The 230,106-nt window shown below is 66.7% G+C and carries 199 protein-coding genes and 5 pseudogenes (1 of these 204 running past the window's edge); 104 read left to right on the top strand and 100 right to left on the bottom strand.

The window, feature by feature from the left end; all coding sequences use genetic code 11:
* Nucleotides 1-557 carry the 5' portion of an AraC family transcriptional regulator gene (locus tag ACFXNW_RS19270; RefSeq protein ID WP_379419066.1) on the bottom strand. 463 nt of this gene lie to the left of the window's left edge, so 557 of the gene's 1,020 nt are visible here — the first part of the coding sequence; it begins with the start codon at nt 555-557; its stop codon lies off the left edge, out of view.
* Between ACFXNW_RS19270 and ACFXNW_RS19265 the strand changes: the two genes are divergently transcribed.
* Nucleotides 531-872 carry a hypothetical protein gene (locus tag ACFXNW_RS19265; RefSeq protein WP_379419065.1) on the top strand — a complete coding sequence of 114 codons (342 nt, stop codon included), beginning with the start codon at nt 531-533 and terminating at the stop codon, nt 870-872. The genes ACFXNW_RS19270 and ACFXNW_RS19265 overlap by 27 nt on opposite strands.
* Nucleotides 873-1,013: 141 nt before the next feature.
* Here the strand turns inward: ACFXNW_RS19265 and ACFXNW_RS19260 are convergent, their stop codons facing one another.
* From ACFXNW_RS19260 to ACFXNW_RS19230, 7 genes are all read right to left on the bottom strand, one after another.
* The gene (locus ACFXNW_RS19260; RefSeq protein ID WP_379419064.1) at nt 1,014-2,765 is read right to left on the bottom strand and encodes a GAF domain-containing protein; all 1,752 of its coding nucleotides are present in this window, start codon (nt 2,763-2,765) and stop codon (nt 1,014-1,016) included.
* 68 nt (nt 2,766-2,833) lie between these two features.
* On the bottom strand, nt 2,834-3,484 hold the full coding sequence (locus ACFXNW_RS19255) for a response regulator (RefSeq protein ID WP_379419063.1): 651 nt from the start codon (nt 3,482-3,484) through the stop codon (nt 2,834-2,836).
* 233 nt (nt 3,485-3,717) lie between these two features.
* Nucleotides 3,718-5,478 (bottom strand): amidohydrolase family protein, encoded by a 1,761-nt coding sequence (locus ACFXNW_RS19250; RefSeq protein WP_379419062.1) that lies wholly within the window; start codon nt 5,476-5,478, stop codon nt 3,718-3,720.
* A 5-nt stretch (nt 5,479-5,483) separates the two neighbouring features.
* On the bottom strand, nt 5,484-7,130 hold the full coding sequence (locus ACFXNW_RS19245) for a class I adenylate-forming enzyme family protein (RefSeq protein WP_379419061.1): 1,647 nt from the start codon (nt 7,128-7,130) through the stop codon (nt 5,484-5,486).
* A 34-nt stretch (nt 7,131-7,164) separates the two neighbouring features.
* Nucleotides 7,165-8,211: an NAD(P)-dependent alcohol dehydrogenase gene (locus ACFXNW_RS19240; protein WP_379419095.1), complete on the bottom strand. Its 1,047-nt coding sequence runs from the start codon at nt 8,209-8,211 to the stop codon at nt 7,165-7,167.
* Entirely contained in the window at nt 8,211-9,368 is a 1,158-nt protein-coding gene (locus tag ACFXNW_RS19235) for a serine hydrolase domain-containing protein (protein WP_379419060.1), read from the bottom strand. Before ACFXNW_RS19235 ends, ACFXNW_RS19240 begins: the two co-directional genes overlap by 1 nt.
* A gap of 7 nt (nt 9,369-9,375) precedes the next feature.
* Entirely contained in the window at nt 9,376-10,743 is a 1,368-nt protein-coding gene (locus ACFXNW_RS19230) for a flavin-containing monooxygenase (RefSeq protein WP_379419059.1), read from the bottom strand.
* 212 nt (nt 10,744-10,955) lie between these two features.
* On the opposite strand from ACFXNW_RS19230, the gene ACFXNW_RS19225 reads away from it, so the two are divergent.
* Nucleotides 10,956-11,567, top strand: a complete 612-nt coding sequence (locus ACFXNW_RS19225; RefSeq protein ID WP_379419058.1) for a TetR/AcrR family transcriptional regulator — start codon at nt 10,956-10,958, stop codon at nt 11,565-11,567.
* Between the two features lie 52 nt (nt 11,568-11,619).
* Here ACFXNW_RS19225 and ACFXNW_RS19220 read toward each other — a convergent pair whose 3' ends face one another.
* A complete protein-coding gene (locus ACFXNW_RS19220; protein ID WP_379419057.1) occupies nt 11,620-12,678 on the bottom strand; it encodes an AraC family transcriptional regulator in 1,059 nt (352 codons plus the stop codon).
* A 279-nt stretch (nt 12,679-12,957) separates the two neighbouring features.
* Between ACFXNW_RS19220 and ACFXNW_RS19215 the strand changes: the two genes are divergently transcribed.
* The 9 genes from ACFXNW_RS19215 (at nt 12,958) to ACFXNW_RS19175 (ending at nt 21,646) form a co-directional block, all read left to right on the top strand.
* Nucleotides 12,958-13,932 (top strand): quinone oxidoreductase family protein, encoded by a 975-nt coding sequence (locus tag ACFXNW_RS19215; RefSeq protein WP_379419056.1) that lies wholly within the window; start codon nt 12,958-12,960, stop codon nt 13,930-13,932.
* Nucleotides 13,933-13,959: 27 nt separating this feature from the next.
* A complete protein-coding gene (locus ACFXNW_RS19210) occupies nt 13,960-14,853 on the top strand; it encodes a TauD/TfdA dioxygenase family protein (protein WP_379419055.1) in 894 nt (297 codons plus the stop codon).
* Nucleotides 14,854-14,898: 45 nt separating this feature from the next.
* Nucleotides 14,899-15,951, top strand: a complete 1,053-nt coding sequence (locus ACFXNW_RS19205; RefSeq protein WP_379419054.1) for a 3-keto-5-aminohexanoate cleavage protein — start codon at nt 14,899-14,901, stop codon at nt 15,949-15,951.
* A 169-nt stretch (nt 15,952-16,120) separates the two neighbouring features.
* Entirely contained in the window at nt 16,121-17,419 is a 1,299-nt protein-coding gene (locus tag ACFXNW_RS19200; protein ID WP_379419094.1) for an MFS transporter, read from the top strand.
* A gap of 26 nt (nt 17,420-17,445) precedes the next feature.
* Nucleotides 17,446-18,039 carry an RBBP9/YdeN family alpha/beta hydrolase gene (locus ACFXNW_RS19195; RefSeq protein ID WP_379419053.1) on the top strand — a complete coding sequence of 198 codons (594 nt, stop codon included), beginning with the start codon at nt 17,446-17,448 and terminating at the stop codon, nt 18,037-18,039.
* Nucleotides 18,036-18,800, top strand: a complete 765-nt coding sequence (locus tag ACFXNW_RS19190; protein WP_379419052.1) for a CoA transferase subunit A — start codon at nt 18,036-18,038, stop codon at nt 18,798-18,800. Before ACFXNW_RS19195 ends, ACFXNW_RS19190 begins: the two co-directional genes overlap by 4 nt.
* A 1-nt stretch (nt 18,801) precedes the next feature.
* On the top strand, nt 18,802-19,458 hold the full coding sequence (locus ACFXNW_RS19185) for a 3-oxoacid CoA-transferase subunit B (RefSeq protein WP_379419051.1): 657 nt from the start codon (nt 18,802-18,804) through the stop codon (nt 19,456-19,458).
* A gap of 216 nt (nt 19,459-19,674) precedes the next feature.
* A complete protein-coding gene (locus ACFXNW_RS19180) occupies nt 19,675-20,445 on the top strand; it encodes a hypothetical protein (RefSeq protein ID WP_379419050.1) in 771 nt (256 codons plus the stop codon).
* A gap of 175 nt (nt 20,446-20,620) precedes the next feature.
* A complete protein-coding gene (locus ACFXNW_RS19175) occupies nt 20,621-21,646 on the top strand; it encodes a YeiH family protein (protein ID WP_379419093.1) in 1,026 nt (341 codons plus the stop codon).
* A 42-nt stretch (nt 21,647-21,688) separates the two neighbouring features.
* Here ACFXNW_RS19175 and ACFXNW_RS19170 read toward each other — a convergent pair whose 3' ends face one another.
* From ACFXNW_RS19170 to ACFXNW_RS19160, 3 genes are all read right to left on the bottom strand, one after another.
* Nucleotides 21,689-22,138, bottom strand: a complete 450-nt coding sequence (locus ACFXNW_RS19170; RefSeq protein ID WP_379419049.1) for a hypothetical protein — start codon at nt 22,136-22,138, stop codon at nt 21,689-21,691.
* A gap of 112 nt (nt 22,139-22,250) precedes the next feature.
* Nucleotides 22,251-22,844: a DUF4265 domain-containing protein gene (locus tag ACFXNW_RS19165; protein ID WP_379419048.1), complete on the bottom strand. Its 594-nt coding sequence runs from the start codon at nt 22,842-22,844 to the stop codon at nt 22,251-22,253.
* A gap of 197 nt (nt 22,845-23,041) precedes the next feature.
* Nucleotides 23,042-24,427, bottom strand: coding sequence for a flavin monoamine oxidase family protein (locus ACFXNW_RS19160; protein ID WP_379419047.1), 1,386 nt, complete (start codon nt 24,425-24,427; stop codon nt 23,042-23,044).
* Between the two features lie 181 nt (nt 24,428-24,608).
* On the opposite strand from ACFXNW_RS19160, the gene ACFXNW_RS19155 reads away from it, so the two are divergent.
* The 3 genes from ACFXNW_RS19155 (at nt 24,609) to ACFXNW_RS19145 (ending at nt 27,220) form a co-directional block, all read left to right on the top strand.
* Entirely contained in the window at nt 24,609-25,220 is a 612-nt protein-coding gene (locus ACFXNW_RS19155; protein ID WP_379419046.1) for a TetR/AcrR family transcriptional regulator, read from the top strand.
* A 373-nt stretch (nt 25,221-25,593) separates the two neighbouring features.
* The gene (locus tag ACFXNW_RS19150) at nt 25,594-25,977 is read left to right on the top strand and encodes a VOC family protein (protein WP_379419045.1); all 384 of its coding nucleotides are present in this window, start codon (nt 25,594-25,596) and stop codon (nt 25,975-25,977) included.
* Between the two features lie 262 nt (nt 25,978-26,239).
* Nucleotides 26,240-27,220 (top strand): Acg family FMN-binding oxidoreductase, encoded by a 981-nt coding sequence (locus tag ACFXNW_RS19145; protein ID WP_379419044.1) that lies wholly within the window; start codon nt 26,240-26,242, stop codon nt 27,218-27,220.
* A gap of 27 nt (nt 27,221-27,247) precedes the next feature.
* Here the strand turns inward: ACFXNW_RS19145 and ACFXNW_RS19140 are convergent, their stop codons facing one another.
* The 5 genes from ACFXNW_RS19140 to ACFXNW_RS19120 all read right to left on the bottom strand — a co-directional run bounded on the left by ACFXNW_RS19140 (nt 27,248) and on the right by ACFXNW_RS19120 (nt 30,162).
* Nucleotides 27,248-27,697, bottom strand: a complete 450-nt coding sequence (locus ACFXNW_RS19140; protein WP_379419043.1) for a CBS domain-containing protein — start codon at nt 27,695-27,697, stop codon at nt 27,248-27,250.
* Nucleotides 27,698-28,174: 477 nt separating this feature from the next.
* Nucleotides 28,175-28,423 carry a hypothetical protein gene (locus ACFXNW_RS19135; RefSeq protein ID WP_379419042.1) on the bottom strand — a complete coding sequence of 83 codons (249 nt, stop codon included), beginning with the start codon at nt 28,421-28,423 and terminating at the stop codon, nt 28,175-28,177.
* Between the two features lie 193 nt (nt 28,424-28,616).
* Complete coding sequence (locus ACFXNW_RS19130; protein WP_379419041.1) at nt 28,617-28,985, bottom strand: hypothetical protein; 369 nt, start codon at nt 28,983-28,985, stop codon at nt 28,617-28,619.
* Nucleotides 28,986-29,156: 171 nt separating this feature from the next.
* Nucleotides 29,157-29,792 carry a hypothetical protein gene (locus tag ACFXNW_RS19125; protein ID WP_379419040.1) on the bottom strand — a complete coding sequence of 212 codons (636 nt, stop codon included), beginning with the start codon at nt 29,790-29,792 and terminating at the stop codon, nt 29,157-29,159.
* Nucleotides 29,793-29,874: 82 nt separating this feature from the next.
* Nucleotides 29,875-30,162 (bottom strand): hypothetical protein, encoded by a 288-nt coding sequence (locus ACFXNW_RS19120; RefSeq protein ID WP_379419039.1) that lies wholly within the window; start codon nt 30,160-30,162, stop codon nt 29,875-29,877.
* Nucleotides 30,163-30,313: 151 nt separating this feature from the next.
* Between ACFXNW_RS19120 and ACFXNW_RS19115 the strand changes: the two genes are divergently transcribed.
* Together ACFXNW_RS19115 and ACFXNW_RS19110 are read left to right on the top strand one after the other, a co-directional pair.
* Complete coding sequence (locus ACFXNW_RS19115; protein WP_379419038.1) at nt 30,314-31,342, top strand: alpha/beta hydrolase; 1,029 nt, start codon at nt 30,314-30,316, stop codon at nt 31,340-31,342.
* A 173-nt stretch (nt 31,343-31,515) separates the two neighbouring features.
* Nucleotides 31,516-31,992, top strand: coding sequence for an HAD-IIIC family phosphatase (locus ACFXNW_RS19110; RefSeq protein ID WP_379419037.1), 477 nt, complete (start codon nt 31,516-31,518; stop codon nt 31,990-31,992).
* A gap of 78 nt (nt 31,993-32,070) precedes the next feature.
* Here ACFXNW_RS19110 and ACFXNW_RS19105 read toward each other — a convergent pair whose 3' ends face one another.
* Complete coding sequence (locus ACFXNW_RS19105) at nt 32,071-33,666, bottom strand: GMC family oxidoreductase (RefSeq protein ID WP_379419036.1); 1,596 nt, start codon at nt 33,664-33,666, stop codon at nt 32,071-32,073.
* An 81-nt stretch (nt 33,667-33,747) separates the two neighbouring features.
* A complete protein-coding gene (locus tag ACFXNW_RS19100; RefSeq protein WP_379419035.1) occupies nt 33,748-35,172 on the bottom strand; it encodes an MFS transporter in 1,425 nt (474 codons plus the stop codon).
* Nucleotides 35,173-35,274: 102 nt separating this feature from the next.
* Between ACFXNW_RS19100 and ACFXNW_RS19095 the strand changes: the two genes are divergently transcribed.
* Complete coding sequence (locus ACFXNW_RS19095) at nt 35,275-36,180, top strand: helix-turn-helix transcriptional regulator (RefSeq protein WP_379419034.1); 906 nt, start codon at nt 35,275-35,277, stop codon at nt 36,178-36,180.
* 48 nt (nt 36,181-36,228) lie between these two features.
* Here the strand turns inward: ACFXNW_RS19095 and ACFXNW_RS19090 are convergent, their stop codons facing one another.
* Nucleotides 36,229-37,959, bottom strand: a complete 1,731-nt coding sequence (locus tag ACFXNW_RS19090; RefSeq protein ID WP_379419033.1) for a GMC family oxidoreductase N-terminal domain-containing protein — start codon at nt 37,957-37,959, stop codon at nt 36,229-36,231.
* 100 nt (nt 37,960-38,059) lie between these two features.
* On the opposite strand from ACFXNW_RS19090, the gene ACFXNW_RS19085 reads away from it, so the two are divergent.
* Together ACFXNW_RS19085 and ACFXNW_RS19080 are read left to right on the top strand one after the other, a co-directional pair.
* Nucleotides 38,060-38,749, top strand: a complete 690-nt coding sequence (locus ACFXNW_RS19085) for a MerR family transcriptional regulator (RefSeq protein ID WP_379419032.1) — start codon at nt 38,060-38,062, stop codon at nt 38,747-38,749.
* A 70-nt stretch (nt 38,750-38,819) separates the two neighbouring features.
* Nucleotides 38,820-39,512 (top strand): TetR/AcrR family transcriptional regulator, encoded by a 693-nt coding sequence (locus tag ACFXNW_RS19080; protein WP_379419031.1) that lies wholly within the window; start codon nt 38,820-38,822, stop codon nt 39,510-39,512.
* Nucleotides 39,513-39,519: 7 nt separating this feature from the next.
* Here ACFXNW_RS19080 and ACFXNW_RS19075 read toward each other — a convergent pair whose 3' ends face one another.
* Complete coding sequence (locus tag ACFXNW_RS19075) at nt 39,520-40,176, bottom strand: TetR/AcrR family transcriptional regulator (protein WP_379419030.1); 657 nt, start codon at nt 40,174-40,176, stop codon at nt 39,520-39,522.
* Between the two features lie 153 nt (nt 40,177-40,329).
* On the opposite strand from ACFXNW_RS19075, the gene ACFXNW_RS19070 reads away from it, so the two are divergent.
* A complete protein-coding gene (locus tag ACFXNW_RS19070; RefSeq protein ID WP_379419029.1) occupies nt 40,330-42,366 on the top strand; it encodes a CocE/NonD family hydrolase in 2,037 nt (678 codons plus the stop codon).
* A gap of 564 nt (nt 42,367-42,930) precedes the next feature.
* Nucleotides 42,931-43,239: an alpha/beta fold hydrolase gene (locus tag ACFXNW_RS19065; protein ID WP_379419028.1), complete on the top strand. Its 309-nt coding sequence runs from the start codon at nt 42,931-42,933 to the stop codon at nt 43,237-43,239.
* Between the two features lie 40 nt (nt 43,240-43,279).
* Here the strand turns inward: ACFXNW_RS19065 and ACFXNW_RS19060 are convergent, their stop codons facing one another.
* From ACFXNW_RS19060 to ACFXNW_RS19050, 3 genes are all read right to left on the bottom strand, one after another.
* Nucleotides 43,280-44,446: an AI-2E family transporter gene (locus ACFXNW_RS19060; protein ID WP_379419027.1), complete on the bottom strand. Its 1,167-nt coding sequence runs from the start codon at nt 44,444-44,446 to the stop codon at nt 43,280-43,282.
* A gap of 67 nt (nt 44,447-44,513) precedes the next feature.
* Complete coding sequence (locus ACFXNW_RS19055) at nt 44,514-45,836, bottom strand: family 1 glycosylhydrolase (RefSeq protein ID WP_379419026.1); 1,323 nt, start codon at nt 45,834-45,836, stop codon at nt 44,514-44,516.
* A gap of 475 nt (nt 45,837-46,311) precedes the next feature.
* Nucleotides 46,312-62,730, bottom strand: a complete 16,419-nt coding sequence (locus ACFXNW_RS19050; protein ID WP_379419025.1) for an amino acid adenylation domain-containing protein — start codon at nt 62,728-62,730, stop codon at nt 46,312-46,314.
* Nucleotides 62,731-62,998: 268 nt separating this feature from the next.
* Between ACFXNW_RS19050 and ACFXNW_RS19045 the strand changes: the two genes are divergently transcribed.
* Both ACFXNW_RS19045 and ACFXNW_RS19040 read left to right on the top strand, forming a co-directional pair.
* The gene (locus ACFXNW_RS19045; protein WP_379419024.1) at nt 62,999-64,234 is read left to right on the top strand and encodes a PucR family transcriptional regulator; all 1,236 of its coding nucleotides are present in this window, start codon (nt 62,999-63,001) and stop codon (nt 64,232-64,234) included.
* Between the two features lie 551 nt (nt 64,235-64,785).
* Complete coding sequence (locus ACFXNW_RS19040) at nt 64,786-65,334, top strand: hypothetical protein (RefSeq protein WP_379419023.1); 549 nt, start codon at nt 64,786-64,788, stop codon at nt 65,332-65,334.
* Here ACFXNW_RS19040 and ACFXNW_RS19035 read toward each other — a convergent pair.
* A complete protein-coding gene (locus ACFXNW_RS19035) occupies nt 65,322-66,011 on the bottom strand; it encodes a TetR/AcrR family transcriptional regulator (protein WP_379419022.1) in 690 nt (229 codons plus the stop codon). The two genes, ACFXNW_RS19040 and ACFXNW_RS19035, sit on opposite strands and share 13 nt — an antisense overlap.
* Before the next feature lie 163 nt (nt 66,012-66,174).
* On the opposite strand from ACFXNW_RS19035, the pseudogene ACFXNW_RS19030 reads away from it, so the two are divergent.
* A pseudogene (locus ACFXNW_RS19030) lies at nt 66,175-69,166 on the top strand (Tn3 family transposase).
* Between the two features lie 511 nt (nt 69,167-69,677).
* Here the strand turns inward: ACFXNW_RS19030 and ACFXNW_RS19025 are convergent.
* A complete protein-coding gene (locus ACFXNW_RS19025) occupies nt 69,678-70,322 on the bottom strand; it encodes a class I SAM-dependent methyltransferase (RefSeq protein ID WP_379419021.1) in 645 nt (214 codons plus the stop codon).
* A 252-nt stretch (nt 70,323-70,574) separates the two neighbouring features.
* Between ACFXNW_RS19025 and ACFXNW_RS19020 the strand changes: the two genes are divergently transcribed.
* Complete coding sequence (locus ACFXNW_RS19020; protein ID WP_379419020.1) at nt 70,575-71,582, top strand: tyrosine-type recombinase/integrase; 1,008 nt, start codon at nt 70,575-70,577, stop codon at nt 71,580-71,582.
* Between the two features lie 144 nt (nt 71,583-71,726).
* On the opposite strand, the gene ACFXNW_RS19015 is transcribed toward ACFXNW_RS19020, so the two are convergent.
* Nucleotides 71,727-72,947, bottom strand: a complete 1,221-nt coding sequence (locus tag ACFXNW_RS19015; protein WP_379419019.1) for a site-specific integrase — start codon at nt 72,945-72,947, stop codon at nt 71,727-71,729.
* A 228-nt stretch (nt 72,948-73,175) separates the two neighbouring features.
* Between ACFXNW_RS19015 and ACFXNW_RS19010 the strand changes: the two genes are divergently transcribed.
* The gene (locus ACFXNW_RS19010) at nt 73,176-73,319 is read left to right on the top strand and encodes a hypothetical protein (protein ID WP_379419018.1); all 144 of its coding nucleotides are present in this window, start codon (nt 73,176-73,178) and stop codon (nt 73,317-73,319) included.
* Between the two features lie 39 nt (nt 73,320-73,358).
* On the opposite strand, the gene ACFXNW_RS19005 is transcribed toward ACFXNW_RS19010, so the two are convergent.
* Nucleotides 73,359-73,970, bottom strand: a complete 612-nt coding sequence (locus tag ACFXNW_RS19005; protein ID WP_379419017.1) for a TetR family transcriptional regulator — start codon at nt 73,968-73,970, stop codon at nt 73,359-73,361.
* Between the two features lie 149 nt (nt 73,971-74,119).
* Here ACFXNW_RS19005 and ACFXNW_RS19000 point away from each other — a divergent pair, with 149 nt between their 5' ends.
* From ACFXNW_RS19000 to mraY, 5 genes are all read left to right on the top strand, one after another.
* The gene (locus tag ACFXNW_RS19000; protein ID WP_379419016.1) at nt 74,120-75,343 is read left to right on the top strand and encodes an alkane 1-monooxygenase; all 1,224 of its coding nucleotides are present in this window, start codon (nt 74,120-74,122) and stop codon (nt 75,341-75,343) included.
* Nucleotides 75,343-75,522 (top strand): rubredoxin, encoded by a 180-nt coding sequence (locus tag ACFXNW_RS18995; protein WP_379419015.1) that lies wholly within the window; start codon nt 75,343-75,345, stop codon nt 75,520-75,522. The genes ACFXNW_RS19000 and ACFXNW_RS18995 overlap by 1 nt, the downstream gene beginning before the upstream one ends.
* 1 nt (nt 75,523) lies before the next feature.
* Nucleotides 75,524-75,709 (top strand): rubredoxin, encoded by a 186-nt coding sequence (locus ACFXNW_RS18990; RefSeq protein WP_379419014.1) that lies wholly within the window; start codon nt 75,524-75,526, stop codon nt 75,707-75,709.
* A complete protein-coding gene (locus tag ACFXNW_RS18985; RefSeq protein ID WP_379419013.1) occupies nt 75,706-76,929 on the top strand; it encodes an NAD(P)/FAD-dependent oxidoreductase in 1,224 nt (407 codons plus the stop codon). Before ACFXNW_RS18990 ends, ACFXNW_RS18985 begins: the two co-directional genes overlap by 4 nt.
* 99 nt (nt 76,930-77,028) lie before the next feature.
* Nucleotides 77,029-78,105: a phospho-N-acetylmuramoyl-pentapeptide-transferase gene (gene mraY / locus ACFXNW_RS18980; RefSeq protein ID WP_379419012.1), complete on the top strand. Its 1,077-nt coding sequence runs from the start codon at nt 77,029-77,031 to the stop codon at nt 78,103-78,105.
* A 30-nt stretch (nt 78,106-78,135) separates the two neighbouring features.
* Here mraY and ACFXNW_RS18975 read toward each other — a convergent pair whose 3' ends face one another.
* A complete protein-coding gene (locus ACFXNW_RS18975) occupies nt 78,136-78,561 on the bottom strand; it encodes a MarR family transcriptional regulator (protein ID WP_379419011.1) in 426 nt (141 codons plus the stop codon).
* Nucleotides 78,562-78,632: 71 nt separating this feature from the next.
* On the opposite strand from ACFXNW_RS18975, the gene ACFXNW_RS18970 reads away from it, so the two are divergent.
* Nucleotides 78,633-79,469: an alpha/beta fold hydrolase gene (locus tag ACFXNW_RS18970; protein ID WP_379419010.1), complete on the top strand. Its 837-nt coding sequence runs from the start codon at nt 78,633-78,635 to the stop codon at nt 79,467-79,469.
* Nucleotides 79,470-79,549: 80 nt separating this feature from the next.
* Here ACFXNW_RS18970 and ACFXNW_RS18965 read toward each other — a convergent pair whose 3' ends face one another.
* The gene (locus ACFXNW_RS18965; protein WP_379419009.1) at nt 79,550-80,446 is read right to left on the bottom strand and encodes an RNA polymerase sigma-70 factor; all 897 of its coding nucleotides are present in this window, start codon (nt 80,444-80,446) and stop codon (nt 79,550-79,552) included.
* A gap of 58 nt (nt 80,447-80,504) precedes the next feature.
* Nucleotides 80,505-81,701 carry an NAD(P)/FAD-dependent oxidoreductase gene (locus ACFXNW_RS18960; RefSeq protein ID WP_379419008.1) on the bottom strand — a complete coding sequence of 399 codons (1,197 nt, stop codon included), beginning with the start codon at nt 81,699-81,701 and terminating at the stop codon, nt 80,505-80,507.
* A gap of 176 nt (nt 81,702-81,877) precedes the next feature.
* On the opposite strand from ACFXNW_RS18960, the gene ACFXNW_RS18955 reads away from it, so the two are divergent.
* The 4 genes from ACFXNW_RS18955 to ACFXNW_RS18940 all read left to right on the top strand — a co-directional run bounded on the left by ACFXNW_RS18955 (nt 81,878) and on the right by ACFXNW_RS18940 (nt 85,609).
* A complete protein-coding gene (locus ACFXNW_RS18955; protein WP_379419092.1) occupies nt 81,878-82,285 on the top strand; it encodes a YciI family protein in 408 nt (135 codons plus the stop codon).
* 6 nt (nt 82,286-82,291) lie between these two features.
* The gene (locus tag ACFXNW_RS18950) at nt 82,292-83,458 is read left to right on the top strand and encodes an RNA polymerase sigma factor (RefSeq protein ID WP_379419007.1); all 1,167 of its coding nucleotides are present in this window, start codon (nt 82,292-82,294) and stop codon (nt 83,456-83,458) included.
* A 593-nt stretch (nt 83,459-84,051) separates the two neighbouring features.
* On the top strand, nt 84,052-85,017 hold the full coding sequence (locus tag ACFXNW_RS18945) for a hypothetical protein (RefSeq protein WP_379419006.1): 966 nt from the start codon (nt 84,052-84,054) through the stop codon (nt 85,015-85,017).
* A gap of 91 nt (nt 85,018-85,108) precedes the next feature.
* Nucleotides 85,109-85,609 (top strand): cupin domain-containing protein, encoded by a 501-nt coding sequence (locus ACFXNW_RS18940; RefSeq protein ID WP_379419005.1) that lies wholly within the window; start codon nt 85,109-85,111, stop codon nt 85,607-85,609.
* A 30-nt stretch (nt 85,610-85,639) separates the two neighbouring features.
* Here ACFXNW_RS18940 and ACFXNW_RS18935 read toward each other — a convergent pair whose 3' ends face one another.
* Nucleotides 85,640-86,296, bottom strand: coding sequence for a TetR/AcrR family transcriptional regulator C-terminal domain-containing protein (locus ACFXNW_RS18935; RefSeq protein ID WP_379419004.1), 657 nt, complete (start codon nt 86,294-86,296; stop codon nt 85,640-85,642).
* Nucleotides 86,297-86,390: 94 nt separating this feature from the next.
* Between ACFXNW_RS18935 and ACFXNW_RS18930 the strand changes: the two genes are divergently transcribed.
* The gene (locus ACFXNW_RS18930) at nt 86,391-87,869 is read left to right on the top strand and encodes an FAD-dependent monooxygenase (RefSeq protein WP_379419003.1); all 1,479 of its coding nucleotides are present in this window, start codon (nt 86,391-86,393) and stop codon (nt 87,867-87,869) included.
* Between the two features lie 83 nt (nt 87,870-87,952).
* Here the strand turns inward: ACFXNW_RS18930 and ACFXNW_RS18925 are convergent, their stop codons facing one another.
* The gene (locus tag ACFXNW_RS18925) at nt 87,953-88,216 is read right to left on the bottom strand and encodes a hypothetical protein (protein ID WP_379419002.1); all 264 of its coding nucleotides are present in this window, start codon (nt 88,214-88,216) and stop codon (nt 87,953-87,955) included.
* 130 nt (nt 88,217-88,346) lie between these two features.
* Here ACFXNW_RS18925 and ACFXNW_RS18920 point away from each other — a divergent pair, with 130 nt between their 5' ends.
* The 5 genes from ACFXNW_RS18920 to ACFXNW_RS18900 all read left to right on the top strand — a co-directional run bounded on the left by ACFXNW_RS18920 (nt 88,347) and on the right by ACFXNW_RS18900 (nt 92,828).
* Nucleotides 88,347-89,006 carry an HdeD family acid-resistance protein gene (locus ACFXNW_RS18920; protein WP_379419001.1) on the top strand — a complete coding sequence of 220 codons (660 nt, stop codon included), beginning with the start codon at nt 88,347-88,349 and terminating at the stop codon, nt 89,004-89,006.
* A gap of 48 nt (nt 89,007-89,054) precedes the next feature.
* Nucleotides 89,055-90,542, top strand: a complete 1,488-nt coding sequence (locus ACFXNW_RS18915; protein WP_379419000.1) for a S8 family serine peptidase — start codon at nt 89,055-89,057, stop codon at nt 90,540-90,542.
* 134 nt (nt 90,543-90,676) lie between these two features.
* A complete protein-coding gene (locus ACFXNW_RS18910) occupies nt 90,677-91,195 on the top strand; it encodes a hypothetical protein (RefSeq protein WP_379418999.1) in 519 nt (172 codons plus the stop codon).
* Nucleotides 91,196-91,291: 96 nt separating this feature from the next.
* Nucleotides 91,292-91,834, top strand: coding sequence for a hypothetical protein (locus ACFXNW_RS18905; protein ID WP_379418998.1), 543 nt, complete (start codon nt 91,292-91,294; stop codon nt 91,832-91,834).
* 415 nt (nt 91,835-92,249) lie between these two features.
* Nucleotides 92,250-92,828 carry a dihydrofolate reductase family protein gene (locus ACFXNW_RS18900; protein ID WP_379418997.1) on the top strand — a complete coding sequence of 193 codons (579 nt, stop codon included), beginning with the start codon at nt 92,250-92,252 and terminating at the stop codon, nt 92,826-92,828.
* Between the two features lie 13 nt (nt 92,829-92,841).
* Here ACFXNW_RS18900 and ACFXNW_RS18895 read toward each other — a convergent pair whose 3' ends face one another.
* The gene (locus ACFXNW_RS18895) at nt 92,842-93,453 is read right to left on the bottom strand and encodes a TetR/AcrR family transcriptional regulator (protein WP_379418996.1); all 612 of its coding nucleotides are present in this window, start codon (nt 93,451-93,453) and stop codon (nt 92,842-92,844) included.
* A 131-nt stretch (nt 93,454-93,584) separates the two neighbouring features.
* On the opposite strand from ACFXNW_RS18895, the pseudogene ACFXNW_RS18890 reads away from it, so the two are divergent.
* Nucleotides 93,585-94,070: pseudogene (locus ACFXNW_RS18890) on the top strand (zinc-binding dehydrogenase); the annotation flags it as partial.
* 39 nt (nt 94,071-94,109) lie between these two features.
* On the opposite strand, the gene ACFXNW_RS18885 reads toward ACFXNW_RS18890, so the two are convergent.
* Nucleotides 94,110-94,766, bottom strand: coding sequence for a lysophospholipid acyltransferase family protein (locus ACFXNW_RS18885; protein WP_379418995.1), 657 nt, complete (start codon nt 94,764-94,766; stop codon nt 94,110-94,112).
* Between the two features lie 84 nt (nt 94,767-94,850).
* Between ACFXNW_RS18885 and ACFXNW_RS18880 the strand changes: the two genes are divergently transcribed.
* Nucleotides 94,851-95,414 (top strand): TetR/AcrR family transcriptional regulator, encoded by a 564-nt coding sequence (locus tag ACFXNW_RS18880; protein WP_379418994.1) that lies wholly within the window; start codon nt 94,851-94,853, stop codon nt 95,412-95,414.
* A gap of 42 nt (nt 95,415-95,456) precedes the next feature.
* Here the strand turns inward: ACFXNW_RS18880 and ACFXNW_RS18875 are convergent, their stop codons facing one another.
* Nucleotides 95,457-95,651, bottom strand: a complete 195-nt coding sequence (locus ACFXNW_RS18875; RefSeq protein ID WP_379418993.1) for a DUF5708 family protein — start codon at nt 95,649-95,651, stop codon at nt 95,457-95,459.
* Nucleotides 95,652-95,778: 127 nt separating this feature from the next.
* Here ACFXNW_RS18875 and ACFXNW_RS18870 point away from each other — a divergent pair, with 127 nt between their 5' ends.
* Both ACFXNW_RS18870 and ACFXNW_RS18865 read left to right on the top strand, forming a co-directional pair.
* Entirely contained in the window at nt 95,779-96,426 is a 648-nt protein-coding gene (locus ACFXNW_RS18870) for a TetR/AcrR family transcriptional regulator (protein WP_379418992.1), read from the top strand.
* 262 nt (nt 96,427-96,688) lie between these two features.
* Nucleotides 96,689-96,778 (top strand): annotated as a pseudogene (locus ACFXNW_RS18865) (nucleoside deaminase); the annotation flags it as partial.
* Nucleotides 96,779-96,837: 59 nt separating this feature from the next.
* On the opposite strand, the gene katG reads toward ACFXNW_RS18865, so the two are convergent.
* From katG to ACFXNW_RS18850, 3 genes are all read right to left on the bottom strand, one after another.
* Nucleotides 96,838-99,066, bottom strand: coding sequence for a catalase/peroxidase HPI (gene katG / locus ACFXNW_RS18860; protein ID WP_379418991.1), 2,229 nt, complete (start codon nt 99,064-99,066; stop codon nt 96,838-96,840).
* Between the two features lie 36 nt (nt 99,067-99,102).
* A complete protein-coding gene (locus tag ACFXNW_RS18855; protein WP_379418990.1) occupies nt 99,103-99,546 on the bottom strand; it encodes a Fur family transcriptional regulator in 444 nt (147 codons plus the stop codon).
* A gap of 96 nt (nt 99,547-99,642) precedes the next feature.
* Nucleotides 99,643-100,551 carry an RNA polymerase sigma-70 factor gene (locus tag ACFXNW_RS18850; protein ID WP_379418989.1) on the bottom strand — a complete coding sequence of 303 codons (909 nt, stop codon included), beginning with the start codon at nt 100,549-100,551 and terminating at the stop codon, nt 99,643-99,645.
* A 163-nt stretch (nt 100,552-100,714) separates the two neighbouring features.
* Between ACFXNW_RS18850 and ACFXNW_RS18845 the strand changes: the two genes are divergently transcribed.
* From ACFXNW_RS18845 to ACFXNW_RS18835, 3 genes are all read left to right on the top strand, one after another.
* Nucleotides 100,715-101,791, top strand: coding sequence for an NAD(P)/FAD-dependent oxidoreductase (locus ACFXNW_RS18845; protein WP_379418988.1), 1,077 nt, complete (start codon nt 100,715-100,717; stop codon nt 101,789-101,791).
* Between the two features lie 195 nt (nt 101,792-101,986).
* Nucleotides 101,987-103,027 carry an NAD-dependent epimerase/dehydratase family protein gene (locus ACFXNW_RS18840; protein WP_379418987.1) on the top strand — a complete coding sequence of 347 codons (1,041 nt, stop codon included), beginning with the start codon at nt 101,987-101,989 and terminating at the stop codon, nt 103,025-103,027.
* A 74-nt stretch (nt 103,028-103,101) separates the two neighbouring features.
* Nucleotides 103,102-103,557, top strand: a complete 456-nt coding sequence (locus ACFXNW_RS18835) for a nitroreductase family deazaflavin-dependent oxidoreductase (protein WP_379419091.1) — start codon at nt 103,102-103,104, stop codon at nt 103,555-103,557.
* Between the two features lie 567 nt (nt 103,558-104,124).
* Here ACFXNW_RS18835 and ACFXNW_RS18830 read toward each other — a convergent pair.
* The gene (locus ACFXNW_RS18830) at nt 104,125-105,657 is read right to left on the bottom strand and encodes a hypothetical protein (RefSeq protein ID WP_379418986.1); all 1,533 of its coding nucleotides are present in this window, start codon (nt 105,655-105,657) and stop codon (nt 104,125-104,127) included.
* A complete protein-coding gene (locus ACFXNW_RS18825; protein WP_379418985.1) occupies nt 105,657-106,265 on the bottom strand; it encodes a hypothetical protein in 609 nt (202 codons plus the stop codon). Before ACFXNW_RS18825 ends, ACFXNW_RS18830 begins: the two co-directional genes overlap by 1 nt.
* 547 nt (nt 106,266-106,812) lie before the next feature.
* Here ACFXNW_RS18825 and ACFXNW_RS18820 point away from each other — a divergent pair.
* The 4 genes from ACFXNW_RS18820 (at nt 106,813) to ACFXNW_RS18805 (ending at nt 109,165) form a co-directional block, all read left to right on the top strand.
* Nucleotides 106,813-107,250: a VOC family protein gene (locus ACFXNW_RS18820; RefSeq protein ID WP_379418984.1), complete on the top strand. Its 438-nt coding sequence runs from the start codon at nt 106,813-106,815 to the stop codon at nt 107,248-107,250.
* 500 nt (nt 107,251-107,750) lie between these two features.
* Entirely contained in the window at nt 107,751-108,407 is a 657-nt protein-coding gene (locus tag ACFXNW_RS18815; RefSeq protein WP_379418983.1) for an RNA polymerase sigma factor, read from the top strand.
* A complete protein-coding gene (locus ACFXNW_RS18810) occupies nt 108,404-108,628 on the top strand; it encodes a hypothetical protein (RefSeq protein WP_379418982.1) in 225 nt (74 codons plus the stop codon). The genes ACFXNW_RS18815 and ACFXNW_RS18810 overlap by 4 nt, the downstream gene beginning before the upstream one ends.
* A gap of 102 nt (nt 108,629-108,730) precedes the next feature.
* Nucleotides 108,731-109,165, top strand: coding sequence for a hypothetical protein (locus ACFXNW_RS18805; protein WP_379418981.1), 435 nt, complete (start codon nt 108,731-108,733; stop codon nt 109,163-109,165).
* A gap of 156 nt (nt 109,166-109,321) precedes the next feature.
* On the opposite strand, the gene ACFXNW_RS18800 is transcribed toward ACFXNW_RS18805, so the two are convergent.
* The 4 genes from ACFXNW_RS18800 to ACFXNW_RS18785 all read right to left on the bottom strand — a co-directional run bounded on the left by ACFXNW_RS18800 (nt 109,322) and on the right by ACFXNW_RS18785 (nt 113,269).
* Nucleotides 109,322-111,712, bottom strand: a complete 2,391-nt coding sequence (locus tag ACFXNW_RS18800; protein ID WP_379418980.1) for an ATP-binding cassette domain-containing protein — start codon at nt 111,710-111,712, stop codon at nt 109,322-109,324.
* Between the two features lie 177 nt (nt 111,713-111,889).
* A complete protein-coding gene (locus ACFXNW_RS18795; protein ID WP_379418979.1) occupies nt 111,890-112,300 on the bottom strand; it encodes a VOC family protein in 411 nt (136 codons plus the stop codon).
* A gap of 5 nt (nt 112,301-112,305) precedes the next feature.
* Nucleotides 112,306-112,749: a helix-turn-helix transcriptional regulator gene (locus ACFXNW_RS18790; RefSeq protein WP_379418978.1), complete on the bottom strand. Its 444-nt coding sequence runs from the start codon at nt 112,747-112,749 to the stop codon at nt 112,306-112,308.
* Nucleotides 112,750-112,813: 64 nt separating this feature from the next.
* Complete coding sequence (locus ACFXNW_RS18785; protein WP_379418977.1) at nt 112,814-113,269, bottom strand: MarR family winged helix-turn-helix transcriptional regulator; 456 nt, start codon at nt 113,267-113,269, stop codon at nt 112,814-112,816.
* Nucleotides 113,270-113,365: 96 nt separating this feature from the next.
* Between ACFXNW_RS18785 and ACFXNW_RS18780 the strand changes: the two genes are divergently transcribed.
* The gene (locus ACFXNW_RS18780) at nt 113,366-114,004 is read left to right on the top strand and encodes an SgcJ/EcaC family oxidoreductase (RefSeq protein WP_379418976.1); all 639 of its coding nucleotides are present in this window, start codon (nt 113,366-113,368) and stop codon (nt 114,002-114,004) included.
* 55 nt (nt 114,005-114,059) lie between these two features.
* On the opposite strand, the gene fxsT is transcribed toward ACFXNW_RS18780, so the two are convergent.
* The 8 genes from fxsT to glpK (ACFXNW_RS18740) all read right to left on the bottom strand — a co-directional run bounded on the left by fxsT (nt 114,060) and on the right by glpK (ACFXNW_RS18740) (nt 128,879).
* The gene (gene fxsT / locus ACFXNW_RS18775; RefSeq protein WP_379418975.1) at nt 114,060-117,113 is read right to left on the bottom strand and encodes an FxSxx-COOH system tetratricopeptide repeat protein; all 3,054 of its coding nucleotides are present in this window, start codon (nt 117,111-117,113) and stop codon (nt 114,060-114,062) included.
* Between the two features lie 11 nt (nt 117,114-117,124).
* Nucleotides 117,125-118,378, bottom strand: a complete 1,254-nt coding sequence (locus ACFXNW_RS18770) for an aKG-HExxH-type peptide beta-hydroxylase (RefSeq protein WP_379418974.1) — start codon at nt 118,376-118,378, stop codon at nt 117,125-117,127.
* Entirely contained in the window at nt 118,375-119,994 is a 1,620-nt protein-coding gene (locus tag ACFXNW_RS18765; RefSeq protein WP_379418973.1) for a chloride channel protein, read from the bottom strand. The genes ACFXNW_RS18770 and ACFXNW_RS18765 overlap by 4 nt, the downstream gene beginning before the upstream one ends.
* Complete coding sequence (locus tag ACFXNW_RS18760; RefSeq protein WP_379418972.1) at nt 119,991-122,381, bottom strand: SAV_2336 N-terminal domain-related protein; 2,391 nt, start codon at nt 122,379-122,381, stop codon at nt 119,991-119,993. The genes ACFXNW_RS18765 and ACFXNW_RS18760 overlap by 4 nt, the downstream gene beginning before the upstream one ends.
* Nucleotides 122,382-122,383: 2 nt before the next feature.
* A complete protein-coding gene (locus tag ACFXNW_RS18755) occupies nt 122,384-123,418 on the bottom strand; it encodes an AAA family ATPase (protein WP_379418971.1) in 1,035 nt (344 codons plus the stop codon).
* Nucleotides 123,415-125,286, bottom strand: a complete 1,872-nt coding sequence (locus tag ACFXNW_RS18750; RefSeq protein WP_379418970.1) for a trypsin-like peptidase domain-containing protein — start codon at nt 125,284-125,286, stop codon at nt 123,415-123,417. The genes ACFXNW_RS18755 and ACFXNW_RS18750 overlap by 4 nt, the downstream gene beginning before the upstream one ends.
* A gap of 306 nt (nt 125,287-125,592) precedes the next feature.
* The gene (locus tag ACFXNW_RS18745; protein WP_379418969.1) at nt 125,593-127,338 is read right to left on the bottom strand and encodes an FAD-dependent oxidoreductase; all 1,746 of its coding nucleotides are present in this window, start codon (nt 127,336-127,338) and stop codon (nt 125,593-125,595) included.
* A gap of 29 nt (nt 127,339-127,367) precedes the next feature.
* Nucleotides 127,368-128,879 (bottom strand): glycerol kinase GlpK, encoded by a 1,512-nt coding sequence (gene glpK, locus ACFXNW_RS18740; RefSeq protein WP_379418968.1) that lies wholly within the window; start codon nt 128,877-128,879, stop codon nt 127,368-127,370.
* 128 nt (nt 128,880-129,007) lie between these two features.
* On the opposite strand from glpK (ACFXNW_RS18740), the gene ACFXNW_RS18735 reads away from it, so the two are divergent.
* The 3 genes from ACFXNW_RS18735 to ACFXNW_RS18725 are packed head-to-tail and all read left to right on the top strand — an operon-like array spanning nt 129,008 to nt 131,707.
* Nucleotides 129,008-129,784, top strand: coding sequence for an IclR family transcriptional regulator (locus ACFXNW_RS18735; RefSeq protein WP_379418967.1), 777 nt, complete (start codon nt 129,008-129,010; stop codon nt 129,782-129,784).
* Nucleotides 129,781-131,319, top strand: a complete 1,539-nt coding sequence (gene glpK / locus ACFXNW_RS18730) for a glycerol kinase GlpK (RefSeq protein WP_379418966.1) — start codon at nt 129,781-129,783, stop codon at nt 131,317-131,319. The genes ACFXNW_RS18735 and glpK (ACFXNW_RS18730) overlap by 4 nt, the downstream gene beginning before the upstream one ends.
* Before the next feature lie 7 nt (nt 131,320-131,326).
* On the top strand, nt 131,327-131,707 hold the full coding sequence (locus ACFXNW_RS18725; protein WP_379418965.1) for a hypothetical protein: 381 nt from the start codon (nt 131,327-131,329) through the stop codon (nt 131,705-131,707).
* A gap of 11 nt (nt 131,708-131,718) precedes the next feature.
* Here ACFXNW_RS18725 and ACFXNW_RS18720 read toward each other — a convergent pair whose 3' ends face one another.
* Nucleotides 131,719-132,621 (bottom strand): LysR family transcriptional regulator, encoded by a 903-nt coding sequence (locus ACFXNW_RS18720; protein ID WP_379418964.1) that lies wholly within the window; start codon nt 132,619-132,621, stop codon nt 131,719-131,721.
* A gap of 91 nt (nt 132,622-132,712) precedes the next feature.
* Between ACFXNW_RS18720 and ACFXNW_RS18715 the strand changes: the two genes are divergently transcribed.
* Nucleotides 132,713-133,102 carry a DUF1330 domain-containing protein gene (locus ACFXNW_RS18715; RefSeq protein WP_379418963.1) on the top strand — a complete coding sequence of 130 codons (390 nt, stop codon included), beginning with the start codon at nt 132,713-132,715 and terminating at the stop codon, nt 133,100-133,102.
* A gap of 195 nt (nt 133,103-133,297) precedes the next feature.
* On the opposite strand, the gene ACFXNW_RS18710 is transcribed toward ACFXNW_RS18715, so the two are convergent.
* Nucleotides 133,298-134,437 carry an esterase/lipase family protein gene (locus ACFXNW_RS18710; protein ID WP_379418962.1) on the bottom strand — a complete coding sequence of 380 codons (1,140 nt, stop codon included), beginning with the start codon at nt 134,435-134,437 and terminating at the stop codon, nt 133,298-133,300.
* Between the two features lie 111 nt (nt 134,438-134,548).
* Between ACFXNW_RS18710 and ACFXNW_RS18705 the strand changes: the two genes are divergently transcribed.
* The gene (locus ACFXNW_RS18705; RefSeq protein ID WP_379418961.1) at nt 134,549-135,043 is read left to right on the top strand and encodes a cytochrome P450; all 495 of its coding nucleotides are present in this window, start codon (nt 134,549-134,551) and stop codon (nt 135,041-135,043) included.
* 54 nt (nt 135,044-135,097) lie between these two features.
* Here ACFXNW_RS18705 and ACFXNW_RS18700 read toward each other — a convergent pair whose 3' ends face one another.
* From ACFXNW_RS18700 to ACFXNW_RS18685, 4 genes are all read right to left on the bottom strand, one after another.
* A complete protein-coding gene (locus tag ACFXNW_RS18700) occupies nt 135,098-135,349 on the bottom strand; it encodes a DivIVA domain-containing protein (protein WP_379418960.1) in 252 nt (83 codons plus the stop codon).
* A 196-nt stretch (nt 135,350-135,545) separates the two neighbouring features.
* The gene (locus ACFXNW_RS18695) at nt 135,546-136,625 is read right to left on the bottom strand and encodes a DNA glycosylase AlkZ-like family protein (RefSeq protein WP_379418959.1); all 1,080 of its coding nucleotides are present in this window, start codon (nt 136,623-136,625) and stop codon (nt 135,546-135,548) included.
* A gap of 9 nt (nt 136,626-136,634) precedes the next feature.
* Complete coding sequence (locus ACFXNW_RS18690; RefSeq protein ID WP_379418958.1) at nt 136,635-137,198, bottom strand: TetR/AcrR family transcriptional regulator; 564 nt, start codon at nt 137,196-137,198, stop codon at nt 136,635-136,637.
* A gap of 343 nt (nt 137,199-137,541) precedes the next feature.
* Nucleotides 137,542-139,575: a hypothetical protein gene (locus ACFXNW_RS18685; RefSeq protein WP_379418957.1), complete on the bottom strand. Its 2,034-nt coding sequence runs from the start codon at nt 139,573-139,575 to the stop codon at nt 137,542-137,544.
* A 675-nt stretch (nt 139,576-140,250) separates the two neighbouring features.
* Here ACFXNW_RS18685 and ACFXNW_RS18680 point away from each other — a divergent pair.
* Together ACFXNW_RS18680 and ACFXNW_RS18675 are read left to right on the top strand one after the other, a co-directional pair.
* Nucleotides 140,251-140,877, top strand: a complete 627-nt coding sequence (locus tag ACFXNW_RS18680) for a TetR/AcrR family transcriptional regulator (protein WP_379418956.1) — start codon at nt 140,251-140,253, stop codon at nt 140,875-140,877.
* A gap of 23 nt (nt 140,878-140,900) precedes the next feature.
* A complete protein-coding gene (locus ACFXNW_RS18675; protein WP_379418955.1) occupies nt 140,901-141,557 on the top strand; it encodes an enoyl-CoA hydratase-related protein in 657 nt (218 codons plus the stop codon).
* A 26-nt stretch (nt 141,558-141,583) separates the two neighbouring features.
* Here ACFXNW_RS18675 and ACFXNW_RS18670 read toward each other — a convergent pair whose 3' ends face one another.
* Nucleotides 141,584-142,432, bottom strand: a complete 849-nt coding sequence (locus ACFXNW_RS18670) for a helix-turn-helix transcriptional regulator (protein ID WP_379418954.1) — start codon at nt 142,430-142,432, stop codon at nt 141,584-141,586.
* A 138-nt stretch (nt 142,433-142,570) separates the two neighbouring features.
* On the opposite strand from ACFXNW_RS18670, the gene ACFXNW_RS18665 reads away from it, so the two are divergent.
* Nucleotides 142,571-143,350 (top strand): NAD(P)H-dependent oxidoreductase, encoded by a 780-nt coding sequence (locus ACFXNW_RS18665; protein ID WP_379418953.1) that lies wholly within the window; start codon nt 142,571-142,573, stop codon nt 143,348-143,350.
* A 68-nt stretch (nt 143,351-143,418) separates the two neighbouring features.
* Here ACFXNW_RS18665 and ACFXNW_RS18660 read toward each other — a convergent pair whose 3' ends face one another.
* The 4 genes from ACFXNW_RS18660 to ACFXNW_RS18645 form a co-directional block, all read right to left on the bottom strand.
* The gene (locus ACFXNW_RS18660; protein WP_379418952.1) at nt 143,419-144,288 is read right to left on the bottom strand and encodes a heme ABC transporter ATP-binding protein; all 870 of its coding nucleotides are present in this window, start codon (nt 144,286-144,288) and stop codon (nt 143,419-143,421) included.
* 28 nt (nt 144,289-144,316) lie between these two features.
* Nucleotides 144,317-145,396: a FecCD family ABC transporter permease gene (locus tag ACFXNW_RS18655; RefSeq protein WP_379418951.1), complete on the bottom strand. Its 1,080-nt coding sequence runs from the start codon at nt 145,394-145,396 to the stop codon at nt 144,317-144,319.
* A gap of 112 nt (nt 145,397-145,508) precedes the next feature.
* Nucleotides 145,509-146,546: a hemin ABC transporter substrate-binding protein gene (locus tag ACFXNW_RS18650; RefSeq protein WP_379418950.1), complete on the bottom strand. Its 1,038-nt coding sequence runs from the start codon at nt 146,544-146,546 to the stop codon at nt 145,509-145,511.
* An 82-nt stretch (nt 146,547-146,628) separates the two neighbouring features.
* Nucleotides 146,629-147,603: an aldo/keto reductase gene (locus ACFXNW_RS18645; protein WP_379418949.1), complete on the bottom strand. Its 975-nt coding sequence runs from the start codon at nt 147,601-147,603 to the stop codon at nt 146,629-146,631.
* A gap of 265 nt (nt 147,604-147,868) precedes the next feature.
* Here ACFXNW_RS18645 and ACFXNW_RS18640 point away from each other — a divergent pair, with 265 nt between their 5' ends.
* The 5 genes from ACFXNW_RS18640 (at nt 147,869) to mshC (ending at nt 152,448) form a co-directional block, all read left to right on the top strand.
* A complete protein-coding gene (locus ACFXNW_RS18640; protein ID WP_379418948.1) occupies nt 147,869-148,804 on the top strand; it encodes an undecaprenyl-diphosphate phosphatase in 936 nt (311 codons plus the stop codon).
* Nucleotides 148,805-148,820: 16 nt separating this feature from the next.
* Nucleotides 148,821-149,552 carry a histidine phosphatase family protein gene (locus ACFXNW_RS18635; RefSeq protein ID WP_379418947.1) on the top strand — a complete coding sequence of 244 codons (732 nt, stop codon included), beginning with the start codon at nt 148,821-148,823 and terminating at the stop codon, nt 149,550-149,552.
* A gap of 90 nt (nt 149,553-149,642) precedes the next feature.
* On the top strand, nt 149,643-150,227 hold the full coding sequence (locus ACFXNW_RS18630) for a DUF3090 domain-containing protein (RefSeq protein WP_379418946.1): 585 nt from the start codon (nt 149,643-149,645) through the stop codon (nt 150,225-150,227).
* 3 nt (nt 150,228-150,230) lie between these two features.
* On the top strand, nt 150,231-151,031 hold the full coding sequence (locus ACFXNW_RS18625) for an SCO1664 family protein (protein WP_379418945.1): 801 nt from the start codon (nt 150,231-150,233) through the stop codon (nt 151,029-151,031).
* A 178-nt stretch (nt 151,032-151,209) separates the two neighbouring features.
* A complete protein-coding gene (gene mshC, locus ACFXNW_RS18620; protein WP_379418944.1) occupies nt 151,210-152,448 on the top strand; it encodes a cysteine--1-D-myo-inosityl 2-amino-2-deoxy-alpha-D-glucopyranoside ligase in 1,239 nt (412 codons plus the stop codon).
* A gap of 11 nt (nt 152,449-152,459) precedes the next feature.
* Here the strand turns inward: mshC and ACFXNW_RS18615 are convergent, their stop codons facing one another.
* Nucleotides 152,460-152,867, bottom strand: a complete 408-nt coding sequence (locus tag ACFXNW_RS18615) for a nitroreductase family deazaflavin-dependent oxidoreductase (RefSeq protein WP_379418943.1) — start codon at nt 152,865-152,867, stop codon at nt 152,460-152,462.
* A gap of 363 nt (nt 152,868-153,230) precedes the next feature.
* Here ACFXNW_RS18615 and ACFXNW_RS18610 point away from each other — a divergent pair, with 363 nt between their 5' ends.
* The 3 genes from ACFXNW_RS18610 (at nt 153,231) to ACFXNW_RS18600 (ending at nt 156,165) form a co-directional block, all read left to right on the top strand.
* A complete protein-coding gene (locus ACFXNW_RS18610) occupies nt 153,231-154,295 on the top strand; it encodes an MBL fold metallo-hydrolase (protein ID WP_379418942.1) in 1,065 nt (354 codons plus the stop codon).
* Between the two features lie 247 nt (nt 154,296-154,542).
* Nucleotides 154,543-155,355 (top strand): ribosomal RNA small subunit methyltransferase A, encoded by an 813-nt coding sequence (locus ACFXNW_RS18605; RefSeq protein WP_379418941.1) that lies wholly within the window; start codon nt 154,543-154,545, stop codon nt 155,353-155,355.
* 381 nt (nt 155,356-155,736) lie between these two features.
* Complete coding sequence (locus tag ACFXNW_RS18600; protein WP_379419090.1) at nt 155,737-156,165, top strand: HIT family protein; 429 nt, start codon at nt 155,737-155,739, stop codon at nt 156,163-156,165.
* A gap of 183 nt (nt 156,166-156,348) precedes the next feature.
* Here ACFXNW_RS18600 and ACFXNW_RS18595 read toward each other — a convergent pair whose 3' ends face one another.
* The 7 genes from ACFXNW_RS18595 to ACFXNW_RS18565 all read right to left on the bottom strand — a co-directional run bounded on the left by ACFXNW_RS18595 (nt 156,349) and on the right by ACFXNW_RS18565 (nt 162,825).
* Complete coding sequence (locus ACFXNW_RS18595) at nt 156,349-157,596, bottom strand: hypothetical protein (RefSeq protein WP_379418940.1); 1,248 nt, start codon at nt 157,594-157,596, stop codon at nt 156,349-156,351.
* Between the two features lie 13 nt (nt 157,597-157,609).
* Nucleotides 157,610-157,744: a hypothetical protein gene (locus ACFXNW_RS18590; protein ID WP_379418939.1), complete on the bottom strand. Its 135-nt coding sequence runs from the start codon at nt 157,742-157,744 to the stop codon at nt 157,610-157,612.
* A 104-nt stretch (nt 157,745-157,848) separates the two neighbouring features.
* Nucleotides 157,849-158,205 (bottom strand): hypothetical protein, encoded by a 357-nt coding sequence (locus tag ACFXNW_RS18585; RefSeq protein ID WP_379418938.1) that lies wholly within the window; start codon nt 158,203-158,205, stop codon nt 157,849-157,851.
* 406 nt (nt 158,206-158,611) lie between these two features.
* Nucleotides 158,612-159,379, bottom strand: coding sequence for a 2-phosphosulfolactate phosphatase (locus tag ACFXNW_RS18580; RefSeq protein ID WP_379418937.1), 768 nt, complete (start codon nt 159,377-159,379; stop codon nt 158,612-158,614).
* Between the two features lie 362 nt (nt 159,380-159,741).
* Complete coding sequence (locus tag ACFXNW_RS18575; RefSeq protein ID WP_379418936.1) at nt 159,742-161,457, bottom strand: HEAT repeat domain-containing protein; 1,716 nt, start codon at nt 161,455-161,457, stop codon at nt 159,742-159,744.
* 238 nt (nt 161,458-161,695) lie between these two features.
* The gene (locus ACFXNW_RS18570; protein WP_379418935.1) at nt 161,696-162,190 is read right to left on the bottom strand and encodes a GNAT family N-acetyltransferase; all 495 of its coding nucleotides are present in this window, start codon (nt 162,188-162,190) and stop codon (nt 161,696-161,698) included.
* 110 nt (nt 162,191-162,300) lie between these two features.
* A complete protein-coding gene (locus tag ACFXNW_RS18565; RefSeq protein ID WP_379418934.1) occupies nt 162,301-162,825 on the bottom strand; it encodes a MepB family protein in 525 nt (174 codons plus the stop codon).
* Nucleotides 162,826-163,055: 230 nt separating this feature from the next.
* On the opposite strand from ACFXNW_RS18565, the gene ACFXNW_RS18560 reads away from it, so the two are divergent.
* The 3 genes from ACFXNW_RS18560 (at nt 163,056) to ACFXNW_RS18550 (ending at nt 165,423) form a co-directional block, all read left to right on the top strand.
* Nucleotides 163,056-164,432: a 2'-5' RNA ligase family protein gene (locus ACFXNW_RS18560; RefSeq protein ID WP_379418933.1), complete on the top strand. Its 1,377-nt coding sequence runs from the start codon at nt 163,056-163,058 to the stop codon at nt 164,430-164,432.
* Nucleotides 164,433-164,558: 126 nt separating this feature from the next.
* Nucleotides 164,559-164,849 (top strand): hypothetical protein, encoded by a 291-nt coding sequence (locus ACFXNW_RS18555; protein ID WP_379418932.1) that lies wholly within the window; start codon nt 164,559-164,561, stop codon nt 164,847-164,849.
* Nucleotides 164,850-164,916: 67 nt separating this feature from the next.
* Nucleotides 164,917-165,423, top strand: a complete 507-nt coding sequence (locus ACFXNW_RS18550; RefSeq protein WP_379418931.1) for an LOG family protein — start codon at nt 164,917-164,919, stop codon at nt 165,421-165,423.
* 106 nt (nt 165,424-165,529) lie between these two features.
* On the opposite strand, the gene ACFXNW_RS18545 is transcribed toward ACFXNW_RS18550, so the two are convergent.
* Nucleotides 165,530-166,390, bottom strand: a complete 861-nt coding sequence (locus ACFXNW_RS18545; RefSeq protein ID WP_379418930.1) for a TIGR03619 family F420-dependent LLM class oxidoreductase — start codon at nt 166,388-166,390, stop codon at nt 165,530-165,532.
* A gap of 481 nt (nt 166,391-166,871) precedes the next feature.
* Nucleotides 166,872-167,900 (bottom strand): hypothetical protein, encoded by a 1,029-nt coding sequence (locus ACFXNW_RS18540; protein ID WP_379418929.1) that lies wholly within the window; start codon nt 167,898-167,900, stop codon nt 166,872-166,874.
* 648 nt (nt 167,901-168,548) lie between these two features.
* Here ACFXNW_RS18540 and ACFXNW_RS18535 point away from each other — a divergent pair.
* Entirely contained in the window at nt 168,549-169,133 is a 585-nt protein-coding gene (locus ACFXNW_RS18535) for a GNAT family N-acetyltransferase (RefSeq protein ID WP_379418928.1), read from the top strand.
* Nucleotides 169,134-169,155: 22 nt separating this feature from the next.
* On the opposite strand, the gene ACFXNW_RS18530 is transcribed toward ACFXNW_RS18535, so the two are convergent.
* The 3 genes from ACFXNW_RS18530 to ACFXNW_RS18520 all read right to left on the bottom strand — a co-directional run bounded on the left by ACFXNW_RS18530 (nt 169,156) and on the right by ACFXNW_RS18520 (nt 171,532).
* The gene (locus tag ACFXNW_RS18530) at nt 169,156-169,323 is read right to left on the bottom strand and encodes a hypothetical protein (protein ID WP_379418927.1); all 168 of its coding nucleotides are present in this window, start codon (nt 169,321-169,323) and stop codon (nt 169,156-169,158) included.
* A complete protein-coding gene (locus ACFXNW_RS18525; RefSeq protein ID WP_379419089.1) occupies nt 169,302-169,427 on the bottom strand; it encodes a DUF4872 domain-containing protein in 126 nt (41 codons plus the stop codon). Before ACFXNW_RS18525 ends, ACFXNW_RS18530 begins: the two co-directional genes overlap by 22 nt.
* A 458-nt stretch (nt 169,428-169,885) precedes the next feature.
* Complete coding sequence (locus tag ACFXNW_RS18520; protein ID WP_379418926.1) at nt 169,886-171,532, bottom strand: FAD-dependent monooxygenase; 1,647 nt, start codon at nt 171,530-171,532, stop codon at nt 169,886-169,888.
* 112 nt (nt 171,533-171,644) lie between these two features.
* On the opposite strand from ACFXNW_RS18520, the gene ACFXNW_RS18515 reads away from it, so the two are divergent.
* A complete protein-coding gene (locus tag ACFXNW_RS18515) occupies nt 171,645-172,292 on the top strand; it encodes a TetR/AcrR family transcriptional regulator (RefSeq protein ID WP_379418925.1) in 648 nt (215 codons plus the stop codon).
* Nucleotides 172,293-172,524: 232 nt separating this feature from the next.
* On the opposite strand, the gene ACFXNW_RS18510 is transcribed toward ACFXNW_RS18515, so the two are convergent.
* From ACFXNW_RS18510 to ACFXNW_RS18495, 4 genes are all read right to left on the bottom strand, one after another.
* A complete protein-coding gene (locus tag ACFXNW_RS18510) occupies nt 172,525-173,547 on the bottom strand; it encodes a BtrH N-terminal domain-containing protein (protein ID WP_379418924.1) in 1,023 nt (340 codons plus the stop codon).
* A 65-nt stretch (nt 173,548-173,612) separates the two neighbouring features.
* Nucleotides 173,613-175,778 carry an MMPL family transporter gene (locus ACFXNW_RS18505; RefSeq protein ID WP_379418923.1) on the bottom strand — a complete coding sequence of 722 codons (2,166 nt, stop codon included), beginning with the start codon at nt 175,776-175,778 and terminating at the stop codon, nt 173,613-173,615.
* A gap of 28 nt (nt 175,779-175,806) precedes the next feature.
* Nucleotides 175,807-176,361 (bottom strand): hypothetical protein, encoded by a 555-nt coding sequence (locus tag ACFXNW_RS18500; protein ID WP_379418922.1) that lies wholly within the window; start codon nt 176,359-176,361, stop codon nt 175,807-175,809.
* 6 nt (nt 176,362-176,367) lie between these two features.
* Nucleotides 176,368-176,718, bottom strand: coding sequence for a hypothetical protein (locus ACFXNW_RS18495; RefSeq protein ID WP_379418921.1), 351 nt, complete (start codon nt 176,716-176,718; stop codon nt 176,368-176,370).
* A gap of 160 nt (nt 176,719-176,878) precedes the next feature.
* On the opposite strand from ACFXNW_RS18495, the gene ACFXNW_RS18490 reads away from it, so the two are divergent.
* From ACFXNW_RS18490 to ACFXNW_RS18480, 3 genes are read left to right on the top strand one after another with little or no spacing between them, the layout of a single operon-like run.
* Nucleotides 176,879-177,910, top strand: coding sequence for a hypothetical protein (locus ACFXNW_RS18490; protein ID WP_379418920.1), 1,032 nt, complete (start codon nt 176,879-176,881; stop codon nt 177,908-177,910).
* On the top strand, nt 177,910-178,161 hold the full coding sequence (locus tag ACFXNW_RS18485; protein WP_379418919.1) for a DUF5703 family protein: 252 nt from the start codon (nt 177,910-177,912) through the stop codon (nt 178,159-178,161). The genes ACFXNW_RS18490 and ACFXNW_RS18485 overlap by 1 nt, the downstream gene beginning before the upstream one ends.
* A gap of 8 nt (nt 178,162-178,169) precedes the next feature.
* On the top strand, nt 178,170-179,249 hold the full coding sequence (locus ACFXNW_RS18480) for a quinone-dependent dihydroorotate dehydrogenase (RefSeq protein WP_379419088.1): 1,080 nt from the start codon (nt 178,170-178,172) through the stop codon (nt 179,247-179,249).
* 20 nt (nt 179,250-179,269) lie between these two features.
* Here the strand turns inward: ACFXNW_RS18480 and ACFXNW_RS18475 are convergent, their stop codons facing one another.
* Complete coding sequence (locus ACFXNW_RS18475; protein ID WP_379418918.1) at nt 179,270-179,635, bottom strand: hypothetical protein; 366 nt, start codon at nt 179,633-179,635, stop codon at nt 179,270-179,272.
* A 349-nt stretch (nt 179,636-179,984) separates the two neighbouring features.
* Between ACFXNW_RS18475 and ACFXNW_RS18470 the strand changes: the two genes are divergently transcribed.
* The 3 genes from ACFXNW_RS18470 (at nt 179,985) to ACFXNW_RS18460 (ending at nt 184,279) form a co-directional block, all read left to right on the top strand.
* Nucleotides 179,985-181,469 carry a PfkB family carbohydrate kinase gene (locus tag ACFXNW_RS18470; protein ID WP_379418917.1) on the top strand — a complete coding sequence of 495 codons (1,485 nt, stop codon included), beginning with the start codon at nt 179,985-179,987 and terminating at the stop codon, nt 181,467-181,469.
* A gap of 89 nt (nt 181,470-181,558) precedes the next feature.
* Entirely contained in the window at nt 181,559-182,227 is a 669-nt protein-coding gene (locus tag ACFXNW_RS18465; protein WP_379418916.1) for a GTP cyclohydrolase II, read from the top strand.
* Nucleotides 182,228-182,449: 222 nt separating this feature from the next.
* Nucleotides 182,450-184,279 carry an AMP-dependent synthetase/ligase gene (locus tag ACFXNW_RS18460; protein ID WP_379418915.1) on the top strand — a complete coding sequence of 610 codons (1,830 nt, stop codon included), beginning with the start codon at nt 182,450-182,452 and terminating at the stop codon, nt 184,277-184,279.
* A gap of 66 nt (nt 184,280-184,345) precedes the next feature.
* On the opposite strand, the gene ACFXNW_RS18455 is transcribed toward ACFXNW_RS18460, so the two are convergent.
* Nucleotides 184,346-184,873: a YbhB/YbcL family Raf kinase inhibitor-like protein gene (locus tag ACFXNW_RS18455; RefSeq protein ID WP_379418914.1), complete on the bottom strand. Its 528-nt coding sequence runs from the start codon at nt 184,871-184,873 to the stop codon at nt 184,346-184,348.
* 22 nt (nt 184,874-184,895) lie between these two features.
* Nucleotides 184,896-186,257 (bottom strand): M20/M25/M40 family metallo-hydrolase, encoded by a 1,362-nt coding sequence (locus ACFXNW_RS18450; protein ID WP_379418913.1) that lies wholly within the window; start codon nt 186,255-186,257, stop codon nt 184,896-184,898.
* A 245-nt stretch (nt 186,258-186,502) separates the two neighbouring features.
* On the opposite strand from ACFXNW_RS18450, the gene ACFXNW_RS18445 reads away from it, so the two are divergent.
* On the top strand, nt 186,503-188,143 hold the full coding sequence (locus ACFXNW_RS18445) for an Eco57I restriction-modification methylase domain-containing protein (protein WP_379418912.1): 1,641 nt from the start codon (nt 186,503-186,505) through the stop codon (nt 188,141-188,143).
* 197 nt (nt 188,144-188,340) lie between these two features.
* Nucleotides 188,341-188,934 (top strand): hypothetical protein, encoded by a 594-nt coding sequence (locus ACFXNW_RS18440; RefSeq protein WP_379418911.1) that lies wholly within the window; start codon nt 188,341-188,343, stop codon nt 188,932-188,934.
* Between the two features lie 67 nt (nt 188,935-189,001).
* Here ACFXNW_RS18440 and ACFXNW_RS18435 read toward each other — a convergent pair whose 3' ends face one another.
* Nucleotides 189,002-189,583 (bottom strand): TetR/AcrR family transcriptional regulator, encoded by a 582-nt coding sequence (locus ACFXNW_RS18435; protein ID WP_379418910.1) that lies wholly within the window; start codon nt 189,581-189,583, stop codon nt 189,002-189,004.
* A gap of 137 nt (nt 189,584-189,720) precedes the next feature.
* Here ACFXNW_RS18435 and ACFXNW_RS18430 point away from each other — a divergent pair, with 137 nt between their 5' ends.
* Nucleotides 189,721-192,225, top strand: coding sequence for a molybdopterin-dependent oxidoreductase (locus tag ACFXNW_RS18430; protein WP_379418909.1), 2,505 nt, complete (start codon nt 189,721-189,723; stop codon nt 192,223-192,225).
* A 6-nt stretch (nt 192,226-192,231) separates the two neighbouring features.
* On the opposite strand, the gene ACFXNW_RS18425 is transcribed toward ACFXNW_RS18430, so the two are convergent.
* On the bottom strand, nt 192,232-192,588 hold the full coding sequence (locus ACFXNW_RS18425) for a winged helix-turn-helix transcriptional regulator (RefSeq protein WP_379418908.1): 357 nt from the start codon (nt 192,586-192,588) through the stop codon (nt 192,232-192,234).
* A 139-nt stretch (nt 192,589-192,727) separates the two neighbouring features.
* Here ACFXNW_RS18425 and ACFXNW_RS18420 point away from each other — a divergent pair, with 139 nt between their 5' ends.
* Nucleotides 192,728-193,597 carry an NAD(P)-dependent oxidoreductase gene (locus ACFXNW_RS18420; protein WP_379418907.1) on the top strand — a complete coding sequence of 290 codons (870 nt, stop codon included), beginning with the start codon at nt 192,728-192,730 and terminating at the stop codon, nt 193,595-193,597.
* A 211-nt stretch (nt 193,598-193,808) separates the two neighbouring features.
* A pseudogene (gene thrS, locus ACFXNW_RS18415) lies at nt 193,809-194,849 on the top strand (threonine--tRNA ligase); the annotation flags it as partial.
* Here thrS and ACFXNW_RS18410 read toward each other — a convergent pair.
* From ACFXNW_RS18410 to ACFXNW_RS18380, 7 genes and pseudogenes are all read right to left on the bottom strand, one after another.
* A pseudogene (locus tag ACFXNW_RS18410) lies at nt 194,790-195,278 on the bottom strand (ESX secretion-associated protein EspG); the annotation flags it as partial. The pseudogenes thrS and ACFXNW_RS18410 sit on opposite strands and share 60 nt — an antisense overlap.
* 72 nt (nt 195,279-195,350) lie before the next feature.
* Entirely contained in the window at nt 195,351-196,577 is a 1,227-nt protein-coding gene (locus ACFXNW_RS18405; RefSeq protein WP_379418906.1) for a hypothetical protein, read from the bottom strand.
* A complete protein-coding gene (locus ACFXNW_RS18400; RefSeq protein WP_379418905.1) occupies nt 196,574-197,002 on the bottom strand; it encodes a hypothetical protein in 429 nt (142 codons plus the stop codon). The genes ACFXNW_RS18405 and ACFXNW_RS18400 overlap by 4 nt, the downstream gene beginning before the upstream one ends.
* Before the next feature lie 90 nt (nt 197,003-197,092).
* On the bottom strand, nt 197,093-197,656 hold the full coding sequence (locus tag ACFXNW_RS18395) for a DUF3558 domain-containing protein (RefSeq protein WP_379418904.1): 564 nt from the start codon (nt 197,654-197,656) through the stop codon (nt 197,093-197,095).
* Nucleotides 197,653-198,288 (bottom strand): LppA family lipoprotein, encoded by a 636-nt coding sequence (locus tag ACFXNW_RS18390; RefSeq protein ID WP_379418903.1) that lies wholly within the window; start codon nt 198,286-198,288, stop codon nt 197,653-197,655. The genes ACFXNW_RS18395 and ACFXNW_RS18390 overlap by 4 nt, the downstream gene beginning before the upstream one ends.
* Nucleotides 198,285-200,093, bottom strand: a complete 1,809-nt coding sequence (locus tag ACFXNW_RS18385) for an alpha/beta hydrolase (RefSeq protein ID WP_379418902.1) — start codon at nt 200,091-200,093, stop codon at nt 198,285-198,287. Before ACFXNW_RS18385 ends, ACFXNW_RS18390 begins: the two co-directional genes overlap by 4 nt.
* A complete protein-coding gene (locus ACFXNW_RS18380) occupies nt 200,090-200,410 on the bottom strand; it encodes a hypothetical protein (protein ID WP_379418901.1) in 321 nt (106 codons plus the stop codon). The genes ACFXNW_RS18385 and ACFXNW_RS18380 overlap by 4 nt, the downstream gene beginning before the upstream one ends.
* A gap of 153 nt (nt 200,411-200,563) precedes the next feature.
* Here ACFXNW_RS18380 and ACFXNW_RS18375 point away from each other — a divergent pair, with 153 nt between their 5' ends.
* Nucleotides 200,564-201,022, top strand: coding sequence for a YbaB/EbfC family nucleoid-associated protein (locus ACFXNW_RS18375; protein WP_379418900.1), 459 nt, complete (start codon nt 200,564-200,566; stop codon nt 201,020-201,022).
* Between the two features lie 136 nt (nt 201,023-201,158).
* On the opposite strand, the gene ACFXNW_RS18370 is transcribed toward ACFXNW_RS18375, so the two are convergent.
* Together ACFXNW_RS18370 and ACFXNW_RS18365 are read right to left on the bottom strand one after the other, a co-directional pair.
* Entirely contained in the window at nt 201,159-202,013 is an 855-nt protein-coding gene (locus ACFXNW_RS18370) for a DUF1932 domain-containing protein (RefSeq protein ID WP_379418899.1), read from the bottom strand.
* Nucleotides 202,010-203,413, bottom strand: coding sequence for a hypothetical protein (locus tag ACFXNW_RS18365; protein ID WP_379418898.1), 1,404 nt, complete (start codon nt 203,411-203,413; stop codon nt 202,010-202,012). Before ACFXNW_RS18365 ends, ACFXNW_RS18370 begins: the two co-directional genes overlap by 4 nt.
* A 204-nt stretch (nt 203,414-203,617) precedes the next feature.
* Here ACFXNW_RS18365 and ACFXNW_RS18360 point away from each other — a divergent pair, with 204 nt between their 5' ends.
* From ACFXNW_RS18360 to ACFXNW_RS18340, 5 genes are all read left to right on the top strand, one after another.
* On the top strand, nt 203,618-203,932 hold the full coding sequence (locus tag ACFXNW_RS18360) for a hypothetical protein (protein ID WP_379418897.1): 315 nt from the start codon (nt 203,618-203,620) through the stop codon (nt 203,930-203,932).
* Nucleotides 203,933-204,104: 172 nt separating this feature from the next.
* Entirely contained in the window at nt 204,105-204,593 is a 489-nt protein-coding gene (locus tag ACFXNW_RS18355; protein ID WP_379418896.1) for a hypothetical protein, read from the top strand.
* Between the two features lie 34 nt (nt 204,594-204,627).
* The gene (locus ACFXNW_RS18350; protein ID WP_379418895.1) at nt 204,628-205,065 is read left to right on the top strand and encodes a hypothetical protein; all 438 of its coding nucleotides are present in this window, start codon (nt 204,628-204,630) and stop codon (nt 205,063-205,065) included.
* 147 nt (nt 205,066-205,212) lie between these two features.
* A complete protein-coding gene (locus tag ACFXNW_RS18345) occupies nt 205,213-206,121 on the top strand; it encodes a pyridoxal-phosphate dependent enzyme (protein WP_379418894.1) in 909 nt (302 codons plus the stop codon).
* Nucleotides 206,122-206,362: 241 nt separating this feature from the next.
* A complete protein-coding gene (locus tag ACFXNW_RS18340; protein ID WP_379418893.1) occupies nt 206,363-206,548 on the top strand; it encodes a hypothetical protein in 186 nt (61 codons plus the stop codon).
* 1,614 nt (nt 206,549-208,162) lie between these two features.
* Here ACFXNW_RS18340 and ACFXNW_RS18335 read toward each other — a convergent pair.
* Complete coding sequence (locus ACFXNW_RS18335) at nt 208,163-208,753, bottom strand: DUF3558 domain-containing protein (protein ID WP_379418892.1); 591 nt, start codon at nt 208,751-208,753, stop codon at nt 208,163-208,165.
* Nucleotides 208,754-209,308: 555 nt separating this feature from the next.
* On the opposite strand from ACFXNW_RS18335, the gene ACFXNW_RS18330 reads away from it, so the two are divergent.
* Nucleotides 209,309-210,112, top strand: coding sequence for a hypothetical protein (locus ACFXNW_RS18330; protein WP_379418891.1), 804 nt, complete (start codon nt 209,309-209,311; stop codon nt 210,110-210,112).
* A gap of 149 nt (nt 210,113-210,261) precedes the next feature.
* Nucleotides 210,262-211,077 carry a hypothetical protein gene (locus ACFXNW_RS18325; RefSeq protein ID WP_379418890.1) on the top strand — a complete coding sequence of 272 codons (816 nt, stop codon included), beginning with the start codon at nt 210,262-210,264 and terminating at the stop codon, nt 211,075-211,077.
* Between the two features lie 240 nt (nt 211,078-211,317).
* Here ACFXNW_RS18325 and ACFXNW_RS18320 read toward each other — a convergent pair whose 3' ends face one another.
* From ACFXNW_RS18320 to ACFXNW_RS18310, 3 genes are all read right to left on the bottom strand, one after another.
* Nucleotides 211,318-211,566, bottom strand: a complete 249-nt coding sequence (locus ACFXNW_RS18320; protein WP_379418889.1) for a hypothetical protein — start codon at nt 211,564-211,566, stop codon at nt 211,318-211,320.
* Between the two features lie 532 nt (nt 211,567-212,098).
* Nucleotides 212,099-213,091, bottom strand: coding sequence for a TRM11 family SAM-dependent methyltransferase (locus tag ACFXNW_RS18315; RefSeq protein ID WP_379418888.1), 993 nt, complete (start codon nt 213,089-213,091; stop codon nt 212,099-212,101).
* A 50-nt stretch (nt 213,092-213,141) separates the two neighbouring features.
* The gene (locus tag ACFXNW_RS18310; protein ID WP_379418887.1) at nt 213,142-213,843 is read right to left on the bottom strand and encodes a hypothetical protein; all 702 of its coding nucleotides are present in this window, start codon (nt 213,841-213,843) and stop codon (nt 213,142-213,144) included.
* Between the two features lie 499 nt (nt 213,844-214,342).
* On the opposite strand from ACFXNW_RS18310, the gene ACFXNW_RS18305 reads away from it, so the two are divergent.
* The 10 genes from ACFXNW_RS18305 to ACFXNW_RS18260 all read left to right on the top strand — a co-directional run bounded on the left by ACFXNW_RS18305 (nt 214,343) and on the right by ACFXNW_RS18260 (nt 228,496).
* Entirely contained in the window at nt 214,343-215,200 is an 858-nt protein-coding gene (locus ACFXNW_RS18305) for a hypothetical protein (RefSeq protein ID WP_379418886.1), read from the top strand.
* On the top strand, nt 215,191-215,580 hold the full coding sequence (locus ACFXNW_RS18300) for a pilin (protein WP_379418885.1): 390 nt from the start codon (nt 215,191-215,193) through the stop codon (nt 215,578-215,580). Before ACFXNW_RS18305 ends, ACFXNW_RS18300 begins: the two co-directional genes overlap by 10 nt.
* 344 nt (nt 215,581-215,924) lie before the next feature.
* Nucleotides 215,925-217,445 carry a hypothetical protein gene (locus ACFXNW_RS18295; RefSeq protein ID WP_379418884.1) on the top strand — a complete coding sequence of 507 codons (1,521 nt, stop codon included), beginning with the start codon at nt 215,925-215,927 and terminating at the stop codon, nt 217,443-217,445.
* The gene (locus ACFXNW_RS18290; protein ID WP_379418883.1) at nt 217,442-220,435 is read left to right on the top strand and encodes a PrgI family mobile element protein; all 2,994 of its coding nucleotides are present in this window, start codon (nt 217,442-217,444) and stop codon (nt 220,433-220,435) included. The genes ACFXNW_RS18295 and ACFXNW_RS18290 overlap by 4 nt, the downstream gene beginning before the upstream one ends.
* Nucleotides 220,432-222,927 (top strand): type IV secretory system conjugative DNA transfer family protein, encoded by a 2,496-nt coding sequence (locus tag ACFXNW_RS18285; protein WP_379418882.1) that lies wholly within the window; start codon nt 220,432-220,434, stop codon nt 222,925-222,927. Before ACFXNW_RS18290 ends, ACFXNW_RS18285 begins: the two co-directional genes overlap by 4 nt.
* 44 nt (nt 222,928-222,971) lie before the next feature.
* Complete coding sequence (locus tag ACFXNW_RS18280; protein WP_379418881.1) at nt 222,972-223,979, top strand: replication-relaxation family protein; 1,008 nt, start codon at nt 222,972-222,974, stop codon at nt 223,977-223,979.
* Complete coding sequence (locus ACFXNW_RS18275) at nt 223,979-224,998, top strand: NlpC/P60 family protein (RefSeq protein ID WP_379419087.1); 1,020 nt, start codon at nt 223,979-223,981, stop codon at nt 224,996-224,998. The genes ACFXNW_RS18280 and ACFXNW_RS18275 overlap by 1 nt, the downstream gene beginning before the upstream one ends.
* A 593-nt stretch (nt 224,999-225,591) precedes the next feature.
* Nucleotides 225,592-226,221, top strand: a complete 630-nt coding sequence (locus ACFXNW_RS18270; protein ID WP_379418880.1) for a hypothetical protein — start codon at nt 225,592-225,594, stop codon at nt 226,219-226,221.
* A 162-nt stretch (nt 226,222-226,383) separates the two neighbouring features.
* Complete coding sequence (locus ACFXNW_RS18265) at nt 226,384-226,710, top strand: hypothetical protein (protein WP_379418879.1); 327 nt, start codon at nt 226,384-226,386, stop codon at nt 226,708-226,710.
* 364 nt (nt 226,711-227,074) lie between these two features.
* Nucleotides 227,075-228,496: a cutinase family protein gene (locus ACFXNW_RS18260; protein WP_379418878.1), complete on the top strand. Its 1,422-nt coding sequence runs from the start codon at nt 227,075-227,077 to the stop codon at nt 228,494-228,496.
* A 189-nt stretch (nt 228,497-228,685) separates the two neighbouring features.
* Here ACFXNW_RS18260 and ACFXNW_RS18255 read toward each other — a convergent pair whose 3' ends face one another.
* A complete protein-coding gene (locus ACFXNW_RS18255) occupies nt 228,686-229,708 on the bottom strand; it encodes a hypothetical protein (RefSeq protein ID WP_379418877.1) in 1,023 nt (340 codons plus the stop codon).
* Nucleotides 229,709-230,106 lie beyond the last annotated feature (398 nt).

Here is a 230,106-nt window from a genome sequence, read left to right as displayed (position 1 = left end):
TCGATGGCTGCGCTGCCGAATACGTCGGCATATGCGTCCATTTTCCGTGGTGCGGGCCGGCGCAAAGCGACGCGAAGCGGTTCGAGTGGGGCATCGAGGACGAGACGGCATCTGGTCAATGCGCCGGCCAGCCCCATCAGCTGTGTGTGGTCGCGGCCTCGGCCTGCTCCGTGGATCATGTCGAGGGAGAAGCTGAGATCGCCCGCCTCGTCGGTGACGACGCTGCAGTGATGGTTGGTCGAGACCGAGGTGATGTAACGTGTCGCCGCGGCCAATCCCTCGGCGAGTGTGGGGGAGCAGGTGAACAAGTAATCATAGAGGCCCAGTCTGCTGAGACGGAAGCGCTGCGCCACCTTGATCGCGATATCGGCATCGCCGAGCTCGTGTTCGGCCACTTCCCACAGCCGCGTGAGGAATTGGCTCGACACGTAGGCATTGTTACTCGCCAGCGCCCAGTCCGGTAATGCGAGTTCCCGGATCAGCTGATGTTGGTCGATCCCTGCCCGAGAGAGCTCGCCGATGACATACCGATGTACTACAACATTGTCGGTCCCCAAGGCGTTCCTTTCAGCCGGCAATCAAACACCGCGGCAACAGCTTCCGAACGAAAGACACTGTCATCAACAGCGGTGGCCGCCACCGAGCGAACGAGCAAGCATATAGGGCTGCGCGGGAAGTTGGGAGCCGAAATTCGACCGTTCGCCAATACGACACTTGTGGTTGAGTCAGGCGCGTATCGCGGACGCTGGAAGCGCTGTTGCGATGGCGTATTCGGGCCGATCGCGCCGATTCCTGGCGAGAGTTCGATTATGATCTCCAGTGCTCGAGTGGCGCAGGATGATCCTGACTCCGATAATTCGCTCGACTATTGATTCTGCGTAAATCAAGCCATGCGTAGAGCGCCTGCATGCCACTGCCGATATCGTCGCCGCCATGATCGGCCCTGATCGAACGGTGAACAGAGGTTTCGGCCGAGCCGCGTTCGTCGCACGATGAGCGGCGCCGTGGCGAACCTACGGTAGCGGGGGTACCTGTGGCATCGGCACGGACCAGCGCAGGATCGTGCCACCAGAAGGATTCGGTTCGACCCCGAATGTCCCGCCGGCTTCCTCGGTGCGTGCGGCCATATTCGCCAGGCCGCTGTGGCGCTCGATGATGTCCGGGAGGCCGACGCCGTCGTCGATGACCTCGAGGAAGACATCGTCGCCGATAGTCAGTTTGACCGAAACTGCGCTGGCGCGTGCGTGCCGGACGACGTTGCTGAGGGCTTCTCGGAGCACGGCCTCCACGTGGTCGAACATGGTGGGGCTCAGCACCGATACCGGTCCGGACAGCCTGATGGAGGTACGCAGGTCCGTTTCTGCTGTCATCTCGCCGACGAGGGCGTGCAGTCGTTTGCGCAGGACGGGTGTCTCGGCGGTCGAACTCGCGTGCAGGTCGAAGATCGAGTGGCGGATGTCTTGCACGATCGACTGGATGTCGTTGATGGTGTCGGCGAGCCGGGATTTCACCTCGGGTGCGCGTGCACGCTGAACCGTTCCTTGCAGGGACAGTCCAACGGCGAACAGGCGCTGGATGACGTGGTCGTGCAGGTCGCGTGCGATGCGGTCGCGTTCTGAGACGACGTCGAGCTCACGCATCCGGCGCTGGGTATCGGCCAGTTGCACGGCGAGGGCGGCCTGGTCGGCAAAGGCGGTCATCATTCGTCGCCCGGTCGAATCCAGAACCGCCATGTCCGCCGGGCGCACTGTGACCAGTACTCCGATGACGGACTGACCGGCTCGCAATTGCGATGTTTCTATCGACGCGTCGGCAGTACCCGATCCGGATTGCAAGTCGTCGGCTGTCGACGAGCCGGCGATGCGCTGGAACGTCAGATCCGGCGCCGACCAGCGAACTGGGATACGCACTCCGATCATATCGGTGCCGGTTCCCGCCGCTGACATGATCACCAGTTCGGTGACCTCCTCGGTCGGTGTATCCGGGTCCTCGGGCAGAGCGAGATAAGCCGCAGCCGACAACGTCAATGCCAGTGCGCGCTCGGTGATCAACTGGAGAACATCGCCGGGAGCCTCATGAGCGAGGACGGCGGTGGCGACCTCCTGCGTCGCTTCCAGCCACTGTTGGCGGACCTGGGACTCCTCGTAGAGGCGGGCGTTGGCGATCGCGGTGCCCGCCGCGGCCGCCAACGCCTGGACGACGACCTCGTCATCGGCGGTGAACTCCTGGCCGCCTGCTTTCTCGGTCAGGTACAGGTTGCCGAAGATCTCCTCACGGACCTGAACGGGGACGCCGAGGAATGTGTGCATCGGAGGATGGTGCGGGGGGAATCCGACCGATGAGGGGTGCTGGGACATGTCGGCGAGCCGGATCGGTTTGGGTTGCTCGAAGAGCAGGCCGAGGACGCCGTGTCCTCGAGGTAGGTCGCCGATCAGGACTCTGGTGCGGTCGTCGATACCTTCGTAGACGAATTCGGAAAGCGTCTTGGAGCTCTTGTCGGCCTCGCGGACTCCGAGTGCGCCGTAGCGGGCGTCGACGAGCTCGATGGCGGTGTGCACGATCGATCGCAGCGTGTTGTCCAGATCGAGACCGGCGGTAATGACCAGCATGGCCTCGATGAGCCGGTCCATCTGATCGCGCACACCGATGATCTCCGAGATGCGGTCCTGCACCTCGACGAGGAGTTCGCGCAGTCGCGACTGAGCCAGCGTCTCGATCACCGGGGGTCTGCCGTTCTGGCTGGAACCCGCCGAAGGACCATCCATACTCGCATTCTGGCATTCAGAATCATCCCGAGCGTGGTGATGGTCGGAATGGGCGCGGCCATCGCCGCTCAGGGCGTTTCCTTCCGTGCCGGATCGAGCTTGGAGGCCAGCACCGCAGCCTGTGTGCGGCGTTCGACGCCCAGCTTGGTCAGCAACCGGGAGACGTAGTTCTTCACCGTCTTCTCAGCCAGGAACATCCGCGCCGCGATCTGCCGGTTCGTCAAGCCTTCACCGAGCAAGGCCAGCAGTTTCCTTTCCTGCTCGGTCAGACCGGCGAGCGGACCCTTCCGTTCTTCTGCTTCGGTCCGGAGTTTGGCCATCAGCGCGGCGGCGGCGCGGTTGTCGAGCAACGATTTGCCTGCGCCGACAGCACGGATGGCGTCGACGAGATCGGTGGTACCGATGTCCTTCACGACATACCCACGTGCCCCGGCGAGGATCGCATCGAGCATGGCCTGCTCATCGGTGAACGAGGTCAGGATCAAGCATCGCAGGTCGTCGTGGTGGGTGAGGAGCTCGCGGCACAGTTCGATGCCGTTACCGTCGGGCAGCCGTACGTCGAGAACGACGACCTCCGGCCGGGTGGCGGGGATTCGGGCCAGCGCATGGTCGACCGTGCCCGCCTCACCGACGACCTCGAGGTCGGGTTCCGCGCTGATCAGGTCGCCCACGCCTCGCCGCACGATTTCGTGGTCATCGACCAGGAATACTCGGACCATCGGTCGGCTCCTTTCCTCGACGGCTCCAGCTTACGAAGAATGCAGTTCACAGTGGTGCTGTCTGGTTGGTGAATTGACACCGGTCTCTCCACACCGAAGGGCTCGCCCCGGTACCGGAGCGCTGACATGCCGCGCTCGGGAGACAGAGCTGCTGACATCGCGGCCCGATCGTGCGAAACCCCACCCGCGGCTCGCCGGCACGGTCCCGGACTTGTGCCATCAGGCCGGCGTCTTCATCGGTTTCGGCCTATGGCAGTGGACGCGCGGAGGAACCGGCCGGTCCGGCGGGTGCCGAGTGCTGGAGCGGGTGCGCCCTCGCCGAAGACGAGCACACCGCCGACGAACACCGCAGTGACCGTGGCGTCGTTGCGGTTCACCATCCGCGATAGATTGTCGAACGGGGCGACCGGGGATTCGTGGTAGGCATCGAGTGCATCGTCGAACCGAGCCGGATCGAGGACGACGATATCGGCTCGGTCGCCCACTCGAAGGTGTCCGGCGTCCAGGCCGTACCAGTCCGCGAGTTCACCAGTGAGCCGGTGTACCGCACGTTCCATGGACAGGAACGGGCGGCCTGCTTCTGCCGCCTCGCGCACTCGGCGGAGGAAGCGAAGGCCGTAGTTGTAAAAGGCCATGTTGCGCAGGTGCGCTCCCGCATCGGAGAAGCCCAGCTGCACACCGGGATCGGCGGCGAGCCGATCGAGGACTTCCGGACGATGATTGGAAATCGTCGTGCGCCAGCGCACCTTGGGGCCGAATTCCACGACGAGGTCCAAGAACGCATCCACAGGGTGCGCGCCGCCCCGCTCCACGCCCACTTCGCCGAAGGACTTGCCGATCACCGTCGAATCGGGGCATTCGACGATCTGCGCGTCGAACAGGTCGCGGTGCCATACCCGTGGGCCGTATTTCTTGTCGTAATCCTTGCGGAAGCGCCGCCGGTACTGCTCGTCGCGCAGCAGTTCCCGGCGTTTGTCCACCTGATCGGCCAGATGCAGCGCTTCGGCGCCGGACCCGAACTCCTCGAATACCACCAGGTCGATGCCGTCGGCGTAGACCTCGAACGGCACCGGGAGGTGCTGCCAGCGGAAGTTTGCACCCAGTGCGTTCAACACCCGCGCGATCAGCGGGAACACGTGCGCGACACCGGGAATGGCCTTGATGTCGGCGGCGGAGAGCAGGCTGACCTTCAACGGCTTGCGGAACAGCCCGAGGCTGGATGCCGCCATCGCGACGAGGCTCTGCGGCCGTGCCACGTCGGGTCCGCCCTGCAACGCGCGCCCGCGCCGGCGCAGGATGGCGTTGAGCCTGCGCCGCTCCCGGGTCGTGGCGTAGGTGGAGGGCAGGGTGCGTGACCGGCACACGTCGCCGTCGAGTTTGTCGAACATCAGCTGCTGGGAGGACATACCGACGAACCCCGCGTCCAGCGCCTCGATCAGCTTCGCCTCCATGGCGGCCAGTTCGGCGGCGTCGGGGCGCACGTCCTTGCTGGTCGCTCGCGCCAACCCCAGCTCGGCGGCGCGGATATCGGAGTGTCCGATGAATGCGGCGATATTCGGACCCAGCGGCAGTTCTTCCAGCGCGGCCACGTATTCGTGCGCGGAGTTCCAGCTCTTGTGCTCGTCGACCGCCGTGACGACGTGTTTGCGCGGAATCGCTTCGACCCGGGCGAACAGGTCGCCCGCGTCGGAGGCGCCGACGTGCACCGTCGACAGTGAACACGATCCGAGCAGCACCGTGGTGACACCATGCCGGACCGATTCGGCCAACGCCGGATCCTGGAGCACTTCGATGTCGTAGTGAGTGTGGATATCGATGAGGCCGGGGATCACCCATTGTCCGCTGGCGTCCATGACATTCGGGCACTGCGGGTCGTCGATCGGGTCGGCCGAGACGTTCGCGATCCGACCGTCCCGGATACCGAGGTGCCGGATCGCGGAGGGTGCGCCGGTCCCGTCGAACCAGCGGCCATTGGCAATGATCGTGTCGTACATGGGATTCACACCTCGAGACCTGTGCGCACGACCTTGCCGGTTGCATTGCGCGGTAGAGCGGTGGTGATGAGCCGCCAGCGGGCAGGCACCTTGTAATAGGCGAGCCGTTCTCTGGCGTACGCGTGCAACGCGTCTTCGGTGATCGCCGTGGTTTCGTCGACCACGACCACGGCGGCGACCTGCTGTCCGAGGTCCTCGTCAGGCACCCCGACGACAGCGCATTCCCGCACGGCGGGGTGTTCGTCGAGGCACTGTTCGATTTCGGTGGGATAGACGTTTTCTCCGCCACGCAGGATGAGATCCGAGCGTCGCCCGGACAGCCGCAACCTGCCGTCTTCGAGCACACCGATGTCGCCGGTGCGTAGCCATCGGTCTGTGGTGATCGCCGCGGCGGTCGAAGCCTCGTCCTGCCAATATCCGAGCATGACGTACGGGCTACGTACCCAGATCTCGCCTTCAACGCCATCGGGGACCGGTGCGCCCGCCTCATCGTGGATCTCCAGCGCTACGCCGATGATCGGTCGCCCGACAGTGTCCGGGAAGGCGGCCAGCTCGGCCGGGGCGGCCAGCGTCGCGGCAGTACTGCATTCGGTCATTCCGTAGCTGGTGACCAGCGCGTTGCGCGCCACGGGTAGCCGATCGCGTAGTTTCTGCTGCAGCGCCTGCGACGACGGCGCCGAGTTCAGCGAGAACGCGGTCAGCGAGGACAGGTTGTAACCGGACAGATCGAGATCCAACATCCGCGTCGCCATGGTCGGCATGGCTCCCCAGTTGGTGATGTGTTCCCGCTCGATCAAGCGCAGTACCCGGTCGCCGTCGAACGAGCCCTGGTGGATCACCACCGCATCCCCGGTCACCAGCCGGGGGACCACCAGGTTGTGCAAGCTGGCGATATGGAACAACGGCGAGGTGACCAAAAACCGCCTACCGGTAGGTGGTTGTGCGGCCCCGGTGAGCGCCGCGGTCAGCGCGTCGCTGAAGAGGTGATAGTCGATGACTGCCAACACATTCCGATGTGAATGTACCGCGCCCTTCGGCCGACCGCTGGTGCCGCTGGTGTACAGGATCACCGCGGGGTCGTCTTCATCGAGCTCGGTGTCGGGCAGGGTGTCGGTCCGGTATTCGGCGAGGAGCTCGGGTACGTCATGCTCCATGGTGAGCACCGGGATGCCGATATCGAGTTCGGCAACGATCGCTGCACGCTTGGCGTCCACGATGAGCACAGCCGGGCTGGTGTGTTCGATGCCGTAGGCGATTTCGCGTGGCGCCCACCAGGCGTTGTAGCCCGCGACGATCGCACCGAGTGCCTGCCCGGCCCAGAACGCGACCACCCATTCGGGGGTGTTCGCCCCGAGAATGCCTATGCGGTCGCCCTTGTGGATGCCGTATTTGTCGCGGAGGGCGGTGGCCATGGCCGCAACAGCGGCGGCGTGCTCGGTGAAAGATATCCGGCGGTCCGCGGTGACCAGGTAGTCCCGATCGCCATGTGTGGCGGCGGTGAGTACGTCGCGTAAGGAGTTCTTGCGGTGGCGCATCACCGGCATCGGTGCGCCGAGGACGTCTTCGATCACCATCTGGAATCGGCCGCCAGGTCCGGTGAGATTGTTCGCCGCCTGGGCCGCTAACGCTTGCAGATCGATCGGCTTTGTCATATCGGTAGTACTTCCTCGTCATGAAGTCTGTTCGTCACGGCTCGGGCACCAGAACCGCTCGGCCGGTGACCAGGCCACGTTCGAGACGGTCGAGGGCGGCCCGCCCCTCGGTCAGCGGGTAACACTCCACCTCGACGCGCAGCGTGCCCGCCGCGGCCAGTGCCACGCCGTCGATCAGGTCGGATTTGGTGCCGCCGTACGATTTCCGAACCGAGGCGCCCCACGGCCAGCCCGGGCCGCCTGCGGGTGCCGCAGTGATCTCCGGCGCGCCGCCGCCGAGGCCGATCATCCGATAGGCGCCGTTGGGCGCCACCGACTCCACCGCGAGTCGCGCGGTCGAGTCGACGCCGACGAAGTCGAATACCGCATCGGCACCGCGGCCGCGGGTGAGGGCCAGGATCTCGGCAGCGGTGGTGTCGCCGATGATGAGCCCTTGTGCCGCGCCGCACCGGGCGGCGAGGTCGAGTTTGTCGGCGCTGACGTCCACGGCCAGCACCCGGGTCGCCGTGGTGGTGGCGAGGATCTGCACCGCGACGTGCCCGAGCCCGCCGATGCCGATAACCACCGCCACCGACCCGGGTCCGAGATGCTCGCGCGCGCCGCGGATAGCGTGCCGGCTCGACAGCGCGGCGTCGGCCAGTGGGGCGGCCTGGGTGAAATCGAGGTCACCGATCGGTACGAACGAACTCGCAGGCACCCGGATGTAATCGGCCATCCCGCCGTCCGGCCCCAGACCGGGGCAGGGCGGCATGGCGGTGCGTCCCGCGGCTTCGCAGACGTTCTCGTTGCCGCTGGCGCACTCTCGGCACATGCCGCACGACCAGCACAGATACACCACGCCGCGCTCCCCGGTGTGGCGGCAGGCGACGGCATCGCCGACGGCTTCGATGGTGCCCGCGACCTCGTGGCCCAGGGTCAGCGGCTGCTCACGCACGCGAAACGGGAGGTGCAGCACGTGCAGATCCGAATGACAGATTCCCGCCGCGCCCACTCGAAGTAGTAGATCGCTCGGGCCGATATCAGGGATGGGCACCTCGCGTAGTTCCAGCACACCTGGCGCGGTGAGCTGTAGCGCCCGCATCATCCGCGCACCGCCTCGAACGTCGCGCGCAGGTAGGCGCCGGCGCGATCCGAGCCGATCAGGCCCGGGGCCATCCGGTTCATGGTGTAGGCGAAGGTGGTGCGGTGGTCGAGGTCGTTGACCACCATCGCACCGCCGAACCCGGCCCACCAGCACACCCGGCCCTCCGGCACCTCCGGCGCGGTCTGCCGTTGCGGCAGGCCGTAGCCGATGCCGAAACGCAGTGGTAGCAGCAGCGCGAGATCCATGCCGTCGGACTGCTCCCGGAAGATCAGCTCGATCGTCCGGTCCGATAACAGCCTGCGGCCGCTCAACTCGCCGCCGCAGGACACCAGCGACTGCACCCGAGCGACCGAACGCGCGTTGCCATGGCCGTTCACCGCGCCGATCTCCGACTGCCGCCAGGCCGGGCTCGCGGTCTCCGCGATGTCGAGCAGCGGGCTGGTGAGCGTCTTGACCAGGATGCTGTCCGGATCCAGTGTGGCCATGTCGAATTCCGGCATGGCGGGCGGGACCAGGGTGGCGATCCGCCCGTGGTGCTCGGGTGCGGTGCCGATATGGAAGTCGGCACCCAGCGGCCCGGCGAGCTCTTCGGCGAAGAACTCGCCCAGCGTGCGTCCGGTCACGCGGTGGATCACCGTGCCGATGAGGTGGCCGTAATCGAGCGCGTGGTACCCCGACGCTGTGCCCGGTTCCCACCACGGGGCTTGGCCGGCAAGCCGTGCCGCGGACGCCGCGGTGTCGTAGATGTCGGTGAGTTCGATCGGCGGTTGCCATCCCGAAACCCCGGAGGTGTGCGCGAGCAGATGGCGGATCTCGATATCGCCCTTGCCGTTGGCCGCGAACTCCGGCCAATACCTGGCGACCTTCGCGCTCACGTCCAGCTCACCGCGGTCGATGAGCAGCAGGGCGCTCAGCGCGGTCATCGTCTTGGTGATGGAGAAGACGTTGACCAGGGTGTCCTCGGTCCAGGGTGTGCGGCGTTGCGGGTCGCGATGGCCACCCCATAGGTCGACGACCATTTCGCCGTCGACCGTGATGCATATCGAGGCACCCAGCTCGTCACCGGAGGAGAGGCGGGTGTCCAGCTCTGTGCGGACCTGTGCGAATCGCTCGGCGCAGAATCCCGACGTGGCGGTTCCTGTCGTACTGGTCATCACTGCCTCACACCTGCTCGAGCACACAAGCGGGGACCGGAAGCGAATTGCCCTTGGCTACTGCGCGTTTCGCGCCGCGTTCCAGCTCGTGCCGCATATCTCGCACATACGGCACGAACTCGGTCTGGATGGTATGCCGGGGAGAGTCGTAATAGCGGCCGGTTCGGGTGGATTCCGCTGATCCGATCGCTGCCTGCATCTCCTCCGTCGACGGTAGGTGGTAGCGGCCGGTCAGGTAGGCGGCGACCAGCTTGGACTGCTGTTCGGCAAAATTCACCAGGGTTGGCAGCGATTGCGCCAGGCCGAGGAAGAACAGATTGTCGATTCCGGGCTTGACCATCTGCTTGAAGAGCGGAAAGTTGTTGTCGGCGTCGGGCAGCAGGTCCGGATCGGAAAAGAACGGGAACGATATGCGGTATCCGGTGGCGCAGACGATCACGTCCACCTCTTCGGTGCTGCCGTCGGCGAAGCGTACTCGCGGCCCCTCTAGTGCGGTGATCGCCGGCTTGAAGGTGATGTCGCCGCAGCCGGCGCGGTGCAGGAACTCCTCGCTGGCCGACGGATGCGCCTCGAAGGGTAGGTGATCGGGCTTGGGCAGGCCGTAATCCTCCATGTTCCCGCGGGTCTTGCGGACGAAGCGTTGCCGGATTTTGAGCCCCAGCTTCGGCGGCATCCACCGCGGAAGCTCGCGTTTGTCGCCGACCTTGCCGTTGACGTACTTCGGCAAGACCCAGACTCCGCGCCGCGCGGAGACATGCAGCTTCGCGGCAAGGAATCGCTGGGACAGCTCGGAGGCGATATCCAGACCCGAATTGCCCATACCGACAACAACAACGCGCTTGCCACGCATGTCGATCGGGTCGAACGGGTCGTTGTAGGCGTGGCTGTGCAGCAGCGTGCCGTCGAATTCACCGGGGTAGTCCGGGAGGCGCGGGTCCCAGTGGTGCCCGTTGCAGACGATGAGCGCGTCGTAGTCCTTGGTGTAGCCCTGACTGGTGGTGATCAGCCAGCGACCGTCGGTGGTGCGCTCGGCCGCGGTCACCTCGGTATCGAACACGATCCGGTCGCGGATGCCGAAATGGTCGACATAGTCGCGGAAGTATTGGAACAGCTGTGAATGGTGTGGAAAGTCCGGCCATTCCTCGGGCGCCGGATAGTCCTCGAAGGCCAAACGGAACTTGGACGTATCGATGTGCAGGCTCTGATAGCAGGCCGACATGCCGTTGGGGTTCTTGAAGTACCAGTTGCCGCCGACATCGTCGGACGCCTCGTAGCAGTCGAAGGGGATGCCGTGATCTTTCAGGCGTTTGGCTGCGGTGATCCCAGAGGGGCCTGCGCCGATCACACAGACGCGGGGGAGTGCTGTTGACGTCATTCACTGTCCTTGTGCTGGGAAAGCCGTCGTCGCTGACGGCCGAACCGTCCGATGCGTTGTGCGCGCCGGAGTGACGTAGGCAACACGTTAACATTCGGTAGACACCATGTCTAGTGAGTGTCGCTATGTTTAGCGAGTTCGCTACCGCGTAGACTTGCTCGGCGGAAGCCGCACGTCAGAGCATTTTTGAGGGAATCGAGGATCTGTTCACCATGCGCGCGAACACGAACCTGCGGGATGAGCAGAAGCAGCAGACCAGGGCCAGGCTGATCGAGGGCGCCAAGGAGCTGTTCGCCACCCGTGGGTATGCGGCCGTGCGGGTGGACGACATCGCCGCTGCGGTCGGCTGCAGTCGTGCCACTTTCTACCTGCATTTCGCGGGCAAACTCGAGATTCTGCGGGTAATCGGCCAGCAGGGCACCGCGCCCACGGCCCTGCACTTCTACGAGGATCTCGACCGAGTGCTCGAAACGGGTTCCCGCGCCGAGTTCGCCCGCTGGGTCGCCGGCGCGATCGAGTGGTTCCACGAGTACAAAGATCTGCTTCCCGCCTGGGATGAGGCGACCGCGCTCGAACCCGAGTTTCGCGAGATCGCTCGCAACGGTATTTCGGCACTACCCGATTCGATGACCGCCTACCTCGCCGGATGGCCGGCTGATCGGCGCGATGAGGCGCGGCTGCGGGTGGAACTACTGGTCGCGCAGCTGGAACGGTTCTTTACCCGTTGGGCGATGTTGGGCACCATCGACGTCTCGGTGGATCGGGCCGTCGAGGTTCTCACCGACATCTGGTTTCCCGCGCTGCGCCCGCCGACGGAGGGCTGATCGGCCCGGCCGTGCGGAGGCAACGCTGCGCACCGACTCCCGAGGTGCCGGACTATGCCGGCGCGGTGTACGAGCCCTGCGCGGGCGGTGATCCTCGATAATCTTCGAGGGCTGCGGGGCGGTCGGCACGCCATTGGCTGGGGCTGTGGCCGAAGCGAGTGCGAAACCATCGGGAGAAGTTGCCCTGCGAGGAGAAGGCAAGTAGCTCGGAAATCTCGGTCAGGCTGTGGCGGCGGCTGGCGACCATGTGCTGGGCGAGCTCGGCTCGGGTGGAATCGACCAGCGATGTGAAGGTTTCGCCCTCGGCGGCGAGGCGGCGGTGGATGGTACGGCGGTCGACACCGAGGCTTCGAGCGATCTGGTCGGCTGAGCATCGTCCGGTCGGCAGGAGCAGTTCGATCAGTTCCCGGACGCGGTCCACGGTCGTGGCGGTCGCGTTGGCTCTCGGCGCGTTGAAGATCTGCTGCGCGTAGGTGCGCAGCTGGGGGTCCGACATGGCGTTGGGCGCGTCGAGGTCGGTGGTGTAGGCGAGGAGTCCGTTGAAGTCCTGGTCGAAACTGACGTGCGGCCCGAGGACGCGATGGTGGGTGGAGCAGTCGCGGGGTGCCGGGTGGGTGAAGCGGACTTCCAGTGGTTGCCAGGTGGTGCCGAGGAATCCACGCATGAGTCCGTGCAAGATGCCGATCGCCAGTTCGATGGACTGCCGGGTGTCACCCGGCCCGCCGAGGTCGAGGCTCAGCCGGATGGTGGCGATGGCGTTGTGTTCGGTAAGTCGGGTGTGCAGCGCCTCGTTATACATGTGCTCATAGCGGGACATGGTCCGTAGCGCGCTGCGGACGTCGGGTTCTTCGCGGATGACCATGCTGAGCGGGCCGAGATTGGCCAAGCGGCGACGTTCGGCCAGGCGGAGGCCGATGTCTTCACACCCGGAACTGATCGCGCAGCGCTCGAGCAGATCCGCGACAGCGGCGGCGGGAACCCAGCGGTCCTGCACGCTCAGACCGGCGGGGTCCAGTCCGCTTGCGCGGATCAAGGCGACCGGGTCCAGGCCCAGCGAGCGGCCGAGCTCGACGAATCCGTGTACTGCCGCGTAGCGGGCGAGTGGTTTCACCACAATCTCCTGTCCCGAAATGAACAGTATCTCGTCCCTTGAGGATAAGCACAGGCGGGTGATCCGGATTACAGTGTGTCCCATCACAGCGATGGTGATCAGTGGTCAGGGACATCGCGATCGGTGAGCGCACCCGACGTGACCTTCCGCTGACAGCACGCGATCGACGGTCCACCCAGTGAACGTCGCGGCACGCGGCGACATATCCGGACACCCATGCGTCGTATTACGACTGTCGATCGCGCTGGAGAGTGCGATCGACCGAGAAGGAGATCTGTTGTGGCACAAGCTGTTCGCTTCTACGAGATCGGCGGCCCCGATGTTCTGCGATCGGAGGATGTCGAAGTGGGCGACCCGGGGGCCGGTGAAGTGCGAGTGCGGCACGAGGCCGTCGGGCTGAACTTCGCCGATACCTACTTCCGCAGCGGCCTGTATCCGGCCGCGTTGCCCGCAGGTATGGGCGTCGAGGCGGCAGGTGTGATCGAGGCGGTTGGCCCGGGTGTCGAGGGGTTCGAGGCGGGGGACCGGGTGACCTATACCGGTAGCCCACTGGGTGCCTACAGCACCGAACGGGTGATGCCGGCCGAGCATCTGATCGCGTTGCCGGACGGGATCGGATTCGACACCGCCGCGTCGATGACGATGCGTGGTTTGACCACTGCCTACCTGCTGCGCCGCATCCATCCGCTGCGCGAGGGGCAGACGGTCCTGCTCCACGCCGCTGCCGGTGGGGTCGGGTTGATCTTCCTGCAGTGGGCGAAGCTCTTGGGCATCACCGTGATCGGTACGGTCTCGAGCGAGGAGAAGGCCGAGATCGCCCGCGCCCACGGATGCGATCACGTGGTGATCTACACCCGTGAGGACGTCGCCGCGCGGGTTCGTGAGATCACCGGTGGCGCAGGTGTGCCGGTGGTTTACGACAGCATCGGAAAGACGACCTTCGACACGTCATTGGATTCGCTGTCGCGGCGCGGACTGCTGGTGTGCTTCGGCACCGCCTCCGGGCCGACCCCGCCCATCAATGCCATGCAGCTGGCGATCAAGGGCTCGTTGTTCGTTACGCGCCCCGCGCTCGCCGATTACATTGCCGATCCCGTGGAGCGAGCCGAGCTGGCCGGCGAGCTCTTCTCGCATGTCGAGGCCGGTCGCATCCGGATAGAGATCAACCAGCGCTACAAACTGTCCGATGCGGCGCAGGCTCACCGTGATATGGAGGCGGGCCGCAGCGTCGGTTCCTCGGTCTTCACCCTCTGATATCTGTTCCACACCTGGAGGTCAACGATGACAACCTTTGCCCCATACCATGATTCGGTAAAGCGCGGCGCGATCACCGCCATGCCACTCACCTGCTCGATCGGTGCGGAACTGGTCGATGTCGACCTCGCACAGATCGCCCATGACGACGCACTTTTCGCCGAGCTGCGCGCCTTGCTGCTCGAATACAAGGTGCTGTTCGCGCGCGACCAGGACATCAGCCGCGCCGATCACGTCACGCTGGCGCAGCGATTCGGTCCGTTGGAAGACCACCCGGTGCTGGGCAGCGACCCGGACAACCCCGGACTCGTGCGCATCTACAAAGATCTCGACAGCCCCCCTGAGCATTACGAGAACGCCTTCCACTGTGATGCCACCTGGCGGGTGAACCCGTCGATGGGTTCGGTCCTGCGCTGCGTGGAGTCTCCGCCGGTCGGCGGAGACACCATCTGGGTGAACATGGTCGAGGCGTATCGGCGCCTGCCCGAGCAGGTGAAAGAGCGGATCGACGGGCTGCGTGCCCGCCACAGCATCGAGGCCAGTTTCGGCGCGGCGATGTCCGACGACAAGCGCCACGACCTCGCGCAGCGTTTTCCCGACGCCGAGCACCCCGTGGTACGCACTCACCCCGAAACGGGCGAGCCTATCTTGTTCGTCAATTCCTTTACCACGCATCTGGTCAATTACCACACGCCGGACAACGTGCGTTTCGGCGCGGACTACGCGCCCGGCGCCGCCGAGCTGCTGCACTACCTGATGCGGCAGGCCGCTATTCCGGAATACCAGGTGCGCTGGCGGTGGACGAAGAACAGCTTCGCGATCTGGGACAACCGGTCCACCCAGCATTACGCCGTTCAGGACTACTGGCCCGCGATCCGAAAGATGGAGCGCGCGGGCATCGTCGGCGACAAGCCGTTCTGAGAGTTCCTCTTTTCCACGAAAGTTAGAAACCGATCGGAGAAACCCATGCATTTCCACGACGATGCGCTGTTCCCGGAGAACCAGGACAAACTGGTTATTACCTGTGCGCCGTACGGCCCCGAGTGGGAGCCTGATGACTTCCGCGAGGATCTGCCGCTGACGATGGAGCAGCATGTGCAGCAGGCAGTGGACTGCTACGAGGCCGGTGCCTCGGTACTGCATATCCACGTCCGTGAGCTCGACGGCAAGGGTTCCAAGCGGCTGTCGAAGTTCAACGAGCTGCTCGCCGGGTTGCGCGAGGCGGTGCCGGACATGATCCTGCAGGTCGGTGGGTCGATCTCGTTCGCCCCCGAAGGTGAAGGAGCCGACGCGAAGTGGCTCTCCGATGACGCCCGGCATATGCTCGCCGAGCTGGACCCGAAGCCGGACCAGGTGACCATTGCGATCAATACCAGCCAGATGAACATCGTCGAGCTGATGACCGACGACGACATCGCAGGCACGTCGATCCAGCGCCCCGAGCTCTACGAGACATACCGCGAAATGACCGTACCTGCCGGCCCGGCATGGGTCGAAGAGCACCTGCGCCGGCTGACCGCCAACGGCATCCAGCCCCACTTCCAGCTCTCCAGCATCCCGCAGCTCGAGACGGTCGAACGACTGATCCGGCGCGGCAAGTACATGGGCCCGCTCAACCTCACCTGGGTGGGGATCGGCGGCGGGTTCGACGGCCCCAATCCCTACAACATCATGAACTTCATCCAACGGGTGCCCGACGGTGCGTGCCTGACGCTGGAGACGCTGATGCGTAGCGTGCTGCCGGTGAACGCGATGGCGATCGCATTCGGTCTGCACCCACGCTGCGGCAACGAGGACACCCTGTGGGGTCGCAAGGGCGAGAAGATGACGTCGGCGGACCAGGTGAAGCAGCTGGTCCGGATCGCTGAGGAGCTGGGCCGCGGTGTCGCGGACGGCAAGCAAGCCCGCGACATCTACCGGATCGGCGAGCAGTACGCGAGTGTCGATGAGACTCTCGCCAAGCTCGGCTACGCACCCAACCGCAAGCCCGGCCAGGTCGGGTTCACCCTGCACGCCTGAGTCATCGACAACGGGCGGGAGTGCACCTTCCCCGCCTCCTCCGGACGTGGCCGTGAGGGCAACGTCTCTGTACTTATCAGCTCCGGTGCGTTGCACACCGTCTCGACGCATCGGATTTGTAGGAGCACCAATGCAGTTGCACACTACCGTCGCCGGGCCGGATGACAACATGGTCGCCGCCCCGGTAAAGGCGGACCGACCCCCTCGATCGCGTCGGCGATACCCGTGGGTCGTCTTCCTACTGGCATTCGGTCTGCTGCTGGCCGACTACATGTCCAGACAAGTGCTGAGCGCGGTCTTTCCCTTTCTGAAAACCGAATGGACGCTGTCGGATTCGCAGCTGGCGTCGCTCACCAGCGTAGTCGCGCTCATGGTCGGCATCCTCACCCTGCCGCTGTCGGTTGTGGCCGACCGGTGGGGCAGGGTGCGCAGCCTGGTGCTGATGGCGGTGCTGTGGAGCGCGGCGACGCTGCTGTGTTCCGTTGCAGCGAGTTTCGAGCAGATGCTGGCTGCCCGCTTCCTCGTCGGCGTCGGCGAAGCCGCCTACGGCAGTGTCGGGATCGCGGTGGTGATCAGTGTGTTCGCCCCACGGATGCATGCCGCGCTGAGTGGCGCGTTCATGGCCGGCGGTTCGTTCGGGTCGGTACTGGGTGTCGGCCTGGGCGGAGTCATCGCCGTACATCTCGGATGGCGTTGGTCATTCGCCGCGATGGCGATCTTCGGGCTGCTGCTGGCCGCACTGTTCAGCGTGATCGTGACGGAGGCGAAACTTGTCGCCAATGCCGCCGACCAGCACACGGGGCCGAGCACCCACGTGGAAGGGTTCCGCGCGCCGGTGTCGACGCTGTTCACCAACCCCGCTGTCGTGTGCGCCTATGTGGGCAGTGGCCTGCAGATCTTCACCGCCGCGGTGCTGCTGTCGTGGATGCCCAGCTTCTTCAACCGCAACTACGAGCTGGCCCCGGACCGGGCGGGTGTGGTCGCATCGGTGTTCGTGCTGCTCGTCGGTACCGGGATGGTGTGCTGCGGCATGATCACCGACCGAGTCGGCCGCACCGATTTGTCTCGGAAATGGACCGCGGCGATCACGTTCTGCTGCATTTCACTGGTGTGCCTGGCCGCAGGCTTCAGCCTCGGAACCGGTCCGCTGCAACTGGCGCTGATCGGCATCGGCGCCTTCTTCTCCGGCGGCTCATCCGGGCCGGCCGCGGCCATGGTCGCCAACCTGACACATCCGTCGGTACGGGCGTCCGCGTTCGGCACATTGACGCTGGCCAACAGTCTGCTCGGGCTCGCCCTCGGTCCGTTCGTCGTCGGCGTCCTCGCCGATCGCATCGGATTGGGATCCGCACTGCAGCTGGCACCGCTGGCCTACCTTGCCGCCATCGCGGCACTGGTCCTCGGCAAACGCGTCTACCCTGCCGGACTGCGAAAACTCGCCGCTGTCGCACCAGGTCCCGCGCACTGAACCCGAAAGGAACCACCGCACACACCATGTATGACCCCGCCGAACCCACCATTGTGATCGTGCCAGGATTGCGCGACCACGTACCCGAGCACTGGCAGACCCTGCTCGCCGAACGTCTGAACAAGGTCCGCACCGTCCCGCCGCTCGAGTGCGACAAGCTCAGCCTGGCTTCCCGCATCGCCGCACTCGATGCCGTCCTCGCGGACATCGATGGTCCGGTGGTGCTGGTCGCCCACAGCGCGGGCGTCATGATCACCGTGCATTGGGCACAGCACTACCAGCGACCGGTGCGTGCGGCATTGCTTGCCACCCCGGCTGACCTGGAAACACCGCTGCCGAGCGGGTATCCGACAGCACAAGAACTCGAGGCCGGGGGCTGGAACCCGATTCCCCGTGGGCGACTGCCGTTTCCCAGCATCGTGGCCGCCTCCACCACCGACCCGCTCGCGTCCTACCGGCGCGCAGCCGGCATGGCCGAATCCTGGGGCAGCCGTCTGGTGGATATCGGCGACGTCGGTCACCTCAATCCGGCCTCCGGCTATGGAGACTGGCCTCGAGCGCAGGAGTTGCTGGACGATCTGGTCGCCACGACCGCGACCGGCGTGGAGGCGGTCCGGTGAGCAAGATCGTCTCCTCGGCCGCGGACGCCCTCGCCGATGTGGCCTCCGGGTCGAGTCTGGCCGTCGGCGGATTCGGGGTGTGTGGCATCCCCGATGCGCTCATCGAGGCGTTGGCCGCACGCGATGTCACCGACCTCGAGGTCATCTCCAACAACTGCGGCACCGATCAGATCGGATTGGGAATTCTGTTGAGGGGCAACCGGATCCGTCGTGTAACTGCCTCCTATGTCGGGGAGAACGCGGAGTTCGCCCGCCAGTATCTGGCCGGTGAGATCGAAGTCGAGCTGACTCCGCAGGGCACTCTCTCCGAGAAGCTGCGTGCGGGCGGAGCAGGCGTCCCGGCATTTTTCACCCCTGCAGGCGTCGGTACACCCGTCTCCGAGGGCGGCTTGCCCTGGCGGTACGCGCCCGACGGTTCGGTCGCGGTGGCCTCGCCACCCAAGGAGGTGCGCACCTTCGGCGGCCGGTGGGGCGAGCGGCGCTACGTGCTCGAAGAGGCGATCACCGCCGATTACGCCCTGGTGCACGCGCTGGTCGGCGATACCGACGGCAACCTGGTGTTCGAGAAATCGGCCCGCAATTTCAACCCGCTGGCCGCCATGGCCGGACGCATCTGCATCGCGCAAGTGGAAGAACTCGTCCCGGCAGGAGCGATCGACCCCGGCACCGTTCACCTGCCAGGCATCTTCGTCGACCGCCTCGTGCACACCGGTCGACAGAACAAACACATCGAAAAGCGCACCGTCGCCCAAGGGAACTGATATGAACACTGCCACAAAGGTTCTCGGATGGACCAGGACCGCAATGGCCGCCCGCGCCGCATGGGAACTCCGGTCCGGCGAGTACGTGAACCTCGGCATCGGCTTGCCGACCCTCATCCCCAACCACCTCCCCGACGGCGTGCACGTCACCCTGCACTCGGAGAACGGCGTTCTCGGCATCGGCCCCTACCCGGACCCGTCCGAGGTCGATGCCGACCTGATCAATGCCGGAAAAGAAACCGTCACGGTAATGGCCGGGGCCTCGTTCTTCGACTCCGCAACCAGCTTCGGGATGATCCGCGGCGGCCACATCGACACAGCCATCCTCGGTGGAATGCAGGTCTCTGCCACCGGTGACCTGGCCAACTGGATGGTTCCGGGGCACATGGTCAAAGGCATGGGCGGGGCGATGGATCTGGTACACGGCGCCCGCCGGGTGATCGTCCTCATGGAACACACCGACAAGACCGGTGCACCGAAGATCGTCTCCCGCTGCACTCTCCCGCTGACAGGTGAGGGGGTCGTGCGACGCATCATCACCAATCTGGCCGTCATCGACGTCACCCCAAGCGGGCTGGCATTGCATGAATGCGCGCCGGGAGTCAGCGAGGCCGAGGTCTGTGCGGCCACCGCCGCGCCGCTGATCGTGGCGGGCTGATCCACAATCCCGAAAGGTCAACCGATGACTGCCAGCGGCAAGATTCGGAAACGCGAACTCGCCACGCGCACCGAGCCCGCGTCCGCTGGTGGCGGGGTCACAGTCTCCGGTCGCTGATAGAGCACCGGAACCGGGGTCCTGTGTACCCCGGCAGGCCGGATGGGTTGCCGAAGGGTGATCCGGTCCGGCCTCGATCACTGGAGATGAGGTTCCATTATGCGAATGAAGTCAGCGGCGGCGACCGCAGTGATTGCCGCTGCGGCGGTTGCTGTTACTACCGCGACAGCGGGTGCCGCTCCGCAGCCTGCCCCACCGGCATCCGAGGTCCGCTACGAGGTCACCAGGAACGGCGACTCGGCCGTGGTGCGCATCGACGGCGGCAAAATCGAGCAGATCGATTCCCAGCTGGTGGTCTGGGACGCCGCCGATCAGCCGATCGCCGCGATTCCATTGCGCTACCAGATCGACGATATGGCCTATCCCGTTGCTGCGCGTATCGACGGGACGACGGCGACCCTCACTCCGTCCAGGGATGGCGGCCGGCGCGCCGAACCGGTGTCGCAGGCCCAGGTGATCACAGTCGAACAAGCAGCCGAGCAGGTGGGTGAGTTGTTCGTACCGCGCGACGCTCAGGCGCTCGGCGTCTTCGCTCAGCGCGCGGCAATCGGCGCGGCTGTCAGCGCCGTGTTCGGCGCCGTGCTCGGGGCCGGGGTCGGTTGTTTGGTGGGCGCGGCGGCCGGTGCCGCGATCTCCAGCCCGCTGATCGCCCTGTTGCTGCCGTTCGTGGGTGCCACGATCGCGGGTTGCGTGCTCGGAATGGCGACGTTGGGCGCCGTGGGCTCGATGGCCGGCGTGGTGCTGGCCGGGGGACCGATCACCTTGTTCTCCGCGATTCAGTACTTCTCCACGATCCTCGCTCCGTGCCCGCCGGAGCTGGCGTACTGCAAGGACCCGGCTCAGATTCCGGCTCCGGTTCCGGCCGAGTAGCCCCGCCTCGTCTACCGGCGCGTCGGAGTCAGGCGACTCCGGTGTGCCGGTGCACGAACTGTCCCAGCCATCGACCGTCGGCCACTGTCGGGCGGTTCCGAGACCGAAAGCACCGGATACCTCGACCATGTCCCAGCCCAATGCGACCGACCTGATGAACGAGCCGCTCCCGCCGATGGAACCACTGCGCCGATCGCTGAAGAGCCGCGCACGGCAATGGAGTAGAGAGTATGCGCCCGGTCTCGTACTCGCGGCTGTCGTCGTTGCCGCCATTATGCTGCTTACCCGGCAAACGTCCTTTCTCAGCCCGCTTCTAGCAGCAATCTTGGTGGGTGCGATCGCCGCGAACGTCGTCGATATTTCAGAGCGCGTTCGGCCCGGACTGCAGTTCTGCTCCAAACGGTTGCTGCGGATCGGTGTCGCGCTACTCGGCTTGCAGGTGACGTTCAGCGACATCTTTGGGCTCGGGCCCGCGATTCTGCTTCTCGTGCTTGTCATTGTGGTCGCGGGTATCGCCGGCACCATGCTGCTCGGACGGGCGCTCGGCATCGGGTGGACCCAGCGACTGCTGATCGCATGCGGGTTCTCGATCTGCGGCGCCGCCGCGGTCGCCGCAGCGGACGGAGTCGTCGACGCCGAAGAAGAAGAGGTTTTGACCTCGATTGCCCTGGTGGTGGTGTTCGGGACGCTGCTGATCGCGATCATCCCGCCCGCCTCGCGCGCAATCGGGCTCGATGAGGCGACCAGCGGTGTGTGGGCGGGCGCCGCAATCCACGAGGTTGCGCAAGTGGTAGCCGTGGGCGGGGCAATCGGCGGTACCGCGCTCACCATCGCGGTGGTGGTCAAATTAGCCAGAGTCGTGTTGCTCGCGCCAGTCCTGGCGGCAATCAGCTGGCATATCCGCCGTCGGCAGACCGACGCGTCCTCCGTATCAGAGCGTAAGCCTGCACTGGTGCCGTTGTTCGTACTCGCCTTCCTCGCATGCGCTGCGGTGCGGTCGACCGGCGTGATCCCCTCCGCAGCCCTCGACGCGGCACGCGAGGTGCAGACAGTGCTACTCACCGCTGCCATGTTCGCGCTGGGTACCGGCGTGCGGTTGCGGTCGCTGGCCCGAGTCGGAGCCCGCCCACTCGTGCTGGCCGCTGGGTCGACCCTCTGGGTGACCATGCTGGCCTTGGCCGGTGCGCTGATCGCCACCTGATGTGCCGTGGCGAATCGAGGATCGAGTAGCGATTTCCGCAGACTACGAGCCGTCGGCCTGAGCGCCTTCTTCGATGTCCTCGAGTTCAGCCTCGAAGCCCTCTTTGAGCTCCTTCAGGCCTTCACCCGCTCCGATCACGGCGATCAGACTGCCGAGGATCACGTCGATCCATTTGAGCCAGCGCTTGAGCGGCCGCAGCGATGGGGCTTGTAGGCCTGCCTGACGAGCGTTGCGCCAACCTTCACGTTTGAACGCCAGTTCAGGACCAGAGAGCCCCGCTTCGTCGAGTCTTTCGTCGTAGTCCGCACTTCGCACTGCCGCTATCAAACGGCCGATGTCGCCACGTTGCTGCACAGCATTCCAAGCCGGCCACAGACTTTGAACTACGGTGCCCGGTGGCATATCCCGAGCGCCCGCTTCGAATATGAAGGACAAGTCGTCGGCCATCGAGTCCAGGAACTGGAGGAGAAACTCACGATCTTCGGAGTCCATAGGCCGAAGTTACCCGCTTTCCGGGTTCATCAGCAGGATTTCCGGCAAATAGCCGGATCAGAACAAACTGCCATGGTCAACTATCCGTGCGCCCGTTCGCATTTCGTGTCTGCTAAGCGTCGCACCACGCGTCGGTGACGCATGCAGCCTCGAAGTGCCACCAGCCGTCATCTCGGCCGCGGGACAGCAGAGCCTTGAGCTGAGCCAGGTCTGCATCGGCAGGCACGGTGAACGCGACCAGGGGGAGGTCCTCGCTGAACGCTTCCCCGCCTGATACGAACGGAGACAATCGATCGCGCACAGCCTGCGCGCTGCGCCCCAGCGGACCGCTGGGAATGGGTAGAACTCGGATGGTGCAGTTCCCTGACGCCTCCACCCGTTCCTTGGCCCAGCGGCGGCCATCGGCGTCGGTAACGAACCGCACGATCTCACCTTCAGCCACCCCATCCTGCAGAAAAGGGGCGTTCTCCACGCGGGCCGTGTCATCGCTCAACTGGGTGGCCCACAACCCCTCGGTGTCATCGGGCAGCCAGCCGTCACGCGGCACAAAGCGGTACCACACCTTGATCCAATCACCTTCATGAGTGCCGGGTCCGGATGGAGTCATCGATTTCACGCCCATATGATTGCGCACCCCGCCTCGTCGAATCGAGCCCATGGCAGGATCGGAACCGGGAACCGGGTCCGAGAAGAGCGTGGCGAGCACAACGGGGCAGCCGCCTGGTCATGGAAAGTGGGACGGATCCAGTATTGGCCCCGGAAGCGACACAGCCGGGGGGCCGTCGCTGCGGACGCCGGACCGGGCAGCCGGTCTCGACGCGGACGCGCTACGACGACCAACTGGCGTTCGGCATCACCGGTGACTACGAAACGACTGCTGATATTGATTCTGGCACAGGGGATTCAACGATCTGTGGACGAACTGGCGGTCCGGGCAGGGTGCACGGGGCGATGAGGCAGCCGACCGGCGACCACCTCGGCCGCCGCGCGGGTGCCGGATTCGACGGCGCCCTCGAAATAGCCGGCATGGTCTTGCGCGGTTTCGGTGCCTGCCCAGTGGATGTCGCCGAACGGTGTCGAATCCACCGGGAAGATTCCTTCGGTGGTCCCAGGCTCCGGCACTGCCGTGTAGCCGCCGCCGGTGTATTCATCCAGATGCCAAGACTTTTCGTGCCAGCTCACCGGCTCGAGCACCTCGGCGCCGAGATGCTCGGTCAGTGCGCCGAGCAGTGCCGCGCGTCGGTCGGCGGGGTCGAGGTGATCGAGGGCACGCGCTTCCGGTCCGCCCACCAAGACGCACAGGTGGCCCGGTCCCTCCGGTGGGCTGGTGTCGAATATCGCCCGGCCCGGCGGATCGAGCATGAGGAATTCCGCGTCGCCGTGCTCGCGCCAGAACGGACGGTCGTAGACCGCGATCGCCTTGTATACCGAACCCATGTAGGTGTTGCGGGCGAGTGCTGCCCGGTGGGCGGGCAGCGGGGGCTCGAAGTCGATGCGTCGCAAGGTCGGTGGGGGGACGGTGACGATGACTTTCGAGGCTCGGACCCGTCCTGCGGTCGTGTCCACGGTGATCCCGTCGCCGCCTTGGGTGATCGAGGTGACCTGATGGCCCGTTCGCACTCGGTCGCCGAGTTCGGCGGCGATGCGGTCGACGACTGCGCCGAACCCCTCGACCAGAAGTGCTTCCTGGGCGCCGCCGCGCGTGGCGAGGCTGGTGCGCAGACCACCTTGCAGGCGGATGATCTTCGTCATCGCATGAATCGAGTACCGGTCAGGATCAGCGGTCCATGAGATGAGCGCGGCCACCTCGAGCAGTCGGCGTGCGGTGCGCCCGGGTAACTTGCTCATCCCATCGGCAATCGTCACCGAATTGCACCGCTGCGGTGCACCCACCAGGGCGAGTACCTCGACGGCGGCGATGACCGCGCCGGTGAACAGCAGCGAAGGCGACCAGAGCGGCAGCCGCCGCGGCCCGTCGAGCACGGCAGGCAGGATCCCGGTGTGCATCGTGAACTTCTCGACACCGAGCTCGGCGGCCAGTGCGGTAATGCGGCGGTGGTCGTGGCCGATCCACTGACCACCCAGGTCCACTCGCGATCCCAGCGGCGTGGTCTCGCTCAACGCGCGCCCACCCAACCGGTCGTCAGCCTCGAACACCACGACCTCGACACCCTGTCGGTGCAGCTCACGGGCGGCGACAAGCCCTGATAGCCCGGCGCCGACCACCACTACGGGCACCGATACGGCTGCTTCTGGCGCCCCCGCTGCGTGTGCCGGTTCCTGCCCCATACGCAACCCCTGTCCCGATGCGATTCTGATGCGGCTGTTTGTCGGACGTCCGTCCGAGATTTAGTAGGCCACAGATTGCCGTGGGTGCGCAAGGGTCTTAACGTAAATTGGACGGACGTACGACTCAGGCTCTGTCTACGGGATCACCTGCGAAGCGCGATCCACACGAGAAGGAGGCAGGTTGGCCTACGTGAAAGCAGCCCAGCGCGAGCAGGAAATCGTCGCTGCCGCCGTACAAGTGCTCAGTAAGGTTGGCGTCGCTGGGACGACCCTGCGCGCCGTCGCTGCCGAAGCCGGAATCCCGCTCGGCACTCTGCATTACGTGTTCGCCAGCAAGGACGCGATGCTTCGGGCCGTCATCAACTCGGCAACGGTCGATGTCGTGACAGCCCTTCGCGCCGACGCAGCCCTCGACCGAGGCCTGGTCCACGCGATTCGGCATGGCACAGAACGTGTGTGGCAGGGCCTGGTGGCGGACGCGGCAGGATTGCAGATCATGCAATACGAGCTGGCCATGTACTCCGTACGCAGCGAGGGGCGGGGCGGTCTCGCGCAGTTGCAATACGAGCGCTATACCTCGCTGGTCGCCGACTTCTGGGAGCAGGCCGCCCGAACCGCGGGCGAACGATGCGCGGTGGATTTCGCGACCCTCGGTCGCTTGGCCTTGGCCATGATGGACGGCCTCATCATCCAGTACCTGGTGAACCCCGATCCTGCCCGCGCGCAGCGTGATCTGAATCGGGCAGTCGACATGCTCGTCGCGTTCGCGGATCCACAGCCCATCGTTGGCTAGTAGGCGGACTGTGCGGGGGAGTGCCGGCGGTATGGGTGATCATCGCGCTCGCCGAACTCCGGTTTCGGGTGGATCCGCCACGCGTTGCCGATAGCTTGGCCCATGGCCGCGAGGCGGGGCTCTGACCTCGGTATTTATAGGCGTGGTTCCCGGATAAGGAGCGTAAAGTAATCGGGGCCCGAGGTGCATCCGCCGGCCGATGATGCAGCATCGCGACGATCGAGCGAGGCCGCTCGTAGCTGGGCGCGGAGTGTTGATCGTCGGTCACAGATGCGCCACCGAACCGGACGTCCGCGAACAAGCGGTCGCCCGCATTCCCTGATGGTTGGTCCGTCGGCGTCGGCGGATCGGTCCCAGTGAGAGGCGGAACGCTATGACAGGCCGGGTTGTGCACTTCGAAATCCCCTACGACGACGGTGACCGCGCCCGCGATTTCTATCGTGAGGCGTTCGGCTGGCAGGTCAACGAAGTGCCGGATATGGACTACACGCTCGTCATGACGGGGCCGCTCGGGGCGGACGGCATGTCGTCGGAGCCGGGTTACATCAACGGTGGCTTGACTCGGCGGGGCCAGGTGACGGCTCCTGTCGTGACGGTCGATGTCGACGATATCGACGGGGCTCTGGCCAAGATTCAAACACTCGGAGGCACGACCGTCGGCCCGAAATTTGCTGTGGGGGAGATGGGTTTTGCGGCATACTTCGCCGATCCTGAAGGCAATCTGGTCGGATTGTGGGAGTCCGCTCAGGAAACGTGAGGACACCGGCGACCACCGCGGGTTTCGTGGGGCGGCGCTCGCCGGTGTGGGTTTCGAGCAGTCAAGTGTTCATGATCGGCTGGTGTCGGTACCTGCGCATACCGACACCGAGCAGCGCAACTCGCGGCCGCCGGTCCGGGAACGCCTGTTCGCGCTCGCGATAGCCACCCGAAGTCACCTCAAAATGGGCCCTCATGCCCTTATCCAGTGCGGTGTCGCGGTGCGACGGTGGTGGCAACCAACCGGATGAAGGACGAAGATCATGGACCGCGGATTGCCTGACGACAACACCGTTGCGGCGGTACTCGCGCTCGCCGGTCGAGCACCGTCGGTACACAACATGCAGCCATGGCGCTGGCGCATCGCCGGTAGCAGTGTTCAGCTGTACCTCGACCAGGACAGGGCACTGCCGATGGCCGATCCCGACCGGCGCGACCTGATCCTCAGCGGTGGGGCTGCCCTGCACCATCTTTCGGTGGCGTTCGCGGCGATGGGCTGGGCGACGATCGTTCACCGGCTGCCGAACCCGGACGAGCCGGATCACCTCGCCGCCGTGACATTGGTCGGCCACCGCGCCACCAGTCAAGAGATCGAGATGAGCGCCGCCATTCAGCATCGGCGGACCGACCGGCGGCATTACACGTCATGGCCGGTCCCGCCCGGATACCTGGGGTTGTTGACCGAGCGAGCATCGTCGCTCGGGGCGATCGTGCGACACGTACAGGACTCCGACAGGGATCAGTTGGTTGCCGCCGCCCGCGCCGCCGCGCGCGTCCACGCCGCCGACCCCGACTATCGATTCGAACTGGCCGTGTGGTCAGGACGGCATGGCAGCCTCGACGGGGTGCCGGCTCGCAACGCGCCCACGCCGCGCGCCGGTGACGAGCTACCCGCCCGGGCCTTCGCCGGACCGGAGTTGGCTGATCCGGCGGTGGAGCGTGACTACGCGGAACTGCTGATGCTGGGAACCTCGGCCGATGACCGGATGTCGAGGCTGCGGGCAGGGGAGGCGTTGAGTGCGGTGCTGCTGACTGCCGCCAACATCGGGCTCGCGACATGCACGCTGACAGAGCCGCTGGAGGTACCGGCACAGCGGGAGAGAATGAGGTCGCGGATGGTGAACGGAACCTGCTACCCGCAGGCCTTCATTCGGGTCGGGTGGGCGCCGACCAGCAACGAGCCCATTCCGGCGACACCACGACGTCCGGTCGAGGAGCTGGTGTTCCCGCCCGACGTCGACTGACCCCTGACGTCGTTGCGCGGGTAGCGCTCAGGATCCGCCGTCGGTTGTCGATGGTAGGTGCTGGGCGCAGATCGCTTCGACGAATTCGCCGACCGTTTGATCGGGGAGTCGGCGGGCGAGGTCGGCTTCGGTGATGATGCCGACGAGTTTTCCCTGCTCTGTCACGGGCATTCTGCGGATCTGGTGTTGCGCCATCAGTGTGACGGCGTCGGTGATGTCGGTGGTGGTGTCGACGGTCAGTAGTTCGTCGCCCTGGGCGAGTTCGCCTGCGGTGGTGGTTTTGGGGTTTTCGCCGAGTGCGATGACTTTGATGATGATGTCGCGGTCGGTGATGATTCCGACGGGGTGTCCTTCGCCGTCGCAGATCGGTAGTGCGCCGATATCGAGTTGGCGCATGCGTTGGGCGGCGGTTTCCATGGTGTCGCGAACGGTAATGCAGGCCACGTCGGGATGCATTACAGCCTCGGTATTCGTCATTACCGCACCTCCAGGACTAATGGTCGACAACTTCCTGCCGAACCATCATCCGCCCTGTGACGGTGTTGTGACCAGGGCATATGGTCGTCGCTTCGAAGGTACTTCTGGTTCTGCGGCCCCTATCGGCCACACTTTCGAGCCGACGTTTCGGGGTCGGTGCGTTACTCACAGCCCTTCCGTCGCCCGCTCTTTCCCGCCGCCCAGCCTTGACGTACCGGAAAGGGCGCCGAGTAGGTTCGCCGGGCAGACAGTGATCGACCCCCGCCGCAGCGTGGTACTGCCGGCGACGTCGACCCGGTGCGCATCGCCGCCGGACTCGTGGCAGTGAATAACCCGAGGTATGCAGCTTGTCGCCAACCTTGCGGCGGGCGACGCAGCGTTCGGGTCGTGTTCGGCCGGTGGGCTCGGGGTCGCATCAAGCGCGATCCAGGCGCGCTGCCTGCGGTGCGCTACTTGTCGGCGGCGACTCCTGATTCTCTACGATGTGAAGAGTTCGTCGAGATGCTGATCGATTGCGGCGAGGGCCTCCCCGGGATTGATGACCTCCAGGTCGAGAAGGGGTGTCAGGCTGCGCAGCGCGCCCTCTCCAATGAACGGCCAGCCGCCGCGCACCGGCGACGGGCTCTGCCACCCGAGCTGGCGCGAACTGCGCAACGACAAGGCACCCGAGGAGATCGGTATGCCCGCCTGGCTACGTCCCGCGGACCGGGCGGACACACGCCGCATCGCCCGGCTCGTCGTGCGCGCTTCGGTTAACGGTGTGGCCGGCGGCGGTCGTCATCCTGCTGATGACCAGATGCTCAGGTGCGATGTCCGCTAGCCGGGTGCGCAGGCTGTGGCCTTCCGTGTGCCACAGGTACATTGGAATCACTTGCAGTTCGGGCTGCGGTTCCGCGCCGCGTACACGGCGCTCGTATTCCTAGGTACCTTCGCGCTTCTTCTGGTCGGGATCGATCTCGTCGGCGCGCTCGATGTCCTGGTTCAGCTCGTCGCGAGAGGTTGCCGCCTCACTGCGATGGGTTGCGGCTCGTTGCTGTAGGCCGGCCGCTTGGGCTTTCTTGGCGTCGGCTTCAGCTGCCGCCGCTCGGGCCTTGGCTGCGGTCTCGTCAGCGATCGCTTCGCGCTGTCCGACCTGGCGTGCCTTTCCGGCTGCCTTGTCGCGCAATTGTTCCGCTTCGGTACGGCGGAGTTCCTTGCGTTTACTCGCCGACCATATCAGCGCTGCGGCGACGATCAGGACGACGACTACCGCGATAACAATGATCGTAATGATTGTGCTGGTTGCCATTTCGGCTCCTCACCTCGAGCGCGCTTCAGCAACGCCATCGGCCGACGGTGCACGTCGTTGACTGCACGCATGGTCGAAGGCGGAACTGGCGCGCCATCGTTAGTAGTAGTACAGTCGGCCGCCGACCGGACGGCCCATCGAGCCCATTGCCAATAGCGCCAGGACCGAACCTCATATCGGCCGGTGGCGTAGATCGGGTTTGCCCAGCCTCCCGCGGAATCCACGATCGGGCGTGTCGGCGGGTTCCACCGGCTGCGGTTCGTCGACAACGCGACGGTTACCGGCTACCGCTGCGACCCCGCGATGAGCGAAGGCGATGTCGCGCGCGCTGCGGACCGACAACCTGCCCAGCGAACTCGCGGCGAAGAACAGAATGAGCGCCCCGAGTCCGTAGAAGAAGCTCAGCTGCAGTAGCGCACTCTTCAGGTCGGAGCCGGCGACCGGTTGTCCGATGTCCCCGATACGGAGCACATCGGCCAGTACGGGCCCGATCGCGAACCACGCGCCTGCCAGTACGGATAGCCATGCCCCGAAACTCGCGACCACGCGGTTCCGGCTGAAGAGCATGAGTAGACCACCGACTATTGCGGCGGCGCCCGGCAGCACCTGGAGCCAGCCACGTGCAGCGGTCCACACCCACGGATCGTCCGGGGTGAAGGCGAAGTCGAAGTACGGTCCGACGAAGGGGATGAGTGCGCCCCAAATCCCGAGGATCACCACCGCCAGCCCGCCCAGCGCGCCCCGGCTGCGCGGAATCGCCATCCGCCCGCCTCGTCGGGGCGAAACATTCTCGTCGACGTCGGTCATGACGCCTCCAATCATCGAGAAACTGATGTGCGTAGCGCATACCCCGTATGCCTCGGGATACGCACCGACAGCAGGGGGCGCGTTACCGTGTGATCGTTTTCGCCCCGGATAGCAGCAGTTCGATCGCGTATTGCACCGATCGGTCAAGGACCTTCGCCGGATCGCCATCGAATTGCCGATGGCTTGTCCGCACGGCACCACCCTCGGCCATTGCCGTTGCCGCGGTCTCGGAGACCACTGGGACATCGGGGACGTCGAGTACGCGCTGTTCGACCTCGGTGGAATCGGCGACGACGCCGCCACGAAACCACGCTGCGGAATCCGGTGCGGCGCCGAGCGGTGGCGGCTTGTGTTGTGTCTCTAGGCGCAAGCTCGGGCGTTGGTGATGTGTCCAGATCTGATCTTGTTCATCCGATGGTGGGGTCGGCGGGTTCTAGGTTGGTGCTGATTCACCTGCAGTCGACCAGCTGGAGGGTGCCGGTTCGAGCCGTGCATCGGCCAGGACAGGAGCTTTGCGTCTCATGATCGGATCCGAAACCGCCCGCCGGACGCGGGGGCGCATGCTTGCGATCGCGGTCGCCGTGGTGGCCGCAGCGTCGGGGATGGCTGCGGCGCCGCCGAGTGTGACAGCGGAGCCGGCGTCTTCGATCACCGGTTCGTGGGCCGTGGACGACCGCACGGTGCAGGTGCGGGTGCATTCGGCGTCGATGGACACCGACATCATGGTCAACGTGCTGCGTCCGGCGGATCGGTCGAAGCCTGCGCCTACGTTGTATCTGCTCAACGGTGGTGGCGGTGGATTGGACAGCGCGACCTGGCAGAAGAACACCGATGTGACGGGTTTTCTGGCGGATAAGCAGGTGAACGTGGTGCAGCCGGTCGGTGGGCGCTGGAGCTATTACACCGATTGGCGTGCGCCGGATCCGAAACTGGGTGTGTACAAGTGGAAGACGTTCCTGACCGAGGAGTTGCCGCCGTTGATCGACGCGGAGTTCGGTACCACCGGTGTGAACGCGATCGCGGGTCTGTCGACCTCGGGTACCTCGGTGTTGCAGTTGCCGATCGCGAAGCCGGGTTTGTATCGAGCGGTCGCCGCCTACAGTGGGTGCGCGCAGATCAGTGATCCGATCGGTCAGCAGTTCGTGAAGCTGGCGGTGGAGTCGTGGGGTGGTGGCGATACCGAGAACATGTACGGGCCGCCGGGTGATCCGATGTGGGCGGCAAATGACCCCTACGTCAACGCCGAAGGACTGCGTGGGCTGAAGCTGTTCATCTCGACCGGGACAGGCGTTCCCGGCATGTATGACGTGTACAACGGGTCGCATATGCAGGCGGGCCCGCGCGGCTACGCGAATCAGCTGGTGCTCGGCGGGCTGATCGAGGCCGCAGTGAACTGGTGCACCCACAACCTCCAAGGCCGGCTGGGGCAGCTCGGCATCCCGGCCACCTTCGATTTCCAGCCGACCGGTACCCATTCCTGGGGATATTGGCAACAGGCGATGAAGGACTCCTGGCCGGTCCTGGCCGATGGACTCGGTGTGCCGCGATGAGCGAGCGCGCACGGGTGGTCCGCGGGTGACCGGTATGGGTAGCATCGTCCCGGCCGAGTCGGCCCGGGAAACCGGAGTCTTACCCGGCCCGTGCCTTGCGCTGGATGGTGTGCCGGCCGCACCTGCTGTGTTCGGCGCGGCAACAGCGATGAGCAACCGATAGGGGCGCCGAGATGCAACCGGCACTGCGATGTCTGGTCTGGGAACTGGACAACACGCTGTGGGACGGCGTCGTCTACGACGGCACCGTCGGGGCGCTGGATCGTTCAGCGCTGCGCACACTGCGCATTCTGAGCGAGCGCGGGATGTGGCATGCGGTGGCCAGCCGTGGCGATCGCGGGCGTACCGCGGACGTGCTACGCAGGTACGGACTGCACGAGATGTTCTCGGTGGTCGAGATCGGTTGGGGCCGCAAATCGTCGGCCATCGTGCGGATCAGCCACACGCTCGGCCTGCGCTTGGACTCGATCGGGTTCGTCGACCCCGAGCCGGTGGAACGCGCGGAGGTCGCGCGGGCATTGCCGCTGGTGCGCTGCTACGCCGCCCGCAACGCGGGCAGCCTGCTCAACCATCCGGACTTCCGTCCGGTGGTGCGTCCCGATCGTGACCTCACTCCGCCACTCGGGTTCGCGAGGGTGCCTGCTCGGTAAACCGTTGCCGGAGTGAGCCAGCGAGACAGGCCCGCCCTCGCTGCGCGTTGAGGCTCAACCAGGGCGGGCCGTGAATCCTCAGCCCTCGCTGCCGCGCCGAATGAAGGTCGCCGCCTGCTCACCGATGAGCACCGACGGCGCGTGTGTATGTCCGCGCACCAGCACCGGCATCACCGAAGCATCGGCAACGCGCAGACCCTGCACACCGCGCACCTCGAGCTGCGGGGTGACGACGCTGGCGGAATCGGTGCCCATCCGGCATGTGCCCGCCGGGTGATACAGGGTGTGGGAGTAGCCGTTGAGCGAGAGCGCCAATGTTTCCTCGATATCGGCCGGCGCCTGCGGCGGATAGATGATCGGCCCGAGCGCCGATTTCAGTGCCGGAGCCTCCGCCAGCCGGACACACGTACGCAGGCCCGACAGGATCGCGGCCCGATCGGCACCGTCGGCGTCGGACAGATAGCGCGGGTCGATGATCGGCTTGGCCGCAGGGTCCTTGGAAGCGAGGCTGATCCGGCCGCGACTGTGCGGGCGCAGCAACACCGTCGCCAGCACCACACCGTGCTCGGTGGGTTCGCGCAAACCCTCGTAGAAGAACGGAGCGGGCGCGAAGATCAGCTCGAGGTCGGGCAGCTCCAGCTCAGAATTGCTGCGCAGGAACCCGTACGCCTCACCGACATTGGAGGTCAGCATCCCTCGATGGCGCAGCAGATAGTCGAGCAACTGCAGCGGCTTTTCGGCCGCGAACAGCGAATCGGACCCGACGCCGTAACCGACCGCGGAGACCAGATGGTCCTGCAGGTTGGCCCCGACCTCCGGTGCGTGATGCACGGTCTCGATGCCGTGGCGGCTCAATTCCTCCCGGTCGCCGATACCCGACAGCATCAGCAGCTGCGGGCTGTTGATCGCCCCGCCACACAACACCACCTCGCGTCGCGCGGTCGCGGTGAATGTGGCCTCGCCCTGGCGGAATTCGACGCCGGTGGCGCGGGTGCCGTCGAACAGCACGCGGGTGGCCAGAGCCTCGGAGCGCACGATCAGGTTCGGCCTGCGCAGCGCCGGGCGCAGATAGGCGTCGGCGGTGCTCCAGCGCCTGCCGCCGTGCTGGGTGACCATGGTCTGGGTGAAGCCCTCCGGCTCCGGCCGGTTCGCGGGCTCGACCTGGTAGCCGGATTCGCGCACCGCCTCCAGATAGGCGGCGGTGAGCGCGCGCGGGCTGCGCTGATGGGAGATGTGCAGCGGGCCGTCGGTGCCTTCGTCGGGATATTGGGCGCCCTCGACGTTCTCGATACGCCGGAACTGCTCGACGACCTTGGCGAAACTCCAGTCCTCGCCTGCGAGCAACGCCCACTCGTCGTAGTCGGCGCGGAACCCGCGCACCCACATCATGGCGTTCATCGACGACGATCCACCGAAGGTCTTGCCCCGCGGCCAGTAGATCTGCCTGCCGTCGAGCTGCGGTTGCGGTTCGGTCAGGTAGTCCCAGTCCACTTCAGAACGGAACAGCTTGGAGAAGCCGGCCGGAATATGGATGAACTTGTTCTTGTCCCGCGGCCCCGCCTCCAACAGCACCACCGTGGTATCCGGATCGTCACTGAGCCGCGCGGCCAGCGCCGCACCCGCCGACCCCGCCCCGACGATCACATAGTCCGCAGCGACCTCACCAGTACCCACTGTCCATCTCCGATCTCACTATGTACGGTAAACATACGAGCACGTGGCAGCCATTGCGGCGTATTCGACAGTGCAGTGCGATTACCGTACCGTTTTCACCGCTGCTGCGGCCGCGACAAGAGCCGCAGATCCGATGGCGACCCCGGTGGCGCTCATGGCCGATACAGCAGTGTCTGTCGTGCCGGCGAGGGCGAGGTACACCGCGCCGAAACCCGCGACTCCGGCGACGGTGCCGAGTTGTACGCAGGTCGCCACGATGCCGCTGCTGTCCGCAGCCATCGTTGGCGCTACATTCGCGAGCGCACGGGCCATCAGCGGGCTGAATGCCAGTCCGTAGCCGAGACCCATCACGGCGAAAACCGCCGACATGACCACACCGAATTCGGCCCCCGCACCGAGCGACAGCCCGAGCACGATCGTCGCAATGGCAGCGACCACGAGCCCGACCGGAATCATGGCCGCATGCAGCCGCGCGGGCATTCGGGCCCAGTTCAGGCTGACACCCGCGAAGACCGCGCCCATGGGCACGAACAACAGACCCGAGTGCACGGCGCTGTAGCCCAGCGACTGCTGAAGGTGGATGGTCAGCACGAACATCCAGCCGCCGAACGCAGTCATGATGACCGCCAGCGTCAGCGCTGTGCGTACGAACCCGGGCGACCGCAGGATCGCGGGGGCGAACAGCGGCTCCCCGCCTCGCGCACCCGTGCCACGCTCGACCACGACGAACAGCGCTATAGTCGCAAAGCCCGCCGACATTGCTACCCATGCCCACAACGGCCAGGGCAGGTCATGTCCCTGTATCAACGGCAGCACGAGTAGCAAGACGCCGGCACCGAGCAGGCACAAACCGGCGATGTCGAGCTTGCGGCCCACGCGGGCTATGGTCACCGGCAGAGCGCGGGGCGCGACGAACAGTAGAGCAATGCCCAGCGGCACATTGACCAGAAACACCCCACGCCAGCTGGTGCCGCCGAGGTCAGCGGTGACGATGAGGCCGCCGAGTACCTGTCCCGCTACCAGCGCGCCCGACACGATGGCCGCGTAAGCCCCGAGGGCCTTGGCTCGCGCATCGCCGGTGAACTCTCGCTGGATGACAGTCATCACCTGCGGCACCATCACCGCCGCACCGGCACCCTGAACGAATCGGAACACGATCAACATCAGCTCATCTGTGGCGAGGCCGCAGCCGAGCGATGCCGCGGTGAACAGCGCGAGCCCGGCGATGAAGGCACGTCGCTGGGTGAATCGATCACCGAGCCGCGCGCCGGTGACCAGCAGCACCGCGTACGCGATGACGTATCCGGCCACGATCAGCTGCAGGGCCGAACCATCCGCGGCGAACGAATCGCGAATCGACGGGATAGCGACATTGACGATAGAGGCATCGAGCACTGCGATGAACTGCCCGGTCAACAGCACCGCCAGCAATGCTCGCCGTTGCGGCGGAGGTTGTGGCTGTGTCGTGGTGCGCCCGAGTTTTCCTGCTTCCGATATCTGAATCATGTTCTCGAGCTTGGGGAATCGACCACTGCGGCACCAGGAGTCCGCTGACACTGGTATCGCCACCACCTGGATACGCCGGCGACAGTAGACAAGGATGACCTGATGGTCGAGATAGTGGACGTGCGTGCCCTACGGCGCGCACGCCGCCGAGAACTGGGAAGCTTCCTACGGTCACGGCGAGCACGGATCGCGCCGGCAGACGTGGGTCTGACGTGTGGTCCGAGGCGCCGAACACCGGGGCTGCGCCGTGAGGAAGTGGCCGAGCTGTCGGGCATCGGCGTCACCTGGTACACCTGGCTGGAGCAAGGTCGCGAGATCAACGTCAGCGTGCAGGTTCTCGATGCGGTGGCACGCACGCTGGCGTTCGATGAGGCAGAGAAGGCGCACCTGTATCGGCTGGCAAATGTCCCTACGGTCCCGTCGGCTCGAGGTGATACGCGTCTGCCGGAGGCGCTGTCGGTCATACTCGATCAGCTGGATCCGCTGCCTGCCGCGCTGCTGAACGCGAGGTTCGATGTTCTCGCGCACAACAACTCGTACCGGGTCGTATGTCCGGGGCTCGTCTCGGGGGACCGCAACGTGCTCCGGCATGTGCTGTTCAGTCCCGAATGTTGCACCACCTACCGGCCCGATCGCACTGATCTGCGCCGAATGGTTGCCTTCTTGCGCGGGGAGCATGCCGAGAACCTCGGCGATCCGAGCTGGCACGATTTCGTGACCGAACTCCGTACCACGAGCGGTCTTTTCGCCGAGCTGTGGGACGACAACGATATTGCCGTTCCGGTCGGTCTCACGAAAGTGATCAGGCATCCAGCCGTGGGCGAGCTGGAGACGACGATGACGGTAATGGCGCCTGTTGCGGCTCCGCGAGCGTGGATGCAGGTCTTCACGCCCGCCGACGAGGCGGTGTGGGCGAGGCTGCGTTCGCTTCTCGAGATGAGTGAGTCGCAGCGACGGCGCGCATGGCGCAATCACTGCGAGCGACACTATGCCCTTGCCGCAGGATGAGGAACCGCCCCGCCGGCGAGGCCGACGGGGCGGTTGTGTGGGAACTGATCAGCCTGCCGCGGTGGTGCTGTCGGTGCGGCGGGCGGGGAAGGCCGGCAGCCTCAGCGCGGTCGGGGCGCCGGCTGGGACGACCGGGTTGTGCGGAGCGATGGGGGCGATGCGCTGGTAGGGGGCGTCCTGGGTGGGGCGCTGATCCTGTTCACCCTTGTTTGGCCAGTAGGCGGCGGCACGTTCGGCTTGGGCGGTGATGGTCAGCGACGGGTTGACGCCGAGGTTGGCCGAGACGGCGGCGCCGTCGACGACGCTGAGCGTCGGGTAGCCGTAGACGCGGTGGAAGGCGTCGATGACACCGGAGTCGCGGTCGGCGCCGATGGCCGCGCCGCCGAGGAAGTGCGCGGTGAGCGGAATGTTGAACACTTCGCCCCAGGTGCCGCCCGCGACACCGCCGATCTTGTCGGCGACCCGGCGGGTGACGTCGTTGCCCGCGGGAATCCAGGTCGGGTTCGGTTCGCCGTGTCCCTGCTTGGAGGTGAGTTTGCGCCCGAACAGTCCACGCTTGGTGTAGGTGGTGATGGAGTTGTCCAGATGCTGCATGACCAGCGAGATGATGGTGCGCTCACTCCAGTTGCGCACGCTGAGGAAGCTCAGCAGCGTCAACGGGTGCCGCAGCGCGATGCCGAGGAAACGCAGCCAGCGTGGGACGCGTCCGCCGCCGTCCACCATCAGGGTCTGCAGCAGGCCCATGGAGTTCGATCCCTTGCCGTAGCGGACCGGTTCCATATGGGTGTCGGGGGTGGGGTGGATGGACGAGGTGATCGCCACACCCTTGGTGAAGTCCTGACCCGGTTGGACCTTCTTGGTCGCCGCGCCGACGATGGATTCGGAGTTGGTGCGGGTGAGCACACCCAGCTGATCCGAAACGTCGGGCAGCACACCCTGATCACGCATCGCGTGCAGCAGCTTCTGGGTGCCGAGGGTTCCTGCGGCGAGCACCACATGACCCGCGGTGTACGTGGCGGGGCTCTTGCGCACCCATGCGCCGGTCCGTTCGGTCGATACCTCCCACGTGCCATCGGCCTGGGGCCGTAGCGCCGTGACAGTCGTCATCGGAATCACCTGCGCGCCCGCCTTTTCCGCGAGGTACAGGTAATTCTTCACCAGGGTGTTCTTGGCGCCGAACTTGCAGCCGACCATGCAGTCACCGCATTCCACGCAGCCAGTGCGCTCGGGGCCGACACCACCGAAGTAGGGGTCCTCGACGGTCTTACCGGGTTCCCCGAAGAACACACCGACCGGGGTCTGCACGAAGGTATCGCCGACACCCATATCCTCGGCGACTTGTTTGAACACCTCGTCGGCAGGTGTCATATGCGGGTTGCGCACCACGCCGAGCATCTTCTGGGCCTGCTCGTAGTACGGGGTCAACTCATCACGCCAGTCGGTGATCTCGCGCCACTGAGCATCCTGGAAGAACGGCTCCGGCGGCACATACAGGGTGTTGGCGTAGTTGAGCGATCCGCCACCGACGCCTGCGCCACCGAGGATCAGCACATCACGCAGCGGGTGGATGCGCTGGATGCCGTAGCAGCCGAGCTTGGGCGCCCACAGGAATTTGCGCAGATCCCAGCTGGTCTTGGGCAGTTCGTCGTCGGCGAAGCGGCGACCGGCCTCGATGATGCCGACCTTGTAGCCCTTCTCCACCAGTCGCAGCGCCGTGACGCTGCCGCCGAATCCGGACCCGACGATGAGGACGTCGTAGTCCGTCGCGTGCTTGGACATGGGGTAACTCCTCGGTCGGCGTCGGCAGTGACGCCGGTTACGCTAATGACGACAGTTGGAACTGTCAACGAAGGGTGCGCTTGGTATCTATGCTGGTCGAGTGTCCCGATACAGCCGCACCCAGCTGGCCGAACTGAGCGGCGTCCCGGCGCGAACGATCCGCTACTACCATTCGCTCGGATTGCTGCCCAAAGCCGAACGCGTCGGCAAGGAAGCGCTCTACCGCGACGAACATCTGGACCGGCTGCGCGACATACTCGCCATGCAAGCCCGCGGCCTGCGCCTGGACGCGATCCGCGAAGTGTTCGCCGCCGAGGCGGGACAGGGCACTGCCGACTGGCGTGTGGTCTTCGATCCCCGCCAGCCCGGCCCGTCCGATCAATCGGCCGTCCTCGACGACGACGAACTGACCGAACTGCTCGGGGACCGCCGCCCCGAGATCCTCGACGAGCTACTGGCCGCCCAATATCTGGAGCGGCGCGACGACAACTGGGCGATCCCGGACCTGCCCATGCTCAAAGGCGCCCTGATCCTCTACGACGTCGGCACCGACATCACTCTCAGCGGCGCGCTGCGCAAGGTGATCCGAGCGCGCATCGCCGAACTGGCCGACGAAATGGTGCGCACCTTCCGCGACGCCGCCGCGACCAGTTATGGCGGTGAAGGTATCGGCAGCGACCTCAGCCGATTCCGGGAACGCTTCCGCGCCGCCGCCTGGGAGGTCGGCGGCGCGACCCTGGCCGACGAGATCGAACGGGCGGTCGCCGAACTCGACGAATCGGGACGCTGACACCGGACAATGGGGGAGCGGTGATCACTATTGTTGACATCGCTCTCTGGAATGGGCAACAGTGACACCCATGACCACACCCCGGGCACGCGCCCGCGCCCAAACCATGGAGGACATCAAACGCATCGCGCGCACCCAGCTGGCCACCGAAGGCGCCGCGGCGCTCTCGCTGCGTGCTGTCGCGCGTGAACTCGGTGTGGTCTCCTCGGCGGTCTATCGCTATGTCCGCAGTCGCGACGAACTGCTGACACTGCTGGTGGTCGACGGCTACGACACGCTCGGTGATGCCGTCGACGCCGCTGTCGCCGCAGCGCCCGCCGGCCCGGCCGCCCGGCTCCGCGCCGCCGTCCACGCCGTCCGCGACTGGGGCTTGGCCGAACCCGCCTGGTATGGATTGCTTTTCGGAACCCCCATCCCTGGATACGCGGCACCCGCCGAGCAGACCGTCGCTCCGGGCACTCGCGTCATCGCGACGCTGTTGCGCATCATCGAAACCGCTCACCGCGACGGCGAGCTCGCTACGACAGCCGCATCCCCCCCGATCTCGCCCGCCACAATCGCCGACTTCAGGCGAATCCGCGACGAATTCGACATCGAGCTGCCGGACCAACTGCTGGCGCGTGCCCTCGTCTTGTGGAGCGCACTGTTCGGCGCGGTGAGCTTCGACGTGTTCGACATGTACGGGTCCGGAACCTTCACCGATCGTGGTGAGGTGTTCGACCTGCAATTGACCGGCTGGCTGGAGCTACTCGGCATCCGGTGAGCCCCGATCAGGGGCGCAAGCCACCGCACAGGATGAGCGCGGTACGGGTGAACAGCGGGGCCAGCTCGGGTAATTCTGCGGCCCCTCGCTCGGCCAAGCAGGACACGATGCGATCCCCGATGCCGCCGATGAGCATGTCGATCAGCTCGGGCTCCGGCTCCGCGGGAATCTCGCCACGCTCGGCGCCGATCCGCCCGACGGCCATAATGTGTTCTGCGAACAGTCGATGCACCCGCGCCCGGTGCTGCATCAGGGTGGGGCCGGCGGCCAGGATTTCGATGTAGAGCGCACGCGTGGCAGCGGGTTGCGTGGCCAGGATCTCGAGAAAGACCCGGAACGAGGTGTGCACTCGATCGGCGAATGCCGTGTCCTCGCTCAACGTGATGGTCTCGGTGAGCTTGCGCAGGCAATCGGCCACGGCATTGTCGTACGCGGCGGCGAAGCATTCCTCTTTGCCGCCGAACAGCGCGTAGAAGGTGCGCCGCGCGACCCTGGCCCGGCCGACGATCTCGGTGACCGTCGTCGGTGCGTAGCCCAGCTCGCCCACCGCCTCCAGCGCGGCCGCGCACAGCCGCAGGTACTGGGAATTCTCGACCTCCTCGCGGGTGAGGCGGTGCGGGCCATGGGGCAGCCGATCGGGCGCTCCTTCAGTCAGCACGGTCATATGTCCAGGATATGAGGCAATGCGACACGAACGCCGCTCACATCCTCGATCCTGGTGAGACTCAGGCCATAGTTGCCACCGAATGTGATCCATCCTATGGTTACCCGAGAGTCAGGAACGAGGGAGTTCCGCTCGGTCGGGATGAGGGGACACATGATCAGACATCGACGTCTCGTCCGGAGTGCCGTGGCCACCCTGGTGAGCATCGTCGCGGTCGCTGCCGCGCTGGTGGCGGCGCAGACCGGACAGGCACAACCGGACGGCGGTGCGCTGGGCGCACAATGGACCGCCACCCACGATGGGCCACGCACCTATCCGAATGTGCACATCGACTGGGATGTGCCGATCACCATGAGCGATGGCACCGTCCTCAAAGGCAATATCTACCGTCCGGCCGACGCGGCAGGTAGGCCCATCGAGGACAAGACGCCGACCATCGTCAACCTCACCCCGTACACCAAACTCGTCGGAAACGTCCTCGACTCAGCGCTGACTTTCCCGGTGCTGGCCGACGCCCTCACCGAGATCTTCAAGACCTTCGACCTGTCCGCCTTCGGCCTCGGCGGCCTCACCGAAATCACCAAGGCCATGCCCGCGGGCACCCTGCGATCCTTCGGAGTGGACCGCAAACTCGTCCAGAGCGGCTACACCCAGGTGGTCGTCGACGTCCGCGGCACCGGGTTCTCCCAGGGCACCTGGCAGGTCTTCGGCGAACGCGAGCAACTCGACGGCGTCGAGGTGGTCGATTGGGCCGCCGCCCAACCCTGGTCCACCGGCAAGGTCGGTATGACCGGCATTTCCTATTCGGCCATCAACCAGCTGCAAACCGCCGAACGCAAACCCGAGGCGCTGCAAGCGATCTTCCCGATCGTGCCGGGCAGCGACTTGTTGCGCGACATCGCCGCGACCGGGGCAGGCGTCGGGTTCGGCTTCCTGCCCGCCTGGCTGCTGGCCGTCAATACCACCAAGCTGATCCCGGACGTCAAGTCGATGGTCGACGGCACTTTCGACTGGAAGTGGCTGGCCGACCGCGTCCAGGACCCGATGACGTTCTTCAACTACTTCCTGGCCGCGCTCACGGTGCCGAGCGTCGACGCCATTCCCCCGCATCTGATGGAACTCATCCAGGACGACAGCGCCATCCGGCAATCCTGGCTTGGCCACCCCGACAAGGTCGACATCCCGACCTTCGTCTACGGCGGCTGGCACGACATTTTCACCTACTCCTCGCCCCGGGTCTACAACGCCGTCGACGTCCCCGACTCGCAGAAAAAGCTCATCATGGGCGACATCTACCACCTGACCACCGGCAGCGGGAACGGTCTTCCCGGCGCACCACCGCGGTTGGATGTGCTGCAACGCGCGTGGTTCGACAAATGGCTCAAGGGCATCGACAACGGCATCGACACCTACGACAACGTCACCTTGTGGCAGCAGGGCGGCGGCTGGACCAGCACCACCGCCTTCCCGCGCCCCGGTATGGACTACCGCCGCATGTACCTCGATTCCGCACCTTCGGGCACCGTGGCGAGCGTGCACGACGGGAGCCTCACCACCGCCCCCGGCGCACCCGCCCAGCTCACCGTCGCACCGGGACTCGCCACTTTGTGTTCGCGCGATTCGGCCACCGGCACCGCGGGCATCACCGGAATCCTCGACGCCTGCGCCAAGGATTCGCGAATCAGCGAAACCAGCGCGCTGACCTTCACCAGCGCACCCGTGCGGGGACCCACCGAGATCTCCGGCCCGATCAATCTGCACCTCAACGCCGTGCACGACGCCACCGACGGCTACTGGTCGGTCACCGTCAACGACGTGGCACCCGACGGCCGCTCCACCGTGCTGACCAGCGGCCAGCTCACGGCCTCGCTGCGCAAGGTCGACGAGGGCAGGGCCACTCGCTCCGCCAACGGCGACTACACCGACCCGTACCCGGTGCTCACCCTCGACACCAGGCAGCCGCTGGTCCCCGGGCAGCCGACCATCATCGATATCGGACTGACCGCGACCGACGCCATCCTGCAACCGGGACACCGCCTGCGCGTGGATATCTACGCCATGAACTTCCCCCGCGGCCTGCCCTTGCGCCCGCTGCTCAACGAAAGTGAGCTCAAACCGCAGCACGTGCGCCTGGATCCGGCGCAGCCGAGCTGGATCAATATCCCGGTCTCCGGTCCGGGGTTGCCGTAGTACCCGCCGAAAATCGGGTCGGCGGTGACGTGTTGACCGCCGATCGCTGCCCAGGCGAAGGCTTCGAGCACGATCATCTGCTCACGGCGCTGGTCATCGAGGGGGAGCAATTCGGTCAACACCGTGCGGATGGCTTCGCGGGGACTGGCCTCCGCGCCGAGTGCGGCCCATCGCTGCGTGAATCGAGCGCCCGCGTCATCGATCACCGAGCGAGGGGTCGCCAGCAGAAAGTCCGTTTTGGTACCGAAGTAGTACTGCACCAGCCGCACCGAAATCCCGGCTTCGGCAGCGACGGTTTGAAAGTCACCGTCTCGAGTCCGCCGCCGACGATCACGCGCCGTACGGCGTCGGTGATCTGGCGTCGCCGCTGTTCGTGGTCGACCAGTCGTGGCACGAGTACCGTCCGTTCCTCTTCTTCGCCGCATCACGGACCCATCAGCCTGCGCAAATCCGGGACCGGGGAAGGCGCGCCGATCGTGCTGCTTCCGGGCATCGGCGGCAATGGCCAAGTGTGGTCACGGTTCATCGAGGACCTGGCACGAGATCACGTCGTGTACACACCGGATGTCATGGGGTGGGCGGGGCGATGCATTCAGACAGCGCCGTTGCGCGACGCCGTGGGACCGCCCATTCACCGACGCTCAGCTGGCGGCCATCACCGCCCCGAGTCTGGTGCTCTTCGGCGCCGAGACGGTCGTCAATGATCTGGAGGTCGCTGTCCCTCGGGCCCGCAACGGTATCCCGTCAGCGGAGGTTCACATCTATCCCGGTATCGGGCACGACCTGCTGTGGGCGAATCCGGAACAGGTGATTCCACGGTTCCTGAGCTTCACCGACAGCCATGATCCAGTCCGCGCACACCACACTCGATAGCTCGGTCAGCGAGTGAGGCGCTCGACGCCTCACTCGCGAGCTACTCTGCTGCCGGCTCCAGATCCGCACCCGGTTCGGCGGGTGGTGCGGTGACCACATCGATCTGCTCGCCCACATAACGGATCACCACCGCAACCACGGCCGCCACCGGTACCGCCAGGAATGCTCCGACGATGCCGTACAGCGAGCCGCCACCGGTCACCGCCAGCAACACGATCACCGCGTGCAGCTTCATGCTGCGGCTCTGCAGCACCGGTTGCAGCACATTGCCTTCCAGCTGCTGCACCGCGATGATGATGCCGAGCACGATCAACGCCGTGGTCACACCATTGGCCACCAAAGCGACCAGCACGGCCAGCGCACCGGCGACGAACGCACCGACCATCGGGATGAACCCGCCGAGGAAGGTGATCACCGCAAGCACCAGTGCCAGCGGAACATCCAAGATCACCAGACCGAGGCCGATCAGCACCGCGTCGATCAGACTGACCAGCGCTTGGGTGCGGATGAACCCTCCGAGCACAACCCACACCCGGGCCAGCACCTCTTCGAGATGCCGTCCGCTGGAGGAGCCGACCGTATCGTGCAGCCACGGCATGAAACGCGGCCCGTCCTTGACGAAGAAGAACGACAGCACCAGCACCAGGAACAACGTGATCAGCGCCGATGTCGCCGCACTGACTCCGCTGAACACGCCGGTCGCGATCTGTTCAGCACTGGACTGCAGCCGGGAGACCACCGCCTCGACCGCCGAATCCAGCTGCTCGTCACGCACATTCAGCGGCGGGCCCTGCAACCAGTCGCGTACCTTGTTGATGCCCTCGGTCGATTTGTCCGCCAGCGCGGGCGCCTGATCGACCACCGACGGCACGATCAGTGCGATCACTCCCGACAACACCGCGAGGAACCCGATCACCGTGATCGATGCCGCCGCGGCCGGGCGCATCCGGTGCCGAATGAGCCAGCGGGTCGGCGGCCACAGCACCGTGGCGACCACGATCGCCAGCAACACCGGCAGCAGCACCACCCACAGCTTGGCCGCGACATACCCGATCACCCAGACGCCCGCCGCGATCGCGACGATGCACAACGACCACTTCGCCAGCCACAGCACACCGACACCGATGACATCGCCACGCTCCGGCGTCGCAACGCCTTCGGACTTGCCGGTCTCGGCTTCGGTCTTTCCCTCGTTCGGCCCGTTCACGCCGCCAGTCTTACACGGATTCCGTGGTCGGACCGGTCGCGAAGAGTACCCGCGCGTCCGTACTCGATCAGCGCGGCACCGTCACCGGGTCGACACAGCTGGCAACGGCATCGACGAACGAACATGTGGCGGGGCCGCGAGTGGGGCGGTAGCCGGGGGAGACCCCGCCCGCGCCGGTGATCGCGGTGTAGGCGGACACAGCGTCGGTCGGCCGGCGGGTGAGTGTGGGGTCGGTGAGCACATCAACGGTGTAGAGCCCGAACCTCGGGGTGTAGGAACCCCACTCGTAGTTGTCGGTGAGGCTCCAGTAGTTGTAACCGATCAGATTCATGCCGTCGGCTTTCGCGCGCTGCAGCCAGTACACGGTGTCACGCAGCAGATCGGCGCGCGTGTAGCCGTCGGCTCTCGGATGCCCGTTCTCAGTGGGCATCCCGTTCTCCACGATGTAGAGCGGGCGGCCGGGGAACTGGCGCGCATAGTGCTGCAACGCGTAATAGATGCCCTCGGCTTGCAGCGGCATCGTCCACAGCTGCTCGATATTCGGCAGGCCCGCGAGCAGCGACTCGGGGGAGAAGCCGTAGTAGTAGTCGATGCCGATGTAGTCGAGCTTGGCGCCGATGCGATCGATCAGCGGTTTGTTGACGACATCCTCTGCGGTTGGGATATAGGCGACATTGCTGGAGACCATGGCGCCCGGATGCACGCTGTGAATGTGGTCGTAGATCGTATTGTGCGCCTGGGCGATACGATCCTGCATCGCGAGCACCTCGCCTGGGCCGATTCCGCCGTGCCTGAGCTCGTTCAGGACGTACATCGCGGGCTCGTTGAAGGTGATCCACAGCGGATCGTGCGCGGCATAGCGGTCGACGACCTCTCGGGTGTTGGCCAGCCAGTCGGCCACCATCTCGGGGTTGCGCCAGCCGCCGCGGTCGACCTCCCAGCCCGGATACACCCAGTGGTCCAGGGTCAGCATCGGGCGCATGCCTGCCGCCTCGATCGCGGCGATGACGTTGTCGTAGAACTGGAATCCCGCGGGGTCCCATTCGCCCGGCCGCGGCTGCAGCCTGGCCCATTCGACACCGATCCGGTACACCCGCACCCCGAGCTGGGCGGCGAGCCCGATATCGGACCGGAAGCGGCCGTAGAAGTCGATGGAGTTCAGGTACGGGTCGTCGGTTTTACCTGCGGCTATGTCTCGCATCCAGTTGCTGTCGGGTGCGTTTCCTTCGGACTGGAATCCGGATGCCGCTACGCCCCACAGGAAATCGTCACCGAACGGCGCCACCGTCTCCGGTGCCGGCGGCCTCGCCCAGGCCGGCCCTCCCAGTAGCGCGGTAGCGGTCGCCGCGGCGAACCCGGCGAGAATGTGGCGGCGGTTCGGTTGAGGCATCGAACTCCTGCTCCTCACATGACGGGTGCGTGGGCCCGCGGCGCACATCGCACGCCGAGTCGGTGGCGGTACTACGGGGTGAGCCTAATGACCGATCGGGCGGGAGCGGTGGGGAAGTGAAGAGTCAGTGACGATCTTTTCGCGGGGTAGGGGAGTGAGCTGGAACCGCGGACGATAAGTCGGTGGGGGAGTTTGCCAAGGGGCGACAAGGTCGATTTCGGGCGGAGTGTGGGTCGGCGATCAACTCCCCTCTCTGGTTGATCTCGATCTTCGCACAATTACAATGCCGATACGTAGATATGCGCATCTACGCATGTAATCCATCATCACCCTTTCTGACGGTTCCTCACACCTCACCTCTCAAAAATCACATAGAAGGGAAGGGGTGCTATCTGGATAGTTGTCGGTAGGGGAGTCGGCCCGGGCGATCGCTGAGCAGTGCGGATTCAGTCACTTGACGGGGGCCGGAGTCGCGTCACAACCACTGCCGGAGGGCGGCCGCGATCGTTTCGAGCGCGGTGTTGTCGGTCATGCGCCAATGCGTCGCATCCACCGGGTGGTTGTGCACGGCCCCGGTGACCGCACCGGACCAGGACGACGCTCCGGTGGTTCCGGTCGGATCGTCGAGCGCCGCAGTGAAATAGGTGATGTCCCCGTCGACTGGGCGGGGACGATAAACGGCATCGAGGGCCGCCGAGGCGATCGCGGCGCTCACGATCCGTTCGATCTGTGCGGTGTCGAGGGGTGCGGGGAGCTGGGACTGTTCGGACAGTATTCGGGCCAGTTGCGGCACATCGGCCGACTCTCCGAGGTCCGATTCGCCGGCGCGGTCGCCGGCGAATCCGCCGAGGAGATCGGCGGCGGTGACCGGTGTCGCGGTGGCGCTCGATGCGGTCGAAAGCCTGCTGTCCAGCATGGCCAGCAGGGCTACCTGTTCACCTTCGTCTTGCAGTTGCACCGCCATGGCGTGGGCGATCACGCCGCCGAGAGACCAGCCGAGCAGATAGTACGGACCTTCGGCTTGGATCGCGCGGATCTGCTTGAGGTAGAGCATCGCCCATTCTTCGATCGAATCCGGTAGTGGCTCGGTCGAACTCAGCGCGGGGCTCTGCAGGCCGTAGAGCGGGCGGTCGGGATCGAGATGGGCGGCCAGCCCGCTGAACGACCAGGCGATGCCACTGATGGGGTGGACGCAGAACAGTGGCTCGCGGGTGCCCGCGGTGCGCAGTGGCAGGAGTATGTCGAAGGCCGCGTCGGTGCCCGCGCTGTCCGCGCCGCCCGCGCGCAGCGCAGCGACGATGCCTGCGGGGGTTGGCGTGGTGAAGATCCAGGTGACCGGGATCGTTGCGGCCACAGCCTCGCTCAGCTGCGCGGCCAGCCGGGTCGCGCTGAGGGAGGTGCCGCCGAGTTCGAAGAAGTGGTCGTCGGTGCCGACTCGGTCGAGACGCAGGACGTCGGCGAAGATGTCGCAGACTGTGTGTTCGATGGCGGTGGCTGGCGGCTGGTAGGTCCTTGGGGCGAGTTCGGGTGCGGGTAGTGCGGTGCGGTCGAGCTTGCCGACATGGGTCAGCGGGACCTGGTCGAGGACCATGATCGAGGCGGGCACCATATGGGATGGAAGGTGCTGAGCTGCCCATTCGCGAAGGCTGTCCACCGCGATCTGCCTGCCGTGCGCGGCGACCACATATGACACCAGCATGGTGGCGCCTGCCTGGTTGTCGCGTCCGACCGTGACGGCGAAACCGACGTCGGAATGCGCGGCGAGGACGGTATCGATTTCGCCGAGTTCGATGCGGAAGCCGCGGATCTTGATTTGGAAGTCGGTGCGGCCGCGGTATTCCAGTTCCCCGTCGGCTTTCCATGCCGCCAGGTCGCCTGTGCGGTACAGGCGGGTGCCTGGATCGAACGGGTTCGCCACGAAGCGTTCGGCGGTGAGGTCGGGTCGGGCGAGGTATCCGGCGGCCAGTTGGGTTCCGGCGAGGTACAGCTCACCCGGTACGCCCGCGGGTACGGGTCGCATCCGCGAATCCAGCACGTAGACCTGACTGTTCCAGACCGGCTTGCCGATCGGGACGGTCGCGGTGTCGCCGGCACCGACCGGATGGCTGGTGACCGAGACCGCCGCCTCTGTCGGTCCGTACACGTTGAACAGGGCGGTGTTCGGAGCTACGGCGTCGAACCGACGGGCCAGCGTCACCGGCAGCGCCTCGCCGATGGCCAGTACGCGGCGTAACGAGGTCGGTAGTCCCGTAGTGAGCAGGGCGTCGAGCATCGAGGGCACTGTGTGGAGGGTGGTGACGTTTTCGCGCCGCATCAGCTCGGTGAGGTAGGCCGGCTCGCGATGACCGTCGGGTGCGGCGAGGACCAGGCGTCCGCCGCAGACGGCCGTGGACCAGAATTCCCACACCGACAGGTCGAACGTCGCCGCTGTTTTGAGTAGGGCGGTGTCGTCGCCGGTGAGTCCGAACTCGTGGGTCTTCCACCGCAACTGGTTGACGATGGCGGCGTGCGACACGGCCACGCCCTTCGGGCGCCCCGTCGAACCCGAGGTGAAGATGACGTAGGCCGTGTTCGAGGAACGCAGTGTGCCGGTGCGGTCGTGGTCGGTGATCGGGGCGGAACTGTGGTTCGACAGGTCCAGTTGGTCGAGTGACAGCACGCGGGTTCCGGTCGCCGCGAACCCGGTGTCGGCATTGGTGAGCACGAACAGCGGTGCGGCCGTGTCCAGGATGTATTGCGTGCGTATCGCCGGTTGATCGGGATCGATCGGTACATAGACGCCGCCTGCGGTGCTGACGGCGTACATGGCCACGACGAGATCGATCGATCGTCGCATGGCCAGCGCCACGCGGGTTTCCGGTGTTACCCCCGCCGCGACGAGGTAGCGCACCAGCCGGTTGACCCGGGTACCGAGTTCGGCGAAGGTCATGCGGGCATCGTCGGCGATGAGGGCGATCGCGTCGGGGTGCGCGGCCACGGTGGCGTCCAGGAGTGAGACCAGTGTCGTGTCCGGATCAGCTGGTCGCGCGGTGTGATTCCAGGTGTCGAGGATCTGGGTCCGCTCGGCCGGGGCGAGGAGGTCGATGGTGTGGATCGGCGCCTCGGGGGCGGTGACCACCGCCGTGACTATCCGTGCGAAACGATCGAGGAAGCCGCGTACCGTCGAAGCGTCGAACAGATCGGTGGCATAGGTGCAGTAACCGGTGATTCCGGCCGGGGAGCCGTCGGGGGTGTAGCGGTCGGCCAGGATGAGGTGCAGGTCGAACTGTGACAACTCGCGGTCCAGGTCCACCGACGAGACGCTGATGCCGGGCAGGTCCAGCCGGGCCTCGGCGAGGTTTTGGAACGAGAGCGCGACCTGGAACAGGGGGTGTCGGGCCGTGGAGCGGGCCGGGTTGAGCACTTCTACCAGCCGTTCGAACGGTACGTCGGCGTTGGCGAAGGCTTGCAGGTCGATCTCGCGTTGGCGGGCCAGCAGGTCGGCGAAGCTCGCGTCGGTGTCGACCTGGGTGCGGAAGACCAGGGTGTTGACGAACATGCCGATCAGATCGTCGAGTGCTGCCTCGCCGCGCCCGGCGACGGGTGTGCCGATGGCGATGTCGGTGGTGCCGGACAGTTCGGACAGCAGCACGGCTAGTGCGGTGTGCATGGCCATGAACAGGGTCGCGCTGTGGGTGCGGGACAGCTCGACGAGTGCGGCGTGGGTGGGGGCGTCGAGGGTGAGGGGTGCTCGCCCGCCCGCATAGGACTGGATGGCGGGGCGTTGGCGGTCTCGTGGCAGGTCGAGCTGGTCGGGGAGGCCGGCAAGAGCCTGACGCCAGTAGGCGATCTGCTCGGCGGCCATCGATGCGGGGTCGGTGTCGTCGCCGAGCAGTGTCTGCTGCCACAGCGCATAGTCGGCGTATTGCACGGCCAGGGGTTCCCACGCGGGGGTGTCGCTGTGTGCGCGTGCGGTGTAGGCGGTGACGAGATCGCGGGTGAGCGGGCCGCCGGAGAAGCCGTCAGCGGCGATGTGGTGGACGGCTATGGCCAGCACGTAGTTTTCGGGTCCGAGTTCGAACAGGGTGGCCCGCAGTGGCACCTCTTCGGTGACGTCGAAGACCGTGGACACCAGTTGTGCCACCGCGGTTTCGGCTTCCGTGGTGGCGCGGATGTCGAGCCTCGGCACGTTCGGGTGATCCGGCGGCAGGATGATCTGCACGGGCGCGTGGTCGACGGCCGGGTATACCGTGCGCAGGATCTCGTGTCGTGCCACGACATCGGTGAACGCCTGCCGCAGCGCGGTCGTGTCGAGTGCGCCGGTCAGCCGGAGGACGACGGGAATGTTGTAGGCGGCGGTGTGGGTGTCGAACCTGTTGAGGAACCACATGCGCTGCTGAGCGGGGGAGAGGGGGACGCGATCGGGGCGGGGCTGCGTCTGCAGGGCGGGGCGACGGTCCGCGCGGGTCAATCGCGTGATCTCTTTGGCGCATTGGGCGACCGTTGGCGCGGCGAACAGCACTCGCACCGGTACTCGGAGGTCGACGGCCGCGCTCAGGCGGGCGGTGAGCCGCGTGGCGAGCAGGGAGTTGCCGCCTCTGTCGAAGAAGTTGTCGTCGGCGCCGATCCGGTCGATACCGAGAACCTCGGCGAAGACCTCGGCGACGGTGCATTCGGCCCCGTCGCAGGGCTGCCGGTAGGGGCGGGCCGCGAATTCCGGTGTGGGCAGGGCCTTTCGGTCGACCTTGCCCGCGGCCGAGAGCGGGACGCGATCCAGTACGACGACGACTGCGGGGACCATGTGTGCGGGCAGCATCGATGAGGCCCACCGCGTGATCGCTGCGGGATCGACGTCGTGGCCGGTCACGTACGACACCAGCACGGCCGCACCGGCCGGGTTCTCGGTGCCGAGAGTCAGCGCGAAGGTGACCTGTGGGTGCTGGGTGAGGGCCGCGTCGATTTCCCCGGGTTCGATGCGGAAGCCGCGGATCTTGATCTGGAAGTCGGTGCGCCCGAGGTATTCCAGCTCGTAGGTGCCCGTGCCGCGCACCCAGCGGACCCGATCGCCGGTGCGGTACATGCGCTCACCCCCGCTCCAAGGGCTGGAGACGAACCGGTCGGCGGTCGCCGCGGGGCGACCGTGATAGCCGCGCGCCAGGGCGTTACCGGCCAGGTACAGCTCGCCGGTGACGCCGGCGGGCACCGGGTGCAGCCGGTCGTCGAGGACGAAAGCTCGCATCCCCGGCACGGGTCGGCCGATCGTGACGTGGTCTCCGGCGCGTAGTGCCGTGTAGGTCGCGCCGATGGTGGCCTCGGTCGGTCCGTAGCCGTTGAGGAAGCGGCGGCCCGGCTGCCATTCGGTTAGTAGTTCCGGTGTGGTTGCCTCGCCGCCGGCGGAGACACACTCCAGGTCCGGTAGGCGAGTCGGATCGAGGGTGCTCAGTAGCGCTGGGGTGATGATCGTGTGGGTCACCTGTTCGGTGCGCAGCAGCTCGGTGAGTTCGGCGCCGCCGACGGTGTCCGGTGGCGCGATGACCAGGGTGGCGCCGCGGTGGAAGGCGGTGCTGATCTCTTCGAGTGATTGGTCGAAGCTGGGCGAGCAGACGTGCAACATGCGGTGGTCGTGGTGTAGCCGCATGAGGGTCGCCGAATGGGTGAGGAGGGCTGCGAGTCCGGCGTGGGTGAGTGAGACGCCTTTGGGCACACCGGTGGAGCCGGAGGTGTAGATCAGGTAGGCGGTGTGGTCGGGTCGCAGTGGTGTTGTGCGGTCGCGGTCGGGCACCGAGGTCGGCGGGTGGGTGGCGATGCGGGACTGCGCGGCGGGATCGTCGAGGACGAGCCAGCGCACTGATTCGGGGAGTCCGTCGACGCGTGCGGCGATGGTGAGGCCCATGGTCGCGCCGGAGTCGTCGAGCATGTGCCGGACCCGGTCCTGCGGATAGTTCGGGTCCACCGGCAGGTATGTCGCGCCGGTTTTCGCGATCGCCCACAGGGCGAGGATCGACTGGTAGGAGCGTGGGATCGCCGAGGCGATCACGGTTTCCGGGCCGGCGCCGTCGGCGATGAGCAGGCGTGCCAGGCGGGAGGAGTCCGCGTCGAGGGTGCCGTATGTGATGGTTCGGCCGTTGTCGCGCACCGCGATCCGGTGGAGGCCGTATTCGGTGCCGCGTACGAGCAGGTCGGGCAGGGTGGCGGGCTCGGGCGGTGTCGCACCGTCTCCGATGCGGGTGAGGTAGGTGTACTCGTCGCGGTCTGCCAGTGGCAGGTCGCCCACCGCTGTTTCCGGGCTCTGGGCAAGGGCGGTGAGTATCCGGGCGAAACGCGCGCCCAATGTTTCGGCGGTGCGTTCGTCGAGAAGTGTTCGAGTGAAGGACATTTCGATCGACAGGCCGGTGTTGTCCTCGATCGCGGCCAGGGCGAGTTCGCTGTGGGCGGACGGCGGGTTCTGGAAGCTCAGCGACACTTGCCCCAGAGGCGTGTTGTCGATGCCGAGGAGTGCGGGGAGGTCGGCGACTGGGATCCCTGCGTGCGCCGCCGCCTCGGACTCGGCGCGGTCTGCCTGTGGGAGCAGGTCGAGGAAGCGGGCGGCGGGGTCGACCTGGGTGCGCAGCACCAGGCCGGCACCGTTGGCTGCGGGGGATTCGATGATGATGTCGTCGGTGGCGGTGAGTCGGGCCAACAGCACGGCCAGGGCGGTGCGCACCACGGTCGACCAGGTCACGCCCGAGGTGTCGGCGAGCACGCGCAGCTTCTGGTGCACCGCAGGTGGAACCAGGAACTGGGCGTGCCCCCTGGTATCGGCCGGGCGTTCCCGGTGCGGGCGCTCGGTGGGCAGCGTGAGGCGGGCGGGCAGGTCGGCCAGTGTTCGGCGCCAGTAGGCCGAGCGTGTGATCGGGTCGGCCGGCGCCGAAGCGAGGTGACGCGCGATAACGGCGGCTGTGGGCGCCGGGGTCGCGATGAGATCGTCGAGGGCGGTGCGTAACCGGTCGGTCACCGCCTGCGCGACAGCGTCGGCGACGAGGTCGCGCCGGTATTTGATCTGCACCAGGGTTCGGGCGCCGAGGAAGACCAGGATCGTGATCGGGTAGTGGGTGTGGTCGGTGCCGTGCAGGTCGTCGATACGGAGATCGCCGAGTGCGCCGCCGGCCTGTTGGAGGGCTTCGGCGTCGACGGGGTAGGACTCGAAGGCGAGCATGGTGTCGAACAGCTCGCCCTGGCCTGCCACGCGTTGGATCGCGCCAAGGCCCAGATGGTGGTGGTCGAGAACGGAGGCCTGCTCGGCCTGGACTGCGCGGGCCAGGTCCGTCACGGTGGTGGTGGCCTCGATCCGTACGCGCACCGGTACGGCGTCGATGAAGAGTCCGATCATGTCGCCGACGCCGTCCAGTTGCGGGGGGCGACCGGATACGGTGGCACCGAAGACGACGTCGTCGCTACCGGTGCTCGCGGCCAGGACCAGGCCCCACGCCGTCTGGAACACGGTGTTGGCCGTGACCTCGGTCGCGGCGGCGAAGGCGGTGAGTGCGGCGGTGCGGTCGGTGTCGAAGTCGAACTCGCACAGCCCGAATCCGGTGCCGGTGGTCGGCGGCCAGGTCAGCTCCGGTGCGAGCACGGTCGGGCGCACGCCGGCCAGGACCTGCGTCCACGCGCGTTCGGCGGCGGTGCGGTCCTGACGGGTGAGCCAGGCGAGATAGTCGCGGTAGGGCCGTACCGGCGGCAGGGGTGTCGCGTCGCCGTCGGTGGCGTAGAGGACGAGTAGTTCCTTCATCAGCAGCGGCATGGACCAGCCGTCGAGCAGGAGGTGATGGGCGGTCAGGACGAGGTGGTTGTGCCCGGAGCCGGTGGTGTACACGGTGAACCGCAGTAGCGGCGCGATGGCAGGGTCGAATCCGGTCTGCTGGTCGGCGGCCGGCACGGCGGGTATGTCGGTGACGGCGACGCTGCGGATGGGTGCTTCGACGGCGTCGGCGATGAGCTGTACCGGTGTTCCGTCGCGTGTGGTGACGAAGGCCGAACGCAGGTTCGGGTGCCGGTCCAGGACGGTCGCGGCGGCGCGGCGTAACCGGTCGGTGTCCAGGTCGCCGGTCAGTTCGGCGACGAGTTGGATGTGGTAGGCGTGCACCGACTCGTCGAGGAGTTCGCTCAGCGCCAGCAGAGACTGCTGCAGTGGGGACAGCGGCAGCACCTGCGACAGGCCGGGGTGGCTGCGTCGCCAGGTGTCGAGGTCGTGTTGGGACACACGGACCAGTGCGACGTCGGAGGGTGTGAGTCCGCCGGCGTCGGGATGGCGGGTGTGTTCGGCGAGCGCGCAGAGCGCACCCGTCCATTCTTCGGCCAGCTCGCGCACCGCGGCTTCGTCGAGGATGCCGGTGGCGTAGCGGAAACTCGCCTGTAGTTGCACACCGGACTCGGTGGCGGCGGCGATCGCGTTGATGTCGATGACGGCGCCCGCGGGCAGGGCCGGGTCGTAGTCGATCTCGATGTCGCCGAGTTCGGCGGTCGGCAGCCAGTCGGTGTCGCCATTGGGCGGGGTTGCTGTGGTGGCGCGGCCGAGGTAATTGAAGCCGATCTGTCCGACGTCGCCGGTCAGCGTCGTCGCGGCCGAATCGCGATGGCGCAGTAAGCCGAAACCGATGCCGTTGTCCGGGATGGCGAGTAGTTGTTCCTTGACCGTCCGCATCGTGGCCGCGAGGGCGTTGTCGTCGCTGGTGGCCGCGATATCGGCGAGATCGAGGACGGCCGGGTAGATGCTGGTGAACCAGCCGACGGTGCGGGTCAGGTCGGCGCCGGGGATGACGTGTTCGGCGCGCCCGTGGCTTTCGAGCCGGACTCGGAGGGTGTCGGAGTCGACGCCGCGTCGGGCACGCCAGCTCCGCACAGCGAGGGCGAGTGCGGCGAGCAGGGCGTGGTCGGCGCCGGCCCGGTATTGGGCGGGCAGAGTTGTCAGCAAGATGTCGGTGATCTCGACCGGCACCTGCACCGTGATCGAGCGCACGGTCGACTCGGTGTCTATCGTGATGTCGAGCGCTCGGGTGCCCAGCAGCGGGTCGCGGGTGGACAGCCGCTGCTGCCAGTAGTCGAGTTCGGCGGTGCGGTCGGTCGCGGCGAGGGCGTGGGCCCAGCGCCGGAACGAGGTGCCGACGGGCGGCAGGTTGATCTGTTGTCGTGCGGTGTGCTGGGCCCAGGCCACGATCAGGTCGGGGAGCAGGATGCGCCAGGACACGCCGTCGATCGCGTAATGGTGGGCGGCCACCGCGAGTAGGTCGCGGGCGTGGCGCCTGCGCACCCAGGTGAAGGAGATCATGCGGGCGGTCGCGGGATCCAGTGCCGACAGGGCGGAATCCATGGCGGCGCTACCGATTCTGGTCAGTGCGTCACCGTCGGCGTCGTGCGCGTCGAGTTCGGTGAGGAGGGTGTCCGCGTCGACGGCGTCGGGCCCGAGCACCTCGAACTGCCATCGGTCGCCGTCGTGGCGCAGGCGCGAGCGCAGCATGTCGTGGTGGTGCACAACGGCGGTGAGGGTGGCGACCAGTCCGGCTCGATCGATGTCGTCGGGCAGGGCGAGCACCATGGTGTGGGCGAACCGGTCACTCGACCCGCCGGCCAGGAATTCGGCCAGCACGGGTGTCAGCGGGACCTCGCCGACACCGCCACCGGGCATCTCCGCCAGGGCTTCGGGTGCCGAAGCGTCCTCGACGGCGGCGATCTCGGCCAGCCGCGCGACGGTCCGATGTTCGAACACGTCACGGGTGGTGAAGACGATGCCTGCCCCGCGGGCGAGGGAGACCAGCTGGATCGACAGGATGCTGTCGCCGCCGATCGCGAAGAACGAATCGTTCACCCCGACCGATGGCACACCGAGTACCCGTGCGAACAGCTCGGCCAGGCGCGTCTGCACTGCGCCCACCGGTGCGCGGGGAGGTTCGGTGGCGGCGACGGGTTCCGGGAGCGCGGTGCGGTCGAGTTTGCCGTTGGAAGTGAGCGGCAGGGCGTCGAGCACCACAATCGATGAGGGCACCAGGTGGGCAGGCAGATGCTGCGCGGCATATTCGATGAATGCGGTCGGGTCGGCGATATGCCCTTGGGCCGCAACCACATAGGACACGAGGGTGATCGACCCGGACGCGATCTGACGACCTACTGTAACGGCGGAATCGATGTCGGGGTGGTTCGTGAGGACGGCATCGACTTCACCGGGCTCGATTCGGAACCCGCGCACTTTCAGCTGAGCGTCCGCGCGGCCCACATAGGTGAGTTCCCCGCTCGAATTCCGGGCGCTGCGCACGAGGTCACCTGTGCGGTACAGGCGTGCACCGGGTGCACCCCAGGGGTCGGCGACGAATCGGGCTGCGGTGGTCCCCGGCTGATTGCGATAGCCGCGCGCCAGGGCGGGCCCGGCCAGGTAGAGCTCACCGGTGACCCCCGGTGGCATCGGGTTCAGCCGATCGTCGAGGATCATCGCGTGCGTGCCAGCGACCGGTGCGCCGATCGAGATGGGCTGTCCTGCGGTGAGTTCGGCGTAGGAGGAGATGATCGTGGTCTCGGTCGGGCCGTAACCATTGAGGTAGCGGCGACCGGGCTGCCAGGTCGCCAGCAGTTGCGCGGTGGTCACGTCGCCACCGACCGACACGAGTTCCAAGGTGCCTGGACCGGCCGGGTCGAGTGTGCCGAGGACGGCGGGGGTGATGATCGCGTGGGTGACGGCCTCGGCGGCCAGCAGGTCGGCGAGTTCGACACCGCCGACTACCTCGGACGGCGCCACAACCACCGTGGCACCGGTGGAGAACGCGCACAGCCATTCGAGGACCGACGGGTCGAACCATGGCGAGCAGATGTGCAGAAACCGATGATGGGGTTCGAGGCGGTAGCGGCGGGTTGCTTCGTCCACCAGTGGGGCGAGCCCGGCGTGGGTCACCGTGACGCCCTTGGGCAGGCCGGTGGAGCCGGAGGTGTAGATGATGTACGCGGGGTGCTGTGTGCGCAGGGGTGCGCGACGGTCGGCGTCGGTGACCGGCGCGGCGGAGTGGTCGGCGCATGAACGTTCGACAGCGGGATCGTCGAGGACCAGCCAGTCCACGGCGTCGGGGAGGCGGTCGTGGTGGGCGGTCGAGGTGATGCCGAGCGCTGCTGCGGAATCGGTGATCAGGTGCCGCTGACGCGCCGCGGGATTGCCGGGATCCATCGGCAGGTACACGCCACCGGCTTTGGCGATCGCCACCGCGGCGGCGACCATGTCGGCCGATCTCGGGAAGGCGACGGCGACAACGATTTCGGGGCCGACGCCGCGGGCGATCAGCTCGCGGGCCAGCCGCGAGGTCTGCTCGTCGAATGCGCCGTAGGTGATGGAGCGACCCTGGTGGCGAATGGCGATGCGGTCGCGGCCCAGCCGGACGCCGCGCGATAGCAGTTCGGGCAGCAGTGCCTCGGGGTGCTGCGGGCCGGTGGGGCGTGCGGTCAGCCTCATGTGCTCGGCGGCGCTGAGCACGGGGAGATCACCGATCGGGGTGCGCGGGTGCTCGGTCGCCGCCGTCAACAAGCGCAGCAGTCGCTCGGCGAACGCCACCACGGTGTCATGGTCGAACAATGCACTGGCATAGGCGAATTCGGCGACAAGAGCCTCTGCCCGGAACGCCGGCAGCGGGTGGCCCGGTCCGCTGTCCCCAGCGAGATCGTGATCCGGGATCGCGAGCAGATCCCGAGCCGGACCTCGCTGACCTGTATCCTCAGTTCGCTTGTCAGCCGGACCCGTCGGCATGTTCGGGGTCAGATCGCTGTGTGCCGGGATCTCGGCCCGACCGGCCGACGTCGTGCGCACGCTCAGGGCGAGATCGCAGTCTGCGATATCGCCGCGTTGCGCCTCGGATAACAGCATCACTCGCGAGAGGGGCTGGGGTGCGCGCAGAGCTGCCAGTTCCGCGGCGGACAGTCCTGTGCGCGCGAAGGCCTGTCTGGCGACTTCGGTGGCATGGCCGATGAGTTCGTCGAGGCAGGTGCCGCCCGGAACCTGTAGTCGCAGCACCAGGGTGTGTGCCGGATCCTGCGGGCACGGTGTGTCGATGGCAATGTCGGCGGTACCGGAGAGCCGCGCGATCAGCACGGCGAAGGCGGCGTGTAGGACAGTGAAGACTGTTGTCTCGCGCCCTCGGGCGAAGTCTTGGATCTGCCGGTGCAGGTCGGCGGGGATGTCGAAGGTGAGGCGATCGTCGGCCGTCACGGGAGCCGCGGGCCGGGGGCGGTCCGACGGCAGGTTCGGCTGCTCGGGCAGGTCCGTGAGCACCCTCCGCCAGTACGTGGCCTGGGCGATCGGATCGTTGCACTGGTCCACGGCGTGGTGTAGCTCGGCGGCGGTGTGGTGCGGTGTTCTGGCGAAGGTGTCGAGGGTGGTGCGTAGCCGCTGCACGAGTGCCTGCGCGACGGGGGCGCTGACTGTGTCGAGCCGGTGTTGGACGCTGATGCGGATACCGTTGCCGACTTCGACGCCGACGGCTACCGGGTAGTGGGTGGCGTTGGCGGCCTGGACGTCGATGATCTGCAAACCGTCGATGGCGCCACGGATGCCTTCGGTGTCCACGGGATAGGACTCGTAGGCCATGAGGGTGTCGAACAGCTCGCCGGCGCCGGCCGCTCGTTGGATGTCGGTCAATCCGAGGTGATGGCCGTCGAGCAGCGCGACCTGCTCCGTTTGCAGCCGCGTCAGCAGGTTCCGTAGTGGAGCGTCGGCGTCGTAGCGGATTCGCACCGGGATGGTGTTGGCGAAAAGGCCGACCATGGCGTCGATTCCGTCCAGCTGCGGCGGCCGCCCCGAGACCACCGCGCCGAACATCACATCGTCGCGGCCAACGACCCCGGCCAGCACCAGGCCCCACGCCGCCTGGAACAGGGTGTTGAGCGTGACGTCGGCGGCCGCCGCGCAGGCAGCCAATACCTCGGTCTCGGCCGGTGACAGCTCGACGATGCGGGTTCGGTAACCGGCGTCCTGTCCGGTGGGCGGTGTGAATGCCGCGCTCAGCAGTGTCGGTTCGTGCCCGTCGAGTGCCTCGGACCAGACCGGCAGTGCCGCGGATCGGTCCTGGCGGTGCAGCCAGGTGAGGTAGTCGCGGTAGGGCCGCACCGGTGGCAGCACCGCCGGGGCGCCGTCGGTGGCGTAGCTGACCAGCAGTTCTTTCATCAGCAGCGGCATCGACCAGCCGTCCACCAGCAGATGGTGGGCGGTCACCACCAAATGCATGCCCCCGGATGTGTGGCGGTACACGGTGAATCGCAGCAGCGGCGCGGTGGCCAGGTCGAACCCGGTCCGCGCTTCGGCAGCCAAGAAGGTATCGGCATCGGTGACCGCGGTGTCGACGATGCGCCACGGCACCGCGACGTTCTCGGCGACGAACCCGACCGGTGTGCCCGTGGCCGTGGTGCCGAACGCGGTGCGCAGGATCGCGTGCCGGTCGAGGACGGCCTGCGCGGAGCGCCGCAGTCGCTCGGTGTCCACTTGGCCCGCCAGCTCGACGGCCAGCTGAACCAGGTACGGGTCCTCGGGCGAGACCTCGGCGAGGAACAACAAGCCGAGCTGCAGTGGCGCCAGTGCCACCACGTCAGTCAGGCCGGGGCGTTCGCGATGCCAGGTATCGAGTTCGGCCTGGGTGACGCGCACGAGCGGAACATCGGCGGGCGACAACCCGCCTGCCGAGGGGTCACGCAGATGATCGGCGAGCAGTGCCAGCGCCGCGGTCCAGCAGTCGGCAAGTTCGCGGACCGAGGTCTCGTCGATGATCGCGGACGCATAGGAGAACGACGCCCGCAGCTGCATACCGTGCTCGGTGTCGGTGGCCAGTGCGTTGATGTCGACCACGGCGGCCGCGGGCAGAGCAGGGTCCTGCTGTGCGGTGGGCTCACCCCAGTCGGCGGTCGGCAACCAGCTGTGGTCGGCGAGGGACCCCGTCACCTCACCTGTGGACAGACGTCCCAGGTAGTTGAACCCGATCTGGCCGAGCGGGCCGTCGAGCAGGTCGGCGGACTCGGGGTCCAGGTGGCGTAGCAGGCCGAAGCCGATGCCCTTGTGCGGCACCGCGAGCAGCTGCTCCTTGACCGCTTTGACCACGGCGGCGGTCGCCACACCACCTTCCCAGGCGGCGTCGGCATCTATCTCGCCCAGATCGAGGGAGACCGGATACATGCTGGTGAACCAGCCGACCGTCCGGGTCAGATCGGCGCCCTCGACGACGGAATCTTCTCGGCCGTGACCTTCGAGACGGACCCGGGTCGCGGGCGCGTCGACACCGCGGCGGGCCCGCCAGGCGCGCACGGCCAGCGCCATGGCGGCGAGTAGTCCGTCTTCGGCGCCCCCGCGGTATATCGCGGGAAGTTCGGTGAGCACCGCTCGGGTGACCTCGACGGGCACCGTGACACTGAACGTGCGCATTGTCGAGGCAGTGTCGACAGTGGTGTCGAGTGGGCGCGCACCCAGTAGCGGGTCGGGCACCGCCACCGTGCGCTGCCAGTGGTCGAGCTCGGCGCGGTGGCCGGCGGCCGCTTCGGTCAATCCGTGCGCCCACCGGCGGAACGAGGTGCCGACCGCGGGCAAGCTGATGGGTTGCCCTGCCGTGTATTGGGTCCACGCGGTGACCAAGTCCGACAGCAGGATTCGCCACGACACACCGTCGATCACCGCGTGATTGGCCGCCACGATCAGACCGTGCGGGCCGTCCTCGCGGCACAACCATGTGAAGGCGATCATCCGAGCGGTGTGTGGGTCCAGCGAGGCGAGTGCCGAATCCATCGCCGCCTCGGCGATATCGGCGAGCTCGTCGTCGCCGCGACCTGCGGCGATATCGATGCGGGTGAGCAGTCCGTTCACGTCCACCGCGCCAGGCGCGCGGGTGCACAACTGCCAGACCCCGTCGGCCTGTTCCACGCCGGCACGCAGCATGTCGTGGTGATCGAGCACCGCGGTGAGGATGTCCACCACGGCGGTGCGGTCGATACCTGCGGGCAGGGCCAGCACCATCTGCTGGCTGAACCGGCCGAAGAAACGGCCACCCGCTACCGCCGCGGCCAGTACAGGTGTCAGCGGTAGCTCACCCACTCCACCGCCGGGCAGTTCGGCCAACGTCTGCGCCGGCTCGACGCCGAGCACCGCCACCCGCGCCAACCCCGCGACGGTGCGATGTTCGAACACATCCTGCGGGGTGAACGAGATCCCGGTCGCGCGTGCCCGCGACACCAACTGGATCGACAGAATGCTGTCACCGCCGGCGGCGAAGAAGGAATCTTCGGCGCCGATCTGCCGCACCCCCAGGACTTGGGTGAACAGCTGCGCGATGCGGGTTTCGAGCGGACCCTCGGGTGCGCGGGAACCGGCGGCACCGAACACCGGCGCGGGCAGCGAGGCGCGGTCGAGTTTCCCGTTGGGGGTCAGTGGGATCTCATCGAGGGCGACGATGAGGGTGGGCACCATATGGGTGGGCAGGCAGGTGCCGGCGAAGCGCGCCACCTGCTCGATGTCGACCGAAACACCTTGCCGGGGCAGGACATAGGACACCAGCATCGTCGCACCCGAGTCGGCTCGCACACCGAGGGTCACGGCGAAGTCGAGGTCGGGGTGGGTGGTCAGGGCGGCGTCTATTTCACCGAGTTCGATGCGGAACCCGCGGATCTTGACCTGGAAGTCGGAGCGACCGAGATATTCGATGTCACCGTCGGCGGTGCGGCGGACCAGATCTCCGGTCCGGTACATCCGCGATCCCGCTGTGCCGCCGAACGCGGCGGCGACGAACCGGTCTGCGGTCAGACCCGGCCTGCCGAGATAGCTTTGGGCGAGCGCGGGGCCGGAGAGGTACAGCTCACCGGTGACACCTGCGGGAACGGGTCGCAGCCGCGAATCCAGCACCATCACACCGACACCGGAGAAGGCGGAACCGATCGTGATGGGCTGACCGGGCAGCAATGCGGCACTGCCGGTGGCGAGGATGGTGGCCTCGGTCGGGCCGTAACCGTTGAAGAAGGCCCGTCCCTCGACAGCCCAGCGCTCGACCAGTGCCGGGCCGAACGAGTCGCCGGCGACGACGACCACCCGCAGCGCGTCCACACCCCGCGGGTCGACTGATTCCAAGGCCGCCGGGGTGATCAGCATGTGGGTCACCCGCTCACGGCGCAGTAGCGCGGCCAACTCGGGGCCGCCGAACACTGTTGCGGGCGAGACCACGAGCGTGGCACCGCAGGAGAACGTCAGCAGCAGCTCGAGCACCGAGACGTCGAAGCTCGGGGAGCATACGTGCAGGACACGGGCGCCCGCGCTGACGGCGTAGCGTTCCCGCGCCGCCGTGACGAGTGCGCCCAGGCCCGTGTGGGTGACGACGACGCCTTTGGGTTGACCGGTCGATCCCGAGGTGTAGATGACATAGGCAGGATGCTGATCGGTCAGCGACCGGACCCGGTCGAGGTAGGAGATGGGGTGGGCCGGGCGAGACGCGATCCGGTCCCGGTGCGGTGCGGCATCGACGGCGATCCATGTGACGGACTCGCCGAGTGCGGGCCGGTGCGCCGAGCAGGTCAGTCCGAGCACCGCGCGGGAGTCGTCGAGGAGGTAGGTGATCCGTTCCGCGGGCAGGGCCGGGTCGACCGGGACGTAGGCGGCGCCGGTCTTGGCCACCGCCCACACCGCAAGCACCGACTCGATCGAGCGGGTGAAGCCGAGCGCGACCACGTCGCCGGGGCCGATCCCGCGCTCGATCAGGTCCCTGGCCAGCCGCGACGAGGACTCGTCGAGCTGGGTGTAGGTGAGTTCGCGCCGGTCGCTGCCGGGGTAGGACACGGCGACGGTATCGCCTGCGGTGTCGACGGCAGCTGTCAGCAGCTGCGCGAACAGGGGAGTCTTCGACCTGCGAGTGCCTCGACCTCGCGGCGCACGACGAACGTCACCCATCCGGGTACTACATCCTTCACTCGTCCGGCCCACGGCTCTGTGATGACCCACGAACCCTGTCGGATTCTGGGCCTACCCCCGGGGGCGGACCAGTGTCGAACAAGCAAGAAGAGTCGATATCGGGGCGTTCGCGAACATGACACCACAGCTCACGGCGTCACGACCACACCTAGGGCGGCTACAGCGGCGCCGAACGCGCACTCGGAGACAAAATTGTGCTGATGGCACAATGTCGCCGAGAGTTTTTGTTCAACGAACGGAGCGGCCGGTGACGGCATACGGGTCCCTGGTGTGGGTCGGCCAGGCGCTGGGTCCGCTCACCGAAGCGATCACCGACGACCTGATCCGGGTCACCGAGCAGATGATCCCGGTGACCGACGTCGCTTTCGATCTGGCCGAGATGCGGGCCGCCAGCATCGCCGAAAACGTCGCCGTCGTGCAGTACGTGCTGGCCAACAACATCGACCCGTCGACTGTCAGCCCGCCTGCCGGTGCCGCGGCCTACATCCAGCGGCTGGCCCGGCGCGGTGTGCCGTTGACGGTGCTGTTGCGCGCATACGGGTTGGGCCAATACCGGTTGCTCGACGCCGCCATCGGGCTGATCCTCGCTGTTCCGGGGCCTGATCAGCCTGCCAGGATCGCCGAGTTGCTCGAGTTCGCCGGCCGGTATCTCGATCGGCTCAACTCGTCGATGGGCAGAATCTACGAGGCAGAACGCGACCGCTGGCTCAGCAGCCGCCACGCGGCCCGCCAGCAGTGGATCGCCCGGCTGCTCGACAACGACGACGTCGACCTCCGCGCCGCCGAAGCGGCGCTGAACTACCGCCTGGACCGTCGACATCGCGCCGCGGAACTGTGGACCCCGCCGACCACCACCGGCGCCGACGCCGCGCGGGCGCTCGAGCAGGCGCGGCAGCTGCTGTCGGCGGCGATGGGCGCCGACGGCGCCGAACTCGTCTCGGCCACCGGCGCACGCGATATGCGGATCTGGTTTCCGGCCGAGGGCGATCGTCGGGCGCTCGACGTGCTCACCGAACGCATCGAAGCCTCGCAGCTGCCGGTGCGGGTAGCGCTCGGTCCCGCCGGGGACGGGCTGCGCGGGTTCCAGCGCTGCGCGCGCGGCGCGGCTCGGGTCAAAGCCCTGGTGATGTCCGCCGGACAGGACGCACCGGCCGTCGTCGACTTCGACGCTGTCGCCCCGTTCGCGCTCCTGGCAGACGAACCGGACGAACTCGCCGCCGTCGTACAGCGAGTCCTCGGGCCACTGGCCGCAAACAGCGCCAAAGCGCAATTGCTGCGGCACACACTGGATACTTTCCTGGCCGAAGACGGCAGTTATTCGCGCACCGCGCGGGTACTGCAAGTACATCGCAACACCGTCCAGTACCGCATCCAGCAGATCACCGGACGATACGGAATCACCGTGGACAGCGACAGCTTCGATGTACGTTTCGCCTTGGGTGTGTGCCGCTGGTACCGCAATGTGCTGACGCCCGCAGCCTGAATCGACCTGTCCCGCACCGGCGCTCGTGCGGTAGTACGGCACGATCGTTGTTTGTGCACTGCGCACAGAGCCACCGCCCGACACCGACAGGACCAGTACACCAGCGCCACAACGCGCCGGGGTGAGAGCACGTCGCGGGTGGTGGCGCTGACGGAACGTCGAGAACGCTCGACGTGACCCCCAACCTGGCCCGATTGCCAGCATCGGAATCGACCAGAGTGATCATTGATCTGAGTGGAATCGATGATGTGCTTGTGTGCGAGCTGATCGGCGTCGTCGCTGCGCCGGTAGGGGGTGAGGTGTCCTCCGCGGGGTGCCCAGTTCGGCCCCACCGGCCGCTACGTGTCCGCGACACCCGCTTCTGATCACGCCTATCCGGTTGCCTGCCTCCTCGAACATCGACAGGTAGCCGACTACCGGACGGGCGAATTTTGCGGAAAGGAGGCGATCCCCAGTCTCCCCGGACAGCGCGAAGGGCCCTCTGTTGAACAAAGGTAAAAGCCCAGCTAATCTAGCGTTTATCTTAGTTCAAATCCACGCGAGGAGATGTTGTGCCGATCCCTGTGGCTCTCGCAGGCCTGTTGCAGTTGACGTTGGCCGCGATGTTCGTCGTGATGCTTTCCGCCTACCGGACCGCCGGTCCTCGCGCGCAGGGGGCCGCGGAGGCGGAGACGGTCCGCCAGGGCGCGGATCCGGAGCTGCTCGGAGAGCACGGGGTCCGATTGGAGGAGGGCCGGTGGGGGTTCGTCGCGGGCTATGCGATCGCCGCCGTACTCACGGTGCTGGCTGCTCTCAATCTGGCCGGTAGCGAGATCGGGCGGGCATTGACCTGGGTGGTGCAGCCCCTGGTGCTCCTCGGCGTCGGCTACGTGACCACGATCCAGGTGTTCGCTATCCCGATGACCGCGTCGGCGTTCGCCAAGCTCGACGATCCGCGAGCGCGGAGCCTCGATGTTCGGGCCGTGCTGCGAGCCGCTGCCGCCGCGTTGCCGTCCTGGTACCGACCGGCGACGGTACTGAGGTGGCTGCTCGCGACCGTGGGTTCACTGGTCGTGATCGTCGCGCTCACGCTGCCCGCCGCTGGCAGCTACTTCTCCTGAGCGGCCGCCAGCCGGGCCTGCAGGCCGTCGAGCACGGTCTGCAAGCCGAATTCGAAACCGGTACTGCCGGGCAGAATTTCGACCGCGTCCGGCGTCGGAGTGTCGAGTCGGGCCCGTAGCCGGGGAAACTGCAATGCAGCTTCGGTGACGTAGGCCAGCGCATCGGGTCGGCGCGAGCCTACGTCGCCACCGTCGCGCCGCAACCGTGCCTCCCACGCGCGCTCGGCGGCCGAGCCCTGCGCCGCGCCGATCACGTACATCAGGACGGTCGCCGCGGCGCGGTCCGCATCGCGACCGGCGAAACCCGCGCCCTCGAATACCTCCAAACCGCATTCGTCGAAACGCGCTTTGCCCGGCCCGTAGATCACATGCGTGCTCATGGCCGCCAACAACCAGAAATGCCGGTCGATCATCTCGTGCACCTCGCGCGCCAATACCGCTGCAGCCGACCGCCAATCGGTGGCTGCGGGGTCGGGCAAGTCGATTTCGTGCCACACCAGGTCAGCGGCCAGTGTGACCAGTTCGTCCTTGTTCTTGACGTAGTAGTACATGGCCGTCGATGCCACGCCCAGCTGCGCACCGAGTCGTCGCACGTTCAAACCGGCTACTCCTCCTGCATCCAGCACCTCCACCGCAGCCCTCAGGACCTGCTCCTTGGTCAACGTCTCTCGCGGCACACTGCCTACCGTACTCAGGGGTTCCGGTAGTAACCGCCGAAAAACCAACGGATATGGCGTAGCCGCGGCTGATTGCTGGTGAGGGCCCGGTTCGGCCTGCGGTGGAGGCGGACTACTGGTTGGCTTGGCTCCCAACGTGGTTGGTTGCTGGGAGGTCGGTTTCGTGGCGACACGGGTGTTCGCGGATGAGGAGTTGGCGCGTCTGCGGGAGTTCCCGGAGATCGGCCGGGAGCAGCTGTTCCGGTTCTTCACGCTCTCGCCGGCGGATCTGGCGTTCGTCGATCCCGGCCGCGGTCGTGGGCCGGCTGATCGGCTCGCGATCGCGATCGCGTTGTGCACGTTGCCGTGGCTGGGATTCGTGCCCGATCGTGTGGTGACCGCCCCGCCGGTCGCGGTAGCGCGGTTGGCCGAGCAGCTGCGGCTCGACGGCACTGAGATCCGTTCCTACGGCCGCCGCGCCCAGACCCGCACCGACCATCTACGCCTGGTCGCTCAGTATCTGGGCTGGCGGGCGGCGGGTGCGCTCGAACTCAAGGAGCTCGACGAGTTCCTGCTCGCGCGGGCGATGGAGCATGATTCCCCGACTCTGCTGTTCCGGTTGGGGTGTGAGTATCTGATCTCGGCGCGGGGGATCCGGCCCGGTCCGGTGACCATGGTCGAACGCGTCGCCCACGCCCGCGAGCAGGCCCAGCGCGAGACCTACGACCGTCCGGCCCACGAGTTCACCCCGGCCCGCTGCGCCGAGTTGGACGCACTGCTGACCACCGATGCCTCGCTGGGGGTTTCGCGGTTGCGGTGGCTGTCGACCGGGCCGGTGGAGGCGTCCGCGGCTGCGGTGCGCGCCGAGGTCGACAAGCTGGCGTTCCTGCGCGGCCTGGGTGCCGACCGGCTCGATATGTCGGTGCTGCCCGCCGAGCGGCGACGGTTCCTGGCCACGATGGGGCGCCGGTTGACCCCGCAGGCGTTGGAACGCCGGGATCCGCAGCGGCGGTATCCGATCCTGCTCACCGTGCTGGCGCAGTCCGGAACCGACGTGCTCGACGAGGTCGTGGCCTTGTTCGATCAGGCGATCTCGGCGAAGTTCGGTGCCGCCGAACGCCGGATGCAGCAGGAATTGGCCGAACGCGGCAAATCCGGAGAGGACCGCCATGCCCTGCTGGACGACCTCCTGGCGATCGTGACCGATCCGGCGGTGGCCGATGAGGAGATCGGTGCGTTGATCCGCGGCGATGCGATCGGGTGGGAACGTCTGCGGGCGGCGATCGCGCAGGCCAAACCCCGGTTGCCGCGTGATCACGGGCACCTGGCCGCGCTGGACTCCTCCTACAACTACCTGCGCGGTGCTGTCAACGGTGGAGTTCGCGGGCGGGACCGCGGCGACGGAGTTGTTGATCGCGGTCGCGATGCTGCGTGAACTCAACGCGACCGCGCGGCGGAAGGTGTTCGACGAGGCCCCGACCGGGTTCGTGCCCGCGAAGTGGCGCGGCTACCTCGACGCGGCGCGCAAATCCGGCAGCGCTACCGCCTACCGGCACTACTGGGAGCTGTGCGTGCTGCTCGGGCTGCGCAGCGGGGACGTGTACGTGCCCGGCTCACGCCGCTACGCCGACCCGGCCGCCTACCTGCTCACACCGCAGCGGTGGGAACCGCAGCGCGGCGAGTTCTGCCGTTTGGTCGGGCGATCGGCCGATCCCGGCGTCGCCCTGGCCGCCGTCGTCGAAGAACTGCACACCGCGGTCGATGAACTCGAGACCGTGCTCGCCGAAGGTGAGGGGCCGGTACGCCTGGACGGCGAGTCCGGGGATCTGATCATCTCCCCGCTGACCGCCGAGGACGTTCCGGCCGAGGCGATCGCGCTCAAGGCCGAGCTGACCGAGATGCTGCCGTTCGCACCGATCGTGTCGTTGCTGATCGAGCTGGACAAACGCACCGGCTACCTGGACTGCTTCACCCACGCCGGCGGACAGGCCACCCGCACGCCGGAGTTGAAGCGCAACCTGATCGCGGTGCTGCTCGCGCACTCGACCAACCTCGGGTTGACCCGGATGGCCGAGGCCTGCGGCATCTCCTACGGCATCTTGTCCTGGACCGACGAATGGTATGTGCGCGAGGAAACCCTGCGCGCGGCCAACCTAGTACTCATCGACTACCACCAGCGGCTCCCGCTGACCCCGGTGTTCGGCACCGGGACCTTGTCGTCGAGCGACGGGCAGCGGTTCCCCACGCGCGGGAAATCCACCACCGCGCGGCCGATGAGCCGCTACTTCGCCGGTGAGGGCCTGTCGACCTACACCCATGTCACCGACACCCACGCCACCTACGGCACCAAGGTGATCGTGGCGACCAAACGCGAAGCCCACTACGTGCTCGACGAGATCCTGGGCAACGCCACCGATCTGCCGATCACCGAACACGCCACCGACACCCACGGGGTCACCCTGGTCAACTTCGGGTTGTTCGACCTGCTCGGGATGCAGCTTTCCCCGCGCATCCGGGACCTGGGCCGCATCACCCTCTACCGGCCGGGCCCCCGCGGCGACGCCGAGTCCCGGTTCCCGCACGCGGGCCCGCTGATGACCCGCAAGGCCAACATCGATCTGATCGCCGAGCACTGGGACGACCTGCTCCGGTTGGCCGGCTCGCTGAAGTTCGGGCACGCCACCGCCTCCCTGCTCGTCGGCAAGCTCTCCGCCTCGGGCCATCAGAACACCCTGGCCGCCGCGCTCAAGGAGTACGGGGCGCTGCGGCGCACCATCTACGCCGCGAAATACCTCTCCGATCCGGACTACCGGCGCAAGATCACCCGCCAGCTCAACAAGGGCGAATCCCTGCACGCACTACGCCGCGACCTGCTCTACGCACACGAGGGCACGATCCGCGCCCGCCAGCTCGCCGACCAGACCGAGCAAGCGTGGTGCCTGACCCTGGCCACCAACGCCGTGATCGCCTGGACCACCGAGTACTACGGCCTCGCGGTCGAGCAGATGCGCCGGGCCGGGCACCGCATCGACGACGAGGTCCTGGCCCACGTCAGCCCCGCGCACAGCGCCAACATCAACTTCTTCGGCGCGATCGAAGTCGACATCGAGGGCGAACTCGCCGCGCTCGGCCCGACGGGCTACCGGCCGCTGCGGGTGCGCGACACCCTGTTCTGACCGGTCCCGGCGTTACCCCAGGGCCCGGTTCGTGTGCTCGTGGTCGAGCCATTCGGTGGTCCTCATGTCCGGGATCAGGTCCGCGCAGGATCGTCCGTCCTGGGTCCAGTCGTGGTCCCAGGCCCGTGAGTGGTGCGGTCCGGCGATGTAGCCGAAGGAGTAGGGGCGCCCTCGACTCCGATCCGCAGCTTGTCGGCGGTGATGCCCGCCCACTGGCGTCCGGTGTGCCGGCTGATCACCCGCCGTGCCCGGCCGGTCCAGACGTGCAGGGCGTATTTCGGGCTCGCTGTGGGTGACGCCGGGATTCCATGCCGGCTCCTGGGTCGACTGCGCGGGCGGGGCGTCTGGTCGGCAGGTGACCGCGGCGCCGAAGGGGCGGCGCGTCAGTGGGGGCGATGCGGTTCGGCGTCGCGTCGGTCGGTGACATGCGTACTCCAGGTCCACGCTTCCCGCCGGGCGGTGTACGTCGGGGACCTCGCGGTCCGAATGGCGAGCCCGACATATGCAGAAGTTAGGACTTACTGCGTGCGAAGAGAATCGCTTGCTGAGCTTTCGCATCCGGGTCGAGCAGCATCTGGGCCTCGACCACGAATCCGGCATCGTGCAGCCACGATGCCATCTGGTTCGGCTGACGGCGGTGGACATGGACCTTCATCGGGTGACCGCCGTAGCCCTCTGTCTTCAACAGCGACTCGCCGCCGACGTGAAACAGGAGTTGCAACGGTCCGCCGGGACGCAATGCTTGGTGGAAGCGCCCGAATACAGTCGGCACCTCGTCGTCTGGGATGTGGATCAAAGACTGCCAGGCGAGCAGGCCGGCCACCGAAGCGACGGGCAGGTTCAGTTCCGTCATCGAGCCCACCTCGAACCGCAGGCCGGGGTGGTCGCGCCGGGCCACGTCGATCATCGCCGGGGAGAGGTCGATACCGAAGGCGTCGACACCGAGCTCATGCAGGTGGGCGGTGACTTCACCGGGGCCGCAGCCGACGTCCGCGACCGGTCCGCCGCCAGCGGTCCGCACGCTGTCGGCGAACAATGCCAGAGCCGCGCGAAGGTACTGGTGTCCGGCGAGGGCGCCGCGCACTTGGTCGGCATAGCTGACCGCAACCGTGTCATAAGAGGTTCGGGTGTCGGCCAACCAATCATCCGTGGTCATGACTGGCACGATATTCCATGATCGTGGCGGACTCGGCGCTACCCGGGAACGGCGAAGGTGCCTCCACCCGGCCGGGTGGAGGCACCGGAACGGCGGTACGCGTCTGGCCGTGACCGCTCAACGATAGCAGTGATACCCCGGATAATGGGCTGTTATCCGGGGTAACTTGAGAGGCGACCTGCGGCGGACCCGCTCCGGCGTGCACACGAAGCGACCCCGTTATCCGGGGCTAGTACTGACGAGGGGAATCCGATGGCCGCGAGAGTGACCCGGCTGCGTACCGCCCCGCCGGCGCGCACCCTGCGCACCGCCGCCGAGGCGTTCCTCGACACGATCGGCTCGGCGAACACCCGCCGCGCCTACGGCATCGCCGTCGTCAAGACCGTCGACCAGCTCGACGCCCGCCACGACGGACTCACCGCCGCCAGCCGCGCCCTGGACTCGGTCACCGACACCGAAGTCGGCGCCGCACTGGAAACCCTCTGGGGCACCGCCGCGGTGAACACCTGGAACGCGCGCCGCGCCGCAGTCGCCAGATGGCTGTCCTGGTGCGCCGAGCAGGGCTGGACCGCACCGAGCGTCCCGGCCTCGGCCGCGCGGTCCACACCGCCGGACTCCGACACCCCCGTCCGCTCGCGTACCGCGATCGACCGGCTCATCGCCCGCCGCGAGATCCACCTGCGGGAGAAGACGCTGTGGCGGATGCTGTACGAAACCTGTGCCCGTGCCGAGGAACTGCTCCAGCTCAACATCGAAGACCTCGACCTCGCAGGGCGGTGCGCGGCGGTGAAGTCCAAGGGCGCCAAACCCCGTACCCGCCGCCGCGGCGCCGCCCACCACGAACACGTCCTCGAGAACGTGTACTGGGACGCGGGCACCGCCCGCCTGCTGCCCCGGCTCATCCGCGACCGCACCCGCGGCCCTGTTTTCGTGACCCACCGCCGGCCGGGGCCCGGCAAGTACCTCGCCGACCGCGACGTTTGTCCCAACACCGGCCTGGCCCGGCTGTCCTACGACCAGGCCCGCGACCTGCTCGACGCCGCCACCGCCGTCGATGGACCCCGGACCGGCTGGGACCTGCACGAACTGCGCCACTCCGGCCTGACCCACCTCGGGGAATCCGGGGCCAGCCTGCTGGAACTGATGGCCAAGTCCCGCCACCGCAAAGCCGAGAACCTGCGCCGATACTTCAAACCGTCCCCACAGGCGATGCGCGAGCTGACCTCGATCTTGGGCCCGGGAGCCGAACGCCGACGCTGACCAGCAGCTACGTCATATCCGTTGATTTTTCGGCGGCTACTACCGGAACCCCGATCAGAGTCAACCCCGGTTTCAGGCACCAGCCAGACTGCGCGCTACCTGCGCTGTACCGCGATGTGGCAAGGGTCGAAGCTGACCAGATGCTCACAGACCGAGTTTGGTGACGGCGTTGTCGTCCAAGGGGTTTGCGGTGCGGATATAGCGGTGCACGGTGCGCGGGTTGGACCAGCGGCCCTGGCGCATGATTTCGCGGTCGGCCGCGCCACCGAGTGCGGCTTGGGTGGCAAAACCGGCGCGAAGGGAGTGGCCGGAGAACAGAGCGGGGTCGAGGCCTGCGCGAGCGGCGTAGCGTTTGACGAGCTCGGCGACCGCGCGCCCGGAGATGGGGTCGGCGCCGATGCCGCCGTGCCGGGTGACGGCGGGGAACAGGGGCTGATCGGCGCGGATGGCCGCCGGGACTGCGGTGAAGCCGTGGCAGCTGTGGATGCCGGGATCGGGTGCCGGTGTGGCGGTGAGCTGTTCGCGCAGACGGTCTGGGTCGGTGGCGTGGCGGGCGAGCAGGGTGATCCAGTCGGCGAACGCACAGACAGGGCAGGTGTGCGGGCGAGTGCCGCGCGGCAGGACGACGCGTTGTTCGGTGATGCCGGTGGGATCGGTTTTGGTGCTGGGCAGGTGGACGAGCAGGACGGGTTCGCCGGTGGTGTGATCTTGGGCGAGGTGCACGTCGCGCACACGCAGGGCGGCCAGTTCGCTGCGGCGCAGGGCACCGGCGAATCCGACGAGCAATGCCAGGGTGTCGCGGCGGCGCGCGGGTTCGGTGGGCCAGCCCGGGTCGGGGAGCCCGGCCAGAAGTTGTTCGAGGGTGTGCAATAGGACGGGCCGTTTGCGGGTGGGCCGCGTGCGGCGGGTGCGTCGGATACCGCGCAGGGTGAGGCGGACGACGTCGCTGCGGGTGGGAGAGGGCAGACCATTGGCGGCGTGTACGGCGGCGATCGCGGCGGCTTTGCGTTCGAGGGTCGCGGGGCGGAAGGCGTATTCACCGTCGTCGCGGCGGGCGTCGGCGGCCGCAGCAAGGTAGACGGCCACATCGAGCGGGTCCGCGGGCAGCGCCTGTCTGGCTTCGACGCCGCACCACGCCGTCCAGGCGATCCAGTCGCTGCGGTAGGCGCGCACGGTGTTGGCCGATTGTGATGCTTCGAGGTAGCGGCCGAGGGCGGCGGCTTGATCGTCGGCGAATCGTTCGCGAACCCGGCGCAGCGCCGCGGCATCGACGAGGACACTGCGCACCCCGCGTTCCAGTTCTACTCGCACGGGATCAGGGATCGCGATGACGGCCGCCTGCGCGGAGGAAGGGTGCTCGGACATCAATCCCCGTTCGGTGGAGCGGATCTGGGTGCGGCGATGTGTCGAATGTAGCCGGTGGGGGCCGGGCGTTCGGGCAGTCGCCGGGCGCGTCCCGGTGAGCAGGGAGGGTGGCACCAGCCGAGCCACCCACGGTCACAGCATGGGGTCTGACCGGATTGCTCGTGGTGCTGTACATGCTCAATGCCTCCGACAAGGCGGTGTTCGGCCTCGTCGCGCAACCGCTGGGCGATGGGCATCGTCGTGGATACCTCGTCCTCGAAGGTCGATGGTTACACCGCGGCGTTCCAGTTCCTCGGCGCACACGCCGCGATCGTCGCGCTCGTTCGCGCCGACCCGATCCGTGACCGCGAATTGCTGCGAGCCACTCGCTGACTCATGCGGTGAACCCGGCTGCGGGCGCGCCGCAGGTGCTCACCCGGTGGCTATCGGGGCAAAGATGCTGCCGATGACGAGGGCGATCTGGGTGACGGCTCGGTCGATCGGACCGGTCGGCTGGAACAGATGGCTCAGGGCGAGCCGGACGACGGCCTCGACCATGGTGTCGAGGTCGTCGTCGGCGATGTCGACGAGACCGTATTGGTTGCGCACGACGGCGGTGAGGGCGGGGATCGCGCGGCCGAGCACGGGTTCGGGCTCGGTCATCAGCACGGGCAGCAGGCTGGTGTCGGCGCTGGAGCGTCCGGCGAGCACGGCTTTGAGCAGGGCATTGTCGGCGCCGGTGCGCAGGGTGTATTCGACGGCGGCGGTGAGGCCGTCGATGACGTCGGCGGGTTGGGCGGCGATGGTTTCGGCGATGCCGGTGAGGAAAGTGTCGAGTTCGTTGGCGATGACGACGTCGGCGAGGTCTTGTTTGGTGCCGATTTCCTTGTAGAGCACCGGCCGGCTGACGCCGACTTCCTTGGCGACGCGCGACATGTTCACCGCGCCCCAGCCTTCGGTGCAGACCAGGTTGCGTGCGGTGTCGATGACGCGGGCGCGCAGGACCTGGCGCATCTCGGTGTGAAAGTTCGGCGCTTCAGCCACGAGAGCCATCGTACATGAAAGTTCAGAACGTTCCATCGTTGACAACACGGCGCAAAGTGTTTCTAATGAATACACATCACAGCAAAGTGTAAATGCGGCTGGTCCGGTCGATGCGCGGGCTGTTCGCTCACGAAGCAAGGAGAACGACGATGACGACGTCTCGGATGGGGGAGCGGGCCGATGCGGCGACACCGCAGTGGCGTGATCGCAAGCGCTACCTGTGGCTGTTCGGGCTGATCCCACCGACCGCCCTGGGGCTGGCAGCCGCGCTGGTCTGGGTGTTCAACCAGCTGGGCTGGCAGCAGGTCGCACCGGTGTGGTGGTGGATCGGGCCGCTGCTGGTGTATGTGCTGCTGCCGATTCTGGACCGGTTCTTCGGCCCGGACGGGCAGAACCCACCCGATGAGGTCATGGAGTACCTGGAAAACGATCGCTACTACCGCTACTGCACCTATGCCTACATCCCCTTCCAGCTGGCCAGCGTGGTGTTCGCCGCCTACCTGTGGACGGCGACGGACCTGTCATGGCTCGGCGTCGACGGCGGGCTCGGTCTGTGGTCGAAGATCGGCGTCGCGCTGAGCATCGGCGTGATGGGCGGTGTCGGTATCAATACCGCGCACGAACTCGGGCACAAGAAGGACGAGCTGGAGCGCTGGCTGTCGAAGATCACTCTCGCCCAAACCGGGTACGGCCACTTCTACATCGAGCACAATCGCGGCCACCATGTGCGCGTCGCGACCCCAGAAGATCCGGCCAGCTCCCGGTTCGCCGAATCGTTCTGGAGTTTCCTGCCGCGCAGCGTATGGGGGAGCCTGCGCTCGGCGTGGGAGCTGGAGCGGACCAGGTTGCAGCGGATGGGCAAGGGGCCGTGGACTCTTCGCAACGATGTGCTGAACGCGTGGCTGATGACCATCGTGCTGTGGGGTGGGCTGGTCGCGGTGTTCGGTCCGAGTGTGCTGCCGTTTCTGGTGATCCAGGCGGTGTACGGGTTCTCGCTGCTGGAAACGGTCAACTACCTGGAGCATTACGGTCTGCTGCGGCAGCGCACCGCGGCCGGGCGCTATGAGCGGTGCACGCCCGAACACAGCTGGAACTCCGATCACATCGTCACCAATATCTTCCTGTACCACTTGCAGCGCCACAGCGACCATCACGCGAACCCGACCCGGCGCTATCAGACCCTGCGCAGCATGGACGGTGCCCCCAACCTGCCCAGCGGCTACGCCAGCATGATCGGCCTCGCCTACTTTCCGCCGCTGTGGCGCAAGGTGATGGATCACCGCGTCCTTGCCCATTACGGCGGCGATATCAGCCGCGTGAACATCCAGCCCGGTAAGCGGGATCGGGTGCTGGCCCGGTACGGGGTCGCGTGATGGCCGTCTACAGCTGCCCGGTGTGCGACTACCGCTACGACGAATCGGCCGGCGCGCCCCGCGAAGGCTTCCCCGCGGGCACGGCGTGGTCGGCGATCCCCGACGACTGGTGCTGCCCCGACTGCGGGGTGCGCGAAAAGCTCGACTTCGAGCCCGTTTCCACCACGACAGGAGCATGAGATGAGTACCGACTACAAGCTGTTCCGTTGCGTGCAGTGCGGTTTCGAATACGACGAGGCGCTGGGCTGGCCCGAAGACGGTATCGCCGCGGGCACCCGCTGGGATGAGATCCCCGAGGACTGGTCGTGCCCCGACTGCGGTGCGGCCAAGGCCGATTTCGACATGGTCGAGGTCAGTCGGGCATGAGGGGACGCATCGTCATCGTGGGCGCAGGGGTCGCCGGGGCGAGCGCGGCGCGCACCTTGCGCGGGGAGGGCTACACCGGACAGATCGTCGTCGTGGGTGGTGAGCCCGTGCTGCCGTATCGGCGGCCCGCGGTGTCGAAGGAGGTGCTCGCAGGCACCGCGGTCGAGGCTCGACTGCTCATCGATTCCGCCGAAGCGTGGCGAACCGCGCAGGTCGAGGTGCGGATCGGGACCTGGGTGGAGGTCATCGAACCCGAGCACATGCGGGTGCGGCTCAGTGATGGCAGCATCCTCAGCTACGACAGCCTGCTGCTGGCCACAGGGGCGCGAGCGCGCACATTGCCCGGTCAGCACCCGTCGGCGCGGACGGTGCGGTCGATCGCCGACGCCGAGATGCTGCGGGCGCTGGTGTTCGATGGCGGCTCGCTGCTCGTGGTCGGTGCCGGGCTGATCGGCTGTGAAGTCGCCGCCACCGCACGCGGTCTCGGCGCTGCGGTGACGGTCGTGCACGCGGCGTCGGCGCCATTGGAACGTGTCGTTCCCGCAATTCTCGGCGCGCACATGGAGCACATTCATGCCGGCCATGGCGTCGCCATCCACAACGATGTCACCCTCGATGGGCTCGCCCACCATGAGGACGGGGTCACGGCCACAGCGAGCGATGGCCGTAGCTGGAATGCGTCGTCGGTGCTGGTGGCGATCGGTTCGGTGCCCGAGACCGCACTGGCCGAGACCGCGGACGTGGAGGTCGACAACGGGATTCGCGTCGACGAGCACTACCGGACCTCCGTGCCGGGCATCTATGCCGCCGGTGACGTCGCCAACCGCTACACCCCCGAACTGGATGGTTTCGAGCGCAGTGAGCACTGGAACAGCGCCCAGGCCCAAGGTGCCGGGGCAGCGCGGTCGATGCTCGGCGCCGCACCCGCGGCGGCTGAGGTGCCGTGGGGCTGGTCCACCCAGTACGGGGTGAATCTGCAATTCGCCGGACGCATCGGCTCCGGCGACGAGCTCGTTGTTCGCGGTGCGGACGGCCAGACGCCGGCGGTACTGGCATTGCGCGCGGGCAGGCTCGTCGGCGCGGCGGGCGTGGGATGCCCGGCCGATATCCGGGCGGCCCGCGGCCTGATCGCGCGCGGCGCCAACCTCGATGCCGAGGCCTGCGCGCAGGGCCCGCTCGACGCGGCGGTGCGCGACACCGCAGAGGTCCCGTCGCGGTGAGCCGAGCGTGACCACCGCCGACTTGGTTAGCATCTGACGGCGTAAGGCCACGTTGTACGACGAGTGAGCCGGGGTGATACTCGGCGTGGGAGGGGCGGGATGCGGCAGATCCTGTTCGCGGCGATGATCGCACTGGCGGTGTCGATCATCTTGACGCCGATGCTGATCAAGGTGTTCGCGCGCCGTCAGCTCGGCCAGGAGATCCGGGTCGAGGGCCCACAAAGCCACCAATCCAAGCGCGGCACCCCGACCATGGGTGGAATCGCGATCCTGATCGGCATGTGGGCCGGCTATCTGGGTTCGCATCTGATCGCAATGGGGGAGGACGGGCAGGGGATCACGGCCTCGGGGCTGCTTGTGCTCGGGCTGGCCACAGCACTGGGCGTGGTCGGTTTCCTCGACGACTTCATCAAGTTGACCAGGCGACGCAATCTCGGGTTGACCGCGACCGGCAAGTACGTCGGCCAACTCGGGGCGGCGGTCATCTTCGGTGTGCTGGCATTGCGGTTTCCCGACAGCGCGGGGTTGACCCCGGCGAGCAGACAGCTGTCCTACGTCCGTGATGTCGCGACGGTGACGTTGCCGTTGATCGTGTTCCTGCTCGTTGCGTGTTTCCTCGTGGTGGCCTGGTCCAACGCGGTGAACCTCACCGACGGCCTCGACGGGCTGGCGGCCGGGACGATCAGTTTGGCATTGGGTTCGTATGTGATCATCACCTTCTGGCAGTACAGCAACGCCTGTTCGACAGCTCCGGAGGCCGGCTGCTACGAGGTGCGTGACCCGCTGGATCTGGCGATCGTGTGTGCGGCCGGTGCGGGCGCGTGTGTCGGGTTCCTGTGGTGGAATGCCGCGCCCGCGAAGATCTTCATGGGTGACACCGGGTCGCTGGCGTTGGGTGGTTTGCTGGCCGGGTTGTCGATGACCAGCCGCACCGAATTCCTGATGGCGGCCGTCGGCGCGGTGTTCTTCGCCGAGATTCTGTCGGTGCTGCTGCAGATCGCGGTATTCCGCACCACCCGGAAGCGTTTGTTCAAGATGGCGCCGTTTCATCACCACTTCGAGCTGAGTGGTTGGGCCGAAACGACAGTGATCATCCGGTTCTGGCTGCTCGGTGCGATCGCCGCAGCCGTTGGGCTGATGCTGTTCTACGGCGAATATCTGTCCGCGATCGGGTAGGTGCGACCGCGTGGGTGTTGACCTGTAGGACTACATCGTCCGCAAGCCCATGCGTTGCGCGACGCTTTCCAGAGCGTGCACGACTTCTCGAATCTCTGCGGCGTCATCTGTGCCGAGGGCGCGGCCGATCGCCTCATCGATGCTCATGGTGCGCACCTGCGCGACCCGGGGCGATACGTCGGTCGCGCGGCGAAGGAGTGTGCGGCGGCGATCGCGGGGATCGGTCCGTGCCACCAGTGAGCCCGCCTCGCGGAGCCTGGCGACCGCCATCGACACCGCGCTCTGCGGAAATCCGGTGCGACCGGCGATCTCGCTGATCGCGGCGTCGGGGTGGTCGAACACATCCTGCAACACGACCAGCACCGTGGCGTGGCTTCCGTCGCCGGTATCCGGCAGTGCTTGCTCGCCGACCTTCATCAGAGCCCGGCCGAGCAGGAACAGTTCGACTCCGTTCATGTCGCCAACACTACATCAGTCCTGATGTATCAGCATTGATGGATCAGAAATGATGCATTACGTTGAGGCTCATGACGACGATCGAAACCGCCACCCTGCCGGTTCCCGGTGCCGAGCTCTACTACGAAGTCCGTGGCCACGGGCCCCTGCTGTTGATCTCGCAAAGCGGGGAAGGCGACGCCAACAGGACAGACGCCCTGGTCCAGCACCTGCACGACGATTTCACGGTCGTCACCTACGACCGTCGTGGCTTGTCGCGCAGCACGATCCACGACGGCACCCGTCCGCCGACGATGGCGACCCACGCCGACGACGTCCACCGCTTGCTGGCCCAGATATCCCGCGGACCCGCACACGTGCTGGGCTGCAGTATGGGAGCGGTGATCGGCCTGCACCTCGCGGTCGATCACCCCGAACAACTCGACACCCTCATCGCGCACGAACCCGTCGCACCGTGGCTGCTGGCCGCCACCGACCGGGCCGAGCACCTGCGCGAGCTCGAACACTGCCAGCAGGTGTTCCACACCGATGGCTGGCAGGCGGCGCTGGCTCCGATGGCCCGCACGCTCGGCATCAATCCAGCCGATCAGGACATCGAGCCCGGCGTGCAGCTACCCGCCATCACCGCGGAGCGGGCGGCGAACTTCGGCTACTTCCTCGGTAGCGACTTCACTGCCGTCCGGACCGACTGGCTCGACGTGGCACGCGCGAAACATAGTGGGGTACGGATCATTCCCGCCGCGGGGCGCACCACTCCACCCCAGGTCTTCGATCGCAAGTGCGCCACCGAACTGGCCGGCCTGCTCGGCACCGAGGTAGCGATCTTCGCGGGCGGACACAACGGCAACATGACCCATCCGCGCGCCTACGCCGACCAGATCCGGTCCATCATCAGTCGAGCCGGATAACACACCCGCGCTCACCTACGCTTTCCTGAACGCCTGTCGCACTGAATCCGTGTGGTGATGGGGCCGGCCGACACGATGATTCACCGCAGGGTGAGCGCGGTTTCGGCGTCGATATGGGTCAGTTTCTGCGGGTTGAGGACGAAGTAGATGCCGGTGATGCGGCCCCCGCCGACAGCGAAGGCCATCACGCCTTCGACCTCGCCGCCCACGCACAACAACAACGCCGCGTGGCCGTTGACAGTAGTCGGCTCGCAGGTGAGCGCAGCCCCGAGTTTGTCGATGCCGCTGAGGATGTAGCGCACGACCGTGTCGACACCAGTCACCGGGCGCTGCGCGGCGCGTTTGACGCCGCCGCCGTCGCTCATCAGCACGACCTCGGGGGCGAGGACATCGAGCAGCCGTTGCGGGTCACCGGTTTCCATCGCCTTCTGAAACGACTGCACCGCCGCGCGGGTCTGGCTCGCCGACACCGCCGACCGTGGGCGGCGCGCGGCGACGTGCGCCCGGGCGCGGTGCGCGATCTGGCGGACCGCGGCCTGGCTTTTGCCGACCGCGTCCGCGATCTCGTCGTAGCCGACGTCGAATACCTCGCGCAGCACGAACACCGCGCGCTCGGTGGGTGCGAGTGTCTCGAGGACCAGCATCAGCGCCATCGACATACTGTCGGCCAGCTCGACGTCCTCGGCGACATCAGGTGCGGTGAGCAGCGGCTCGGGCAACCAGGGACCCACGTAGGCCTCTTTGCGACGCTTCATGGTGCGCAGCCGATTGAGCGCCTGCCGGGTGGTGATCCGGACCAGGTAGGCGCGTTGATCGCTGACCTGCCCGACCTCGACCTGCACCCACCGCAGCCAGCTCTCCTGCAGCACGTCCTCGGCGTCGGCTGCCGAGCCGAGCATCTCGTAGGCGACGGTGAACAGCAGGTTGCGGTGGGCGAGGAAGGTCTCGGTCGCCGCGGTGGTGGCAGGGTCGCTCATCTCTGGGCCTCTGTCGGTCGCAGGTGGTCTCATGATCCCGGGTTGCCGAGCGCGCTGTTCAGGCTGCCCGTTGCGCGGCGGTCGCCTGGCGGCCCTCGAGCAGTTGTCTGCGCTTGTCGCCTCCTGAAATGCGGTGCAATCGGTACGAGCCGGGCTTGTGTGCTTCGCCGGCCAGGTGTTCGACGATGCCCTGGCAGATGAATTCCTTGACTTTCGCGCCGGGGCGACCGCCGATGTGCAGCCACAGTGCGACGTCGTAGCCGTGGGCGAACTGGAAGATGCCTGCACGTCGGCCCAGGCTGATGCACTGGCCTGCGAATTTCTGGTTGAGGGTGGCGGGCTGTTCACCCGCGATCCGGCTGAGGACCGTGTCGGCGGCCCGCGCACCCAGCGGTATCGCGGCCTGGCAGCTCATCCGCAACGGCATATCCGAGGGTGCCGCCGAATCCCCGGCCGCGATGATGCGCGCATCGTCGACGCTGGTCAAGGTTTCGTCGGTGAGCAGGCGGCCCGCGGCGTCGGTGCTCAAGCCGCTGCGTGCGGCCAGATCGGGTACGCCGAAGCCTGCGGTCCAGATGGTGAGGTCGCTGCGCAGGGTGTGGCCGCCACTGAGCCGGACGGTCTCGGGTGTCACGCCGGTTACCTCCGCGTCAGGGCCGTCGAGGACGGTGACCCCCAGTGCGGCCAGCCGCTTGGCGACCGAACGCCGACCCCGCGTGTGCAGATACGGTCCGAGTATCGCACCGCAGACCAGGGTGACGGCGCGGCCCAGCTCGGCCAGCTCGGCGGCGGTTTCGATACCGGTCGGGCCTGCGCCGACGACCGTGATCGCGGCCGTCGCGGGGGTGGTGTCGAGGACGGTGCGCAGCTGCTGCGCGGCTTCCAGAGTGGCGATGGGGTAGGCGAATTCGGCAGCACCCGGCACTCGCGGGTCGGCGCTGCCACTGCCCACCGCGTAGATCAGGTAGTCGTAGCCCAGCGTGTCGCCAGAGGCCAATGCCACGGTGTGTTCGGCCGCATCGATCCGTGTCACGGAATCGACCACCAGCTCGATGCCCTCGGCCAGGACGTCGCGGTAGTCGACGACCGCTTCGCCGGTTCCGCCGACCAGTTGATGCAGGCGGATCCGCTCGACGAAACCGGGCCGCGGGTTGATCAGGGTGACGGTGAGATCGTCGCGCTGGGTGAGACGGTTGGCTGCCATGACGCCGGCGTATCCGCCGCCGATCACGACCACATCGGTGTGCGCGGTCATGGTGTTCTCCTTCGTTCGAGGGTTCGTGCACAAGACACCGACCGCCCGGCCGCTGTGACAGATGTGTGAGGTGGATCACATTATGGAGGGGTGCGGGGATGTCGAGAACCGTCGCGTGGCGCCGTCCCAGAGGTGAATGCGGCCACAATGGGCCGTAACCGACCAAGGAGAACATGATGGCCAAGTACCTGCTGCTCAAGCACTACCGTGGCGCACCGGCATCGGTCGAGGACGTGCCGATGGACCAGTGGACGCCGGAAGAGATCTCGGCCCACGTGCAGTACATGAACGACTTCGCCGCACGGCTGGAAAGCAGCGGCGAGTACGTCGACTCGCAGGCACTCTCGCCAGAAGGCACGTTCGTCCGCTACGACGGCCAAGGCCGCCCCCCGATCACCGACGGCCCCTTCGCCGAAACAAAGGACCTGATCGCCGGATGGATGGTCATCGATGTCGACAGCTACGAACGGGCGGTGGAACTGGCCGGTGAGTTGTCCGCGGCTCCCGGCGCGGGCGGCAAACCTATTCACGAATGGCTCGAACTGCGTCCGTTCCTGACCACGCACCAGACCATCACGGAATGACCCACCGTGGATGAGCCGCTGCTGCGCACCCTCACCCCCGTGGTGATCGCGATCCTCGTCCGCCGCGGAGCCGATTTCGCTGCGGCCGAGGACGCCGTGCAGGAAGCCCTGATCGAAGCGGTGCGGGTGCGGCCGCAGGATCCGCCGCGCGACCCGAAGGGCTGGCTGGTCGCTGTGGCCTGGCGCAAGTTCCTCGACGCCACCCGCGCCGACACCTCCCGGCGACGGCGCGAAGTCCTCGTCGACGCCGAACCCACGCCGGGCCCGGGCCACGGTGTCGACGACACACTCCAGCTGTACTTTCTGTGTGCACACCCGTCCCTGACACCGGCCTCGGCGGTCGCGCTCACCTTGCGCGCGGTGGGTGGCCTGACCACGCAGCAGATCGCGCAGGCCTACCTCGTGCCCGAAGCGACCATGGCTCAGCGCATCAGCCGAGCCAAACGCACCGTGGACGGTGTCCGATTCGACCAGCCCGGCGACCTGGCCACGGTGCTGCGCGTGCTCTACCTCGTGTTCAACGAGGGCTACACCGGTGAGGTCGACCTCGCTGCCGAGGCAATCCGGCTCACCCGACAACTCGCGGCCCGCACCGACGACGAAGAGGTCGCGGGCCTGCTCGCGCTGATGCTGCTGCACCACGCCCGCCGCCCGGCGCGCACCCGCACCGACGGCAGCCTCGTACCGCTCGCCGAGCAGGACCGCAGCCGGTGGGACACCCACCTGATCACCGAAGGCGTCGAGATACTCCAAGCCGCGCTGAGCCGTGACCGGTTGGGGGAGTTCCAAGCCCAGGCCGCGATCGCCGCACTGCACGCCGACGCCCGCACGGCCGCCGAGACCGACTGGGTGCAGATCGTCGAGTGGTACGACGAGCTGGTGCGCCTCACCGGCAACCCCGTGGCACGCCTCAACCGCGCCGTCGCGGTCGGTGAAGCCGACGGCCCGCGTGCCGGATTGGCCGCCCTCGCCGAACTCGACCCCACCCTGCCCCGCTACACCGCCGTCGCCGCCTACCTGCACGAGCGCGACGGTAACTCGGCCACCGCGGCCCGGCTCTACACCGAAGCCGCTCGATCAGCGTCCAACCTCCCCGAACGCGACCACCTCACCCGCCAAGCGGCGCGACTCAATACCGAACTCCACCACGGCCGAACCGGGCCCGGCGGCTGAACACGATCGCCGAGCGGCAGTTTCGCGGACCGAGGGCCGTTCACGTGGCGCCGCGTTGGTGCCGGCGCGGACCACGGCGTATTCAGCCCGAACCACCGGGCAGGTGGTCACTCAGGTCCTGCTTGTCGTCACCGGCCCGCGCCACGATGAGTCGGGGAGACGAACGCGCCAAGATTGGTACGGAAGTACCAGCGACCACAGTTTTCCATCCGAAGCCACTCGCTGTATTCAGCGTCGGAAAACGACTGAATCCGCGATAGGGACCGGCGCGGCTTCCGGACTGAGCCTCGCCTTCTGACATCCGATAATGTTCACTTATCGGAGGTTAGAAAGTGGCGTATTCGCCGGGGATTTCTTTTGCCTCCACGGGGTTTCGTAGCGTGTCATAACGTCGCATCAAACGAAACCAACGCTACGATTTACGAGTGGCGAACGCATGCAACTACCCGAGCTGTGCTCGACCGGTGACCAAGAGCGGCGGGCCGGGGCGACCCTCGGAATACTGCGACCTTCCCGAGCACACGCGGTGGCGGGCGTGGCGGGAACGTCAACGGCAGCAACAGGAGTCGGCCACCCCGGGGGATTCCGTCACTGTGACGCGGCCGGGTCCGGCAGTGGCCGCACGGGTGCGCGCCGACGAGCTGCTCGAACAGTTCCGTGTGCTGGCACAGCAATTGGGCACCACCGTCAACGCAGCCGTGGCCGAACTCGCCACGCTGGCCGATCCGTCGGTGGCCGAGGCCCAGATTCAGCAGATCCAAGCCGACGCCGCCCGCCGCATCGCCGAAGCCGAAGTCGCCACCGCCGACGCCGAACAAGGCAGGCGCGACGCCGAGCAGCAGCGGCTGCACGCCGAGGAAGCCGCTGAGGACGCCATCGCGGCGGTCGAGGCCGCTGAAGCGCGCATCGCCGACGCCGAGGCCAGGACCGCCGCAGCGCTCACTACTCGCGATGACGCGCTCCGCGAAGTCGAATCGGTGACCACACAGGCCGCAGACGAGGTGTTCGCCGCCCGCAGCGCCGCCGAAGCCGACATCCGCGCCATCCGTAAGGAAACCGCCGACGATATCGAGCGACTGCGCGAACAAACCCGCGAAGAGATCGAACGCGTACGCGGCGCGAGCGCCGCCGAGATCGAGCAGATCCGCCGCACCACGACCCAGCAGGTGACCGCCGCCGGCGCCGAACGCGACCTCGCCGTCCAACGCGCCGCCGACGCCGAGCGTGCCATCGAACGCGCCGAACGCACCGCCGCCGAACGCGCGGAAGCGATCCAGGAAACCCGCACGGAATTGCAACGTGTGCGCACCGAACTCGACCACAGCCGCATCGAACTCGACCGCACACGCACCGAACTCGCCGACACCCGCCGCACCGCCACCCACGACATCGCCGCAGCCCGCGCCGAGGCCGCCACAGCTATCGAGAAGGCTACCGCCGATACCGCGCAGCGCATCGCCGCCCTCGACGACGCTCGCGCCCAAACCTTGGCCCGCGCCGAACGCGCCGAACGCCAACTCGACGCGTTGATCGAGGCAGGCGACCGAACATCGTCGTAGCGCGCCGATATGTCACACTGCAGCGCCGCGCGTCGTCATTTCATCGATAGGCGGTACACGATGCCGCTCACGACCCTCAGGGAGTTGTTCGATGACTGATTCCGCCCGCACCGCAAGCCCTGTTCTCGTCCGGGCCGAGTCCGCCGCAACGGTTCAGGACGGTGCACTCAGCCTCATCACCCTGCTCGCCGACGCCGACGCGACAGGGGGCGCGCTGACCGCTAACCGGGCGACTTTCGAGAAGGGTTCCCCCGGCGCGCCCGCCCATTTCCACGCCAAGGCCACCGAGATGTTCCTCGTCCTCGACGGCGCGATGCGGATCCTGCTCGGGGATGAAGTCGTCCATCTCGGCAAGGGCGACTTCCTCACCGTCCCGCCGACGGTGCCGCACGCCTTCGCCCCCGAACCCGACTCGGAGGCAGAGCTCCTCGTGGTCTTCACCCCCGGCCTGCACCGCTTCGACTACTACCGGCTGCTCGAGCGCGTCTACCGCGGTGAAGCCACAGTCCAGGAGATCCGCGACAGCTCCGAGCTCTACGACAACCACTACGTCGACAGCCCGACCTGGCGCGAGGAGATCACCCGCGGTTGAGGTCTCGACGCCGCCGTCGACCAGACCTCATCAACGAAGTTCGGGATCGGTGCGAGTTGCCGCGATTCCGGCGAGAATGACGCGTAGACCGTGGTCGAACTCGGCTGCGGTGTCGGCGGTGAACGTCTCGGTCACCATGCGAGCGGTCCGAGGATAGCGGTCGGCATCGATTTCTTGCCCGAGACGTTCGGGTTCATAGGGATTGCTGTCGGCGTATTCGGCACCGGAGCGCGCTTGTTCCTCGATGACGAATCCGATGGTGTAGTGCAGCAGGAGTGGGAGGACACGACTGGCATCGGTCATCGAGAAGCCCGCATCCTCCAGGGTGCGCAGCGTTAATTCGACTGTGCGCGACACAGACTCGTCACTTACGTAGGTACCGGCGAGAACCTTGGCACCGTCGCGGTAACGCAACATCGACCGGCGTAGCCGACGGGCGACCTCCGCCAACCAGTCCTGCCAATGCTGCCCTTGGCGCGGTGCTTCGAGATCGGAGGCGGCGGAAACGAAGACGGCGCGCGCCATGACATCGAGCAACTGACGCTTGTTCTTGACGTGCCAATACAGTGCGGGTGCTTGAACATCGAGAGCCGCGGCCACTTTACGCATGGTCAGGCCGTCGAGCCCGACCTCGTCGAGCAACCCGAGCGCAGCCTCGGCTATTACTTCGGCGTCGAGCTTGTGCACTGTCACTCTCCTCGGTCTGATACCCCTTGACAGCTTAACAATGTTCTGGTGACCTCAACAACGTTAAAGATTTAACGTTGTTGAGGAGGATGGGATGGAGACAACAGAGGTGGTGATCGCCGGCGCCGGACCGACCGGGCTGATGCTGGCCGCCGAACTGCGACGCTGCGGAGTCGAGGTGGTCCTGGTCGACGGACTCGCGGCGCGCACGGGCGAATCCCGAGCAGGGGGCATCCATGCCCGCACCATGGAAGTTCTCGGCCAGCGTGGACTTCTCGACCGACTGTTGCCACAAGGCCGCATCATCCAGGCCGGGCACTTCGGCGGACTACCGTTGGACTTCAGCGATTTCGACACCCGCCACCCGTACATGCTCGCCGTCCTGCAGTCGGTGATCGAACGCGAACTCGACACGCACGCCACCGAGCTGGGTGCGCCCACGCACTGGGCGTCCCCGATTGCCGGATTCCGGCAGGACCGCACGGGCGTCGAAGTCGAGATCGGCGGACCGAATCCTCGGCGAGTCCGCGCCGATTACCTCGTCGGATGCGACGGCGGGCGGAGCACGGTACGCAAGCTGGCCGGGGTCGCTTTCACCGGAACGGATGCCACGGCCACCGGAATGATCGCCGACGTCGAACTGTCCAACCCTCCGGCGCAGCCCTTCTTCGCCCACCGCAGTGGTGCCGGTGATTTCTCGGTAGTGCAGTTCGAGCCAGGCTGGTACCGGCTGGTCGTGCAACGGCATGACCTTGTGCTCGATCGCAGCACCGAATTGACCTTCGACGCCTTCCGTGCGAATTTCGCCGAGATCGCGGGCACCGATTTCGGCATGCACACGCCACGCTGGGTGACCCATTACGGTGACGCCGCCCGCCACGCCGAACAGTACCGCCTCGGCCGCGTTTTCCTCGCCGGGGACGCCGCCCACATCCACTATCCAGCAGGTGGCCAGGGCCAAAACCTGGGCATCCAGGACGCGGTCAACCTCGGCTGGAAACTGGCCGCAGTGTTGCACGCCGGCGCATCCGAGGAACTTCTGGATACCTACGAAACCGAGCGCCACCCGATCGCCGCCAGGGTCCTGCACAACACTCGCGCCCAGACCGCACTCATGCGCTCCGGCCCGCATACCGACGCACTGCGCGACATCCTGAGCGACCTGATCGACATGGACGCGGTTCGGCAACGACTCGGACTCATGATCACCGGCCTCGACATCCGCTACGACACCACATGCGATCACCCACTGGCCGGTCGTCGCATACCCGATGCCGACCTCGGCACCGCAGACGGCGACACGCGAGTGAGCCGACTGCTACCTGTGGGTCGCTCGGTTCTTTTGGCGCTCAACGGAACCGACGTTGCGCCGGTACCCGGATGGGCTGACCGGATCGACGTCGTCTGCGCTCGCGGACAAGCCGGCACATGGGCCGTCCCGGGTGTGGGCGATATCCGCACACCCAGCGCAGTTCTCGTGCGCCCCGACGGCTACGTCGCCTGGGCGGCCGATGAACCCACCGCGCCCGGCTTGGCAGAGGCGCTCACCGTCTGGGTAGGCGCAGAAGCCTGACAGTCGGGGGACCTTACCGCGATGAGCGGCATCGTCGCCGAGACCCGCCTACTCTTCGATGTGAACGCCACCAGTCGGACCTGTCACCCGTTGCCGCCGCAGCGAAAGCCTCCGCTGCGGCGATCGGCGGCGATGGTGCAACCGAACGCCGAGCCCAGGCACGCGCCGGCGAGGGCACCTGCGAGCAGACAGGCGCCGAGGAGGGCTCCGGTGAACAGTCCTTCCCCTGCCACGGTGGCGGACAGCACCAGAGCGGGAGCGAGGTAGTAGACCGCGATCGGAGACAACAGCACTGTGCCGACGACGGCTCCGACGATGGCTCCGATCGACACGGGTGAGGCTTTCACAGCGACAACCTACCCCGCGGTGCCGGGCCGGCAGTAGATACTGCGCCCCACTGGACCACCTGCCGGAACCACACCGAGGGATTGTGGCAATTATTCGGCAATCGATAGGGATGGGCCATATCATGTCGCTATGCCCACCTACGAGGATTCGGGTCCGGTGTCGGTGTTGGGTCGCGGTGTGCGGCAGACGGTCCTGGTGATCGGTATCTGCTCGGTGCTGTTGGGGGTCACGGTGATGATGTGGCCCGACAAGTCGGTGGAGACCATCGGGACCCTGGTGGGTGTGTATCTGCTGTCGGGGGCGGTGCTGCAGTTGACGATCGCTTTCGGGTCGCGGCTGGGGCGTTTCCCGAGGCTGCTGATGTTCGTCGGGGGTGCGGTGTCGGCCGTGCTCGGGGTGCTGGCGTTCCGCAGCGGGAACTGGGTGCTGCTGGTGGCGATGTGGCTGGGGGTGGCTTGGGCGGTGCGTGGTGTCGTGCATGCGATCGCCGCGGTCTGGGATGAGGACGAGGCTCCCGGGCGCGGCGTGCAGGAGGCCATCGGGCTGTGCACGCTGACCGTCGGTATCATCGTGGCGATCGTGCCGTTCGATTCGGTCGACATTCTGGCCGCCACCGCCGGTAGCTGCATGATCGCTCTCGGTATCACCGAGATCCTCACCGCCCGTAAGGCACCCGTCGAAGCGCCACCGCAGATCGAACCGGCGCCCGCGCCACCACCACCGCAGCGGCCCGCCTCCGATACCACCATCGTCATGCCACCCACCAGCGGACACGCCATCGGGCACTGAATCGCCGAACCGGTGGCGGGCCGGCCGCGCAGCGGGTTGACTTGCCGCATGGGATCACCAGATCAGCGTCGTAATTCGCTCGGGCCGACCGGCTTCCGGCCGCCGCCACACACCCCGGCCGAACTGGTCGTCGTCACCCACGGCACCGCCACCGCCATCGACACTGCCGCGCTGCGCGAGAACACCTCGGCCGAGACCCGGCTGGGGGAGCTGCTACCGAATGCGGCGCTGACCCGGGTCTTCGGGCCCGCGCGGCGCCTGGAACATCGGCTGGCGGGCACCGCGCAGGAACCCGGCGGCGGTGAGCTGCTGAACTATTTCACCGTCCGCGGCGTCGAGGACGATCTGGAAGCCGAAGCCGACCGGTTACGTGCCGACGATGCCGTCGCGGCCGCGTATGTGAAACCGCCGGCCGAACCGCCGCTCGCGCCGCCTATCAGCAACGCCGTCGCCGATGTCGCCGCCCGCACCCTCACCGAGCCACCGGCGGTGACACCGGATTTCGGGCCCCGGCAGGGCTATCTGGGCGCCGCACCGGAGGGAGTGAACGCGCAGTGGGCGTGGACGCGTCCCGGTGGGCGCGGCGCCGGGGTCCGTGTCATCGATGTCGAGGGCGCCTGGCGGTTCACCCATGAGGATCTGCTCGACAACCAGGGCGGGGTCATCGGTGGCAGTCCCTCACCGGATCCGGGGTGGCGCAATCACGGCACCGCGGTCGCGGGCCAGATCAGCGGCGACGTCAACGGGTTCGGTGTCACCGGCATCGCCCCGGAAGCGGGGATCCGCGCGGTGTCGGTGTTCGGCGGTGGGGGATCGGCGGCCGCGATCCGTTCGGCGGCCGACGCGTTGGGTGCGGGTGACATCCTGCTGATCGAGTTGCATCGTCCCGGACCGCGCCACAACTTCACCGGGCGCCCCGATCAGCGCGGATACATCGCGATCGAATGGTGGCCCGACGATTGGGCTGCCATCCGCTACGCGATCGGGCGCGGGGTCGTCGTGGTGGAAGCGGCGGGCAATGGAGGTGAGGACCTCGATGCGGCCATCTACGACAGCAAGCCCGCGCAGTTCCCGTCCTCGTGGCGCAATCCGTTCCGCGGCGGGGCCGCCGACTCCGGGGCGATCATCGTCGGAGCGGGCGCACCACCGCCGGGCACCCACGGCCGCGATCACGGTCCGGCCCGCTCGCGGTTGGATTTCTCCAACTACGGCGCCCGCCTCGACGCCCAGGGCTGGGGCCGTGAGGTCACCACCACCGGCTACGGCGATCTACAGGGCGGCGCCGACGAAGACCTCTGGTACTCCGACACCTTCAGCGGCACCTCCAGCGCCTCACCCATCGTGGTCGGCGCCCTCGCCTGCTATCAAGGCCTGCTCGGCGCCGGGCCCGGCCGCCACACCCCGGCCCAGCTGCGTGATCGGCTGCGCGCCACCGGCTCTGCGCAGACCGAGGCGCCGGGGCGGCCGGTGGGCCAGCGCATCGGTTCTCTGCCTGATGTGCGCGGGTTGATCGGAGATTCCACTGTGGATTCGTGACCGTCGAGGGCGGATAGTGCTGCTGCGATAACGTGACCGGGATCAACTATACGGTGGCGTATGGATGGGTTAAGTTTCATCTGTACGCCACCGTATAAATCGGCATTGCCGACCGGGGCCGAGGAGGCCACATCATGGGCAGCCAGCCACCCACCGACCACGTCGAAGCCGCCGATCGGCGCGACGACGGCTCGAACGCCTTCCAGGAACACGACATCCCCGCCGACATTCGTGCCCTGTCCACGATCACCGACCCCGACTACATCGACCTGTTCGTCCTGCGCACCGACGCGGCATCGGCGGGAACACCGCAGCAGTGGGCGCGCGCAGCCCTCGACGACGTCGCAGGGCTTGCCGGACAGTTCATCTGGCGCGTCCTGCTCGGCCTGCGACTGTCGTCGCGGCGCTCACCGACCCACATCGCCGGCTGGCCGATCGCGGGCAGCGGCGAGAACTGGGTGGTTCTGGAGGCGCACTCCTGGATGCTCACGGGGAATCTGATCATCCGCGTCGATGACACCCAGGTCTGGCTGGCCACGATGATCCGCTACGACCGGTGGCTCGCCGAACCCCTCTGGAATACCCTCGCGGCCAAACATCGCAGCGTGGCACCCGCACTTCTTCGCGACGCGCGGGCAGTTGTGCACCGCTGATACGCGGTGTACCGAGGCGACTGGTTGTCGCGCCCTGAACTCGCCATCCGAAGAGCGCTCCGCCGCTGACCAGAACTGTTCGGATACCCTGCGACGATGGCGACCAGTGCAACCGTGCGGATCTCCCGCTTGCGCGCGCTCATCGAGCACCCCAACACCGGCGACGGTGAACGCGCCACCGCCCAGCGCATGCTGGACCGGATACTGGCCAGAGCCGGGCACGAACCCGTCGGTGACCGCACCTACGGCAACCGGCACCACCGCGTCGGCCGCCACGCCGATATCGACCGCATCGCCGACATGATCCGCGACGACATCACCCTCGCGCGCGCCACCTTCGCCCCCGGCGCCACCCACCCGGGCGAACCGGCCCTGCGCGACCCTCTCGGCGACGCCCCACCGCAGATCACCTACACCGTCGACACACCTCACCACAGCTGCATCGACGTCACCATCGACAACATCCCACCCCAGTGGGGATGGGTGCACGAGGACGGCATCGCGACCATCAGCCCCGCCCTCCAAGAACTCGCCGACGAACTGGCCGAGATCATGAACGGCTACAACCGCGACGGCAGCGATATCGACAAACGCTTCTTCGGTCGCGTCCGGATCCCGCACCTGACGCTGGTCTGGTAGGTCGGTCTCCCATTCCGCTCCCTATCCGGCCACGCGAAGCGATTTTCCTTGTGACCACGACGCTTTCGTGCGACACCGAGCAGGGTATCCCGCGGGTCGTTCACGATCCTCAACGAGCTCATGTACCCGACCCTGCCCAGCGCGCGGATCGCTCTTGTCGAACACTGATGTACGAGTTAGTCTAATTACTCGTACATTGCAGTACGAATTTCCGGAGAAGGCGGAGATGACGACGCGCGCCGCGATGCTCGCACGGCCGCGAGAGTGTCGCGACGCGCACGCGCACTGAGTTGTCTCCGGCGAATCGTCGCGATCGGGTGTCGATGTCGAACCAGTCCGTTCACCCCGGGTACGCGGCACAACACGTCGGCGGGCGACGACCAACTGATGAGACGACCGCCCCGAGGAGGGCATCATGACCGTGACCTATACCTTCGACGTCTTCTCCAGCCTCGACGGCTTCGGCGCCGCCGGCGGTGATTGGACCGGCTATTGGGGCAAACAAGGTCCCGAGTTACTCGACCACCGCTTCGCGTTGTTCGGCGAGCAGCAGCGGATGGTCCTCGGGGCGAATACGTATCGGTTGTTCGCGCAGATGCTGGCCGCGAGTACCGAGGACTCCGAAGTGCGTGATCGGTGGGTGACCCGAATGGTGAACATGCCGGCAACGGTGGTGTCGTCCACGCTGGAAGGGCCACTCGATTGGCCGGATGCCACCATCGCAGGCGGTGACGCGGTCGAGGTCGTCACGCGGCTGAAGCAGGAGTCGACGGTGCCGTTGCGTTCGCATGGCAGCTTGTCGATGAACCGGGCGTTGATGGCGGCGGGCCTGGTCGATCGTGTCCAAGTGACGTTGTTTCCGGTGATCACCGGAAAAACCGGCCTGGGCAGAATCTTCGAGGGTGCGGCCGACTTCGACCTCGAACTGATCGAGGCTCGCACCCTCGACGGCAACATTCAAGAACTCACCTACCTGCCCACCCTCCATCCCTGAACTTGCGAGGCGCTCAGGTGGTGGTGACCTGACGAGGCGGGTTCGACGTGGGGGCGGCGAGGATCGATTGCACGGTGGCCGTGACGACGTGGTTGGCGTCCGATTTCTCGAGTCGGCCGGCCCGAATGTCGTCGGCGGCACCGTGCAAGACGTGGTGCACGACGTCGACCAGCCAGCTGATCGGAAGGTCGGTGCGAAACACGCCTTGGCTCTGACCACGGCTGATCAGGTCGTGGATCCGCCCCGCCGCCGCACCGTGCAGTTCGCGCACGCGTCCGGCCGGTAGAACACCGTGGGCGGCGGTGGCCAATGTCGCGGATTCGGCGACCAGCGTCCAACTGGAGTCGAGCAGCCTGGCCAACGCGTCGCGGGCGTCTCCGGTGAGATCGACGGCAGCCAGCGCATCCTCGCCGACCCGCAGCGCCTCGACCAGCGCTGCCTCGACCAGTTCTGGACGGGTACGGAAGTGCCCGTACAGCGTCATCCGCCCCACGCCCGCGGCTTTGGCGATCTCGTCGGTGGTCGCGTCCGGATCGCTGCCGAGGGCGGTCCGTGCCGCGGCGACGATCCGGGCGATGTTGCGTTCGGCGTCCGCGCGCCGGCGCGGGCTGGAAACGGTCGACATACCACCACACTATCTCGTACATGGATGTATGGGTTACTGATATCGGACTCGCCGCAGGCGCCGGCACCGGATGGGCGTGCGGCGATTTGCCACCGCACGGCCGATCCGGCGTGGCATCGTGGACGCCACCAGCACAGGGCGCCGAGAGCTACTGCTCGCGAGCGGCCGAACTGGGTATCTATCCGCCGGGTCTCGGTGCGCCGGGCGCGATCGCCGAATACATGATCGTCGATTCGGCGCGGCACCTGGTTCCGATCGGTGACAACGTCCGCAAGATCACCGGACCGGGTGGGGTGAGCCTGGTGCTGGACTTCGTCGGCTATCAGCAGACCGTTGATACCGCCATGGCCGTGGCCGGCGTAGGTTCCGACGTGACGATCGTCGGGCTCGGTGACGGAAAGTCTGCCGCCAGAGTCGGATTCGGTATCAGCCCGTACGAGGCGGCGGTCACCGCACCGTACTGGGGCTCGCGCAGCGAACTGATCGAACTCATCGACCTCGCCCACGAAGGCGTCCTCGACATCGCCGTCGAACAGTTCACCCTCGACGACGGCCCCGAAGCCTATCGGCGCCTCGCCGCGGGAACTCTCCGTGGGCGCGCGGTCATCGTGCCCTGAGGATGTCGGCGACATAGGGTTGCCGTTGACTGGTCGGAACTACCCGGCTCGGAACGTTGCTGCGTAGCAATCGACATAGGGCCGACCGGACCGGTGCGACATGTCGGCCATGAGTTCATCGGTTGCGCGGCGTACATCCTGCGGATCGGCGGGCAGGAAGTAGCGCGGACGACCGAAGGACACATGCACTTTCGCCGGTCGCAGGAAGCGGCGATTACGCGGATTCACGCGATCTGTTCCGGACAGGACGACCGGGATCACGGGCGCGCCGGTCTGCATCGCCACGCGGATGACACCGGTGCGGCCCCGGTAGATTCGCCCGTCGGGCGACCGTGTGCCCTCGGGGTGAATACCCCAGACCCCGCCCTGCTCCAGGATCCGCACCGCCGCTGCCAGCGAATCCGCCCCGGAGTTGCCGCCGCTGCGATCGACGGGCACCTGTCCGGTGGCAGTCATGACCCACCGATTGATTCGACCCCGGACGCCGCGGTCGGTGAAGTACTCCTGCTTGGCGATAAAAGTGACCCGCCGCGGCAACGTCAGACACAGGTACAGCGAGTCCACGACAGCCAAGTGGTTGGCGGCGACGATGACCGGCCCGGTAGCCGGAACATGCTGCAGCCCATCCACTCTCGGTCGCCCAAGAAGCCAGAGCACCGGACCCGCCAGCAAATGTTTCAGTACCCAGTACCACATGAGGTGTCTCCCTAGAACGGATGTGCAGACACTGTCTACACGATCCGCGTAGGCACTGTCTACAGAGTGCGGGAGAATGGGGTCATGAGCGCAGTTGAACCACTACGGGACCGGCTTGTGGCGGTCGGTGTCCAGATGCTCGAGGAGGTCGGAGCACAACAACTGGGTCTGCGGGCGATCGCCAGGGAAGCAGGGGTGTCCCACGGTGCGCCCCGCCGCCATTTTCCGACCCACAATGCTCTACTCGCAGCCATCGCTGTCTGCGGCTACGCCGATCTCCGGTCCGAAATCGAAGCGGTACACGCGGACTCGCCACGCCAGCGCCTGATCGCCACCTGCCTCGCCTACGTGGACTTCGCGACCCGCCGCCGCGAGATGTTTACGCTCATGTTCCGGCACGACCTGTTGGAGGGCGCAGGAGAGAACCTGCGGGAGACGGTCACCATTGCGCTGTTCCGGCACTGGCGGGGACTCGTTGCCGAGTGCGTTGCCGACCCGACCGGCGCGCGGGCCCTGAGCCTGTGGACGAATCTGCACGGCATCGCTGTCGTCGTGGCCAACCGCAGCTACGAGGCGATCGCCCCGGGCACCGAGGTGTCAGTCCTGGTGGAGCGTGCGGTAGCCCAGTACCTCGGGACTCCGGGCTGATTCGCACGCTACAACAGCCCCGTATCCCGCAAGCCCGAGAACCTACGTGACGGATTTGCCGCCGACGGATTTGAAGAGTCCGTAGAGGACCTCCAGTCCACCCAGGGCCATCAATACGATGCCCAGCTTGGTGAGCGTGACGACCGGCGTCTCGACATCGCCGGTGAATCGCCACAGCACGAAACCGATAACGAGGGTGATGCCGCCCATGATCACGGCCTTGAATCCTGAATTCATCCCTTACCTCTCCACGTAGTCCATACGACCGTACTGTACGATCGTATGGACGGCGAATCGAAAGGCCACCTGGGCGACGCCACCGATCATCGCCGCCGCGATGGTTCCCGAACTGGAGGTCAGTCCATTGAGCGCAGCGATAGCGGCGGACAACGCGCACGCGCTGCGGCGGGCCGAGCTATTGGACGGCGTCCTCGAACTCGCGGCGACCAGGGGAATGGAGGCGGTGAGCGTGCGTGAGGTCGCCGCGCAAGTCGGGGTGTCCCCGGCGAAGGTGCAGTACTACTTCCGTACCAAGGACGAGTTGCTGATCGCCGCATTCAGGCACGTCGAACAGCTGCTCGACGACCGCGCGGCGCAGGTGAGCTACGAGCACGGCGTGGCAACGGCACTGCGGGAAGTCATGGTGGATTGGCTTCCGGTCGACGCGGCGCGGGCGCGGTTGGTGAAGGTATGGATCGCGTTCCTCGCGCGTGCCGTCGTTACCGACGAACTCGCCGCGATCGAGTCGGCCTATCAGCGACGCACCCAGGCACAATTGATCGAGGCCATCGAATCCGGCATCGAATCCGGCGAATACGTCCCCGAGATTGATCCCGCACTAGAGGCGCGCCTACTGTCCGCGCTGGTCGAGGGGTTATCGGTGCGCATGCTGACCGACCCGGCCGGTCTGCCCGCCGATACCGCTATCGCGACCCTCGACGCGCACCTGGCCGTCCACCCCAGGCGGGCAGACCGCAGCGCCCCGTCGCATGCTCAACACCGTGCTCATTGAGATCGTCGCCGGCGCGTCGACCTGGGGTCGCCACGCGCTGGTGGCCACCGGGCAGCCCCACGACCCCCTGACGAGTTTGTTATGAACACCCCATAGGCGTGGCTAATAGTTTCCATGGGGAATAAGTACTGGACTCTATCGCGACAGGGCGCGCATCGTGGATGTAGTCGGAGCGGCCCGCCAGACGCCCCCACGCGATCGCCGGCCGTCCTCCACCGCACACCGACTGTGATCGGTGCCCACCACACCACGAGGACAACCCATGACCGATTTCGCCCAACACGCCATCGACCTCGCGCGCCGCAATGGCGCCGAGGGCGGCAGGCCCTTCGCCACCGTCATCGTCAAAGACTGACGCGAGATCAGCGGGGGAGTCGGCGACCGGCCCGGGAACCGGCCGCCGACCTGCTATCACTTCAGATCGAACCGATCCGCATTCATCACCTTGTTCCATGCCGCAACGAAATCGCCGACGAACTTCTGCTTCGCATCATCGGTGGCATACACCTCCGCCAACGCCCGCAACTGCGAATTCGAACCGAACACCAAATCGACCCGGCTCGCAGTCCACTTTGGCGCACCCGAGACCCGGTCGCTACCCACATAGCTGCCGTCATCGGCAGGCGAGGTCTCCCACTTCGTGCCCATATCCAGCAGATTCACGAAGAAATCGTTGGTCAACAGTCCCGCCGCGGAACTGAACACACCCAGCTGTGACTGCTTGTGGTTCGCGCCGAGCATCCGCAGCCCACCGACCAGCACCGTCATCTCCGGAGCCGTCAAACCCAGCAGATTCGCCTTATCGATCAACAGATACTCCGCCGAGAGCAGGTTGCCCCTGCCGTAGTAGTTGCGGAACCCATCGGCATTCGGCTCGAGCACCGCGAACGACTCCACATCGGTCTGCTCCTGCGTGGCATCGGAGCGCCCGGGCGCGAACGGCACCTGAACCTCGACCCCGGCGTTCTTCGCCGCCTGCTCTATCGCAGCACAACCACCGAGCACCACCAGATCAGCGAACGACACCCGCTTGTTGCCGCTCTGCCCGGAATTGAACGACTCCTGGACACCCTCGAGCACCCGCACCACCTGCGCCAGCTCATCGGGCTCATTGACCTCCCAACCGCGCTGCGGCTCCAACCGGATACGCCCGCCGTTGGCGCCACCACGCTTATCGGTGCCACGGAACGACGACGACGCCGCCCACGCCGTCGACACCAACTGCGCCACCGACAGCCCCGATGACAGGATCTGCGACTTCAACGACGCGATATCGTCGGCATCGACCAGCTCATGGGTCACCTCCGGCACCGGGTCCTGCCACAACTGCGGCTCCGGAATCCACGGACCCAGATACCGCGACACCGGCCCCATATCGCGGTGCAGCAACTTGTACCAGGCCTTCGCGAACTCCTCGGTCAACTCCTCCGGATGCTCCAACCAGCGACGCGTGATCCGCTCGTATGCCGGATCCAGCCGCAACGAAAGATCCGTCGTCAACATCACCGGCGGATGCGACTTCGACCGATCATGCGCATCCGGCACCGCATCAGCCGACGCACCGTCCTTCGGAATCCACTGCCACGCACCAGCAGGGCTCTTGGTCATCTCCCACTCATGCCCGTACAGAGTCTCCAAGAACGAGTTGTCCCACTGCGTCGGAGTGGGCGTCCACGTCCCCTCCAAACCACTGGTGATCGAATCCCCACCGACACCGGAACCGAAGCTGCTCTTCCAGCCCAGCCCCTGATTCTCCAACGGCGCCGCCTCCGGCTCCGGACCCACATTCTCCTCCGCCGGACCCGCACCATGAGTCTTACCGAACGTGTGACCACCCGCGATCAACGCCGCGGTCTCCACATCGTTCATCGCCATCCGGGCGAACGTCTCACGAATATCGCGCGCGGCGGCAATCGGATCCGGGGCACCGTTGGGCCCCTCCGGATTCACATAGATCAGACCCATCTGCACCGCCGCATACGGTTTGGCGAGGTTACGGTCACCGCTGTAGCGCTCATCGCCGAGCCACGTGTCCTCCGGACCCCAGAACACCTGATCGGGCTCCCAGATGTCATCTCGACCGAACGCGAAACCGAACGTCCGGAAACCCATCGACTCCAACGCACAGTTACCGGCGAACACCAACAGATCAGCCCACGACAACGCGCGACCGTACTTCTGCTTGATCGGCCACAACAACCGGCGCGCCTTGTCCAAACTCGCGTTATCGGGCCAGCTGTTCAACGGCGCGAAACGCTGCGACCCCTCACCACCACCGCCGCGCCCATCGGCAATCCGATACGTGCCCGCCGCATGCCAGCTCATCCGGATGAACAGCGGACCATAGTGACCGTAATCGGCAGGCCACCAATCCTGAGAGGTCGTCATCACCTCGAAGACATCGCGCTTCAACGCCTCGACATCCAGCGACGCGAACTCACGCGCATAGTCGAAATCGGGGCCGAACGGATTCGACAACTCCGAATGCTGGTGCAAGACCTGCAGATCCACCTGATCCGGCCACCAGTCCCGATTAGACCGCGGCCGACTCGCCTTGGGAGTAGGCGAGGGGATTGCTGGACTCTCGCTTTCGCTGACGCTCGCAGTGTGTTGCTCAGAAGTAGACGGCTTGTCTGACACGACGTTCCTTTCGGGAAGGGGTGAATCGGGCTGTGATCACCGGTGTGGGGTAAGAGGAGGCGATGACGAACAATCGGGGCACACACCCCAATAAATGACCTCGGCCTCATCGAGCACAAAACCGTTGTCATCGGACGCGGTCAGACACGGCGCCTCGCCGACAGCGCACTCCACATCGGCGATCGCACCGCACGACCGGCACACGAGGTGATGGTGGTTGTCACCCACCCGCGTCTCGTAGCGCGCCACCGACCCCATCGGCTGGATACGACGCAACAGACCCGCAGCCGTCAACGCACGCAACACGTCGTAGACGGCCTGATGAGACACCGAACCGAGCATCCCGCGCACCAGGCCGAGGATCGAATCGGTATCGGCATGCGGATGGCGGTGCACCACGCTCAGCACAGCCACCCGCGCAGCCGTCACCCGCAGCGACGCCCCGCGAAGCATCCGCTCGAAGTCCGAGGTGGTGGACACATTCCGAAGTATGACCCATTCAAGTCTCGACCGGGAGGGGTTCGCGAAACCCGATTCACCACCCGCCGCGCCGCCCCGAAACCATGCCCTGCACCCTCAGCGACTCACCGCGATCTCCCGCTCCATCCGCGACAACTTCTCCGGATTCCGCACCGAATACAGGCCCGTGATCAGCCCGTCGTCGATCCGCACCGCCATCACACTGTCGAGCTCCCCATCCAGCCGCAAAATCAACGCAGGACGACCATTGACCTGCGCGATCTCGAACGACGCCGCAGCACCCACCCGATCCCAGGTCAACGCGAACAACCGCGCCACCGGCAACGCCCCCACCACCGGCCGCGGCAACGCCTGCTTGACCCCGCCACCATCACCGAGCAACACCGCATCCGGCGCCAACATGTCCAGCAAACCCTGCAGATCACCCGTCTGCACCGCACGCTGGAACGCCTCCAGCACACCGCGGGTCTGCGCAGGCGACACCACCCCGCGCGGACGGCGCGCAGCGACATGCTCGCGGGCGCGATGCGCGATCTGACGGACCGCCGCCGGACTCTTGTCCACCGCATCGGCGATCTCGTCATAGGCCAGCGCGAACACCTCACGCAGCACGAACACCGCCCGCTCGGTCGGCGTCAACGTCTCCAGCACCAGCAGCATCGCCATCGACACACTGTCGGCCAACTCCACATCCTCAGCCACATCCGGCGCAGTCAGCAACGGCTCAGGCAACCACGGACCCACATACGACTCCCGGCGACGACCCAGCGTGCGCAACCGCGACAACGCCTGCCGAGTGGTGATCCGCACCAAGAACGCCCGACGATCGCGCACCGTCTCCAGGTCGACACCCGCCCACCGCAGCCACGTCTCCTGCAGCACATCCTCGGCGTCAGCGGCCGAACCGAGCATCTCGTAGGCGACGGTGAACAGCAGGTTGCGGTGGGCCAGAAAGGCCTCGGTCGCAGCATCTGCGCGGTCGCTGCCCGGCGGCGTGCTGGTCATCAGCGGCTCCTGTCTTCTCACATTCGACTGTGTCACCCACAAGACGCCGGTGTCCGCCGGTTTGTGACACCGAGACGGTTCGGACGGTGATTCCGATCCCGCCATGTCACACGAGCCGGACCACCGACGTCGTATGCCGACCATTACCGACAAGGAGCGGCACATGAAGATCGCAGTCATCGGCGCAGGCTACGCAGGCACCCTCGCGGCCAACCGGCTCGCACGCAAGGTGAAAACCGCCGACATCACCCTCATCAACCCGCGCACCGACTTCGTCGAACGCGTACGTCTGCACCAGCAGCTCGCAGGTTCCGGCACGGCTGCCACACCGCTCACCGCGATGCTGCGCGACGGGATCAACACACACCTCGGCACCGTCGACAAGATCGGTGACGGCACCCTCGGCCTCGACGACGGCACCCGAATCGACTTCGACTACGCCGTCCTGGCCGTCGGCAGCACCGTCACGCCCATGCCCGGGACGGTCCCGATCGGCATCTGGGAAGGAGCCGAACGCGCCCGCACGGCTCTGGCAGGCCTGCCAGAAGGCAGCACCGTCACCGTGATCGGCGGCGGCGCGACCGGAATCGAAACCGCGGCCGAAATAGCAGGGGCCCGCCCCGACATCCGGGTGCGGATCATCGGATCCTCTGTGGCCGGCGGCTTCTCCGAGGGAGCCCACGAACGCGTCCGCAGCGGATTGCAGCGCCTGCACGTCGATATCGTCGACGACGACGTCACCGAAGTCACCGCAGGTACAGGGGAATACGACGGTGTCGTCCAGCTCCGATCGGGCACAGCGCTGACCTCCGACCTCACCCTGTGGGCGATCGTGTCCGACGTCCCCGAACTCGCCACCCGCAGCGGCCTCGCCACAGACCTGAACGGCCGCGTCATCGTCGACGAGTACCTGCGCAGCATCACCGACGAACGCATCGTCGCCGCAGGGGACTGCGCGGCCGTCCCCGGATCCCGCATGTCCTGCTACAACGCCCAACCTCAAGGCACCCACGCCGCCGAGACCGTCGCCCGCATGATCACCGGCCGAAACCCCAAGCCTTACTCGTGGTCATATGTGGCGCGCGCCGTCACCCTCGGCCGCAACGACGCCGTCCTCCAGCTCACCCACCGCGACGACACCCTCCGCCGCACCTATTTCACCGGCCGCCCAGCAGTCGTGCTGAAGGAGCTGACCTCCCGCGGTGGAAAGTTCAACTCCCGCAGCGGCGGGCTCGGCTGAGCGACGGGAGCAGTTCAGGACTCGCCGGGCGCGGGGTCACACCGTGCCCGGCGAGTTGTCCGAAGACATCCGAACACGGCAGAGCCTCGATCAACTCCCGGTCGGCACGAAACCGAGTAGACGACTACTCGCAGCGACGCGACCCCAACGGATGAGACTGGCCATACCAGGACTTCTTCGTTCGACGGACACACCATGAAGGTCTTTGCTACCGGCGCGACGGGCTTCGTCGGCGCCCACACCGCGCTTGCCCTGCTCGAAGCAGGCCACGAGCTGCGGTTGCTGGTGCGAAACGAACAGGCAGCGCGGAACTGGTTCGAGACTCGCGGACAGCAGGTCGACAGTTTCGTCACCGTCGATATCCGCGACCAAAGCGCCGTCCAACAGGCGATGACCGGCTGCGATGCCGTATTTCACGCCGCAGCCGCCGTATCGCTCGACCCCACGAAAGCCCGGACAACCTACGACACCAACGTCGGCGCTATGAGAGCAGTGCTCGGCGCCGCGCACGCCCTCGACATCCGCAACCTGCTCTACGTCTCGAGCCTTGCCGCGCTGTTTCACCCGAACCTGCCGCGCATCGACGAGTCGACCCCGCTAGCCGACGTGCACGATGCGTACCTGCGCTCCAAGCGCGACAGCGAAAAATATGTGCGTGGGCTGCAGCAGTCCGGTATGCCGGTGCAGATCACCTATCCGGCCGGCGTCATCGGGCCCGACGATCCGAAGCTCAGCGCAGTCAACCGAGCACTGGTCACCTGGGTCAGCCAGATGCTGCCGTGCACGACGACGGGCTTCCAGGGTGTCGACGTCCGTGATCTGGCGGCGGCGCATCGCTGGTTGCTGGAGCATCCCGCCACGGGGGAGTACGAAGACACGCGCTACATCGTCGGCGGCCACTTCTATCCGTGGTCCGAGTTGTGCCAGTGCCTCGAAACGTTGCTGGCGCGGCGCCTGTTCAGCCCGCGGATACCACCGTCGCTATTGCGGGCGATGGGCACGACCGTCGATCTGGTCAAGAAGTTGGTGCCGTTCGAGACCCAGATCTCCGCCGAGGCGATGGCTTTTACCACCCAGTGGTCGCCCGGAGACTCGAGCCGCTTCGTACAGAAGTCCGGTCTGAGTTTCCGCACCGGCGAAGAAACCTTCGGCGACACGATCCGCTGGCTGGTCGACGCGGGGCATTTGGCTCCCGATAAGGCAGGCCGCCTGGTCACAACTTCGAACACGGCATAGGGATAAGGATGGTGGCAAAGCGCAACTCCGGGCCTCATCTACGGTACGTCGATCCGGCCACGAGGCATGGTCGGATGTATAGGCTCTCCGAGCGTTTCGGGCGCTCTCATGCGGGGCAGGCTTTCGCGCGTCATATCGCTGCTCCCAGTGATCCCTGGTTGGAACGGGTTACGGGAGGACGTCTGACGTGGTCAGTGGTGATCCCGACAGCAACACTCGAGACGACAGGAGCGCAGTCGGGTCTACCGCGCGCGGTGCAGATTACCTACTTCCATGATGGCCGCGACGCGATAGCAATAGCGTCCAATTACGGAGGAGCGAAACACCCGCAGTGGTATTACAACCTGGTCGCGCACCCAGAATGCCGACTGGGTGGGGAGCCGTTCGTGGCGGCCGAAGTCGCCGACGCTGACGAGTATGAACGGTTGTACGCGCTCGCTGAGAAGGTGTATTCCGGTTGGGCTGACTACCGATTCAAGACAGCGGCGGTCGGACGTCATATCCCAGTCTTTCGACTGACGCCACGCTGATGAGCCGGAAGTGTTGGATCGCGCAACGCGCCCAGCCCGAAGACCCTCGGCCCACAGAGTTGCCGGCCGACTCCGGGGGATGCCGATCTGGCATTAGGTTAACGTAATGTTGATTATCGGTAGTTATACGGCGGCGCTGGAAGGGGTCTCATCGAGGGCCTCGCGAGGCCCAGCTGCTCCAATTCGACGGCCCTGGAGCTGATTCTGAGGCGCCATGGATCAGTCGATGCGCTTATCAGTTGGTGCGTATGTGCATGGACTGCGGCTCGAGGTCGACCGGACCATCCTGCGTCAGCGTTATGTCAGGTCGGCACTCGTCTCGTTACGTATTCGGATCGCGTGCTTCCGCGTCAGCTGTCGCAAAATTCTGCTCGCCGGTGCATCCCATGCCGATCTGCGCAAGCTGCCAAGGCTGGATGCCCAGCGCTTGCGTATATATCGGTCGAGCGGGACTCGATTCTGCGAAATCCGGCTCGTGCCACCGACAACCACTCCCCTCGCGCATCGAACCACCCTCGGTCAATACGTCACAGTGACGTATTGACCGAGGGTGGGTTTGTCCTCGGATCAGGCGCGACCCATGGTCAAATCCAGTTGGGCCATATGGAATCCCGTGGAGGTGACCTCGATGGAGGTACTAGTGAAGCGGTGTGCGCCCAGGAGGTCTCGGATGAAGTCGCGAACAGCGGTGGGTTGACCGTCCAGGTCGGCGAGTGTAGCGGCGGGTAGTTCGATCGTTCCGTCGAAACCGCGCGGCTGGTCGGAAATTCCCGGCTGCTGCGGCGTCTGGCGCAGTCCATCGACGGTATGCAGGATCAGGTCCAGTTGGTTGCCGTCGTCGAAAAGTATGCGCAATGGTGTCGGAGTGACCGCGACGTCGAAGGTGTCTATCCGTGCGCTCCAGCCATGCCGCGAGACTCCGGCATAGTTGTACGGCGACGGAGCCGCCAGAGTGTCGAGTGAGCGGTCGGTCGGTGGATTCTCCAGCCGCGTGCCGCCCAGCGGCTGATCGGTGTGGACGAATGTCCAGGACTCGTCGATGAGTTGTTTGACCCAGTAACCGTTTCGGCCGCCGTCGCGTCCTTCGACGCGCAGCTCGCGTGCCGAGGATCCGGGGCCGGTGCGGTGGATGGAGATTCGGTCGGTGATCTCACCGGGCACCTTCGGCTGGCGCACCCAGTCCGGTGCGGGCAGTTGGATTGCGGCGTAGCGGGGGTCGATGCGTTCCGACAGCATGTCGGGGGCCTCGGGTAGGTGGCTCTGGTCATCGTAGGAGTAGCGGAAGAAGACCTTGTCGGCGCCGGAGATGTCGAAATCGTAGAGGCGGGTGTAGAAGTCGCCGAACCGGTTGACGATCAGTGAGGTCGACGCGCTGGTAGAAAGCGCCACGGCTTGGAAGCGGCCTGCATGCGGCGTGGCCATCTCGTAGCTGTGGTCCACCGGTAGCCAGGGGTCGATGTAGCGGATGCGGTGACCGTCGTGGGTGAGGGTGAAGACGTGGGAGACTTTCGCACCGCCGACGGGGTGGTCGTTGCCCGCGGTGTCGCGCCACACATGATCTTCGTTGGGTGAGAGCACCGACCAGGACCAGGTTCGGGTGTCGGCGGGCAGGGTGTTGCCGGGGCCTGTCCACAAGGGTGCGCCGTAGCGGCTGCTCCAGTTCCAGTCTCGTGGTGCGCTGAGGGCGTGGTCCATGGTGAAGAAGCGGCCGTCGCGGTCGATCATCATTACTTCGTCGTCGTCGGCGGAGACGCCGGTGACGCGGCCGGCGAGGCATCCGGGCAGTGCGATAGTGCGCCAACCACCGTGGGCGGGGGCTTCTTTGACGTAGACGAGGCCGTCGCGGGTGGCGAAGGTCCAGCGTCGGTTGAACGACTCGGTGGTGGTGCGGAAGTAGATCTGGTCGGGGAGGTCGATGGCGGCCGGGGCGAATTCCTGCAACCCCGCGCTCGATTCGTCGACGGTCACTTCCGGGGTACCGACCGTGCCCACGAGGGTGCAGCCGGGGTCGGCGATGGTTACCGAATCGGTGGCGATCCCGGCGAGGACGAGTCCGGTGGCGGCAATGATCGCGGTCCGGCGCGCGGTGTGAGCGCGCATCACAACCACCCCGCCGCGCCGAAGGCGATGAGTGCGGCGGCGTTCACGCCGAAGATCGCGCCGACGGTCCAGGCTTTGGCGCGCACGGTCGGCAGGTCGTGGACGAGGAAGCAGACGGCGAAGAAGGGTACGTAGCCGATGAGCCAGATGAGGAAGGGGAAGCCCGGCTGCCACCACGACCATTCCCAGCTCAGTACTCCGGCTTTGTTGAGGAGCACTTCGACGCCGACGGCGGCGGCGGAGTTCGCGGCGATGAGTACGGGTCGGTTGGGTATGCCGAAGATGCGGGTGTCGCGGGGCGGCAGCATTTTTGCCGCGGCGATGCCCATGATGGCGAACATGAAGCAGATCTCGATATTGAGGCCGATGAGAATCTGGTACGCGGTGGGTCCGATGGCCGCCCAGACGGGTGCGCGTCCGGTGGCGTGGAAGACCAGGGCGTTCCAGATTTCGTTGAACCAGTCCATGCCCCACAGTGCGAGCCCGGCGAACAGGACGTTCCAGTTCCGTCGTTCGATTTCTACGGAGTAGATGTAGATGACGATCAGCAGTAGTGGGATCACGTACCACTTGAACTGGCTCGCATCTCGGAGGAGTTCAACTGCCACTTGGGCGTTGTCTGTCAACGGCGTACCTGACCTCTCGTGTCGCCGGGGCCAGGCGAGTATGACATGTAGACATTGAATGTAACGCTGTATCGGAGTTTCGGAAGCCGCCGACATCCCGACGAAGTTCGAAGGCGATGAGCGGGGAGGTTTGGTCTTCGGCTACGCCGGCCGTCCGCGGGTGGGGGGTCGAGGAGCAGATCCGCCCGATGCGGCGCTAAGCGCGCGAATCATCGAGCGGCGTTGACAGCGGGAGAAGACGAAACTCGAACACGCCTGGAAGATCCAGCGCGAGTTCGCGTACGACGTCACGCGCATGATCTCCCGAGACGGGAACCCAACCCCGTTGGGCCAAAGTTATCGCGCACTATGGGCGGATCTTCAAACCCTGCACATCCTGCGCCTGGCCGACGACGAACCGTATCGGCGCGAAGGCAAGGTCCAAGCCAATCTCGGCGAGGGCCGCCTCGATACCTCACCAGCGGCCTCGAGCGCGACGGCATGGGATGCCTCCGGAAACTCGTCGCACACCGGGATTAGCATGCGACGCATGGACATCAAACTCGAGAACATCGGCATCGCCGTTCACGACCTCGAAGCGACGATCGCGTTCTTCACCGACCTCGGCCTCACGGTCGTCGGCCGTGACACCGTCAGCGGCGAGTGGACAGACACCGCGGTCGGCCTGGATGGCAACCACGCCAAGATCGCGATGCTCCAGACGCCGGACGGGCACGGCCGGCTCGAGCTCTTCGAGTACATCCATCCCGAAGCGATCGAGACCGAGCCCACCCTGCCCAACGAGATCGGCATGCACCGCGTCGCGTTCTCGGTCGACGACCTCGACGAGGCTCTCACGATAGCCGCCCGGCACGGCTGCCATCCGCTGCGCGGCGTCGCGACCTATGCCGACATCTACAAGCTCACCTACCTCCGCGGTCCCAGCGGCATTCTGGTCATGCTCGCCCAGGAGCTGAAGAAGAATTAGTCCGATGCGGGCCTGGCGCGGCGTGCGTCAGCCGGGAATGTCGCAGCTGGTGCAGCGCGTGGCCCCATCGCGCCAGTTCGTCTCGGGAGTTACCACATATAGTATGCAAATATCTGCGGTAAATCCTTAGCGCCGGATCGGGCGGATTGCTCCCGGACCCCGGGTGTGGCGGAACAGCTGACGAGCGATTCCCGGCCGCAGGTTGTGGGTGTTCGATCCGTCCCGGGTAAGAAGTCCCTCGGCGGGCGCCACTAACAGTGCATGATCGATCATTTGCCGCCGCGGACAACTCGAGGAGACGTCCCCCGGTTCTCGGCCGATGTCCGGGAGTGGCGTAGGCGCTGGCTTGTGGAGTCCGGGTTTCCGCCACTGTTGGCTGATTCCGTGATCACCGATCCTGGGTTCGATCTGCATGCGTTGTTGCAGCTTGTGGATATGGGCTGTCCGCCGGAGCTGGCGGTGCGCATCCTTGCGCCGATTCCCGCACAGGAGCCGCTACTGTGAGCACTGTGAACCCCACGACCTCCGGCGTGGTGCACCCGCAGAGCGATGAGCAGTGGCTGGCTGATCTGACCGACGACGGTCCTGCCGGGCGCCGCGCCGTGGCGCGTTTGCGTGAGGTGTTGCTGCGGGCCACCCGGCACCAGGTGTGGCGGCTGCGTGATCAGCTGCCCGGCGCGGGTGCAGGCGATTTCGAGGACTTGGCGCAGCAGTGCGCCAACGACGCTGTGGTCGCCGTGCTACGCCAACTCCCCACCTTTCAGGGCCGCAGTCGTTTCACCACGTGGGTCTACAAGTTCGGGATCCTCCATGCCGGCGTCGCCGTACGCCGCCAGGCATGGCGGCACCGTGAAATTCCGTTACCGGACGCACTGGCATCGCTCGCCGACAGATCGGCCACTCCGGAAGCCGTGGCGGGCGCCACCGATCTCGCTCGCGCGGTCGAGACTGCGATCGCCCGGGAACTCACCGCGCATCAGCGGCACATCCTGGTGGCGTTGGTGGTGGAGCAGGTGCCGATCGACGTGTTGGCCGACCGTTTGGGTAGCACCCGCAATGCGCTCTACAAAACGTTGCACGATGCCCGCCGTCGGCTGCGGGCCGCCCTCATCGACAGCGGGCATCTCGATTCCCGCACCGACCGGAGCACCTCATGACCGAACCGACAACGGCTTCGATCGCCGGGTTGCTGGCCGACACGAGCCCTTATCTGTCCTGTGACGACTGCTTCGATCGGATCGATGAGTACGTCGAACGCCGTCTCGACGAGCCTGGGTATGAGGATCTCGCGATGCAGACGCATCTGGCCGGTTGTGGCGCCTGTGCCGATGAGGCGCTGGCCCTGCAGGAACTGCTCGACCAGCGTCCTGGACCGTAGCGATAAATATCTGCTCGCCGAGCGCGAATATTGCTTCGGCCGGTAAGACCTCCGCCGACGCGGCCACTAACAGTGGGACCGTCAATGTCGAAGGAGAAATAGATGACTGTGCACACCGACCGGAGCGGGCATGCGGCGTCGCTCGCCGATCCCGGTTACCAGGCATTTTGGGCGCTGCGGCTCGGCTTCGGTGTCCTGCCGATCCTGTTCGGGCTCGACAAGTTCGTCAATGTCCTCACCGACGACTGGACCCGCTATCTCGCCGACTTCTTCAACGATCTGGTCCCTGGTGATGCGGCGGCCGCGATGAACGTTGTCGGCGTCGTCGAAATCGTGGCGGGCATTGCCGTACTCGTGGTTCCGCGGTTCGGTGCGCCGCTGGTTGCCGCATGGCTGGGCGGCATCATCGTCAACCTGTTGATCGTCGGTGGGTACGGCGATATCGCGTTGCGTGACTTCGGGCTGATGGCCGCAGCGCTCGTGCTGGCCCGGCTGGCATGGGCCTACCCGAACGGAATGCCTACGCGGAATCGCTGACACCTGGGCGCGGAGCGGGCTGGTACGGCCGGACTGGCGGCAACGAGACAGGACTGGCCCGACTCGTGGGGCATGCTGCCGGAATCCATCTCCGATGCCGCCGAATTCGAGTCGGCGGTGCACTCCCCCAGTGTTGCGGGGAGTGCACCGCCGGGGTCAGGCGCCGATGTAGGTGGCGAGGTGCTCGCCGGTGAGGGTGGAGCGGTCGGCGACGAGGTCGGCGGGTGTTCCTTCGAAGACGACCTTGCCGCCGTCGTGGCCTGCGCCGGGTCCGACGTCGATGATCCAGTCGGCGTGGGCCATGACGGCTTGGTGGTGCTCGATGACGATGACCGACTTGCCTGCGTCGACGAGCCGGTCGAGCAGGCCGAGCAGGTTCGCGACGTCGGCCAGGTGCAGGCCGGTGGTCGGTTCGTCGAGGATGTACACCCCGCCCTTCTCGCCCATGTGGGTGGCCAGCTTCAGGCGCTGGCGTTCACCGCCCGACAGCGTGGTGAGGGGCTGGCCGATGGTGAGGTAGCCGAGGCCGACGTCGGCGAGCCGTTGCAGGATCTTGTGTGCGGCCGGTATGCGCGCTTCGCCGGAGCCGAAGAACTCTTCGGCCTCGCTGACGGGCATGGCGAGTACTTCGCTGATGTCGCGGCCGCCGAGCTTGTAGTCGAGTACCTCGGCTTGGAAACGTTTGCCGTCGCATTCCTCGCAGGGGGTTTCCATGCTCGCCATCATGCCGAGGTCGGTGTAGATGACGCCCGCGCCGTTGCAGGTGGGGCAGGCTCCTTCGGAGTTGGCGGAAAACAGTGCGGGTTTGACGCCGTTGGCTTTGGCGAACGCTTTGCGGATCGGTTCGAGCAGGCCGGTGTAGGTGGCGGGGTTGGAGCGGCGCGAGCCCTTGATGGCGCCCTGGTCGATGACGACGACGCCGTCGCGTCCGGCGAGGTTGCCGTGGATGAGTGAGCTCTTGCCCGAGCCTGCGACGCCGGTGACGACGGTCAGCACGCCGGTGGGGACGTCGACGTCGACGTCGACGAGGTTGTTCTGGGCGGCGCCGCGGATTTCGAGTGCGCCGTCGGGTGTGCGGACCGATTCCTTGAGTGTGGCGCGGTAGCCGAGGTGGCGTCCGGTGTGGGTGTCGCTGGCGCGCAGGCCGTCGATATCGCCTTCGTAGCAGACGGTCCCTCCCCCGGTGCCCGCTCCGGGTCCGAGGTCGATGACGTGGTCGGCGATGACGATGGTCTCGGGTTTGTGTTCGACGACGAGGACGGTATTGCCTTTGTCGCGCAGGCGCAGCAGCAGGTCGTTCATGCGCTGGATGTCGTGCGGGTGCAGGCCGATGGTCGGTTCGTCGAAGACGTAGGTGACGTCGGTGAGGGCCGAGCCGAGGTGGCGGATCATTTTGGTGCGCTGGGCTTCACCGCCGGACAGGGTGCCTGCGGGGCGGTCCAGCGACAGGTAGCCGAGTCCGATTTCGACGAATCCATCGAGGGTGTGGCTCAGGGTGGTGAGCAGTGGTGCGACGGACGGTTCGTCGAGGTCGCGCACCCATTCGGCGAGGTCGCTGATCTGCATCGAGCAGGCGTCGGCGATGCTGATGCCGTTGATCTTGGCCGAGCGTGCGGCTTCGCTGAGGCGGGTGCCGTCGCATTCGGGGCAGGTGGTGAAGGTGATGGCGCGGTCGACGAAGGCGCGGATGTGGGGCTGCATCGCTTCGCGGTCTTTGGCGAGGAACGATTTCTGGATGCGCGGGATGAGGCCTTCGTAGGTGACGTTGACGTTGTCGACCTTGATCCGGGTGGCTTCTTTGTAGAGCAGGTCGTTGAGTTCACGCTTGTTGTATTTGCCGATGGGCTTGTCGGGGTCGAGGAATCCGGAACCCATGAAGATGCGCCCGTACCAGCCGTCCATGCTGTATCCGGGGATGGTGAGTGCGCCCTCGGCGAGTGATTTGGTGGCGTCGTAGAGCTGGGTGAGGTCGAAGTCGGAGACCTTGCCCATGCCTTCGCAGCGGGGGCACATGCCACCGGTGATGTGGAAGCTGCGGCGTTCTTTCATCGTGCGGCCGGACTTTTCGATGGTGACGGCGCCGGCGCCGCTGATGGAGGCGACGTTGAAGGAGAATGCCTGGGGTGAGCCGACGTGGGGTGTGCCGAGGCGGCTGAACAGGATGCGCAGCATGGCGTTGGCGTCGGTGGCGGTGCCGACGGTGGAGCGGACGTTGGCGCCCATGCGTTCCTGGTCGACGATGATTGCGGTGGTGAGTCCGCCGAGGGCGTCGACGTCGGGGCGGGCCAGGTTGGGCATGAAGCCTTGGACGAAGGCGCTGTAGGTTTCGTTGATCATCCGCTGGGATTCGGCGGCGATGGTGGAGAAGACCAGTGAGCTCTTGCCGGAGCCGGAGACGCCGGTGAAGACCGTGAGGCGGCGTTTGGGGATGTCGACGCTGATGTCTTTGAGGTTGTTCTCGCGGGCGCCCTGGACACTGATCGTGTCGTGGCTGTCGGCCAGATGCGGGGCGGCTGGTGCGGTGGGCCTTGTTGTGGCCGGGCTCATGGTGTCTCCATCGGTTCGGCGGGGGCGTTCGCCGTGACTTCGGGGGGTTGTTCGGTGTCGAGCGCGATGGTATTCGCCGGCGTGGGTCGCGCGCGGGCGAACAAGTTCCCGCCGGTGGGGCTGGTGCGTGCTGCCGGCGGGAACCTGTCGCGGTGTTGTTGCCGGTGGGTGGCTGGGTCAGCTCGCCTGCTGGATGCGCAGCAGGTTGCCTGCGGGGTCGCGGAAGGCGCAGTCGCGGACGCCGTAGGGCTGGTCGGTAGGTTCTTGGACGACTTCGGCATCGCCTGCTTGCAGGCGTTCGAAGGCACCGTCGACGTCTTTGCTGGCGAGCACGATGCTGGCGTAGGTGCCTTTTGCCATCATTTCGGCGATGGTGGCGCGTTCGTCGTCGGTGAGGCCGGGGGTGGCATCGGGTGGGTAGAGGACGATGGCGGTGTCGGTTTGGTCGGCGGGGCCGACGGTGATCCAGTGCATGCCGTTGTAGCCGACGTCGTTGCGGACTTCGAAGCCGAGGGTGTCGCGGTAGAAGGCGAGGGTGGCCTCGTGGTCGGTGTGTGGGAGGAAGCTGGCGCTGATGCTGATATCCATGTTGATCAGGCTAATTGCGGATCGGCGGGCTGCGCTTCTCGATTCCTGATCGGTCTGGTGACTTGTTTGGCGACGCAGGAGGGCATGCCTGCGGTGGCTTCCGCGGCTTCGCGTCGGTACACGCTGGGTGGCATGCCGACCAGTTCGGTGAAGCGGGTGCTGAAGGTGCCCAGTGACTGGCAGCCCACAGCGAAGCAGACCTCGGTGACGCTGAGTTCACCCGCGCGCAGCAACGCCATGGCGCGTTCGATACGCCGGGTCATCAGATACGAGTAGGGCGATTCGCCGTAGGCCTGTTTGAACTGGCGGCTGAGGTGTCCGGCGGACATGTGGGCGTCGCGGGCGAGGGCTTCGACGTCGAGGGGTTGGGCGTATTCGCGGTCGATACGGTCGCGGACACGGCGCAGTCGCGCGAGGTCGCGCAATTGTTGCTCCGTGGGAGTGCTCACGTTTGTGATGGTGCCATGCCGTGGCGGAGATGCCCAGCGCCCGCTTCTTCGGCGCCATCGTGGCCTAGTCGGCGGCGCCGATTTCCCCGGCTGCCTGCTGGTAGGCGTCTGCGGCCCGGGCGAAGTAGTCGAAAAGGAATTCCTGTTGTTCGGGGGTGTAGCCACCGATGATGTCGCCGATCTTGCGGCGGGCGGGGGCGAGCACCGTGTCGAGGTCGGCGGGCTGGGCGATCGGCTCGACCATGACCTTGCGGCGGTCGCCGGGATCGGCGGTGCGGCGCACATACCCGCCCTGTTCCAGGCGGTCGATGAGCCGGGTGGTTGGTCCGGTGGTCAGCCCGGTGCGGGTGCCGAGTTCGCCGGGGGTCATGGCTCCGCTCAGTTCCAGGATGTTCAGCGCGTACAGGTCGGTAGCTCCGAGTCCGACCGCCTTGGCGCCGGCTTGGGCATGCAGCACAACCGAACTCAGGTACCGCCGAAAGACCTGACCGGGGTCGATGTCACGTCGCTCCGTTGACAAGAGCTCACCCTCCTCATAATCTCTTCCTCAACGCAGATACATCTTCGGAGAAGATAGATCCCTTAAGCAGAGAATAACACGAGAGGCGCTCCCGAAATGACCGAGACCACCACGAATACCGAATCCGCCACCCCAGCCAAGTCCCGTCGCCGCACCGTCGCGAAGGTGCTCGGCGTGAGCGCGCTGACCCTCGGCATCGCCGCCGTCGGCGGGTACGTGTGGCTGGATCAAACATCGGACGTGCGCAACCAAGGCGTTGCCGAGTGCACGGACGTCACACCCGACGGTGGCACCGCCGCGGACCTGCAAGGGGTCTGCGCGACCCTCACCGAGCTCAACGCGTCTTGGGCGCGGGGCGATGCCGACGCCTACGGCGCGGTCTTCACCGAGAACGGCACCTATACCACCTTCGCGGGCACCCACTACGACGGCCGCCGCGATATCACCGAGAGTCACCGCGCGCTGTTCAATGGATTCCTGAAGGGCAGCAAGCTCGCCGATTCCTATCTCGGCATCCGCTTCTTCGGCGCGGACACCGCGATCGTCACCACCCGGGGCGACCGGTACGACGACGAGCGCCCGAGCGAGCTGTCCAAGACCGCGACCTTCACGATGGTGCGCGAACAGGACGGGCAGTGGCGCATCGCCGCTTTTCAGAACACGCAGCGCAAGACGGTCATGGAGCGCATCTCGTTCTTGTTCGAGCCGGACACCAAACCCGAGGCCGAACGGTGAGAGCTCTGGGCGGGCCGGGCGCGGGCTCGATGAAACTCACCGAATTGTTCGACTGTCACAACGGTGGGGGTTCGACGTCGCAGGTGCCGCGGCGGCGGGCGCGGGCGGCGGCGTAGTCGGGGTGGTCGGCGCCGAGGGCGTGTGGGTAGCGGTCGAGGGTGTCGGCTTCGAGGGCGTCGGCGTCGTCGTGTCGGCCGAGGGCGCGCAGGTCGAGGGCGAGGTTGACGGCGGATTGCAAGGTGTAGCCGTGGTCGGTGCCGCGGATGCGGCGGCAGCGGTCCAGGACGTCGGTGCCGAGGTCGACGGCTTCGGTGAGCCGGTCGAGGCCCGCGAGGTCGGAGGCGAGACCAGTTTGGGCGGCCAGGGTGTAGGGGTGTTGTGCCGAGAGCCGTTCGGTGAAGATGTCGACGGCTTCTCGGTCGAGGGTCAATGCGTGCTCGTAGCGGCCGTGGCTGCGCAGCGCGGCGGCGTAGTTGACTGCGCAGGCGGCGGTGTACTGGTGGGTGGGTGATCCGCTCGAGCAGCGCCGATACGCTTCGGCGGCGTGTTCGAGTGCCTGGTCGTGGTCGCCGGTGAGGCGGTAGTCGTTGGAGACGTTGGTGCGGGCGGCGATGGATTCGGGATGGTCGGGGCCGTAGACGTCGACGTGGTCGGTGAGGACGTTGCTCTGCATGTCGAGGGCGTCGCGGTAGCGGCCGGCTTTGCGGTAGGACACGGCGAGGTTCTTGCGTGCCCGCAGGATGTTTTGCTGGCGTGGGCTGCCGAGCAGTTCGATGAAGTCGGCGAGCACGCGTTCCTGCAGCGCGACCGAGGCCTGGTAGTTGCCGAGTTCGCGATGATTGCGGGCGACGTTGTTGACGCAATGCAGCCGCAAGATGGGGTCGTCGGCCAACATCGGATCGTTGCGGAACCGTTCATAGTTGCCTGCGTCGAGTTCCATCGCGGCCCCGAATCGGCCCATCACCCGGTAGGACACGGCCAGGTTGTGGGCGGCGCGCACGGTTTCGATGCTGCCCTCCCCCAGGCATTCGCGCGCCCACGCATGCGATTGTTCGTTGAAGGCGACCGCACCGGCCCAGTCGCCCGCGGTGCGCATGCACGCCGCGATCAGGTCGCTGGACCAGACGTATTCCTCCGGGTAGGTGCCGCGCACCTGCTCCACACCTGAGAGCGCGGCCATGGCAGCTTCGCGGGCGCGGGCCCAGTCGCCGAGTTGCCACAGGGCGTTGCCGGTCACGATCCAGATCCGGATGACGCCGATATCGGTGTCGCCGAGAATCGGTGTCCAGGCTTCGGCAGCATGCACCCCCAAACCGGCGGCCGCGGTCAGCTCGCCCTGCACCCGCAGCGCTTCGACGACGTGGCGGATCAGTTCCGGCAGTTGGGCGCACGGGTCGTCCGGCTGGGCGAGGTGGGTGCAGGCCAGTACCTCGGCGTGCGCGATCTGCTGCCACAGCCACAGGTATCGGCCCCACAGCGCGGGGAGGTCGGTGCGTTGCGGGTCGGCGTCGCAGAGCAGTTGGTGGGCGATGTGGCGGTTGGTTTCGGCGACGGTGGCAGGCAGGAAGTCGCGGATCCCGTGCCAGGGCACGGCGTGGATTTTCAGTGCGCGGCCGCGTTCGGTGAGGGGGTCGGCGCAGATCTGGGCGACCGAGTCGCGGGTGACGAGTTCGAGGACGTTGCGGCGGCGGTGTTCGCTTGCTAGGGCGTCGGCGAACTGGTCGGGCAGCCGCGCGCCGGTGCGCCGTTCGGAACCGGGCAGCGTCGAGGTGAGCAGGGCCAGGGAGATCGCTTGGTCGGGGCCGAAACTGGTGAGCAGGCGCAGCAGCTGCCCCGCCGCCCACGCGTCCGAGCCGACGGGTTCGTCGATCAGAGGAAGTACGGAGTCGCCGATGATGGAGGCTGCGCGCTTGTAGGAGGCGGTGAGTTCCTTGTCCAGCAACGTGAATGGTGTCGCACGCATGCGGCGCAGCAGCGTGTCGTCGACGGTGTCGATACCTCGGGAGCCGCGGTGGGCCAGGGCGTTGAGCAGTACGGGGCTGCCGTCGACGGCGTCGCAGAACTGACGTGCCGTCGGTTCGGCCATCTCGTCGATATGGCGGCGCAGGAAGTCGGCGCCTTCGGTCGTGGTGAACATGGGCACCGTGATGGGTTGCGGGTGGTCCCAGTCGGTCACCTTCGACGTGAGCAGCACGTGTCCGGGGCCGTCCCACGGCACCATGTCCGACAGCAGGGCCGGTTTGCGTGGCAGCGGCAGGTATTCGCGGCCGGTGCGGTAGCGGTCGGGGGTGACGTTGTCGTAGACCAGCAGGTATCGGGTGCCTGAGCGTCGTAGTGCGTCGACGACCTCGAGGTGGCGCGTGGCGCGTGGCAGTGACTCGGGCAAGCCGAGTGGGGCGGCGAGCTGGCCGAGTTCGGTGCGCATCACCGCGCCGTTCTCGCCGGAAATCCAGGCGATGAGGTCGTATTGGGAGCGGTAGCGCCGCACGTAGGCGGCGGCGAGCCAGGTTTTGCCGCTGCCCGCCATACCGGCAAGGACGCAGGCGCCGGTCGTGTCCAGTTGTCGGCGGAGGGTGTCGAGCTCGTGTTCGCGGCCGAAGAACCATTCGGGTTGGTGCTGGGGCATGGTTTTGGACTGGTAGCCGACGAACATCTGCTGGCTCGGGTAGCGCACCCGCATTCGGCTCGCGCGTTGCAGGGTGTGCGGCGCGGTGGCGGTGTCTTCGTGGCCGAGCGCATGCAGGATTCGTGTGCGGGCCTGGGCTTCGTCGGGCAGCAGGCGCAGATCGACGGCGGCGATATGTGCCGCGTCGGCGGGGATGGTGGCGGTGGCGGCGATGACCGCGAGCACCGCATCCGGTGTGGCGCCGTAGCGGGCCCAATCCTGCGCGGTGGTGTGGCGCATCAGGTGGTCGCTGATCACCAGGATGAGGGTGTGGCCGGTATCCGGTTCGGGCAGTGCGGTAGCGGCGTCGATGCGGTGCAGGCGCAGGTCGAGTCCGGCGTCGGTACCGATCTGCTGTAGCCACAGCGCCCAGACCGCGTCTTCGCCGGCGTGGGCGACGACGATCGGTGCGGCGGTCGTCGAAGGCGGAGGCGTGGCAGCCACGTTCGCTACTCCTATCGCAGGGTCGCTGCGGCCGGGTGGCCGTCGCTGTCGGTGACGGCGGTGTGCCGCATCAGGGTCACGAATTGGCGACCGGCCGGTGTCAGCCGATCGGTATCGAGCAGGGTGTCGCAGGCGGTGAGCGTTTGCTGCCGGACCGGGTCGGCGGCGGGCACTGGGGTGGCGGTGGGGTGCTGTGCGGCGCGGTGCCAGAACCGGGCCACCGCGAGGTGGGCGTAGACGCCGTGCAGCAGGGCACTGGGTGGTCTGGGTTCGGTGCGCCATGGTGAGGGCAGGTCGGCGGGGCCGTCGGTGCGGATGAGTGGCCGCATCTCCATCAGCACGGCGAGTTTCGAATGCTGGAATTCGTGCAGCAGCCCGGTCGCTGCCGCCATCGGGTCGGCGGGCAGCACCATGGCGGTGGCGCCGAAGGAGTCGACGAGGGTGGAGGTGCGGAACGAACTGAGTTCACGGTCGCGTGGCAGGACAGCGCGCAGGCCGTGTGCCAGCGGTGTGGCCAGTTCGGGCACGATCTGGCACAGCAGGCGCATCGCCGCGTCGAACAGCTGCCGCCAGCTGCAGTATTCGGTGTCGCTCCACGGTGTCCAGCGGGTGTCTCGGCCGGGTGGCGGCAGGTCGGGCCAGGCGGACGGGGTGGCAGGCAGGTCGTCGAACTCGACATCGATGCGCCCGGCGGGCAGCTGCGCCGACAGCGTGCGCAGCGGGGTCCAGTGCCAGCGATCAAGGTGTGCGGTCTCGGTGCCGCGGTAGCGGATTCGTGGGTCGGTGTCGGCGGGCCCGGTCCAGCAGCCGAGCCCGGGCACGACCACCGCGTCGCCGACACGTGGCAGGTCCAGATCGAAGTCGATCCGTGCACGTATCGCGGCCGCGGCGGCGAACGACGCCAGATGTGACAACGGCGCCTCGGTGCCAACGCCTGCGTTCTCGACCGCGCAGACTGCGGCCCACGCCCCGAAGCGGGGATGCTGCAGGATCTCTCGCGCCGCCTCGGGTGCACGGCGCTGCACCTGCACCAGCAGCTCGAAACCCGCCCGCGCCTGCGGTGGCAGGCCCTCGGTGCCACCGCGCAGGACTGCGGCGAGGAAGGCGAGGTTGCGGCTGAGGCGGGCGCGTCGCAGCGCGGCCAGGGTTCCGGGGTGGTCGGTGAGGGTGGCGAGAGCATTGAATTCGGGGCCGGAGACGGTCAATTCACCGACCGCGGTGACCGGGCGAGTGTGTGGTGGCGGGGTGTGGGAAGTGTCGATCACGCGCCTCCGCCCGCATTGTGGCCGGCGAAGATGATCCCGACGGCGGCCCTGCGGCGGCGCGCGGTGTGGTAGGCGTGCCGCACGTCGGGGTGATGGTCGCCGAGCAGCTCCTCGAGCGGTGTGTCGGTCAGGTCGGGTAGTCCCCGGGTGTCGTCGAATTCCATCGGGTCGTCCCCCACTGCTGAGCCGGGCTGATTCGGTCCACCGGAGCGTATGGCGTCACCGGTGCGTCTCGTGCTCGGCGCTTTGTTCATGACAACTGATTTCAACATAACCGACATATCCAATTGCCGGTAACGCCTTGACAATTGGTTCGGCTTCTGGCTGGGGAACAGGGTGATGTCCCTGGTGCATGCGGCGGCGATGATCACCGCGAGCACCAGACCGATCGGCGGCAGGTGATATCCGGCGACCTCGGTGGTGAACACGATCGCGGCCAGCGGTGCACGAACCGCCGGGCCCAGACATGCCGCGAGCCCGGCCAGCGTGCACGCCGCCGCGGGGCCCGGTGCCAGGCCTGCGTCGGTGGCCAGCCGCCAGCACAGGGCACCGGTCGAGGCCCCGATCACCATGGCCGGGCCGAACACGCCGCCGACTCCCCCGGCATGCAAAGTGACGACGGTGGCCGCGATCTTGACCAACGGCAGAGCGAGCACCATCCACAGCGGCAGCAACGCGATTCCGGTGGAGCTCAATTGCAGCGAGATCGTCCCGTATCCGGTGCTCAGCGCCATCGGTACGAAGATCCCGACGATACCGACACCCGCGCCCGCCACGGCCGCGGTCACGAACGGACGTCGGCGCGCCGGGGCGAGCAGGCGGCCCACGCGGTGGAAGCTCACCACATACAGCCGGGTCGTCACCGCGCAGGCCAGGCCGACACCGATGAGCACCGCCGTGGTGGTGGGGTCCCAGAATGCACCGAGGTCCTCGACCCCGAACATGGGGTCATATCCATACAGTGCGACGAACACCCCGAACGCGACCGGTGCCACCGGTATGGCGAACAGCAATGCCTGCCAATCGATTCCGCGGCGGCGCAGCAGTTCCGCAGCCAGTAGCGCGCCACCGATCGGGGCCTGGAACAGCGCTCCGACGCCGGCGCCGAGCGCGGCGGTCACCACCAGGGCGGCCTCGGCATCGGTCAGCCGGAGCCGCCGGGTGAACATCGCGCCGAGCGAGGCCGCGATCTGGGCGACCGGGCCTTCGGTGCCGCCGGAGCCACCCGAACCCAAGGTGAGTGCGGTGCCGCCCAATTTGACGGCGGCGCCTCGTACTGTCAGCCCGGTGAGGTCGCGGGTGTTGACCGCCTCGATGACGCCGTCGGTACCGTTGACCTGCCGCCCACCCCACCGCGACAGCAGCGTCGCGGCCATCATGCCCGCGGCGACGAGCAACGGCACCAGCAGTGCGTGCTCCCCCAGCGGTCCGACCGGGGTATGCCACAGCCCGTCGGTGATCGGGACGAGTTCGACGACCGAGCCGAGCAGCACGTGGGTGGCCGCGTCGAGCACGACACGCAATGTGGCGGCGCCGAGCCCGGCCGCGACCCCGGCGAGCAGCAGCGCGGCACACACCGCACCCCACCGGCCGCAGCGACGACCGTCCGCGGTCATGGCAGGTCGCTGCCGTCGACGGCATCGAGGACCCGTCCCGCCTCGAGCGTCGCAGGGCTGTGTGCCTCGGCGGGCAGGGTCGCCAGGATGTCGGCGAGCTCCGGTGCGAGTCGGGCGGGCAGGGCGCCCGCGTGCACGGCGGGTGCCACCCGGGTGGCGGTGTCGAGCAGTGCCGCGGCCGCGTGTTCGGTCGGTGCGGTTGCCATGCGTGCTACCGCGTGCCGGAACTGTTCGACGATCTGGCCTTCCAGCTCGGTCGGCGGATGTTCGGACAGGGTCGCGATATCGAGGTAGGCGCGGGCAATCTTGAACATCAGGACCGCGTCACGGCCGGTGGCCTGTTCCTCGTCCTGGCCTGCCGCGATGCACAGGTCGATCGCCTCCCACGCGTAGAGCGGTTCACCGGTGACCTCGCTGCGGCGCAACAGGGCGTCGGCGAGGCGTTCGGACAGCGGCGCCAGGCTCGGATCGTCGGGTTCGGTGGCGTCGAGCGCGGTACGCAGCACGCGGGTGGCGTCGGTGAGGAAGTCGGCGCCGCCTGCCACATCGAACCGGTGCAGTAGCAGCTCACCCAGGCGGGTCAAGCCTGCGGTGCCCGCGTCGGTGTCATCGAGCTCGGCCAGTGCGGTTTTGGCGACGGCGATGGCTTCGTCGAGATCGCCGGTGTCGCCGCTGTATTCCCAGCGCCGCCGCAGCAGGGTGGTGAGCTGATCGAGCAGGCCGGTGCGTTGCGGGTGCGCCACCGGCAGGGTTTGCAGTGCGTGTCGTGTCGAGGCGAGTGCGGCCTCCACGTCACCGTCGCGCATGTCCGCTGCGGCGTCGCGCACGGCGTCGGCGTAGCGGCGTTCGTCGTCCTCGCTGGGTGGCCCGGTGGGTGGGTCGGGGAAGTTGGGTGCGATGCGGCGCAGCGTTTCCGGCGACAGGTAGGCGAACGGTGCGCCTGCCCCCGCGGCAGGTTGGGAGACAGCGGCCCGGAACACCGGTCCTGGCACGTCGTAGCGTTCGGCGATGAACCGGGAGGTGGCGGCCAGGACCTGCGCGGCGTCGCTGCGGGGAATCGCCTCGCGCAGAACTTCGGCGATATCGGGCCGGAACGCGAACACGCGGCTGTCTTCGGGGACGGTGTAGGGCGGTGCGGAACCGGCGTCGGCGTCCTCGATCAGGCCACCGGCCAGCACCTCGGCGAGCACACTGCGTGCGCTGCCCGGCAACACCGCCTGCTGCACCAGCCGCATGATCGGCAGCAACAACGGCACCTGGGCCAGGCTCGCGGCCAGCCGAAACGCCTCCGGTGAGGATGCCGCGCGGAAACGGCGCACCCGTTCGATCGCGCTGTGGCCGAGCTCGTGGTTCTGGCGCTCCGACAGTGGTTGGGATCGTTGGGTGGTCGGTGGTTGCGCGCGGAGCAGCAGTGGGTAGCCGGCCGAGCGGCGTTCACCGGCCAGCAGCTGGGCCCACGGCCGGATCCAGCCGCGGGTCAGCTCGAGAACCGGGATGGAGGTGGTCGTCGCGTTCGCGGGTGCGAGCACGCGCAGGGGCGAGGGGCGGTCGGGGATCACCGCTGTTATTCGTCCGTGGCCCCAGTCCAGACCGGTCCGGCGCCACAATTGGTTCGGTAAGGGCTGCACGATCGCCACCGGGGAGCGTGCGGCGAGCCGTTCCAGTTCGGTGGCCGCGGTCCCCCACGCCCATCCGTCGCCGAGGCAGGCGCTGAACACCATGATGACCCGGCGGCCGGACGGGTCGCGCAACACCGACAGCGGCCGGTCTGCTGCGGTATGCGCGTGGGTGGCCAATCGCAGTGCGCCGGTGTCGTCTTCGTCGAGGTACCACTCGGTGACGCGGCGAAAGCCCACCGAGTCGACAAGGGTCCGGATGGCCGCGCCGAGCCCGCTCCAGGCCGCCATCGACGGATGCCGGTCGAACACCAGCGCCACTTCGCGTTGGCGCACCAGCGCGGGTTTGGTAGCGGGCCACGCGATCGCGGTGCGGGCGATGCGATCAACGGAGGCGTCCTCGTCGAAGACTCGTCGCCGCGCGTCGGGGACTTTGCGTGCGAGTGGGCGAAGTTCGCCGAGCAGGTCGGCGCCCGAGTCCAGCGGTGACGGCGCGGGCACTGCGACCTCGGTGCGGTAGGGCCACGGGGTGTGCGGGCCGGGCAGCGGCCGGGCGGGCACTTCGCGTGGCAACAAGGGTTGCATGGTGGCGGTGTCGGCCGCAGCGGGACTGGTGTCGGGGTCGGGTGCTGCGTCCGGTGCCTGTGGTGGCGGTGGGGTGTGGCCGGGTTGATCATCGATGTGGCCGGCAAGCCAGAGCGCCTCGGCGACGGTGCCACCGTCGACGTCGAGTTCGCGCAGCGCGTCGAGGAGTTCGGACAGGCCGGACATGATCAGCCTGCGGTGTCGGTGGGCTGCATGAGACGTTCGGCCAGCCGCTGGCGGTCCACCCGGTCGGCGCCGTCGACGAGGGTGGCTTGGGTCAGTACGTGCAGGGCGATGAGCAGCCGGTCGGTGGGCAGCGCGCCCAGTTCGTTGCGGCGGCGCAGATAGCTGTCGATGATGTCGCCGTACTCCTCGGCGACGCCGGTGCCCAGGTGCGCGGCGACCACTCGCTCCAGCTGCGGGCGTTCGGGTTTGTCCAGTTGCAGTTGCAGGCAGCGCCGCAGAAACGCCGGCGGGAATTCCCGCTCGCCGTTGCTGGTCATGATGACCACCGGGAAGGCATTGCACTGGACGAAACCGTCGCGCACCGCGACCCGTTCGCGGCCTTCGTGGGTGAATACATCGACCCGTGGCCGGTGCGCGCGGATGCGGCGCAGCTCGTCGATCTGGTACTCGCCGTTTTCGAACACGTGCAGCAGGTCGTTGGGCAGATCGATATCGGCCTTGTCGATTTCGTCGATCAGCAGCACCCGCGGCCTGCGGTAGGGCAGCAGCGCGGTGCCGAGGGGTCCGAGGGTGATGTAGTCGGCCAGATCGGCTGACCCGCCGTCGGAGGCGGCGGTCTCGCGCAGCTGGGCCTCTTCGAAACGGCGCAGGGCGTCATAGTGGTAGAGGCCGTCGCCGAGGCCGCTGCGGCTGGTGATCGGCCAGTGCAGTACCGGCCCCAATCCCAGTTCGCGGGCGATCAGATAGGCCAGCGACGATTTGCCGAGCCCCGGCGCGCCCGTCACCAGCAACGGCCGCCGGCACAGCAGGGCGGCATTGATGACGTCGAGGTCCTCGGTGCGCAGCTGGTGGGCGCCGATGCCGTCGCGGCCCAGTTTGCGGTCCATCTGGGCGGGCTGGTCGGGCTGTGGGTGCGGCGGCCCCAGCGTCGGATGCCCGGTGAAGGTGCGGGCGATCATCGGTGGGGGCACCGCGTCCCAGGCGTCCGGGCGCGGCTCACCCGAGCCACGGAACACATGCCATTTCGGCGTTGTCATAGCCACTCCCGTCTCATGGCCCCCGGCCCGGCGAGCGGAGGCGGGCGTCGTCTGCTCTGGCCTGGAACATCGAGAACGCAGATGATCTTGCGCCAGAACAGATCCCGCTCCTCGGAATGTTCATGGTCGCGCTGCTGGTGCCAGATCGCAGAGTACCAATCGGTCGGCGGGTGATCCGCCAAACGTGCGGCAAGTGCGGTGCGGAACACGCTGCCGTCACATTCCGGGGCGCCCTCGGGGTGGCTGGGGCACCCTTCGGTGCGCCACAGAGTGATCGGCAGCGCGTTGGACGCCGACGCGGTCAGCACCGCGGCGGTGGGTGGTTCGGTGACCGCGACGCCGTCGGGTGGGTCGGCGTCGGCGAACACACCCTGCAGGGTGGGCAGGGCTCGAGCGCGTGGGTCGGCGCAGCCCAGCCACACCAGCCCGTCGGCACCGTGGCCGCGCAGCCGGTTCCAGCGCGCGTCGAGTTCGGCGATCTGTTCGCTGCTCTTCTCCCAGGTGCTGCTGCGTCGCAGCCGCATCCGGAATTTGCTGAACGGGCGTTCGTCGGTGCGCCGCCACTCGTAGAGCGGGTCCTCGCCCAGCCGATCATCGGGCAGCGCGACCACGATTTCGACGGCGTCGCGTGGTTTCTCGATGGTGCTCAACGCGACGTCGAGCGCGTATTTCAGTTCGCGTTTGGCGTGGTCGTAGCTGGCGCAGCGGCCCGCGGGCTCGAGGGTGATGATTTCCTGGTCACCGGATTTGCGTGCCAGTTCGAACCGGTGCGGGATCGGGGCGCGCTCGTCCAGACGCGGCCCCTCCTCGGGCACGATGATGCCGAACAACACGGTGACATCGGGGGTTTCCTGGCGGGTGGCCAGAAATCGCCGCTCGAATTGCGGGTAGTCGCGCGGCAGCAGCATCTTCTTCGGCAGCTCACCCAACCCGTGGGCGACGGCGGGGTCGACGGGCAGATGCTTCGGTGCCAGCGCACAGAACCTGGCCAGGTCGAAGGTCGGGTTCTGGCTTTCGGTGCCGAGGTATTCGGCCAGATCGCGCAGCGTGAGCAGATCGGCCATATCGGGCAGGAACGAGTCACGAAACAGTTCGTCGACCAGCCCGACCGGAACCCGCCGCTCGGCCGGGGTAGCGATCTCGGCCAGCCGCCCCTGGAGTTCGACCAGCCACCGCCGCACGGGCGCTTCGGCGCCGACGAGGCGATCGACCCAGGTGTGATCGTCGTGGTGGTAGGCGTCGTGCGCGGTGACGATCTCGTCGTAGAGCGTTCGCGCACCCACGCGCAGGCCGTCGAGCAGGTAGGCGATCGCACCACCTTGGGCGGAGTCGAGATTCTCACTGGCCTTGACGAAACCGACGACCCCGCCGTGGCGCACCGACCACACCGGCGCACCCGACATCCCCTGGATGACGGAGCGGTCGCCGTCGATAGTGAAGAACCGTGGATGCATATCGCGCACCCGGTACCCGTGATAGATCTCCATCACCCGGTCGACATAGGTGGGGTTCAGCGCGCACACGAGCAGTTCGTCCTGGGCGGTGAGCACCGGCTCGGCCATCAGCACGCACGGCGCCCACACCCGGCTCGGATTATCGATGCGCAGCACCGCCAAATCGTCGAACCCCCAGCGTGAACCGTCCGCAGGTGGTGGGGAGGCGACGACGACGGTGGCGGTGCAGGCGCTGTCCGCGCCGAACACCAACCGCACCCGACCGCCCGCCGCGTGCGCCACATGGGCCGCGGTGACCGCGTAGTCGGGGGTGATGCGGAAGGCCGTGCCGATCCGATCCGCACCAGGGCGGTCCGCCGACACCGCTGCGGCAGCAGCGCGCAGCAGATCGTCGATATCGGCATGGACCGGCATGGCGCTGTTGCTCTTTCGCTACCGCGGCGCGGGTGAGCCGCCGAGATCCATGGTGATACGCGCCATATCCAACCCCCGCATCGTCGTTCGGCCGCAGTTCTACCATACGGGCTGGTCACCACGCGCGCCGCGCGAATGCGTGAGCGCAACCCGCGCTCGCCCGGCGGCGGGTCTCCCCCTCCGGAACATTCGGCACGCTATCACCGAGACCCGTTGGGCGGCAACGAGTCCTGCGACGCATTCGATGCCGGCGGGCCGGGGTTCGATGCGACCGGCGCGAAGGTCATCCGGCGCACCGGATCGCGATCAGGCGAACGATTCCTCGACCGCGCGTCCGGTGCGCGAATCGGCGGCGGTGCGGCGCACGGAGTCGGCGGTGGCGTCGTCGAGGTAGCGGTGGGCGTCGCGTTCGGCGTCGACTCGGGCGGTGTAGAGCTCGATTTCGCGGGCGATGTCGCCGGCGTCCCAGCCCAGGTGCGGCGCCACGAGTGCGGCCACCTCGGCGGCCACGGCGGTACCGCGGTCGGTGGTTTCGATGGACAGGTGGGTGCGGCGGGTGAGGATGTCGTCCAGATGCAGCGCACCCTCGTGGGTGACGGCGTAGACGATTTCCGCGCGCAGATAAGCCGTTGAGCCCAGGGGCTGCGCCAGTCGCGGGTCGGTGGTGATGATTTCGCGAATTTCGGTGAGAGCGCTGCCGTATCGGCCGAGCAGGTGGTCGATCGTGGCCGGGGGCAGGCGCAGCTCGTCGGCCAGGCGGGCCCGCGACAGTGACAGTTCGTGGTAGCCGTGTGCGCCGACCAGCGGCACCCGGTCGGTGCGGGTGGGCCCGACCCGCACGGGCAGGTCGGCGACAGCCGCGTCGACGGCGTCGGCGGCCATCACCCGATAGGTCGTGTACTTGCCGCCCGCGACCAGGACCAGCCCGGGAACCGGTGTGACGACCGCGTGTTCACGCGAGAGGGTGCTGGTTTGGTCGGAGTTGCCTGCCAGCAGCGGGCGCAGCCCGGCGTAGACGCCGACGATGTCGTCATGGCCGATGGGTTCTTCCAGCAGGCGGTTCACCTGGGCCAGGATGTAGTCGATATCGGCGCGGGTGGCGGCGGGATGGGCCAGATCGTGGTCCCAGGGAGTGTCGGTGGTGCCGATGATCCAATGCGCAGTGCTCCACGGGCATGGGATGACGAACAGCAGGCTCTTGTCGGTTTCGGTGATCAGGCCGGCCGTGGCGTCGATGCGGTCGCGCGGGACGACGATGTGCACGCCCTTGGAGGTGCGGATCCGGAACTGCGGGGTGGCGTCGAGCATGGCCTGGATCTCGTCGGTCCACGGTCCGGCGGCGTTGATGGTGCGCTTGGCGCGAATGTCGACATGCCGCCCGGTTTCCAGATCTTCGACGACAGCGCCGACGATGCGATCGCCTTCGCGCAGGAAATCCACCACGCGGGTGCTGGAGGCGCACAGCGCACCATGGGTGGCGGCGGTGCGGGCCAGCATCATGGTGTGGCGTGCATCGTCGAGTTGGCCTTCGTAGAAGCTGACCCCGCCGCGCACGCGGCCGCGTTTGGCGCCGGGGAAGCGGGCCAGAGTGCCACGGCGGCCGAGGTGGCGGTGATGGGCGGGCACACCGCGGCCCGCGCCGAGCACGTCGTAGACACCGATCCCCGCTCCCGCCCACGCGCGGTCGAGCAGCGGACGCTCCAGCGGGTAGACGAATTCGACCGGCTTGGCCAGGTGCGGGGCGAGGGTGTCGAGGATGAGCGAACGTTCCCGCAGCGCTTCGAAGACGAGTCCGAAGTCGAGTTGTTTGAGGTAGCGCAGCCCGCCGTGGACGAGTTTGGAGGAGCGACTCGAGGTGCCCGAGGCGTAGTCGCGGGCTTCGACCAGGCCTACCCGCAGCCCGCGGGTGACGGCGTCGAGTGCGGTGCCCGCGCCGACCACGCCCGCGCCGATGACCAGGACGTCGAGTTCGGTGGTGGCCATGGTGTCGAGAGCATGCTCGCGGGTGGCGGGGTTCAGCGGCAGCGGGGTGGTGAGCGAACGGCCGGTCATGGAATGTCCTTGTGATCGAAGGTGGGTGGTCACGGGGTGGCCCAGTCGAGGGTGCGGCCGACGGCTTTGGTCCAGCCCGAGTAGCCGTCGGCGCGTTGCCGGTCGGTCCAGGTGGGTTCCCAGCGGGTGTCTTCGCGCCAATGCCTGCGCAGCTCATCGGTGTCGCGCCAGTAGCCGGTGGCCAGGCCCGCGGCGTAGGCGGCGCCGAGTGCGGTGGTTTCGGTGACGACGGGGCGGCTGACGGGGACGCCGAGGATGTCGGCTTGGATCTGCATGCACAGGTTGTTGGCGGTGACGCCCCCGTCCACGCGCAGCACTTGCAGTGCGACACCGGAGTCTTGCGACATGGCGTCGGCGACGTCGCGGGTTTGGTAGCAGATCGCTTCGAGGGTGGCGCGCGCGATGTGGGCGTTGGTGGCGTAGCGGGTGAGCCCGACGATGGCGCCACGGGCATCCGAACGCCAGTGTGGGGCAAAGAGCCCGGAGAAGGCGGGCACGAAGTAGACCCCGCCGTTGTCGGCGACTTCGGCGGCGAGGGATTCGCTGTGGGCGGCGCCGGAGATGATGCCGAGCTGGTCGCGTAACCATTGCACCGCCGACCCTGTTACCGCGATCGAGCCTTCCAGGGCATAGGCCGGTGGTTGGTCGCCGAGCTGATAGCAGACGGTGGTGAGCAGGCCGTTGGCCGAACGCACCGGGGTGGGGCCGGTATTGAGGAGCAGGAAGTTGCCGGTGCCGTAGGTGTTTTTGGCTTGGCCGCGGTCCAGGCAGACTTGGCCGATCATGGCAGCCTGCTGGTCCCCCACCGCCGCGGTGATGGGCACCGCTGCTGCGAAGGGGCCGTCGGGGCTGGTGTGGCCGTAGCGGGTGGGGTGGGAGGAGGCGGCGATGGTGGGCAGCATGGCGCGCGGGATGTCGAGCAGGGCGAGCAGTTCGTCATCCCAGTCGAGGGTGTCGAGGTCCATCAGCATGGTGCGGCTGGCGTTGGTGACATCGGTGAGGTGCAGGCCGCCGCGGATGCCGCCGGTGAGGTTCCACAGCAGCCAGGTGTCGATGGTGCCGAACAGGGCGTCGCCGCGTTCGGCGGCCGCGCGCAGACCGGGCTGATTGTCGAGCAGCCAGCGGATTTTGCCGCCGGCGAAGTAGGTGGCCGGTGGCAGGCCGGTGCGGTGGCGCACGAGTTCGCCTGCGGTGGAATCGAGTTCGGCGGCGATACGGTCGGTGCGGGTGTCCTGCCAGACGATCGCGTTGTGGAAGGGGCGTCCGGTGTGGCGGTCCCAGACGACCGTGGTTTCGCGCTGATTGGTGACACCGATGGCGGCGAGGTCGCTCGCGCGTAGGCCGTGGCGGCCGAGCGCGGTCTGGATGACCGCGCAGCTGCGTTCCCAGATCTCGACCGGATTGTGTTCCACCCATCCCGGGCGCGGCAGGATCTGCTCGTGTTCGAGCTGATGGCGGGCGATGACGGTGCCCGCATGGTCGAAGACCATGAAACGGGTGCTGGTCGTGCCCTGGTCGAGGGCGCCGATGAGGTCGGTCATCTGGTCTCCGTTGTCGGGCTCGCTGCCCCGTCGCACGAGCTGCCACCGCCGAATCTAGGAAGCGCCGACCACACCGACAATGGGGTGCGTTCGACAATGTCGAACGATTTCGCGGGTACGGTGGATGGATGCCAGGGCCGATCCAGTCGATCGAACGCGCCGCCGCGATCATGCGGCTGGTGTCGCAAGCGCCCTACGGCATCGGGGTCACCGAACTCGCGGGTGCGTTGAGCCTGCCCAAGGCCACCGCACACGGATTGCTGCGCACATTGCAGGGTGTGGGCTATGTGGAGCAGGACGCGCACACCGGCAAGTATCGGATGGGTGCGGTCGCCGCAGGGCTCTCCGGGGCCCGGATGGACACCAACGTGTTGCGTTCGTATGCGATGAACTGGGGCGACACCCTGGCCGCACGTTCGGGTGAATCGGTGCGGATGGGTGCGGTGCACGACGACGGCGTACAGATCGTGCATCACGTCTTCCGCCCCGACCACTCCCCGCAGCGGCTGCGGGTGGGTGTGGTGTTGCCATTGCATGCCACCGCGCTGGGCAAAGTCCTGCTGGCGCACACCCCTGGTCTCGGTGAACGCGCCGCCGGAACCGATCTGCTCGCCTACACCCGCCGCACCCGCACCGCGCCACGGGCACTGCAGGCGGACGTAGCGCAGGTGCGGGCACGCGGGTTCGCCACCGATATCGGCGAATTCGCCTCCGATCGAGCTTCGGTCGCTGCACCGGTCCGCGACCCGGGTGGACGGGTCGTCGGCGCCATCGGCGTCGTGGGAGCGGTGGACCGGGTCACCAGTGGCGCGGCGGCGCGGACATCGATCATCGAACTGGTGCGCTCGGCGGCGGCGTCGATATCGGCCGATCTCGCCGCCGACCGCACCCGGGTGCGGCGATGAGTGCGGACGGGCGGGCGAGCAACCGGTATGTGCTGGCCATCGATCAGGGCACGACCTCGAGCCGCGCCATCGTCTACGACGCAGCCGGACAACTGGTGTCGGTGGCCCAGCGCGAGCATCGTCAGCTGTATCCGGCGGCCGGGCACGTCGAACACGATGCGGCCGAGGTGCGGCGCAATGTGGAAGGCCTGATCGGGCGGGTCATTTCGGCGGCCGGTATCCGATCACGGCAGGTCGTCGGGATCGGAATCGCCAACCAGCGCGAAACGACGGTGCTGTGGGATCGGCGCACCGGGCGTCCCGTGCGCAATGCCATCGTGTGGCAGGACACCAGAACCGAGGACCTGGTGGCACGCCTGGCGCAGCGGCCGGACATGGACGAGGTGCAGGCACGATGCGGACTACCGTTGCTGAACTACTTCGCCGCACCCCGCATCCGGTGGTTACTCGACAGCGACGAGCGGCTGCGTGAGAGCGCCGAACGCGGCGAGGTCCTGTTCGGCACCATGGACAGCTGGCTCATCTGGAACCTCACCGGCGGCGCGAACGGCGGAGTGCACGTCACCGACGTCACCAATGCCGGGCGCACCATGTTGATGAACCTGCACACCCTCGACTGGGACGAACGGTTACTCGAATTCTTCGCGATACCGCGCGCGATGCTGCCCGAGATCCGGTCCAACGCCGAAATCTACGGGCACACCACGATCGAGCCTTCCGGTATCCCGATCGCGGCCGCACTCGGAGACCAGCAAGCGGCGCTGTTCGGACACACCTGTTTCGCCGCAGGCGAAGCCAAATGCACCTACGGCACCGGCAGTTTCCTGCTGTCCAACACCGGAACCGCCCCCGTGCGCTCCGGGCACGGCTTGCTGACCACGGTCGCATTCCGCATCGGGGACGAACCCGCCCACTACGCATTGGAAGGGTCGATCGCCTCCACCGGCTCTCTCGTGCAATGGCTGCGTGACCGGCTCGGGCTCATCGAATCCGCACCCGAAATCGAAACCCTCGCCGCCACCGTCACCGACAACGGCGGATGCTATGTGGTGCCGGCGTTCTCGGGCCTGTTCGCCCCGCGCTGGCATGCCGAAGCACGCGGCGTCATCGCGGGACTCACCTCCTACATCACCCGCGGACACCTGGCGCGCGCGGTGCTGGAAGCTACCGCATGGCAGACCCGCGAAGTGGTCGACGCGATGAACGCCGACACCGGGCAGGCGCTACGGGAACTGCGCGTGGACGGCGGGATGACGTCGAACAACCTGTTGATGCAACAGATCAGCGACGCCCTCGGCGTGCCGGTGGAACGTCCACTGTTCGCCGAAACGGTGTCCCTCGGCGCCGCCTATGCCGCCGGGCTCGCGGTCGGGCTGTGGCCGGATATGGAAGGGCTGCGCCGCAACCGCCATACCGCCGCCCGCTGGCACCCCGCCCTGACCGCCGCCGACCGGGACCGGGAATACCGGCATTGGAGCCGGGCGGCGGCCATGAGCTACAACTGGACCGCCGACACCGGGCCCACCTCCGGCTGATCAGCTGTTGCTGACCGACCACAAGGCGCGGACCTCGGTGGCGGTCAACGACATCGACCCGGTGAGCGGGCGCGCTCGGTGTCGTAGCGGCGGGCGGCCGAGCTGTTCGAGAAACACACCGCCATCGTCGACGGCCGCCCCTACCCTGCGCCAGCTGCGTCATTCCCGGCTGACCCACGCCGCGGAGGAAGGCGCGTCGACGCCGGTGCTGATGACGTTGCCCGTTCACACCTCAGTGCGCAGCCTGGCCGAGTACGCGCGGGTCTCCGACGAGGGGCTGCGCCGGCTCCAGGCAGACAGCTGGATGACGTCCCGGAGGCAGTGGTGGCCCACATCAGCCGGGCCCAAGGTCTTCGGCCTCGCCACCGCAGACGTCCGTCTCGCTTGACCTCTTGCGCGTCAGTCCGGCAGCCAGTGCAACTCGCGCGCAAGGGTTTTGGCGACGGCACGGATTCGGCGGTGTAGTGGTGACTGCTCGCGTGGGAGGACCAGGTGGATCGTCAGGCCGGGCGCGCCCCGCAGCGGTCGCCAGGTGAGGCCGGCCGGCGCTGCCGTGATTGCGGCTTCTCCGGCCGGAGCGAGGGTGACCCCGTCGCGCAGGTCGCGCTGGGACATGTCGAAAGAGACTGCGGGCGTGTGGAATCGGGGGTGTGGTCGGGTGTCTCGGAACAGTGCGGACAGCTGATCGTGGATCACGGGGTTGGCCGCACGGTCCGGGAGTCGCAGCGGATACGCGGCCGCGTCGGCGATCTCGATCTCCGGGTGTTCGGCCAGCGGATGATGCTGTGCCAGCTGGACCCCGACGCGCGCGCGTCGCAGCAGGAACCGGCGCACGCCACGGCCCAGCTGTTCACCGCGGGTGATCCCGGCATCGATGCGGCCGTCGGCGACCGCGGCCGAGATCTCCGGTGTCGCCATCGGGACCGCGCCGACCTCGAGTCCCGGGCTGCTGCAAATCAGCCTGTCCACCAGGGCCGGTGCCGTCTCGGCCCCCGTGCTGAGGCTGTATCCGATGCGCAGCGTGCCCAATTCACCGGCCGCCGCGCTCCGGGCGGTGTCCCATGCCCGGTCCAGCGCCGCCAGCGCGGGCGGCGCGGACTCCGCCAAAGCCGCACCGGCCGTAGTCAATACGACGCTACGCGTGGTGCGGACCAGCAGGGCCGTACCGAGTTCCGCCTCCAATCGGCGCATCCGGGCGCTGAGTGCGGGCTGTGCGATACCGATCCGTGCGGCCGCGCGGGTGAAGTTCAACTCCTGCGCCAGCACCAGAAAGTACTGCAGGCTCACCGTATCCGGCGCCACGTGCCCTCCCTGTTGATTGATAACGATCCGTTCTGAGTCTATCCCGTATCGGTCTTTCCCTCGACGCCACATCAGGCCCTAACCTGCGCATATGACGATTCCGCTGACCGCAGTACCCGTCGCCGGGATCGATCTGAGTGTCAATTGGAAGTCGGAATTGTCCGGCCGAACACAGGAGGTTTTCATGGCTAAGGGCTACTGGGTCAGTGTCTACCCCGCCATTTCCGACCCTGAGAGGCTGACTGCCTACAACAAGCTGGCCGGTCCGGCTGTCCAGGCTGGGGGCGGGCGCCTGCTGTCCCATGTCGGTAGTCGAGTCGTCGCCCACGAGGCCGGAATCCCGCAACGCGTCATTCTGATCGAGTTCGACAGCTTTGAACAGGCCGTCGCGGCATACGAGAGCGAGGCATACCAGAAGGCGCTGGTGGCCCTCCCCGACGGCGTCGAGCGCGACTTCCGCATCATCGAAGGCATCGACTGACCGGCGGGCCCAGCCATCGCTGAGCATCCGTCACCTGATACGCACATGGTGCTGAACGACGACTCATGAGACGAGTTCGACGCCATGCCCCGCGCACCCGCCGTCGCGCCGGCGACCGCGGTGGCATCGGCGGCGCTGGTCGGCATCGCCGCCAGGGGCTGCAACTGGACCGCTGAAACCGGATCCGCCGCGGGATCAGAGGCTGCCACCGCCACCGACCAACCATGGATTGAACGTGCACACCAAGTCCGGATGAGCCGCCGGATCGAGGGCGCGCAGCACCATCGATGTCGCGCGCGGGGAGTACATCATCGTCAGATGGTCCGACAGGTCCTGTTCGCAGCCGTCTTGCAGGGTGAGGTTGGTGACGGTGGCACCCGGGCCCGGCTTCAGGAACGTCCAGTCGTACGGGTTGACGATCTCGTCCCAGCGGGTGCCGACCACGGTGTAGTCGACGCCGGGGATCGTGTCGCCCTCGGCGTTGAGCCGCGTCAGGAACGGGGAGCCGAAGACCTGCTCGATATTGGCCGGGCCGACGAAGAGCTGGTTGAACCCGAGGATGTCGATGCCGAGATTGTTGATGGCGCGCCCGAGTGCGGCGATGCCCATCAGGCTGGTGCCGTGGTGGCTGGCACCGAGGGTGACCAGTTTGGTGACCTTGCCGCTGCCGCCGTCGAACTTCAGGTACTGGTTCGACACGGTGCCGCCCTGGGAATGGGCGACGATGTCGACGGTGTCGGCGCCTGTCGCCTCGAGCACGACGTCGACGAATTCGGCGAGCTGACGCGACGATTCCGCCATCGGCCCCACCGCATTGCGTCCCGGCAGCAGCGGACCCAGGCCGCCGCCCTCCAGCACTCCGGCCTGCCCGTAGTTCATCGCGAACACACAGAAGCCCGCACGCTTTATCCGCGGAGACAGATACGCGAAATTGTCGTAAGCATTCATCCAGGAACCGTGCATCAGCACGACAGGACGCGGATGTTGTGGTGTGGGACGGCAATTCCAATCATTGGCGCCCGGCGGCGCCGCATTCGGATGCAACAGGCCGTAACCGAACGCCGCCAGCGCCGCGGTCACCTCCGGGCCCTCCCCCGCGGCCACCGTGGACCGACTGCCGGCCGCGCCCGCGCTCCCGGTCGACGCCACCGCCGTCACACGGCCCGGATGTGCCGCGACCTGGCGTCCCGCGTTGATCTGGTCGACCAGCTGCTGCTCGGTGACCGGAGCCCCCGGCGCCGCATGCACCCCGCCCACCGAGCCGCCGGCGACCAGCACCGCCGACCCCGCGACCACCGCCGCGGCCAATGCGGCACGTCGTATTCCCCAACCCATGTCATGCCCTCTCACGCACACCGGGCGATACACCGCGATCAACAGAATTTGCGGTGAGCGCGCCGGCTTTTGCTTCGAAATTCGTGGCGACGCTATGAGCTCCGGTGGTCGGTGCGGAACATTTTCGCGGCGAATCCGAGCATTCCCACCGCAACACCGGTCGCCGGTTGGAGAAAAGCACAACGGGATCCGGGCGGGCAGTTCGAGCGCCGGTGCCGCGCGCCTGCCGAAGATCTGTTGTCCGCCCTCGCCGCACCCGAGGACGGGCTCCCCGACGACGAACTGATCACCATGGCCGCCCTACTGTTCGCCGCCGGAATGGAAGTCGGCAAGCTCGCTCTGGCCGCAGGCCAACGGGTCATCATGCTGCTCGGCACCGCCAACCACGACCCCGACGTCTTCACCGACCCCGGGCAGCTACAGCTCGACCGCGACGGCGAACCACCCCTGTCCTTCGGCGGCGGCATCCACTACTGCCTCGGCGCATCCCTGGCGCGACTCGAAGCGCAAGTGGCGTTCCCGGCGCTGCTACGACGATTCCCAGGACTCGCCCTCGCCGCCGACCCGATCTCGACCCGGTCCAGGAAGACCGTCGACGACAGGTGAGATCTGCTCCCCTCAGCCCGCCGACTTCACGGGCTTCCGCGGCAGCGTGGACCGCTATCCGGCGAGAGTCTTCTCGACCCGGTCCAGGAAGGCGTCCACTTCGCGTTCGTCGTATCCACGCTGACCGAACCGCGGCCGCCGGAATGCGATCTCGCGGACATCGGCCGCGGTGAGCTGGTCGGCGCCGCGCAAGGTGGCCTCGACCCGCTCGAGGAAGGCGTCTACATCATCCTCGCGATAGCCGCGCGCGCCGAAAGGTGGCTTGCTGAACGCGATTCCGCGGACATCGTCTGCGCTGAGACTCATCTGTGCGCCTCCTGGCTCCTGGTACGTCTGGCCGGTCCATGTCGTCGCGTCGACGCCGGTTCGCGGCGCATCCGGAGGGACGATCGCGAGCTCAGCGGCGGGCGACTTCCTTTGTCTCACAGCGTGGGAGCTGATCGGAACAGCACGCGGAAAACTCGCGGCACTGTCGGCGCGACCGAACCCCGACACCAGGCGCCTACGCCTTATCCGCGCGGTAATCGGCGAATGCAACGTCGACCGCGGGTAGATCAGATACTTCGGCCAACACCTGCGCAGCACCCTCGACCCGCCCTCGCAGACCAGCGGTAGGCGTGCCGAACTCGGTCACCGTGACCAGGTTCTCTCCGCGCCGGTAGCGCCAGATACCCACCACCTCACCCGCATCGAGCACGGCGCCGGGAGCCGACACCGGCCGCCATACCTGTTTGCGATGTGTCTGATCGGGCACGAGCAGAACCCGATCGGTGTGCCGCAGGTACGGGTCGTGCGGTGGGACCAGGACTGTACCCGTCGGCGGAGCTGCCTCGAGCAGGTCATCGACGAGTGCCGCCGGCAGACTGTAGCGCAGGCCGTCGACGGTGACCGGTACGAGATCCACTGCCTTCCACACGGTGTCGACATCGACCGGCTCGACACCGAGCCATTCGGCGAACAGGGCTCGGGTGGTCGGACCGTTCACTCGGAAGAATGTGTCGAGCAGGGTGGCACGCGCCTGTCGCGGATGCTCACGTGGGTGAGCGGGCGCCGGAGACAAGAGGGTGCCGCGCCGTTCCGCCGACCCCACCAGAATCTGGGCTCGGCAGCCCGCGGTCCTGAACAATCCGTCCGGGACATGCCGGGCCTGGCAGCGTTCGCACCACGTCACCAACTGCGCCGGCACACGTTCGGTGACACGAGTACTGGCCTCGGACTTGGTGATCGGTCCGGTGACCACGGCCCGCAAGGCTGCGGCGACGGCGTCGACTGCGAAAACCTGCTCCGCGCCACCGATATCGGTGGACAGCGGCGTGTTGGCCGCGCTGACGAAGTCGAGTCGATCGAGTCGATGCACGTGCGGTGCACCGCGCACCGACCACATCACCACCAAGGGTCCGCCCGGGCCGATAGCCTCGGGTGCCGACCGGGCTCTCAGTGATCGCCGCGCACCGTCGGGCCGCCCGTCCTGGATACCGAGCAGAAGCAAGTCGTCCAGGTGTGCGTTGCTGGAAGAGAGGCCGTGGCGATGCCAGCGGTGACCAAGCCACCGCTTCCGGTCGACGACGAGCGCGCCCGCCATGACCCCACTCTAGGAGGTGGCGACCACTCGCCGGGCGTGGGTGTAGATGAGGCGGGCGTACTCGGTGAGCAGCCGGTCCAGCCCGATGGGCTGTTCACCGGTCGCGGTCTGCTGGAAGCCGATCAGCATCGCCATGCCCAGTTCGGTGACCACGGCGGCGGTCTCGTCATCGCCCACCACACCTTTGATCGCCTTGTGCACGGTGCGCCTGCGGGATTCGTCGACCCGTTTGACCGCCAGATGCACCGATTCGTCATTGGCCGCCCATGCGCGAATGGCGGCTTCGGCGGCGTGATGCAGGCCCAGCGCCAGGTCGGACATGGCGCGCACGTCCTCGTCGGGGTGGCCCTGATTGAAGTTGAGCGTGCGCAGGATGAGGACCTGGCGGTTTTCCCAGTGTTCGAGCAGTGCGTCGACGAAGCCCTGCCAGCTGCCGAAGTGGTGATAGAACGAGCCGCTGGTGACACCGAGGCGCCGGCACAGCACGCCGATGTTGAGGTTTTTGAAGCCGAGTTCGGCGAGGACTTCCAGTCCGGTGTGGAAGTACTGCTCCTTGGTGACCACTCGTGACATACGGCGCCGTTCTCTTGGTACGGACTGGGTGGAAGGACCGAACGGTACCCCATCGTGTCGTCGGCTGGCCCGAGGGTAGCGGAGTCGGCTCCCCGATTACAGAGTGTCATCAGGTATCAGTTACTTCCTGAAACATTAAGTGCTGGAACGCAACAGCACGGGAGTCGATTCTCGGGGCTCCGGTAGTAATCGCGCGAAAAACAACGACAGTGGCTTGACCAGCAGTGATGCCGGGCTTTCGGCGGGGGTGGTGGTGTCGATGCCTTGTTTGAGCACGATGAGGTCGATGCCGCGTTCGTCGAGTGCGGCGAGCGAGTTTGCCGGAGGCCTTGCTCGCTGCTTTTCAACGCACGCTGTCTGGTTCCGTCAGCTCGCGGATCCGGTGCCCTGCCTTGCGAGCCAAACCACTGGATGAGCTCGAGGCGATGGCACGCAGACAGGTGACTGCCTCATCACCACCGATAGCTGTGATCGCGTCGAGTGCAGCGCGGGAAGACTCTCCGATCCGCCACCCGCCCTCGAGAATCTGCAGACATAGTCGGCGCGCCGTGTCTGCATTCCCGACAAGGCCTTGCGCATGCAACACCCAGTTGTCACGGTGGGGGCAACCGGCCAACATCCACGCCTCGTATAGGCCCCATGCGAACTCCGCGAGCGCCGTCGGATCCACCGTTTCCACAACAACCCGAACTCCGGCGTATTGCCATTCGGGGCGGCATATCGCGAGCATCGTGCAGAAGTCTTCCACCGCGGATTCCGGCAGCGCTGCGCTGCCGTCTGGTAGCAAGATGGCAGGAAGCAGGGCAGGGACGAGCCACGTCGGCAGTCGAGGAATCCGATGGGGCAGCGACAGTATCGCATCGTCGCCCACCATCGCGGCGATGGCTGCGCGGCTCTGTTCGACGTAATCTACTGCGGCGCTGTCGATTGCGCTGCGGTGACCCATTCGGGCAATAGTGTGGAGCGCGTGCTGTGCAAGGATGCGATCGCTGCCGTGCCGACTCAGCGCAATCGGAATCAGGTCTTCGACGGCCGTGTCGGCATGCCGCTGCCACCAAGCGACCGCGGCACGATTGGTGCGGCGGAATCCGAGGCAGCGCATCATCAGCACGGCTACACGACTGCCGTCGACGGGCTCCATGACCGGAGCCATCCGCAACGGATATTGCGCCATCGTCGCAACGACCGCATCGAGGGCATCGGCACCGAACCTTCCCAAAATGCGTTGAAAAATCTCCTGTGAGTGGACGGCTCGGGGGACTGTGAACTCTCGCAGGATCGGATGCGCGATGTCGTCGGATATCAGTGCGAGGACGAAGGGTTCCTGGTCGACGTCCTGCACTGAGCGACGGTAATCCTCGATGCTCCGGGCCCTGCTGACCACCTCGAGCATGTCGTGTTCGTACCACCACCCCCTTGTTACCGGCAGCGCGGCCCACCGCTCCCGTTCACCTGGCCGCCAGTCGAGCCGCAGCGGGCGGTCGGGACGATTTTCGAGGGAAAGGTGCTGTGCCCGCGAAGGTGCGCGACGCCAGGGCGGCGACGCCAGGACATCCGGCAGTTCGTGCGGTTCGGCGTTGCGTAGATGTACGGATCGACCACGCTGGTGGGCCGACGCATCGCTGATCGACTGCTGTTCTCGACGTTCGAGCGCCCGAACAATATGGGCCGACGCCCTCCGGGTGGGATCGGCAGACAGCAGCCTCCTCGCACGGCGCTGGAACCGGCCCGCTGATCTGGACAGCGCGCCGAACACCAGCCCGTTGTCGGCGCGAGCCTGGAGCAGCTCCATCGCGACGTCGGTCGGAAACCAGGACAGCATGTCGGCAAGTTCGCCTGTGGAGTCTCGGTCAGCGCCCCAACCGTAGGGTGCATGAAGCCTGGCATCCAGCATTGCCGCGATGACATCGGCGGCGGCGGGACCTACCTGAGTTGCGATGTTGTACACATGACGAAAAAGGCGTGCCGGCTCGACCACTTCGGTGATGCGAGTGAGTTGCTCAGCGGTGGTGGCGGAAGCGGCTAGAAGGGCAAGCGAGTCCGAGGAATCAGACGGAACCGACCAAGCCCCGAAATCGTTGCTGTACCAGCGCAGGTGCGGCTCAGGCGGTGAGCTACGCAACTCGTCGACCGGCAACCTGTCAAGATCTGCATCGATCCAAACCTGTTCGGTCGGAAGCAGGTACGACGTGGCGACCCGGACCCACAGGTCACCGATATGACCGGAAGCCCCTCGACCGTCGGCAACGCCGCGCAGCGTACCGAGGCGTTGGACGGTGGTCCGGTAATGCTCTTCGGATGCAGTCGCCAGGTGCGCCCGGACCCGCCGCAGCACGTTGTAGGCACGTAGTGGTCCTGGTTCGTTCGGCTCAGGCACGGTCAGATGGATAGGATTCCATGTACCGCCCCGAGATCCCGATACAACCGAACTCGACATTCCCACCCCGGACATCCACACAGCTGCTTCCGCCGCGAATTCGAGGCCGTACTCGGCCACCCACGTGTCAGCCAGACTGCGCGGCTCCGAGTGCACGAGAGCGCAGACAACTGCTGCGCCTTCCGCGGATACGCGTGAATCTAGAAATCCGGCCCCCGCCTCGGAAAGCCAATACGCACCACCGCGGGGCGGGCGCGCCAGAGCACCCTCGATCACCTGGCGATACGGGGCGAGTTCGGTGGGTGTAACCGGTGTTCGCGGCCGAAACGTCAACTGTCGTGCTGGGCCAAGCCCCCGAAAAGGCGCTGTCCTGGCCCACCATTTCGCCGGAACCGCCCACGAGTCCTCATCCAGCCGATCATGAGGTTCGGCCACACATCCTCCGATTTCGCCTACCGGACACGACAATAATTGGCTCGGACATGCGGTCACGGGCAATGAGAGACGCCGCTCGCTGAGTCGTGGACGTCGCATATCGCATGCCTAGGCCGCAGCCTAGAAGGCATGGCCAAATTCCACGACATCCCACCAATGGGAACCGATAGAGGTCGTGCGAGTTCTCAGCAACGCCCACCGTGCGTCATTACAGAGCATTTGCTCTGTTACTGTGATGGCATGCCCCGACCGCGGACCCACGACCCCGACGTCGTCCTCGACGCCGCCGAAACCCTGGCGGCGCAGTCAGGGCCCGCGGCGGTCACCATCCGTGCCGTCGCCGCCGCCACCGGCGTCTCCAATGGCGCGATCTACCACTCCTTCGGCTCCCGCGCCGAGCTGCTGGCACGCGCCTGGCTCCGCGCCGCGCACCGGTTCCTCGCGTTGCAGACCGAACTGATCGACGCGATCCTTTCGACGCCGCAGTCCGCCGAGATCGGCTCCTCGACCAGCGTCGACGCCGTTGTCGCGGCCGCGGAAACGCCGGCGGTGTTCGCGCGCAGGCATCCGGACTCCTCGACATTGCTGCTGGCGATCTCGCGTGAGCAGCTACTCGGCGACGACCTGCCCGACACCCTCGCCGCCGAACTCGCCGACACCGACCGCGCGTTGGTCGGCTCGATGATTCGGCTGGCGCAGGCGATGTGGGGGCGTAGCGACGGTCGTGCGGTCGCGGCCATCACCACCTGCCTGGTCGATCTGCCGACCGCGATCCTGTTGCGACGCAATCAGATCGACGCGCCACACGCCTTGCTGCAGCTACATGCGGCGGTGCGCGCGGTCCTCGCTGTCGGACCACCCGACTGAACCTCTCGGAAGAAGGAGCCTCGATGCCCACCCTCGCCTACCACGACAAGATCGCCGTCCTCGACCTCGGTGACGGCGAGAACCGCTTCTCCCCCACCTTTCTCGACGAGATGAACACCCACCTCGACGCCGTCCTCGCCGACGGCGCGCACGCGCTGATCACCACCGCGAGTGCCAAGTTCTACTCCAACGGCCTCGATCTGGACTGGCTCTCGGCCAACGGTGAGCGCGCCGACTGGTACGTCGACCAGGTGCAAGGCCTGTTCGCGCGGGTGCTGACCCTCGGCGTGCCGACCGCCGCGGCGATGCCGGGGCACGCGTTCGGGGCGGGTGCGATGCTCGCCATCGCCCACGACTACCGGATCATGCGTGCCGATCGCGGCTACTTCTGTTTCCCTGAGGTCGATATCCGCATCCCGTTCACTCCGGGGATGGCGGCACTGATCCAGGCGAAACTCACCCCGCAGACAGCGGTGGCGTCGATGACCACCGGTCGTCGCTGGGGTGGTGTCGAAGCCGAAGCGGCCGGCATTGTCGACGGCACTGCGGCCGAAGGTGAACTCGTGCAGGCCGCGACGCAACTTCTGGCCCCGCTCGGTGCCAAGAATCAGGGCACTCTCGCCGCCATCAAACAGACCATGTTCGCCACAGCCGTCACCGCGCTCACCGAACGCTCATGAGGATGTAGCGCTCGGTTCGGGTCGAGTTACTCGCCGACTCGAGCTTTCCTCGTGGGCTGTGCGTCACCGCTGTCGGCGCCCAGGCCTGCGAGCAGTCGCAGCCCGTCCTCGGTGGGACTACCGGGAGTCGCGGACAGTACGAGAAGTTCCATACCTGATTCGTCCGGGAGTGCGAAGTTCTCCTGATGCAGTTCCAGCAGTCCGACCAGCGGGTGCCGGTAGGTTTTTGGTCCATGTGTGCGGGCGCAGACGTCGGCGCGGGCCCAGAGGCGGCGGAAGCGCTCGCTGGCCATCGCCAGCTCGCCGATGAGCGAGGCCAGTCGGGGGTCGTCGGGGTATTTGCCTGCGGCGAGGCGCAGGTGTCCGACCGCATCGAGGGTGCATTTGTCCCACTCTGCGTACAGGCCGCGTTCGGCCTCGTCGAGGAAAATGTGCCGCGCGGTGTTCAGGCTCTGCATCGGCCGGCCGTAGAGCAGCTCGGCGAGGCGGTTTCCTGCGAGCACGTCCAGGCGGTGGTTCATGATCAGTGCAGGGGCGCCGGAGACCAGGTCGAGGACGCGAAGCAGTTCCGGCCGGACCCGGCCGTTCGGCGCCTTCGCGCGGCTACGGCGCTGCCTGGCGAGCCGGTAGAGGTGCCCGCGTTCGGTCTCGTCGAGGCCGAGGACACGGGCGAGCGCATCGAGGACCTGCTCGGAGGGCTGGGTCGCGCGGCCCTGCTCCAGTCGCACGTAATAGTCGACGCTCACGCCCGACAGGTGCGCGACCTCCTCGCGCCGCAGCCCTTCGACGCGCCGGTGCCTGTCGGTAGGGATACCGACCGACACCGGGTCGACTCGGGACCGCCGGGTCCGCAGGAAGCCCGCAAGATCGTCCATACCCCCAGTATGGCTTCGTCGGCACAGCTGAAGGTGGTCCTGCCGATACCAGGAAGTCCCGTCCGACGGACGACGCGCCCCTGAACACCGAGTGCCATAGCGCCGAGGATCGAAGGCACCTGATCCGAAGGAGTTCTGATGAAGACGCTGATCGTCCACGCCCACCCCGAGCCGAAGTCACTCAACAGCTCGCTCAAGGACCTCGCGGTGTCCACGTTGGAGGGCGCAGGGCACGAGGTGCGGGTGAGTGATCTGTACGCGATGAACTGGAAGGCGGTCGTGGACGCCGCGGACTACGGCCCCCACGCCTCGAACCCACTGGAGGTCGCCCGGGATTCGGGCCGAGCCTTCGACGCCGGGACCCTCACCCCCGACGTCCGCGCCGAACAGGAGAAACTGCTGTGGGCCGACATGATCATCCTCCAGTTCCCGCTGTGGTGGTACACGATGCCCGCGATCCTCAAAGGCTGGGTGGACCGGGTGTTCACCTACCGCTTCGCCTACGGTGTCGGCGAGCACAGCGACACCAAGTACGGCGAGCGCTACGGGGAAGGGGCCTTGGCGGGAAAGAGGGCGCTGTTGTCGGTGACCGTCGGCGGCCCGGAGGCGCCTTACGCGGCGCGCGGGATCAACGGCCCCATCGAGGATCTGCTGTTCCCGATCCACCACGGCATCCTCTACTACCCCGGCATCGAGGTGCTGCCGCCGTTTCTGGTGTACGGCGCCAACCGGATGACCGGCGAGGAATACACCGACGCCGCCAAGGCCTGGGAGCAGCGCCTGCTCACCCTGGACTCGACCGCGCCGATCGCGTTCCGGCGGCAGAACTTCGGCGACTACGAGATCCCCTCACTGCAGCTGAAGCCGGGACTCGAGCCCGCGGGCCGCACGGGATTCGGGCTGCACGTGCGCGGCTGAACCGCCGGCCGGCGGCCGGTGCGCGCGGGGGCGAGCGCCATTTCTCGCCTCCCGCGCGGATGGTCGGTTCAGTGGGTGCCGCCCCGCACCGGGAGGACCAGCTGCGCGCCGGTGACCGGATGGTCGAGTACCTCGACCGGGTACTGGTAGACCCGTGTCAGCAGTTCGGTGGTGAGGATCTCGCGCGGAGGCCCGTCGGCGGCGATGCGGCCCTCGTCGAGAACCGCGACACGATCGGCGTAGGCGGCGGCCACGCCCAGGTCGTGCAGCACGACAACGACGGCCGCACCGGCCCGCGCGCGTTCGGCCGCCAGCCGCAGCACCGCTTCCTGGTGGCCGAGGTCGAGCGCGGCGGTCGGTTCGTCCAACAATAGTGTCGAAGTGCCCTGGGCGAGCACGCGCGCCAACGCCACCCGCGCTCGCTCACCGCCGGACAGGGTCGGAAACGCCTGTTCGGCCAGGTGCGTGACATCGGTGGCGGCCATCGCCGAGGCGACGATCTCGTCATCGCGTTCGCGCAGCGCGGTCCGCTGCCACGGCGCGCGCCCCATCGCCACCACCGCTCCCGCCGAGAACGGAAACCCCACGGTGTGGCTCTGCGGCAGTACCGCGCGTCGACGCGCCATATCCAGTGGCGACCAGTGCGTCACGGCCCGGCCGTCGAGTTCGACGACACCTTCGGCCGGATCCAATTCGCCGGCCAGCACGGCCAGCAGCGTCGATTTGCCTGCGCCGTTCGGGCCGACCAGTGCCACCACTTCGCCCGCGGCGACCTCGAAATCGACCTCGGCCAGCACTCGGCGCACCTTGGTGCCGCCACCGCGCCGATCCACGCTCACACCGCTCGCCCGCAATGTCACCGCGCCAGGCGCTGGTGCCGACGGCAGTTCGTGCGCGCGGGCGAACACGGTTTCCAAGCCGTCCTTGATCCCCGTCACGTGGCATCCCCCGCGCGTCGCTGACGGCTCATGCCCACCCTCCCGACCGCGCGCGGGTGCGGCGCAGCAACCAGAAGAAGAACGGGCCGCCGATCAGCGAAGTCAGCATGCCCAGCGGCAGATCGGCGTTGTCGACCAGCGAGCGCGCGGCCACATCGGCGGCCAGCAGCACCACCGCGCCGATCACCGCGCTGAGCGGGATCAAGACCCGATGTCCCGGCCCGACCAGCATGCGCACCAGATGCGGAACGATGAGCCCGACGAACAAGATGATGCCGCTGAACGCGACGCCCGCGGTGGTCAGGATCGCCACCATGACGATCACGTTGCGCCGCAGTCGCTCCACATCGACACCGAGATGGCGAGCCGCGGATTCACCCAGCGCCAGCAGGTCCAGTTTCGGCGCGACGATGACCGCCGCGAACACCCCGATGACGGTGAGGATCGCGACCACCCACACCGCCGACCAGGTGGCACCGTTGAGGCTGCCCAGCTGCCAGAACACGATCTGATCCCGGGCCGCGGGTGAGGCGACGAACAGCAGGAACGCGATCAGCCCGCTGGCGAAGGCGTTGATGGCCACGCCGGTCAGCACCAGGGTGACCACTTCGGTGCGTCCGTTGGATCGAGCCAGCAGATACACCAGCGCGGTGGTCACCAAACCGGCCACGAACGCGGCCGCGGCCACCGACCAGGCCGCGACGAACGCGCCGCCCACCACGATGACGGTGCCCGCGCCGACCGCGGCGCCTGCCGACACTCCGATGACGCCGGGTTCGGCCAGCGGGTTGGCGAACACGCCCTGCAACAACGCACCCGCTGTCGCCAGTGCGGCACCGACCAGGATCGCCAGCATCACTCGCGGAAACCGGACCTCCCACAGCGTCACCTCACCGGCCGGATGGGCGGGCATCGGCCCCCAGTCCAGCCCGATCCGGTGCAGTACCGATCCGGCGACTTCGGCGATGCTGGTCGGCACCTGCCCGATCGCCGCCGACGCCAGCGCCAGCACGATCAGTGCCGCGATGGCCACGGCGAACACGATGGTCGTGCGTGACCACCGCGAGGTAACCGGGCGTCGATCGGCCACCTTCACTTGCTCGGTCATAGAGACACCTCGCCGGCGCCCGGCGCACTCACGATCAACTGCTCGCCAGTTCGCTTCCTCGGGTCCGTCGCGCGGTACACGCCGCCGGGCCGGCGGTTCCCGGGGTCGACGATCATGCTCCGGCCGGCCCGTAGACGGCTTCGCTGAGTGCTTCGATGACGCGTCCGGTGTTGGGGCCGAAGCTCAGCAGCACCGCATCCGACATGTCGACGATGCGCTGGTTGCGGCCCGCCGGCGTCTGCGCGATCCCCGGAATCTTGGCCACGCCCTCGACGCCGCCCACCGATTTCAGTCCGTCGGTCATTACCAGCAGGACATCCGGGGCCGCGCTGATCATGGCCTCGCTGGTGATCGCGGTGAACGGTTCGGTCACGCCTGCCTCGCTGCCCGCGTCGCGGCCGCCGATCGAGGCGATGAGCGCATCGGCGCCCGAACCGGGGCCTGCGAGCATCGTGATGGCCGTTGACCGCAGGTACAGGAACGCGATCTTCAGCGGCGGATTCTGCGCGGGCACCGCGGCGGAGGCGGCCGCGATCTCGTCGCGGGTGCGCTGGGCCAGCGCCTGACCCCGATCGGGCACTCCGAGCGCGGCGGCCACCGCCTCGATCTGCGGCACCACACCCTCCATCGTGCGTTGCGGATCGAAGTAGACGACCGTGACGCCGGTGGCGCGCAACTGCTCACGCACCGCGGGCGAGGCGCTGGTGGTGTCGGTGAGGAACACCGTCGGCCGCAAGGCAAGGATCGATTCCACGTTCAGTGAACCGTTGCCGCCGGTCACGTTGGGCAGGTCGGCCACGGCCGGGAACACACCGGCGGTCGAGCGCCCCACCAGGTTGGGGCCCATTCCCAGCGCCCAGACCGTCTGCATGAGCGTGCCGTACCGGTCGGCGGCGATGATGCGGTCGGCGGAGGTGACGGTGACCTCGGTGCCGTCGAAGGAGCGCACCGTCGCGGGCATCGCGGATGTGGGCTCCGGGCCGATCGGGACCGGCGCCATATCGGTGAGCGCCGCGGTGGTGGGCCCGCGCTGCCCCTCGACGGCGCCTTGGCCGCTCGCACCGCAGCCGGTCGATACCAGCAGCACACCCAATGCGAGCGCGGCGAGGACGGTGCGCACCCACCCGGATCGGACACGGTCATACCTCATGTAGGTAAGCCTAACGGGCGCCGCCGGAGGTCGTCCGGCCTCACTCCGCCCACGGCCGCAGCGCGCGTGGCAGCCGCCGATGTCATTCCGTGCGCGCGCTCACATCGTCGAGGGCCGCCGCGATCGCCCGTGGCAGCTCCAGGGTCTCCGCGGCCAGCACACCGGTCAGCTGACCGATGTCACGCGCACCGACGAACATGCTCGCCACGCCCGGTCGGTCCCGGATCCAGGCCAGCGCCACCGCCAGCGGGGAGGTCGCCAAACCGTCGGCGGCGGTGACCAGTGCGTCGACCACCCGGGTGGCACGGTCGTCGAGCCTGCCGCGGATCTCGGCGGCGGTCGCCTCATCGGCACCGCGCGAATCCGCGGGCACACCATCGCGGTATTTGCCGGTGAGGATGCCGCCGGCCAGCGGTGCGGTCGCGATCATCCCGACCCCGTGATGAGCGGCAGCGGGCACGGTGTCGTCTTCGGCGCCGCGCGCCAGCAGCGAGTAGGGCGCCTGCGCGACGGTGATCGGTGCGAGCGCGGCCAGGCTCGCCAGCTGCCACGCCGTGAAACCGCGCACCCCCGCATATCGCACCCGTCCCGAACGCACCGCCAGCTCCACAGTGGCGGCGACCTCATCGAGTGGGGTGCGCGGATCCCACGCCGCGATATGCCAGATGTCGAGATGGTCGGTGCCCAGTTCCAGCAGCGTGCGATCGAGCTGCCGCAGCAGCGTCCGCCGCGAGGTGTCCACGCCGATCCCCGGTACCTGCGGCATCGGTGGCGTCCCGTCCGCGGTGGGCGGCGCAGGGCGTGGATGCAGACCTGCGCAGCCGCTGAGCACCAGATCGTCACGCGAGACCAGATCGCCGAGCAGATCGGCCAGGATTCGCTGGGCTGCCCCGCCGGCGTAGGCCGGGGACGTGTCGACGAGGGTGCCGCCGGCCTCGACGAACGCCACCAACTGCACCGCCGCGTCCTCGGCGTCGGTCCGGCTGCCCCAGGTGTGGGTGGCCAACCCGATACGCGAGACCCGCAGGCCGCTTCGACCGACCGTCCGCTGTTCCATCACCGTGTCCGCGCATTCGTCACGGCGCCAAGCGTAGAGCCTGATTCGGCCGCTCGGCCCCTCCTGCGCGCCTGTTCGCGCGTCGGGTGGGCCACAATGTCGGTGCACGCTCGCGCCTCAACCCCGCCCCGCACCGTCGAGGTCAACACGGTACTGTCGCTGCGAGATAGCGATCCGAACGCCGGGTTCACCCGCCGATGAGCCAATCGTCTACTCGGAACGGACATTTCGGCACAGTACAGGAGGGTGAGTGATAGGCGAGTCGATGACCTGGCTCCAGGCGATAATCCTCGGCTTGGTCCAGGGGCTGACCGAATTCCTCCCGATTTCCTCGTCGGGACACCTGCGGATCGTGTCGTCGGTGTTCTTCGGCGACGACGCGGGCGCCTCGTTCACCGCCGTCACCCAGCTCGGCACCGAAGCCGCGGTGCTGGTCTATTTCGCCAAGGACATCTGGCGCATCGTGCGTGTCTGGTGCGCCACAGTGTTCGAGAAGCTCACCCAGCGCTCCCGGGAGACGGTGCCGCTCAGCGAACAGGTCACCACCAAACTGCCCGTCGTCACGGGGTCCGGGCCCATCGGCTACGACCCGGGTGCCGACGCACAACGCGAACTCGACTACCGCATCGGCTGGTACGTGATCATCGCCACCATCCCCATCGGCGTGCTCGGGTTCCTGTTCAAGGACGTCATCCGTACCGGCGCCCGCAACCTGTGGCTAGTGTCGTTCATGCTCATCGCGTTCGCGCTGGTCATCGCCGCCGCCGAATATTACGGCCGCAAAACCCGCCCGATCGAGCAGTTGACCACCCGCGACGGTCTCATCATGGGGTTCGCGCAGTGCCTGGCGCTGATCCCCGGTGTGTCCCGCTCCGGCGCGACGTCGAGCGCGGGCCTGTTCCTCGGCCTCGAACGCGAAGCCGCAGTGCGGTTCTCGTTCCTGCTCGCCATCCCCGCGGTCACCGCATCGGGCCTGTTCAGCCTGCCCGACGCGTTCGAACCCGCCGGTGAGGGACTCAACGCCAGCGGCTCCCAGCTGCTCGTGGCCACCATCATCGCGTTCATCGCCGGTTACGCCTCGGTGGCCTGGCTGCTGCGTTTCGTCGGCAACCACACCTTCTACTGGTTCGTCGGCTACCGCATCATCCTCGGGCTGATCGTGATGGGTCTGCTCGCGGGCGGCGTGGTGTCGGCGACATGATCGCTAGGCTGGCCGCATGACGGTGATCCTGCTGCGCCACGGTGTGTCGACCTCCAATACCGCCCACACCCTGGCCGGCCGCAGCCCCGGCGTCGAACTCACCGAACGCGGCACCGAGCAGGCCCGCACGGTCGCCGAACGCCTCGGTGGGCTGCCGATTCAGCGGATCGTGATCTCGCCGATGCTGCGCTGTCAGCGGACAGTCGCCCCGCTCGCCGAGAAGACCGGTCTCGAACCGGTCGTCGAACAGAGGCTCGCCGAGGTCGACTACGGCGAATGGACCGGCCGTCCGATCGGTGAACTGCTGAACGAACCGCTGTGGAAGGTCGTGCAGCGGCACGCCTCCGGCGCGGTGTTCCCCGGCGGTGAAGGACTCGCCGACGTGCAGACCCGGGCGGTGGCCGCGATCCGCGAGCACGACCGCGCCCTGGCCGAAGATCACGGCGGTGACGTGCTGTGGGTGGCGTGCACGCACGGTGACGTCATCAAATCGGTCCTCGCCGACGCGCTCGGACTGCACCTGGACGGTTTCCAGCGCATCGTGGTGGAACCGGCCTCACTCAGCGTCGTCCGCTACACCCCGACCTCGCCGTATGTCACCCGGCTCAACGACACCGGATCCGATCTCGACGGCCTCGTTCCCGCACCCGCAGCGCCCTCGGCGCAGTCGGGTCCGGTGCCCGGGGGTGAGATCGGCGCGGCCGGGAACACGGATAATGGGAATGCGCGGCCCAGCGATTCCTTGTAATGAGTAGTCGGCCGAACCGAGCAATCGCCGCTGCGTCGACCCGGATACGGGCGCCGCGGGCCGAACATGATCACGTAGCAGGAGGTGCATGTGTCACGAGCAATCCATGTATTTCGCACCCCCGAACGCTTCATCGCCGGAACTGTCGGTGAACCGGGCGATCGCGCGTTCTACCTGCAAGCCGTGCAAGAACCCCGCGTGGTCAGCGTGCTGCTGGAAAAGCAGCAGGTCAAGGTTCTAGCCGACCGCATGGGCCTGCTGCTGGACGAGGTGGCACGCCGCTTCGGCGCCGAGGTGCCGCCGCAGGCCGACGATGTCAGCGACAACGCACCGCTGGTCACCCCGATCGACGCCGAATTCCGTGTCGGAACCATGGGCCTGGGCTGGGACGCTGATGCGGGCGCTGTGGTGGTGGAACTGCTGGCGATCACCGAAACCGAGGTCGACGAATCGGTGGTGCTCGACGACACCGAAGAAGGCCCCGACGCGGTGCGGGTGTTCCTGACCCCGATTCAGGCCAGAGAGTTCGCGCTGCGGTCGGCGCGGGTGATCGCGGCAGGGCGTCCACCGTGCCCGCTGTGCGGGGAACCGCTCTCCGCGCGCGGGCACATGTGCGTGCGCACCAACGGCTACAAGCGCGGCGACATCTTCGGCGCCACCGAGCTGGAGGAATGACCCGTGCCCGCGGCCGGCGACGAGTTCTACACCGGTGAACTGACCGTCATCGGGCGGGTGACCACGGCGAGCAACTTCACCCTCGTCTGCGATATCGGCGACGACGACACGCCGCTGCGGGTGGTGTACAAACCGGTGCGCGGCGAACAGCCGCTGTGGGATTTCCCCGACGGCACCCTGGCGGGCCGCGAAGTCGCCTCCTACCAGGTCTCCGAGGCACTGCGCTGGTCGGTGATCCCGGAAACGATCCTGCGCGACGGGCCGTTCGGGCCGGGCATGGTGCAGCGCTGGATCACCGCCGCCGATAACCACACCGACCGCGGCCACCGCCTCGACCTGGTCGATCTGTGCCCGCCGGGCGCGGTCCCCGAGGGTTTCTGCGAGGTACTGCGGGCGCTGGATCCCGAGGGCAACGAGGTCGCGCTCATCCACGCCGACGACCCGCGCCTACAGCGGATGGCAGTGCTGGATGTGCTGCTCAACAACGCCGACCGCAAGGGCGGGCACGCGCTCGAGGGCACCGACGGCCAGGTGTACGGCGTCGACCACGGCATCTGCCTGCACAGCGAGCCCAAACTGCGCACGGTGCTGTGGGGGTGGGCCGGGCAACCCATCGACGACAACCTGCTCACCGACATCGAGGCCTTCACCAACGCGCTGCCGGGCACGCTGGCCGACACATTGGCGGCCCATATCACCGACACCGAGATCGCTGCCCTGCTCGACCGCGCGAAACGTTTGCTGGACGAGCCGACGATGCCGTTGCCGGTGACCTCACGCCCGATCCCGTGGCCCGCGTTCTGAACTCTCTCCGGACCTCGTACCAACCTGTTCGGCGGTCAGCGATTCTGCTCGAGCCAAACCCTTGACATCGGCGCGACGCCGGTTTTGCCCAGGTCCGGGCGCGCGTATCGCATGCCTGGGCGCGTACGTGCGCCGGGGTGGGCGCCGATGGCCTCCATCACACCTTTACCCTCGAAGAATGCAGTCCTGGTCCGATACCCCGATCCCGACGGTCCCCGGAGCAGGACCCCCGTTGCGGTTGCACGACACCGCCGACCGCCAGGTGCGTCCGGTGACGCCCGGCGCCACCGCCACCATGTACGTCTGCGGCATCACCCCCTACGACGCCACCCACCTCGGCCATGCCGCGACCTACCTCACCTTCGATCTGATCAACCGGGTGTGGCGCGACGCGGGCCACGACGTGCACTACGTACAGAACGTCACCGATGTCGACGATCCGCTGTTCGAACGCGCCGCCCGCGACGGCGTCGACTGGCGTGAACTCGGCACCGGTGAGATCGAGCTGTACCGCGAGGACATGGCGGCGCTGCGCGTCATCCCGCCGCGCGACTACATCGGCGCCATCGAGTCCGTCGACGAGGTGGTGGAGTTCGTCGGCAAACTCGTCGCCTCCGGCGCCGCCTACACCGTCGACGACACCGAGTACCCCGATATCTACTTCCGCGCCGATGCCACCGAGCAGTTCGGCTACGAATCCGGCTACGACCGCGCGACGATGGAACGGCTGTTCGCCGAACGCGGCGGAGACCCGGACCGTCCCGGCAAACGCGACCCCATCGATGCGCTGCTGTGGCGTGCGGCCCGCCCGGACGAGCCGTCCTGGCCCTCGCCGTTCGGCCCGGGACGTCCCGGCTGGCATATCGAATGTTCCGCGATCGCGGTGAACCGGCTCGGCACCGAGTTCGATATCCAGGGCGGCGGCAGCGACCTGATCTACCCGCACCACGAGTATTCGGCCGCCCATGCCGAAGCGCTGGTCGCCGGACGCCGATTCGCCCGCCACTACGTGCACGCCGGGCTGATCGGGTTGGACGGCGAGAAGATGTCGAAGTCCAGGGGCAACCTGGTGCTGGTGTCGAAGCTGCGCCGCGCCGGGGTCGATCCCGCCGCCATCCGGCTGGGCCTGCTCGCAGGCCACTACCGGCAGGACCGCATGTGGACCGACGCCGTCCTGGATGAGGCCGTGGCCCGCCTGGACCGGTGGCGCCGCGCCACCGCCCTACCCGCCGCGGGCGACGCGAGCGACACCATCGCCCGGCTGCGTCAGCATCTGGCCGACGATCTCGACACCCCGAAGGCGCTCGCCGCGATCGACAACTGGGCCGACGAGGCTCTCACCTACGGTGGCACCGATACTGACGCACCGACCGCCGTGGCGACCGCGATCGACGCCCTGCTCGGCGTGCAGCTGTGACCGACTGACCGTCAGCCTGCGCCCGTATCGACCCGGACCAGGACCTGTTCGGTGCCGTCAATGGCGAACCGGTCGGCGGCTGTGCGGATGTAGTTGTTGAACCGGGCCAACTCCTGCGCGGTGAGCGGCTCGATCGTCGCGATCCCGGTCCGCCAGCGCAGCCCGGTCCGCAGCCGTACCCGCGAGTCCGCCTCGATATTGCGCACCCAGTCCGCGCGCCGGCCGTGCACCGATACCAGCGACATCACCGTGCCGTCGGTGATGCCACGCGCCAAGGGCTTGCGGCGTTGCAGCCCGGATCGGCGGCCGGTCGTCTCGATCACCACCCAGAACGGGACGATCGGGGCGAGGAACTTCGCGCCGGGGCCGGATAGGTGCCAGAAGCGCAGTACCCCAGCGGGTCTGGTTGGTTCCGCCATCGTTTCACCGTAACCGTCCAGTCCTCTGGCGACCAGCAATTCCAGGTCGCTGCCGCCACTTGCCAGTCGATGTCTTTGCCGCTTCGGGCGCAGCATTCGAAACGCCTCGAGTTGCGATGCTGATGCGCCTGGCCGTCCGTACTCATGTCGTCGAGGGCGATAGTCGCTCGGTCGGAGGCGTGAGACTGCGCCCGATCGACGACTCGGATCGCGTAGAAGGCCCTGGGCGGCGGATATCCTCGGTCATATATCGCGACGGCTGCATTGGGTCCAAACATCCACCGACGACCAGTTCGTGTCGGAGCCTTGTCGAAGGGTGGGCCGACATGGTCAGGTAATTCCGTGTGCAATGTGGCGCGGCGAATGGTGAGCAGGCGGGGCGTGCTGGGCGGGGGTGTGCTGGTGGCGTTGGGCGAGGCAGCGGCGTCGGGAGCGCCGGTCGAGCCGCGCACGGTGGCGGCGCGGCAGCGATTCTTCGGCGCCGACCTGGTCGACCCGAGTACGGGCGCGGTGCGGCCGGATCGGGTGGTGTTGTCGTGGGTGGGGTGCGCGACCTACGCGGTGGCGTTCGGCGGCACGGTACTGCTACTGGATGCGTGGGTGCCGCGATTGAGCAGCGCCGGATATGTGCCTGCGACCGCCCAGGATCTCGCGGATCTGCGGCCCGCGGCGATCCTGATCGGGCACGGCCATTTCGATCACGCGGGCGCCGCCGGGCGGATCGCGCAGGCCAGTGGAGCGGTCGTGTACGGCACCGCCGAGCATTGCGCGACGATCCGGGGCCAGGTGCCCGATCCGTCGTTCGGGACGGTCGCATTCGGTGATGCGGGCACCGCTCCCGGACACATCCACGAGTTCGGCCTCGGCGATATCGAAGTCACCGCGGTACGGCATCTGCATTCCGGCCCGACCGCACCCGACAGGGCCAACGGTTCGCCGCCGTTCTTCCCCATTCCGGATCTGTGCGCGATCGCCGAGCACCCACCGACACTCGACGACCTGCGCGTCGGCCTGCCCCGGCTGCGCGACGAAGAGGGCGGCTGCTTGCTGTATCAATTACGCGTACCGGGCTTTTCGCTGGTGTGGCACGATTCGGCCGGCCCACTAATCGACAAGGCTCCCCACGTACTCGACGTCCTCGCCGGGCTCGCGCCGACCGACCTGCAAGTCGGCGCCATCCAGGGCTTCAACCAACTCACCAACGGCCTTCGCGACCCCCGCACCTACATCGAAGCGATCCGGCCGCACCTGTTCGTCCCCGCCCACCACGACAACTGGCTCCCCGGCTTCACCGCCCCGGCCGCCACCTACGATCGCGCGCTGCGCGCCGAGCTCGACCGCATACCGTCCGAGCACCGCCCGGAACTACGCCCCCTGCTCGACCCGGCCGACTACATCACGCCGGCCCGACTGACGTTCTCCATCTGAGCCTTACGTGCGCTCAGGCAGCAATCGTGGCGCTGGTGGCAGCGGTCAGAACACGGGCGACACCGCCGATTTAATTGTGTTGCCGCACAACAGAGCGGTCCGTACGCTCCACCGCATGTATTGCCTCACCTTCATCCGCATCCGCGACGGCCGGGCTCTGGCCCGCTAGCGGACCCCCGGTCGCGCTGGCGCGCCCAGGGCCCTTCGAGACCTTCATTCATCTCGAAGACCCAGAAGGGCAGCAGCCGTGGCTACTCAGTCATTCGCACACGGAAACTATTCACACACACAGAAGAAGGCTCGAGTCACGGGCGGACACAGCCCCAGAGACCGAGCCAGGCGGGCGCTCTCGCAGAGCTTCCTGACCGACGGGCCGGCCGTCGAGCAAGTGGTCCAGGCGGCCAGACCGTCCGGCCTCGTCCTGGAACCCCGATCCGGCACGGGCACCCTCACCGCCGCTCTGGCCGGAACAGGCGCCGAAGTCGTCGGCTACGAGACCGACCCGCTGCTGGCCGTCAAGCTCAAAGCCAGGGCGGGGGTCAGGGTCGTCAAGGGTGAGCTCACGGCCGCACGACCGCCGCGCGAGCCGTTCGAGGTGGTCGGCAACATAGACCTCTCAGTGACGCCGAAGATCGTCGACTGGTGCCTGCGCGCTCCGGCACTGACGTCGGCGACGCTGGTAACGCCATGGGACTACGCACGCACACAGTCCGGCGACTCCGGCCAATGGAGCCTTGTCACAGTGCAGAGCTGGCCGTGGTTCACGTGGGAGCTACTCGGAGTGATCGGCAGGGAAAGCTTCCGGCCGGTCGCATCGGTCGACTCGGCGATCCTGCGGATCGAGCGGCGGCCCGAACCGCTGGTGGCCGATGAATCCGACTATCGGGATATGGTGAAGCTGGGGTACTCAGGCATCGGTGGGCCGGTGCACGCGTCGCTGTCCACACAGTACGCCGGTGTGCACAGCGCCTTGGACGAGGCTGGAATCGCCCACGACACCGCAGCGGCGACGATCCATCCAGATCAGTGGATCACGTTGGCCGGACGGATTATTCGCTGAGCAAACGCACCCGGGTATCGATCCCCATGATGCCCGGGTGCTAGCCGCGCATGGTCACCATCGCCCGGTGGGGACGGTCGGCAACGTCACGATATCGCATGCTCGCGGGTCCGGCGTACCGGTCCAGCGGGCCGGGCCTGTGGTTAGGACGTGAATTCGGGCGTCGTCTATCGGCGAACTCTGACGTCCTGCCGAACGCTGAGATCCGCTGGTATCGGCGAAAACTGACACCGCCTACGCGCATGTCGCTCGCTCGGCGTGCCAGCGGGACATCCGCTCGCGCCGATTTCCTCAAGGTGCACCGGGTCGGCTCGACTGCCCTGCGGCGAGAGGGTGGAACTCGGTCGCGGGACGGTCCACCACTCGCTAGCCTCGATGATCATGAGCGAACAGTGCCTGTTCTGCGGCATCGTGGCCGGCGACCTCCCCGGTGTAAAGGTGGCCGAAGACGAAACGACTCTCGCGTTCATGGACATTCACCCGGCTTCGGAAGGCCATCTGTTGGTAGTTCCGAAGCGACACAGCAGGGATCTCCTCGACATCCCCGCCGAAGACCTGGCAGCCGTGACTCTGGCTGCACAGCGGATCGCCAAGGTAGTTATCAAAGAGCTCGGCGCCGATGGCGTGAACCTACTCAATTGTTGCGGGGCCGATGCCTGGCAGACGGTCTTCCACTTTCACCTGCACGTTGTCCCACGCTATGTCGACACGGCAAAGGACCGGCTCACCCTGCCCTGGAAACCCGGCCCTCCCGCCAACATGGCCACTGTGAATAGCTGGGGTGAGCGGCTTCGCATCGCGTTGGCATAATCGGCGGTGGATTGTTTTCCGTGCGGTCAGAGGCAGTTTCGGCTTACGGAACACCACTTCGCCGGCAACACCGTTCGCACTTTGCACTTCATGACAGCTCGAGAAGCTCGGAGCCGGAAGGCGGACCCTGCCGCCGGTGGGCGCCTGATGGGTGGGCCCCTGACGCTGAGATCGTCTGGGTTGTCATGACATGATCGGCGTCGCGAGCAACGAGGTTCCCTTCACTGTGGTGTGGGATCCGACCCTGTGCAGCGAGACCGACAGGTTGGATGCGACGGATTCTGCATCGAATTCCCAGTCGTTGTAGCTGTCGAAGGCGGGATCGTTTGCGGCTAGGAGTCTTGGAGTCGCCGGTCGGCGCCGATCGTTGATCCACGCAAGCATCTCGTCGCGGCTCGCCGGACCCATGAAGTCGTTGCCGTACAGGTCGTAGAAGCACGATTGCAGGACCTTGCCCTGCTCCGCGACGGTCCAGTCCGACCAGTCGCCGCAGCCACTCTGGTACCCGTGACCATAGCAGTGTGCCGCACCGAAGCGGGCACTGAGCGCCTCGAGGTCAGCGTCCAGGGCTCCCTTGTGCACCAGCAGGGTCCAGCCGTCGAACGCCGGAGTGACGACAACCGCCATGTCGGGCGGCAGGTCACCTTGTGCATCGAAGAGCCCGGCGGCCTCTCGGAAGCCGACCGGCACTGCGCCGGTGAGCTGAAACGCGTCGAGCACCGCAGCCTGGTCGCTGGTCGGGACCGCGTACCAGGAGCACTCGTCGATGAAGGTGGATTCGAGCGGCTCACTGGCGTCGAGATCCTGCGCGCGACGGTGCAGGAGGGTCCAATCGAGCGTCGCGTCGCGGGCCACCGGTCCGCCCGAAAGCAGCTGGTTGGCGGCCCGGCTCGCCCAACCACTGGCGAACATGCTGACAAACACCGCCGTGCGCGGCCGCAGACCGTACCCATTGTGGACGGTGATGCCGAGTGACTCGGCGAGGCGCTCGGTGTCGGTGCGCGCGAGCGCGTCGATGACGAGCGAGAAATCGTCGGCGGAAACCGAGGAGATCACGTACCGGTACTCATGGAGGTATTCGCCGGCATTTTCGTTCAGAAGGTCCAGCACCGCCGTGAGCCGCTCGCGACATTGCTGGTGGCCGTCACCGGCGGCGTGGTACAGCGGGCGCAGAACGCGGTGCCTGACCTCCGGATCGGGGTGCAGGAGCTGCTCGCGAAAGGACAGCCTTGTGTCGGTCACGGCGCGTAGCGTATCTTCTCCGCCCGAGCTCCCCAGGGCTGACTGGTGAGGTCCAGCTCGACATCCCGTCCGGCAGGAGGCGCTCCCAAAAACTGCCGGTGAAGTCGTAGAATGCGATTTCGGTCCGCTCGACACCCGCTTGAAGTGCGACGTAATCGACCGTGGCGTCAGGGATTTCGGCACGTCCACGCGGAAACCGGCCTCATTCGGTATAGAACCGCACCATCAGCCCGAACCCGAGCTTCGGCGCACCCCGCTTGGTAGCGACCAGGCCCGGTTCCTTGCCCAGCAGCGTCCACCGGTCGATCAGCTCGTCCTGGTCCAGCGCCCTCATCACGCGCGAAAGCTACACCGCGCCAACAGGTCCGCAACCCCGATTCACGCAGGATTCATGTACCTGGTGACACGTTTCTTACCGACACCCCATGTAGCCGGGCCTGGTCATGGCCTCAGCCAGCGTGGTCTGTGCGAGGTCTCGCAGCCAGGCGTGGGCGAGGTCGCTGTCGTAGCGTTGATGCCAGGACAGATACACCGCCGCCGGCGGGAGATCGAGCGGCAGCGGGAGCAAGGCGAGGCCGAGGTCGATGCCGCGGCCCGGGCGCTCGATTCGGGCATGGTGACCAGCAGATCGCAGCCGCGCACGAACTCGAACGCCGCGCGTTCGGTAGGCACACTGGCCACCACCCGCCGGGTGAGATCCAACCGTGCGAGCTCCTCGTCGATGAGGTTGGCCATCTTGCCGCGCCGGGAAACAGCGAGGACCAGCAGGCTGGCGAAATCCCGCACGGACCGTCTCATCTATTCCTGGCGTGAGGCTGCCTCGAATCGGTCGGCGCTAGCCTTCTGACCATCGACCCACCCCGCGATGCAAGTTCGAACTGCGGAAATGACGTTGCTCTCACGCGACTGTCCGCGTGGCCGGGCCTGGCTATTCATTTGCGGCGTGGGCAAGCTGGCGGTGAGGATGGGGTACTGACGGAGTGAGATTTCGCCGCCGTCGAGACGATCGGCAGGAAGGTCGACAGGCCAGATCACAAGGGATTTCCCGGACATCAGTCGCGATGAGTTGTTCCGATACTTCACGCTCACTCCTGCCGATATTGCGTTCGTGACGCCAGGCCGCGGCCGAGGCAAGCTCAACAAAGGCGAGTCGATCCACGCCCGACCTCATCTACGCCCAAGAAAGAGCGTTCCGGGCCAGGCGTTACGCGGCGACGTCGAACGCGCCGTCTACGAGCACAGGAACAAGAGAGGACGCGTCGATGTCGGCTGCGACGTCGACGTCAGCGCTGAATCCTTTGCTGGTGAGCTCGCGGCCGCCGACGCAGTTGTGCATGCGCTCACTGAGGTGGTCGACACCGGCATCGAATAGGTCGACCGCTGCCCACGCCTCAGGGCTGAACCTGTCGCCGTAACCCAGCGCGACCAGCCTGGAAAGAATGGCACCAGCGCCGAGGTGGTCCTCGAGGGCAGGGCGCAAAGAGTCGTCGTCGCTCCAGCGCTCGCCCGCCGCGACGACAGCAACCGAGCGCCGGGACTCGAGGGCCGGCACGAGCCACTCGGCGACAGCACTGGCGTTACGAAGGCAGCCGGCAGCAATGGTCGAGCCGGTGGCTCGCAGTGCCTCGGCGATCGCCGATCCGTTCGGCGATGGCAGTACGAGCCGTGGGATCAGCTCGCAAGCGAGAAGACCGGCCGGTGAGAGCGAGGGCGCTGGAACTGAGCCCCGCTTGGTCGCTTCGAGCCGCCCTACCGCGAGCACCGCGTTGTTCATTGCCGCGAACTTCTCGGCATGCTCGCCCTTCCATCGGAAGGGGAAGACCCGCATACCCCGCTCAACCGCTACGGTCACCGAGGTCGAGAAACTGAGAACGTCTACAACGACCGAAACATCAGCTCGGACCGTCGTGGCCCCGAGGGGACCCCAATCGAGACGAACGTCGAAATCGCCTTGCCCGAACAGATCAGCCACAGCGGGCGATCGTAGCCGAGGGCCTCGGCCGACCTGGAATTCTGACTCTGGTCAGAAGATCCTGATCAGACCACGGTCCCCGTCGACGCAGATGGTTCCGCCCAAGCGTGACGAGCACCGCCCGCCTCTGGGTGGCTGCGCTGGCAGACAGTTGCGCGCCGGTTGCGACCTGGGTGGCGCCGAGGGTGACGACCACGCAGGTCGTGGTGTCGACGGTCAATTTCACCTCGGGGTCGTCCCGCAGCAACTCCTCGAAGTGTTCGTGCTGCACGACCTGTTCGCCGTGCCGTTCGACGAGATCGGCCAGATCTTTGACCGATTGCCGCAGCAGTGCAAGGTAATTGATGGCACCGCGGGGCGGCTCAGTCGTCCTCGTCTTCGTGGTCCTCGTAATCGTCGTAGTCCTCGTAGTCGTCGTCTTCACCCGCTGGGCGCAGGTCCCAGCCCAGCATGCTTGCCGCCATTTCGGCGTCGGGGTCGTCTGTTCGCGCGAAGAATCGGCGCACGCATGACTCGACGTGTGGATCACTGGCCAAAAAGGGGTAGAGCGCGGTCAGCATCGTTTTGTAGGAGTGCGGCCGGTTACGGGGGGCGAGGCAGGACGGATTGTCCAGCAGGCGCAGGAACGGTCCGACGAAATCCGGCGCGCAGCGCGCCACGACGACCTCCAGCTCCCACGCAGCCAATTCTGGACTACCGAGCAGATCGAGGAGCGGGCGCCGCACCGATTCGGTTCCCAGTTCGCCCAGGATGAAAACCAGGTTCTCCCGCGCGGACCGCCCGCTGGGCGTGGAGTCGTAGGCCGGGTCGCGCAACGCGACTGTGATCGGCTCGACCATGGTGAGGACCGGCAGGTCGTGCTTACTCCGCGTGCGCGGTGTCACCAGCTCACGCAAGATCGTCGTGGCCAGTCCTCGTCGATCCATGGACAGGTCGGAATCGGTGATCTCGGCCAGCAGCCGAGTCAGGACACGTTCGGTGCGCGCATCGACTACTGCCCAGCCCGCCGACAACCCGGGACCCTTCGGACCACCGAACCATTGTGCCTGTCCGAGAACGTAATCGGTTACCTCGTCCGCAATCAGATCGCGTTGTGTGCGCTGGATCGCGAGGCAACTCATCAGATACCAGCTGAGCGCGGGCGGCGTCGTGCGCAGCATGTCTCGCAACGCGCCGGTCATCTCGGGATGGTCGATGGTCTCGACTACTTCGAGCACCTCGGCGCACACATGAGAGCGCTTGTCGACCAGCCCGGCGACGAGGCCGCGGCGAGCCACCGCCGTGTCCGCGTGTCGCAGGAACCCCAGTGCGGCTCGGTGAATCCGCACGTCCCGGTCACCGAGCACAGCGGCGAAAATGGCGTCGAATGCGGGATCGCGTACCTGGCTCAGTGCTTCTGCGATCACCGGACGACCCGGCGCGGTCGGATCGAGAAGCACGTCCGCCAATTCCGGTCGCACCTCGGACGCACAGTCCGCGGCCTTCGCATGGAGATCGAGCACGCGTTCTGCCGATTTCCGAACCGCCGCGCTGCCGTCGTTCGCCGCGATACCGCTCAGCAGTGTCGACGTAGTCGGCTCGATCCAGGAACCGGCGGCGTGCACGATCACCATGCGGTCGGGCTCGGGCACCGACTCGTCGAAGGATGCGAGCAAAGTATTGATCGTCGCGGTATCCTGTAGCGCTGCAAGGGCACTGATGACTGCGAACCGCACCGTGGCTACCGGGTCGGACCGCACGGCGCGTAGCGGGCCGATCGCGGCGGCGTTCCCGATCTCGCCCAACGTCCGCGCCGCGATCTCTCGCACCTCATCGGTATCATCGTCGAGAACGCGGATCAGCGCTTGTGCGGTCCGGCCGTCCTGCCGCTCGGCGAGCGCTCGCACGAAGGCGACCCGGAGCGCCTGTTTGCGCTCGACGGGCAGTTGTGTGGCGAACCGTTCGGTGGACGCATAGCTGTTGTAACGATCGGCTAGAACTCGAAATACACTGTGCCGCACCGAGAAATCGGGATCCGTCAGGTTCTTGTACAGATCGTTGTCGATCCCGATCTCTCCGTAGACCTTGGTTGTGTGCATGCGGTGCTCCTCCCGCGCGAAACCGTAACACGCGGCATCGACCACATCGCCGTCCGGATCAACTGCACGATCCGGGAGCAGGCCGGCAAGACATGGTGAGCCGGGCGGGGCGTCATCCCCCTGAGGCCGCGCTTCCTGACGTCAAGGGACCACGCCCCCACAGACCGAAACTCCGAGGTCTGCGGCATTCGCGAATGGCGCTGGCCCTGCAGTCCTCGCCGCCGACGAGTTCGAGGGTTCACCGCCCGTAGTCGACGAAACCGAGGCGCCGATTCATGCCTATCGCCGCGGCGTTGCCGGGATGATGGAAAGCGACCAGCCATCGGTAGCCCGCTGCCTGGACGAATTGGATCGCATGCAGCTTCAGCGCCAGCGAAAGCCCTCGTCCCCGATGAGATCTGAGGACGCCGGTCATTTCACTGAATGCCACTCCCTTGGCTGGATGCAGAGAGGTTGCAGTCATGCCGGCCCATCTGCTGTCGTGAACTGCGAGGATGACGCCGTTCGGGTTATAACCGGGAACGTCGATGCGCTGGGCGACATAGTCGGTGTAGGTATAGAACTCGCCGCGACCGGGGATATCCGACGAGCAGGTTTTGTTCAGTTCATATAGCGCTCGGTGGTGTTCTGCGGTATCTCCGAGTTCGGCCATGGTGGTGAAGTCGAAGCCCGCATCGGCGGCCTGTCTGTGCAGCGAAGCGAATGTCGACTCGTCGAACTCGTCGATGTCCAATCGCAGCCGCACCCACTCCACCATATGCACGAATCTAGAGCGCTCAGCGCATCGGGTCGAGCGCGTCGCGGTCCATCGGATGCTCGGTGCGGCGCGAATGGCCGGTGTCCTCATGATGTCGGATACACCCGGTCGTAGAGCCGTTTCGCGTGCTGCACATCTACTTTCTCGTGGCCTTCGAGCTCGAGGAAGTAGTCGCACTGCCACTTCTGAGATCGCATCGCTTGTCTGTTTCCTGTCGGGGACCACGGCGGATACACACGAAACCCCCGCTTGCCACCCCGGCCTTCCACGGAAACGATGCCGTGCTCGACCAACGCGGTCTTCGGGAACACGAACTGCCCGAAGCACTTCCCTTCTCTGGCAGTGACCACCAGCAGATCGATCCCGTCCTCGGCGGCCAACGGCTCCGTGGACCCATCCTCCGCACGTCTCCACACGGTGACGAACAACCCCACCTTGGCCGGTGTCAGCTTGCCCACCCGGAATCTGACCGACCCGCGACCCACGCTGGAGACAAACGCTCCGTACTCGGCATTCTCCTGCTCAGGAACCGGAGCCGAAATCGTCAAACCCAGAAAGTCGAAAATTAGCGTTGCCGCGGCTACATCAGGATGCACGCTGGCTGGCGACAATCGAACCAACTCCTCATCGCGTGTTCGGACCCATCCCGCCCGATCTGGGCGACGCCGATGAGATTTCATTCTGCCCTCTTACGTGCTCCTACCCATCAGCACCCGCGGTAAAGTCAGGCCATCAGCGGTTTTCACAGTTCGAACCTGAGTCGTGGGGTAGGTCGATGGTCAGAGGGCGCGCGTGGACCGGGTTCGAGGCGGCCGCACTCCAAGAAGCGATGAGACGATCGGTGCGGGACTTCGCCGGGTTGCTGGGAGTGGAGACCACCACCGTCAACAACTGGCGGGTCGGGCTCAGTAGTGTCAAGCCACGCGCTGGTACGCAATCGATCCTCGATACGACGTTAGTCCAACGGACGTCCTCGGAAGACCGTGAACGCTTCGAACAGATTGTCGCGGAAGGCGAAGCAGCATGGCGGAAGCGGAACCGGCCGCAGCGGAATCCACTCGTAGGCGGATCAACGGACTCAGATGCAGACGACCGCGAGGAATTGCTCACGGTGCTCAACCGCGTGCAGAAGCTCAGCCGATCCGTCGACCCGCACGTTGTCAACCAGATGGGGAGCGGCACACGGGGTGCCATCGAAGGATATGAGACATCCGAACCAGCCGAGCTCCTGCCGTGGCTTCGCAAGCAGCGGGCGTGGCTGGAGTCGCTGATCGATGAGTGCGGCGACCCACGCCAGCGCATCCGATTGTTCGAGATCGCCGGCCAGACATCCGGATTGCTCGGCTACATCGCGGTCGGCTGCGGTAGCTTCACCGTCGCGCGTGCCTATTGCCTGGAGTCCTACCAGCTGGGCTGCTACGCCGGAGACACGAATTTGATGGCATGGGCGCGCGGCATTCAGAGCTTCTGCGAGTACTACGCCGGGCGGTACGAGGATGCCCTTCGGTTCGCGGAGGCCGGTCTGGTCGACGCGGCGGGCGGGTCGCAAAGCGTTCGCCTCGCCATCAACGGTGTCGCGCGAGCGAAGGGAAAGCTGGGCGATGCCGAGGGCAGCGTGAGTGAGCTACGACTGCGCCAAGGACAGGACGGCCCACTCGGCCACTACTGGTTCCTCACCTTCGTGCACGCCACCGACCTCCACTTCGCAGCTACAGCCCGCCAACGCACGCTGGACGCACAGCACTTCGCTGTGACGCCGATCGATGGTCTGCACCTCACTCTGGACCGGATCGCCGCCCACGGGGGAAGCACAGCCCAGCAACGTGCGCGGATCGTCACCACCGCCGAAGATGTTTGCGCGCGACTGAAGCCGTTTGTCCTGGCAGTCGATCGCCTAGCAAATATCCGCGCGGCGATCGGATTCCTTGTCGCGCCTGACGAGCGGGTGCACGAGCTTCGCGATGCTCTCCGCGGGGTGACGATGTCCGTGCTTCCTGATGCGCCGGTCAAGAATTCTACGGCCGCCCCACACGTCACGATCGCCTACCCGATCTACGAAGGCCTCACCACCGAAGCCATTGCTGCGGTGGAAGCGAACGAAACCCCTCTGGATCATGTGAGCGTGACCGTCTCGGAGGTCAGGATGGTGATGCTCGAGCGACGCGGCCACGGCTACCAATGGGAGACGGTCGCTCGAATCCCCCTCACCGGTGTTTAGCCTGTAGGCCGAACCGAAGCACGAACGGTACGCGAACACCACCCCAACGGCACACCGTCCCGGCAGACCGCACTCCGCGACAGAGTTGACGAGTCCGATTCGAAGACTCGTCAGGGGTGACCACGAATGTTCGCGCTCGGCTGGATCGACCCGTCTTCTCCGACCCAGGATTGGGATGCAGCGCAGATTCGGCGACTGGCGCGGCGGCTGGGGTATCCGTTGCGCTGGGCTGATTCGCCGTTGCTGGGATTGGCAGAACAGGCCGAATCCTGTGGTGCCGACGTCGTGATCGGGCCATCCACCGGACACGTCGACGCAATAACGCTGGATCGGGTCATGGCGGTCGCAGACGTCGAATGCGCCGCGCCGCGTGCGTCGTTCGCACGCTGGACGATCATCGGAGGGGTGCGCCGGTGAGCGCCGCTCAGCTCGGATTTTTGTTCGTGCTCGGTCTTCCACTGGTGGTCCTGGTGTTATCGATCTGGTGGCCGAGCGACTACGACGACCCGTAGCGCTGCAGATCGCCGTCTGCGGTCCTCGCGCCTGCACCCCAGACGACGCTCAGCGCGCGAAAAGAATCGGCCATCTTCTTGCCGAGGCGGGGGTCACAGTCTTGTGTGGCGGAGGCTCCGGCGTCATGGCGGCGGTTGCCGAAGGCGCGTCGGCCGCTGGCGGAATCGTGATCGGTATCCGACCCGACACCGACCGCACCGCGGTGTGCGACGGCCTCACGGCCGTGCTGTACACCAACATCGGCGAAGCCCGAAACGCTGTGCTCGTCTGGTCCGCCGACGCAGTCATTGTGGTCGGCGGATCGTGGGGAACGCTGTCCGAGCTCGCGCTCGCCAACCGTCGCGGCGGCGTTCCTGTGGTCTCCATCGGTGGATGGCGGATCACAGACGACGACGGCAACGAAATCGGCGCGGCCGGGCGCACCGAAACACCTGAAGAAGCAGTCGCCAGTGCGCTCGCGCGAGCCGACCGCAGCTAGAGCCGGAACAAGGGCGCGGTATTGCTCACGTGACGACAGCGCGACTGCCGAGCAGCGTCACGGAGCCCCGTCGAAACCTTTCACAGCGGCGAGGGCCCTGTCGACCTCATTGATGAATGGTGAGGAACCGTTCGGCGAATCGGGATAGTTCGTCGCGCTGCTCGTTCGGGTCGGAGGAGCCGGCGCTCATCACCACCCGGTCCACGCCCTGCACGGTGAAGGCGGCGAGCCGCTCGTCGGTCATGTCGAATCCACTCCAGCGGGTGTACTCGAGGCGTTCGGGGTCGCGTCCGGCCTCGGTGGCGGTCACCCGCGCCAGCTCCCACTGGGACATGCGCTCGTCCGGGAGCAAGGCACCCCCGGCGAAGTATCCATCGCCCCGCAATCCGGTGCGCCGTGCCGCCGCCCGGCTCGAGCCGCCGATATGAATCGGAAGCGTGGTGTCGCGATAGGGCTGCGGGAACTGGACGAGGTTGTCGAAGGCGAAGAACTCGCCGTGGAAGGACACGCCCTCTTCGTTACCGGACCACAGCAGCCTCAAGATGTCGATGGCCTCATCAGCCCTGCGGCCCCGGGTCCGGTAGTCGACTCCAGTGGCCGTGGCCTCGGCTGGGAGAGATCCCAGGCCCACGGTCAGCAATCGCATCCGTCCCTTGGACAAGACGTCGATGGTGGCCAGCTGTTTGGCCAGGACGACGGGGTGTCGGTAGGGCAGCAGCAGGACGCCGGTGCCCAGAAGGAGCCGATCGGTGGCCGCCGCGACGTAGGCGAGCGTGTCGAGCGGGTCGAGGAACGACAGCGTGGGCGGAACCTCGAAACCGTGTAGCTGCGCTCCCGGATGCAAGACCAGGTGCTCGGGCAGATACAGCCCTTCGAACCCGCACGCTTCGGCGTGCCGCGCGTAGTCCGCGATCTGATCGGGATCGGTCCCGAGGTGGGCGGTGCTGTAGCTGACGGCGAATTTCATTCTCTGCCTTCCGATCGGGCCTGGCTGCTGGTTCACGGGGTATCCGGCGAGCACAACCGACTCCGCGGTCAACCGAGTCCCGCTGCGAGGAAATTCCCCGCAGAGTCACGCCTGCCGCCATGATCATCGGGCGATCACAGCTGTCCGATCCTTAGCGCCGAATCCCGGCCAGCTGCACCACTACCCCTGGTAATGGCGGTCGCAGACCCTCGAACGCCCGGCGCCACGTGCGTCGTTCGCGCGCTGAACAATCCTCGGCGGCGTGCAGCGGGGAGCGCAACTGAGCTCGGATTGGGGTCGTGATCGGTCTTCCGCTGATGGTCTTTGTGCGATCGATCTGGTGGCCGAGCGACTATGACGGTCCGTAACCCTGTCGACGACGGCGCGTAGTCCGGATCCGTAGCGAGCGGTGAGGATACGCATCGCGGTAGCCATCGTCGTGTGCGCGACCGGGGGCGTGAGCCCGGTGTTGCGTGGCCGGCTAGTGCATCAGCTCGGTGTGGGCGTGCTCCGGCGCCGTCGGGCAGACGTAGAGCTGCTGGTCGTAGCCGCTGCCTATTTGGACCGCAGTGTGGTTGAAGCCGATGAGTGGTTCATGTGCCGGTTCCTCGTGTGGAAGCCAGCCGCTGTCGCCGCCGGCCTCGAACGTGGCGATGGTCAGTAGGGCATCCATATCGCTGTCGCAGGTAGGGCAGAGCCGGGGGGTGGGGTCGGTGGCTCCCCAGCGAGGCCAGCCGCCGATTTTCCAGCCGGGTGCGGCGGCCAACTCATTGGCGTAGAACTCCGGGGGGTACGACGCGTAGGCGCTGTCCACACCCGTGTCGGCTGCCTGCCACACACTCCAGTTTCCGATCTGCTCCTGGAGTTCCATGCTCAGCTCCCTGTGGTCGGGGTATTCGGTGACCTGTTCCGGGTTGAGCAGGCACGGCTCGGGCAGGTAGTTGTCGAACTGCATCGCGGCCGGTTCGGGGGGCGTGGCGAGGATGTCGGTGACTGTGGCGGCCGACCGCCAGAACAGCCTGGTCTTGGGCATGATCGGGTGGTCGAAGGGGCACCACAGGACCTGGAGCAGGTCTGCGCCTTCAGGCGTGTGCAGATCGGGCACGTCGCGTGCGTAGAGCTGTGCGACCGGCAGCATCGCTATGGAACCCTCATATGGGGCGATCGCCAGCGTGAGCGGGTACTCCCGCAGGGGGCGAATTCGCTCGAGGGCCTCTCGTTCCTGCGGGGTCAGGGTCCTGCCGCGCGAGGCGGCACGGATCCGTCGTTCCAGCCTCACCTCCGCTGGGGGCAGGGTCGGGTTCATTCCGTCCACTACATGAGGTCCGTCGCAGTGTGGCCACTGCTCGTCGGCGGGCCAGAGCAACGGTCCGCCGATGGAACTGTCCTGCGGTGACGGCAACCCGGGGCGCGGGTGCAACCGGGTCGCCGTGCGGGCCAGCGGAGCCAGTTGAGGGAAGACGGTGGTGACGTCGAACGGCCGCGGCGGAGTGGACGGGGTGCTGGTCATAGCCGCGATCTTGCCAAATGACTCTGACAACGCGGGTTGCCGTGGTAACAGCCGAATTTCGGGTGCCCTTCTGACACACCCGGCGACCAGACACGCCGATCGGGGTGACGCCAAAATTCACGGATAAGTGGTCTCAGAATTCGTACTTACAGCCAAGTGATCTCCCCCCAGACAGATCAACGCGTCCATCGCCTCGCGTTCGAGGCGCGACAGATCGCCGAGGATGGCGGCCGCGTCGGTAAGAGGCATCCCGCGCAGACACGTAGTAGAGCAGGGATGAGGACTTTCCACCCGCATGGTGATGTGGTCGCGCACCGATCTCACCGATGATGGCAATTGTCCGAATCACGGGCCGGGTTCCGGATCTACCGCATACCCGAAACCATCACACAGTGAGGAGAACGACGATGTACAGCTACAGGAGTACACGATGCTAGGCCTCGAGGAGCTGATCCCGACATGTGCCGACGGGACAGTGTCGATTCAGTGCCTCATACAACCCGGTGCATCAGAGGTTGCGGACTCCGCAGCGTCTGTCGACCCGATTGTCGCCTATCCGACCGGCGGGCTCCCCGAAAAGGGATTGTTCAACATCAATCTCTGATGCCCGCTCGCGGGAGCGAGCCCATCTCAGGGAAGAGGAAGCCGATGATCACAGGCGATCGTGTTGCGCTGCGCGCGGCCGAGCCCGGCGATGCCGAAACGCTCTACCGGTGGTTCCAGCAAGACTGGTTCCGCACAGCCGTCGGGCAACGGTATCCACAGTCGAGGTCGGCATGGGAGCAGTGGATCGCCGCGCACCAGAACATTTCCTACGGGAATGTGTCTTTCATGGTGTGCCTGACCGACGGCGGAACTCCGATCGGGATGGGCTCGCTGAACCGCCAGAGCCCGGAGGACCGCTCCGCCGAGTTCGGCGTAGCGATCGGCGAAGCGCGCTACCTGCGTGGCGCTCTCGGCATCGAGGCCGCCGAACTGCTGGGGAGATTCGGATTCGAGGTGATGGGGCTGCACCGGATGTATGCCTGGATTCTCGACCGAAACCGCGCGGCGATCGCAGCGTGCACGGCTGTCGGTGCGGTGCGAGAGGGCGTCGCCCGCCAGGCTCGGTTAGTCGACGGCCACCACAGCGATCTCATGCTCTACGGCGTGCTGGCGGAGGAATTCGCCGTCGCAGCCGACCGCGCATGCCGGCGACGTCCATTGCTGAAGCGCAACACCGAGGTCAGCTAGAAGCCGCATCCGCCGCGTGTTATCACGGTCTCTCGATCTCCGTCGGGCGATCTCCCTCCAGGCAGCTCAACGCCTGCATCGCCGCATGCTCGATCCGTGACAGATCGTCGAGAATGGCGCCCGCCTCGGTAAGGCGCTGCGCGTCACCTGATTCACCGGCTGCCGAGATCAGGCGGCTACCTCTGTCCATAGCGCGGCGGCCTCGGAGTAGAGCCTGTGCCCGGTGCGCAGATGGTCGCTGTCGAGGAGTTCGGTGCATTCGGCGAGGAAGTCGCGGTAGAGGTTTCGAAACAGGGCGCCGCGACTTGTCAGGGGTGACTACGAATGTTCGCGCTCGGCTGGATCGACCCGTCGTCTCCAACCGGCGATTGGGATGCGGCACAGATCCGGCGACTAGCCCGGCGGCTGGGGTATCCATTGCACTGGGCTGATCCGCCGTTGCTGGGCTTGGCTGAACAGGTCGAATCCTCGGGGCCGATGTAGTGATCGTGCCGTCCCCGGGCACATCGACGCGATAACGCTGGATCGGGTCATGACGGTCGCAGACGTCGAATGCGCTACGCCGCGTGCTTCGTTCGCGCGCCGGACGATCATCGGAGGGGCGCGCCGGTGAGCGCCGCTCAGCTCGGATCGGTTTTCGTGCTCGGTCTTCCACTGGTGTCGTGGTGCTATCGATCTGGTGGCCGAGCAACTACGACGATCCCTGACCCGAGCGGATAAGGCGGCGGAGTCGGGTCCGGCGGTCATGATCGTCAACTCCCGGCGGAGTCGCGGGCAAGCAGCTGGCTGAACAACTGGCGTAGTTCTTGTTCGGGCCGCTCGTGTGCGCTGCGTGCGCGCCAGGCTACGAAACCGTCCGGGCGAATGAGGGTGGCGCCGGTGACGGTGATGCCGAAGACGAGCAGGAATCGGTCGTGCGGGTCGGTAACGTCAGCGCCGATGCGGTGGGTACCGAGGTCGACGTCGAATGCGGCGGCCACTGCTTCGGCTGCGGTGACCCACCCGGATCCCTGCGCACCGGCGAGCAAGGTGAAGGCGCCGGTGCACAGGTCGAGGGTGGATACTGCTGTCCCGGCCCGCTCCAGCCAGACGTGGGGTGCCCGCAGCCCGGGGCGGCCGCTGGGAACGCGCGGGTCCTCCACCGGGTCAGCGGGTGTCCCCGGTTCGGTGCATACGGCCGCAGACCGGTAGCGGTAGCCGAAGGTCATGGTCAATTCATCGATCCCGGTCGCTTCGTCGCCGCAGGCGTGGTGGCGAGCGGTGAGGATATGCATCGCGGTAGCCATCGTCGTGTGCGCGACCGGGCGGCGCTCGGCGTCGTAGGTGTCCAGCAGTCGCGGTCCCGCCTGCCCGTGGTGCACGGCGGCGAGTTTCCAGGCCAGGTTGTGTGCGTCGGCGATGCCGGTACTCGCGCCGAAGGATCCGGTCGGTGGGACGACGTGGGCGGAGTCGCCGGCGAAGAACACTCGGTCGGCGCGGTATCGGTGGGCTACCGAGGCCCCGATACGGACATCCATCGGCTTCCGGCTCCATCCGGGCGCCGGCGGCACGAGCGTCATGCCGAGGTCCGCGATGCCGACCGCGCTGCGGACCGATTCGATACAGCGCTGCTCGGTGAAACCTTCCAGGCCCGCACCCTGGTCGGGCTCGAACGGCACTCCCAGCATCCATCGCCCGTGCTGCCCCACTGGGATCAATACAGTGCCGGTCGTGGGACGGTCGAGGTAGGCGAGCAGGAATCGGCGTCCCCGCAGCGCGGCGTCGAGATCGGCGTCGAAGACGAAATGGGCGGCGTGCCCCAGGACTCCGGGTCCGTCCGCTCCGATGCCGAGTCGATGACGGATTCCGGCGCGGTGGCCGTCCGCGGCGATGAGATAGTCGGTGCGGATGCGGTATTCGATCCCGCTGCCGAGGTCGCGCACGGTGACTGTCACGCCGTCGGCCTCGGCTTCGAAGGAAATCAATTCAGTGCCGAACCGGACGTCCGCTGCGGCGCGCTCGGCGTGCGCGCGCACCACGCGTTCCAGTTCGTCTTGGTCGATCATCGCCCAGTCGGTGGGGCTGACGTCGCCGGGCCGAACCTGGGCGAGCATGTCGACGCGGAAGCGTTCGTCGCCGGCGAGGGTGTCCGCGCCGATCATCTCCGGCATGTCGGCCAGGATCGACTGGCGCTCACGGATCTGCTCCTCCAGCCCGAGGGCGCGGTAGATCTCCATCGATCGTGGATTGAATGCTCGCGCCTGCGGCATGATCGCGGTCGACGGATGACGTTCGACCAAGATCGAGCCGACACCGTGGCGTGCAAGGAACAACGCCGCCGACAGGCCGGTGATGCCCCCTCCCACGATGAGTACCGGGGTCGTGTGTTCGTGCGGTTCGGTCATCATGTGCGGTCCCATGGCTGCGTAACCTGATCCACCCACTATCAGGTACACAGGACCCAGAGTCAAGTAGTTACTTGATTAAATAGCTTGGTCAGTTGACACTGCTGTGTGCCGTTAGAATTCCGTCATGACGCCTTCGAAACCCCGGCGCTCACCGACGCCGAAGGAGCGCCGCCGCGATCCGGAACGCACCCGCAAGCTCATCCTGGACGCGGCGGTCGCCGAGTTCGCCGCGCACGGGTACGCGGGCGCCAGGACCGCCGCGATCGCAGCCGAGGCCGGGGTCAACCAGCAGCTGATCTGGTACTACTTCGACAGCAAAGAGGGCCTATACCAGGCCATTTCGGAACGCTGGCGAGAACGCGAGAGTGCGTTGATCCCCTCCGGCACCTCCCTGCCCGAACAGATCCGCCGATACGCGCTGGAAGGTTTGCACAACCCAGAGGGAGTCCGGCTGCTGGCCTGGAGCGGCCTGGAATACACCGGCCCACACGACGATCCCGATCACGCACCGCGTGCGGGGCGGATGCAACGCTTCGTCGATCACCTTCGCGCCGAACAGGAATCCGGCCACTTGCCGGCGGAGTTGGACCCGGACTGCCTGACGATCATCCTGATGGCAGCGGCAATGGCCACCACCAGCATTCCGCACGTCATCGAGGGCCTCTGTCAGGTCGACCCCCGCAGCCCCGAGTTCATCGATCGATATGCCCAACAGCTCGCCATCGTCGCCCGGCTCCTCGGGCTCGATCTCGCCGAAGGCCCGGCAATCTGACCATCCTCGGATCCACATCATCGGCGCCCCGGGGTGACCGGCGCGGCTGGAGCCGTTCCCCGATTCCCTCAGCACACGATGAGAAACCAGGTGCCGTTGCATCCGAGATTGGTATCGGCCGACCCCGGGTAGCTCCATTCGCCTTGTGGTGCGTCGATCAGCCAGCTGCGGTCCGGCTTCGCGATCGGCCGACCCTTGGATAGAAGAATCCAATGGGTAGACCCCTGCGCTGCTATCGAAGCCTCCGTTCGACCTCCTCCGAATGATCACCCTCCAGACAGCTCAACACCGTCATCGCCTCGTGCTCGATCCGTGACAGATCGTCGAGAATGGCGCCCGCCTCGGTAAGGCGCTGCGCGTCACCTGATTCACCGGCTGCCGAGATCAGGGCGGCTGCCTCTGTCCATAGCGCGGCGGCTTCGGCGTAGAGCTGGTGGCCGGTACGCAGATGGTCGTTGTCGAACACCTCGAGACACTCGGCGAGGAAGTCGCGGTAAAGGTTTCGGAACAGGGCGCCGCCGGTGCCTGCCTTCTCCATCAGGAGAGCAGCCTGCGGTAGGTCCCGTTGTGGGGTGTCGGTCCGGTCGAGCCAGGTGGGTATCAGCTTGGCGGCCTTGGTGATTCCTCGGTGGCCGAGGTTGGCGATCGGTGGGTTCAGGAAGGCGTTGGCGCAAGTAGTGATCGCGGGGATGATGTGGTTTTTCAGGGAGGGTAGGCCGTTCGGAGCGATGAGGGTGAACGAACGATTCTTGGCCGTCATCGGGCCGCGCGCTGCCCTGGCTGCGGCGAGGCTGGTCAGACTGGTGGTCACCTTTCCGCCTTGCTGGGCGGTGTCCACCAGATAGGCGTTGCGGTCGTCGTAGCCGTACATGGCGACGATATGGCCGCCGAAGTGAACCTTCGAACCGAAGTAGTCCAGGTGGTAGCTGTCGAGTTGGAGTCCGACGGGGCGTCCGTCGTCGATGGCGCCCACCACGTTCTCCCAAGCTCGGCGGGCGGAGGTCGTTTCCTGGACTGTCAGATCGAGCCCGAGTCGCGCGGCCAGGTTCCTGGTGAGCTCGAACGGTTTGACCCGTCCCCCGAGGAAGGGGAAGCCGATGTTCTTGCTGTCCCAGTAGATGAACGACAGACCGGAGCCGAGGCCGAAGAGCATCGGCTCGGACAGATCCAGACTCTGGTGCCGCAGCAGCACGCCCAGAGCTGTCGTCTCGCAATGCTGCATTTCGCGGGCATCGATGCCGGTCACCGTGGTCATGCCACGATGATGGACCCTCCGCTAGCCGGAGAGTCCAACTCCGTAGCGAAAACGCGCCCAGGCGATCATTTCCGCAGTGACTCGGCGGTTTCGGAGCTGGTAGCCTCGACGGCTTGCGGACGGCGCGTCGGACCGCGATCACGCCAGATGAGTTTCAACAGCGCGGGTGTCAGCAGCATTCGCACGACGGTGGCGTCGAGGACCAGTGCCGCGATCATGCCGTAGGCGATGTATTTCATCAGCACCAGATCCGAGAATCCGAACGCTCCGGTGACGACGATGAGGATCGCCGCCGCCGAGGTGATCACCCCGCCGGTATGGGCGATGCCGTAGCGGATGGCCTCGGGTGGGTCGGCGCCGTCGGCGCGGGCCTCCGACATCCGCGACAGCAGAAACACCTCATAGTCGGTGGACAGGCCGAACACCACGGTCACGATCAGTACCAGTACCGCGAACATCAGCGGGCCCGGGGTGAAGTTGAACAGGTCCGCGCCGTGGCCTTCGACGAAGATCCAGGTCAGGATGCCTAGTGTGGCGCCGAGGCTCAGCGCCGACATCGCCACCGCCTTGATCGCCAGCACCATCGACCGGAACGCCAGGTACATCAAGGTGAGCGCGGCCGCGATCAGGATCACGACCAGCAGCGGCAGCCCGTCGATGAGCCCGTTGATGCTGTCACGTTCGAGTGCGGGCACACCGGCCACCATTATCTCCACACCCGCTGGCGCTTCGATGGCACGCAGGGTGGCGATGGCGGTGTCGGCGCTGCGGTCGTCGACCAGGCCCGCGTTGAGGACGTTGATGCCGTCCTTGGTGGGTGCGGCCGGTTCGAACGGCCCGGTCAATCCGGGAGTGTGGTTGGCCTGGAAGCGGATATCGCTGAGCTGCTGCGGATCCGCGCCCACCACTACCAGTTTCAGTGGTTCGGTGCGGAAACCGGGGAACATCTCGTCGAACTGTTCCTGCGCGACGCGGGCGGAGTTGTCATCGGCGAGATAGCGTTCGCTCAGGCCCCCGAATTCGATATGGCGGAACGGCACGATCAACGCCAGCAGCGCGAGCACGATCGGCACGATCACCAGCCACGGGCGTTTCATCGCGAGCACAGCGAGCCGGGAGAAGAACCCCGCGTCGATCTCCTCGGCGGTTTTGGTCTTGGCGAAGCGGTGCCAGCCCCACAGATCGATGCGGTGGCCGACGATGCCGAGCACCGCGGGCAGCGCCGTCACCGACAGCGCCGCCGCCAGCAGCACCGAACTGATACCGCCATAGGGCACCGAGCGCAGCACACCGTTCGGGTAGATGAGCAGGGCACCCAGACTGACGGCGATGATCGCCGCGGAGAACAGCACGGTGCGGCCCGCGGTGGCGACGGTGCGTGCCACGGCGTCCTCGACGCTGCGTCCGGCGGCCAGTTCTTCGCGGAATCTGGTGACCGTGAACAGCCCGTAATCGATCGCCAATCCGAGGCTCACCAGCGTCACCACGGCGCTGGCGAAGACGTTGACTTCGATGTGGTCGGTCAGCAACCGCATGATGCCCTGGGTGCCGAGGATCGTCATCCCGCCGATCAGCACCGGCAGCAGCGCGGCGATGACGCCACCGAAGACGAAATACAGCAGGATCGCCACCAGCGGCAGCGCGATCAGCTCGGCGCGGTGAATGTCGTCCTGCATTCCGGTGTTGATGCCCTCGACCACCGGTTGCAGCCCGGCCAGTTGCACGGTGGTGCCCGCGGGCCCGCCACCCGGAACGCCTGCATGTAGATCGGGTTTGATGGCGGTGTAGTTGTCGACGGTGGCGGTGCCCTCACCGTGCAGGCCGACGCTTGCGAAGGCGTGGGTGCGGGTGTCGTCGGCGAATCCGCTGGTGAAAGCGCTGTCCCAATAGCTGTCGATCTTGAGGACCCGCTCGGGGTGCTCGGCCAACAGGCCGGCAAGCTGGGCGGTGACGGCGTCACGGATTTCGGGATCGTCGACGGTGCGGCCCTCGGGCGCGGTGTAGAGCAGGATCAGGTCGCTGTCGGTGTCGCGGCCGAAGGTGGCGTCGGCCAGCTTCGACGCCGCGACCGATTCGCTGGATTCGTCGAACCAGCCCTCCTGGGTCAACCGGCCCGACAAGTCACGGCCATAGAACCCCGACAGCGCGACCGCCAGCAGGAAGATGGCGAAGACGAGGTAGCGATGACGGTGGACGAAGCGCCCCCACCGTTGCGGGCCAGTGGAGATCATGGGTATCGGTGACGTTCTCGCTGCCGGATCAGCCGCAGGCCGGGGTGCGGTAATCGGCCGAACGCAGGATGCCGCACAAGTCGGTGCGCGAGATCTTCCAGCGTCCGTCGATATACACGAAATGCACCACAGTGGTGCGGATCTGAGTGCCGCTACCGTCCTTGTCCAGCCGCATGGTTGCGGTCAGGGTGCCGTCGTGGTTGTCGAACACCGGGTCGGTGACGCCGTAGACCGCGTGCGGGTTGTCCTGCAACGCCTTGTACATATCGGGGATGGCGTCGCGGAAGGCCTCACCGTCTTCGATGAGGCCGGTCCGCTCGGCATCGGGCAGCGTCGGGTCCAGCGCCCGTTTGATCTGGGCGTCGAGTTCGGCGGCGGTCGGCAGGACCCGCGCGGCGATCGAGGACGAGGTGGCTGCCGCCGAGGACGACAGGGCCGCATTCGCCGAGGAGCGGGCCGCGGCGACGGCATCGTCGTCGACTCCCGAACCACAGGCCGAGGTGGCGGCCAGCGCGACCAGCGCCGCGGCCGCCAGTGCGGCGCGGACAGGTCTGTCGGCGCGGGAGAAAGGTGTGTAACGCATCACTACCTACATACCATCGATCACGGAGCTTATACGGCCGAGCAGCGCCCGGACCGTGGTCACGTCGCGGTCGGCGACGGTCGCAACGGCATCGGGCACCAGATCACGCACCAATGCGACGACACTGCGTTCATCGTCGAGATCGATATCGGTGACCCTGACCTCGGCGACCGCGACGACGTCTTCGGGCGCGGGGACGTCGGTGTCGAGGTCGGGCCGATAAATCTCGAGGCGCAGCGTGGAGCGGACAGTGCGGAACGCGAACGGCCGGCCATCGTCGGTCGTCCCGAATCCGTGCGCAAACGAACCTATCGTTAAGTCATCGATCGAAAATCCCGAGGGATGTTCAGATTTCAACCGGAACTCCTGACATCGGACGCTGTGCGGACTCAACCGTAACTCCCCATCACAATTATCCGTTCAACGCGCTCACAAACCCCCTCCGACGTGGTCACCGCACCGTCGTGGTCAGATTGTGAGGTTCGCGGTTGTGTCAAGAGGTAGAAGGAGTTCGTGGATGCGCCCACGTGGCTCGGTCCCGGCAATACTGGCAGGTGTGACGGTCCTCGCGCTGCTGGCGGGCTGTTCGTCCGACACCGACCCGGACAAGGTCCCCACCCGTGATCCTGCCACCGCCGCAGCCGCGCCTGAGCAGAGCGCTACACCCGCAGGCGCGGTCCTGCCGGTGACTCAGCCGGTCGGCGCGCTGCTGGCCGAGGCGAAGACCGGCCGCATCGCCGCCCTCGACGCGCGCGGCGATACAGCTGTGGTCTATCTCATCGATCCGGCGAACCCCACCCCCGACGCAGGTACACCAGTTACCTTGCCGGCCCCCGGCGCCATGGTGGCCCAGGGCGTGCCCGGCGAGGTCCTCATCCCTGCCACGAACCGAGTGCTGCGCGTCGATGTCTCCACCGGCACCGTCACCGAGGTCCCCGTCGACGGCGACGCACGATCGGTGCAGCTGAACGCCGACGGCGCGCTGATCGTCGGCACCGCCGACGGCCGGGTGCTCTGGCTCGACGAACAGGGCCGGGTGAGCGACAGCGTGGACGGGCTGATCTCGGCGGATGCGCTGGCCGTTGCCGGTGACCGGGTCGCCGTGCTCGATCGTCATCAGACCTCGATCACCGAGATCGACCCCACCGAAGACCACCTCGGTCTGGCATTGCGCACCGGTGACGGCGCCACCAACATGATCGCCGACCGGTTCGGCCGCATCGTCGTCACCGACACCGCCGGTGGGGAACTGCTGGTCTACACGACCGGACCGCTCGTCCTGCATCAGCGTTTCCCGGTAAGATCATCGCCTTACGCGCTCGCCTACGACCAACGGTCGGACACCGTGTGGGTGACGTGCACGCAGAGCAACGAAGTCGTCGGTTTCGATCTGTCGACGGGTATACCGGAGGAAGTGGGCCGCTACCCCACCGTCGGGCAACCGAACTCGGTGACCGTCGATGAGCGCAGCGGCGATCTGTTCGTCGGGTCCGCGACCGGTGACGGTCTGCAGCGGATTCGCGCGGACGAGCGGAAGAGAGGGCAGTGATGGCAGCGAGCCGGCGCGCGGCGCTACCGGTCGGCTGGGAAACCAGCACCGATGATTACGAATACGTGCCGCTGCGGCTGCCACCGGAGGTGACCAGGGTGACCGCGTCGATGCGCCTGGCCATCCAGGCCGAGTACGGCGGATGGGAGCTATCGCGGGTGCGCGCCTACACCGATGGCAGTCGCCGTGTCCTGCTTCGCCGCCGCCGCACCCCACTGACCAGCCCGGTTACTGCAGAGCCGGGGATGTGAGTTCGATGCTGTACCGGTTATTGCTGCGGGTGATGTTCCTGGTTCCGCCCGAGCGCATCCATCATCTCGTCTTCGCCGCCCTGCGTGCGGCCACCGCCTTCCCGCCGTCACGCGCCCTGCTCAACCGGCTGCTGGTGAGCAACGATCCGATTCTGCGCAGCACGGTGTTCGGGGTCGATTTCCCCGCGCCGCTCGGACTGGCCGCGGGCTTCGACAAGAACGCCACCGGTGCCGACGCCTGGGGTGCGATGGGGTTCGGATTCGCCGAGATCGGCACTGTCACCGCGCAGGCTCAGCCCGGCAATCCGGCGCCGCGACTGTTCCGGCTGCCCGCCGACCGCGCGCTGATCAACCGGATGGGTTTCAACAACGAGGGTGCCGCCGCTGCCGCGGCGCGGTTGCACGCCCGCCGGCGCCCGACGGTGCCGATCGGTGCCAATATCGGTAAGACCAAGATCGTCGAACCCGAGCACGCCGCCGCCGACTACGCGACGAGTGCGCGACTTCTGGGGCCGCTCGCCGATTTCGTCGTCGTCAATGTCAGCTCCCCCAATACCCCTGGGCTGCGGGATCTACAGGCGGTGGAGTCGCTGCGCCCGCTGCTCCGCGCGGTGCTCGACACCGTCGAGGTGCCGGTGCTGGTGAAGATCGCACCCGATCTGTCCGACGACGATATCGATGCGGTCGCCGACTTGGCGGTGGAACTCGGCCTGGCCGGGATCGTGGCCACCAACACCACCATCGGCCGCGACGGCCTGGCCAGCGACACAGCACGGGTCGCCGAGATCGGGGCGGGCGGGCTGTCCGGTCCCCCGGTCGCCGACCGCTCCCTGGAGGTGCTGCGCAGGCTGTACGCCCGGGTCGGTGACCAGCTGGTGCTGGTGTCGGTGGGCGGTATCGAAACCGTCGATCAGGCGTGGGAACGCATTCGCGCCGGAGCGAGCCTGTTGCAGGGCTACACCGGCTTCATCTACGGCGGCCTGCTGTGGACCCGCCACATTCATCGCGGTCTGGCGCAGAAGTTGCGCGACAACGGTTATGCGAGCCTGGCCGAGGCCGTTGGCTCCGACCACACCGCGCGCGCCTGACATCAGGCGCGGCGGCGCGATCAGCTGAGTACGCACGGTGGGCCGCCCGCGTACCGGAAATCATCGTCCAGGTCCGCAGGCACCGTGGCGCCCTCGAGTAGCCGTGCACTGAGCCGCTTGTAGAGCAGCACCACGGCGTGTTCCCAGAGCAGGCCGAGCATGCCCGCGTAGTTCACGCCGCGGGCCAGGGCGGCCTGATCGTGCACCAGGCCCGGATCGCTGACGATTTCGTCGAGCTCCATACCGGCGCGGGCTTGTTCGACGCTCAAGCGCCGATCCGGTAGCCAGCTCAGTCGCCATGGCGTATCGGTGTGCCCGGGCACGCGATGGGCTGCCTCGGGGGTGATGTCGCTGGTCATCGACCAGTCGGTGAAATAGATGGTCACAGCTGCCTCCTGACGAACTCCGGCACCGAGACCGGGCCGGATGGGCCGGCGCGGCGTCGCTACCGTCGTGCGGAGCGGGATGGATGTGGGCGCTACACCACGGGTGTAGATGCGTCCGGGTCCGTCCCGACGTGGCCGGCGGACTGTGTTTGCCTGCGCCGGCGGCTGCGGATCATCAGCGTCGTTGTCATCACCAGGGCCTCCCGTCCGTCTGGTGCGGCGCTTTCTCGCCACCCAGTTTGTCATTTGCCGGGACTGGCGGTCAATTGCCGTTGCGATATGGTAATTGCCGGAAGTGCCGGTCGTTAAACCTCGTTCACGACCGGGAAATGTCGAAAGGGTGGACGCCATGGTCCAGCAGGACTCGGGCATGGTCGCCGTGCGCAATATCCTCACGCGCCTGTGCAAAAGGTCCGGACTCAGCCCGGAACGACTGCGCACCACCGAGATCGACGTGGGTCCGCTGCTGGATCTGCCCGCGGTGCGCCGCCACGCCCGCCGCGCCGGGCTCACTCCCGAGCATGCGGTGCTGCCGGTGGTTCGCGACCTCGCACGGCATCTGCCGCCCACCCATCGCCTCATCACCGATGCCGAATTGTCACTCGGGCTGTTGCGCGACCCGGCGCCCGACGGCGTCGATCTGGACCTGCTCTACGCCCAGGATCTGGGCGAGCGCCGCGAGTATCTGACCCAGCGGTGGCAGCTGCTGCACGAAATCGCCGGCGCCGACCAGATCCCGCCCGCCCCGACGGTGCGGTCATTGCGTGCAAGCCCGGAGCGGCGGGCGTTCAGTGCATTGGCCGGACTGCTGACCACCGGCCCGGTATTCGGCACCCCGCCCGAGCGCCACGTGGACATCGCGGCGGGCGCGCACGAACCGAAGATCGCGCCCGGTGTGCTGACAGTCATCGGTGATGCCGTCATCGACCACATCTACCGCGTCGATCACGTCCCGGCCGCGGGCACCTCCACTCGCGGCAGCTTCGAGGAGCATCCCGGCGGTAAGGGCCTCAACCGTGCCGTTGCCGCGGCGCGCCTCGGGCTGGATGTGCGGTTGGTGGCCGCCGTCGGCGACGACGAAGCCGGACGCCGAATCCTGGACTATCTGCGGGAGGAGAACGTCGACACCGAACTGGTGACGGTGGTGCGCGATGCCGCCACTCCGGTGACCTCGGTGATGATCACCGCCACGGGTGTGGCGGCCAGTATCGGCTGCAAGGACGACCGCATCCGGCTCGGTGAACGCGAACTCACCGGCCCCGCCCTGCACGCCGCGCTCGCCGCCTCCGATGCGGTGTTGCTGACTTTCGAGCAACCGCTGCCGGTGATCGAGCAGGTCATGGCGCGGGTGCGGCGGATGCGGCCGCGTCCGCTGCTGATGGTGCATCCGGCGCCGCCGGTGGACGCTCCTCAGCACCTGTATCAGCATCTGGGGGCGGTCGATTATCTGATAGGCGCCACTTGGGAGCTGGATGAAATGGTGCCCGAGGTGAAGGCCACCTCCGGTGACCACATCGCCAGGCATCTGCGTGCACTCGGTGTCCGAACCGTCTGTGTCATCGATGATTTCGCGTGCACGGTGCGCTCGGAGGACGTCGATCTCGACGTCGGCCGCTTCCCTGCCGCGCTCAGTGATTCACCGGGCGCCCGGGCCGCGTTCGCGGGAGCGCTGGCGTATAGGCTCCTGTCGGCGCGCCGACCTGCACAGGAACAGGACTACGTGTGGGCGACCGCTGCGATGGTGGCGACCCAGTCCTTCGGCGATATCCCGGGCGCCATGCCGCTGGCAGGCGAGATCGACCGACTCGTCCGGCTCGGTCCGGAGGAGCGGTAACCACACCACTGGAGAGGCTCGGTACGGCCGCGATCGCGCTGCACGCACCGAACCGGCGGGGCACCACCCCGTACAACACAGGAGGCGCGTTGACCACAGTTGCGGTACCGACCGGCGACACCGGTCACCGGTTCACCCGCGGCGGGCGCGATATCAGGGTTCGGGTTCAGGAAGTCGCCGGCGGCGCCGCGGACGGGCATGTGCTCGTCTTCGGCGAACCCGGTAAGGGCTGCCTGGTCCGAGTGCATTCGCGCTGCCTCTACGGCGAGGCACTCGGTTCCCAGGATTGCGACTGCGGCCCCGAACTCGCCAAGGCGCTCGACGCCATCCAGAACGAGGGCGCGGGCGTGCTGATCTACCTCGAGCAGGAGGGCCGCGGCTGCGGATTGGTCGCCAAGGCGCACGGCTACCGGGAAAGCGAACGCTCCGGCGCCGACACCTTCACCAGCTATGAACGCCTCGGCCTGCCCGCCGACGCCCGCACCTACACCCACGCCGCGACGAGTCTGCTCGAACTCGGGTTGACCCGGGTGCGGCTGCTCACCAACAACCCCGACAAGGTCGCGGCACTACGCGATGCCGCTATCGAGGTCACCGCGGTCCCGCTGGCCACCACCCCGCTCAGCGATCGCGCGGCCCAGTATCTGGAGGCCAAAAGGCAGCGGCGCGGGCACTGGATCCCCACCGACACCGCGTCCTGGGAGTCGGACTCCACGCTGCTCGACCGGCCCGAACCGCAACCTCAGGGCCACAACTAGAGCGTATCGATGCCGTTCCGGGGCACCCTGCCGCCCCGGAACGGCATCAGCGCAGTTTCGTTACCCACGTCACAATGTCCGATTTCCCGCTACCATGAGTGAGCCGCGTCACTCGGTGCCGCGCCATCGGTGAGCAGGTGTGACGGCAGATGTCGCCGTGACCGTCTCCGATGGGCCGAACGCCGGGACGCTCGGCTCATGCAGCGACATCGGGAACGGAACATGACCACAACAGACATCGGCTACGCGCACCCCTCCGGCACCACCGTCTACACGGTGCCGCAAGCCTTCCAGCAGACCATCACCCTGCGTCCCGACCAGATCGCGCTACGCACGGTGGGCGGCACCCAGGAAATCACCTGGCGCGAATACGGTGAACGGGTACGCGCCCTGGCCGCGGGGCTGGCGGCGCTGGGCGTCGGCCATGGCGACACCGTCGGCATCATGCTCACCAACCGGCCCGAGTTCAATCTGATCGACACCGCGGCACTGCATCTGGGTGCCACGCCGTTCTCGATCTACAACACCAGCTCCTCCGAACAGATCACTCACCTGTTCACCAACGCCGCCAACAAGGTCGTGGTCACCGAACAGAAGTTCCTCGACGTCATCACTGGATCCGGTGTGCCGATCGAGCATCTGATCGTCGTCGACGGTCCGGTCACCGGCGCCATTACCCTCGAGGAAGTCGAATCCACACCCGCCGACGATTTCGATTTCGACGCCGCCTGGCAGGCCGTGCAACCCGACGATCTGGCCACCCTCATCTACACCTCCGGTACCACGGGCCCCTCCAAGGGCGTGGAGATCACGCACCGCAATGTGCTGGCGCAGGTGATCGCGCTGGTCAACGGCCCGCTCACGGTGGGAATCGACGACCGGATCGTGTCGTATCTGCCTGCCGCCCATGTCGCCGACCGCATCTCCGCGCACGCGATGAACCTGCTCACCGGTATCCAGCAGACCACCGTGCCCGATCCGCGTGAGGTCGCCGCCGCACTGCCCGATGCGCGGCCCACCGTGTTCTTCGGGGTGCCGCGAGTGTGGCAGAAGATCAAGGCCGGTATCGAAGCCAAGCTCGCCACCGAGTCCGGAGTGAAGAAGTCACTGGCCACCTGGGCGATCGATACCGGTGTCGCCGCGGCACGTGCCGATCTGGCCGGTAGCGGGCGCAGTCTGCTGCTGCGCGTGCAGCATCCGATTGCCGACGCCCTGGTTCTGTCGAAGCTGCGGGCCGCGCTCGGGCTGGACCAGCTGAAGGTCGCGTCCTCGGGTGCGGCGCCGATTCCGGCGGAGACCCTCGAATATTTCCTCGGCCTCGGGTTCACGGTGTCGGAGGTGTGGGGCATGTCCGAAACGACCGGTGTCGGTACCTATACCGAGCTCGACAAGCCGCGCCCGGGCACGGTCGGTCGTCCCGTGGACGGGCTGGAGCTACGCCTGGACGCCGACGGCGAGGTGCTGGTGCGCGGGCCCATCGTCACCCCTGGCTACCGCAATATGCCTGATAAGACCGCCGAGGCCTTCGACGACGACGGCTGGCTGCGCACGGGCGATGTCGGCACCCTCGATGCCGATGGTTACTTGCGCATCGTCGACCGCAAGAAGGAACTCATCATCAGTGAGGCGGGCAAGAACATCGCCCCCAGCAATATCGAGAACTCGGTCAAGGCGGCGTCGTCGCTGATCGGGCAGGTCGTGGCCATCGGTGATGCCAAACCCTATATTTCGGCGCTCATCGTGCTCGATCCCGATATCGCGGCCGTGCGGGCCAAGGAACTCGACACCACCGACGCCGATATCGCCACACTGGCCACCCGCCGCGAGATCATCGACGAAGTCCTGGCCGCGGTGCAGGCGGGCAATAAGAAGCTCTCCCGCGTCGAGCAGATCAAACGCTTCACCGTGGTTCCCGCGGTGTGGGAGCCCGGCGGTGAGGAGCTGACGCCGAAGATGTCGCTCAAACGTCAGCCGATCGCGGCGAAGTATGCGAGCGAGATCGCCGCCCTCTACGGCGACCCCGTCGCCGAGACCGTCATCGATGTGAAGTAGTCCCAGGCCTGCCGAAAGCGCTGTGGCCCTGAGCGATCACGCCCAGGGCCACAGCCGTGTCCGAGGTCAGTTCTGCTCGTAGGTGGCGACCAGCGTGGCGCGCGCCAGCGAATGCGAGAACAGGTTGAAGCCGAGAAAAGCGGGGCTGGCTTCGGCGGGGATCTCGAGTGTGTCCACGTCCACGGCGTGCACGACGACGAAGTAGCGGTGCGGACCGTGTCCCGGCGGCGGAGCGGCGCCGACGAACCCGGCGAACCCGCCGTCATTGCGCAGCTGCACCGCACCCGCGGGCAGCTGCCCGCTCGCACTGCCGGCACCGGAGGGCAGCGAAGTCACCGACACAGGAATGTTGGCCACGGCCCAGTGCCAGAAACCCGAGGCGGTCGGCGCGTCCGGATCGAAGATCGTCACCGCGAAACTCTTGGTCTCGGCCGGGAATCCCGACCAAGACAGCTGCGGCGACACGTCTTTCCCACCGGCGCCGAACACACCGCTGACCTGGTCGTTGCCCCACCTCTGACCGTCGGCGACATCGTCGGAGGTCACGGCGAAGGCCGGGACTTGCGGGAGAGCGTCGTAGGGGTTGTTGCTCATTGGCTCCTCATCTCGGATCGGTTCAGCTGTGCAACAGGAAGTGTTCCAGCACCCGGGTGCCGAATTCGAGGGCGTCCACCGGGACGCGCTCGTCGACACCATGGAACAGGGCCGCGAAATCCAGCTCCGGCGGCAGCTGCAGCGGGGCGAAGCCGAAGCAGCGGATACCCAAGCGGGCGAAGGCTTTCGCATCGGTGCCGCCCGACAGCATGTAGGGAACGGTGCGGCCCTGCGGGTCATGGGCGAGGATCGCGTCGTTCATCGCGTCGACGAGATGGCCGTCGAAGGTGGTTTCGTAGGAGTCGAGTTTGGTGATCCACTCCCGCTCCACATCCGGTCCGATCAGTTCGTCGACTTCGCGTTCGAATTCGGCCTGCCGACCGGGCACCACCCGGCAGTCCACCACCGCTTCTGCGGTTTGCGGGATTACGTTCGCCTTGTAGCCGGCATCGAGCATCGTCGGGTTGGCGGTATCGCGCAGGGTGGCGCCGATGATCCGCGAGATCGACCCGAGTTTGGCGAGGGTGCCCTCGATATCGGGGCCCGACGGATCGAATTCGAGGCCCGATTCCTGCGAGACCGCGGCCAGGAACTCCGCCACCGAATCCGACACCACCAGCGGGAAGGTGTGGGTGCCAAGGCGGGCAACAGCACCGGCCAGGATGGTGACCGCGTTGTCCTCGTGCAGGAACGAGCCGTGCCCGGCGCGTGCCTTGGCGCGCAACCGCATCCAGCCCAGGCCCTTCTCGGCGGTCTCCACCAGATACAGCCGCCGCTCACCGCCGTCGGGGCGCGGCACCGTCAGCGAGAAACCGCCCACCTCCCCCACCGCTTCGGTGATGCCCTCGAACAGGTCGGGGCGGTTGTCGACCAACCAGTGCGAGCCCCATTTTCCGCCGTTTTCCTCATCGGCGAGGAACGCGAACACCAGATCCCTCGGCGGCACGGTGCCCTCGAGCTTGAACTGGCGGGCCACCGCCAGCATCATCCCCACCATGTCCTTCATATCGACCGCGCCGCGACCCCACACGTAGCCGTCGCGGACCGCGCCAGAGAACGGGTGCACACTCCAGTCCTCGGCCTGTGCGGGGACCACATCCAGGTGGCCGTGCATGAGCAGCGCACCGCGGGAGGAGTCGGAGCCCTTCAGGCGGGCGAACACATTGCCGCGGCCCGGTGCACCGGATTCGACGTATTCGGTGGTATAGCCGACCTCGCGCAACTGGTCGGCCACCCATTCGGCGCATTCCTGCTCACCTTTGGTGGTGGCCAGCTCACCGGTATTGGAAGTATCGAACCGGATCAGCGCACTGACCAGCTCCACCACCTCCGACACCGCGCGAGAACGTTGCTCTGAACCCGGTACTCCGCCAGTTGCCGACACGTACCCTTTCCTACCATCCGCCGGCGTGGTTGCCCGCGCTTCGGTGGACCGCGCCGCGTCGGCGACACCACGAATGCGCTGGTCCCGCCGCCCTGCACCGATCGCGGGATTCGAGTCCCGATGCGCGGAATTCGTCTGCCGGGCGTACGCCCGGCCTCGGCGACGCGTCGCCGAAACAGCCATGACCGCCGCGTCCCGGCATTTACGCTGTCCACAGCGATGCCGGCTGACAGAGCGGAGGGCGGGTGAGCGAGAGTCCGGCCGAGATCAAACGTCACGGCAAGCACTACACGCCCGCCGACCTCGCACGGTTCCTGGCCGAACGCGTCGCCGAGCACCTCGACCTGGACCGTCCCGAGGTTCGGGTTTTGGACCCGGCCTGCGGTGACGGTGAGTTGCTTATCGCGGCCTATCGGGCGGTGACCGGCCGCAGACCCGACGTGCGGGTGGCACTCACCGGCTACGACCTCGACCCGGATGCGCTGCATGCGGCCCGGGCGCGGGCGCGGCGCCTCGGCCTCGATATCGATCTGCACACCGGCGATTTCCTCGACGCGCGAACCGAACTCGGCGACGGCTGTTTCGACGCCGTCATCACCAATCCGCCGTATGTGCGTGTCCAGCAGCTCGGGCAGGCGACCGCGCAACTGCTGGCCACGCGGTTCGAGTTGCGCGGCCGCATCGACCTGACGCATCCGTTCGTGGTGCTGCTGCCGATGCTGCTGCGGCCGGAGGGGGTGGTCGGGTTGCTGTGCTCGAACCGGTTCCTCACCACGCGTGCGGGCGCCAATGTGCGCGCGGTGTTCCAGCATTCGTTGCAGCCGCTCGAGCTCTATGACCTCGGCGACACCAAACTGTTCACCGCCGCCGTGCTGCCCGCGGTTGTCATCGCACGGCATCGGGCGCCGCAAGAGACGACGCGGTGTGTGTTCACCTCCGCCTACGAGGACACGTGCGCCGCCCCGAGCAGCGTGATCGGCCTGTATGAGGCCCTGCTCGCGGGTGGGGACACCGTCATCGACCACGGCGGGCGCACCATCGTGATCCGCTCCGGGCAGCTTGTGCCGCCCGCGCAGGCGCACCGGCCGTGGCGGTTGTCGCACACCGCAGGTGATGCGTGGTTGCAGCGCGTGCAGGCAGGCACCTGGCGCACCTTCGGTGAGCTCGCGCGTATCCGGGTGGGGATCAAGACGACCGCCGATCCGGTCTTCATCTCCGACCGCTGGCATGAGCGCTCGCCGTGTCCGGAACAGCAGTTGCTGCGGCCGCTGCTCACCCAGCACGATCTGATGCCGTGGCGGATCTGTCCCACACCCACCACCCGAGTGCTGTATCCGTACGCCCTCGAGCACACCAAACGGACATTGGTCGATCTGGCCGACTACCCCGAGACCCGCGCCTACCTCGAAGCACACGGTGAACGGTTGCGCGGGCGCCGCTATCTCACCGAGGGCGGCCGCGAATGGTATGAGATCTGGGTGCCGCAGCAGCCTGCGCGCTGGGCGGCGCCCAAGATCGTCTTCCCCGATATCAGCGCCACCGCCCGCTTCGCCCTCGACCGTTCCGGGGCCGTCGTCAACGGCAACTGCTATTGGATCTCGGTGCCCGATCTCGGTGACGACGACCTCGCCTATCTCATGCTGGCCGTCGCCAATTCGCGGTTCGGCCTGCGCTTCTACGACGAGGTCTGCGGCAACCGGCTCTACTCGGGTCGCCGCCGCTGGATGACGCAGTACGTCGCCGAGCTTCCGCTCCCGGCACCGGATTCGGCACCCGCACGCCAGATCGTCGACATCGTCGCAGACATCCTCGCTACGGACACGGTGCCTTCGGTAGAGCAGAGCGCACTGATCGACACACTGCTCGACACCGCGTTCTGCCTGTGACACGCCCGTCCGGGCCGCACCGGTGGTGGGCGGAATCGAGGCCGTGCCGGGTTCGGCGAGGACACACTTTCCTGGTTGATCCGTAACCGCAGTGCTCGCCTCTTTTGCACCCCTCGAGACCTCGGCTCGTATCTCATCCAGTGGGAGCATCGGCGACCCGGGGCGGGCGCTGTCGGTTGTGGTGCGATGATGGCGGCGTGACTGCGTGGCTGCCCCTCATCAGTTCGGTCGTTGTCGTCGTTGCGCTCTCGCTGACGATAGTGGCCGCCAACCGCTCTCATCGCCGCGCGATCACCGCCGCCGACGAGCGCGCGGCGACGGCGCTGGAAGCGGCGCAGCGCACGACCGAGGCCACTCACGGCGCTGCGGCGGGCCGCGACCACGACCGGTGGCGGCGCGAGAAGGTCCTCGACGCGGTCTCCGATATCCTCGCCGTCTCCGAGGAAGTGACCGACCGGCTCGACCGGCGCGCCGATTGGAGCGCCGACACCGTCGACGAGGCCGAGAGCCAGATCCTGCAGACCCTGGAACGACTTCCCGTCATGGTCAATGTCATTCGCCTGCTGGCCGATGAAGCACTGCTCGAGGAATGCGACAAACTCGGCCAGGCCCTGTATTCGGTGACTCGCGCCGCCGCTGCCTCGGTGGCGCGTGAGCCGATCGCTTTCGACGAGCACAAGAAGCTGATCGAGCACTACATCGCCAGCTATCGCGCTATCCAAGCCGTCGAACTCGACCTCGTCGCTGCCGCCAGAACCGAACTCGGCGCCACGTTGGTTCGCGTCGGCTGAACGCCACAACGCGCCCGGGTGATGATCGCGCCTGCGGCGGCAGGGCGGAGCGACCCTGCGAGTGGAGCTATCGCTGTGGCTTGGGGTTCGATCCGATAAGTGACTCGAGTTCGACGATCACCTCGTCGAGGGGCCGGGTGGATTGTTCGACGCGACACAGGATCACCGCGCCTTCGATCGCGGCCACGGCCATCGTGGCGAGTCGACCGGCGCGATCCTCGCCGATACCGTCGGCGACCAAGGCGTCGACCAGTGCGCGATGCCACCGTGCGAAGATCTCGGCCACGATGGGACGTAGTTGCTGATCGTCGGTGGACCCTCCGACCGCGACGGACACGACAGGGCAGCCCGCCCGGAAGTCCGAGTCGTGCAGGGATTTCGACCAGAACGCACCGAATCGACGTAACGCAGAGACCGGGCCCTCGGTTGCCGAAGATTCGATGATGGCCCCGATTGCGTCGCCGGCCATCGCCAGTGATTCGGTCATGATCTCGGTGCGACCACCGGGAAAGTGGTAGTAGACCGAGCCGCGTGGCGACTGGCCCCGCGCGAGGATGGCATCGACCGTCACACCTGCGGCTCCGCGCTCACGTAACAAGTCGACGGTGCTCAACAGCATCTTCTTCCGGGTGTCGGTACGTGCACCCATCCCTACCTCCTCGTTCCTGCGCCGACCGGCACACAATTCATCCTATGCCATCCTGCATAGGATTATGTTATGTTGCATAACATAGTAAGGCGTGGGGTTGACACAGGCCCTGCATGCCGTGCAGCGGAAGGTATCCAATGGCCGGACAGAGCGTGCAGACGACCGCGTGTGTGCTGTGTGAGTGCAACTGTGGGATCACGGTCGAACTGGACGAGCGCCGGTTCGCGAAGATCCGCGGCGACAAGACCCACCCGGCATCGCAGGGATACACATGCGAGAAGGCGATGCGGCTCGATCTCTATCAGAACGGCCCACATCGGATCACCACCCCGCTCAAACGCACCGCGGACGGCACCTACGTCGAGATCGATTGGGACACCGCGCTCGACGAGATCACCGAGAAGCTGACCCAGATCAAGTCACAGTTCGGCGGCGACAAGATCTTCTTCTACGGCGGCGGTGGACAGGGCAATCATCTGGGGTCGGCCAACGCGCTCGGCCTGCGCGGCGCTCTGGGGTCGACGTACCACTCGAACGCGCTGGCGCAGGAGAAGACCGGCGAGATCTGGGTGGATGGCCGACTCTACGGCGGGCACACCAAGGGCGATTTCGAGCACGCCGAGGTGCTGGTATTCATCGGAAAGAACCCGTGGCAGAGTCACAGTTTCCCGCGCGCACGACCTGTACTGAAACAGGTCGCCGCAGACCCGGACCGGTCGATGATCGTCGTGGACCCCAGAGTCAGCGAGACCGCTGCCATGGCCGATCATCACCTGCAGGTGAACCCCGGCGGTGACGCGTGGCTGATCGCCGCGATCGTGGCAGTGATCGTCCAGGAAAACCTTGTCGACCGCGATTTCCTGGCCTCGCACACCACTGGGTACGACGAGGTGCGCGACGCCTTCGCAACCATTGATATCGCGGCTTTCGCTGACACGAGCGGCGTCGCCGAGGACCAGATCCGGGCGGCCGCGCGGCGGATTGCTACCGCGTCGAGCGTGTGTGTCTACGAGGACCTCGGAATCCAGCAAGCACCCAACAGCACGCTGGTGTCGTATCTGAACAAGCTGTTGTGGATTCTCACCGGCAACTTCGCTCGACCGGGAACGATGTTCTTACACTCGTCGTTCGCGTTGCTCGCAGGCGGAAGCGGACCGAGTTCGAGCCCTCGTACACCGCCGAGCGCTCTCGACCGGGCTCGTCGGAAGACCGTGGCGCGTGCGGTATCCACGGTGGGTGCCGCCGTCGGCGTGACGCTGCCCGCGTTGTCCGGCATCGGTGTGTTGCGTCCGGCCGTCGAGGCCGGCTCACGCGCCCTGCTCGACGCCATTGTCCCCCTCGCCGGCGGGATGCTCAGCGGATCGGGTTCCGGTGGTGGTGGGCGGACGTCGCCGGTGACGGGCGCGAAGATCATCGGTGGCCTGATCCCCTGCAACTCGATCGCCGACGAGATCCTCACCGACCATCCCGACCGTTTCCGCGCCATCTGGATCGATTCCTCCAACCCGGCGCATTCGCTGGCTGATTCGAAACGCTTCCGCGCCGCCATGCGCGCCCTCGATCTGTCGGTGGTCATCGATGTCGCATTCACTGAGACGGCCCGGCAAGCCGACTACGTGCTACCCGCTTCGAGCCAATTCGAGAAGCCCGAGGCCACGTTCTTCAATTTCGAGTTTCCCCGCAACGTCTTCCATTTGCGCAAACCCATCGTCGATCCTTTGCCCGGAACCCTGTCCGAACCCGAGATCTACGCCCGGCTGCTGCGGCGTATGCACGTCGTCGACGACGCGACGATTCAGCGGCTGCGCCGTGCCGCGCTGTGCGGGCGAGATACCTTCGGGGCAAGCTTTCTCGCCACGATCGCCGCGAAGCCAGCGCTCGGCAAACTCGCCCCCTACCTGTTGTACGAAACGCTCGGCACGACCCTGTCACCACAGCTGCGCGGAGCGGCGGTGTTGTGGGGGATCAGCCAGATCTGCTCGCTGTCGAATCCGAAAGCTGTCGCGCGAGCGGGCTTCACCGGAACGGGCCTCGAGCCGGGCAATAAACTGTTCGACTCGATCATCGACTCCCCCACCGGAGTCGTGTTCACCGACGACACCTGGGACGACGTATGGCATTACGTCAAACGCAAGGATCGACGATTCACGATCGCGATCGACAGCCTGCTGACGCAGGTGCGGGAGCTGAAGACCGCCAGGTCAGTGTGGACCTCCGACGAATTCCCGCTGGTACTAGCTGCCGGGGAGCGCCGTTCGTTCACCGCCAACACCATTTTCCGCAATCCGGACTGGCGACGCCGCGACAAGCACGGCTGCCTGCGGATCAGCGCCGACGATGCCGCCGAGCTGCACCTCACCGACGGCGAGCAGGCCAGGTTGGTGACCCACAGCGGGTCGGCGACGGTCACCATCGAGATCAGCGAGATGATGCGTGCGGGCAACATCGCATTGCCCAACGGACTCGGCCTCGATTTCCCGGCTACCAACGGCGCGAGGACCTCCGAAGGCGTGTCACCCAACGAGTTGACCAGCCTCGGGCTCAAAGACGACTTCGCGGGGACTCCGTGGCACAAACACGTCCCGGCCCGCCTCGAGGCGCTGACAGCTCCGCCGAACACCGCGAAAGCAGCCACGACATGACCGTCCTCAGGACGCGAGGTGCACCTTTTCCGCGCCGACGCGAGTGATCCGCTCACGGCCCCACGCCCCCAACGGTTCCAGCGCGGCGTTCAACTGCACACCGAGTTCGGTGAGCCGGTATTCGACCCGTGGCGGTACTTCCCGGAACACCTCACGTTCGATAACAGCGTCCTCTTCGAGCTCACGCAGCTGCTGGATGAGCATCTTCTCCGACACCCCTGGCAGCCCGCGGCGCAGCTCCCCGAAACGGCGCACGCCGTAGTTCTGCAACTCCCACAGGATCAACGCTTTCCACTTGCCGCCGACGACGTCCATCGCCGCGTCGATGCCGCAGAAGTATGGTCCGGATCTCTTTGCGCCCATGCCGTGCCCTCGCTACCTGTTCACACACCAAGTGGTAAGTACCGAACAGAATAGTGGGTACTTGTCGACATTGCGGGTGGCGAGCACGCTTGGTTCACACGACGAATTACGGCACTGCTGAACCAAGGAGACACCTTCCATGCCGAGCACCACCACCACTGCGGTCACCATCCTCGGCCTCGGCGCCATGGGCCAGGCGTTGGCGACGACGCTGCGCAAGAGCGACGTGCCGACGACGGTCTGGAACCGCAGCCCGGGCAAAGACGCCGACCTGATCGCTGCGGGCGCCACGAGCGCCACCTCGGTCGGCGACGCGATCGAGGCGAGCCCGGTGATCATTGCCGTACTGCTCGATCATGGGTCGGTGCACGCCACCCTCGACCCGGTCGCGCACCAGCTGTCTGGCAGGCAGTTGATCAACATCACCAGCACGACGCCGGAGGAGTCGCGCGAATTGGCTTCGTGGGCAGCCGGTCACGGTATCGACTATCTCGACGGCGGCATCATGGCGGTCCCGCCGATGATCGGCCAGCCCGGCGCGTCGATCCTCTACAGCGGCTCCCAGCAGGTATTCGACGACCGCCGCGACATGCTGGAACTGCTGGCGTCGGCGGAGTATTTCGGCGACGACGCGGGTCTGGCCTCGACGCTCGATTTCTCACTGCTGTCGGCGATGTACGGCATGTTCGGCGGCTTCTTCAACGGTGTAGCGATGACACGCCAGGCCGGTGTCTCGGCCCACGCCTACGCCGAACGCGCGGCGGCCTGGGTGACGGCGATGGCGCAGCTGCTGCCCGACTACGGCAGGCTCATCGATGACCGTGACTACGGCAACGGCGTCCAGGACATCACCTTCCACAAGCCGGCCGTCGACGCCATCGTGCGCGCGACCCGCGACGCAGGCGCGATCCCCGACTTCCTCACGCCCCTGCAGCACCTGATCAACCGTCAGATCGCCGAGGGTAACGGCGCACAGGCGTTCGAGCGCACGGTGGAGGCGATCGTCTGACCGACAGGGACCTGACGTCGACGGATTTCCTCTCTGTCGACGTCTCGCTCGTCCGGGACGGGGGCCGGGTAGTAGTCGCCCGAAAATCGAACTGTCGTTGTGCTGCGCAAAGTCGCAGGGTAGCGTGCTCGGCATGCAGCGCGCCTACTTCACTACGACGCCGGACGACGTCCCGGCGCGCTGACTCTGTTTTTATCAAAGCCCCGGGCGGATGCCCGGGGCTTTCGCATGTGGTCATCCGCCTTCGACTGGAAGGAAGACCCACATGCACGACCACCGGAAACTGGGCCGAGAACTCGGCTTGTTCGACACCGACCCACTGATCGGGGCCGGACTACCGTTCTGGCTGCCCGACGGCGCGATTGTGCGTCACAGCCTCGAGGAATACATCCGCACCGTCGAACGGCGAGCGGGCTACCAGCACGTGTACTCTCCCGTGCTCGGCAAACGGGAACTCTACGAAATATCCGGTCACTGGGCGCATTACAACGACGACATGTATCCGCCGATGGATATCGGTGGTGAGCAGGTGGTGCTGCGACCGAGCTTGTGTCCGCATCACGCGCTGATGTACCGGTCTCGTTCCCACAGTTACCGCGAACTGCCCCTGCGCATGGCCGAGCTCGGCGCGATGTATCGCTCGGAACTGTCCGGTGTGCTCGGCGGTTTGACCCGGGTGCGATGCATCCAACTCAATGACGCGCACATCTTCTGCACCCTCGACCAGGTCGCCGACGAGGCGGCCGCTGCGCTGGCCTTGATCGGCTCTGCCTACCGGGCCATGGGAATCACCGGCGCACGCTACCGGCTCTCCCTTCCGGGAGCGAGCGGGAAATACGTTGGGGCACCACAGATGTGGGAGCGTGCGAGCAAGATCCTGAGCGAGGTGCTCGACCGGTCCGGCGTGCCGCACGAGGCTGCCGAGGGTGAGGCCGCGTTCTACGGCCCGAAGATCGACGTCCAGGTCAGCGACCATGCCGGGCGCGAATCGACCCTGTCCACCGTGCAGGTCGACTTCCATCAACCCGAGCAGTTCGATCTGCATTACATCGGCGCCGACGGGGCCGAGCATCGTCCGGTCATGGTGCACCGCAGCATCATCGGCAGCGTCGAACGTGCGGTCGCACACCTCGTCGAACATCACGGCGGGGCTTTCCCGGCGTGGCTGGCCCCTGTTCAGGTCGCGGTGCTGCCGGTGTCCGACGCCCAGGAACCTGCCGCCGCTCAACTGCGCGACCACTGTCTGAGCGCGGATCTGCGGGCAGCCGGTGTAGCGGACGATGGGCTGGTTGCGGGGATCAAGGTCTGCCGCGTCGAACGTTTCCAGTCCGCCGATGCCAGGCGGCTGCGCGGGGATCTGTGTCGTCAATGCCTTGGGAAGTCGATCTGCAGAGAACAGGGATAGCTCGATGCGTTGCTGGTCGATGACTTGAACCGCGCGGGCGGCGCGGCGGCCGTGTTTGGCCGCTGCGATCCGAATCGGACCCGTCTCGATGCTCTGGCCGTGGACCTCTATCCAGACCTGCGGGTCGGTGAGAACAGTAATCGCGGCGGTCAGCGAATCGGCTTCATCCCAGTTCAGTCGACCCTCGTCCGACCATTCGTGCCGGGTCCGCTTCCAGTGCTCGTCCCGCTCGTTGATGTGGGTGAACCGCGATAGGTAGTCGAGTGGATACAGCATCCGGTCGTTCGCGGGACCGAACCACAGCGCCGCGAATTCCTCCGGATCATCGAATAGCCAGCTGGGCATGCGTTATTCGCCGATCGTTGGCGGGACGAATCGGTTGCGGCCCAGCAGCTCTCGGGTGTGCTTGCGATGTTGTAGGTCGACCTTCTTGTCCTTCTTCTCCTGATCATCGGTGCGCCCGCGTGCGGCGCCGGGCGGTACCGCACCATGCGGCCCGACCTGGCCTGCCGGGGTCGCCGAGGACGAACCGGTCGAGCTGGCAGCGGGTGCCTGAACAGGCCCGACTGGCGCTATCGACCGCCCGGGTGACGGTGCACCAGGTGCTGGGGCCGCACCGGTACCTGCTGGGGTACGTCCTGGGCTCCCCAGGTCGGTACGACCGCCCGGACCTGGTGAACCGTCGATACTTCCCGGAGCACGACCCGCAACGTCCGGCCCGCTCGGCGTAAATGGTGTGCCAGGGCTCTGGCGGCCGGCATCACTGCCGAAGGCGTTGTTGGCAAGGGGGTTCGTGGTGTTCGGCCGTGTGGAATCGGCCGACGCCGCTGCGGTCTGCCCAGGTATCGGCTGGTCGGTGGGAACGTTCTGAGATGGTTGCCCCTCGTGATCCGGTACCAGCCCCGAGGCTTCGGACTGCCCCGGTTGATCCGACCTCGGTGATACCTCAGGCTCCGCACCGTCGGGGGCCGGTGCCTCGGTTTCTGTTGGTGGAGCCGAGTCCGTCGCTGCCGAACTCGTGGTCGGGCCAAAGGAGGGGCCGCTGTCGGAGACCGGTGACACCGCGGGCGGGTAGGTGGGAAGCTGGGCATCGTATTCGGTCAGCGGGACGACGTACCGGGTCTGCATCACCTGCCGCGCCTCATGCTGCGCATTGGTGGCTGCCCGGTCCTGCGCGGCGTAAGCGGCCGGGTCGGTGTTCGGGTCAGCAGTGACTGTGACGACCGGCGGCAGGAAGGAGCGGGCCACCGTGACCGCGACTGCGGTATTCGCCATCGTCGCGGCTGTGCCTTCGAACATATCGGCCAGCCCGTCGGCTTGACCGCTGTAATGGACCACTGCGGACGCGGCGGCGTCGGCCGATGCACCGGTCCACTGTCCGTCGACTGCCGATCGGACGGCTTGCACCATGGCGGTGGTGGAGTCGCGCAACATGGTTCGTGCCTGGGTCCAATTGGTGACCATGTCGCCGGTGCTTTCTGCGGCGACGGTATCGAACGCGTCGCGGATCTGCTGGTGGGTGAACGCGTCGACGTTCTCCGGGTTCGTGATTCCGGGCTGGTCGTAGTCGGTCATCGTGGACTGCCGGTCTCGGGCTGATGCGCGGCTGCTGCGGCGCGGAATGCGGCGGCGAATTCGCTGTCAGTGCTTTCGAGGCGCTCGCGGATGGTGCGGAAGAGAGTTTGCATGTCGTTGGCGATTTGGAGGTGGCCTTTGAGCACGTCGTAGGCGTTATTGGGGCCGTTCATGGCCTTCCCCCGGAAGCGCTCGACGATCGTCTGCGCAGAGGTAAGGTGCGGCGACTTCTCGCCAAGTCCCCATGACTCCTGCTCTGCCACCTTCCGAATGACTTGCATGATGTCGAAAATCTCATTCTTGCGCTGCAGCATCGCGCGGTCGAGGGCAAGGAACGTGGCAGGATCAACGGCGAGGGACACCTCGCCCGTCCGGGCTTGCTCGATGAGTGGCCGGAACACTTGGCTGCGATCCTCATCAGTCACCGGGGCTCTCCTTCCTGTGACGTAGAGCGGCCGAAGGTTTTGCGGGATTGACCGCTGCATCGTGCGCCGCTATCCGATCTCTGATGCCGGTCACGCTCCGGGAGGTATCACGGCGACAATTTGCTCGGCAAGATCGGTGACTAGGTCGCAGGCAGGAATGTCACCGGTTCGCGAGGAAACTTCCGGGTTGTATAACTCGAATTCGAGTGTGCCATTCGCCATCTCGACATTCACCACGCAGCTTTCGGAGCCCAAATCGGGAAAGAGTGCGTAGTAGGCGGCACGCCGCCCGCTGAATGTCGTCTCCCGATAGGAGTCAGCGAACTTCTTCTGGAGCTGATCCAGGGTCAAGGTAGTGTTGACGACTCGGACGTCATAGCCGTCGGCTTGCTTGTCGCGGAAGGAGCACCCGGTCCAGGTGATTTCACCGGAGCGGCTGGTGTCTGGTCCTTGGTTGGCGAGGTTCTCGGCGTCGAGTATAGCCTGTGGGATATCTGTGCAGGGATCAAAGCTCGCGGGCTGTGCAGTACTTGGCTGTGCTTCAACGGATGATGTTGGCACGGCGGTTCCGGTGGTGCCGCTGCCACATCCGGTAGCCGCGAGGGCGAGCGCACATCCGGTCGCTGCTGCTGATCTGTATAGTCTGCCGGTCACCATCCGCCTCCTGTCGTGGTGGTTGGTTGAGGGGCAGTGGTTGCCGTGGTTGGGACAATGGGGGTGTACGTAACCTGGTCTTTTCCGACATGTTCAGGCAGCCTGCATGGCGTACCGGCGCTAATGACGGTTTCGCCTTGGTTGCTGATGTTGAAACCGGCGCCATCATCGGACCGGAAATTGACCTTGTCCCGCCCTTTTCCTTCGTCGCCGTAGATGACCTCGATCTTCCCGTACGATTCTGCGATTTCTTGGGACTTCACTCGAAACGCGGGCCAGTCATCGTCGGGCATTGGCGGAGAACTGTGCATCGACATGATCGTCTTTTCACCGTTGGTATTGTCGAATGGCTTATCGCAGCCGATCCTGTATGGTGCGGTTTTCGAGACCCAGCTCAGTCCGGGACTGAGTTCAGTGCCGATTGCGGCCATTTGCAACAGGACGGTGTTCACGGCGGCTTCCGTCTCTTCGAGAGAGGGCAACTGCGCGAGCAGCCTGGCAGCCTCAGCGGTACCGGCGGGAGAGGTGCCGGGATCGGGCTCCTTGAGGAGTCCACAGCTGGTGGCAGAGAGCATAATTGCCGTCGCTGCGGCGAAGAACCGGGGGCGAAATCGTGTCTGTTGGTATTTCATTCGCGTACCGCGTTCCCTGCAAGTCCGGCGATAATGGCGGCGGTGTTGTAGACCGTCGTGCGGATACCCGTCTCGCCGGGGCGCGGGTAGTCGCTGTGGCCAGACGCGCCTTCGAGAGACCGACCGTCGTCGGTAATCGCCGGTCCGGCTTCCAATCGAGTGAATGCCTTGACTTCCGCTGGGTCGGGACCAAAGCCGCCGTGGTCGGTGCCGGCGTATCCGGCTGCAATGCCCGGAAGCAACATGCCTGGGACCTTGAGCGGTCCGGGTAGCAGCGGTCCGGCCTGCGCTGCTGTGGACCAATCGTGCGTCCGTTCGATGGGGTCGTCGTCGGTGCGCATGACGTAGGCGTGGCCGGTTGCCAGCCCGAGGTCGCCAGGGCTGTCCGCAGCTATACCAGGCGAACCGTATACGACCATGTCAGTGACCGGGTGCCCGCCTGGCTGCTGGAGCGCCAGACCGGTGGTGAGGGAGCCGTAGGAGTGGCCGACGGCCGTGATGTGCGGAGGCTCGCCGCCATTATGGGCTGCTTCGAGACCGTTGTAGAACCGAGCGAGTGCGACGGCACCTTCCTGGGCACGCTCGGTCGTGCCTACATCGATCCCGCCTTCGATCTTGCCGGGGAGGTCTTCTGATCTGATCTGGGGCGCGTCGTAGCCGATCCATGCGATGGTCGAGACAGTCTCTTGTTCCCTCCCCGGTGTCTGGCGGAGCTGGTTCTGGGCTTCGTCGCGCATATTCTGCGCTTCTTGCCCCATGCTCCCTATCGACTCTCGCACGGTGGTGTTCAACCCTGGGGTGGTAACGGAGATGTGGTCGGCGGTGTCGGGGTCGCCGACAGCGATGGCGGCTCGGCTTTGCCGTCCGCCGCCTGGCATGACATCCAAGACCATCAGTTTGCGGGGCGGGGTGCTGCCGGGTTCGCCGATTGCGTGTTCGACGGCGTCGAGGTCTTTGATTCGGTTGGTGATGTCGGTGTACTGCTCGCTGTCTTTGCCGTAGGTCGCGGCGGCGGTCGTTTGGGCGGATTCGAGTTGGGTGCGGAGTTCTGGGATGCGGTTGCGATTGGCCTGGTCGCGGGCTGCGGCGGGAATGCCGTCGCGGTTGCCGATCAAGCTGGGGTTGTCGGCAACGATGGCTCGTTGCTGGTCAGGGGTGAGTTGGTTCCACCAATGACGGTTCTGGTCCGGTCGTGCGTCGAATGCAGGCGAGGTGGGTGTTTGCCCGGTGGTGCCCGCTGGGGCGGTTCCGGGGGTGCCGGGGAGGTCTTTGAGGGCCTCGATGATGGCGGTTTCGGCGCGCACGTCGGCGGTGGCGAGGTCAGCGAGTGCTTGTTTGAGGGCGGTGGTGCGGTTCTGGGCGTCGCGCGTCAGGGCAGCGAACCCCAGTCGAGCTGCGGCCGGGTTGCTGCTGGCGAGCAGCGTCGTCCACTGCTGTTTCGTGGCGGTGACGGTACCGTCGTCGGCGATCATGTATTTAGCTGCCGCTGCATCCGAGACCTTGCCGAGTATCACGTCTCGATGAGAGCTGAGGTCACTGGCTGCGGTGCGGGCGGCGGTGGCGCCGGTGTCGAGTGCCCTGATCAGTTTCGCGGTGTCGCTATCTATCGCGTTGTAGCGGTTGCGCATGGCGTTTCCGGCGTGGCCGCTGAAGTAGGTCTGGGATTCGTCGATCGTGCGGGCGTTGATGCGCATTCGCTGGGTGAGGGTGGATTGCGCGGTTTCCCATTCGGTCGCGACTTGGATCAATGCGTCAGGGTTCCAGCTGCGTACGCGCGAGATGGTCGGGACGTTCAGCTCTGTCATCGGGCACCCCCTGCCACATTCAGGTCGGTGGCGAAGGACTCGTCGACGCCGGTGAGTTCGCTCAGCGTGATGGTGGTCTTGGTTGTCATGTCCCCGAATACGGCGCCGGTTCGGTAGAGCGCCTTGCGCAGTGCGTCACCGGCGGTGGTGTATGCGGTGGCCGCGACGGAGTTGGGCAGGACTTCGGTAATCGTGTCGCTGTGGGAGTCGACTGCGATGAGCGGCACCTCGAGCGATTCGGTGTGCAGGGCTTTGGCCAGTTCTCGGATGCGGTCCGGGTCGAGATGTACTTCGCTGCCCGCTTCGTTTAGTCCCACGAATCGACACCCCCATCAACGGCTGTTCCCCCTGCCCGCCCGGCGGGGATATGCTCGGTCGCGGCGCCGTGTGCCGGACCTTCTGGGATTGTGCCACATCGGCATACAGTGCAACGACGTTGTGTAGAGAGCTGGGTGGGAGGCACCGCAACGATGGAGTCAGTCGATGCCTTGACCTACGCGATGAGTGAGCGCCGCTCTACGGCGACTTCTGTCGGCGGAGCGATCACCGTCTCCGTCACCGCCGACGGGTCAATCCATTCTATCCAGCTGTCCGAGGCCGGTCACCGGCTCCCGGCTGACCAGGTCGCGGACTTGATCAAACAGCTGCATGCCACGGCGCTAGCGGAAGCTCAGCAGGTGGTCGCGGAGACGATGTCGGCTCTCGGTGACGAACTACCTTCTGCCGATGTCCCGCCCGCTCCTACGTCACCTCCGCTCCCGACAGAAGTCGCATCGACCCGTTCGCCGTCCTGGTTTGCTGGTCCCGTGACTGGCGCCGCGCCGGCGATGCGGCCGCCGCAGCTGTCGACTGTCGACTCAGTCGCCGACGACGAGGACGATTACTACCGCACCCTAACCGTGACCCAGGAAGACGACTACCTACGCTGAGCGGGCCAGCCCACCTGATGAGTTCCTTACCGGTAGCGGCGCCAAAGGACGCTAGCGTCCCTGTACGGAGCGTCGCAATGCGGTGCGAATATTCTGCCGCGACTGCAGAGCGTCGAGCAGAGACCGGGGCACTGATTTACCGTCCGTCATGGTTGCCGTCCGGCGCTCTCAACCTTCTGAACATATCTTCTGGCGTGATGGACCAATTGTCTTTCTCTGTCGAAAGCAAGTGGTAAAGCTCGGCGCTAGCTTTGGCGAGAGAGGTAGGTAGACCTGCCGCGCCGAGGGTTTGGGCGATCTCACCCATTTCGGCTTCCCAGCGCCAGGCCCGTGCGGCGACGCTTGGCAGGTAGCCGCGGTCAGAAAGAGCGGTCGCTCCGAATGCTTCGGCTTCGCGAATCAGCGCATCGGTGACGCCGTGTTGGTCTGCCAGGGCATGCGCAACTGCCGCGAGCAGGCGGGTGGTCCGTAAGTAAGAGGCGACAGACATCTTCAGGGCACTGGCAGCGCCAATGTCTTCCGCCAAAATGTGGGTCTCAAGGGTGCTGCTGGTGAGTAAGTCCTTGACCGCGGCTGCCGGGTTCGGGAGTCCCGCAAGGTAGATACGAGGCCGAATGTCCCCCTGTGGGGGTGGGCCGGAGATTACGGCGTCGATGACGGGTGTTCCCAGGGGTTGGAACAAGTCGTGTATGTGGCGCATCCGAGACGGGCTGATCGCGTTCGCGTCGACGTAGATACCCTCATATCTATGCAGGGCAACGGTTTCGGCCACCTGCTCTGCTGCTGAGGCTGGACAGATCGCTATCACAACCTGGGCCCGGCCGAGTAGTTCGGAAATCTCGCCGACAGAGCGTAATCCAGCGCCCTTGGCGCGATCTCTCGTTTCGGCACTACGCCCCTGCGGGGTCCATAGGACGGTATGTCCATGCTTGGCTAGCTGCGCGCCGACGGCCGCACCCATTCGTCCGGGATGCAACAAACCGACGATCATGCGGTTTCACCTGTTTGGGGCAAGGCGGGCTGCTGCCTGATCGGAGAACACGCGATGCGCTCGCGGAGGGAAGTTGCCAGCGTCGATGTCTGGAAGTGTGGCCGTTCGAGTGCCGAATGAATTTGCAGCAGACGTCGTGCGACGGACTCGGTACGCCGTTGCCCACCGATATCCAACACCACCTCGATCTGTTCGGCTGCGCCATCCAGATCCGATCGAGCAAGTCGCGTAACTGCGAAATCTAGCCGAGCCAGCGAAATTTCGCCCAGGCGCCTGTGTTCAGGTGGATCCGTCTCGTAGAGCTCGACCGCCTGGTTGGAGAGCTGCTCGGCGTCAGCTAGGTTGGCAGTCCCGCCCAGCCAAAGACGTGCGGCACCGCCGTAGAAGTACTGTTTTGCCAAGGGAAATTCCATCATTCCACCGAAGGTGTCAGGCGTACGCGTTGCTTGTCGAGCCTGGTCCGCACGCTGAAGCGCATCATTCGTGCCGACCTCGTCGCGCATGCGGGCACGAGCTCGGGCCTCGATAGAAGCGAGCCTGACTCGGGCCGTACCGTTCTCAGGAACGTATCGCCAGCCGCTCTCTGCGAGATCGATCGCGGTGCCTGGACGATCATCCCAGTATGCGATGAGGGCTTGGGTGCCGCGAATCCAAGCCCTTAAACCGTTATGACCAGCCAGCTCCGCCGCCAGGAAAGCGGTGCGCGCCTGAGTTTCAGCTGCCGCGAAATTACCTAGGTCGAAGGAAGCATTCGAAAGCACAGCACACAGCCCCGCTGCGGTGAGGTACAAGTCACGGGTCTGTTTAGGCAGCTGCCGTCCTTCCAGCAGGCGGAAGGCGCGATCTCGGAGATGCCGCAACTCGTTGAACAGTGGATAGACCGGCCGGTTCGGGTAGACAGTGACAATTCGACGCAGGTCCGAATGGAACTGCTCGATGGTGTGAGGCCCCACATTGGTTTGCTCGGCAAATTGACAGAACTGAGCAGATTCGGCTGCTGCCATGGACGTCGCCTCGTCTATCTCGTCACGACCAGTAGTCGACTGCTGTGAACCTTGCCATTGCGGAACTGGCGGATTTGCTTGGGCCGGAGACGCATTGGCCCACCCTAGTTCGGTGGACAGCTGAGTCTCGGTGATTCTTGGCGGATCGAAAAGCGTCTCAGCGGGCTCGTGGAACATCTGTTCGAGAACCCTGCACGCCGCCGGATGCGGCAGCTTCGTCATGCCTCCGGTCACCCATCGAATCGCCTGACGCTGCGACACCGAGACCGATGCGGCCTTGCCAGACGCCTGATCCTCGGCGGCTACCCGGTTGAAGGAGCGCACGAATTCACCGATCGTCAGTCTCTTCTGGCGCAGCAACTGTTCCAGGCGCGTGCGCGCTACTGGGTGGACCACCGCTACCACCTTCCTGTCGTGAGTCGGTTGTCGGACGTTGCCGAATCGTCTGTGTCCAAGGCTACGGACACACGCGCCTCGCCGGGATAGACATGGCCAGCGAATGTCACTCGAAAGTCACTGAAATGACATGCCCGTGTCCGAACTCGCCGGACCACGATCAACTCCACCGCTCCAATAGATCGAAACGGCGAGGAGATGCTCATGAGTCGCACGATCAGTGCGCAGTTGGAATGCCCAAATCGATCCGACTGGCCGACTGACGGACAGCCCATCAGTCTGTGTCATCGCTTGATGGGCAGCTATTCGACCGACCACCAGGCCCAGTTCGGGCCGCAAGGTTGGTCGGTCAGCTTCTTGCCAGGACGATCGTTCACCCACGCCGAGACCCAACTGGCGCTAGAGGCAGCAGAAGCCAGCGCACGGATTTCTGCGCTTGCCAGGTTGGTCGGATTGACGGCTCTGGAATTGACAGCCATGGCCACTAACAGTTCGACAGCACAGGGCGGTGGCCAATGAGGCGCGGAAAGGCCTCCGAGACACCCCTGGCGAACGTCGAAGCCTTCTCACATGGCGCAGCACTGGGCAGGCGCGCATGTCTGGTGCGCTCGTGTATGCCGCCTGCTCGACCTGCCCCCCATCTGTCGGTAGTCCGAGACATTTCAGGACGCGCCCATTCGGGGCGGATGTGATGATCCTCGATACATGCCATTCGGTCCATGAGGTGTCGTATGTGTACCGGCACCGGTTCGGCAGCATTCCCATTGATTCAGCTGGTGAGCGCCCGTCTATCGTGACCGGCGCCAGACTCGGTGCGGTCGTGATGCCGCAGCGGTTGGGGTGGTCGGTGCGCAATCGGCTCCGCGGCCGCGGCAAGGCGTCGGTTCCGGTGATCACGCATCCGAGGCACCGCCGGTGGGTGTTCCTGGTTCACCGTAATCGTGAGGTGGTTAGACAGCCGACCGCCCGACGATTAGCCGCTGGCGACGTTGTCATCCTCGATCCCGGTTGTCGCGTGTGGCTCCCGATGTCGGATTCGCGTATCAGCTGGTACTGGGCGAGCGCGCCGGAAGTTTCGCGGGTGGCCAGCGAGCTTGATGCACCCACATGTTCCCGGGTGCTCACCGTCGCGAAGGCGCTGATTGAAGAGCGGGCGCGGATGCGCCCGCACGGGGGTTGAATTGACGACGCCTACTCTCGACCACGCTACGGATTTGGCGTGGCCCGCCCAGGATTCACTACTGTCTGCGGTTCGGGGCCATCACATTGGTCGCCATCCGCTCCTTCGCTTCGCGTATGAGCTTGGTGTTGTCCACGGCAAGCTTCTCGACGGCCCTGCAACCGCCGACCTCCTTGCCGACGTGCGGGGGCTTGTGGATTCCATCAATCAGTGGCTCGATTCGAGGCTCCCGACACCGCATCCCCGGGCGCATTTGATTCGGGCGACGGTAGGTGGGTTGATCGATCGGATCGCCGAGGTCCAGGTTCGCGCCTATCGACTGCTGATGACCCTCGGCGCCGACGACCCTCGAGTGCATGATTCCTGGACCGATCTCGCCAGGCTGATCGAGACCTACGACGACCTGGTCACCGGTATCGACCGCCGCATGTATCGGCTCGCGTCGCCGACAGATGCATCACCGTCTTGCTGACTCCGACGATCGGCTACCGGGCCATCAATCCCCGGGTAGCTCTCCGACTCCATTCTCGGAAGGTGCCTCAACGATGACGCGACGTCCCGCCGTACACCCATGGTTGTCACTCGCCGACGGCAGTCGGCGCCACCCGGAACCGACGGCATGATCCGAAACAGGCTGTACTTCACCGATATCGAGCTTGCCACCGACTGTCTCGCCGGGCTCATTCGTCCCGTTGCTGTCTCAGCGTTGGATCCCGGGACTCGCTCTGGTGCGGGCGGCAAACACCAGCCGACCTGGTTCGGGCTGGAGTTCATGCAACACCAGGGATCGATCGAGACGAGAGGCGCGTTCAACTGCCTGGCAACCCACCGCGAGGACGGAACGCTGCCCGACGCCGGGATCACGGTCACTGCCGCGGGCAGGCAGGCCAGAGCATGGGCGTACGCCGCGAGCCGCCTCGGCGTCCAGGCCACCATATTCACCGGAAGTAGAGCCACCGATCTGCCGCGACGCCAGGCGTCGAACGTTCGGATCATCGCGGACGATGTCGATCCGGTAGCCGAATGCGCGAGGTTCGCCACCGCCACCGGCGCGTTTCGCATCGACCCGAACGACGACCCTCTCGTCGCGGCGGGAATCGGCGCCATCGTGGCCGAGCTGCACACAGCGATTCCCGGGCTCGAAACCATCGTAGTGTCCGGCTCCAGCAACGCAGTTGTCGCGGGAATCGTCACCGCCGCACATCATTTCGGTATCCGACCTGTCGTCACCACCACCGCTGACAACCAGGGCACCACTCCCACCCCCGGTCGTGGTGAACTCGCTGGTCGTCCCGCACTGCCTGGGCAGACGCCGATGGCAGCTGCCCGGTCGATAGGTGTCGGATCCCCGCAGACCGCAGCGGCACGCGAACTCCTCTCGAACAGATACGGGCTCGTGATCGGAGCCAGGGCTGCGGCAGCCTTCGCCGCCCTGACCGATTCGGCGAGTAGCGCCTTGGTGGCCGGACGAGCATGTGTCGTCCTCTGCACAGCATTCGACGCCGACGACTCGGACCATCCGACATGACAGACCATTCCGTCACTGGCACACAACATCCGCACATGACCGGAGGGCACACGCCGAGCAAGTGGGTTGCGCCGGCCACCCGCCGCCGCGACGGCATTGCCCTATGCACCACGCGCTCAATCCCTCCAGGAGACCCACACAGCGGTAACGGGTCATCGCCACCGGAACTCGGACAGGCCGATGTCCCAGCCGAAGCACAGCAACGCCTTCGAAACGTCCATCCATCGATAGGTCGGAACCCATGCACGACAGGACCTACGTCCAAGCAGACGGCCGCCTCGCTGAACACCTGTGCCAAGTTCACTTACTGGATCTCACCCGTGAACGCGCGTGGGAGTTGCTCGACCTACACCGTGAACATCGACCTGACGACTGCATGGTCCACCTCGCCGTTGCGACCCTGCTGTTCGCCGAGGAGGACGAATAGGACCCAGCGGCACCTCGATGGCGCCAATCACCGTGCAGCCCACCCACCTCCACGCTCCAGACCCTACGACGCGCAAGAACTCGCACCCACGGAGGCACGACGTTCTTGCAAATGCAATTGCATTTGCAAGAACGTCAGATGGGTATCGGGCCGCTTCGCTCGCGCCCAGCAGTGTCGACACCGCAGGCGGGAGTCGATTTACTCTCCTAGACGCTGGCCGCCAACTCACGCAGAACCGAATGCTTTGACGCACAAGGGAATACATGGCGACGGTTTATCGAATCGTTACATTATTAGCGCCGACTTGGCGTTACCTCGCGCAAACCCCACTGGACTAGGCGGTACGCATGTCAGCATCCCTAAGAGGACGCGTAGTGGACAGGAATTTGTCACCTGGTTGTGATGCGAGTCCTTTAATGTTCGACCACGGTAAACGGGTAGTCTCCCTGCCACACACAACGCACGAGTGTGTGAGTGGTGCCACAACCCGTTAACCCATCAGCGGTAACAGGTGTCAGTCGCGTTACCGTATGGATGTCCTGTTAAAAGGAAAGTGCCCGGACCATCAGGTGGCAGCCTGACGATCCGGGCACCGCAGGATCACTGTCGCGACGAGGAAATAGAGCCCACGATCGCGAACAGTGACACGGCCGACAGCCTGGTAACGGTAGTTGCCAGGCTGTCGCCGTATAACTGGTCCGACACCTCAGCGAGGATTTCGAACCCTGCGGCGACAGCCAGACCCCAACGTTTGACTGCGTCCACCACTCTGTCGGGGGGCTCGCCCCTCGGCGGAGTGTTGTCCGACAGTCCAGGCGGATCGAGATCCACCGAACCTCCTTCTACTACAGCCGCCGCCGAGTTGCGGCGGCAGGTCGGTGACCTTCCGCCTGGAAGGTGGCAAAAGCAGAGAAGACTCGTGGACCGAGAACGCGCAGCCCGTCGAACCAACCGAAGTCTAGAGGCATCCACCGTCATACGAACGCGGGCACCAACAAACTTTCGATCTTGGTCCGGCGTGCGTGTCGATCTTCTGGCCGGTCGGCGGCACCGCCCGTTCTGGTGGCCAGCCCGGGTGGTGCGCCGGAGATATTGGACCACATCACAACCGACAAATGCGACGCACCAGCCCGGCAATATCTGGGCGATACCGGTCGGCCTGCTCAATCATGGTTTCGCCGGTGGCGAACGCGGAAGCCCCTGGCAGAAAGCTTCATTCTGCAATATTGCAACAACACGATCCGCCGCTGACGGCTGACGCGATCCCGACTACGTAGGCAGAGGGTTTGCCCTCGTACGGAACTTTCGTCGCAGAAGCGGGCATCCGCCCAGGGTCCCGATCCAGACCCCGATACATCGCTACCGTCATCCGGTTGCGTCTACGCGAGCACGGTCCGATACACCCCGCAGGCGACCACGTGAACGCCAGACCGAAACGGCCGCAGTGGATCGGAGTGTGCGCCACCGGCAACGATCACAACTCGTCCAGGCAGCAGCACTGCGGGGGTCGCTGAGTCGGGGCATGCCGAATTCCATTCGGCGGTCATGGCTTCGCTCGACTCGACAGGTGCCGGAGCGGTCGCGCCCTTCTCTCGTTGTTCAGCGAGGCACGACTTACACGCCGTCCGGGATCAGCGGTACGACCTTCTCCGCGAGCCCCACCGCGAGGTCGCACGAGTAGAGGTGGCCGGTTTTTCGTGCCGATGGCATGTTGCCGACACCGATCTCGAGGCTGCCTCCCACCATGTCCACGTAAAGCTTGCAGTCTGTGGTCGCCGTGGTGTCTGCCTCGTGAGTAGCTACCACGGCGCGGCTTGCCACCGTCGCCTCGCGTGCGATCGTGAGGTGCTTTGCGTGGCGGACGTGGTCAAGAGTCAGGTTTGTGACGGCGATGCCAGCGGAGTATCCGTCCGACACGACCCAGATGCAACCGAGCCACCGGGCGCCCTTGCCGCGATTCCAGTTCTCGTCCTTGGATGGCGCACCACCGGCGTTGGTGCCGTGAAGTCCTTCGGAGTCAAGTACTGACTGGGGGATATCGGTGCACGGGTCAAACCCGCTCGGCACCTCGTCGGCGAGCGGTCGCCCGTCCAGCATCTCCCCTGCCGGGACGGCGTAACCTTCCACAACTGACCCGCAGCTGGCCACCAGGACAGTCGCGCTCAATGCTCCGAACACACCAATCGTGATGCGTTTGATGTTCATTCAACCCCCGTATTGCTGGATTCGACCTCACCTCCCGTGTGAGAACCGCTGAGGCCCTGCCCGACGGCGAAGGAGTCGGCCCTGAGGTTAGCAACCGCTATCGCTGACCGACCTACAGATTCCCTGGTGCGAGTTACGGCGATGCAACCGGCACCGCACGCTGGATTCGCGGTGATGATGGGGTTCTCGGCGACACTCTGTGTCGTTGATCGCCGATTGCGCACGGTAGGCTGACCGGCGTTTCTTCTGGAAAGGGGGGTCCGGTTCATGCATGCCCTGGTGAGGCTGCTGCCGGTAGTGCTGGCCGTTGCAGCGGTCGCGGGTTGTTCGCAGGCGCCGGCCGCATCCGGCGGCGACGGCAGGCCGATCATGGCTTCCGCGGCGCCGCAGACGTACACCACGTTCGGAAGAGAAGTACCCTCGGGCGACCATGCGAAATTGCGTGTGGCCGACCAAATCCGATCAGTGGATCCGTGCGCGCTGATCAATCAGGACGCGCTCGCCCGATACGGCCGCGTGGTGACCGCAGGCCCGTGGATGTCGATATCGGAGTGCGTGGTGCGGGTGATGATTCCCGGGCAACGGCTGACATCGACGGTCACGATCAATTTGGCTGCCAACGAGCCGTCCGAGCGGGACACGCCGGCCGAGATCGCTGGTGAGTCGGTCGCGATCGACTGGCTTCGGGACTTGGACTTTGAGTGCGCCTACAAGGTGCCGATGCGGTTCCACAGCTCGACGCAAGACACTTCAACCTCCGCTGTGCCCGACATCGAGGAAGTGCCCCCGGTCCCGTATCTGACCGTTGATGTCGACTCATTCTCCAACCAGAGGGACGCCAACTGCAAGGTGGCCGCCGAGGTCGTGACCGATGTGGTGACGGCGTTCGCTGAAAACCGCGTCCCTCGAAGGGACAACGCGCGGGTCCGGGTGCCGTTGACAGATCGCCGCCCCTGCGAGCTGCTCGAACACCTGCCCGAAGGCTTCACCGTCGACAGATTCGACGCCACGACGACCCCATACGAGTGCAAGTTCTGGTCGGGCAACGAGATCTTGGGAGCCTCGTTCGTAGTCACCTATGGCGGTCGGCCGATGACGCCGTTGGGTGAGGAAAAGGTGGAGAACTTCTCCGGCCGTCCGGCGCTGGTCGAGGAGAAGGACAACCCGTTCGGCGCCAAGGATTGCTACCTGCGGTTCCCCGTGGGACCGGCCGTCGACGGAGTCCTGCCCGGCGCCGAGGTCAAGGAATCCGTCCGCACCAGCGCAACCATCCAAGCGATGGTGAAGCTCAGCGGAAGCTGCCCCTCGGTACGGAAGCTGGCGCCAGACGCGGTCGAACTGTTCGGAGCCAACCAGTGAAGCGCCTGTACACCCTGGTCGCCGGATTCGTGATCCTGATGGCGACCGGTTGCAGCATCTCGGTCGACGGCCTCGCAATCCCGGCAGGCCTGGGCTACCGAGCCAACGTCGACGATCAAACGCTCCAGGCGTTGGCGGACCGAGATCGAGTGCGCCGCATCGATCCCTGCGGGCTATTGGATCAAGCTGCTGTCACCGCTGCCGTCGGCGCACCGCGATTCATCGGCCCGGGCCTAGACGCTGACGAGTGCGAAATGCGGTTCGACCCTGCGACACAAATCAACTCTGTCAGTGTGTCGATGTCGGTGTCCGCCGTAGGGGACGGTGGCACGAAGTTCCAGGTCGGCGACCGTGACGCATACACCCTCGACGGCGGCGACCTGTGCCACATCAGCTTGTTCTTTGACGAAGACCGCGCATTCTTCTACTCGATCAGCGGTCCCCCAGAGCAGCTGTGCCAGAAACTCCGCCAGATCGTCATCGGCTCGGCACCCCAGCTCGACAACCCACCCCAGCGCGCGGATTCAACCACCATGCCCGATACCAAGGGCTGGAAGATCGACCCGTGTACAGGATTGACTGCGGCATTCGCCCCCGGCCAAACCTTCGACTTCCTCGGGCTCAACCCGTTCGAATGCGACGTCTACGCAGGCGAACCCGACAGCAGCGAAACCGCCCGTAACCGCTACACCGTCAGATACATCAACGTCTCTACCGAACATGCCCGCTACGTACCCGACGAAGACCGCCGACTGAGGATCGTGGGCGTCGACGCCACAGAGACCAGCGGCGACAACGAGTTCTGCCAGATCAAAGTCTTCGTCGGTGCCGACCACACCTTCCCGATCATGACCTACGACGGCAAGACCGAAAAGTGGCTCGAGGCCATCCACGTCACCGGCTACGGTTGCGCCGAAACCCGCCAGGTCGCTGTGGCCGCGGTCAAAGCCCACAGGAACGGATGAAAGGCCACACGGACACAGCGCGCATCGGTACGGCCTTGTTCGCTCGGTCTAGAAAGGTCGGCGCGATTGACGGGGACGGTCCGTCCCTGAAATGGGGCCTGTGACGCGAACATCGCATGCTCGAGCTAAATGGTGCAGGCGGTCACCGTAAGGACGCAGATCAGCACGCCCATGAAGCGGCATGCCTTGCTCGATCGGGGTGAATCACGCCGACCGAGCAAGGCCGCCCCAACTCTGCGGCTATAGCGTCCATTCCGATTGGAATCCCGCTCGGTCGGCCCATAGGTTGGCGAGGCAGGTCATCATCGAATCGCCCGGTATTCCACGCAGATGCTGCGCCATGGCGAACAGGCTCTGCTGCGCGGCGACGGCGCACATCTGTGGCGACGGCTCGGCGATTCCTCCGGTGCCGATCGCGGCGGACGCGTCGTACCTGATCTGGGACAGGACAAACTCCTCGATCGTCATGTGGTATCTGACGTTTCTCACGCCGGTGCGGTTCCATCCAATTCGCCGATTTCGAGTACATCGTCGAGCCGGCCGATGAGAACGGCGGGCCGGGCATCCTCGATATCGCCCTGCCCCAGCCGGTCAGGTCTCCATCCGGATCGGTGCGTAACGAAGAGTGATGGCGCTGCCGGTTCCGCCGCCGACACTGAAGCGAGTACGGGAGTCGCAGGCGATCAGCTACAGCTGGGAGGCGAAGAACAGATCGACGCACGCGATTTCATGGGCACGACTTGACTTCCCACGCCGATTCCGTGCCGCTGCAGCGTGAACCACACACCCGCCGGCGCCGGGATCCCCGCGGGGAGCTGCGTCGCGGTCTCGCCTTCAATCCGGTACCGGTCGGCGAAGCCGTCTCGGATCGGGATCGCCTTCGCGAACACCGTGTGACCATCGACCAACGCCAGCCGGGACGCTTGGGGCGCGGACCCGCTGCACCTGTCGGTGGTCTTCAGGCTGTTCGACGCCACTGCAATGCGCTGGATGCCAACGCCCCACCAACTCTGAGCGACACTCACGCCGCCGAATCTTCGGATTCGATGTCAACCCGAGCACCGAACGGCCTAAACGGCACCGACGGCCACTCACGTTCACGCCGAAATTGCTTCAGTTCCCGTGAACTCGAGGAGTTCAGTGGGCGTTGGAGGACGATGACGTCTTCGTGGGCGATGAGGTGGATGGGTAGTCCGGCGGTGCGTTGTTTGGTGATGAAGTCGCGTTGGAAGAAGGAGGTCCGGGCGATGAGGTCGCCGTCGATGAGGCGGCCTAGGAGTGCGACGCAGCGTTCGACGGGGGTGAGGCCGGCAAGGGTGGCGCAGGTGATGAGGTGGGCGGGTAGGTCGACGAGTTCGGCGTGTTGGCGCCAGGGGCGGGCGGTGATGACGACGTGGCCGCCGGGCCGCAAGTAGGGGGTGAGGCCGGTGAGGATGCGGGTGAAACCGGACAGGAGTCGGCCGAGGCCGAGGTTGGCGAGGTTGCCGCGGTCGAGGACGGCACCGTAGCGGTGGTTGTATTTGTGCACTCCTTCGCCTGGTTTGACCCGAACTTGGCCGTGGGTGGAGTCGCCGTAGGGCGGTGAGGTGATGACGAGATCGACGCTGTCGCGGTAGTGGTCGGGGATCAGGGTGGGCAGTTTGCGGGCGTCGCCGGTGTAGACGGTGGCGTGGTGGTCGAGTCCGTGATCGCGGGCGAGGTCGAGGTTGGTGCGGGCGATGTCGGCCCAGCGGGTTTCGTATTCGACGCCGATAGCGCGCCGGCCCGCATGGATGGCTTCGACGAGGGTGGTGCCGATACCGCACATGGGGTCTAGGACCAGGTCGCCGGGTCGGGTGTAGTGGGTGATGGCGTGGGCGGCGACGGCGGGCAGCATTTTGGCGGGGTGGGCGGTGCTGTCGGGGTGGTAGCGACCACTGCGTTGGGATGCTGGGGAGGTTTGGGCGGTGGCCCATACCGACACCGGCTGCGTGATGTGGTTGGTGGTGTCGGCGGGTGTGGGGTTGCTGGTCATGGCGGGCCTTTCTGGCATCGGTTCTCGGTCGGGTGGCCGGGGTGGTGGTGTCAGCGGGCTTGGAGGAAGACCAGAACGTCGGTGTGCACGACCTGGTGGCGGGGAGTCGGGCGGGCATCGTTCGGTGGTGGCGTGGGGTCGGGGGTGATGGTGTCGTTGTGGATGGGGGTGGCGACGATGTGAGAGAGGTAGAGCAGGTCGCAGGTTTGGGCGGCGTGCACGATGGAGCCGGTGGTGTCGAGGAGGGTGCCGTCGCTGGCGTGGGTGTTGCGGGTGAGCACGGTGAGGACGCCGCCGGCGCGGAGACGCTGCGCGGCGAGAGCGGCGAGGCGGTCGACGACCGGTTCGCCGGGATGTGTGGGTAGGAGGCTGGCGAGGATGAGGTCGGCGTCCGCGTTTGGCTCGTGTCCTGCGGCAGGGGTGTCCCATTCGGTGAAGATCGGCAGGATCGCTGTGTGGCGCCCGAGTGCTTCGATGGCGCTGTAGGGGCCGGCGGCTGCCGCGGCGGTTCGGGTGTGTGCTCGCGGTTGGTGGTGTGGGCTGATTGGTGTGGCGAGCAGGACGCGGTCGCCGGGTTGGCTGAACTCGGTGGCCGCGCGCGTCACGATCGGTGCGGGCCACCTGTCGGCGCGGTTGATGGGGTCGGGTCCGGCGGCCCAGATGGTCGACGGGACCGCCTGCTTGCGCGGGTTGCGGTGCGCGCCAGTGGTTGCGTTGTGGCGTGGTGAACGATCGTGTGCGGGTGTGGGCATGAGGAACGCTCCTGGCGTCGAGGAATGCGGGTGCATCCCTTCGACTCCGGAGGGGACGACGGTTTTCAACATCCGGTGACAGGTGAACGGGGCGGACTCGTCGGCTTCCTTCGATGGGGTTGAGGCGAGGTGGATGACGGGTTCGGCATGCCCGCTCCCGTGCTCGAATCCCGGTTCGTTTCGTCGACTTCTGATGACACGGATCGCCACGGTGGCGCCACCGGATCGACACAAGTGCAGGTAGCGGGCGTGCGCGCCAGCGGTGGGTCGACCGATTCGGGTGTGGCCGCTGCTGGTTGGTGTCGGGGTGTGTGGTGGACGGCCGGTGGTTGTTCGGTGGCGTTTCGGTGGCGTGGGTTGTGTGACCTGGTTCGGCCAGATGTTGTTCTCGCCGATCTAGGGAGCCGAGATGGATGCGTCGAATCGGGGGTTGCCCCACCACCACCGGGGGTACCGGTCGGGGTCGCCGTTGGGGGTGATGCGGGCAGCGTTCGATCGGATGGCCGATGAACCGGTGCCGCCCGGTGTGGCGAGGGTGGGGCGGGAGGTGTCGTGGGGCGAGCTGCGGGAGCTGCTGCTGGATCCGGCCGTGCCGATCGAGGTGGTGGACGCGATATGGGTGCGGTTGATCGAGCGGTCACGCCGTGATGGTGAGGCGGCGGTGGTGGCGTGTGTGGGGGTGGCGCTGCCGATGTTGGCCGGTCTCACGCGGCGGGTCGCGAAGTTCTGGATGCGCTCGCGCGAGGACGTCGAAGCGACGGTGGTGGCGGGGTTCGTCACGGAGTTGACGCGGGTGGATCTGGGTCGGCCGTATGTGTTGCACCGCATCGGGTGGGCGACCTACCGATGCGCGCGGGCGTGGGCGCTCGCCGATCAGGCCGCGCCGCGCCCGGACGCCGACCTCACCGGTGCCGGCGATCACCACACGGCCGGACAGCATCTCGGGACCGCACCGGCCGGGCACCCGGAACTGGCGCTCGCCGACGCTGTCGCCGAGGGCGTCATCACAGTCAAGGCGGCGGAGCTGATCGCGGCGACCCGATTGGAGCGGCGGTCGCTGACCGTGGTCGCCGCGGAGCGTGGCGGCTCCTACAAAGCACTGCAGCAGGTGCGACGCCGCGCCGAACGCAAACTCGCCACTTGGCTCGCCGAACGCGCCCGCGACCACGACGAGCATGCTGCCCCGTCGCCCAACCATGTCGTTGCTGGCCGTGAACGTGGCGGCGTGCTCCCGCGTGGCCAAGGCCGGATGTCGGTGTTGAACACGGACCCGCCAGACGGTGTGTGCGAGTGCGGGCGTTCCTCGGCAGACCCCGCGCAACCAGCTGCCATGGAGGTGGATCGCCGATGCGCATAACACGTTCGTCGTTGAAGTTCTCTGCTCGATCCCATCGGATCCTGCGCCACAGCGCCGGCGTTCTCGCGGCAACGGGGCTGGCCATCGTGGTGTGGGTTGTGGCCGCGGGTTCTGCTGGTGCGCAGCCGGTGTCGGTGCTGGCGGTGGCGGATTCGTTCGAAGAGGTTCTCAACAACATCCGCGACTGGCTGGTGGGGATCCTGGCGTTGATCGCGACGGTGTGCCTGACCATCGGCGGTGCCCGATATTTGATCGCATCCGGCGACCCCGGCGAGGTGGAGAAGGCAAAGACCGCGCTGAGGGGAGCGTGCATCGGGTTTGCGCTGGCGATGCTGGCCCCGGTGGTCGTCGAGGTCTTGAAGTCGATCGTGGGTGCTTGACCATGGCCCTGCCACCCTTCGGCCGTTGGCCACCGAGCCCTGGACGGCGACGCGTTCTCCTGGCAGCGTTCACCACACTTGTGATCGTGGTGTGTGGGAACGCGATCGCCGCCGCCCAACCCAACGACGTGCCACCAGCGCCCGCACCGACTCCCCCACCGACCGCAACGACCGCCCCACCCACCCCGACCCCGGCCACTCCGCTGCCGGGACCAACGGACCCGGCAACTCCCCAGTCGCCGACAGCTCCTCGGTTTCCGATCACTCCCACCTTCCCGACGTCGCCGGATGGTTCGTTCGGGTCTGGTGAGCCCGATTGCGGTGTTCGGGATATCGGCGGGTGTGTGCAGCGCGCGATCGATGGGTTCTTCGAGCGGATGGTGGATTCCGCGCTCAATCCGCTGCTGGAGTTGCTGTCGGGGACGCTGCTGACCACGCCGGAGCCCGACGAGTTGCCGCGCAGCGGTGAGTTGTGGTCGCAGTCGTGGCAGCTGGTGTTGGCGATGTATGGGCTGCTGGTGATGGCCGTCGGGGTCTTGCTGATGTTGTATGAGGTCGCCCAGACCCGGTGGGGTGTGCGAGAGCTGCTGCCCCGCATGGTGGTCGGGTTCATCGCGGGCGCGATGAGTATGACCATCGCCGGGATGGCGATCCGCTTCGCCAACGCCCTGGCCTTGGCGCTGGCGGGTGAGGGCGTGGAACCGGACTCGGCGGGGGTCGCGCTGCGCGAGCTCGCCTCGGTCGGTGGCGGCGCTCCGGCGGTCCTGTTCAACCTGCTGCTGCGCACAGCGCTGGTGATCGCGGTGACTGTGCTGCTGATCGTGTATGTGATCCGAGTCGCGATCACCGTCGTGCTGATCGTCGCGGCCCCGCTCGCGCTCATGTGCCACGCCCTCCCGGGCGTGGACGGTATCGCGCGGTGGTGGTGGCGGGCGTTCGCGGCGTGTCTGGCCATCCAGATCGTGCAGTCGCTGCTGCTCATCACCATTCTGCGGGTGTTCCTCACCCCCGGCGGTTGGGGACTTTTCGGAGCCAACCGCGACGGCGCGGTGAGTCTGCTCGTCGCGCTGGCGGTGATGGTGCTGTTGATCAAGGTGCCGTTCTGGCTGCTGTCCTCGCTCAAACTCAACTCCGGACGCTCGTTCACCGCGACCGTCGTCAAAAGCTACCTCGCCTACAAGACCTTCGGGCTGCTGCGATCCGGCGAGAAAGCCGTCGGCTCCGCACTGCGGCCGCCGCCACCGCAGCGTCCTCGCGGCCCCGCCCTCCCCCGCACAACGGGCCGCACTGCCGGTGGACCCACCACGCCGGATCCGTATGCGCGGGTGCGCGCGACCCGCGATGGCCAGCTGATGCTGCCGCTGGACGGCGTCCACCGCACCCGCCGCAGCCCATCACCACAACCGCCGCCTCAGCAGCAGGCACCGGCACCGGCACCGGCGCGTCGGCGTAGTCCGGCCGGTCGTCAGTTGGCGTTCGATTTCACTCCACCAGACCCCTACAAAGGCACCCGTGCGCGCCGCGACGGCCAGTACCAGCTGCCCATCCCGGTCCAGCGGGTGCCGCGAGCCGCGCAGCCAGCGCCTGACCCGGTGTCGCCGACGAGGCGGCGTGGCCTGCGAGGCCGCCAGCTGGCCTTCGATTTCGACCCGCCCGACCCCTACGCCCGCGTGCGGGTGGGCCGCGATGGCCAGTACCAGCTGCCGATCCCGGTGCAACGGGTGCCGCGCGCGGCCCGCCCCGCACCACCACCGCCGCTGCCGCCGCCGGTGGAACCACCTCGCGGGCGGCAGCTTCATCTGCCGCTGCCGAATCTGCCTGTTCCCCGCCGCAATCGGCGCACACCCGGAGGAGGATCTCGATGACCACCTCGATTCGTATCCCGGCCGACGTCGACCGCCGCGACCGCATCATCGGCCCATTCACCGCCCGCCAACTCGCGATCCTCGCCATCACCGCAACGCTGGGCTACCTCACATGGACCGCCACCCGGCCCCTGATCCCACCGCTGGTGTTCGTCGCGGCCACGGTCCCGATCGCCGCCATCGTCGCGGTGCTGGTCCTCACCACCCGCGACGGGCTCACCGCCGACCGACTCCTGCTGGCCGCGATCGGGCACACGCTGCGACCCCGCCACCTCACCACCACACCCGCGACCGGCGTGCCCCCGCACTGGTTGACCGCCAACGCCACACACCGACCGAAAGCGCCTGTCGCGCAGCCGCTGTCCGAGCGTGATGCGCGACTGCCGGAGTCGGTGACCACCACTGGCGGTGACCAGGTCGGTGTGGTCGATCTCGGTGGCGACGGCCTGGCCGTGGTCGCCGCTGCGGGGACGGTCAATCTGTCGCTGCGGACCGGCGAGGAGCAGCAAGCGCTCGTCGGCCAGCTCGGTGGCTGGCTGCACTCACTCGCCCAGCCGGTGCAGATCCTGATCCGTTCCACCCGGCTGGACCTGTCCGGCCACATCGCCGGACTCCGCCGCGCGACCGAAGACATGTCCGACCAGCTCGCGGTCACCGCCCACGCTCACGCCGATCACCTCGCCGACCTCGCCGCCATCGAAGACCTGCTCCGCCACCAAGTCCTGCTGGTCTGGCGCGAACCCCTCGACCTCGGCACCATGCCCGTCGCCGGGCTCGGCGGACCATCGTCGGCGATGGTGCTCGGCTGGTGGTTCTCGCGCCACCGTGCCCATCACACGGTGACCTCGGCCGCGCGGCGCTCCGCCGAAGCCCGGTTGCTGCGCCGACTCGCCGAAGCCCGCGAGCTGCTGACACCGCTCGGGATCACCATCACCGCACTCGATGAACTCCAAGCGAGTGCTGTCCTCGCCGGCGCCTGCAACCCCGGCTCCCTCATCGCGGCCTCGGCCGACACCGCCCTACGTGGAGCCGTCATCACCCGAGACGAGTCAACCAGCGCCGAAATCACCGCACCGTCGGACACCGAAACCGATATCGACGAACCCGCTACTACCAGCCGCGGCTGGTTCGGGTTGCGCGGCAGAGGTTTCCGTCGCACCGCCGAGTCGCCGTTCGCACCGGAGTCGTTGACGATCGGGGCGCGGCATCTCAAGGTCGGCTCCGACTACCTCGCGACCCTGGCGCTCACCGGGTATCCGCGGGAGGTCGCGCCGGGCTGGTTATCACCGCTGCTGACCCATCCAGGCCGCCTCGACGTCGCCGTGCACATCACGCCGGTGGATCCGGCGACCGCCGCCGCGCGGCTTCGCCGCCAGCTCGGGCGCCTGGAATCGACGCGGCTGCACGACTCCGGGCACGGCCGCGTGAGCGATCCGCAGGTCGAGGTCGCCGTGGAGGACGCCGCGGATCTGTCCGCGCGGGTCGCGCGCGGCGAGGGCCGCCTCTACAGCGTCGGCATCTACCTGACCGTGCACGCGAGCTCCGAAGCCGAACTCGCCGACGAAATCGCCGCCGTCCGTGCACTGGCCGCGAGTCTGCTCATCGACACCTGCCCGCTCACCTACCGCGCCGTACCCGGCTGGACGGCCACCCTGCCGGTGGGTCTCGACCCGATCGGGTTGACCCGCACCTTCGACACCGACGCCCTCGCCGCGGCGTTCCCGTTCAACTCCCCGCAACTGCCCGTCGACGACCCGGTCGCCGCCGCCATACCCACCGGTGTCCTGTACGGCCGTGACGCCGCGGGTGGGTTGCTGTTCTGGGATCGGTTCGGCACCGAGCAGCACAACCACAACGCCGTCGTCCTTGCCCGCTCCGGAGCCGGCAAGTCCTATCTGGTGAAAGCGGAGATCCTGCGGTCGCTGTATCGCGGGATCGAGGTCATCGCCATCGACCCCGAAGACGAATACCGGCCACTGGCCGATGCCGTCGACGCCACCTACCTGCCTCTCGGCGCCCCCGGCGTGCGGATCAACCCATTCGACCTCGACATCCACACCCTCACCGACGGCCGCCGCACCGCCCCCACCGACGCACTCGTGCGCCGCAAACTGTTCGCCCACACCCTGTTCCGGGTACTGCTCGGCGAACAGAGCGCGGCGCAGCGCGCGATGCTCGACACCGCGTTGACCGCCGCCTACGTCGCGACCGGCATCACCGACGACCCCACCACCTGGACCCAGCCCGCCCCGACGCTGAGCTCTGTGCGTGAGCAGCTGATCGCCGGCGGTTCAACCGTCGGTGATGACCTCGCGGCGGCGTTGTCGCCGTTCGTCGAGGGCGGGGCGTTCGCCGGGCTGATCGACGGACCCACCACGACCTCACCCGACGGGGCGATGGTCGTGTTCTCGTTGCGGGAGTTACCGGATGAGCTGAAAACGATCGGCACCCTCTTGGCCCTGGACCTCACCTGGCGGCGCGTGTCGAACCCGGCGACGCGGCGGCCTCGGCTGGTGACCGTGGACGAGGCGTGGTGGCTGATGCGCCAGCCCGCCGGCGCCGAATTCCTGCTACGTGCGGCGAAGTCGTTCCGCAAATACTGGGCCGGGCTCACCATCGCCACCCAGGACATCGACGACGTCCTCAGCAGCGACCTCGGCACAGCGATCGTCTCCAACGCCGCCACCCAGATCCTGTTACGCCAAGCCCCCCAAGCCATCGACGACATCGCCGCCGCGTTCTCCCTCTCCGACGGCGAACGCCACTTCCTGCTCTCCGCCGGACGCGGACAAGGACTCCTCGCCACCGGCACCCACCGCAGCGTCTTCGCCACCCTCGCCTCCCCCCTCGAAAACGACCTCATCACCAGCGACCCCAGCGAAATCGCCGCCACCACAACCAACAACACCGCCACCGACCAAAACACCGAGGGCTACCTCCACACCGACGGCGAGGACGGGTTCGTCGAACTGCGAGACGAGAACCGATGAGCACCACAGCGAACCCATCGCAGGGCTGGCTGTCTCGGCTGCTGACCGATCCGGGCACCGTGCTCGGCGCATTCACCGACCCGGGTGCGCTGGTCCAGGCGCTCTGCGAGCCGAGGACGCTCCTCAGTCTCGCGGCAGTAGCGGTCGCCGCGCTCACCGTGATCCGGCTCGTCGACCGCCTGCGGCAGGCGCGCATGTCCCGCGACGCGCGGGAAGTGGTGGTGCTGGCTCCACCAACCGTTGACCCGGCGGGCGCGGCGGCTTTGTGGTCGCACTTGATCGGCCTCTTGCGGCCGCGCTGGAGACGGCGAATGTTCGGGCAACCCCATCTGGGGATGGAGTACATCGTCACTCCAGCCGATGGGGTGAGGATCCGGCTCTGGGTGCCCGGCACGGTTCCGCCGGGGCTGGTGGAGCGGGCGGTCGAATCGGCGTGGCCGGGCGCACGGACCGGCACCGAACCCGCCCGACCGCCGCTACCTGCCGCCGCTGTCGGGCAGCGGCGTGTCCTGGCCGGGGGTGAGTTGCGGCTGGCTCGCCCCGAGTCGTTGCCGATCCGCATCGATTACGGCGGCGGTGACCCGGTGCGCGACCTGATCACCGCCGCGGCCGACCTCGACCCCGACCATGCCGCCTGCGTGCAGATTTTGGCCCGCCCGGTCACCGGCCGCCGCGTCCGCCGCATCCCTCACCCCACCGCGACGGGCGGCGAGACCACGAGAAGGGTGCTGATCGAGCTGCTGGATCTGCTCATGCCCGGCCCAGCCCGTCGAACCGCACGGCGCGTTCCGTCGTCGGTTGCGGCCGGGGATAAGCAGGCCGCGCTGGAGGTGAGTGCCCGGACTCGGGCGGCGGCGGACAAGGCGCGCGGCTCGCACTGGGACACCGTTGTGCGCTATGCGGTCGCCGCCGTGGTACCCGCCGACGCCGACCGCGCCACCCTCACCCGTGAGCGGGCCGTCGTACGGGGGCGGGCGCACGCGTTGGCGGCGGTGTTCGGGTCGGCCACCGACCACAACTACTACCGCCGCCACCGCCGACCCCACCTCGCTGGGGTCCTCGACCGGCGATGGCTGCGGCGCGGGGACCTGCTGTCGGTGCCGGAGTTGGCCGGGATCGCGCACCTGCCACACGGTTCCGGGATCCCCGGCTTGCAACGTGCCGGAGCCCGCGCCGTGGGCCCGGTCGCCGAGATCGCCACCGGCGGCCCGCACACCAAACCCCTCGGCGTCGCCGACACCGGAACCGGACGGCCGGTCGCGGTGCGGGTGGCCGATGCCCGCCATCACCTGCACGTCCTCGGCGCCACCGGCGTCGGCAAATCCACCTTGCTCGCCCAGATGATCCTCGACGACGCCGAGTGCGAACGCGGCTTGGTGGTCGTCGACCCCAAAGGCGACCTCATCACCGACATCCTCGACCTGCTCCCCGCCCGCCACGCCGAGCGCGTGGTGCTCTTCGACGCCGACTCCCGCACCCGACCACCGTGTTTGAACCCGCTCGACACCCGCGACGCCGATATCGATCTCGCCGTCGACAACCTGGTCACCATCTTTCACCGCATCTACTCCCAGCATTGGGGGCCACGCACCGACGACGTCTTGCGTGCGAGCCTGCTCACTCTGTGCGCCCAGCCCGGCGTCGCCACCCTCGCAGACCTCCCCCGATTGCTCCTGGAAGAACCCACCCGCGCCCGACTCACCCGCACCATCAAAGACCCCGTCCTGAAAGGGTTCTGGACCAGCTACGACGAGATGGGCGAAGCCACCCGCGCCCAAACCATCGCCCCGCTGCTGAACAAACTCCGGGCGTTCTTGCTGCGGCCCTTCGTCAAGGCAGCTATCGCCGCCGGCCCCTCGACTGTCGACCTCGCCGACGTCCTCGACCACGGCGGCATCTGCCTGGCCCGACTCCCGAAAGGCTCCCTCGGCGAGGAAACCGCACGCCTGGTCGGGTCCCTGCTCGTCGCCCGCACCTGGCAAGCCACCACCGCCCGCACCCGCCACCCCGGAACCACCCGCCCCGACGCCAGCCTCGTCCTGGACGAGGCGCACAACTTCCTCAACCTGTCCACCCCGGTCGAGGACATGCTCGCCGAAGCCCGCGGCCTCCGACTGTCCCTCACCCTGGCCCACCAAAACCTGGGACAGCTCTCCCGTGAACTGCGGGAAGGCATTTCCGCCAACGCCCGCAACAAGATCATCTTCTCCGCCTCCCCCGACGACGCCCGCGCCCTGGCCCGCCACACCGAACCCTGGCTGTCCAGCCACGACCTGGCCAACCTCGACGCCTTCCACGCCGCCGCCCGCCTCCTTGTCCACGGCCAACAAGCCCCACCGTTCACTCTCACCACCCGCCCACTCCCCGACCCTGTACCCGGGCGCGCCCGCACCATCCGCACCGCACAACGCAACCGCCGTCACTCGGCCTCGGCGACCACCACATCCGGTGCACCCCCGGCGATGAAGAAGATGCGCGGCGATCCGCGCTAGTCCTGACCTCGTCGCCCGGCTCGCGTGTGGAAGGACCCATCTCGATGATCAACCGACCTGCCCGTCAGACAAGCCTGCGCCCGGCCCGCCGCTCCGCCACGCTCCCGGGTTCCGAGCACGCGGCGCTGGCCATGCGGCTCACCCGCCGGGACCGGTGGATCCTGCGGATGCTGCACGAGCACCGCGTCCTGACCACCCCGCAACTCGCGGTGCTTGCGTTCCCGACACTCAAGATCGCCCGCCGCCGCCTACTGCTACTGCACCGCGCCGCCGTCATCGACAGATTCCGCCCATTCCGCGCGGCCGGAAGCGCGCCCGCGCACTGGGTGCTGGCCCCAGCCGGAGCCGCGGTGCTGGCCGCCGAGATCGGCGTCGACGTCCGCGATCTCGCGTATCGATCCGAGCGCGCAGTCGCCATCGCCCACAGCCTGAGCCTGGCCCACACCGTCGGCGTCAACGACTGGTTCACCCGCCTCGCCAACCGCCACCACCAAGACAGCGGGCTCACCGCCTGGTGGTCAGAAACCCGCTGTCAACGCCTGTGGGGCGACCTCACCCGCCCCGACGGCTACGGCCGCTACACCCATCGCGGCCACACCCTGGACTTCTTCCTCGAATACGACCTCGGCAGCGAAAATACCGGCCAAGTCACCCGAAAACTCCATGGCTACGCCGAACTTGCCCGCACCACCGGCATCACCACCCCACTGCTCATCTGGACCCCGAGCGCCGACCGGGAAACCCACCTGCGCCATGCCCTCACCATCAGCCACCGCAACCTCCCCGAACCTGGCGCTGTTCCGGTCGCGACCGCCGCCGCCGACCTGCTACACCACGTCAGCCCGTCCGCGAGTCCCGCCGACCGTGTCTGGCTGCCCCTGGAGTCCGCCGCAACCGGAAGGCTGCGGCTGCACCAGCTGGCCGCCGCCTGGCCCCACCTCACCGTCGCGCCGCAACAGAACACCGCTACCACCACCGATTCCCTCGACCCCGGCCCGCATCAGCTGCTCCCGGCGCCGCCGCCGCTTCCGCCCCGCGACGAGCCGCTGTGATGCTCAAAGCCCTCGCCGCAGGTTGCTCTGCGGTCGTGTTCACCGTTGTCGTCATCGCCTCGGTCGTCACCACCGTCGTCGTCTTCGACCACAACACCGGCCCGCTCACCCCGCCCTCGGCAGGCGGTGGCTCCACGTCCGTGCCGAGTCCCGAAGCCATCACCGACATCCCCTCGGACATGCTGGTGCTCTACCAGCGGGCCGTCAGCGTCTGTCCCGGCTTGGACTGGTCGGTGCTCGCCGCGATCGGCAAGATCGAAACCGACCACGGCCGCGCCCAACTCCCCGGAGTCGCCGCCGGGGAGAACTTCGCCGGGGCCGGCGGGCCGATGCAATTCCTCGCGCCCACCTTCGACCAAGTGGTATCCCGCCGGCCCATGCCGCCCGGCGGCGCGAGCCCGCCCTCGCGGTACAACCCCAGCGACGCCGTCCACGCTGCCGCCTACTACCTGTGTGACTCCGGCGCGCCTTCGGACATGTACGCGGCGATCTGGACCTACAACAATGCCGACTGGTATGTCCGGAAAGTCCTCGACCAGGCCGACCGCTACGGCACCCCCGCCCCTCCACAACACCGTCCCGGCAGCGGCGACTGCGCCGATATCCGCGCAGCCGACCCCGCCGCGATCACCGTGATCGGCTTCGCCTGCGACCAGCTCGGAATGGACTACGTGTGGGGCGGCAACGGCCCCGCCGACGGCGGCTGGGACTGCTCCGGACTCACCAAAGCCGCGTTCGCCGCCGCCGGAATCACCCTCCCCCGCGTCGCCCACGACCAATACCACGCCACCACCCCCGTCCCCGAGGACCAACTCCAACCAGGCGACCTCGTCTTCTACGGCACCGCGGCCAACCTCCACCACGTCGGCCTCTACGTCGGCGCCGGAAAGATGGTCAACGCACCCACCTTCGGACAACCAGTCCAAGTCGCTCCCTATCGGTGGGAAGGCGACCAGTATTTCGGCGCGACACGCCCCCTCTCCCACCCGGCCTCACCCGGTGGCAGCCAGCAACTCTGACCACCAGCGAAGCCCGGAGCGCCGATTCCGCACCCGATCCTTCGAGAGGACACCGCCATGGCGACCCGCAAGACGATCAGCACACTCGTCGACAACTGCCACCAGCCGCAGGGAAGCCCGCACCTCGTGCACCGGATCGAGCAAATCGAGATCCCCCTCACCACCCGACCACAGGAATGCGAGCACAAAGACTCCCTGTGCCCACGCCGCTGCGCCCAATGGCGGGCGAGCACCTCTTCACCGAACGCCTTCCCTGGGAACCACGCCGGCACGTGCACCCCACCGAGAATGAATGACCTAAGTTCCCTTGACTCCCTGAGTTCTCAATAGAACTAGGGGACCTGTTGCGTGGGAACGCAATCCGCGAACCCAGCGGCGGAACCGAATTCGATATCACCGAAACAATACCTCCGACCAGCGTCAACGGAACGCCCGGGAATTCATTTCACCAATCAGCTTGACATTCACCGGCGTATCGAGCGTCCATGAATACGGGAACCCCACGCACCGGAACCATCCAGGTGCCACGGGCAACCGTCCCGGCCGGGACATGACCCACCCCACTTTCCAACTCGAATAGCTGAGGAACAGTCATGCCCACAAACACCATGATCGAACCCGCGACCGCCAGCTCGCCCGAACTGCGCACCGATACCGAGAAAGCGCTCTGGGACGCGCTGGGCACCTACCCCGGCCACACCGCCGCCCAGCTGGCAAAAGCCGCTGAAATCGGCGCATCGACCGCACGCAAGACCTTGGCACGCTGGGCCGCCGACAACTTCGCCCACCGCGACACCAACGCCGACGACCCCCGCTCCGCCGACACCTGGTCCGCCACAGCCACCCGCCCCGACACCGAATCGGTTGCGCTCGACACGACCACGATCGACACCGACCCTGTAGCCGCGAGCGAGCCCGGCGAAACCGCCACCGAGACAACCGCTCCCGAAGTTCGGGATACCGAACCAGCAGACGAGGGCACTAATCCGACACCTGAACAGGACCAGGAGACCAAGTCGGACAAGCTCCCACCCGGCGGGCTGCGTGGACGGGTCGAGGACTACCTGCGCGACCATCCCGGCGAATCGTTCACCCCGCACCAGATCGGCAAAGCCCTCGAACGCTCCTCTGGCGCGGTCCACAACGCCCTGGTCAAACTCACCGACACCGGCGTCGCCGACCAAACCAATGACGCGCCGAAAAAGTTCGCGCTCAAGCCGTAGCGCTGAACAGCCCGAACCGGCGAGACGACCACCACCGAACTGGGAAGGACCACACGGTTCTCCCGGTTCGAATTCAGACACCAATTCCACACCCCGGCTCACCTATTCCGAACACGAGCGGGATATCCACCCCCAATTTCATGGTTTCGAAAGGGATTCATCATGTCCAATGAGGCGACGACATCACACGAGATCGCGGCGACCGAGACACACCCCTACCGCGTCATCACCGAACCGGTCCCCTATTGGGACGACCTGTTGCTGACCGTCTACGCCATCACCACAGACGGTGAACGGATACGAATCGGCGCGATCCGATCCGACGACGGCACGCGGTGGCAATGGCTGGACAAGGCCAGCGAACTCCCGGTCGGCCCCGAATTCCCCACCGCCAGCGACGCCGCCGACGCCATGGCCGCCAACGCCTACGCCGCATGGACAGCGTCCTGGAACAGGACCCCCACCAACCGAGACACCCCAGCCGTCTAGGCGGCATACCCAGCGACAGACGCACCCCGCGACCAGTTTCGGTCGCGGGGTGCGTTTCCCGTATCCCGATCGGGGCGCGTATCGCGCTAGACCAGCAGTATCCCGGCCGCCACCTCGCCCACATCCCAGACACGCCGAGGAGCGAAAACACCGAGCCCGCTATGGCTTCCAACGTGCAGGCATGCCCACCGTGGGTTCTTTGCGCAGGGACAAGAAGGGACTCTCCACGGGGGTGCCCGGCCGAGGGGCGCGCCTGGTTCCCTCGGTGCGGCTGGTGTTGAAAAGCGCCCGGTGATCGGGAGTCCCCACTGTGCAGGAGCAACTCCTCGCACCTGGGACTTCTCGACCTTCGACAGGAGCGCCGATGTTCAACCGATACCGCGCCCGAACCAGGGCGCGTCACCACACGCTGCCCGTGCGATGGATGGCGGGCGCGCTGACCGTGGCCGCCGCCGTCACCGCCGCGACGATCGCCATCAGCGGTACTGCAACCGCCGCACCGGCCGACCCGTGCCCCCGGTTCACCGCCGTGCTGGCACCCGGGACCGGTGAAACCACCCCGGTCGCCGACCCCATCCGTCCCGCCGGGCTGCTGAGTCCCATCGGAGACGGCTTGCGTGCCCGCTATGGCAAAGATATCGACATCCGCTACCTCCCCTACGCCGCGCTTGCGGTGCCCTACCCGGTCTCGGCGTCCGGTGGTTCGACCGCTTTGACACAAATGCTCACTGATCTGTGCGCCACCACCCAGGTCGTCATGGCCGGGTACGCCCAAGGCGCCGACATCGTCGGCTCGGTCGCCGCCTCGATCGGCCAGGGCCGAGGCCCGCTGCCCGAATCCCGAGTTCTGGCTGTCGGGCTGGTGTCCGACCCCCGCCGCAACCCCGACACCCCGCAACTCGGCGAGCCTGTCACCGGACAAGGCGTCGCCGGCCCCCGCGACGACTTCGGCGCCCTCGCCGACCGAGTACGCACCGTCTGCGCGGCCGGCGACCTGTACTGCGCGACCTCGCCCACCGACTCGCCGATCTTCTCCGCCCTCGGTGGTGCCTTCACCGGAAGCCCTGCCCTGCAAAGCATCACCGACACCTTCGCGACCGGGCTCAGCGGTGGCCTCGATCCGGCTTCGATCACCCGGCAGGTATTCCTCGTCCTCGGTGGCCTCACCGAGTTCGCCGCGAACGTCCCTGCCATCGTCGACGGCCTCGTCCAACTGCCCCAGAGGCTCGTCGTGGGCGATATCCCCGGCGCGCACCGGATCAGCGGCAAGCTGAACAACGCCTTCAGCCCGCTGATCCGCATGGCCGATCAAGTCGACCTCCACCTGGCGGCTCGCGCCCTGTCCATGGCCGCAGCGATGGACCCCAGCGGCTGGACAGGCATCGCCGCCCAAATCGTCGGCATCCTCGCCCGCGTCGACGTCGCACGAGTCGCCCACGCGGTCGGTACCGCCCAGGACATCGCCTGGCGCGCCGCCGGAAAACTCGCCGCGGGCGACCCGATCGGTGGCGGCATCGAACTCACTGGGCTCGTCCCCGTCGCCGCCGACCTCGCCGCCACCGCAGCCTCGGCGCTCACCGGCACCGGCGCCAGCCAGATCACCAGCCTCGCCACCGAACTCACCCACCCCACCGATCCCGCCACCGGCAAAGCGCTCGCCGGCCTGACCCGCGAGGGCACCGCAGCCGCCGAGTTCTACACCTCGGGCTTCCACCAGCTCGGCTACGACAACCCCGTCCGCCAACTACTCGACTGGCTCACCACCCGAATCGACGCGACCAACTAAGCGGACTCGCGTTCACTCCCGCTCTCCTTGCTGAGGGCGGGAGTGAATCTTTTCTTGCACTCGAGCAACGGCGGCCAGAGAACTGTGGACCGTCGGGGGTTCCATATGACCCAGACAGATACCCAGATACGAGTCGGTCGGACCTGGCGGGGCGACCAAACAGGACGCGGCTGGGTATGGTGTACAGATCTACCTGGCGCGGCGGCGGCCCCGAATCTCGATCACCTGCTGTCCTTTGCGTGGGAGGCGGCGGATCGAGAACTGCTTGGTCGCGGCGATCAGTTTGATATCGGATGGATAGCCCCACCGCTGCGGCATCCAGCTCGGATCAGCGTGTTCGAGTGCGCTTGATACCGCCGAGATCGGCGACCAGCCGTTGGCGTGAGCCGCTGCGGCTACCGACTCGTGCAACAGCTGCATTAGCCGTTCGTCGGCAACCAGCTCGGCAGCACTGCGGCGGCCTACCGTGATCGCGAGGATCCGCTGGTCGACGTCACGGCGCGCCCCGCCAGAGCCCGAGCCCGGTTGCAGAATCTCGCCCACCAATAAGGCAGCAATCCGGCATGCTTTGCGATGGTGAGGGTCTCGGAGACGGCCGAGGACTCGCCCGAGCACCACGAGGACCTGTTCCCATACCGACTTGTTCGCAAGCGCGACGCTGTTCGTGCGGAACAGAAGCAGCTGACGGGCCTTCTCGGTCGAGTCCGGCGGACAAACCAGACCGTCGCAGTGCATCGGTTCGTACGCTTGGGGCGCTGTGTCAGGTGGCGTCAGCATCCTCACCTGATCGTGGTGGTGACACGCCCGGGCAGCGGCGGGAAGCACGGACTCGAGCCATTCCACAGCAAGGCCCAGGTACTGCCGGCGAGCATCACAGAGGAAGCCTTCTCCAGGCCAGTAGACTTCGAAGTCGGCTTCGAGCAGCGCCTCGTGGATCAGCCTGTTTGCGGTGCTGGTGAGGGCCAGTACGCGAAAGGTGGTCAGCAGTGCGACAGCCGCATCGGCGGGGTCGGTTGCTTGCATCCGGTCCATGGTGGAGTGCAGGGCATCCAGCGCAGTGACATCGATCTTTATCGGGGCCCGGCCATCCTCGCCTTCCTTCGGGTCGCACTCGCCGGTGCTGCGTTGCAATGCTTCGGTGTACCGCAGGTTCTGTTGAACAGCCAGACGGCGGGCGCGGCGCTTGCTTCGGGAGCTGCCCTTCTTCGGCATCGGGTTCCGTTTCCGGCAAGGGTGCCCACGCCGCCCTGCCATGACGAATCGTGCCGACGGGGAAGGGAACGATCAGCGCGGGCCCCTGGGAGGACCTTCATTCATCGACGTCGCCACCCGGCGTGGGCGGAGCAACTGAACTGAGCATGCGCGGCCTGCTCGCCACACACAATAGCGTCACCGCACTAGCTTCCGCCGGTGCATATATGGCGCGCCGTGTTGGGGAAGCGCCCGATGTTCGACGGATGAGGTAGGTCGGTGACGCCACATCGCCCGGCACGCCGCTGATGCCGTGGGGCCGCCCCCGGGTGGGGGGGCCCCCGCCCCACCCCGGGGGGGGTAGCCCGGGGGGCGGGTGGCCCCCGCGCTGTGCGGGCGGGACAGTGGGCCGGCGGGGT

Origin of the sequence: Nocardia sp. NPDC059180, from assembly GCF_042754945.1 — a bacterium.
Lineage (GTDB): Bacteria > Actinomycetota > Actinomycetes > Mycobacteriales > Mycobacteriaceae > Nocardia.
Note: the sequence above shows the minus strand (reverse complement) of the source record. Positions and strands in the feature narration are given on the sequence as shown.

Excerpts from the sequence above, each read along its gene's own strand:
- ACFXNW_RS19265 (WP_379419065.1), top strand. The coding sequence starts at position 531 with ATGTACTACAACATTGTCGGTCCCCAAGGCGTTCCTTTCAGCCGGCAA.
- ACFXNW_RS19260 (WP_379419064.1), bottom strand. The coding sequence starts at position 2,765 with ATGGATGGTCCTTCGGCGGGTTCCAGCCAGAACGGCAGACCCCCGGTG.
- ACFXNW_RS19255 (WP_379419063.1), bottom strand. The coding sequence starts at position 3,484 with ATGGTCCGAGTATTCCTGGTCGATGACCACGAAATCGTGCGGCGAGGC.
- ACFXNW_RS19250 (WP_379419062.1), bottom strand. The coding sequence starts at position 5,478 with ATGTACGACACGATCATTGCCAATGGCCGCTGGTTCGACGGGACCGGC.
- ACFXNW_RS19245 (WP_379419061.1), bottom strand. The coding sequence starts at position 7,130 with ATGACAAAGCCGATCGATCTGCAAGCGTTAGCGGCCCAGGCGGCGAAC.
- ACFXNW_RS19240 (WP_379419095.1), bottom strand. The coding sequence starts at position 8,211 with ATGCGGGCGCTACAGCTCACCGCGCCAGGTGTGCTGGAACTACGCGAG.
- ACFXNW_RS19235 (WP_379419060.1), bottom strand. The coding sequence starts at position 9,368 with ATGACCAGTACGACAGGAACCGCCACGTCGGGATTCTGCGCCGAGCGA.
- ACFXNW_RS19230 (WP_379419059.1), bottom strand. The coding sequence starts at position 10,743 with ATGACGTCAACAGCACTCCCCCGCGTCTGTGTGATCGGCGCAGGCCCC.
- ACFXNW_RS19225 (WP_379419058.1), top strand. The coding sequence starts at position 10,956 with ATGCGCGCGAACACGAACCTGCGGGATGAGCAGAAGCAGCAGACCAGG.
- ACFXNW_RS19210 (WP_379419055.1), top strand. The coding sequence starts at position 13,960 with ATGACAACCTTTGCCCCATACCATGATTCGGTAAAGCGCGGCGCGATC.
- ACFXNW_RS19205 (WP_379419054.1), top strand. The coding sequence starts at position 14,899 with ATGCATTTCCACGACGATGCGCTGTTCCCGGAGAACCAGGACAAACTG.
- ACFXNW_RS19200 (WP_379419094.1), top strand. The coding sequence starts at position 16,121 with ATGGTCGCCGCCCCGGTAAAGGCGGACCGACCCCCTCGATCGCGTCGG.
- ACFXNW_RS19195 (WP_379419053.1), top strand. The coding sequence starts at position 17,446 with ATGTATGACCCCGCCGAACCCACCATTGTGATCGTGCCAGGATTGCGC.
- ACFXNW_RS19185 (WP_379419051.1), top strand. The coding sequence starts at position 18,802 with ATGAACACTGCCACAAAGGTTCTCGGATGGACCAGGACCGCAATGGCC.
- ACFXNW_RS19180 (WP_379419050.1), top strand. The coding sequence starts at position 19,675 with ATGCGAATGAAGTCAGCGGCGGCGACCGCAGTGATTGCCGCTGCGGCG.
- ACFXNW_RS19175 (WP_379419093.1), top strand. The coding sequence starts at position 20,621 with ATGGAACCACTGCGCCGATCGCTGAAGAGCCGCGCACGGCAATGGAGT.
- ACFXNW_RS19170 (WP_379419049.1), bottom strand. The coding sequence starts at position 22,138 with ATGGACTCCGAAGATCGTGAGTTTCTCCTCCAGTTCCTGGACTCGATG.
- ACFXNW_RS19160 (WP_379419047.1), bottom strand. The coding sequence starts at position 24,427 with ATGGGGCAGGAACCGGCACACGCAGCGGGGGCGCCAGAAGCAGCCGTA.
- ACFXNW_RS19150 (WP_379419045.1), top strand. The coding sequence starts at position 25,594 with ATGACAGGCCGGGTTGTGCACTTCGAAATCCCCTACGACGACGGTGAC.
- ACFXNW_RS19145 (WP_379419044.1), top strand. The coding sequence starts at position 26,240 with ATGGACCGCGGATTGCCTGACGACAACACCGTTGCGGCGGTACTCGCG.
- ACFXNW_RS19140 (WP_379419043.1), bottom strand. The coding sequence starts at position 27,697 with ATGACGAATACCGAGGCTGTAATGCATCCCGACGTGGCCTGCATTACC.
- ACFXNW_RS19135 (WP_379419042.1), bottom strand. The coding sequence starts at position 28,423 with ATGCGGCGTGTGTCCGCCCGGTCCGCGGGACGTAGCCAGGCGGGCATA.
- ACFXNW_RS19130 (WP_379419041.1), bottom strand. The coding sequence starts at position 28,985 with ATGGCAACCAGCACAATCATTACGATCATTGTTATCGCGGTAGTCGTC.
- ACFXNW_RS19125 (WP_379419040.1), bottom strand. The coding sequence starts at position 29,792 with ATGACCGACGTCGACGAGAATGTTTCGCCCCGACGAGGCGGGCGGATG.
- ACFXNW_RS19115 (WP_379419038.1), top strand. The coding sequence starts at position 30,314 with ATGATCGGATCCGAAACCGCCCGCCGGACGCGGGGGCGCATGCTTGCG.
- ACFXNW_RS19110 (WP_379419037.1), top strand. The coding sequence starts at position 31,516 with ATGCAACCGGCACTGCGATGTCTGGTCTGGGAACTGGACAACACGCTG.
- ACFXNW_RS19100 (WP_379419035.1), bottom strand. The coding sequence starts at position 35,172 with ATGATTCAGATATCGGAAGCAGGAAAACTCGGGCGCACCACGACACAG.
- ACFXNW_RS19095 (WP_379419034.1), top strand. The coding sequence starts at position 35,275 with ATGGTCGAGATAGTGGACGTGCGTGCCCTACGGCGCGCACGCCGCCGA.
- ACFXNW_RS19090 (WP_379419033.1), bottom strand. The coding sequence starts at position 37,959 with ATGTCCAAGCACGCGACGGACTACGACGTCCTCATCGTCGGGTCCGGA.
- ACFXNW_RS19080 (WP_379419031.1), top strand. The coding sequence starts at position 38,820 with ATGACCACACCCCGGGCACGCGCCCGCGCCCAAACCATGGAGGACATC.
- ACFXNW_RS19075 (WP_379419030.1), bottom strand. The coding sequence starts at position 40,176 with ATGACCGTGCTGACTGAAGGAGCGCCCGATCGGCTGCCCCATGGCCCG.
- ACFXNW_RS19070 (WP_379419029.1), top strand. The coding sequence starts at position 40,330 with ATGATCAGACATCGACGTCTCGTCCGGAGTGCCGTGGCCACCCTGGTG.
- ACFXNW_RS19065 (WP_379419028.1), top strand. The coding sequence starts at position 42,931 with ATGTCATGGGGTGGGCGGGGCGATGCATTCAGACAGCGCCGTTGCGCG.
- ACFXNW_RS19055 (WP_379419026.1), bottom strand. The coding sequence starts at position 45,836 with ATGCCTCAACCGAACCGCCGCCACATTCTCGCCGGGTTCGCCGCGGCG.
- ACFXNW_RS19050 (WP_379419025.1), bottom strand. The coding sequence starts at position 62,730 with ATGGGTGACGTTCGTCGTGCGCCGCGAGGTCGAGGCACTCGCAGGTCG.
- ACFXNW_RS19025 (WP_379419021.1), bottom strand. The coding sequence starts at position 70,322 with ATGACCACGGATGATTGGTTGGCCGACACCCGAACCTCTTATGACACG.
- ACFXNW_RS19020 (WP_379419020.1), top strand. The coding sequence starts at position 70,575 with ATGGCCGCGAGAGTGACCCGGCTGCGTACCGCCCCGCCGGCGCGCACC.
- ACFXNW_RS19015 (WP_379419019.1), bottom strand. The coding sequence starts at position 72,947 with ATGTCCGAGCACCCTTCCTCCGCGCAGGCGGCCGTCATCGCGATCCCT.
- ACFXNW_RS19010 (WP_379419018.1), top strand. The coding sequence starts at position 73,176 with ATGGGCATCGTCGTGGATACCTCGTCCTCGAAGGTCGATGGTTACACC.
- ACFXNW_RS19000 (WP_379419016.1), top strand. The coding sequence starts at position 74,120 with ATGACGACGTCTCGGATGGGGGAGCGGGCCGATGCGGCGACACCGCAG.
- ACFXNW_RS18995 (WP_379419015.1), top strand. The coding sequence starts at position 75,343 with ATGGCCGTCTACAGCTGCCCGGTGTGCGACTACCGCTACGACGAATCG.
- ACFXNW_RS18990 (WP_379419014.1), top strand. The coding sequence starts at position 75,524 with ATGAGTACCGACTACAAGCTGTTCCGTTGCGTGCAGTGCGGTTTCGAA.
- ACFXNW_RS18985 (WP_379419013.1), top strand. The coding sequence starts at position 75,706 with ATGAGGGGACGCATCGTCATCGTGGGCGCAGGGGTCGCCGGGGCGAGC.
- mraY (WP_379419012.1), top strand. The coding sequence starts at position 77,029 with ATGCGGCAGATCCTGTTCGCGGCGATGATCGCACTGGCGGTGTCGATC.
- ACFXNW_RS18975 (WP_379419011.1), bottom strand. The coding sequence starts at position 78,561 with ATGAACGGAGTCGAACTGTTCCTGCTCGGCCGGGCTCTGATGAAGGTC.
- ACFXNW_RS18970 (WP_379419010.1), top strand. The coding sequence starts at position 78,633 with ATGACGACGATCGAAACCGCCACCCTGCCGGTTCCCGGTGCCGAGCTC.
- ACFXNW_RS18965 (WP_379419009.1), bottom strand. The coding sequence starts at position 80,446 with ATGAGCGACCCTGCCACCACCGCGGCGACCGAGACCTTCCTCGCCCAC.
- ACFXNW_RS18960 (WP_379419008.1), bottom strand. The coding sequence starts at position 81,701 with ATGACCGCGCACACCGATGTGGTCGTGATCGGCGGCGGATACGCCGGC.
- ACFXNW_RS18955 (WP_379419092.1), top strand. The coding sequence starts at position 81,878 with ATGGCCAAGTACCTGCTGCTCAAGCACTACCGTGGCGCACCGGCATCG.
- ACFXNW_RS18940 (WP_379419005.1), top strand. The coding sequence starts at position 85,109 with ATGACTGATTCCGCCCGCACCGCAAGCCCTGTTCTCGTCCGGGCCGAG.
- ACFXNW_RS18930 (WP_379419003.1), top strand. The coding sequence starts at position 86,391 with ATGGAGACAACAGAGGTGGTGATCGCCGGCGCCGGACCGACCGGGCTG.
- ACFXNW_RS18920 (WP_379419001.1), top strand. The coding sequence starts at position 88,347 with ATGCCCACCTACGAGGATTCGGGTCCGGTGTCGGTGTTGGGTCGCGGT.
- ACFXNW_RS18915 (WP_379419000.1), top strand. The coding sequence starts at position 89,055 with ATGGGATCACCAGATCAGCGTCGTAATTCGCTCGGGCCGACCGGCTTC.
- ACFXNW_RS18910 (WP_379418999.1), top strand. The coding sequence starts at position 90,677 with ATGGGCAGCCAGCCACCCACCGACCACGTCGAAGCCGCCGATCGGCGC.
- ACFXNW_RS18905 (WP_379418998.1), top strand. The coding sequence starts at position 91,292 with ATGGCGACCAGTGCAACCGTGCGGATCTCCCGCTTGCGCGCGCTCATC.
- ACFXNW_RS18900 (WP_379418997.1), top strand. The coding sequence starts at position 92,250 with ATGACCGTGACCTATACCTTCGACGTCTTCTCCAGCCTCGACGGCTTC.
- ACFXNW_RS18895 (WP_379418996.1), bottom strand. The coding sequence starts at position 93,453 with ATGTCGACCGTTTCCAGCCCGCGCCGGCGCGCGGACGCCGAACGCAAC.
- ACFXNW_RS18885 (WP_379418995.1), bottom strand. The coding sequence starts at position 94,766 with ATGTGGTACTGGGTACTGAAACATTTGCTGGCGGGTCCGGTGCTCTGG.
- ACFXNW_RS18880 (WP_379418994.1), top strand. The coding sequence starts at position 94,851 with ATGAGCGCAGTTGAACCACTACGGGACCGGCTTGTGGCGGTCGGTGTC.
- ACFXNW_RS18875 (WP_379418993.1), bottom strand. The coding sequence starts at position 95,651 with ATGAATTCAGGATTCAAGGCCGTGATCATGGGCGGCATCACCCTCGTT.
- ACFXNW_RS18850 (WP_379418989.1), bottom strand. The coding sequence starts at position 100,551 with ATGACCAGCACGCCGCCGGGCAGCGACCGCGCAGATGCTGCGACCGAG.
- ACFXNW_RS18845 (WP_379418988.1), top strand. The coding sequence starts at position 100,715 with ATGAAGATCGCAGTCATCGGCGCAGGCTACGCAGGCACCCTCGCGGCC.
- ACFXNW_RS18840 (WP_379418987.1), top strand. The coding sequence starts at position 101,987 with ATGAAGGTCTTTGCTACCGGCGCGACGGGCTTCGTCGGCGCCCACACC.
- ACFXNW_RS18835 (WP_379419091.1), top strand. The coding sequence starts at position 103,102 with ATGTATAGGCTCTCCGAGCGTTTCGGGCGCTCTCATGCGGGGCAGGCT.
- ACFXNW_RS18830 (WP_379418986.1), bottom strand. The coding sequence starts at position 105,657 with ATGCGCGCTCACACCGCGCGCCGGACCGCGATCATTGCCGCCACCGGA.
- ACFXNW_RS18820 (WP_379418984.1), top strand. The coding sequence starts at position 106,813 with ATGGACATCAAACTCGAGAACATCGGCATCGCCGTTCACGACCTCGAA.
- ACFXNW_RS18810 (WP_379418982.1), top strand. The coding sequence starts at position 108,404 with ATGACCGAACCGACAACGGCTTCGATCGCCGGGTTGCTGGCCGACACG.
- ACFXNW_RS18805 (WP_379418981.1), top strand. The coding sequence starts at position 108,731 with ATGACTGTGCACACCGACCGGAGCGGGCATGCGGCGTCGCTCGCCGAT.
- ACFXNW_RS18800 (WP_379418980.1), bottom strand. The coding sequence starts at position 111,712 with ATGAGCCCGGCCACAACAAGGCCCACCGCACCAGCCGCCCCGCATCTG.
- ACFXNW_RS18795 (WP_379418979.1), bottom strand. The coding sequence starts at position 112,300 with ATGGATATCAGCATCAGCGCCAGCTTCCTCCCACACACCGACCACGAG.
- ACFXNW_RS18780 (WP_379418976.1), top strand. The coding sequence starts at position 113,366 with ATGACCGAGACCACCACGAATACCGAATCCGCCACCCCAGCCAAGTCC.
- ACFXNW_RS18765 (WP_379418973.1), bottom strand. The coding sequence starts at position 119,994 with ATGACCGCGGACGGTCGTCGCTGCGGCCGGTGGGGTGCGGTGTGTGCC.
- ACFXNW_RS18760 (WP_379418972.1), bottom strand. The coding sequence starts at position 122,381 with ATGTCCGGCCTGTCCGAACTCCTCGACGCGCTGCGCGAACTCGACGTC.
- ACFXNW_RS18755 (WP_379418971.1), bottom strand. The coding sequence starts at position 123,418 with ATGACAACGCCGAAATGGCATGTGTTCCGTGGCTCGGGTGAGCCGCGC.
- ACFXNW_RS18750 (WP_379418970.1), bottom strand. The coding sequence starts at position 125,286 with ATGCCGGTCCATGCCGATATCGACGATCTGCTGCGCGCTGCTGCCGCA.
- ACFXNW_RS18745 (WP_379418969.1), bottom strand. The coding sequence starts at position 127,338 with ATGACCGGCCGTTCGCTCACCACCCCGCTGCCGCTGAACCCCGCCACC.
- glpK (WP_379418968.1), bottom strand. The coding sequence starts at position 128,879 with ATGACCGACCTCATCGGCGCCCTCGACCAGGGCACGACCAGCACCCGT.
- ACFXNW_RS18735 (WP_379418967.1), top strand. The coding sequence starts at position 129,008 with ATGCCAGGGCCGATCCAGTCGATCGAACGCGCCGCCGCGATCATGCGG.
- glpK (WP_379418966.1), top strand. The coding sequence starts at position 129,781 with ATGAGTGCGGACGGGCGGGCGAGCAACCGGTATGTGCTGGCCATCGAT.
- ACFXNW_RS18715 (WP_379418963.1), top strand. The coding sequence starts at position 132,713 with ATGACGATTCCGCTGACCGCAGTACCCGTCGCCGGGATCGATCTGAGT.
- ACFXNW_RS18710 (WP_379418962.1), bottom strand. The coding sequence starts at position 134,437 with ATGGGTTGGGGAATACGACGTGCCGCATTGGCCGCGGCGGTGGTCGCG.
- ACFXNW_RS18700 (WP_379418960.1), bottom strand. The coding sequence starts at position 135,349 with ATGAGTCTCAGCGCAGACGATGTCCGCGGAATCGCGTTCAGCAAGCCA.
- ACFXNW_RS18695 (WP_379418959.1), bottom strand. The coding sequence starts at position 136,625 with ATGGCGGGCGCGCTCGTCGTCGACCGGAAGCGGTGGCTTGGTCACCGC.
- ACFXNW_RS18690 (WP_379418958.1), bottom strand. The coding sequence starts at position 137,198 with ATGTCACGAGTGGTCACCAAGGAGCAGTACTTCCACACCGGACTGGAA.
- ACFXNW_RS18680 (WP_379418956.1), top strand. The coding sequence starts at position 140,251 with ATGCCCCGACCGCGGACCCACGACCCCGACGTCGTCCTCGACGCCGCC.
- ACFXNW_RS18675 (WP_379418955.1), top strand. The coding sequence starts at position 140,901 with ATGCCCACCCTCGCCTACCACGACAAGATCGCCGTCCTCGACCTCGGT.
- ACFXNW_RS18670 (WP_379418954.1), bottom strand. The coding sequence starts at position 142,432 with ATGGACGATCTTGCGGGCTTCCTGCGGACCCGGCGGTCCCGAGTCGAC.
- ACFXNW_RS18665 (WP_379418953.1), top strand. The coding sequence starts at position 142,571 with ATGAAGACGCTGATCGTCCACGCCCACCCCGAGCCGAAGTCACTCAAC.
- ACFXNW_RS18655 (WP_379418951.1), bottom strand. The coding sequence starts at position 145,396 with ATGACCGAGCAAGTGAAGGTGGCCGATCGACGCCCGGTTACCTCGCGG.
- ACFXNW_RS18650 (WP_379418950.1), bottom strand. The coding sequence starts at position 146,546 with ATGAGGTATGACCGTGTCCGATCCGGGTGGGTGCGCACCGTCCTCGCC.
- ACFXNW_RS18645 (WP_379418949.1), bottom strand. The coding sequence starts at position 147,603 with ATGGAACAGCGGACGGTCGGTCGAAGCGGCCTGCGGGTCTCGCGTATC.
- ACFXNW_RS18640 (WP_379418948.1), top strand. The coding sequence starts at position 147,869 with ATGACCTGGCTCCAGGCGATAATCCTCGGCTTGGTCCAGGGGCTGACC.
- ACFXNW_RS18635 (WP_379418947.1), top strand. The coding sequence starts at position 148,821 with ATGACGGTGATCCTGCTGCGCCACGGTGTGTCGACCTCCAATACCGCC.
- mshC (WP_379418944.1), top strand. The coding sequence starts at position 151,210 with ATGCAGTCCTGGTCCGATACCCCGATCCCGACGGTCCCCGGAGCAGGA.
- ACFXNW_RS18615 (WP_379418943.1), bottom strand. The coding sequence starts at position 152,867 with ATGGCGGAACCAACCAGACCCGCTGGGGTACTGCGCTTCTGGCACCTA.
- ACFXNW_RS18610 (WP_379418942.1), top strand. The coding sequence starts at position 153,231 with ATGGTGAGCAGGCGGGGCGTGCTGGGCGGGGGTGTGCTGGTGGCGTTG.
- ACFXNW_RS18600 (WP_379419090.1), top strand. The coding sequence starts at position 155,737 with ATGAGCGAACAGTGCCTGTTCTGCGGCATCGTGGCCGGCGACCTCCCC.
- ACFXNW_RS18585 (WP_379418938.1), bottom strand. The coding sequence starts at position 158,205 with ATGAGACGGTCCGTGCGGGATTTCGCCAGCCTGCTGGTCCTCGCTGTT.
- ACFXNW_RS18575 (WP_379418936.1), bottom strand. The coding sequence starts at position 161,457 with ATGCACACAACCAAGGTCTACGGAGAGATCGGGATCGACAACGATCTG.
- ACFXNW_RS18555 (WP_379418932.1), top strand. The coding sequence starts at position 164,559 with ATGTTCGCGCTCGGCTGGATCGACCCGTCTTCTCCGACCCAGGATTGG.
- ACFXNW_RS18545 (WP_379418930.1), bottom strand. The coding sequence starts at position 166,390 with ATGAAATTCGCCGTCAGCTACAGCACCGCCCACCTCGGGACCGATCCC.
- ACFXNW_RS18540 (WP_379418929.1), bottom strand. The coding sequence starts at position 167,900 with ATGACCAGCACCCCGTCCACTCCGCCGCGGCCGTTCGACGTCACCACC.
- ACFXNW_RS18535 (WP_379418928.1), top strand. The coding sequence starts at position 168,549 with ATGATCACAGGCGATCGTGTTGCGCTGCGCGCGGCCGAGCCCGGCGAT.
- ACFXNW_RS18530 (WP_379418927.1), bottom strand. The coding sequence starts at position 169,323 with ATGGACAGAGGTAGCCGCCTGATCTCGGCAGCCGGTGAATCAGGTGAC.
- ACFXNW_RS18520 (WP_379418926.1), bottom strand. The coding sequence starts at position 171,532 with ATGGGACCGCACATGATGACCGAACCGCACGAACACACGACCCCGGTA.
- ACFXNW_RS18515 (WP_379418925.1), top strand. The coding sequence starts at position 171,645 with ATGACGCCTTCGAAACCCCGGCGCTCACCGACGCCGAAGGAGCGCCGC.
- ACFXNW_RS18510 (WP_379418924.1), bottom strand. The coding sequence starts at position 173,547 with ATGACCACGGTGACCGGCATCGATGCCCGCGAAATGCAGCATTGCGAG.
- ACFXNW_RS18505 (WP_379418923.1), bottom strand. The coding sequence starts at position 175,778 with ATGATCTCCACTGGCCCGCAACGGTGGGGGCGCTTCGTCCACCGTCAT.
- ACFXNW_RS18500 (WP_379418922.1), bottom strand. The coding sequence starts at position 176,361 with ATGCGTTACACACCTTTCTCCCGCGCCGACAGACCTGTCCGCGCCGCA.
- ACFXNW_RS18490 (WP_379418920.1), top strand. The coding sequence starts at position 176,879 with ATGCGCCCACGTGGCTCGGTCCCGGCAATACTGGCAGGTGTGACGGTC.
- ACFXNW_RS18485 (WP_379418919.1), top strand. The coding sequence starts at position 177,910 with ATGGCAGCGAGCCGGCGCGCGGCGCTACCGGTCGGCTGGGAAACCAGC.
- ACFXNW_RS18470 (WP_379418917.1), top strand. The coding sequence starts at position 179,985 with ATGGTCCAGCAGGACTCGGGCATGGTCGCCGTGCGCAATATCCTCACG.
- ACFXNW_RS18460 (WP_379418915.1), top strand. The coding sequence starts at position 182,450 with ATGACCACAACAGACATCGGCTACGCGCACCCCTCCGGCACCACCGTC.
- ACFXNW_RS18455 (WP_379418914.1), bottom strand. The coding sequence starts at position 184,873 with ATGAGCAACAACCCCTACGACGCTCTCCCGCAAGTCCCGGCCTTCGCC.
- ACFXNW_RS18435 (WP_379418910.1), bottom strand. The coding sequence starts at position 189,583 with ATGGGTGCACGTACCGACACCCGGAAGAAGATGCTGTTGAGCACCGTC.
- ACFXNW_RS18430 (WP_379418909.1), top strand. The coding sequence starts at position 189,721 with ATGGCCGGACAGAGCGTGCAGACGACCGCGTGTGTGCTGTGTGAGTGC.
- ACFXNW_RS18425 (WP_379418908.1), bottom strand. The coding sequence starts at position 192,588 with ATGGGCGCAAAGAGATCCGGACCATACTTCTGCGGCATCGACGCGGCG.
- ACFXNW_RS18420 (WP_379418907.1), top strand. The coding sequence starts at position 192,728 with ATGCCGAGCACCACCACCACTGCGGTCACCATCCTCGGCCTCGGCGCC.
- ACFXNW_RS18405 (WP_379418906.1), bottom strand. The coding sequence starts at position 196,577 with ATGACCGACTACGACCAGCCCGGAATCACGAACCCGGAGAACGTCGAC.
- ACFXNW_RS18390 (WP_379418903.1), bottom strand. The coding sequence starts at position 198,288 with ATGAAATACCAACAGACACGATTTCGCCCCCGGTTCTTCGCCGCAGCG.
- ACFXNW_RS18385 (WP_379418902.1), bottom strand. The coding sequence starts at position 200,093 with ATGACAGAGCTGAACGTCCCGACCATCTCGCGCGTACGCAGCTGGAAC.
- ACFXNW_RS18375 (WP_379418900.1), top strand. The coding sequence starts at position 200,564 with ATGGAGTCAGTCGATGCCTTGACCTACGCGATGAGTGAGCGCCGCTCT.
- ACFXNW_RS18370 (WP_379418899.1), bottom strand. The coding sequence starts at position 202,013 with ATGATCGTCGGTTTGTTGCATCCCGGACGAATGGGTGCGGCCGTCGGC.
- ACFXNW_RS18360 (WP_379418897.1), top strand. The coding sequence starts at position 203,618 with ATGAGTCGCACGATCAGTGCGCAGTTGGAATGCCCAAATCGATCCGAC.
- ACFXNW_RS18355 (WP_379418896.1), top strand. The coding sequence starts at position 204,105 with ATGATCCTCGATACATGCCATTCGGTCCATGAGGTGTCGTATGTGTAC.
- ACFXNW_RS18345 (WP_379418894.1), top strand. The coding sequence starts at position 205,213 with ATGATCCGAAACAGGCTGTACTTCACCGATATCGAGCTTGCCACCGAC.
- ACFXNW_RS18340 (WP_379418893.1), top strand. The coding sequence starts at position 206,363 with ATGCACGACAGGACCTACGTCCAAGCAGACGGCCGCCTCGCTGAACAC.
- ACFXNW_RS18335 (WP_379418892.1), bottom strand. The coding sequence starts at position 208,753 with ATGAACATCAAACGCATCACGATTGGTGTGTTCGGAGCATTGAGCGCG.
- ACFXNW_RS18315 (WP_379418888.1), bottom strand. The coding sequence starts at position 213,091 with ATGACCAGCAACCCCACACCCGCCGACACCACCAACCACATCACGCAG.
- ACFXNW_RS18310 (WP_379418887.1), bottom strand. The coding sequence starts at position 213,843 with ATGCCCACACCCGCACACGATCGTTCACCACGCCACAACGCAACCACT.
- ACFXNW_RS18305 (WP_379418886.1), top strand. The coding sequence starts at position 214,343 with ATGGCCGATGAACCGGTGCCGCCCGGTGTGGCGAGGGTGGGGCGGGAG.
- ACFXNW_RS18300 (WP_379418885.1), top strand. The coding sequence starts at position 215,191 with ATGCGCATAACACGTTCGTCGTTGAAGTTCTCTGCTCGATCCCATCGG.
- ACFXNW_RS18290 (WP_379418883.1), top strand. The coding sequence starts at position 217,442 with ATGACCACCTCGATTCGTATCCCGGCCGACGTCGACCGCCGCGACCGC.
- ACFXNW_RS18285 (WP_379418882.1), top strand. The coding sequence starts at position 220,432 with ATGAGCACCACAGCGAACCCATCGCAGGGCTGGCTGTCTCGGCTGCTG.
- ACFXNW_RS18280 (WP_379418881.1), top strand. The coding sequence starts at position 222,972 with ATGATCAACCGACCTGCCCGTCAGACAAGCCTGCGCCCGGCCCGCCGC.
- ACFXNW_RS18275 (WP_379419087.1), top strand. The coding sequence starts at position 223,979 with ATGCTCAAAGCCCTCGCCGCAGGTTGCTCTGCGGTCGTGTTCACCGTT.
- ACFXNW_RS18270 (WP_379418880.1), top strand. The coding sequence starts at position 225,592 with ATGCCCACAAACACCATGATCGAACCCGCGACCGCCAGCTCGCCCGAA.
- ACFXNW_RS18265 (WP_379418879.1), top strand. The coding sequence starts at position 226,384 with ATGTCCAATGAGGCGACGACATCACACGAGATCGCGGCGACCGAGACA.
- ACFXNW_RS18260 (WP_379418878.1), top strand. The coding sequence starts at position 227,075 with ATGTTCAACCGATACCGCGCCCGAACCAGGGCGCGTCACCACACGCTG.
- ACFXNW_RS18255 (WP_379418877.1), bottom strand. The coding sequence starts at position 229,708 with ATGCCGAAGAAGGGCAGCTCCCGAAGCAAGCGCCGCGCCCGCCGTCTG.